Genomic DNA, 227190 nt, shown 5'->3' on the forward strand with positions numbered 1-227190 from the left:
GTATCCCGCTCGACTTGCCGCTGGACGGCGAGATCCACATGCTCAGCGACTGCACCGACTCCGACGACCCGACCTTGCCCGCCGACAGCTGCGACGCGGTGGCGACCGCAACCGAGGACGGACGCTGGCTGGTCCTGGTACGGGACAACGGCTCGTTGTTTGCCGTCACCCGCATCATCCTCCATGCATTGTTCTGGGGTGTGACCCTGACCATCCTGCCGGGCATCGTCGGCTGGCACTTGTTGCGCCGCCGTCCGCTGCGGCGAATTCGCGCGATTCAGGCCAGTGCCGAGGCCATCGTCGCCGGTGACCTGACCAAGCGCCTGCCGCTGTCCAATCGCCGCGATGAACTGGACATGCTCGCCGCCATCGTCAACGCCATGCTCGAACGCATCGAACGCTTGATGAACGAGGTCAAGGGCGTGTGCGACAACATCGCCCACGACCTGCGCACGCCGCTGACCCGCTTGCGCGCACAGCTCTATCGCATGCAACAACAGGCCGGTGAAGGCTCTGCCGAAGCGGCGCAACTCGATTCGGTACTGAGTGAGGCCGACACGCTGATGGCGCGTTTTCGGGGCTTGCTGCGGATTTCCGAACTGGAAGACCGCCAACGCCGTTCCGGTTTCGTGCAACTCGACCCGGTGCCATTGCTGCAGGAACTGCATGATTTTTATCTGCCACTGGCCGAAGACGATGGCCTGGTTTTTCAATTGCACGTGCCTGGGTCATTGCCGCCCCTGAAGGGCGACCGGGCGTTGCTGTTCGAGGCGATCGCGAACCTGTTGAGCAACTCGATCAAGTTCACCCCGCCCGGCGGCGCGGTGATTTTGCGAGGAGTCAATCAGGGGGGGCATACCCGCATCGAAGTGCTCGATTCCGGTCCCGGAATCCCGGAGGCTGAACGCGAGGCGGTGTTCCAGCGCTTCTATCGCGCCGAGGCGGGCAATCAGAAAAGCGGTTTCGGCCTGGGCCTGTCGATCGTCGCGGCAATTGTCAGCCTGCACGGCTTTACGCTGGAGGTGGGTCGCAGTGAGCTCGGGGGCGCGCGGCTGGTGATCGATTGCCGCCAAAGCTTGATTACCCCGACCTGAGGATAAACACAAAACCTGTGGGAGCTGGCTTGCCAGCGAAAGCGGCCGTGGCAGCGCTGCAAGGCCGGAAGGACTCTTCGCCGGCACGCCGGCTCCCACAGATCCAGGCTAGGCCGGGTAATTGGCCCGCAGAGCCTGCAGTCCGCCCTGATAAATCCCGGCGAACAACGCCACCACTTCCTCGTCACTGACCCCCACCGGCTCAAACCGACCGGACCAGGTCACCCGGGCGCCCTCACCCTGGCTTTCAACCTTGATCGTCGCCAGGTACTCAGTGGCCGGAAACGGCGCCTGCTCAATCGAGTAGCTGTAGGTCTTGCCCGCGTTATCGAACCCTTGCAGGCGCTCGATCACCACCGCGCCATCCGCCGTTTTCAGGCTGCGCACACGCCCGCCCTCGCTGAGTTCACTCTTGGGAATCAGCGGCAGCCAGTCCGGCAGCGAGTTGAATCCCCCAATCAGTTGCCAGACCTGATCGGCCGAGGCCGGGATGTCGATGAAGGCTGATGCAGATGCCATGTCATATTCTCTCTTGGTCAGTAGGTTCAGATGGCCAGGCTGTCGACGACACCGCCGTCGACCCGCAGGGCGGCGCCCGTGGTGGCTGAGGATAGCGGCGAAGCGATGTAAGCCACCAGATTCGCGACTTCCTCGACATGGGCCACGCGCTGGATGATCGAAGTGGGACGGGCCTTGCGCACGAAGGCGTCGGCTTCCTCCTGCAGGCTGCGTCCGGATTGCGCAATGGCATCCTTGAGCATGTGCTCCACGCCGTCGGTCAAGGTCGGGCCCGGCAAGATCGCATTGACCGTGACCCCAGTGCCCGCCAGCCGTTTGGCCAGCCCATGGGACACCGCCAGGTTGGCGCTTTTGGTCACGCCATAGTTGAGCATGTCGGCCGGGATCGCGATCCCGGATTCCGAAGACAGGAAAATCACCCGCCCCCAGCCCTGCTTGACCATGTCGGGCACGTAATGCCGGGACAGGCGCACACCGGAGATCACGTTGACCTCATAGAAGCGCGTCCACTCGCTGTCGGGAGTGTCGAAGAAATCCACCGCTTCGTAGATCCCCAGGTTGTTCACCAGGATGTCGGCCCGTGGTTCGGCGGCGAACAGAATTTCCGCACCTTCGGCTGTCCCGAGATCGGCAGCCAGCCCCCGCAGTTGAGCGCCCGGCACCTGCTGGCGAATGCTCGCCAAAGCCTGTTCGACTTTGGCCATATCGCGACCGATCACCACCACCGTGGCGCCGGACTCGGCCAACGCCTGGCTGATGCCCAGGCCGATGCCGGCCGTGCTGCCGCTGACAATCGCCAGTTTTCCACTCAGATCGATTTTCATGCTCAAGCTCCAGTGATCGGCAGGGGTGCGCGCTCGGATAACAGTTTTGCCTCACGCAGCGCCTGCCAGAAGGTTGCGGGAATCACGCGGTCATGGACGGAAAGAGTGTAGCGACCCGTCAGAAAATTACCCTCTGGCTGCGCTTCGCTCGGATCAAGGGTCAATTCGCCTGGCACGACCTTGTTTCACAGGCGCCAGCCCCTGATCACGCCTGCGTCGCACACGCGGGTCAGCACAAGAATTGAGTGAAAACCGGATGGCGAGAGCGCTGGCCGTGGGCAGATGTTTAATGGCTGTCAGCGTTACTTCGTGAAAGCTACAGCGCCTTGCGCCGTTGCCTACGGGTACGCCAGAATCCGCCGGCTTGTGTGCCTTGGGGTCGGGTTTTATCGTTTGCCGGTCGCTGAAAAGAACAGCGATCGGGTTTGGTAGCCCGGATGATCGTAAGGTGCTGAGCATCATGATTCGCAGCGTTTATTCGAATCTGCAAATGGTGGTCATGCACAGGGCGTCCTCGGACGCGCCGGTTTCCTTGCGTCCCGGTCTACCAACCTGCGCATGGCCGCCACCCTTCGTTTGGTAGCGAGAGTGATGGCTCCTTTTTTATGACGTAAGGAGTTCTATCTATGTTCAAGGTCACACCCAATCCCCCACACACCGATCCAGCATCTCCCTCCGAAAACCCCAATCCAGAAAACCACCACGAACCCACCGACCGCATCCCCTCCGCCGCCGACATCCGCGCCACCCCGCGCAAACCCTGCGGCATGTTCATCGTCGACCCCGAGCTCGACACCGAATCCCTGCTGGCCCACGCCTGCGAATCCCTGGCCTCGGCCAACGTCATGACCCTGGACCTCGCGGACCGTACGGAAGGCACCAGTCGCAACACCCTGCTGGGCATCGCACAAGTGATCATGCTTGGCGAACTGGCCGTGAACCGCGCACTGGACCGCATCGACCCTCCCGACTAAACACCCCCCTGTGGCGAGGGAGCTCGTACCCCGCTGGGCCACGCAGCGGCCCCAAACCCTGCATTCCGACAAACCTTTCCCACAGCTGATCATTCACCATCGACTCTGCCCCCCAGCAAACCTAACAGTTCTGATAGTTCACGCCCGTTCCGAAACCCCCAATACTGTTCGCCACCACGCCAGCCTTTCGGGAGCGCCCAACATGCCAGCAACACGCGCAACACTGCTCTGCCAATACCGCTACGACGCCCTCGACCGCTTGACCGGCCAGGGGCTGACTGACGCGCCACCCCTTCAGCGCTTCTACTGCAAAAGCCGACTGGCCACGGAGATTCAGGGAGCATTGCGGCAAAGCATTTTCCAGCACGACGACTGGCTGCTGGCGCAACAACAGCAACAGGGTGTCGAGCACGCCACCACGCTACTGGCGATTGATCAGCAACGGTCGGTGCTGAACACACTCAAAGCCAACCACCAGGCACAACCCATCGCCTATGCGCCCTATGGTCACCGCCAAGCGACAAATGGATGGATGAGTTTGATGGGGTTCAATGGCGAACGGCCTGACCCACTGACCGGGCACTATTTGCTGGGTAATGGCTATCGAGCGTTTAATCCGGTGTTGATGCGATTTAACAGCCCGGACAGTTTGAGTCCGTTTGGGAAGGGTGGGCTGAATTCTTATGCTTATTGCGCAGGGGATCCAGTAAACTTTAGCGACCCCACCGGTCACTTCATCCCCACAAAAATACTGGCCACAACTGCAAAAAGCATAACCACTCAGATTGCCGACTTCGCTCCAGCTGTACATTACATCAGACCAGGAATTTCGACCGGGCGAGCGATCAACGCGATTAAACAAATGGACGAATTGATTTACGCCTCATCTCATATCCCCTATCAGAATACCGCCTACATAAATGATTTAAAAATCGCAAGAGACAACAGCTTGAACTTAAAAAAGATAACCATCAAAAACCTTCAAAAAAACTCATACCCAATAACTGAATTACCATTAACGCCAGAATTGAAAGCTGCAGCCAGTAAAAACGACCCGTCAGCTGCTCGGCACACCCTGCTTGAGTACATAGACATAAACAAATATGGCGCGACCCCCGATGAGCCTGGCCCCATTGCCTGGCGAAAACTGAATGCGGCAAGAAGAGGTGAGTTCGACTCAACGACTCCGATCTCCAATCGACCGAAACCTGCTGTAGCCGACGATTATTTTTCTGAAATAAACAACGTAAAAAATCCAAACCACGATGCGATAATGAAACAAGTCAGAGAAATCAGAAGAACTCATTTTTATTAAACAAACACTGACAGCCCGTCAATTAAAAGCGTGTCATTGCACTATTGGGCAACACTCAAAACTTACCGATGGACACCGTATTCGGCATCGACATGTCTGACCGTGTTTCTGTCATTCAGTGCTTTACTGAGAGGATCCCCACTCCCAGCGAGTACTCCGGATGAACCGCAACGACCTGCGCCGCGTGGACATGAACCTGTTGGTGATTTTCGAAACCCTGATGTTCGAGAAGAACCTGACCCGCGCCGCAGAGAAACTGTTTCTCGGCCAGCCTGCGGTCAGCGCGGCGCTGGCGCGGTTGCGGGATCTGTTTGACGATCCGTTGCTGGTACGCAACGGCCGTAGCCTGGAGCCGACGCCGCGCGCCCTGGTGATTCTCAAGGAACTGCAGCCGGCGATGGACACCATTTCCGGTGCGGTCAGCCGGGCCAAGGATTTCGACCCGTCCACCAGCCGTGACGTGTTTCGCATCGGCCTGTCCGATGACGCCGAATTCGGGCTGTTTCCACCGTTGCTCAAGCAGATACGCGAAGAAGCGCAGAACGTGGTGGTCGTCGTGCGGCGGGTGAATTTCCTGTTGATGTCGTCGATGCTCGCCACCGGGGAGATTACCGTCGGGATCAGCTACACCACGGAATTGCCGGCCAATGCCAAGCGCAAGAAACTGCGGGACTTGAGCGTCAAGATCCTGCGCGGCGACAACCGGCCCGGCCCCCTGACGCTCGATGAATTCTGCGAACGTCCCCATGCACTGGTGTCGTTTTCCGGGGATCTGACCGGGGCGATCGACACCGATCTCGCCCGCATCGGCCGCTCGCGCCGGGTGGTGCTGGCGGTGCCGCAGTTTGCCGGGCTGCGCGCCTTGCTGGCGGGCACCGACATGCTGGCAACGGTGCCGGATTACGCGGCGAGCGCGCTGATCGAAGGCAGTCCCCAACTGCGTGCCGACGATGCGCCGTTCGAGATCAAGCTGTCCGAACTGTCCATGGTCTGGAACGGCGTCAACGATAACGATCCGGCAGAACGTTGGTTGCGCTCGAAAATTGTGGAGCACATGTCTGCTCCACCACCGGGGCATTGAGCGAATTGAAGTGCAGATCGGTCTCGCGCAAGTAGATCGGCAGATCCGTCATGGGTGGCATCGCCGGAATCTCGAAATACATCTGGATCACCCAGCCACGGTGATAGCTGGCGTGGTTGACCACGTGCATCAACATCGCGCCGGCGCTCATGGTGCCGCTTTCACCGGAGAGAAAGGTAAACCGGACGGGTTTGTCCAGTGAGGCATCGGTCTGCCGGGCGGTCCACTCGCAATACCAGTGATCAACGATCTGTTGCGCCTGGCGCAGTGCCGACAGTTCAGGGTGAACCATGTCATGGGAGGTTTTGAAGCCGTGTCCCCGGCCTTCGAGGTGGGCTTGCCAGAGGCAATCCACTACATAGATGTGGTTCAGCGTGCCCATCATGTTCTTGAAAATGCCGGCGCGCTGTTTGTAGACCTCGGCGGGGGGCAGTTGAGCCAGGTTATCGAAGAGGCGCTGGTTGGCCCATTGTTTGTAATCGGCAAGCAGGCGGGCAGTGCGTACGTTGATCATCAGACTTCTCCGATGGCGAAGAGCGCATCTTTCAAGGATAGCGCTATCCCCACGCCGCAGTGCTGTGGCTGATCATCGGTACGGTGGTTACTGCGCGAGCGTATCCAGTACCCGATCGGCCAGCGCCAGGCTACTGGTCAGGCCTGGGGATTCAATGCCGAACAGGTTCACCAATCCCGCTACGCCATGCTGAGTCGGGCCGCTGATGAGAAAGTCGGCGGCCGGTTCGTTCGGGCCGCTGATTTTCGGGCGAATACCACTATAGGCCGGTTGCAGACTGCCATCGGGCAACCCCGGCCAGTAACGCCGGATCGCCTGATAAAAGCCGTCGCCCCGCGATGGATTGACGCGGTAGTCGATGTGATCGACCCATTCCACATCAGGCCCGAATCGCGCCTGGCCGCCCAGGTCGAGGGTCATGTGCACACCCAGCCCGGCACTTTCCGGTGCCGGATACACCAGATGGCGAAACGGCGCCCGGCCACTGAAACTGAAATAGCTGCCCTTGCACAACCGCGCCTCTGGAATGTATTGCGCAGGCAGGCCGGCGATGCGGCTTGCCACCTCGGGCGCAGACAACCCTGCACAGTTGATCAGCTCGCGACAGCTCAAGGTCATGGGTTCGGCACCGCCCATGTGCAACTCGAAACCCTGTTCGATGCAACGCGCCGACAACAGCGGCGTATAAAGCGCCAGTGACGCGCCCCCGGCTTCGGCATCGGCCTGCAACGCCAGCATCAAGCCATGGGAGTCGACGATGCCGGTGGACGGCGACCACAGCGCGGCGACGCAGGACAACGCCGGTTCCAGCTCCCGCGCCTCACTCGCCTCCAGCCATTGCAGGTCATCGACGCCGTTGCGCCGGCCCTGCTCCAGCAAACCCTGCAACGCCGTGCGCTGGGCTTCATCGGTGGCCACGATCAACTTGCCCAGGCGCTGATGGCTGACGCCACGTTCGTCGCAGAAGGCGTAGAGGCGTTGCTTGCCCTCCACGCACAACTGCGCCTTGAGGCTGCCGCCGGGGTAATAGATGCCGGCGTGGATCACTTCGGAATTGCGCGAACTGATGCCCACGCCTATGCCTTCGCCGGCCTCGACCAGAATCACTTCGCGCCCGCTCATGGCCAGCGCCCTGGCCACCGCCAGCCCGACCACTCCGGCCCCAACCACCACGCTGTCGATATCGACGCTCACCCGCCCTGCCCTCATGCCAAACCAGCTCCCGCTCTCGGTAATCGATCAGGCAGGAGAATATCGCCAACAGCATGGTCATGACCACGAAGACGATGGGCATCGGGAGCCGGCCGCCCATGTCGCCTCTGGATATCGCGCCGCGCCCAAAACCGCCTTCGCTGGCAAGCCAGCACCTACAGTCCGGACCTTGTGAACCCGGTCCCGGAAAAATGATTCTCCGACTGCACCCGTGTCAATCTTCACCATCAGGGAACTCCTGGCGACCGCCATGCATCCTAAATGATGAGGTACTTCCTTTTTGCTTCACGCTTTCAGAGGACACCGTCATGCGCCGTCTGATTATCGTTTCTTCTCTGTTGCTGTGTTTACCCTTCGGCTCTGCAATGGCCAAGGTGGACGCAGGCGATGTCGCCACCTCAGCCGGGGTTTCCGCATCGCTGTACTCGACGTTCAAGGACCACAAACTCATGATTCCCGCCCGTGATGACGCCTCCAGCTTCGTGGCCAGTGGCGGTACGATTCGCGGCGCCTATCTGGAATCGGTTCTCAAACAGCTCCGGCAGGAGCACCCCGACCTCAACAACGCAAGCGACGAAGACCTGGCTCGCGCCATTCTCGTCCAGGAAGGCGTTCCAGCCGGTCAATAACGATGGCCAACCTCAGCGGTGGGGCTTGTGAAACCTGGACAGCGTTTCCAGCCCTGCCTTGCTTGACGGGTGTGGCTTCAAGCATGCCGCGCCCATCCGGCCACCAGGGCCGGGGTGATGCTGACACCGCCACAGACCACAATCACCACGTCATGGGCCTGGGCAATCGCCGGATGATCCAGGTACGCAATCGCCAGTGAAACTCCACACGCCGGCTCGACCAACTGGCGACAATCATTGGCGTACCGCACCACGCCCATGATCGCCTCCTCGTCCCCGAGCACCACGCACTCGTGGGGAAAATCGAGGATGTGCCGCACCGGCCACGCCGCCACCTCAGAGGCGCCGAGTGACGTGGCGACTGTGTCGATCCGTGGCAGGCGCACGGGATGCCCGGCCGCCATGGCTGCCGCGAACGACGCCGCGCCTCGGGTTTCACAGGCAACGATCCGGCAGTCCATGCGCCGATGGCGGATCAGCCCGGTGAGCAGGCCCGCCAGCAAACCGCCGCCGCCCACCGACGTGACCAACGCATCGACTTGCGGGCAGTCTTCGAGGATTTCATCGACCATCGTGCTGTGCCCTTGCCACAGCACCGGGTGATCGAAAGCCGGGACATATTCGGTGTCCGCCCCCTGCGCCAGCTCCATGGCCCGTTGGTTGGCTTCATCCCAGACCTTGCCGTGGACAATCACCTCGGCGCCGGTTTCGCGGATTCTGGCGCGGGTGCTTTCAGGGGTGGTGTGCGGCACTACGATGCACGCCTGCAATCCCAGGCTGACGGCCGCCACGGCGGTGGCGAACCCGGCGTTGCCCCCGGAAGGACAGACGACTCTGGTTTTGCCCTGGGCTGCGGCCTGACTGCACAAAAGCCCCATGCCACGCAGTTTGAATGAGCCACTGGGTTGCAGGTTTTCCAGTTTGAGCCAAATACGACGGGCCGGGGAAGAGAGGCCAGGGTGCAGGATCAACGGGGTTCTGATGTGAAGCATGGCGGCTCCTGGTGCACGCCGCCCACTCGTCGAATGTTCCGCGAGCCAGCGGTGAACGGTCCTGTTTCAAGCTTAGTTCACCCTGACCCGAGACTGGCGTTTCAGCGCTAACGAGGCGCGGGGCCAGGGGCGACCGCCGACTGGGACGGATCCTATAATCAAGGGTGTGCCCACTGATCGAAGCATTATGAAAATTTCCGTAAAACTGGCTTTTATCGCCTTCGTGTCCACCTTCGCCTACCTCTGGCTCGCGATTTGGGGGCTGGGCGGATTCGCCGCCTTTTTCTCCCATGGCGCGCTGGTCGTGGTGGCGCTTGCCACCCTGGCGATGGTCGTCGCTTCGCTGTTCACCGAGGTCAACCTCAGTTCCGGCGAACGTGAAGACCGGGCCAACCGCTGGGTGCTGCCGGCCTTTGGCATCATTGGCTTACTGAGCGGATTTCTACCGGCCTACACCGACCGGGTCGACGTCTGGACGTTCGGCGGCGAGGGTGTGCGTTGGCTCGGGGCAGTGCTGTACATCCTGGGCGGCGCCCTGCGAATCTGGCCGGTGTTCGTGCTGGGCAAGCGCTTCAGCGGGCTGGTGGCGATTCAACCGGGGCACAGCCTGGTCACCGACGGAATTTATCGCCGCCTGCGTAACCCCAGTTATCTGGGGATGTTGATCATCGCTGTAGGCTGGGCGCTGGCGTTCCGTTCGGCAGTCGGACTGTTGCTGGCCGCGCTGACGGTGATCCCGCTGATTGCGCGGATCCATTCGGAGGAGGCGCTATTGCGGGCGCAGTTTGGTGCTGACTACGAGGCTTATTGCACCCGGAGCTGGCGGTTGATTCCGAAAATCTACTGAAACCCACCGCAGCCGGTGTCGACGCCATCCGCTTGCTCATTCGACGTTCTCGAACGTGATTGAAACCCATCACTTCTGCTACCAAAGCTGTAGCACTCGGTAACACCCGGCCCCATTGCAGTGCATCTTTTTCAAGCATTTCGATCCCCCCGCCCTGCCCCGCACGGCCAAAACAGGCATGGCGTACTTTGTGCATCTCAAGGCGATCCTCCCTTGCTTGAAGCGACCATGCGCCCCAAGGAACTGAAACTCTGGACCACCGGTGTCGCCCACCTGCTCGACCTGCCCGCCGGGCATGCACGGCTGTCGGGCCTTAGCCACTGGTTGCGGCAAGTCTGCCCGGTCGATCATTTCGTCCTGTTCGTCTACGAAGGCAATCACCGGCCCCTGGCGTTGTTTGACACCTTCTCGGCGGACAAACGCGCGGTGTATGTCGATGACTATCAGTGCGGACCGTATTTGCTCGATCCGTTCTACCTGGCCTGTACGCGCGGGCAAGCGCCCGGATTGTGGCGATTGCGCCAGTTCGCGCCCGACCACTTCTACCTCGGCGAGTACTACCTGACTTATTACCAGCAAACCGGTCTGGCAGAAGAAGTGGCGTTTTTCGTCGACCTCGGCGCCGGTGCCACGGCCGTGCTGTCGCTGATGCGTTCCTCGGCCAGTTGCGCGTTCAGCCGTGACGAAATGCAGTTGATCGAGTGCGCGCAAGCGGTGGTCGAGCAGGTCATCAATGAAGCCTGGCGCTTGCGTCAGGCCCAGCAACCGCGACCCGCGCAGGATCTGGACTTCAAGATCCGCGAAGCCTTCGATCAGTTCGGCGCGCACATTCTCACCGGACGCGAACAGGAGATTGTGCAGCTGCTGTTGCGCGGTCACTCCAGCGCCTCGGTTGCCGAACAACTGAACATCAGTCCGGGCACGGTAAAAATCCACCGCAAGAACCTCTACGCCAAGCTCGGCATCGGCAGCCAGTCGGAGTTGCTCGGACTGTTTATCCGCGACCTCACTGAAAATCAGCTGCAAGCTTCAAGCGACAGGCTGCAAGGGGATCGAGGTCGCGCCGTTGGCTGGTAGCTTGCACAGTGCTTGCAAGCAGCACGTACCCGTTCATTAAACATCACTGGATGGGTACTAGAGGGGATGATGCGCTTCAGGCTTGAGGCTTGTTAAGCCGGCCATCCAGACCAAAAGGCTCTTGCAGCACCTGCTCGTACAAACCAATGGCCATTTGCGGGTTCATCAGCAAATTCCAGCTATGCGGCGACACGCTCGATGGCACCAAAACAAACGGATGCTGGCGCAGCAGATCGGCACCGAACTGTTGCTGGCTGCGGCTTGGGGTGCCAGGGACCAACCAATTGGGGTTTGCGATGGTTTCGGGCCGTACCACGTGAATCCTGGACGGGTCCAGCACACGGGCCTGCGTCAGGCGATGAGGCTTGCAATCCAACGCGTCGAAATCCTTGTGCACCGCCACCTCGAGAATGGCCGTAGAGGCATCCAGGCTGGCATAAACCGTGGCCATGCCTTTAGGGTTCCAGCGTCCACCGACCTTTTCTGCCCCCACGCCCAAATGCCATGTGGGGGCATACTCGGCAGGGTCGAGGCGCCAGAAGTGAATCTCACTGCTGAAGGGGTCTTTAGCCATCAATAGACCCCATACTCGATGCGCGTCAGAAAATCAGTCACCAACTCATAGCCCACCGAGTTAGAAATCAAATCGATGGGTATTTCACCGTCCAGGCCACGCGCAGGTTTGACCATCCATTGCTCGGCCAGCTCGCGCGAGCCCAGCACCTCCGTGGCTTTTTCCAAGACTTCGGCATAGTTGAGCGCGCGCGTGCTTTGCTCCGAGGTCAAGATTTCATTGGGCGTTTTCAGCCGCCGCGCCAGCGTGCGATCAGAAGCGCCAACGATTTTCGACAGCACGCCGCGTTGCTTATACACCTCGCTGTTTTCGATCATGTTGAGCACTGACTGCAGCGGAAAACCGTTTCTGACGGCTCGGTAAATCTCCATACGATCATCACCCACATTCCCGGAGAGCAAGATCGCGACCATGCGTGGCGGGTGATCTGTCGCAGTAGTGGTCACCGCAGGTTTCTTTCGACCCGAGATTTTTACTGCCGCTTCAAGCTGGCGCATTTGAGCACTCGTGAAGCGACCGGCATCTTTGACAGCCTCATCAGCTACATCATCTTTTTTCTTGGCGCTCATGGCAGTCTCCGTCGCTATGACATCTGGCACAAACTATAGTGCCAAATGGCAAAATTATCTAATCCAAGAACGCTCGCCTGCAACACACCCCTTACAGGAGGAACGCCTGCTCGCAATGGACCCAAGGGCACCGCGTTTAGCCTGCAAGCACGCGCCATCGTTCACGACCATCGCGATCAGGCTCGCTCCCACAAAGGTCGGTGCCTACCCAGCCTCCGCATACCCTCTCCTACCCCCCAAGGGATATATACGCCGTAAAACCCTCATTGCTAGTTTGGCCCCCGACGCACTGATTCATCACTGCAAGGGAGCCCGCCTCGTGAACGACAACCCGCCAAGCGATATCGAATTCTGCAACGTGGTCAAACGCTATGGCCAGGTACAGGCTGTCAGTGGTTTGAATTTCGCCGTGCGGCGCGGTTCGTTCCATTCTTTCCTCGGCGGCTCGGGCTGTGGCAAAACCACCACCCTGCGCATGATCGCCGGGTTCGAACAGCCCACCAGCGGTGAAGTGCGCCTGGCGGGCAGGAACGTTGCCGGCGTTCCGGCCTTCGAGCGGCCGGTGAACATGGTGTTCCAGCATTACGCGCTGTTCCCGCACCTGACCGTGGCGCAAAACATTGCCTATGGCCTGCGCTATCGCACCCCGCGCCCCGACAAGAAACAACAACTGCGCATGGCCGATGAAGCCCTGGAAATGGTGCGCCTCAGCGGCTTCGGCCAGCGCAAACCGAGTGAGCTTTCCGGCGGCCAACAACAGCGCGTGGCCTTGGCCCGGGCGCTGGTCAACAAGCCCACCGTGCTGCTGCTCGATGAGCCGCTGGCGGCACTGGACCGCAAGTTGCGCAAGGAGATGCAGTCGGAATTGCTGCGCCTGCAACGGGAGGTCGGCATCACCTTCGTGCTGGTCACTCACGATCAGGAAGAAGCGCTGTCCATGAGCGACAGCATCAGCGTGATGCACAACGGCTCGATCATCCAGACCGCCACCCCGGAACAATTGTACGAAGCTCCGGCCAGCCGCTACGTGGCCGACTTTATCGGTGAGTCCAACCTGTTCAACGGCACCGTCCGCCATCTGAATGGCCGTTCGGTGGTCCTGCGCACCGAGCAGGGACTGGAACTGACCAGCCCGCTGACGCCCACCGGCAAGGCCCTGAGCGCCAACGCCGACGGCTGCATCGCCGTGCGCCCTGAACTGATCAGCATTGCCGGTGCCAGCGCCGACATGGCGCGGGAAGTGACCCTGCAAGGCTGCGTCGAGGACCGGATCTACCTGGGCAACACCACCGAATACCGCGTGCGCACCCAGGCCTTCGGCGTGGTCTGCGTGCGCGTGCCGCGCCAGCAGGACCACGGCGCCAACGCATTCGAACACGGCGCGGCTGTACGCGTCGGCTGGGATCACGCCAATGGCCTGGCCATGGCGTTGTAAGTCGTCGATTCGTTTCATCAACCGGATGGGGAGCGTGCTATGGACCAGAAGACCTTTATCAAAACCCTGCGCAGCTGGCAGAACGGCTCGATCAGTCGCCGCGACTTTCTTGGCCGTACCGGCCTCGGGATCGCCGCGGCGGTGGTCGCCACCCATATGCCCGGACTGCTGACCTCAACGGCCGAGGCCGCCGAGCAGGGCAAACTGGGGGATCGCCTGTCGCTGGCGACCTGGCCGAACTACCACAGTCAGGAAAACCTCGACGCGTTCGCCAAGACCACGGGTGCGCGGGTATCGATGAGCGTGTTCGGCTCCAACGAAGAAATGCTCGCCAAGTTGCAGGCCGGCGGCAGTGGCTGGGACGTGCTGGTGCCGACCAACTACACCATCAGCACCTACGTCGGCCTGGGCTTGATCGAACCCCTGGACCTGTCGCGCATTCCCAATTTCGATGCCTCGGCGTTCCAGCAGAAGTTCATGGCCCAGGGCACAGTCGACGGCAAGGTGTATGCGGTGCCGAAGAACTGGGGCACCACCGGCATGCTTTATGACACTGGCAAGCTGAAGAACGGCCCAACCAGCTGGAAAAAATTCTGGGCCGCCGCCCAGGGGCCTGCCAGTGGCCGCACCATGGTCCACGACTATCAACTCACTGCCATCGGCAACGCCCTGAAAAGCTTCGGCTACAGCTTCAACTCCCTGGACCCGAAAGAACTGGCCGATGCCGAAAAGCTGCTGATCGAAGTCAAGCCGCACCTGTTCGCCATCAACTCCGACATCCAGCCGTCGATGCGCAGCGGCGACGCCTGGCTGGCCATGTCGTGGACCGGTGACGCCTCGCAGCTGCATCGCGACAACGCGCAGATGCAGTTCGAGCTGGGCAAGGAAGGCGGCGAGCTGTGGAGCGACTTCTTCGCCATTCCGAAAAACTCGGAGCACAAGGACGCCGCCTACGCCTTCATCAACTACCTGCTCGATCCGCAGCACAACAAGCTCGAAGTGCTGAGCCACGGCTACCCGAGCGGTGACAAGCGGGTCGATGCCCTGCTGCCGACGGCCATGCTCAGTGATCCGATCATGTACCCGGCCGCCGAAGCCCTCAGCCCACTGGAATTCGGTGCGGCAGCGACGCTCACCAGCCCGGCCCGCGCCGAACTGATGGCCCGTTTCAAATCCGCCTGATCACTTGCCATGGCTAACGAGGAGTCGCCCATGAATGCCGCCGCCCACCCGCAAACGGTGCAGCCGGGCAGTGCCCTGTCAGTCGAGGTGCGCCCACGGCGCAGCCTCGGCCGGCGGATCACCCTGCTGATGCTCTTGCCTTCGACCCTGTGGTTCCTGCTGCTGTTACTGATGCCGCTGGTGATCATCCTGGTCTTCAGTTTCGGCGAGCGCAGCGCCGTGGGCGGGTATGCCGGGGGCTTCACGCTGGCCAACTACCTGAACCTCGGTTCACGGGCGGCGGCGTTCGGCAACACGCTGGTGTTGGCGCCACTGGGCACCCTGGTGTGCCTGGTGGCGGCCTACCCGCTGGCGTACTTCCTCGCCGTCAAGGTCAGCAAAAACCGTTCGCTGTTGCTGACGCTGGTGATCGTACCGTTCTGGACCAGTTTCCTGATCCGCACCTACGCGTGGATTTTCATCCTCAGCGGCAAGGGCATTCCGGCGTTGCTGGCCAGCCTTGGCCTGGAAGACGTGCGGCTGATCAACACGCCCTGGGCCGTGCTGATCGGCATCGTCTATGGCTACCTGCCGCTGATGGTGTTCCCGATCTACGTCAGCCTGGAAAAACTCGACAAGCGCCTGCTCGAAGCGTCGGCGGACCTGGGTGCCAGTGCCTTCGAGAGCTTTCGCAGGATCACCCTGCCCCTCTCGGCACCGGGGATCATCACCGGGGTGATGCTGGTGTTTATCCTGCTGATGGGTGAGTTCCTGATCCCGGCCATTCTCGGTGGCGGCAAGGTGTTCTTTGTCGGCAACGCGCTGGTCGACCTGTTTCTGCAGTCACGCAACTGGCCCTTCGGCAGTGCGCTGGCGATGACCCTGGTGGCGATGATGTTGCTGATCATCGGCCTGTATTTGAAGCTCGTGGCGCGCTACGGCGGCCGCCCTGCCGACGGAAGCCTGTGACATGTGGCTGCGCAGCTATTCGACTTCGCTGTACCTGTTTCTCTACGCGCCGATTGCCCTGATCATCCTGTTCAGCTTCAACGCCGGGCGCAGTGGCCTGGCCTTCGAGTGCTGCTCGGTGCAATGGTTTGGCCGCGCCTTCGACAACCCGTTCATCATGGAAGCCCTCGGTCACAGCGCCTTCATTGCCTTGTGTTCGGCGGTGCTGGCGACGCTGTTCGGCACCCTCGCGGTGTTCGGCCTGCAGCGCGCGGGACGCAAGGTTCGCCTGCTGTTCGATGCCCTGACCTACTGCGCGATCATTGTCCCGGGCATCGTCATCGGCATCTCGACCCTGATTGCCTTCATCAGCCTGTTCGACCTGATCAACCCGCTGCTGGCGAGCTGGATGCCCAGCGTGCCACGTTTGAGCATGGGGTTCTTCACCGTGATCGCCGCGCACTCGCTGTTCACCATGGCGCTGGTCATGGTGATCGTGCGCAGCCGTGTCGACTCGCTGGACAAGGCGTTGCTGGAAGCCTCGGCCGACCTCTACGCCCCGCCCATGCAAACCTTCTGGCGGGTGACCCTGCCGCAGATCAGCCCCGCGATCATGGCCGGGTTCCTGCTGGCGTTCACCTTCAGCTTCGACGACTTCATCATCGCCTTCTTCGTCGCCGGTTCCGAGACGACCTTACCGATCTACATTTTCTCGTCCATCCGCCGCGGTGTGACGCCAGAGATCAACGCGATCTCGACGGTGATCATCTGCGTGTCGCTGGCACTGTTATTCACTTCCCGCTCTCTGCAAAACCGCCAGACCGGCGTTCAGGAGTCGCACCATGCGTGATCAGCTATACATCAACGGCGAGTGGGTCAGCCCGGACCTGGGCGGCTATCTGGAGGTCGTCGACCCGGCCACAGAACAGGTATTCCACCGTGTGGCGGCCGGCACCGAAGAGGACGTCGACCATGCCGTGCGCGCCGCCAGGCGCGCCTTCGACAATGGCTGGAGCCAAACCACCGGCGCCGAGCGCGCGCAGTGGCTGGAGGCCCTGGCCGATGAACTGGAAAACGGCCAGTCCGCGCTGGCGGAACTGGAGGTGCGCGACAACGGCAAACCCTTGCCCGAAGCGCAGTGGGACATCGGCGATGCGATCGGCTGTTTTCGCTATTACGCCGGCCTGGCCCGTGAACTCGACGAACAACAGGACCAGCCACTGGCCCTGCCGGACGCCCGTTTCCGCTGCCGTATCCGCCACGAACCGATTGGCGTGGCCGGGCAGATCATCCCGTGGAACTACCCGCTGCTGATGGCCGCCTGGAAAGTGGCTCCAGCCCTGGCGGCGGGCGCCACGGTGGTGTTGAAGCCGTCCGAGCTGACGCCATTGACAGCGCTGGAGCTGGCCGCCGCCGCTGACCGCATCGGCCTGCCGGCGGGCGTGCTCAACGTGGTCACCGGGCTCGGCGCCGAGGCTGGCAGCCCGCTGACCGAGCACCCCGGCGTGGACAAACTGGCCTTCACCGGCAGCGTGCCCACGGGCGCGAAAATCATGTCGGCCGCGGCCCGTGACATTAAGAACATCAGCCTCGAACTGGGCGGCAAGTCGGCGTTCATTGTGTTCGACGACGCGGATGTCGAAGCCGCCGTGGAGTGGATTCTGTTCGGGATCTTCTGGAACCAGGGCCAGGTGTGCAGCGCCACCTCGCGCCTGTTGGTGCAGGACAGCATCGCCCCGCGTTTGATTGAACGACTGGTGGAAGAAACCCGCAAGATCACCATCGGCCCGGGCCTGGAGCCGGGCGTGCTGCTGGGGCCTCTGGTCAGTCAGGGCCAGTACGACAAGGTGCTCGGTTTTATCGATCAGGGCCTGGCCAGCGGTGCGCGCCTGCTCACCGGCGGCCGCCGGCCAGCGCATTTGCCAGAGGGTTACTTCATCGAGCCGGCGATCTTCGACGAACCGGGACACAGCAGCATTCTCTGGCGCGAAGAAGTCTTCGGCCCGGTGCTGTGCATCAAGCGCTTCAACACCGAAGAACAAGCCGTGCAAATGGCCAACGCCAGCCGCTTCGGCCTCGCCGCTGCGGTGATGAGCGCCGACCTGCAACGCAGCGCACGGGTGGCCAACCAGTTGCGCGCCGGAATTGTCTGGGTCAACTGCTCGCAACCGACCTTCGTCGAAGCGCCGTGGGGCGGCATGAAACACAGCGGGATCGGCCGTGAGCTGGGGGAATGGGGCTTGCACAATTATCTGGAGGTCAAGCAGGTCACCGAGTACGTCAGCGAGCAACCCTGGGGCTGGTATTTGAAGTAAACAGACCGCTTCGCGAGCAGGCTTGCTTCCACAATGTGATCTTCAACGACCTCAAAAACCGAGGTTGCTCACGGTCCCTGTGGGCGCTGGCTTGCCAGCGACGACGTCGGCACCGCCCACAAAACTGTCGACCGCCAGGCCGCCATTGCGAACAGTCTCGCTCACACACTCGTCGTGAAGGGTTAAGATGAAACGCCCTTCAATACACGACGGAGTTGATCAATGCGCATTGCTTTGCTGTCCGATGTCCACTTGTCCGTCAACGCGATCCCTTTTCCCGTCGTGGATGCCGATATTGTCGTGCTCGCCGGAGACATCGCCCGGCCGGCCGCCGCCATCGAGTGGGCCAAAGCCTGCCCTGCTCCGATCGTGTACGTCGCCGGCAATCATGAGTTTTATGGCAGCGACCTGACCTCCACCTGCGAGCAGTTGAAACGGTTGTCCCAAGGCACAGCGATTCACGTATTGGAGCGCTCGGAGTATGTCCACGACGGCGTACGGTTTTTGGGCTGCACCTTGTGGTCTGACTATCGTTTGTTCGATGACGCACAGGACCGGGCCCAGGGCGTAGACCTGGCGACGGCGCTCATCCGGGACTTCAGCCACATCAAAATCTCCCCCGACTTTCCCGACCTGTTCACGCCGGCCATCTCCCAGTTGATGTTCCTGCAGACCGTCGCCTGGCTGGATGAATGCTTCAGCCGCGACAGCGCCCTTCCCACGGTGGTGGTTTCCCATTTCGCGCCGACACGCTCGAGCATCAGCCCGGCCTTCGCGAATTCACCGATCAATTCGAGTTTTGTTTCAGACCTCGAACAGCGGATCAAGGACTGGCAGCCGGCGCTTTGGTTGCATGGCCACACCCACGGGAGCTTTGATTATCGAGTGGGCAACACCCGCGTCATTTGCAATGCCCGGGGCTACGCAAAAAATGGCATCAATGAAAACCCGGACTTTGATGATGCCTGTGTGATTGAGCTCGATACCTGACGCGTCAATCATGCGCGCTGAGGGTCGTCCCTATTCGACATTCAGCTGCTTTCCCGCCATGGCCGCCGCACGCGCGTGGTACAACAGCCCTGTCTACCAGGACGCGCGCAGTATCGGCTTGACCGCCCCACCCGGGTGGTATTGAGTCCAAGAACCACGTGATCACAGCAAACACACTATGGGGGTCCATCTCGTGAGCAATAAGCCCTACGTCCCACCCAAGGTCTGGATAAACGACGCCCCGTCCGGCGGCCAGTTCGCCAGCATCAACCGCCCAACTGCGGGCCCGACCCATGACAAGGCGTTGCCGATCGGCAAGCATCCCCTGCAGCTTTATTCACTGGCCACGCCCAATGGCGTGAAGGTGACCATCCTGCTTGAGGAACTGCTGGCGCTGGGCAAAACCGGCGCCGAGTACGACGCCTGGCTGATCCGCATCGGTGAGGGAGATCAGTTCTCCAGCGGCTTCGTCGAGATCAATCCGAACTCGAAGATTCCGGCGCTGCTGGACCGCAGCGTCGAGCCGCCGATCCGTGTCTTCGAGTCCGGTTCGATCCTGCTTTACCTGGCGGAAAAGTTCGGCGCCTTCCTGCCCACCGATCCCGCAGGGCGCACCGATCCCGCAGGGCGCACCGAAACCCTGAACTGGCTGTTCTGGCAGATGGGTGCGGCGCCCTACCTGGGTGGCGGGTTCGGGCATTTTTACGCCTATGCGCCGGAGAAGTTCGAGTACCCGATCAACCGTTTCGCCATGGAAGCCAAGCGTCAGCTGGACGTCCTCGACCGCCGTCTTGCCCAAAGCCCGTACCTGGCCGGTGACCGCTATACCATCGCCGATATCGCGGTCTGGCCCTGGTACGGCCAGTTGGTGCGGGACAAGGTGTACTCGGCTGCCGAGTTTTTGTCTGCGCATGAGTACACCCATGTGCAACGCTGGGCCGAGGAGATTGCCAACCGGCCGGCGGTCATTCGGGGTCAGCGTGTCAACCGGACGTGGGGGGATGAGGCGAGCCAGGTGCCTGAACGGCATCAGGCCGAAGATCTGAATTAACCGCGCCCGCTAGCCACCGCCTCAAGCAGCAGCGTCCCAGTCGGCGGCAAGGTCGGCTGGGACGCTTGCCAACGACATGACCATTACGCCACGGAAGAGGCGGCCGTTCCGGAATCAGGGCCAGCGTCCCGATCAATCCGCCTGCACGGTGACCTGATGCTGCTCACCCAGGCCGGTAATGCCCAGGCGAATGGTCTGGCCGGGGCGCAGGAAGACAGGGGCAGGCTTGATCCCCAGGCCCACGCCAGGCGGCGTACCGGTGGAAATCACATCGCCAGGTTGCAGGCTCATGCATCGACTGAGGTAGGCAATCAGCTGTGGCACAGTGAAGATCAATGTCCGCGTATTGCCTTGCTGGTAGCGGTGGCCGTCGACCTCCAGCCACAGGTCCAGCACATGGGGGTCGGCGACCTCATCGCGGGTCACCAGCCACGGGCCGAGCGGGCCGAAGGTGTCGAAGCCTTTGCCCTTGTCCCAGGTGCCGCCGCGCTCCAGTTGCCACTCGCGTTCCGACACGTCGTTGATGACGCAATAACCGGCGACGTGCTCCATGGCGTTCGCCTCGTCGATGCAGCGCCCGCCTTTGCCGATGACCACGCCGAGTTCGACTTCCCAATCGGTCTTGAGCGAGCCGCGCGGGATCTCGATGTTGTCATTGGGGCCGCCGATGGCACTGGTCCATTTGCTGAAGATGATCGGCTCTTTCGGCACTTCCATGTTTGACTCGGCCGCATGGTCGGCGTAGTTCAAACCGATGCAGATAAATTTACCGACCTGCCCGACACAGGCACCGATCCGTGGTTGCCCTTCAACGAGGGGCAAGCTTAGCGGGTCGATGGCCGCAAGCGCCGCCAGGCTGTCCGGGTACAGGACCTGTCCGGCGATATCCGGCACATGGCCCGAGAGGTCGCGGAGCCGATTGTCGGCATCCAGCAGGCCGGGTTTCTCCGAACCTTTTTCGCCATAACGCAACAGTTTCATGGGGTTCTCCTGCTTGATCGAAAAATACAGACCGGTTTCAGATGCTCATGCCGCCATCGATGACATGCACACCGCCGGTGGTGTAGCTGGACGCGTCGCTGCCCAGGTACAAGGCCAATCGGGCAATTTCCTCGGGGCTGCCGATACGCCCCATCGGCTGGCGGTCGAGGAATTGCTGGTAGACCCGGGCTTCGTCGACGCCCTGTTGTGCCGCCTGGGCCGAGATACGCTGGCGCAGTGACGGAGACTCCACGGTGCCGGGGCAGATCGCGTTGCAGCGAATGCCCTGGCCGATGAAGTCCGCCGCGACGGCCTTGGTCAGCCCCACCACCGCCGCCTTGCTGGCAGCATAGGCGAACCGGTTGGGCACGCCCTTGATGCTGGACACCACCGACGACATGTTGATGATCGAGCCGCCGCCACGCGCCAGCATGCCCGGCAGAAACGCGCGGATCATCCGGTACATGGCGGTGACATTGATGTCCATCGAACGCGCCCAGGCCGCTTCATCGCACTCGAGGATGTTGCCGCTGTGCACGTAGCCAGCGCAGTTGAACAGCACATCCAGGCCACCAATACGTTCACAGGCCTGGCTGATGGCGCTCGCCGACGTCACGTCCAGCGTAAGGGCGGTGATGCCTTCGACGCCCTCCAGCGCGCGGATATCGATATCACTGGCAAACACCTCGGCACCGGCCCGGGCAAAGGCGATGGCGCTGGCCATGCCGATACCCTGCCCGGCCGCCGTGACCAGCACCCGCTTGTGTTGCATGTTCATGCTGTTTCCAGTTTGGCAGTGGCGATGGCGACTTTCGGGGACCGGCCGAGCATCGAGGCGGGAATGGCCAGGATCAGCCCACCGCTGACGAACAGGCACAGCGCCAATACGTAAGTGCCGTTGTTGATATTACCGGTGAGGTTTTCCGCCACGGCGGTGATCATCGAACCGGTGAAGCCGGACAGGTTGCCGAAGGCATTGATCATGCCGATACCGGCCGCTGCGGCGACGCCGGACAGGACTGTCCCCGGCAGGGTCCAGTAAATCGGCATCAGGCTGAGAATCCCCGAGGCGGATACGCTAAGGAACAGCACGGACAGCACCAGGTTGTCGGCGAAATAGGCGCTGAGCATCAGCCCCAGGCCACCGATGAACGCCGGAATCGCCGCATGCATGCGTCGCTCTCCGGTACGGTTGGAGTGCCGCGCGTTGAGCAACATCGCGACCACGGCCACCGCGTAAGGAATGGCAGTCAGCAAACCGATGTGCAAGCTGTTGGTGATACCGGTGCTCTTGATGATCGAGGGCATCCAGAACGCCAGGCCGTAAAAGCCGGTGTTGAAGGTCAGCAGGATCAGTACCAGCAACCACACCCGTGGATTGAAGAACACTTCGCTCAGGCGTGAAGCCTTGCCCTGGTTATCGGTGTGCAGATTGGCCTTGAGCAAGGCCTTTTCCGCCGCGGACAGCCATTTGGCGGAGTCGATGTTGTTCGCCAGGCAGACGATCACGACGAACGCCATGATGATCGAAGGAATGCCCTCGATGATCAGCATCCACTGCCAGCCGGACATGCCGTGCACGCCTTGCATGCTGTTCATCAACCAACCGGACAGTATTCCGCCCAGGGTCAGGCTGATCGGCATGGCCATCAGGAACCCGGACATCACGCGGCTCTGGCGGTGCGTCGGAAACCAGTAGTTGAGGTACAGAATCACCCCGGGGAAGAAGCCCGCTTCACAAATCCCCAAGAGGAAGCGCAGCACGTAGAACATCGTGCTCGACTCGATGTGGAACACGCCCGCCAGCGGCACGGTGAATGCCACGGCCATGGAGATCACGGCCCAGGTCAACATGATCCGGGCGATCCAGAAGCGTGCGCCGTAGCGATGCAGCAACAGGTTGCTCGGCACTTCAAACAGGAAATAGCCCCAGAAGAACATACTGGCGCCCAAGGCGTAGACGGTGTTGCTGAATTGCAGCTCGTTGAGCATGTCGAGCTTGGCGAAGCCGATGTTGACCCGGTCCAGGTACGCGGCCATGTAACACAGGAGCAGGACGGGAAGGATGCGCCAGATGACCTTGCGGTAGGTCCGGTCTTCAAAGTCTTGTTCGCTGGCGTGCGCCTGCGCGGGCAAATGCTCGGATATGGTTTGCATGGAGGTAACCCCTGGGCATGTGGACATGCCTGATTGTTTTTATCGAATGGGTTACGCCGAGTGAGCGGTTCACTCGGCGGTGATGCCGGCTACAGCGCCTGGGTGGTTTTCTCTCCGTTGACCAGGCGCGTCAGCCCCAGTGGATTGCGATTTTTGAGCGCCTCGGGGAGCAAGGCATCGGGGAAGTTCTGGTAGCACACCGGGCGCAGGAAGCGGTCGATGGCCAGGGTGCCCACCGAGGTGCCACGGGCGTCGGAAGTCGCCGGCCAGGGTCCGCCGTGAACCATGGCATCGCAAACTTCCACGCCGGTGGGATACCCGTTGACCAGCACGCGACCGACCTTCTGTTCGAGCACGGCCACCAGGTCGGTAGATTGTTCCAGCTCCGCCGGTTCACCGATCAGGGTGGCGGTCAGTTGCCCGCGCAACCCTTGCAGGGCCGCCAATAATTCAGTCCGGTCAGCCACCTCAACCACCACGGTGGCCGGGCCGAAGATTTCTTCCTGGAGCAATTCGTTGCCCGTCAGCAACAGGTTGACATCCGCCTGGAACAATTGCGCCCGGGCTTGTTTGCCTGCCTGCGCCTGCCCGGCCAGGTGGGTGATCTGCGGATGCGCGAGCAAGGTTTCGCAACCGTGCACATAACTGCGCAGGCCGCCGGCGTTGAGCATGGTTTGCGCCGGCTGATCGGCCATCAGGGCACTGAGTGTCTGTACGAAGCGGGTGAATGCCGCAGAGCGTATGCCGATGACCAGGCCGGGATTGGTACAGAACTGTCCGGCGCCCATCACCACCGACGCGGCCAACTCGCTGGCGATACGTTCGCCACGCACTTGCAGGGCCTCGGGCAGGACCAGCACCGGGTTGATGCTGCTCATCTCGGCGAACACCGGGATCGGTTGCGCACGTGCAGCCGCCATGTCACACAGCGCCCGGCCGCCCTTGAGCGAGCCGGTGAAGCCGACCGCCTGGATCTGTGGATGCTTGACCAGCGCTTCACCGACGCCGGCGCCGAAAATCATGTTGAACACACCCGCCGGCATCCCGGTTTTCTCGGCGGCACGAATGATCGCTTCGGCGACCCGTTGCGCCGTCGCCATATGCCCGCTGTGGGCCTTGAACACCACCGGGCAGCCTGCCGCCAGCGCGGCGGCGGTGTCACCACCGGCGGTGGAGAAGGCCAAGGGAAAATTACTGGCGCCGAACACCGCCACCGGGCCGATGCCCAGGCGGCATTGACGCAGATCGACGCGCGGCAACGGTTGGCGTGCCGGAAGCGGCAGATCGATGCGGGCGCCGTAGAAATCACCGCGCCGCAACGCTTGGGCAAACAGGCGCATCTGACCGCTGGTACGGGCTCGTTCGCCCTGGATACGGGCGGTTGGCAACGCGGTCTCCTGGCCGACCAGGGCGACGAAATCATCGCCCAGCGCATCCAGTTCAGCGGCGATCGCTTCGAGGAATTGCGCCCGGCGCTCGGCGGACAGATTGCGGTAAATCGGGCTGGCCTGGGCGGCAGCCGAGGCAGCGGCGTCCACTTCCTCGACCGTAGCCTGAATGAAAGCCGTGGGCAGTGGTTGCCCGGTGGTCGCATCAATGCTGTGCAGCACCACCGACCCGGCGGCGCTACGGCCACCGGCGATGAAATTGTGTCCGGACAGTTCGGGCATGACAGTCTCCTGACCCTGATTGGAAGCTGGTCGATACTCTACTGTCGCGAACCGATTCTTTCCCAATGGCATTTTTGGATTAACCGATAACGAAACGTTATCGAAAATCGCGTTTTTTTGGCAACGGCCAGCCCCGCAGGAGCCGGCACGTTTCAATGGGCCGCATCGCTGGCCAGCCGCGCGTTTTCCTTGAGGATCTCGGCGAACTCCAGGGCCGCACCGAGCAGGTGCTCGCCCTTGCGGGTGAGGATGCCGTAGTCCTGTGGCACCAGGTGCAACGGCGTATCCAGGGTTTTCAACTGTCCGCTGTCGAGCAGCGGATTGACCATGGCATTGGGCAACATCCCGATCATCGCCCCGCGCTGCAGGACCTGGAGGAAGGTCTGCATGGAAATGGTATCGACGGTGTTTTTCGGCATCCCTACCCCGGCTTCGGCGAAGGCCAGCTCCATGCGTGCGCGAATCGGCGTACCTACCGGGTAGAGAATCCAGGGCAAATCCACCAATTGCTGCAACGAGGTCGGGCCAGCGTCAGCCAATGGATGACGGCTGTTGACCACAATGCAGAACGGCTCGGGCGCCAGTGGCTGGAAATCATAGCGCTGCTGCTGGCTTTGATCGGTGAAGCGGGCAACCGCCAGATCGAGCTTTTTCTCTTCGAGCATTTCCATCAGGTGATTACTGGTTTGCTCCACCACTTCAATCGACAGCAAGGGCCAGCGTTGCTTGATCTGCAGGATCGCCTCCGGCAGCGCCACCGCCGTGGCGGCAAAAATCCCGCCGACCTTGAGGTGACCGTGACCGCCCTCGCGCAGACTGCTGATCTGCTCGACGAACGAGCGGGCATCGTTCAGTGCGATCTGCGCGTAACGCAGCACATGCTCGCCCAGCGCCGTGGGCGGCATGCTCCGCGGCTGGCGTTCGAAGAGGGCAAAGCCGAGCAGGCTTTCGATTTCCTTGAGCATCTTGCTGATGGCCGGCTGGCTGAGGTTCATCTGCTGCGCCGCCAGGTGCATGTTGCGCGTGCGCCCCAGCGTGTCGATCAGCAACAGATGGCGGAATTTGAGCCAGCCGCAGACGCTGGAGAAGGACAGTTCTGACATGGGCATTCCCCGAAGAAGCAATAACCGGAAGTTATCGAATACTGAATATATCTCATTGGAGTTTATCGACTGGCCGCCCTAGCGTGAAGGCTTTACGAACCAGGAAGATTCCTCATGTCGCTACTGCTTACGCCTGAAAACACCCTGCCGGTCGACGGTGTGGCCGGTACTCTGATCGGCCGCGCCTGGGTTCCCGGCCAGATTGCCGGGCCATCGCCGATTGTCCTGCGCGCGGACGGTGTGTTCGATCTGTCGGACCGTTTCGCGACCTTGAGTGACTTGCTGGAATCGGACTCGCCGCTGTCGGCCGTACGCCAGACACCCGGCACCTTCATCGCCAGTGTCGAAGCCCTGCTGGCCAACACGGGCCCCGATGCTGATCCGACCAGGCCTTATCTGCTGCCGCCCCTGGATTTACAGGTGATCAAGGCGGCCGGTGTCACCTTCGCCGCCAGCATGATCGAACGGGTGATCGAGGAGCAGGCCGGCGGTGACGCCGCAAAGGCCGAAGCCGTTCGCGCCACCGTGCATGGGGTCATCGGTGACAACCTGCGTTCGATCGTCCCCGGCTCCGAGCAGGCCATGCGTTTGAAAGCCTTGCTGATCGAACAGGGCATGTGGTCGCAATACCTTGAAGTCGGTATCGGTCCGGACGCGGAGATTTTCACCAAGGCACCGGTACTCGCCGCCGTCGGCAGTGGCAGCCGCATCGGCATTCACCCCGGTTCGCAGTGGAACAACCCGGAACCGGAAGTGGTGCTGGCGGTGAACAGCCGTGGCCAGATCCATGGCGCGACCCTGGGCAACGATGTGAACCTGCGGGATTTCGAAGGCCGTAGCGCCCTGTTGCTGAGCAAGGCCAAGGACAACAACGCTTCCTGCTCCATCGGGCCGTTCATTCGCCTGTTCGATGAACACTTCAGCCTCGATGACGTGCGTGCCTGCGTGGTCGACCTCGAGGTACAGGGCGAGGACGGTTACCGGATGCAGGGCTCGAGCTCCATGAATCAGATCAGCCGCGACCCGCAGGACCTGGCCAGCCAGACCCTCAACGCCAATCACCAATACCCTGACGGCTTCCTGCTGTTTCTCGGTACTCTGTTCGCCCCGACCGAGGATCGCGATCATGCCGGAAGCGGCTTCACCCACAAACTCGGCGACCGGGTCAGCATCAGCAGCCCGTTGCTCGGCAGTCTGCACAACCGCGTCACTCACAGCTGTGACGCCGAGCCCTGGACCTTTGGTGTGAACGCCCTGCTGCGTAACCTGGCAGCCCGAGGACTGCTCGCGCGCTGAAGCCACGACAGATTGTCGATTCATCCAATGACAAGAGAGACCCGATCATGAGTGACATTCCAAAACGCCGCCTGCGCAGCGAGCAATGGTTCAACGACCCTGCCCACGCGGACATGACTGCCCTGTACGTCGAACGCTACATGAACTACGGCATGACCCGTGAAGAGTTGCAGTCGGGCCGCCCGATCATCGGGATCGCCCAGACCGGCAGCGACCTGACGCCGTGCAACCGCCATCACCTGGAACTGGCCCAGCGGGTCAAGGCCGGCATTCGTGACGCCGGGGGCATTCCCATGGAGTTTCCGGTGCACCCGATCGCCGAGCAATCCCGTCGACCGACCGCCGCGCTGGACCGTAACCTGGCCTATCTGGGGCTGGTGGAAATCCTCCACGGCTACCCACTGGACGGCGTGGTGCTCACCACCGGTTGCGACAAAACCACCCCCGCCTGCCTGATGGCCGCCGCAACCACCGACCTGCCCTCCATCGTCCTGTCCGGCGGGCCGATGCTCGACGGTCACCACAAGGGTGAACTGATCGGCTCCGGCACCGTGCTCTGGCACGCACGCAATCTGATGGCGGCCGGAGAAATCGATTACGAAGGCTTCATGGAAATGACCACCGCAGCATCGCCTTCGGTGGGCCACTGCAACACCATGGGCACCGCCCTGTCGATGAATGCGCTGGCCGAAGCCCTGGGCATGTCGCTGCCTGGCTGCGCAAGCATTCCGGCGCCCTATCGGGAACGCGGACAAATGGCCTATGCCACCGGCAAGCGCATCTGCGAACTGGTGATGCAGGATGTGCGCCCGTCACAGATCATGACCCGCGAGGCCTTCGAGAACGCCATCGCCGTGGCCTCGGCACTGGGGGCCTCAAGCAACTGCCCTCCGCACCTGATCGCCATCGCCCGGCACATGGGCGTGGAATTGAGCCTGGATGACTGGCAGCGCATTGGCGAAGACGTGCCGTTGCTGGTCAACTGCATGCCGGCCGGCAAGTACCTGGGCGAAGGTTTCCACCGCGCGGGCGGTGTGCCGGCGGTCATGCATGAACTGCAAAAAGCCGGGCGACTGCACGAAGACTGCGCCACGGTCAGCGGCAAGACCATCGGCGAAATCGTCAGCGGCACCCTGACCAGCAACGCCGACGTGATCTATCCCTTCGAGACCCCGCTCAAGCACCGCGCCGGTTTCATCGTGCTCAGCGGCAACTTCTTCGACAGCGCGATCATGAAGATGTCGGTGGTCGGCGAGGCGTTCCGCAAGACCTACCTGTCCGAACCCGGCGCGGAAAACAGCTTCGAAGCGCGGGCCATCGTGTTCGAAGGGCCGGAGGACTATCACGCGCGAATCGACGACCCGTCGCTGGATATCGACGAACGCTGCATCCTGGTGATTCGTGGCGCTGGCACCGTGGGCTATCCCGGCAGTGCCGAAGTGGTGAACATGGCTCCGCCGGCGGCACTGATCAAGCAAGGCATCGACTCCCTGCCCTGCCTGGGCGACGGTCGCCAGAGCGGCACTTCCGCCAGCCCGTCGATCCTCAACATGTCGCCGGAAGCGGCGGTCGGTGGCGGCCTGGCGTTGCTGAAAACCAACGACCGCCTGCGCGTCGACCTCAACGCCAGATCGGTCAACCTGCTGGTCGATGAAGCCGAAATGGCGCGGCGCCGCGCCGAGTGGACGCCGAACATCCCCGCCTCGCAAACCCCCTGGCAGGAGCTTTACCGCCAACTGGTCGGGCAACTGTCCACCGGCGGCTGCCTGGAACCGGCGACCCTGCACCTGCGAGTCATTGCCCGCAGTGGCGGCGAGCCCCGGCATTCGCACTGACGGGACGCAGCACGGCTCTGCTGTCCCGGCGCCGGCCGGGTTGGCAGGCCGTAGTGACTGTCCATGCGCTTCACTCCACGACAAAAGACAGGGCCGCCAATAGCAATCATTCGGCGCCAAAGGCCTCTTACCATCCTGGTTCTTCATCCAAAAACAAGAGAAGAACCATGGCCGCCATCCTTCAGAAACAGGGCGACAGCACCGATTTTTCGGTCGCCGCCGTCGCCGACACACACCGAATGAGTAAACCCTCGCTGACGATGGCCTGGTGGGGCATTTGCAGCGCGATGTTCTGGCTTGTCGTTTCCGCCACCCTGGCAATGACCTTCGGCACTCAAAACGCGATCATCGGCCTGCTGTTGTCGGTCGTGACCTACGCCGCCATCAATGGCGTGATTGCGCGCTATGCGATCAAGACCGGACTGTCGGTCGCGCTGTTTTCGCGGGTGCTGTTCGGGCGCAAGGGCGCGATCCTCGCGACCTTGATCTTCTTCGCCACCGCGACCTATTACAGCGTGTTCGAAGGCTCGGTGATTGCCATTGCAATTCAACAGTACGTGCCGACTTTGTCGATCAATCAGGCCTACCTGTTGGTGGTGCTGTACAGCGTGCCGTTGATTTTCGGCAGCGTGCAAAACTGGATGGACAAGCTCAACGGCGTGTTGCTGCCCTTCTACCTGATCGGTCTGGTCGCGCTGGTAGTGGTGACCATCGAACAATACGGCTACAGCGCTGCCTGGCTGCAAATGGGACCGGCGAGCGGCCCGGTGGCGAATGGCTGGTGGGATTGTTTCAGCTACTTCATGGGCGTGTGGATCCTGATGATGTACACCTGGGACTACGCACGTTTCGGCCGCAAGGAAGACGCCACCTACCATGCCCGCTTCAACTTCGGCCTGCCCTTTTACACCGTCACCTTTTTGATCAATGGCCTGGTCGGGATTTTCCTGGCCGGGACCATTCCTGCCCCCGGCGGCCTGAGCGAGGTGTCGGTGGTGATGGCGATCGTCGAGCTGATGGGGATCTGGGGCCTGATCTTCGTCTGGATCAGCCAGACGCGCATCAACTCGGCGAACTTCTACCTGGCGGCCACCAACATGCAGGCCTTTTTCGGCGGCATCGGACTGGCGAAAGTGCCTTACATCGCCTGGGCCATCGCCGTCGGCGTGCTGGTCTACACCCTGATGCGCCTGAACGTTTTCGCTTACATCCTGCAAGCGCTGTCGTACCAGAGCATCTTCGTGGTGGCCTGGGTGGCGATTGCCCTGGCGCACATTTTCTCGCCCCGCTACCCCCTGCTGTTCCAGGACCGGATCGAATACCAGGTGGATAGGGTCAGCGCCTTCAACCCCTGTGGCCTCGGGGCGTGGTTCCTTGCCGCCGCCCTGGGCATTGCGCTGCTCAACTGTGGCCATGCGGCCCTGGCCACCTGGTCTGCACCCGTGACCTTCCTCAGCGCCTTCAGCGCCTATTGGCTGCTGCTGAACAACGCCAGGCGCAGCTGGTTCGTGCGCGCCAGTTGCGGCTGATCCCTACGTTCACTAATGACCGTCTTCAGGCAAACGCAAACCCACCAACAGTGCACGGGCAATCAACTTCCAGTGCGCTTTGCGCCAAGCCAGCCAAGGGTTCGAGCAGGTAGTTTGGTGTCGTGGGTTAGACGTTCGTCCTGACCTTCACCTGGATAACAACAAGATTTCTGGTGACCCATGAGTACAGTAGATCCGATCACCCTGGCGGTCGTGCGAGGCGCGCTGGAAACCGCGCAACGCGAAATGACCATCACCCTTGAGAAAACCGGTCGTTCGAGCGTTTTCAACCTGGCTCACGACTATTCGAATGCGCTGTTTGACCACCTTCCGGAAATGATCCTGCAAGGCCAGGACATCCCGATTCACCTCGGCTCGCTGATTCCGGCGATGAAATGCGTCGCCGGTTTCTTCGGTGACGAAGTCGAAGAAGGCGATGTGATCTATCACAACGATCCGGCCTACATGGGCAGCCATATCCTCGACTGCTGCATGTACAAACCGGTGTTCTACCAGGGCGAACTGGTGTTCTGGGCCGTTTGCAAAGGCCACCTGACCGACATCGGCGGCCCGGTACCCGCCGGCTACAACCCCGATGCCAAGGAAATCTACGCCGAAGGTTTGCGCATCCCGCCGGTGAAACTATGGTCGCGGGGCAAGCGCCGTGAGGACGTGATCAACCTGCTGCTGACCAACATGCGTGCCCGTGCCTATCAGGAAGGCGATCTCAACGCTCAATACGGCGCCTGCAACGTCGGCGAACGGCATTTGCTCGAATTGCTCGATCGCTATGGCGTGGAACAGGTGCGCGCGTGCATCGCCGAGTTGAAGGACATGGCGGACCGGCACATGCGTGCCTTGCTGCGTGACGTCCCGGACGGCTTTTACACCGGCACCGCGGTGCTGGAAGACTCGGGCCATGGGCTGGGCGAACTGTCGATCACCGCGCAGGTAGAGATTCGTGGTGATGAAGCGCACATCCTCATCGAAAGTCCGCCCCAGGTGCCCTATTTCATCAACTCGTATGCCGGTAACTCAGTGTCCGGGGTTTACCTGGGGCTGATGATGTTCGCTCAGGTGCCGCCGCCGTATAACGAAGGGCTGTACCGCTGCGTGTCCGTCGATCTCGGCCCGCCGGGCACCCTGTGCAACGCGCAGGAACCGGCGCCCCACGTCAACAGCACCACCACGCCGATGGAAACCCTGGCCGACGCGGTGCGCCAGGCCCTGGAACAAGCCGCTCCTGACCGTGTGACCGCCTCTTGGGGCCACGCCAGCGGGATCAACATTGCCGGCCACGACCCGCGCAATGGCAACGACGAGTACGTGACCATGGTGCTCGCGTCGATCATCTCCGGTGCCGGTGCGAACAAGGCCATGGACGGTTGGCCGGCGTGCGGTCCGCTGTGCTGTTTTGGCGCGCTGATGTCCGGTGACATCGAATTGCTGGAGTACTCCTACCCGATCCTCATCCATCGCTACAGCCTGATGACCGACAGCGGTGGTGCCGGCGAATTTCGCGGTGGCTCGGGTACGCACATCGAAATCGAACCGCTGAACCACGCCATGACGGTGGTGGGTTTTGGCGAGGGTCGGCAACTGCCGACATCGGGTGCCGCGGGCGCGAATAACGTCTTGCTCGAACCGAAATTGGGGCGGCTGATCCACCGCAAGGCCGATGGTGAGGAACAGTCCTTCATCTACAACGCGCAACTCACCGCGCAACCGGGCGAACGGGTGATCAACGTCAACCCTGGCGGCGGTGGCTACGGCAATCCGCTGCGTCGCCCGGTGGCCAGCGTCGTCAACGATGTGCGCAACGGCCTTGTATCCCGCGAAGGCGCGCGCCTGGAGTACGGCGTGGTGATCGATGGCAATGGCCAGGTCGATGACGCCGCGACCCACGCCTGCCGTACCGCGCACTAATCGAGCCCGGCCCCTTTGAGCAATCTGGAATCCCTCATCATGAGCAAGCAACAATATCGTCTGGGCATCGACGCCGGCGGCACCTTCACCGATTTCATCCTCGCCGACCGCACCGGCAACGTGCAGCTGTTCAAGGCACCCTCGACACCCCAGGACGGCACGATCGCGATCCGCAACGGCCTGGCGCAAATCGCCGATGCCATTGGCCGTACGCCGGCCGAGATCATTGGCGACTGTGACCTGTGCATCAACGGCACCACCGTGGCCCTCAACGCCCTGATCGAAAAGACCGGGGTCAAGGTTGGCCTGCTGTGCACCGACGGCCATGAGGACAGCCTGGAAATCCGCCTGGGCCACAAGGAAGACGGGCATCGCTATGACGCCAGCTACCCGCCGGCCTACATGCTGGTACCGCGTCACCTGCGCCGACCCATCGGTGGCCGAATGCTCAGTGACGGCAGCGAATACGCCGCGCTCGACGAAGACGCGATTCGCCAGGCCATCGAGTATTTCCGCGAGCAGGACGTCAAGGCCGTGGCCATTTCCTTCGTCTGGTCGGTGCGCAACCCCAGCCACGAACTGCGCGCCGCCGCCATGGTGCGTGCGGCATTGCCGGGGGTGTTCGTCTGCACCGGCAGCGAAGTGTTCCCGCAGATCCGCGAGTACACCCGCACCTCGACCGCCGTGGTCAACTCGTACCTGAGCCCGGTCATGGGCCGCTACATCGAACGGATCGACGCGCTGTTCGAGGAGCTTGGCGCGCAACAACCGACGCGCTACTTCCAGTCCAACGGCGGCCTGGCGCCGGGTGTGGTGATGCGCGAGCGGGCGGTGAATGCCATCAACTCCGGCCCGGCCTCCGCGCCGCAAGCGGGGTTGTGTGTCGCGCAGCCGTTCGGCATCAATAACGTGATCACCGTGGACATGGGCGGCACCTCGTTCGACATCACCCTGAGCAAATCCGGGCGCACCAACTTCAGCAAGGACACCGACTTCCTGCGCTATCGCATCGGCGTGCCGATGATCCAGGTGGAAACCCTCGGTGCCGGTGGTGGCTCGATCGCCTACCTCGATGACTTCGGCATGCTTCAGGTCGGCCCGCGCAGCGCGGGGGCCACTCCCGGCCCGGTGTGCTACGGCAAGGGCGGCACCGAGCCTACCGTGACCGACGCCAACCTGGCCCTGGGCTACCTGGCCGACGGCGCGTTGTTGGGCGGCAGCATTCGCCTCAATCGTAAAGCGGCCATCGACGCGATCCGGAGCAAAATCGCCGAGCCTTTGGGTATCAGTGTCGAACGTGCGGCCATCGGCATCATCACCCTGGTCAACCTGAACATGGTCAGCGGCATTCGCCGGGTCTCGGTGGAGCGCGGTTATGACCCGCGGGACTTCGCCCTGATCGGTGCGGGCGGTGCGGCGGGCATGCACGTCATGCGTCTGGCCGAGGAAATCGGCAGCCAGGTGGTACTGATTCCGAAAGTGGCTTCCGGGCTGTGCGCCTACGGGCAGATTCTCTCGGACATCCGATACGACCAGCTGACCACCCTGCCCATGCGCCTGGACGACGATCTGGTCGACCTGCCCCTGCTCAATCAGACCCTGCGCGACTTGCGCGAGCGCGGCATGAACAACCTGCGCGACGATGGCTTCGGTGCCGACAACAAGGTGGAGTGCCTGTACAACCTGGAAATCCGCTACCTCGGCCAGATTCACGAATGCAGCGTCGAGCTGACCTGCGATCAACTGGATCAGTCGAGTCTGGTGGCCTTGCGTGAAGCGTTCCACACGCGGCACAAGGCACTGTTTTCCTACAGCGAGCCGGAAAGTCCCGCTGAGCTGGTCAACCTTGAGTGTTCGGTGATTGCCCGTCTGCAACGCCCACCGATGCCAGAGCTGCCGGCGCCCGACGAAGACGCCGCACCCCAGGCGAGCAGCTACCGCTCGATGCTGTTCAGCGCTCAGTCGTCCTGGCAGGAAACCCCGGTGTACAACGGTGACCGGCTGCAATCCGGGCAAACCGTGCAAGGCCCTTGTGTGATCGAGGAGTCGACCACCAACATCGTCGTTCCTCCGGGCTGGCAGGCGACGCTGGCGCCCTCGGCCACCTACCGGCTGACGCCTGATGATTGACCGCCCGTAAGCATTGGCAAATGATGGCAAACCAGCGGTGCCGAGGGTTCTCTACCTCGGCACCGTCCTCATAATAAAAAGATACGAGGGCCGCCATGGCGTACAAACTTTCCACCCGCTCCTGGCCCGACAGTCAACGCCAGCCGCTCTGGGCCCAGGCCATCGGCAGCGCCTATTTCCCATTGTCCCTGGAGTTCGCCCCCAGCAGCACCTTCAGCGGCAGCCTGCAGATCTGGGAAACCGGCAGCACCCCGCTGACCCTGTCACGCTTGCGCTCCAGTCAGCTCGGCTATTCGCGCAGCAAGGCCCAGGTCAGTGAAGATCATGAAGCCTGCTACCTGGTCACCGTACCGCGTCGCAGCGAAGTGCATTTCGAGCAGGACGGCCGCGCCCTGCATTGCCAGCCCGGCGGATTCATCTTCGAACGTGGCGATGCCCCCTACCGCTTTCACTATGCCAGCGACAACGACCTCTGGGTGTTCAAGCTCCCCGAACGCGCGTTGCATGGCCAACTGCGCGGGGCCGAGCGCTACACCCGCTTCTGCTTCGATGCCAAGCGCGCACTCGGACGGATTTTCGTCGATCAACTGGCGATGTGTGCCGCCCGCTTCGACGAATGTGACGAACCCGCCCGCCACATGCTGTTGGAGCAGGCACTTTCAACCTTGTTAATGGCCTTGCGCGACGATGAGCGAGTGCTCAGCAGTGAAAGTTCGAACCTGGCAGCCATGCATTTGCAACGCATCGAACATTACGTCGACAAACAACTGGGCAACCCGGACCTGGCGCCTCAAGTGATCGCGCAGGCTTGCGGCCTGTCCGTGCGCTATTTGCACAAACTCTTCAGCAGCACGCCTTACAGCCTCGGGGAATGGATTCGTCTGCGCCGCCTCGAAGCGGTCCACCGAGGCCTGCACGACCCCAATTGCCACCTGTCGATCGGCGAACTGGCCATGCGTTGGGGGTTCAGTGACCAGGCGCAATTCACCCGCAGCTTTCGCCAGCATTTCGGCTGCACCGCCAGGGAAGTGCGCAGCGGTGTCGCGCGGACAACGGGTGTATCGAAGCCGTGTGTCTGAGCCGGAATTCGAGTTCCGGCCCCCTGATTATCAAGGATCGACCTGCCCCATCAGTTCGGCCACCGACTCCTGGCGATTGGCGTAGCGCTGCGCCAGGACCGCACAGACCATCAGTTGAATCTGATGGAACAACATTAACGGCAGGATCAACACGCCGATGGTGCTGCCAGCGAACAAGACCTGGGCCATTGGCACGCCGGTGGCCAGGCTTTTCTTCGAGCCGCAGAAAAGAATGGTGATGCGGTCTTCCTGATTGAAGCCAAAGGCCTTGCCCAGCACGGTCGACGCCGCCAGCACCAGCCCCAGTACCACGCAGCAGGCCACCACCAGCCCCGCCAGGTCCCGCAGCGGAATCTGGTGCCAGATGCCTTCGTTCACCGCTTCACTGAACGCCCCGTAGACCACCAGCAGAATCGAGCCCTGATCGACGAACTTCAGCCAGCCCTTGTTGCGCCCGACCCAGGCGCCGATCCAGCGTCGTGCGATCTGCCCGGCCACGAACGGCAGCAACAGTTGCACGCTGATTTTCACAATCGCATCGAGGGTCGAGCCACCGTCGCCGTGCACGTTCAACAGCAGCGTCACCAGCAATGGCGTCAGGAAAATCCCGAACAGGCTGGACGCCGCCGCGCTGCAAATCGCCGCCGGAACGTTGCCGCGTGCCAGGGAAGTGAAGGCAATCGCCGACTGCACCGTGGCCGGCAGCGCGCAGAGGTAGAGCATGCCCATGTACAGGTCATCACCGATCAACGGCGACAACACAGGCTTGAGCGCCAGGCCGAGCAGCGGAAACAGCACGAAGGTCAGGCTGAACACCAGCAGATGCAAGCGCCAGTGACCGGCACCGGCGATGATCGATTCGCGGGACAATTTGGCGCCATGCAGAAAAAACAGCAGGGCAATGGCGATGTTGGTCAGCCAGCCGAAGCCTACCGCCACCTGGCCACTGGCAGGCAGCAAGCTGGCGAGCAGGACCACGCCGACCAGGGTCAGGGTGAAGTTGTCGGGTAAAAAGCGCGGGCGCGTCATCGGGATCATCCGGTTTTGCCAGGAAGGTATCGGCGACTCTAACCCGCTGACGGATTACCGACTAACGCTAACAAGCCAGCGGATGTCGGCTAAAGGACATGCCGGCCCTGTCAGTTGAAGCTCATGCTACTCCGGGGCCTGACCTCATAGGAATCATTTCGCCACTATTCAACTGACAACCTCTTCATTCTTCTATAGATTCCTGTCGCAATGCACCTTCTGAATGACTAAGGAACGTCATGATTGACTCCGTTGTTTCAATATCCGAACAAGCGTTTTTCAGTATCGTCACGTCAGCACTGGAAGCCTACAAACTGGAACATGTCTTGACCAACGGCGACTCGGCGGCGGAAGTCGAAACGTTCGGGCATTTGTGGGGGTACTGTCAGCGAACCATTGGCACCCAGACGATGTATCGAGTGGTACTGGCAGACACTTCCACTGCCGTTGAAAGAGATCAGAACTCCGTCATTTATACCGATGAAGCTCAGGACCTGAAACAAGGCTTCATTGATACGTTTTTCCCGGAAGTTTGCTATCTGGGGGACTATCACAGTCATCCGTACAGTCACGAGAATGACGAGATCAAAACCGAACTCGAACTTGAACGAGGTCACTACTACCGATTCTCCGACGCGGATTTCCGGTCCGTCAAAGCCTTGCAGGACGATGCACTGGACTATCGGGTCGGCCTGGTCGCCACCGTGTTCGAGCGTGAACGGAAGGTCAAGCGAACGCTGAAAAAACTCGATGGTGAAAGCTGCATCCGGTTTCAATACCTGAACATGACGATCTGGTTGAAGGCTTACGTCTGGACCTCGGACGAAAACATGAACTATCGACGCAAGGCGGACAAGATGGTGCGTCTGGTCTGTCCGAGTTTGAATTTACTGGCCGAATGACCGCCGGATTGAACGGGATCAAACCCGGTGGGATGCGTCTGAACGGAGCGTGTGAATCGCAAATAAGGCAGCAGACAAACCACGGCGCCGCGTCATGTTGCCCAAGTCCGCTCGGCGACGTTTCGCAGGAACCATGGGCCGGGCTCAATTCAGCAGTTCAGTGATCCACCGGGCCTGCCGGGCGATTTCCTCGGCCTTCTCTTCGGGCACGGCCTGTCGCGCCCGGGCGAAGTGGGTCAGGGTCTGCTGTTTATGGCGCAGCAGGCGCTGCCACTTGGTCAGGAACGCCGGGCTGCGTGCCTGCATCTGCAGCGGGCCGAAGTACAGTTCCTCGGCGGTATAGGTCACCGGTCCGTCGCGCTCGGCGACGATGATTTCGTAGTCAAAGCGGTTTTCCCGCAGCACTTCCTCGCAGAGGATTCGGTAGCCATTGTCCATCAGCCATTGACGCAGCGGCTGCTCGCCGCCGTTGGGCTGCAGGATCAGGCGTTCCCGGCCGCTCAGGCGCGCCTTGCCGCTGTCGAGGATGTCGCGGATCGTCTCGCCACCCATGCCACAGAGGCTGATCGCCGTGATGCCGTCTCCCGGCTCGATCGCCGCCAGGCCATTGGCCAGGCGCACGGTGATCCACTGTTCCAGGCCGTTCTCGCGCACGGTGCGTTCGGCCGAGCGCAGTGGCGTCAATGCCACCTCGCCGGCCACCGCCGCCGCGATGGCGCCACGACGCATTAATGCCACCGGCAAGTAGGCGTGATCCGAGCCGATATCGGCCAGGCGTGCATCGGCTGGCACATGCGCCGCCACACGCTCCAGGCGCATGGACAATGTCTGTTGGTTCAACTGCAGCCCCTTTTCACTACGAACGTCCAGCACCGCAGGCCGGATCGGGACGCAATTCTGTCGAGCAACGCCCTGGATTTCAAATCCCGGCGACCAGGGCCATGGTTCGCCCCGTCCAAATCCTCCCCCGCCAGGTCACCACGGTCAGGCGCAACACCGTCCAGCCCGAGTGCAGTATGATCGCAATCACGCTTTGAGCCGTTTGATACGGGGGGCAACGGGATGACCACAAACACCACACGACAAGGCTGGTCATGGGTCTTGCCCTCGTTGCTCGCCCTCAACCTGGTGCTGACAGCGGGATGTTCAGGCAAAGCCGCCAAGGCTCGCTATTCGACGTCGAGCACCGGCTCGAACTGTTACGCAAAAGCGCTGCCCGCTTCCGGTGAGGGCGGTCTGGCATGGGGCGACACTTTGAACATGGCTCGCAAAAAATCCCTGGACAATTGCATACGCTATGCCGGGCGGTCCGGTGGCACGCCGGACACTTGCCAAGTGGTGTTGGCGCAATGCAGAAAGTAATGGCGCGGCAGCAAAAAAATAGGTTCTTCACAGAATCCCGGGATACAAAGCTAATGCAATACTTGTAGGAGCCAGCTTGCTGGCGATGGTCGTGAACGATAACGCGGGGAACCTGACGCCCCGCGGTGTTCTCCAGCTCATCGCGAGCAGGCTCGCTCCTACAGAGGACGGTGCCCACGTTGCAATGCCCCTTAAAAAACGCTTCTACCGCTCTGAATCGCGGTTTCTCCAGATGCAAAACGCCGACAAGCCCTAGTGACCGATCAGCGAACTGGCCAGCAACGCCTCCAGTCCCATTGGCTTGGCAAAATGATATCCCTGGGCCTGCCCTGCGCCCATTTCGCGCAGCAAGTCCAGCGTCGCTTGATCCTCGACACCTTCGGCCACCACGCTGAGGTCGAGCGATTCGGCCATCCGCACGATCGCCCGGACGATCGCGCGACTGCGGGCGCTGGTGGTCAGTTCGAGGATGAACGACTTGTCGATCTTCAAGCCGCTGAAACGGTATTGATGCACATAGCTCAGGGAAGAGAACCCGGCGCCGAAGTCATCGAGCATCACCGACATACCGTTGTCGGCCAATTGCTGCATGGTCAGCCGGGCAATCGCCGGCTCGGCGACCAGCGCACCTTCGGTCAACTCCAGGCAAATGCGTGACGGTTCGACCCCGTGTCGCGCCAGCAGCGCCAGCACTTCATTGGCGAAGTCCGGGCGCGTCATGCTGTAGCTGGAGCAATTGACGTGCACCGCAGGCCAATTGGCGTGCTCGGGTTGTGCGAGGATCATTGCAACGCTGGTGAGCATGTAAAGATCCAGCCGGCCGATCAGGCGCAAACCCTCGACATCCGGCAGGAACTCGCCCGGCGCGATCACCCGGCCGCCCGGTTGATGCCAGCGGACCAGCGCCTCAAGGGCGAGTAATTCGCCGCTTTCGACGCTGACGATCGGCTGGAAATACGGCAGCAGTTCGTCCGTGCGCTTGAGCGCGTTGCGCAAGGCCCCTTCGCGCTCCACCTGGTCCGAGACTTCCCGGCGCACTTCCTGGTTGAACACAGCGTAACTGTCGCGCCCGGCGCTCTTGACCCGGTACATCGCCGCGTCGGCATCACGCAGCAAATCCGCCGGTTCGTGATGGAACTGACTGTCGGCACTGACAATACCGATGCTGCAGGATGAAAACACTTCGTAGCCATTGATGAAAAACGGCAGGTCAAACGCCACCAGGATCCGTTCGGCGATTTCGATCACCACGTCCAGCGGCGCTTCGGGAGCGAGGACCGAAAACTCATCGCCCCCCAGGCGCGCCAGCATGTCGGCGTCGCGCAGGCATCCGCGCAGGCGATGGGCGGCCTGCATCAACAGCAGGTCGCCAAAATGGTGGCCGAGGCTGTCGTTGACCATCTTGAAACGGTCCAGGTCGATGAACATGACCGCCAGGTGCCCGCCTTCCCTGCCGAACTGCGACCAGGCCGAATTGAGGCGCTGTTGCAGGTAAGTGCGATTCGGCAACCCGGTCAGCGCATCGTGGGAGTTTTCGTGTTGCAACTTGGCATTGGCGTGATCGAGTTCGCGGGTGCGGCTCTGCACCCGCGCTTCCAGCTTGAGGTTGGCGGCGTGGATCGCTTCGGCAGCCGTGCGCCGCGACAACGCCGTATCAATGTGCCGCGACACGAACGTCAGCAGATCCTGATCCCGCAGGGTATAGCGCACCTGCGAGGTGTAGCTTTGCACCGCCAGCACGCCACGCACCACGTCGCCATCGAACAAGGGAATGCCCAGCCAGGAATGGGATCGGACGGACTCGTCGGCCAGTTCGATTTCACCCTCGGCCGCCAGTCGCTCGGCTTTGTCAGAGTCAATCAGGCAAGGTCGGCGCTGACGGATAACGTATTCAGTCAAGCCCCGGCACCCACGCCGCGCTGCCGGGCTGGTCGTCTGCCGCTCATCGACGTAATAGGGAAAGGTCACTTCACTGGTCGCGTCGTCGAACAGCGCGATGTAGAAGTTTTGCGCGAACAGCAAGTCACCGACGATGCCATGCAAGGTTTGAAACAACTCAGCCATGTCGCCCGGTTGACTCGATAGCTCCGCGATCTGGAACAACGCGCTCTGCAGGTGTTCGGCGCGCTCCCGATCCGCCACTTCCTGCCTCAAGGCTTCGTTGAGTGCCGAAAGCTCCAGGGTGCGACGCATCACGGTTTCTTCCAGGTCCTCACGGTGCAGAATCCGGTCCAGGGCCATGGCGACGTGGCGGGCCACCACAAGGAACAGCGCACGATCTTCAGCACTGTAGATACGAGAAACGTCGTAGACCTGCATCGCGAGCATGCCGAACACGTCATCCGAGGCATTTTTCAACGGTGCGCCCATCCAGAACTCGGGACGGTCACCCACACAGTAGAAACGGCCTTCGGCTTCAGCCGCGAGGATACCGGCGGCGTCGATCAGCAACGGCTGGGCAGTGGTCAATACCTGCCCGGTCAACGACAGGTGCGAAGGGTCAAGGTATTCGTAGTTTTCAGACTCCAGGGCATCGACGTCGATGATGTCGACGTAGTACGGGTAGTCGATCTTGCCGCTATGGGGGTCATACAGCGCAAGATAGAAGTTCTCGGCATCGATCAGGCTGGCCAGCAGCCGGTGAACCCCAACCAGAAACACCGAGCGGTCGCGGGTCGAACTGGCCAGGTAGGTGATCTCATACAGCACTCGCTGAGTGATCTGCGCACGGGCAAGGGTATTGGTCTGGACCTGAATGCCCAGCCGCAGGGCAAAGTCGGCGAGCGCCGGGTCTGCGGCTTCGCTGACCGGCGCGAGTAGCCAACCCAATTCACTTTCGCCCTTGCCGGTGGGCCAGCGGTGCAATCGCCGGGTCTGGCAGAAGGCGTCGAACTCTTCGTTCGGGATGCTGGACGGCCACTGCATCCAGGCGTCGCCCTGACCGACCCGATGCAATTGTTCACCGGTGCGGTAAACCGCCCACGCGCAGGTATGGGCCCAGTTGCGCGCTGAGTCCAGCATTTGCTGGATCATGTTCTCGTTGCCAGCGTAAGCCATGCCGACAGTACCCGACGTCCCTTTTGGTTGAGATGCGACAACGTCGCAGTCGTTCGATTGCCGCGGGGAGTCGGTCAATTGACGAACACTCATCAGCGCTCCCTGAGCCAAAAACTGGCGATGCCCACTTACTGATTGCTAGCAATATGCCAGTGAGCTTTTTGTTTATAGCTTATGACGATTTTTTTCAATGGTTTTATTTGCTTTGGCGCCAACAATGAGACAGACAACAAATTGCTCGCCGAAAGTTGTCGATTATTACCCGAAACTCTTTACTCGCTGTCTTTGGTCTCAGCGTCTGTGCCACCCGACCAGTCACCGTTGCAGTCACTAGCGCCATGCACGGAAGACAGATCCCGTCTTCCGTGCACCTGAACGGCTATTGCCCGATGGCGGGATATTCGTCGCTACGATCGGGCCAGGGCGTCAAAATCTGAAAGCCATCGTCAGTGACGGCCACCATGTGCTCCCACTGGGCCGATAGCGATTGATCCTTGGTGACCACCGTCCAGCCATCGGCGAGGGTCTTCACATGACGTTTGCCCGCGTTGAGCATGGGCTCAATGGTGAAAATCATCCCGGCTTTCAATTTCAGGCCCTGGCCCGGATAACCGTAATGCAGTACCTGCGGCTCGTCGTGGTAGATCTTGCCGATACCATGGCCGCAGTATTCGCGCACAACGCTGAACCCATCCCTTTCCGCGACCGCCTGGATGGCATGACCAATGTCGCCCAACGTGGCACCGGGGCGGACGAGTCTTATGCCGGCACACATGGCTTCATAGGTTGTCTTGACCAAATGCCGAGCTTGCGCACTGGGCTCGCCAACGAAGTACATGCGGCTGGTATCGCCATACCAGCCATCCTTGATGACAGCGATATCGATGTTCACGATGTCGCCATCCTTCAACGTCCTGTTCGAAGGGATGCCATGGCAGACCACTTCGTTGACGGATGCGCACACGGTCTTCGGGAAGCCGTGATAGCCAATGTTGCCCGGGATGGCTTTCTGCACGTTGACGATGTGGTCGTGACAGAGCCGATCGAGTTCGTTGGTGGTGACCCCGGCTTTCACATGGGGAGTGATCATGGCCAGCACTTCGGCGGCCAGTGTGCCTGCCGCGCGTGACTGGGCGATTTCCGCGAGGCTGTTGATCCTGACGTTCGCCTTCATTGACTGGCTCCTGAGCTTGCATGGGGTTGGGAGCCTTGAGCGATATCCGCGACAGCGCAGAGCTGTTTCAGATCCAGTCCGCCCGCCGACTCGGCACGAATCAGCAAGCGGCAAATATCGCTGTGATCGAGGTTTGGATGTAATTCCGCGAGCATCCCGATGCGCATCCAGTGTTCGGCTTGCGCATTGATCGAGCGACTCAGCGCGTCGCTGGCGACGCGCAGGTTCTCATGCATGTTTTCTGAAATTTTGACGATTCCCATGACTTCCACTATATGAAATGCATATGAACCGTATATTAACCGGTTCGAGCGTGGAATCAAATCAACGTCATGAAATGGGGGCGCGCCCCGCTCCCCCGGGGGGGGGGGATAAAGCGTTCGATATAAATGGAAACGCCCCAATCAAGGGGCGCCTTAACCAGCGTTCAGGTGTGTCGGGGAGCACCGCTGCCCTTCACCTGTTCGGTAACGCCAGGCGATCAGTGGCCTTCGGACGCATTGAACATGGTTTTGGCATAGATCAGTCCCAAACCATAGGCGCCACCATTGGCGATGGACGTTTTCACGGTGGCATCGTAGGTGTCGGTACGAGCCCAGTCACGTTGCAACTCGAGCAGGTATTGCAAGGAAGTCATCGGGCGCGCGCCAAGCTGGATCATGCGCTGAATGGCCATTTCATGGGCCTCGACCGACACATCACCGCAAGCGTCCGCAATGAAATACACCTCGAAACCCTGATCCAGGGCAGAGAGCGCCGGGCCCACGATGCACACGGATGTCCAGAGGCCCGCCAGCACGATCTTGGCCTTGTCGTGACGGTTCACCTCCACCGCAATGCGCGGATCTTCCCAGGTGTTCATGCTGGTGCGGTCGATGACGGGCTGCTCTGGGAAGACCGATTTGATTTCATCGAAGATGGGTCCGGAAAAGCTTTTCTCTGCGACCGTGGTCAGGATGGTCGCGACCCCGAACTCTTTCGCCGCCTTGGCCACCAGGGCAGCGTTGTTGCGCAGATTCACAGCGTCGATGGACTTGGTCGCAAAGGACATTTGCGACTGATGATCGATCATGATGAGGGTGTGATCGTCAGGGTTCAGCAGGGTCTTTCCGGGCACGGCGGATGCGGTAGGCATGGGAGTCGCTCCATTGTTGAATGAAAAACTACCCTTCAACTATGGAGTGCCCGACGGCGCCGTACTTGTATCCCTGTGCTTTGTTTTGGCCGGGGCCGGGGCCGGCTCACTGGATCGACAGGACGAATCGGCGTTCGCCCCCGGTCTCGTCGGTGCAAGAGGGTTGCTCGGGCAGGAATCCGCACCGTTCCAGCACTTTTCTTGAGCCGACATTTGTCTCGTATACACAGGCAACCAATTGGGTCAGTCGCCAACGGGTCCGTGCCACCTGGATCAGGTGCCTGAGCGCCAGTGTGGCCAGTCCCTGCCCGCACACGCCTTGATCAATCCGGTAGCCCACTTGCGCAGAACCTGGCGGCGAACCAATGTCTTTCAGATTGGCTCGCCCCACTATGTTCCCACTGCAATCTTCGATAACGAACGGATGCCAGGCACCGACAGCAAAATCGGACAAATAGCCCGCAATGTGCTCGGCGACACCCGGCAATGAATAAAACGCAGGATCGCGCGCATCAATATGAGATTCAAACCAGGCGCGGTTATGGCGTTCAAAGGCCAGCAGTGCTTCGGTATCCGTACTTTCAAGCTCGCGAATGCTGAATGATTTCATTCGTTCAATCCCTTGACTGAGCGGCGTCAGGCAATCGTCACACTGGCCCGCGCCGTGTGCAGTTTTTTATAGCTTTCGATCAGACGCAAATGCCGATCGAGCCCTTCCAGCTTCGTGCTCGTCGGGGTCAGGCCGTAGAAACGCACACTGCCGTCGACCGAGCCGATCGCAGCGTCCATGCGCTCATTGCCGAACATCCGGCGGAAATTGACTTCGTAGTCGGCCAGTTCCAGATCGTCGTCCAACTGCATTTCCAGCACCACGTTCACGGCTTGATAGAACAGGCCGCGCTCGACAGTGTTGTCGTTGTACTGCAGGAAGGCTTCCACCAGATTCTTCGCCTGTTCAAATTTCTGCAAGGCCAGGTAAATCAGCAGCCTCAACTCCAGGATCGTCAACTTGCCCCACGGCGTGTTGTCGTCGAATTCGATGCCGATCAAGGTGGTGATGTCGGTGTAGTCGTCCAGCTCGCTGTCTTCCAGGCGCTTGGCCAGGGTTCTCAGCCCGACTTTGCTCAGGCTGTGCAGGTTGAGAATGTCGGCGCGGAATGTCAGCGCTTTGTTGGTGTTGTCCCAGACCAGATCGTCGACCGGATAGATTTCCGAATAATCCGGCACCAGAATGCGGCAGGCCTTGGCGCCGATGTGCTCATAGACCGCCATGTACACTTCCTTGCCCATGTCCTGAAGGATACCGAACAAGGTGGCGGCTTCTTCGGCATTGGAATTTTCCCCTTGCCCGGAGAAGTCCCACTCAACGAATTCGAAATCGGCCTTGGCACTGAAGAAGCGCCACGACACCACACCGCTGGAGTCGATGAAGTGCTCGACGAAGTTATTCGGCTCCGTCACGGCCTGCCCCTCAAAGGTCGGCTGAGGGAGATCGTTCAGACCTTCAAAGCTGCGCCCCTGCAGCAATTCGGTGAGGCTGCGTTCCAGTGCCACTTCAAAGCTTGGGTGCGCGCCGAACGAGGCAAACACGCCACCGGTACGCGGGTTCATCAAGGTGACACACATCACCGGGAACTCCCCTCCCAGCGACGCATCCTTGACCAGCACCGGGAAGCCCTGCTCTTCCAGCCCTTGGATGCCGGCCAGAATGCTCGGGTATTTTGCCAGCACGTGCTGCGGCACATCCGGCAGTGCCATTTCACCTTCGAGAATCTCGCGCTTGACCGCGCGCTCGAAGATTTCAGACAGGCATTGCACCTGGGCTTCGGCCAGGGTGTTACCGGCACTCATGCCATTGCTGAGGAACAGGTTCTCGATCAGGTTGGACGGGAAATACACCACCTCGCCATCCGACTGGCGCACAAACGGCAGCGAACAGATACCGCGCTGTGTATTGCCGGAGTTGGTGTCGTACAGGTGCGAGCCCCGCAACTCGCCATCGGGGTTGTAAATCGCCAGGCAGTACTCGTCGAGTATTTCTGCCGGCAGCGCATCCTGGGGGCCAGGCTTGAACCAGCGCTCATCCGGGTAATGCACGAACGCCGCGTTGGCGATGTCTTCTCCCCAGAACTGATCGTTGTAGAAGAAGTTGCAATTGAGTCGCTCGATAAACTCGCCCAACGCCGACGCCAACGCGCCTTCCTTGGTCGCGCCCTTGCCATTGGTAAAGCACATTGGCGAGTGCGCATCGCGAATGTGCAGCGACCACACATTGGGCACGATATTGCGCCACGAAGCGATTTCGATCTTCATGCCCAGGTCAGCCAGGATCCCCGACATGTTGGCGATGGTCTGCTCCAGCGGCAGATCCTTGCCCGCAATATAGGTGCCCTCTTGCGACCCCGAATGAGGCATCAACAACGCCTGGGCATCGGCATCGAGGTTTTCCACTTCTTCGATCACGAACTCAGGCCCGGTCTGCACCACTTTTTTCACGGTGCAACGGTCGATGGAACGCAAAATGCCCTGGCGGTCTTTGGCGGAGATATCGGCTGGCAACTCGACCTGGATCTTGAAAATCTGGTTGTAGCGGTTTTCCGGGTCAACAATGTTGTTCTGCGACAGGCGGATATTTTCCGTGGGAATGCCGCGAGTGTCGCAATACAGCTTCACAAAATAAGCCGCGCACAAAGCCGAAGAAGCCAAGAAGTAATCGAACGGACCAGGGGCCGAGCCATCGCCCTTATAGCGAATAGGCTGGTCGGCCACGACAGTGAAGTCATCGAACTTGGCTTCAAGTCGAAGGTTGTCGAGAAAGTTGACCTTGATTTCCATGCGGGATTACCAAAATGACGAGCTAAACGAAATGGCCGCCATTATCCGGCTTTTCGGCCGGAAGTCTTGTGCTTTGAACGGGAAGGTGACGGGCTGATGGAAGGACCCTCCCGCGCCGGCGAGCCCGTCGCCAGCCTCGTCAGCCGATGACCGTCATGGGCAACGAAGCGCGTTCCGCAATAAAAGATCAATAAATGACCAACACATTACAAGCCCCACGTTTCCTGCTGCCTGGCGCGTTATCCACAGGTATACCCACGCAATTTGTGGATAGCTTCAGCGCATTCACCTGAGGTTACAACGCACGCATCACTTTCGGTCCGGCCTGGAAATCCGCTAGGCTTGCCCCACACTTTTCGAGGATCCTCAAGGTATGTCCAGGCTCGACCTCTCCCTGCAAGACACCGCTGCGCCCGAGGGCGTTTGTTATGGTTGCGGCGGCAGCAATCCCCACGGGCTGCACATCAAAAGCTACTGGCATGAGGACGGCGTGCATGTCGTGGCCGAGCATCTGCCCGACGCTCAATTTTGTGGCTGGCCTGATCTGGTTTATGGCGGAATGATCGCCATGCTGGTGGATTGCCATTCAAACTGGGCGGCAATGGCCTATCACTACCGCGCCGAACAGCGCGACGTCGCCAGCCTGCCCCGCATCAATTGCGTCACGGGCAACCTGGGCATCAAGTTCATCAAACCGACCCCCATGGGCGTTCCGTTGACCCTGCGGGCGAAAGTGGAAGGTGAAGTCGGACGCAAGAGTCGCGTGATCTGCGAGGTCTACGCCGGGGACGTACTCACGGCGATCGGAGACTCGATTTTCGTTCGTGTGGACGCCGCGCAGCTGGCGGCCGCCGCCCATGACCGGGACGCGTAGACACTGCCATTCAAGGCGCGATGGCGGTGGGTGTTGAGGCGGGATGCCACCTCAACACCCAGGCGTCACAGATACCAGCGATATTCCCGGGCACTGATTTCCTGCATGAACGCCAGGTGATCCTGACGTTTGTTCTCGCAATACACATCGACGAACTCCGCCCCCAGGCCTTCGCGCAATTGCGGCTGATGCTGCATCGCGCGCACGGCTTCGAGCATTTCCACCGGGAAATCGATGCCACTGTTGCGGTCTTCGTTGAGCGGCGGGATCGGCTCCTTGCCTGCTTCCAGGCCATGCTCGAGCCCTACCAGAATCGCCGCCAGCACCAGATAAGGGTTGGCATCGGCACCGGCCAGGCGATATTCGATGCGCAGGTTTTTCGCGTCCGACTCCGGAATGCGCAGGCATGCATCGCGGTCTTCAAAGCCCCAGCTCGCATGGGTGGCCACGTTGGTCGTGCCGCCCAGGCGGCGATAGGCATTCTGGTTCGGCGCGAAGATCGGCATGCTGTGGGGCAGCAATTCCAGGCAACCGGCCACGGCATGGCGCAGGGGTTGCTGCTGGTTGGCGGCCAGCAGGTTTTTACCCTCGGCATCGTACAGGCTGACATGCACGTGCATGCCGCTGCCGGGGTGCTGCAAGTAAGGCTTGGCCATGAAGCTGGCGCGGAAGCCGTGCTTGAGCGCAACGCCACGGGTGCTGCGACAGAACAGCGCGGCCCAGTCGGCAGCACGCAGACCGTCGTCGAGATGCCCGAAGTTGATTTCGAACTGCCCCGGTCCCAGTTCCGCCGTAATCACCGTGGCATCGATGCCCTGGGCCCGTGACGCCTCGACCATTTCATCGAGCACCGGGGCAAAGCGCGTCAGGCGCTCGATGTGCATGTTCGGTTGATCATCGGCATCGTCGGTCAGGTCATCGCGGGGGAATTGCGGCAAGCCGTCACGCAGCTTTTTATCGAACAGGTAAAACTCCAGCTCGAAGGCCACCACCGGATGAATGCCTTTGCGCGCCAGTCGATCCAGCACCTGCGCCAGCACTTCGCGCGGTTCGAAAACGATGGGCTTTTCGGTGCCGTCGGAAGTAATCAGCATCTGCCCCAGGGGCTGTGCTTCCCAGGTTACCGGTTTAAGCGTGCCAGGGACCAGGCGCCGCAGCGCGTCCGGGTCACCGTCGTTGAAGCAGTAGTCACCGATCTTGAACAACCCGCCCTGCACGCCCAGCAACACGCAGTTCTGCGGCAGCTTGAGCGCGCTGCCGGCCGCGACTTTTTCCAGCATCTCTACGGGATAACGCTTGCCGTAGAAGTGCCCGGGAATGTCCAGGGAAATCAGGTCGACATAACGCACCTCGGGGTAGCGTTGGCGAAAGGCACGCACTTCGGCGAGCAGATCAGAGCAGGCAGCATCCATCATGGTTGTTCCTTGGGAAGTTCTTGGGGTGGCGATCATGTGTAGACCCAGAGCACGCGCGTCAGCTGCTCGGTCAGGTTGCCGTAGCGGCAACGGGTGTGACTGTCGAATTGAAAACTGTCGCCGGCGCGCAACGTGACCGGCTCGTCGTCGCCCAGCCACAACGTCAACTCGCCCTCGAGCACGTAGCCGCCCTGCTCCGAGCTGTCGGTCAGGTGCCTGTCACCACTGCTGGCGCCGGCTTCCAGATGGCTTTCGAGCATCGAGAACGAAGCGCGCATCTTCGGCGATACCAGGATGTCGGTAATCCCGTTGGCGTAATACACGGTGCGACGCTCGTCCGGCCGGGTCACCCACGGCAGGACCTTGGGTTTGGGCAAGCTATAGAAATAGGTGGTCGGCACGCCGAGGGTTTCACTGATCGCCGTCAGATCGGCCACTGTCGGCCGCGACAAACCGCGCTCGACCTGAGACAAAAAACCCACCGATCGACCGATCCGGTCTGCCAGCTCCTTCAAGGTGAACTTCTTGTGCTTGCGTAAATCGTGAATCAGGATCGCCAGCGCGGCGATTTCTTCTTGCTTGTTCATGACCGGGATTCCGCTGAATGACTCATCAAATGCTGTCGCGCAGTCGATACCAGGCTTTGCCGATCGCCTCCAGCGGCGCCGCCAGGTACTTGCCGCCGGGAAAGCTGCCATTACTCAAACCTTGATACAACGCCAACTCATCCGCCTGGCCGAGAATCGCATCCGACACCGCGCGCGCCGCTGCCAGGGTCGGCAGCACGCCGTGGCCGGAATACCCCTGTAGCCAGTAGCGATCCCCCTGGCGGCCAACATCCGGTGTGCGGTTCAGGGTCAGGTCGATGTGTCCGCCCCAGGCGAACGCCAGATCGACACCCTTGAGCTGTGGAAACACGCGTTCCAGGAATGGTCGCGTCGCCCTGGCGATGTCCTTGGGCATGCCACCCAGATAGGTGCAGCCACCGCCGAACAGCAAACGGTTGTCCGGGGTACGGCGGAAGTAATCGAGGACAAACTGGTTATCGGTGACGCACACATTGGTCGGCAGCAGCGAGGTGGCTTTCTCGGGCGTCAGGGGGGCGGTGGCGACCTGATAGGTTCCGACCGGCAACACACAACTGGCCAGCTTCGGGTCGAGACGATCCAGATAGGCGTTGCACGCCAGGACCAGCACATCGGCCCGGATCGACCCACGTTCGGTATTCACCTGAAACCGACCGCCCTGTTCCCGATAGCTCAACGCCTTGCTTTGTTCATGGATACGGCCACCGGCACGCTCGATGGCGGCGGCCAGGCCCAGTGCCAGCTTCAACGGATTGAGGTGCGCGCCTTCGGGATCATAAAGGCCGGCCTGATAGCGCTCGCTGGCCACCCAATCGGGCAACTGCTCGCGGGGAATGAACTGCAAGCCGTCGTGACCCCACTTGTGACTGGCTTCGCGTTGCCATTCGGTCAACAGGCTGACCCGGCGCGGCATGACCGAAGTCCACAGGTGTCCGGCCCGATAGTCGCAGTCGAAGCCATGACGCCCGGGCAGTTCACGCAACTCCCCGGCGGCCCAGCGCATGCCGTCCCACAGGCGCCGGGCACGTTCATAACCCAGGGCTGCCTCCAGCGGCGGCATGTCGCACGACCAACCGAGAATGGCCTGCCCGCCATTGCGCCCCGATGCAGCCCACGCCACGCGGCTGGCTTCCAGCAGCGTTACCCGTTTGCCGGCCAACGCCAGACGCAGCGCGGTGTGCAGCCCGCTGAAGCCAGCGCCGATGATCACGATTTCAGTGTCATGGTCTCCCACCAGCGCAGGTCGAGTGGTCAGGCGATTGGCGCAACTGTAGGCGTAGTAGCTCGCGACATGCTGGGTGGACTGCTGAAACATACGGGCCTCATGAAATTAATTTCTTATAATTTCATGAAAAAATACACCATAAATTTCACGAAAACAATGCGGATTGCATTGATCGTTCCCGGGCGGGCAGATCAACTGTCAGCTACCCGCCCTGACGACGTGCTAATGCGGCGCAAACACGACACCCACCTGCGCGGCATACTTCATCCAGGCGTCCTTGAGCCGCTGCACCGTTTCCGGCTGGCTGGCGGCCAGGTCAGTGGTTTCACCCCGGTCCTGGGCCACATCGAACAATTGCCACTGCAGCGGCTGCGCATTGTCACCAAAGCCCGCCTGGGGGCGCATGCCCAGGAGTTTGAGGTTGCCCTCGCGATAATAGGCATTGCCGAACAGCTCACCGGCCAGGCTATCGTTGCCGTGCGGGCTTCCTTTGCCAGCGAGCATAGGCAGCATGGATCGACCGGTGATCGGGTGTTTGCTCGTGTCCGTTGGCGCCTCGCTTGGCACGGGTATACCCGCCAGGTCCAAGAAGGTCGGCGCCAGGTCATCCACCCGTGCAATACCGCGCTCCAGCCCCTGGCGACGCAGTGCCTTGGGCATCTGGATGATCGCCGGCACACTGATGCCGCCTTCTGCGGTGGTGCCTTTGAACAGGTGGAACGGTGCCGCGCTGACCTCGGCCCAACGCAGGCCGTAGTCGATCTGTGATCCCTTGCGGCCGAGGTTGGCATAGCTATTGTCGGTGCTCGCGCCAGGGGGATAGAACTGGGCGTGGTTCTCCCCTGCCGCACCGTTGTCCGACATGAACACGATCAGGGTGTTGTCGTACTGGCCGCTCTTGCGCAGGTAATCCAGCAACCGGCCGATGTTGTGGTCGAGGTTATCAACCATGGCGGCGTAGATTTCCATCTTGCGCGCCTCGACCCGTTGTTGTTCCGGGCTCAGCTGCTGCCAGCCCGGCAGTCTTGGATTGACCGGGAGCGGGTTGGCCGGTCGCGCGTCGCTGGCCATCAGGCCAAGGCTTTTCATCCGCTCGATGCGCGCCAGGCGCACGCTGTCATAGCCCTGATCGAATCGCCCTTTGTATTTATCCAGATAATCCCCGGGGGCTTGCAGGGGCCAATGCGGAGCGGTGTAGGCGGCGTAGGCAAAAAACGGCTTGCCGTCCTTCTTGTTGTTTTGCAAATAGCTGATCAACTTGTCAGTGTAGAAATCCGTGGAGTAGAAATCGTCCGGTAACTCCACGGCCTGGCCGTTCTCACGGTAATGCACTTGCTCGATTTTGGTCGGCTCGACACTCGAGGGTTTGAAATGTGGGGCACCGCCTTCGAGCAGCGTGAAGGACTGCTCGAATCCACGCTGATCCGGTCCTTGATCAGCTTCCAGGCCCAAGTGCCATTTCCCGACCATGAGCGTGTTGTAACCGCCCGCTTTCAACAACTCGGCAATCGAGTAGGAACGTCGATTCAGGTAGCCCTCATACCCAGGCTTGCCCCGCTGAAAGGGCTGCAAGGCTTCGGCCATGGTGCCCAGCCCGGCGAGGTGGTTGTCGGTCCCGGACATCAGCATGGAGCGTGTGATCGAACAGGTGGGTGCGGCGTACATGCCGGTGAACTGAATGCCTTCACGGGCCAGTGTATCCAGGGTTGGCGTGCTGATTTCACCGCCATAGCTACCCAGGTCGGAATAGCCAAGATCGTCGGCGACAATCAGCAGGATATTGGGCTGCCCGGGGTCGGCACTGGCTGCCATGACCAGGCTGCTGGCCAATGCCAGCGCGCCCATCAGCAAAGTTATAGGCATACGCAAACGAGGCATGTTTTCTCTCTTGTTGTGTTCATCGAGGACCGTTGATTTCGTTACTCGTCCAGCGCAGTGCTTACTCTTCGAATATCGCCACCGCGCGAACAAAACCTGCCGATGCATGCTTGATTTTGTAAGGGAAACAGGACACCAGGAACCCGCTCGCCGGCAACGCATCGAGGTTCGCGAGTTTTTCCATTTGCCCATAACCGATATCGCGCCCGGCCTTGTGCCCTTCCCAAATGATCGAGGCATCACCGTCAGCGGCAAACCGTTCGCGAGTGTATTTGAACGGCGCATCCCAGCTCCAGGCATCGGTGCCCACCACCCGCACACCGCGTTCCAACAGATACAGGGTGGCTTGCCGGCCAATGCCGACGCCGGCATCCAGATAGCCCGGCTGACCAAACAGGGCGCCGGCACGGGTGTTGATCAGCACAATATCCAACGGCTGCAAGACATGGTCGATACGCGCCAGTTCGGCTTCGATCTCATCGGCCGTCACCACGTGCCCGTCCGGCAGATGCCGAAAGTCCAGCTTCACCCCCGGCTGCAGGCACCAATCCAGCGGCAACTCGTCAATGCCAAACGCCGGCTGGCCGCCATCGGTGGTCGAGGCGTAATGCCAGGGCGCGTCCATGTGCGTCCCGCTGTGGGTGGTGATCTGCAAACGCTCGGCCGCCCACGACTCCTTGCCCGGCATCTGTTCCAGTTGCAAGCCAGGGAACATGGCCGCCATTTCCGGCCACCCTTGCTGGTGGTCCATGTAATCGATCTTCGGCAACAGCGGTGGCGGGTCCGTGTAGGGGTTGTTGTCGAGGGTGACCGACAGGTCCACCAGGCGACGTTTAGGCTGGGTTGATTGCGACATACAGGTTGTCTCCAGTGAGCGCCAAGTGGCGCGGGGTGGCGGGGTTCAAGGCGTTGCGGATCAGCGCTGCGGCATTGCCGTCATGGCTGAAACCGGCTGCGCGCGCCAGGGGGGTTTTCAGGGGTGGCAGACGCCCGAACAACGCCTCCAGTCGCGCGTCAGGGACATAGGTGACGAGGCTGCGACGTTCCTGCCCATAACTGGCCGCCAATGCATCGACCACCTGGGCAATGGACAGATGCAGCACCGGCAGCTGCCAGATGCGTTGCGATCCTGACTCGGCGCAATCCAGTTCGGCCGCATGAATCAGGTTGTTCACACAGCAGCGCGCCGACATCCACCAGGCCGTTGCCTGCTCCGAAACCGGGCAACGATAGGCCTCGCCCTCGGCGAACGAGCGCAGCAAGTCGCTCATGAACGCCGAGCGCAAGCCATTGGGTTCACGTGGGCGTGCCACGATGCCCGGCAGACGCAGCACGCGGCCATCCACTTCCGCGCGCCGGCCGAGGTCGCTCACGACACGCTCGACCATGGCTTTGTGCGTACCATAGGACAGTTCCGGGCGCAGCTCGGCGTGCTCGGTCATTTTCGTCGGCAAGTTGCCGCCGTACACCGCGACACTGCTGGCGTACACCAGCACTGGCGGCAGCGTTTTATTGCGCAGCTGGTTGAGCAGTTCCAGGCTGGCCAAGAGATTGACCTGGTAACCCAGTTCGTAGTGCTCCTCCGCCGCGCCACCGGCAATGCTCACCAGATGGAACACAACATCGATGCCATCGGCCAGTACGCGGCGGATCAGGGCCGCATCGGTAATGCTGCCGCAATGGCGACGCAAACGCGGGTCCTGGGGCACGCCTTGCAGATCGGTATCGAGCAATAACAACGAGTCGATGACCTGACCACGCAGGCTGCCCCGCGCCAGCAGGCAGCGCACTAATTCGCGCCCGACAAAACCGTTGGCACCGGTAATCAACACACGCATAGGCCGCTCCTTAGCACCCGGCCTTGACGACACGTTGATTGATCGCACCGAACAACGACTGCCCGTCGTTACCCAGCACCTCCATGTGCACACGGTCACCAAAGCGCATGTAGCCGGTCTTGGCGACGCCGTGCTCGATCATCTCGATAGCGCGACGCTCGGCGATGCAGGCCGATCCTGCCTCGCGTTCGGCGTTCGAGACCGTACCCGAGCCAATCAGCGTGCCGGCGCGCAACCGGCGGGTCAGCGCGGCATGGGCAATCAACTGGCCAAAATCGAAGGTCATCTGCCCGCCATGGGGATGACCGAACCATTGGTCGTTCCATTGCACCTGCAGGGGCAAATGCACGCGACCGTCGCGCCAGGCATCACCCAGCTCATCCGGTGTAATGGCCAGCGGGGCGAAGCTGGACGAGGGCTTGGCTTGCAGAAAACCAAATCCGGTGGTCATTTCCCGGGGTGCCAGGGCCCGCAGACTGACATCGTTGATTTGCAGAACCAGCTTGATGTGTTGAAGCGCCTGTTCGGCCGGGCAGCCCATTGGCACGTCATCGACCAGCACCACGTACTCGCCTTCGAAGTCGATGCCCTGGCTTTCGCTGGGCAGCGGAATATCGTCGTGCGCCCCGATGAAATCGTCACCCGCGCCCTGGTACATCAGCGGTGTGTGCTCGGCCCCTTCGATGGGTGCAAGGTTGAAAGCCTTTTGCATCAGCGCACCGTGGCTGAGGAACGCCGAACCATCGCACCACTGGTAGGCACGCGGCAACGGCGCCATCGCCTGGGCCGGGTCGAAGGCAAACGCCTCTTTGGCCTCGTGGGCATTCAGCCGGGCAGCCAGTGCCTGCAAGCGTGGTTCGGCGCTCTCCCAGTTTTCGATGGCCTGTTGCAAGGTCAGCGCAACCGGGCTGGCGTCCAGCGCCCACTTCAAGTCACGCGAGACGATCACCAGCCGGCCATCACGACTGCCGTTTTTCAGGGTGGCGAGTTTCATTCCTTGGCTCCCCGGTCATTGCCCAGTTCAGGGGCGAAGCGCCCGTCAAGCAGAATGAAGACCATGCGCGCCATGGCCTCGGTGCGATTGCTCCAGGCATGGTTGGTGCCGCGCTGCACCACCACGTCACCGCGCTTGAGTTGCACTTCCTCCTCATCCAGCACCAGCCACACTTCACCCTCGGTCACGATCCCGTAGTCGAGGGTTTCGGTGCGGTGCATCAGCTTGTGCCGGGCGTTGGCCTGGCCCGTACCGGCGTGGGACTCGCCAATTTCAGCAAATACTGCCGCGGCATTTTCATCGCTGACCTGGTTCTGCACGCTGTCCGGTGGGATGTCCACCACACGAATCACACTGCCCAGCGGTCCGGGGCTGAGTTGCAAGGGTTTGCTGCTGGGATCACTGGCGTTATCCAGCAATGCCGGGCTGGTGCTGCTGTTCCACAGCTCATGAAAGACCGTGCCGGGCACGGCCAGCAGAGGAAACACATTCGGCGTCGGCCCGTTACTGGCGATGATCGCCTGGCCTTGGGCATTGTGGCCGGTGACCACTCGTTTGAACTCAGGTAGCGCTTGCATGAAAAATCCTCGTTCAGTTTCCATTGCCGGTGGGGGTGCCACCGACCACAACATTGGCATCGACCAGCCGTCCGCCAAGCCTGGGCACTGCCAGACAAAACACCGCCACCAGCAATTGCAGCCAGCCGACGATGGCCAACGCATGCGGGAGCGCCATGGCAACGCCCTGGGTGATGCCCAGCACGACCAGCGGGCTGATGAATTCACCGGCGAAGATGGCGGCGGTGAAACAGCCCGAGGCCCGTCCACGCTGATGGAAATTGACTTGCGCCATGATCCAGGTGATCAACGTGGGCAGCATCAAACCGATGCCCAGACCATTGATCAGCACGGCAACCACCACTTGCACATGGCTCTGGGCGTCGGACATCAACAAGCCGCCGACACCCGCCAGCGCATAGGCAATCAACAGCACGTGCGGCCTGCGCAGGCCGCTGAACAAACGAAAGCCCAGCGCACCGACGAGCACACCCAACTGATTGGCGCCCATGGTCATGCCGATTTGCTGCGGCGCATCCACGCGCAACAGGTTGAGCAGATAACCTGCCTGCACCGGCACGATGAACAGACTCAAACCCGCCAGCAGCGCCAATGCATACATCGGGGTGAGCGCGCGCCACGGAAATGCTCCGGGCGCTCCAGGCGGCGCAGGTTGCGCAGGTTGCGCAGGTTGCGCAGCCACCGTGCGGGCCTGGGGTTCCCAAAGCTTCCAGGCCATCAGTGGCAGGAAGATCAAACCCACTGCATACAACGCAAAAGGCGTGCGCCAGTCGTTCTGGCCGAGAAAGCCACCTGCCGCGATAAACACCGCAGCGGACAGCGACGTGGCGACCATCTGCAAGGCAAACAACCGTTCACGTCTGCGACCGCTGTAGTAGTCGCCCATCAGCGTGGTGCAGCACGTCATGATGCCCGCCTCGGCCAGGCCGATCCCGGCACGGCTGAGGACGATGGCCTGCAGTGACTCAAGCCATAGCGGCAGCACTCCGCAGAGGACGTACAGACACATGCTCGCCAGCAACAGCGACTTGCGACCGAGGCGATCAGCGATCATCCCGGCGAAAGGCGCCAGCAGCGCGATCACCAACGCCGGCAAGGTCAGCACAATCGGAACCAGCACGGCGCTGCCGGCGACATCACTGAAATGCGCCTGCATGCGCGGCAACACCGGGGCCAGCAACACCGCGCCCAATACCGGCAGGCAACTTCCCAGCAGCAGCAACAGCGATTGCGCCATCCCCGCTTGCCGATCAGTCAATTGGGCAGTGCCTTCAACCAAGGGCTCAACGGCCATGGCAACTCTCCTTGATGCACAGGTGCGGGACGTCAGCCACCACCGGACCGGCAGGTGCTGACACATTGATCACATTCACGGGGGCCACGGTGCCGGCCGCCGAGCGGCGTGCCGGCAGCAGGAAGTACGCCAGTGCCGGCAGCAACACCAGGGCACCGACCATGTTCCAGACAAACATGAAGGCCAGCAGCACGCCCATGTCAGCCTGAAATTTGATCGGTGAAAAGATCCAGGTGGCCACGCCAATGGCCAGGGTAATGCCCGTCAGCATCACCACCTTGCCGGTCGACACCAGCGCCCGGTAATAGGCTTCGGACAGGCTCGCGCCCTGGCGCAGATGACCGAGCAGAATGCTCATCACGTAAAGCGCGTAGTCGACACCGATGCCCACGCCCAGGGCGATGACCGGCAGCGTGGCGACCTTCACGCCAATGTTCAGCCAGACCATCAGCGCTTCGCAGAGAATCGACGTGACCATCAGCGGGATCACCGCGCACAGCGTGGCGCGCCAGGAGCGAAAGGTGATCAGGCACAGCAGGATCACCGCGCCATACACCCAGAAAAGCATCTCGTGGTTGGCTTGCTTGACCACGATATTGGTGGCGGCCTCGATACCGGCATTGCCCGCCGCCAGCAGGAACTGAACCTCGTCGGTGTTGTTGGCCGCGGCAAACTGCTCAACGTGCTCGACCAGGCGTGTCAGCGTTTCGGCCTTGTGGTCGGTGAGATAGGCGTACAGCGTCAGCAGGCTGCAATCTTCGTTGTACAGGCCACGGGGCGCGCTGGCGGTGATCATGTTGAGCATCGCCTGGTTGTTCTGCAGCTCGTACCACTTCGCGTTGCCTTCGCTGAGGCCGACCAGCATGCGCCGGTTGAGCAGTGCCAGGGAGTTGGTCGAATCCACGCCCGGCAAGGCGCGCAGTTGCCAGTCCAGGGCATCCACCTTGGCCAGAATGTCGTATCGCGCACAGCTGCTGGCCGGGGTTTTCACCATCACCGCAAACAGATCGCTGCTGGCTCCGTAATGACGGGTGAGGAACGCATCGTCCAGGTTGTAGCGCGAGTCCGCGCGCAACTCCGGCGCACCGGCGTCGAGATCGCCGATTTTCAATTGCAGGCTGACCACAAAGCCGACGGCCGCCAGGGCCAGGCTGATGGCGATACACAGGCTGGCCCAACGGCGCTGGGTAAACAGATCGAGGAAACGCCAGAAGGCATGACGACGCTGGCCGGCCTGTTCGGTTTGTTCGCTTTTGAGGCTCAGTTGCGCCGCACGGGGCGTTACGCCGATGTAGGAAAGCAGCACGGGGAGCAGGATCAGGTTGGTGAAGATCAGCACCGCCACGCCAATGCTGGCGATCACCGCGAGGTCTTGAATGACCTGGATCTTGATCAGCATCAGCACCGCGAACCCCACGGCATCACACAGCAGCGCCGTGAGCCCGGCCAGGAACAAGCGTCGGAACGTGAAGCGCGCCGCCACCACCCGATGCATGCCACGGCCGATGTCCTGCATGATGCCGTTCATTTTTTGCGCGCCGTGGCTCATGCCGATGGCGAACACCAAAAACGGCACCAGCACCGAGTACGGGTCCAGTTGATAGTTGAGCAATGGCAGCAAGCCGAGTTGCCAGACCACCGCCACCAGGGAGCAGAACACCACCAGCAAGGTGCTGCGCAGGCAGCGGGTGTACCAAAAGAGCACCGCCGTGGTGATCACGATCGCGACGGCAAAGAACAACAGAATCTGCTTCAAACCGGCGATCAGGTCACCGACCTTTTTCGCAAACCCGGTGATGTGAATGTCGATCCTGTCGTTTTGATAAGTGTCGCGCAGCGCCTCCAGTTGATCCGAGAGGGTCGAATAGTTCAGCGGTTGACCATCGGCCGTGTTGGCCAGCAGCGGCACGTAAATGATGCTGGACGTCTGGTCGTAAGCCACCAGTTGCCCCAGTTCGTTGGAGCGCTGCACATTGCGCCGCAACGCTTCAAGGTTGGCCGGGGTGCCGCTGTAGTCATCGGGAATCACCGGGCCGCCATCCAGGCCGTCTTCGGTCACCGCCACCCAGCGGGTCGCCGGCGTCCATAACGACTTCATGTACGCACGGTCGACACCCGGCAGCAGGTAGAGCTTATCGCTCATGGCCTGCAGGGTTTTCAGGTACTCGGCGTCATAGATATCGCCCTGCCGGTTGGCTACCACGATGCGCAAGGCATTGCCCAGGCCACTCAGCTGTTGCTGGTGCTCAAGGTAATTGGCGATGTAAGGCTGTTGGGTCGGGATCATCTTCTCGAAGCTGGCGTTCAGCTCGATACGCGTCGCTTGATACCCCAACACCAGGGTGGTCAGAGCACAGACCAGCAGCACCCACAGGCGATGGTTGAACAGCGTGCGCTCCACCACCGAGCCCGAACGTGGATCAAAATTCGCCAGGCTGGCCGTGGCGTTGTCGAATGGCTTCATAACCTCACTCCGAAGCAGTAGCGGTGGGCGGCGAAACCCGCGCCAAACCGGTGAAACCCGCCAGCACCAGACTGCCATCCGCGGCCTCGACTACGCTGGCGACCGGTATGCCGAGCGGTTGGCCGTAAGGCTTCAGAAACGCCCCCGACTGGCCACTAGAACGAAACAGCGCACCACTCAGATTGACCAGAAGCAGTTGGCCGTCGTCGGTGCGAATGGCATCGCTGAAGGAAATGGGCAGTGCAACCGATGCGGGCTGGAAGCTTTCGCCCAAGTCGTTGGAGACAAACGCGTTGCCCTTCAGGCCGGCCGCCAGCAAGGTCCCGTCGTCGCGGATCTGCAGGGCAAAGAAGCTGCCGGCATAGGGGCTCTGGAGCGCCATGAATGACTGGCCAGCATCGTCGGAGCGGGCCAGAAAACCCTGCTCGCCCGCGACAAACCAGTGCTCACCCTGCCGTGCAATGGCATACAGATGAGCCCCCATCGGATTGTCGATGCGCCCCATCAACGACTGCCAGGTACGGCCACCATCGTCAGTGCGCAATGCCAGGCCGTAGGCACCGACAATCAGGCCGTTCAGCTCATCGACGAACTTGAGTGCGAGGAAGGGTTTGTCCGGGCCTTCACTGACAAACCGCTCCGCCGTCTGCACCCGTGCGGCGGCTGCCTCGGGATCGCTCGCGGTGGACAGTTGCTGCCTGGCGGCTTGCAACTCAAGTTGTGCCGCACGGTTACCGTCCAGTTGCACGCGCCAGTGTTCACCCCCGTCGTGGGAGACGAGCACGACACCGGCATGACCCACCGCCCAGCCCGTATTAGCATCGGTAAACTGCACGGCCGTCAGACTCAACGACACCGGCACCTCGGCCTGACGCCAGCTTTTGCCGTTGTCATCGGAAAGCAGCACGATGCCCCGCTCCCCCACCGCCACCAATCGCGTCCCTGCACGGGCCAGGTCCAGCAGCACCGCGTGCTGTGCCTGCGGTGCCCGCATCGCCGGGGTGTTCAGCGCGTCCGTCACCACCGCGCCATGGGCGAGGCTCAATGGCATCGCCAACGGCAGGGCCACACGCCACATCAGCCAACCCACTACCTGACAGATTCTGTTCATTACCGACCTCGAAACCTGTGGGCCGGATCACGATCCGTGAACCGTGATCCGGTCTGACTCAACGAACCCCGGCACCCGCCATCGCCGCCGGCGAAAACTCGGAGGCCTTGTAGCGATCGACCATGCGGTACTGCTCAGGCAGGCCGGTATAGACGTTCTGGATAAACCAGGCGCCGGAGGTCAGGTCGTAAAAACCCGAAGACAGTTGCGCCTGTGCGGGCAGGTCCGGCAGGACCGCCGGCAACGACCACAGGGTCTTGGCCAACTGGCCGTTGGCGTCCCAGCGATCGCCCAGCATGGCCTGCCAGGTGTCTTCGTCCAGGTAGTAACGACCCTTCGGCAACTGGTGACGCTTGCCCGGGGCCAGGTCGGCCTCGACCACCCACACCCGATGCAATTCCCAACGTACGTAGTCCGGATTCATGTGGTGCGCGAGAAACAGGTCTTCAGGCTTGGCGGCGGTTTGCACCTTGTTGGTGTTGTAGGGGATGTACATCTCCTGCTTGCCCACCAGTTTCCAGTTGAAGCGGTCCATGCGCCCCTGGAACACGCTCAACTCGTCGAACGACATGACCCCGGCAGTCGCCGGTGTCGGTGTATCGCAGCAGGCGTTGGGCAACTTGCGCACCCGGCGTTGGCCGGTCAGGTAAACGTGCGCCTGGGACAGGTCGCCATTGATGTTGGTGCGCCCCATGATCTGCTCGCCGGCACGCAGCGGTGGCCCGACATTGAGCAGGCGGAACAGCCAGTAGTCACCGGCAAACGACTCCGGCGAACCGTCCTGGTAGTAATACGGCATCTCCTGGATGGCCTGGCCGTCAGTGGTCAACACCTGCTTGCCATCGGCGGTCATCAGGTAGTGCCGAAAGTGCATCGACACCGAGGTGCCGCGCCAGTTGAGCAGGTGATTCCACATGGCTTCGGCGCCGTTGTGCGGGACCGGAAACGGGATACCGCCATACGCGCCCTGGGGCACCGGACCGGCGCTGCTGTCGACCAGCTTGGCGCGGGTGGCGTTTTTCAGCGTGTTGTCATACACCCACTGCGGCGCTGCGGCGGTACGACGGGTCGGGTAGACATCGATGCGATAGGTTTCCGGGAAACGCTTGAACATCTCCAGGGTGCCGGCGCTGAGCTTGCCGGCGTATTGCGCCAGATTTTTCGAGGTAATGCTGAACAGCGGTTTGTCCGCGGCGAATGGATCGGAACGTTTTCCGCCTTCCTTGTACGAAGGGTCGACCTTGGTGTAACCACCGTCCCAGGCGGGAATGGTGCCGTCGGCATTGCCGGCGCGTTCGGCCCCTAGAGGCGTGAGGGATTTGGACAGTTTGCTCGCTTCGTCAGCCGTGGCAGCCATCGTCAGTTGGCTGCAAATGGCCAGGCCACCGAGCAGTGCAAGGCAAAGGGCTTTGAGCTTGAAGGCTCCGGTTTTCTTGTTATGGGTCATGCGCAAGTCCTCTTAAAACGTGGTCTTGACGGAGAAAGCCAGGTAGTCCCGGTCTTTCAGCGATTGCTCGTAATTGAACTGGCTGGCCGCGTCGAGGTTGGTGTTCTCAGGGCCGTAGTAGTGCGTGTAAGTCAGGCCCGCGGTAATGCGGTCCAGGTAGGTGGCGGTAATGCCGATGTTCATGTCGCCGCCGTTGTCCGGCCCGAAAGAGCTGACAACCGCCGATTTACCCATCGGGAAATAGCTCAGGCCGACCGGGATGCTGATATCGATGCCGGGGAAAAACTGGCGATAGGTCGGTGTGTAAACCATCTTCATGCCAAGACCGTCGCGGGTGGCATTGGGGTCGAGGGCGTTGTTGTTTTTGGTCACGCTGAGCAGGCGATTCCAGGCGACTTCGCCGACAAAGGCGGACTCCTGGGCCAGGAAGTTCGGCCCGAACGAAGCCAGCACGTTGAGGTTGACGTGGGCCGTACGGCCGATGGCGTACAACGGATGGCTGTCGTTGTCGGCATCTACACCTGGCAGAACGGTGACGCCGTTGGACACCAGCGGCATGTTCCAGCGCATCGACGCTTCACCGGCAAAGCTGTATTCATCGACAGTCGTCGAAAAACTGGTACCGAAGGCGCGGATGTCTTCCGGGTAGACCCAGTAGTAATCGCCTATTTGTCCGGTGCTGAAGTTCGGCGTACCGGTGGACGGCTTCAGGTACAGCTTGGGGGTTTTGTCGTGGTACTGGATCGCATACAGGCCGTATTCAACGGTCTCTGCGTTGTACTTCAACTGCAAGCCGCCCTGCCCGGTGTTGCGCGCGTCTTCATCCTTGCCGTGGAAGAACGCGGCCGGGCTGCCGGGATTACCCCCCAGGAAGGTGGGAAAGGGTGCGCCCACGATCAGGCGTTCGTTGCCTTCACCAATGGTGTCACTGTTGGAGAAGTAACTGCCGGCACCCGGCAGGCGTGTCTCTTCCCATTCGAACTGGTAGAACGCCCCGAGTGACACGTCATCGGTCAGTTGGAAGGTGCCGGAGAGTTGATTGACCGGCCGGGTGATCTCTTTGAACTGGGTGTTAGGCACCGACTGCGCCTTGACCACGTCGACCGGCGCCATGCCACCGGCAATGCCGTTGGCGCCGAAGAACAGGCTCTCTCCCCAGATCAAGCCGTGGCGCCCGGCACGCACGGATGTCGCGCGGTCGGCCACTTCGCCATTCCAGTACACAAAGGCATCGAGCAACTCACCGTTACCGCCATGCAGTTGGCGGGTGTCATCGGTGAATTCGTCGTAGGCCACGGAACGTGCGTTGGCGCGTGTTGGGTCAGTGTTATCGTTGTCTTGCTGGTATTCGGTGTCGTACCACGCGGCACCACTGAGGCGCGCGCCGACGTTTTTGAACGACATGTCCAGCTCGGACAGGATGTCCATGCGGTTGGAGATCAGGCCTTTTTTGAAGGCGCGATCACCGTCGTCCTGATTGAGTGCCACCTGCCCCTGGGTCAGTTTGCTGCTGGGATTCTCGGTGCGCCATGCGGCGCTGTACTTCACTGTGTTATCCCAACGCAGGCTGAAATCCGGATTGCCGGTATCCACCTGAAAGGCGTGGGCCGCCTGGCTGCACAGCACCAACGCCGCGGCCAAACTGAAACCAAAGGGTGCAGACGTGCTGACCGGGCGGCGCGCAAGCGTCGCAGTCGTGGAACTAACCATCGCGTTAACCTCTTGTTTTTATAGTGGTAACTGCTGTGGATGAGCTACAGATTGAGAATCAGATGGGCTCAGCCGTGCGGGCGAGCATCTGCTTGACCAGGCCAATGCGGTCGAACTCGCGGTCGTGCTGCATCTCCTTGTCGCCTGCGAGGATCGAGCTTTCGCTGATGTACTTGCAGCGCTCGAAACGGCGCGCCATGAAGCGCTGGAGCTGTTGCTCAATACTGCCGTCGCCGGTCAGTTCTTCACTGAGCACGATGGCGTCTTCGATCGCCATGCCGGCGCCCTGGCCCAGGTGCGGCGTGGTGGCGTGGGCGGCGTCACCGATCAACAGCACGCGACCGCGATACCAGGGCTCGTCGACGAACACCACTTCCATCGGCTTGTAGACCACCTGACTGCTGTCGCTGATTTGCTCGCGCAATTCCCCGATCAGGCCGGTAAAACCTTGCAGGCGCTGACGCATTTGTTCGGCCAGTGTCGCGGGGTCCATCCAGGGGTTGGACGGTTCGTGGGAGGTCAGGAACAGGTACATCAGGTCACCGGCCAACGGAACGAGACCGGCATTGCCCTCGGCGCTCTGGTAGTTGGCCAGATGATCGATTTGCGGCGCTCGGGGGAAGTTGTAGCGCCAAACCGATTGGCCGGTGAAGCGTGGTGTGTAGGTGTCGCCGAACAGCAAATCGCGAACCCTGGAGAACAGACCGTCAGCGCCGACCACCAGGTCGTAGCCTGCGCCCGTGCCATCGGTAAACAGCACATCCACGCTGTCGCCCTGGTCCGTGAGGGATTCCACACTGAGCCCCAGGCGTACCCTGCCCCCCAGTTCAAGGGCGGTTTCACTGAGGACCTTGTGCAAGGCCAGGCGCGAAATACCCACGTTCGCCGGATACTCGGGCCCGGCCAGCCGTTGCCCGGGGATGCGCGCCAGTTGCTGGCCGGCCGGCCCATAAATGGCGACGTCTTCAAAGGCGTACGCCGCATCCAGATAACCGTCAAGCACGCCCAGCCTGGCCATTTCACGAACCACGTTGCTCTGCTGGATGATGCCGACGCCGTAAACGGTCCACTCTGACTTGAGTTCGATCAGGTCGACCTCAATGCCCTTGCGCCGCAGTGCGATGGCCGCACACAAGCCACCAATACCACCGCCCACGATCAGAACTTTGTTCACTGTACTCATGGTTTTCTCACTCTTATTCTTGTGATTCGATGCAGCGCCAGGCACTGCGTCGTTGGGGTCAGCTTCCGGTCAAAGCAGGGATTTGACTAATCGCGATCAGGGATGCGATGTATCGTCAAACGCGATACCTCGACGCGGCGCGGCGCGACCTTCATGCCGGGCATTTGCAGCACCAGCCAGCCCTCCTCCACACGCCATGGCAACGCCTCCAGCTTCTGGCCCAGACAAGGGCCGTAGACACATTCGCCGGTGCCCGGCAGAAACTGAGCACCGTGCGCGTAACAGACAATCAACTGGCCATCGGCGGACAGAAAACGGTCTTTGCGGTACTCCAGGCGCACGTCCAGATGCGGGCAACTGTTGCGATAAAGCCGCAGCTGTCCTTCATGCACCAGGGCAAAGACACTGTCCTTGCCGCGTTGCAACGGATCGAATCCGCGCGCCTGCCCTTCCACCAGTTCGTCCACCCGGCACAGCGGGAAATCGCGGAGAGTCATGGCTGACACCCGCACTCAACCCCGTTTCGGAGGTGGGCCGCCGGGTGCCCATTTTTCTTTCGAACTGAACAGGAACAGTTGCGAGTTATCCGCCGACAGCGGCGCGCGGCGCGCTTCCCAGGCGTCATCGTGCTTGTCCATGTCGGCGTCGTATTCGATGTGGCAACCCAGTGGACTGTTGAAGTACCAGAACCAGTTGGAACCAAAGAGATGGCGCCCCGGGCCCCAAAAACTGGTCCAGCCTTTTTGCTCGAATCGCGTACCGGCCAACAGCACCTCGGTGCCGCTGCCCATGTGGAAGGTGAAGTGCTCGCAGCCTTTCATGTGCGGCGGGGTCTGGATCATGAACAGGCAATGGTGATCATCGGAGCCCGCGGGGCGCATGAACGGCCCGGCACCGATGAACGTGTCCGTGGTCCGAAAGCCCAGGCGCTCGGCATAGAACGCTTCGGCCCTGGCGGCATCCGGCACGAAATACACCACGTGGGACAAGGTGCGCGGCACCGCACTCATGTCGAGGGTAATGCCCGGCTGGTTCAGCGGGCGCTGCGGTGCATTGCCAGCGGCATTGGTCAAATCGTCCGGGGCGCTGTACGCCTTGCGCACGGTGACCTGAAAGGCGATTGCAAAGCCCATGTCGTCGACACTGTGCAGCACGCCATTGGCGTCACGGATGACCTGGCGGTCTCGGGCCAGTTCGTCTTCGATGGCATCCAGATCCGCCGGGCCGGCGACGCCGTAGACGGTTTCACGAATCGACGGGGCCGGGCCGATAGCGACGGGCAGGGTCGGATCGTCCGCCCGGCGAATGATCACGGCAGTGCCGTCCAACGCTTCAAAACGCCCGCCATTGTCGTCGACGGCAACGGGCGCAAGGCCGTAGTCACGCAGACAGTCCGTACAGGCTTGGATGTCATCGACGCCAAAGATCAGGGCATCAAGGCCAATGATGTTCATGGCTACCACTCCATTGAAATTAGAATCCGGAGACCACGGCGGCCGACTCGACAAGCCCGTCGGCGACGCAGGGAACCCGGTGGTGGTGTCGGCAAGAAGCCCGACTGCGGCGAAGATTGACGTGCGCTTTGGCAGCTGACTAATCGCGTGTCGGGATGCGACCTATCGGCAAACGCGATACCTGATTGCCAGGGGTGACGGTGCATGAGCGGGGTTGACGCGGCGATGTATTCATCCGAATGTATCGCGAAAATAAATACAAAAACGGACCTGCCTGATGCGTTTCAACCACCTGGATTTGAACCTGCTGGTCGCCCTCGATGTGTTGCTCGAGGAGCAGAACATCACCCGCGCCGCCGAACGCCTGCACATGACGCAGTCCGCCACCAGCGGAGTTTTGGGACGCCTGCGAACCTATTTCGAAGACGAATTGCTGGTACAGGTCGGGCGTAAAATGCAGCCGACTCCCTTTGCCCTGGAACTGGTCCACCCGGTGCGCGAAGTGCTGCTGACGATCAAGTCTTCGATTACCGCCAAACCGGTGTTCGCCCCCACGACCAGCAAGCGGCATTTCCGCCTGGTGACCTCGGATTACCTGATCAGCGTGCTGTTTGCCCAGGTGATTCAGAAGATTCACCAGGAAGCACCGAACATCACCTTCGAGATGCTCGGCCCTGGCGACAATTCCGGTGAGCTGCTGATTCGCGGCGAGGTCGATCTGATGATCGTGCCTGAGCGCTACATCATCGAAGGTCATCCCTCCCAGTTACTCTTCGAGGAAGAACACGTCTGCGTGGTGTGGCAAGGCAATACCCAGGTCGGCGACAGCCTGACCCTCGAGCAATACATGGACATGGGCCATGTCTCGGTCGGCTTCGGTCGCACACGGCACATGAGCATCGAAGAGTGGTTCATGAACCAGTACGGCTTCAACCGTCGACTGGAAGTCATCACCAACGACTTCAACACCCTGCCACAACTGGTGGTCGGCACCCAGCGCATCGCCACCATGCACCAGCGTCTGGCGCGCCTTTACGCGGAGTACCTGCCACTGCGCATCCTGCCGCCGCCGGTCAGGATTCCGGTGATGCGCGAGTTCATGCTCTGGCACCGCAGCGTGGACGGCGACCCGATGCACCGCTGGCTGCGCGAGCGAATCAGTGAGTTCATCCAGCATCTGGAGCAGGATCCTATCGCCGCTCGCGATACCTCCCATCCCGAGTCACGATTGGCCAAATAGCCGGGTCGTCCTTAACGTGCCTTGCACACTTCATGGCAAACACAAGGACAACAATAATCATGTTCCGCTATTTCCCAACCAACTATGTGTGGAATCTCTCTGTCGACCTGGCCATCGAGATGGGTGCTCGCATGGGCGAAATCGAAGAGATGTGCGCGCCTCTGCAAGAAGCCGCCAAACAACCGGATGCCGCCGGGACCCAGGCGTTCCGCGAAACCTGGTCGAAGATGGCCGACAAACTCTGCGGCCTGGCCGAGGAAGACGAAAATAAAGGCCGGCTGTTGTCCGCCGGTGAAAAGTACAACCGTGCCGCGACCTATTACCTCACGTGTGAACGCCTGCAAGCCCATGGCGCGGCAGGCCGTGCCGAGCTGTACCAGCGCTTTTTGCAGACCTTCAAACGCGGCATCGAACTGTCCCGGGAAAATTGCGAACGGGTTGAAATCCCCTATGAAGGCAAACACATTTCCGGCCTGCTGGTACGTGCCGAAGGGGTGAACGGCCCGGCACCGCTGCTGGTGCAGGTCAATGGCCTGGACTCCACCAAAGAGATGAAATACCGCGTCGGCCTGCCCGCCTGGCTGGCCAGGCGTGGCGTGTCATCGCTGATCATCGACCAGCCCGGCACGGGCGAAGCGCTGCGCCTGCACAACCTGATTGCCCGTTACGACAGTGAGCACTGGGCCAGCCGTGTGGTCGACTGGCTGGAAACCCGCTGCGATGTGGACCACAAACGTATTGGCCTGGAAGGGGTTTCACTGGGCGGTTACTACTGCCCGCGCGCAGTGGCCTTTGAGCCGCGTTTCGCTTGCGGCGTGGTATGGGGTGCCAACCACGACTGGCGCGATGTGCAAAAGCGTCGGCTGGAAAAGGAAGGCAGCTTCCCTGTGCCGCACTACTGGTCTCACGTGTGCTGGGTATGGGGGGCGAAGGATGTCGAGGAATTCATGACCATCGCCGAAAACGTTCATCTGGACGGCGTGCTCGATCGCATCAAGGTGCCATTCCTGGTGACCCACGGTGAAAAGGATTCGCAGATCCCACTGAAATGGGCGCAGCGCACCTACGAGCAACTGGTCAACAGCCCGAAACGCGAGCTGAAGATCTTCACCGAGCGCGAAGGCGGCGTGCAGCATTCCAGCTTCGATAACAGCATCAACGCCGGGCAGTACATCGCCGACTGGGTCGCCGAAAACCTGGGTGGCCATACCGCCTGACGTGCCAGCGAAGGCGTCGGCACATTCAACATTGATGTTGGCAGACCAACCGCTTTCGCTGACAAGCCAGCGATCCATGCACAACACAGCAAAACGCCGGACAACCCTGGGGGTTCTCCGGCGTTTTGCATTGACGGGAAATCGAGGTCAGTTGGGGGCTCGGGTGCCGTGGAACGAGCTGATCTGCCAGCCCTTGTCACCGAGCGTCCAGACCTGCGTGGCAAACCCGTCACCGCGCATCGACTGGTCGCCGCCGCGCTTGCGTAACGTATTGCATTGCGTACCGGTCATGACCGCCAGGTGATCGCCGTAGAAGCGGACCAGCAACTCGCCCCGTTCAATGTCCAGATACTGTACGGCGTTTTTTGCGTACTCCAAATAGTCCGCCTTGCCTTGCACCAGGCCCGTGGTGTGCACATACACCAGGTCGTCGGCAAACAATGCGGCGACGCGCGGGTAATCCTCTTCGACCAAGGCGCGGCGACGTTCCTGTTCCAGATCCAGCAGTTGCTTTTTTACAGTGGCGTTGGGCATATCGATTGCTCTGCGTGGGGAGATGAGCGCGCACCATAGATGCTCGCTCCCGAGGGTAAAAATCGTCGATCACGATGCCACCTATCGGCACTTGCGATACTCCATCCGACGGCTCGTTCATCGCCCCAACGTCCCTGATTTCAAAGCGCTGGCGACAACTATTGACGCCATCAATTCCCAGCCATCGATGCAATCTGCTGGTGAGCCCCATGCCCACGCCCTAGCCTCGTTTCGCATTACAACAGCCAAAGCGAAAACACCATGACCGCCCTGCACCTGAAATGCCAGACACTGTTCGACGGCACCGGCCTGGAAACACGCCAGCAGCAAACGCTGGTCGTTGAAAACGGCCTGCTCCGTTACGTCGGCCCGACGGCGACCGCGCCCCGGCCGCAGCCGGGTGATACCCAGGTGGATGCGGGCGACAACTTTGTGATGCCGGGGCTGGTGGATGTGCACACCCACCTGGCTTTCGGTAATGCCCAAAGCGAAGAAGACATCGATCTTTGGACCAGCGACGAATTCCGCGCATTGCGCGGCATGTTCTTCGCGCAACACGTGCTGGCGGCAGGCGTCACCAGCATGGTCTGCCCCGGCGACAGCGGTCAGCTCAGTATCGCGGTGCGCAATGCCATTGCCGCCGGTTTGTTCGAGGGGCCGCGCATCGCTGCCAGCAGCCGGGTGATCACCAATCGACAGAGTCTCAACGACTGGTTCCCGAGCCGGGTCGGCGCCCCGGAATATTTCACTGCGCAACTGGTCACCAGCCGCAGCGATGCGCTGGCGGAAATCCGCAAACAGGCCAAGGACGGCGTTGACCTGATCAAAATCGCCATGGACGGCACCCACCGCCGCCCGAACGGCGAAATCATCGCTGCCTTCACCGCCGATGAAACCCGCGAGATGGTCGAAGAAGCCCATCGCCTGGGCTGCAAAGTGGCCACCCACGCCTATGGTCGCGAAGCCGTGATGTACGCCGCCCGGGCCGGGGTTGATCTGGTGTTCCATGCCTTCTATATGGACGATGCGTGCATCGAAGCCTTGCTCGACGCCGGCAGCATCCTCGCGCCGACCATGACTTTCCCGCAAAACACCGTGGACTTCTGCCAGCCTCACGACCCGGCCATCAGCACCGGATACGCCGGCTACTGCGCTCGCACCCTGGAAGTTGGCTCGGCGGTGCTCAAGCGTGCCAAGGCCGCCGGTGTGCCGTTCGCCTGTGGCAGTGACAGCGGTTTCGCCGTGACACCCTACGGCGAGTGGCACGCCCGTGAACTGGAATTGCTGGTCACCCGCCTGGGCTTCACGGCAGCAGAAGCGCTGTACGCCGCCACTGCGGTCGGTGCTCGCTGCATGCCTAGGGGTGAGACCCTCGGCAGCCTTGAAGTGGGCAAGCAGGCAGACTTCCTCTTGCTCGACGGTTCGCCCTTGCATGACATCCGCATTCTGCAGGACCGCTCGCGCCTCAAGGCCGTGTACAAGGCTGGCCAGTCGGTGTGCATGGACCGCAGCCCCTACAACCCCAAGCAAGTGTCCGATTTCAACTCGCTGAAATGGACCGACCTTTACACCCGCGACCGCGTTGCCCAACTGGGCAAGTGGGCCCTGTGAGGACCGACGTCATGCAACGACTCGATTTGATCACCGCCACCCAAATCGCCAGCCACGCCATCGGCCATGCCCGGGAAACCGGATTAAAACCCCTGGCTGTCGCCGTATTGGACGCCGCCGGTCATCCACTGACGGTCCTGCGCGACGAGCACGCCAGTTTCCTTCGTCCGCAAATCGCCACCGGCAAGGCACGCGGATGCCTGGGCATGGGGTTTGGCGGACGGGAGCTGGCGCGACGCGCGCAAGCGATGCCGGCATTTTTCGATGCCATAAACAGCCTGACCGGTGGTGAAGTCATTCCCGTCGCCGGCGGTGTCCTGATTCGCAATGCCGAGGGGCGAATTCTCGGCGCGATCGGCATCAGCGGCGACACGTCGGACAATGACGAACTGTGCGCCTTGCGGGCAATCGACGAGGCCGGGCTGGTGGCCGATCACGGGGATCAGCCCGCAGGCTGATCCACCTGGTCTTGATCAAGCCGCGCGGCCTGCTCCAGCAACAGGCTGCGAAACCACAACATGGCAGGATCGCGTTCTTGATAGGGATGCCATTGCAGCACTTGCACGGCGTCGGGAAAGGCCAGCGGTGCGGGGTGAATACGCAATGCATAACGCTCGGCAAAACGCCGGGCCTGGCGGCGAAACACGGTAGCGATCCGCGCGGTGCCGACGATAAATTCCGGCATCAGCACGAAGCTTTCGAGGGCTACCGCCACTCGCCGCTGAATACCCAGCTCGTGCAGGTGCACCGCGTCCATCGCCAGATTCTGGCCATCGGCAAACTCACGCACCACGTGCTGCGCCTCGCAATAACTGGCCAGGCTCAGGCCTTCGGCGAACTGCGCCTGGCGCGCGCAGACGATGCAGCAGAGCTGGTCACTCATTAAAGGCACATGGGGGTAAGCCGGGTTCAACCGGCGCTGAGGCACGATCACACAATCACTGCGCCGATAATCGAGGGCTTCGCTGACCACATCGCCGTCACGCGGCACCGGCAGGTCCCGCAGGGTCAGGCGCACACCAGGGGCGATGCGTGCCAGTTCAAGACTGACCGCCGGCAGCAGCACCCCCGCCACGTAATCGGAGGCCACTAGAGTGAAGTGCCGCGTACAACCGGCCGGGTCGAAGTCGACCGGGGCATCGACAATCTCCCGGGTCAGTGCCAGCGCCGCGCGCACTTTGGGCAGCAGCTCCAACCCCAATGCAGTGGGTTCCAGGCGCCGCCCGACCTGAACCAGTAACGGATCATTGAAATGCTCACGCAAGCGTCCTAGCGCCGAACTCGTTGCCGACTGGCCCAGGCACAAACGCTCCGCGGCCCGGCTGACGCTGCATTCGCCGAGCAAGGCATCCAGGGCAACCAGCAGGTTAAGGTCAAGCCGTCGATACCGCATGCGGTTCCCGCTACAGGTGGATGTTCAAGGGCCAGTGGCACCTTAACGGGTTGGGCAAGGGTTGCACCAATCGCGTGATTCGCTGGCAGATATCGCCAATCGAGATACCCGCGTGCGCCCTGCTGCGGTGCGCTGTTGGCGCTCTCTGAAAATTCCACCCAAACGCTTACAATCGCCCCCTTCACCGCAAATCAGCAGGCAACAAGGTTATGGCGCTCGACCCTCCCACAATGTTGACAATCTCGATCGCCCTCGCTGCGGCCGCCGCCCTGTATCTGGCGGTCGAATTGCGCAGCATCCGTGAATCTTCACTGCTGTTCTGGAGCGCGGGCTTCGCCACGATCACCGTGGGGTCGACGCTCGCCTTGCTGCGCATGAGCGGCCTTTTGTTGATTGGCATCTGGTTTGCCAATGGCCTGCTGGTCCTGGCCCACTGGCTTTTCCTGCTGGGCGTCGCGCGCTTCACCCGTATACGCCTGTCTCGCGCCTGGTGGCTGATCGTCGTCGCCTGGTGTGCACTGCTGGCACTGCCGGATGACCCCTCGTGGTCGAAGATCATGCTGGTGGCCAATTCCTTGCTGGTGGCGCTGCCGACGCTGCGCGCCAGTTTCCTCCTGCGCCCCCATGGCAAGTCATTGAGCGTGGGCGCGGCACAGCTGCGCTTTGTGCTGTTGATCCATGGGCTGTTCTATCTGGCCAAGGCCATCTCGGTGGTTATTCCGGGCACGCTGATCGATCTGGCAGCCTTGCGGGGCGAAATCATTCAGATCTCGCTGGTCGAAGGCGCCATGGCGATCATGCTGATCGCCCTCTCGATGACCGGGACCGAACGCCACAGGCGGGAGGAACGGATCGCCCGGCTGGCCGAACGCGATCCGTTGACCGCCCTGTACAACCGCCGAGCCCTGGAGGTACGGGCACCACGCTTGTTGGCTGAAGTCTCGAGCGCTCGCCCCGGTGCCCTGCTGTTGATCGATATCGACAACTTCAAACTGGTCAACGACCTCTACGGCCACACCGCAGGCGACCGCCTGCTGGTCGCACTCAGCGAGATGATTCGTTCGCATTCGCCAGAGGGCGCACTGGTGGCCCGGCTGGGCGGTGACGAGTTCGTCATCCTGCTGAGTGACACATCGAACGAGCACATCGTCGAGTTGGGCAACCTGCTGCGAGGCCGCTTTCACAGCACGGCCTCACAAACCTTCGCCACGCCTGAAGCTGTGACCCTGAGCATCGGCGCCAACCTGTTCGACCATCCGCCCTCCAGCCTGGCAGCCTTGATTGAACAGGGCGATGCGGCGCTCTACGAGTCCAAGCGTGGCGGACGCGACAGCATCCGCCTGGTGGATCGAACCCTGCAGGTCACGAGCCCGTGACTGCACGCGTACGTCCGGATCTGGCTTGCCAGCGATGGTCTAAAACATCCCGGGTTTAACCCGTTCATACGCGTTACCGTTAACGATCATCGCCAGCAGGCTGGCTCCTACAGATATTGAGCCCTTTTTTCACCCAATCACCCTGGCATACACCGAACGATCGACATTCCCGCCCGACAGAATCACGCCGACCTTTCTTCCCGCCATCGCTTCACGCTCCTGCATCAACGCCGCCAGGGCCGCCGCGCCGGCGCCTTCGGCGAGATTGTGGGTATCGGTGTAATACACGCGCATGGCCTCGGCGATCTCATCCTCGCTGACCGATACGATTCGCGCCGCAGCCCCCCCGTAGATATCAAAGGCGGCGGGCACCGGTTTGCGCACGGCCAGACCGTCGGCGAAGGTATTGGCCGTGGCGGTTTCGAGGATTTCTCCCGCTTCAAAGGATAATTTGGCCGCCGCCGCCTCGGTGGACACCACGCCCACCACCCGGGTGTTCAGGCCCAACGCATCACGGGCGGCGATCACCCCGCAGATCCCCGAGCCACAGCCAATCGGCACGTAGACCTTATCCAGATCCGGTGCGGCCTTGAACAACTCCAGCGCATAAGTGGCCACGCCCTTGACCAACTCGGCATGGAACGGCGGCACCAGGTACAGGCCATGCGCTTGCGCCAGGCGCGCGGCCTCTTCACGGGCCTCGTCAAAATCGCGGCCGTACTCCACCACTTCGCCGCCAAAGCCGCGCATCGCGTTGTTCTTCTCCAGCGAATTACCTTGCGGCACGACAATCAACGCCCGCAAACCCGACGCGCTGGCCGCCAGCGCCAGGCTCTGGCCATGGTTGCCGCGGGTCGCGCTGACAATCCCCCGCACCTCAGGGTGCGTACGCTTGAGCCAGTGCATGAAGGTAACGCCGCCACGCACCTTGAACGCACCGGTCGGCGTGTGATTTTCATGCTTGACCCACACCGTGCAACCCAGGCGCTCGGCCAGCAAGGGCCACGCGTACTGGGCAGTCGCCGGCATGACCTGGTACACGTGGCGTGCCGCCTGTTCGATATCGTCGCGAGTCAGTCTGTGCATGAGGGGTCTCCCTGAGGTTTTGCCCAGTCTAGACAGGGCTTGATCACCCCGGCTTTCAGAAAACTGACCTGACTTTTGCGCCCCCTGTTCATTACTATGGCGGGCATGAGCCATCGAAACCGCCTTCCACCCCCGCTCCCCTCTGAACCGGCCCGTCGTGTCGAGGCCGGGCCCTGGGCGATCGAGCTGCTGCCCGGCGCCGCTTATGCGACCCGATACGTGGCCACCCAATCAGCGATCGGCTTTGCCTTCGACAGCCAGCGAGGCCTGCATGCCATCGGCAGCGACCGGGTTTTGCCCTTCGACGCCATGCCCAATGGCCTGGCCTTTGTCCCCGCCGGTTGTGATGTCTTGTCCGAGTCCCCCAAGGGCGGTGAATACCTGCGGGTCATGCGCACCGATGGCCTGCCGTTGGTGGGGGACCGCGCCTTCAACAATCGAATCGATCAACAGGCCATCACCCTGGCGCTGCGAATGCGCGCGGCGTTGTTACAGGCTTCGATTGAGGATGACTGGGAAGTCTGGGCACTCGCCCTGGCTGAACGGACACGCGATCACCAGGCAGGGTCGACGCCAGCCCTGGGCGCCATCACCGCCAGCCGGATGCGATTGCTCGACGAGTTTATTGACGCCGGTCTCGACGGGCCGCTGGGTGTGCAGGCGATGGCGGACTTGCTGGGATTGTCCGAAGGTTATTTCATTCGAGCCTTCAAGCACGCAGCGGGCAAAAGCCCGCACAGTTACCTGATCGACCGGCGCCTGGCCAAGGCCCGCGCCCTGATGCGCGACTCGACCGCGACACTGGCAGAAATCGCCCACACCTGTGGCTTCAACTCCCAGGCGCACATGACGACCACGTTCAGGCAGCGCCTTGGCGTGAGTCCGGTACAGTTGCGTCGATAGTGCCCCTCGACGGGCTTCGCGTCTCTTCAGTCAGCCCCTTCCCGTACCGATCGCCTGACCTCAGCCTGTATGGCATAAGCCGGCGCCTCCACCGCATTGAAATCTTGCGTATAGCGCTGGGCAAATCCGTCTACCCCCCATTGCTGAAACTGCTGCACATGCTTCAGCTCGTGAGCCCAGAGCGCGAGGTTCTGTTCGGCGGATTGGGCATCACGGAACAGAATGATGTCGATGAGCGTCACGGCCCCCACATCGGGGTTTTGCAGCATGGCAGTGGCGGTGCTGAACTGGCCGTTGTCGCTGACTTTGTAGCGCGCGGCATCGAGGACACCAGGGTCGTACCAGCGCAACAGTTGCTCCCGGATATGCGCCGGGATGGCCTGGACGCCAGCGGCGGCTTCAGCGCGCGCTTGGGTCAGCCACAGCGCCAGGGCGGGTGCCGCGACCAGATGGATGTCTTCAGGCAAGGTGCCGAGCAACTGTCCCGGCAGGCAGATGCAGCCGTCCAGACACACTTGTTTTTCGCCAGCCGGGCAGGCGTCAGTCCGGGCTGCCGTTTCAAATGTCAGACAAAGCAGCAACAGCGCCACCAGGCGCGGGATGATGGGTGGCATCGGGTGCTCCAGGGACGGACGCAGCGCAAGCAGTGAGTCGCCATCGATGACTGCCCCGCGCAGCTTCAGCGTAGTTGACCCGCTCCTGCTCGTGCAAAAGCCGCTGCCAGGGTCAAAAGTTAAGTCTAGACTTCATCGAAGGCAGGTTGCAGCCAGGCTCCGCACCCATAACAAAAAGCCACCCGAAACCCAGGGAGCTCCGACTTTGAAAATGTCATCCATCTGCGCCATGGGGAGCCTGTTGGTTTCGTTCGCGGCTTGCGCCAACGGGATCGTTCCCGTGCTCGACCTGGACTTCACGAGGTCAGCGACTGAAACCCTGAAAAAAATGGGGATCAACGACGCTTGTGTTATCAGAGCCTCAAACCCTGTCTCGTTCACCTACTGCCGTGAAGGTTCGTCAACGCTCTGGAAATATCAGGACCTGGACCTGACGCAACTGGCAGCGATCAACGCCGACAAAAAGCTATCCCCGGCGGCGGCCCAGCAAATCAGTGTTCTGGAATTCAATAGCGCGATCTGTGAACACGAGGGTGCCGCTACCCTTGCAAAACCGTCAATGGCTCGCTGGCTTGCCTTCAGCCTGCTGGCGCTTTTTGTGCTGCTGGGTTTGCGCTACACCTACCAGACCCTTCGACCTCGCCGCCATGACCTCAACGCCTGTTCGAATCCCGGCTTGCTGCCATTGAACGGAACCCTGCCCCGGTTCAACCCATCGAAAAAAGCCGCAACGGCGCTGGGTATTGCCTTGGCGCTGGCACTCGTGTGCTTCAGCTACCTGGGATTTTGAGCAGGGCCAGCGGTTTTTCGCGCCCCCAACGGCCGTCTCGAGCAATAGCCTCGATCCGGATCGGGCGCATGCCCCAAATGCGCATGGAACCGGCTGCCGCCGAGCCCTCTCGCGGTCGCGGCACGCCGGCTCACGAAACCCGAACCCATCGGGAAATGCCGCCTATACTGCAGCCCGGTGTCGATAGAGAAACGGTCAAAATCGCCAGCCATTCTGCCGGTTCCCCATCCAGCCGCCCTGATTGTCTGCCCCAAGGACCTGACAGATGAATGTGATCGACTATTTTGATCGAGCAAAAATCATCAATATCGCGTCGAGGAAGGATCGCCGTCTCGAAACGGAAGAAGAATTCGCTCGCAACGGCTTTCACATAGATGATGAAAAAGTAGGCTTTTTCAAGGCTGTTACGCCCACCGAGGGGGAAGGCTTCCCGAGCGTCGGGGTCAGAGGCTGCTTTTTGAGTCACCTGGGGGTGCTCGAAGAGGCCATGCGCCTGGATTTGAAAAACATCCTGATCCTGGAGGACGACATACAGTTTTCCAGACGCATTTCCCAGTATGGAAAACAGGCCATCGAGGCGCTGGATGGCATGGACTGGGACATCATCTATTTTGGGCATCCGGTTGAAACGGACTCAAGCATGCCCACCTGGAAAGTGGTCGACCAACCCATCCATTTGGCCCATTTCTACGCCGTGAACGGCAAATGCTTCGGCACATTGAGGGATTTTTTATTGCAGATTCTGGAGCGACCGCCAGGACACCCTGACGGCGGTCCGATGCACTATGACGCGGCCCTCAATACTCTTATCCATCAGAACAACGCCATTCGGGCTTACTACTTCACCGCCAATCTCGGCTATCAAAGACCCTCGCGCACAGACCTGCATGAACTGTCCTTCTTTGACAGGGTGTCTGTGCTGCGGCCGGTCATCGGTTTGCTCAGGAAATTGAAGGCCAGAAACCTGAGAAGGACTCGATAGTGTGCTCTTTCTTCAGCAAAACGCTGGACCCTTGAGCCATATATAAAGACGCGCAAGGCATGGGTGGGGGGTGGGAGACAGGTTTTCTCTAAAACTGAACAACCCCCTCTCGATTATTCATTTTTGCAAACACTCATTCAGGATTAACGTGGCGCCAAAGGCTGACAGACCGTCGGCCCGAATCGTAATCAGGCAGGTCGACTGCCTTTTTGTCCCCCACGAGGTAAGCCCCATGTCCGTACAAACCCTGACTGTGCACGCCCCTTACAATGGCGCCGTCGTCTGCCAGGTGGCGGTGTCCACCGAGGCGGATGTCGAGCAGGCGCTGAGCGTCGCCCATGGCATTTTTCGCGACCGCAGCCAGTGGTTGTCCAAGCCGCAACGTATTGAAATCCTGCAACGCGCCGCCGGGTTGATCGCCGCGCGCAAGGTCGAGATTGCGACCCAGGCGGCCAGCGAAGGCGGCAAGCCGCTGAAGGACTCGATCACCGAAGTCGAGCGCGGTATCGATGGCATCCTCAACTGCATCGAGGTGCTGCGTACCGAGGGCGGTCACGTGATTCCGATGGGACTCAACGCCACCTCGCAGAACCGTGTGGCCTTCACCCAATACGAGCCCATCGGTGTGGTCGCCGCCGTATCGGCGTTCAACCATCCGTTCAATCTGATCGTGCATCAGGTAGTGCCTGCCATCGCCGTCAGTGCCCCGGTGATCGTCAAGCCGGCCGCCAATACCCCGCTCAGTTGCCGCACGCTTCTGGACATCCTCACCGAGGCCGGGTTGCCTACAGGCTGGGCGCAGATGGTGCTGCCGACCGATAACGCCGTCACCGGCAAGCTGGTCGCGGACCCGCGTGTGGGTTTCTTCAGCTTCATCGGCTCGGCGGCCGTCGGCTGGATGTTGCGCTCAACCCTGGCACCCGGCACTCGCTGCGCGCTGGAGCATGGTGGCGTGGCGCCGGTGATCCTCGCCGCGGACGCCGATCTCGATGACGCCCTGCCGCGCATCGCTCGTGGCGGTTTCTGGCACGCCGGGCAAGCCTGCGTGAGCGTGCAACGGATCTTCTGCCATCGCAGCATCGCCGAACAGGTCGCCGTCCGCCTGGGCCAGTTGGGCGATGCCATGGTGGTCGGTGATCCGACCGATATCCGTACCGATGTCGGCCCGCTGATCGCCGAACGTGAAGTGCGTCGCGTGGACCAATGGGTCAATGCAGCCGTCGCCGGCGGCGCCCGTTTGATCTCGGGCGGTCGCGTTCTGGACTACAACGGCTATGCGCCGACGGTGCTGCTCAACCCGCCCATCGATTCGAATGTGATGCAAAAGGAAGTGTTCGGCCCGGTGGTGGCGGTGTACGCCTATGACGATCTGGCCGACGCGATCCAACTGGCCAACGCCCTGCCCTTTGCCTTCCAGGCCGCAGTCTTCACCCGCGATCTGGACACTGCCATGCAGTGCTACCAGGACCTCGACGCCACGGCGGTGATGGTCAACGAGAACACGCTATTCCGCGTCGACTGGATGCCGTTCGCCGGAGCGCGCCTGTCGGGGCATGGCGTGGGAGGCATTCCACACACCATGAAAGAGATGCAGATCGAAAAGATGATGGTCTGGCGTTCTCGGGCGGTTCGCGGCTGATTGAGTCTCGCCGGCCCGGGATTGTGTCTGGTCCGCCCATTCCCGGGCGGACCTGCGGGACGCTTGCAGGCGGGAGCCCGTCGCCGCCAGGCAAGATCAGCGAACGAATTTCGTATACCCTGTCGCTATCTCCCACTCCGAACGACCGCCGCCGTGAACCTACCCAAATTCAATGCTCCCGACCTTGGCAATACGCCTTCGACGTCGGAAATCATCACCCGTCATCTGCGGGACGCGATCGTCGCCGGGCATTTTGCCGAGGATGAGCCGATTCGCCAGGACGACATTGCCCGGCAGTTCAACGTCAGCAAAATTCCGGTGCGCGAGGCGCTCAAGCGGCTGGAGGCCGAAGGGCTGGTGATGTTCCAGCGCAATCGCGGGGCGATGGTCACGCGCATTTCCGACGCGGAACTGGCGCAGATGTTCGAAGTGCGCATGTTGCTCGAAGACAAGGTGTTGCGCCTGGCGATTCCCAACATGACCGAAGAAACCTTCGCCCGCGCCGAGCGTATCTGCCAGGAGTTCATCGGCGAGGACGACGTGGGGCGCTGGGCCGAGCTGAACTGGGAGCTGCATGCCTGCCTCTATGAACCGGCGCAACGGCCGTTCCTGGTCAGTCTGATACGTTCGGTCAACGACAAACTCGAGCGTTACCTGCGCATGCAGATGAGCCTGTCGGCCGGCAAGGAGCGCGCCGATCACGAGCACCGCGAGATTCTCGCGGCGTGCCGTGCAGGCGATGTCGACCTGGCGGTGAAGCTGCTGGACGAACATATCGCCGGGGTCTGCGAGACCCTGTTCAAGCACCTGCCCCACGCTCACTGACCGCAGCGATGACTGTGCTGATTTCGTCATCGGCATCGGTTAAATCCATCAAGCCGGCACCCCGCTGTACGGGCCACTCTTTCGGTCACCCAACCGAATGGACGTGGCCCTCCGATGAAACGCATCTCCGTGATCGACTCCCACACCGGCGGCGAACCGACTCGCCTGGTGACCGCCGGCTTTCCTGATCTGGGCACCGGCAGCATGGCTGAACGGCGCCAACGCCTGGCCGAACAGCACGACCAATGGCGTGCGGCCTGTGTGCTGGAGCCACGGGGCAGTGACGTGCTGGTGGGCGCCCTGCTCTGCGAACCCGCGGACCCGAGCGCCTGTGCCGGCGTGATTTTCTTCAATAACAGCGGTTATCTGGGCATGTGCGGCCACGGCACCATCGGCCTCGTCGCCTCCCTGGCCCACCTGGGCAAAATCGGCCCCGGCGTGCACAGCATCGAGACGCCGGTAGGCACGGTGCAGGCCACCCTGCACGACGATCATTCGGTGAGTGTGCGCAACGTTCCGGCCTACCGTTATCGCAAGGCGCTGCAAGTACAGGTGCCGGGCATCGGCCAGGTGACCGGCGACATCGCCTGGGGCGGCAACTGGTTTTTCCTGATCGCCGATCACGGGCTGCGGGTGGCTGGCGACAACCTTGATGCCCTGACCGCTTACACCTACGCCGTTCAACAAGCGCTGCAAGACCAGGGCATTCGTGGCGAAGACGGCGGCCTGATCGACCATGTCGAACTGTTCGCCGCTGACGATCACGCGGACAGCCGCAACTTCGTGCTCTGCCCCGGCAAGGCCTACGACCGTTCACCCTGTGGCACCGGCACCAGCGCCAAACTGGCGTGCCTGGCGGCCGACGACAAGTTGCAGCCCGGACAGATCTGGCGCCAGGCGAGTGTCATCGGCAGCGAGTTCGAAGGCTCTTTCGAGTGGCAAGGCGAGCGCATCGTGCCGACCATTCGAGGCCGCGCCTTCATCAGTGCCGAGGCCAGCCTGATCATCGAGCAGGACGACCCGTTTGCCTGGGGCATCCGCCCGTGAATCGCAGCCATGCGGCCGATGTGATCGTGATCGGCGCCGGCATCATCGGCGCGGCCTGCGCCCAGGCGCTGGCGCGGCGTGGCTTGCAGGTACTGGTGCTCGACGCCGGCCTGCACGGCGCGACGGCGGCGGGCATGGGCCATCTGCTGGTGCTCGACGACAACCCGGCGGAACTGGCCCTGAGCAATCATTCCCTGCAGCGCTGGCGCGAGCAGGCAGCAGACTTGCCCGAGGGCTGTGCGTACCGTAGCAACGGCACCCTGTGGCTGGCGGCCAACGCCGAAGAGATGGCGGTGGCCCACAGTAAATACCTGAACCTGCAAGCCCATGGCGTGGCCTGTGAGCTGGTCGGCGCCAAGGCCTTGCGCCAGCGTGAGCCGGAACTGCACGAAGGCCTTGAAGGGGGTCTGCTGATCAACGGCGACGGCATTCTGTACGCGCCCGCGACGGCCAACTGGATGCTCGACACGCCGAACATCCACCAGCGCCGGGCGCGGGTCATCGAGGTCGATGGCAACCGGGTGCGGCTTGATGACGGTCAGTGGCTGAGTGCCGAGGCCGTGGTGCTGGCCAACGGTATCCAGGCCAATGAGCTGTGCCCGGAGCTGCCCATCGAGCCGAAAAAAGGCCACTTGCTGATCACCGACCGCTACCCCGCCACGGTCACCCACACCCTGGTGGAACTGGGTTACGTCACCAGCGCCCATAACGCCAAGGGCCCCTCGACGGCCTGCAATATCCAGCCGCGTCCGACCGGGCAATTGTTCATCGGCGCCTCGCGGCAGTTCGGCACCACCGATCCGCAGGTCGAAGGCTGGATGCTGGCGAAAATGCTCAAGCGCGCGGCCCAATACATGCCGGGGTTGGCGCGACTCAATGGCATCCGCGCCTGGACCGGTTTTCGCGCTGCCAGCCCGGATGGCCTGCCGCTGGTGGGTCAACATCCACAACGCCAGGGCTTGTGGCTGGCGGTCGGTCATGAAGGCCTGGGGGTGACCACGGCCCCCGGCACCGCCGATTTGCTGGTCGCGCAACTGTTCAACGAAACCCCGCCACTGGCCGCACACCCCTATCTGCCCCAGCGTTTCCTCGGAGAACCCGCCTATGCCTGAATTGATGCTCGACGGCCGTGCCCTGAGAGTCGCCGAGGGCACCAGTGTCGCCGCGGCCCTGGCATTGGGCAGCGACGGCTGCACACGCACTTCGGTCAGTGGTCAACGCCGCGCACCGCTGTGCGGCATGGGCATCTGCCAGGAATGTCGGGTGACCATCGACGGTCGACGGCGCCTGGCCTGCCAGACCCTCTGCCGTGACGGCATGCAGGTGGAGACACGCCCATGAATGAATATGCCGATCTGTTGATCGTCGGTGCCGGTCCCGCCGGCATGGCCGCCGCACTGGCCGCCGCGCCCAGTGGTGCCCGCATTGTCATGCTCGACGACAATCCGCTGGCAGGCGGACAAATCTGGCGCGACGGTCCCAAGGCCAGCGTGCCGATCCAGGCCCGTCAGTTGCGCGAGCGTGTGCAATCCCACCGCAACATCCGCCATCACCCCAGCACCCGGGTGATCGCCAATCCCGGTCCGAAACAACTGCTGGTCGAAGACGACGAGCACGGCTGGCTGATCAGCTACGACAAACTGATTCTGTGCACCGGCGCCCGCGAATTGCTGCTGCCCTTCCCCGGCTGGACACTGCCGGGGGTCACCGGGGCCGGTGGTTTGCAGGCGCTGATCAAGGCCGGGTTGCCGGTGCAGGATCAGCGCGTGGTGATCGCCGGTAGCGGGCCGCTGTTACTGGCCAGTGCCGCCACCGCGAAAAAGAACGGGGCCACCCTGCAGTGCGTCGCCGAACAAGCGTCGCTCAAGGCGGTGGCCGGGTTCGCGGCGCAACTGCCGCGCTGGCCCAACAAACTGCTGCAGACGTTCACGCTGTTGGACCGCCACTACCGAACCGGGACCTACGTGCTGGCAGCCCTTGGCAGCGACCGACTCGAAGGTGTGCGCCTGCACCAGCAAGGCAAGATCGTCGAGCTGGCGTGTGACCGGCTGGCCTGTGGTTTTGGTCTGATCCCCAACGTTCAATTGGGTCAGGCCCTGGGTTATGCCCTCGAAGGCCAGGCGTTGGCAGTGGATGCCTGGCAAGCCAGCCGCGTGGATCATTACGCGGCGGGTGAATGCACCGGCTTCGGCGGCAGTGAACTGGCCCTGGTCGAAGGTGCGATTGCCGGCCACGCCGCCATGGGTGATGTCGAAGCGGCCCGGCAATTGTGGTCACGCCGGGCACGCTGGCGGGGGTTCGCCAAAGCGCTGAACCGGGCATTCGCCCTCGACCCGCGACTCAAGTCGCTGGCCCGCCCCGACACGCTGGTGTGCCGCTGCGAAGACGTGCCCCATGGGGCATTGGCCAGGCACACCGATTGGCGCGCGGCCAAGCTGGCCAGCCGCTGCGGCATGGGCGCCTGCCAGGGGCGTGTGTGTGGCGGCGCGGTACAGCATCTGTTTGGCTGGCCACCCTCGACGCCGCGCCCGCCGTTCAGCCCGGCGCGCATCGAGACCTTGATGTCCCTGGACGATACCCCGCCAGCATCATGATTGCGCCAGGGGTTTCGGCCACGCGGCCGAGCCACTATGATCCCGGGGGTCGCCATCAGGCCCCCAACGCCATGTACCCCTCGCTTACCACCTTCAAGCCCTGCGATTTACCGACGCTGCTGAACAGTCTCCAGCCGATCGCGCCGCTACTCGACACCCTGTCCGATGTGGTGTTTTTCATCAAGGATCGCGAGGCCCGTTACGCCTTCGTCAACCAGACCCTGGCCCGGCGCTGCGGCTTCAAACACAGCGAGGATCTGCTGGGACGCACCGCCGACATGGTCTTTCCGGAGCACTTCGGTCCGCTGTACACCGAACAGGATCGACGCGTGCTCTCCAGCGGCCGGGTACTGGCCGATCAACTGGAACTGCACCTGTATTTCGGCAACCAGCCGATCTGGTGCCTGACCCACAAACTCGCGCTGTACGATGCGCAAGGCCACATCGTCGGCCTGGCCGGCATCTCCCGCGACCTGCAATCGCCACAGTCCAATCATCCGGCCTATCAGAAACTCGCCGCGGTGGATTTGCACATCCGCAATCACTTCGCCCAGCCCATCAGCCTCGCCGAATTGACCGCCATCGCCGGCTATTCCGTGGCGCAGCTGGAGCGTCATTGCAAGCGGGTGTTCCAGCTCACGCCACGACAGATGATTCACAAGGCGCGCCTGGAAGAGGGATCGCGGTTGTTGCTGCACACCGACCTGCCGATCACCGAGATTGCCTTGCGCTGTGGATATACCGACCACAGTGCGTTCAGCCGGCAGTTTCGGGCGCTGACCCGTTTGTCGCCGAGTCAGTATCGGGGGGATCGGGGTTAGAGGGTTTCGGAGTTGGGGCCGTGGGCAGATCCGTTTCTTCGGTGATGGCGGCTTTTGGTTCCGCCCTGACGGCGGGTCACTTTCGAAGCGCGCGAAAGTCACCAAAGCGCTCTGCCCTTGGTTACTTGGGGCTTTTCCAAGTGACTCGCCGTAAGGGCGAAACCGCCAGCAGCCGTTACCGCAGAAACGGATATGTACTCCCATGTTTCTTAACGGGGCGTCAGCGCAACCGATGCTCCCATATGTAACACCGCCCAGCGCGGCAACGGCGCAACCCTTCCAGTCACAACGCCCCTGAAACGCCTCTAACCCGAGGCCCAAAAACAATTTCACTGCCGAAACTGGAAACAGGCACATTGATTGCTATTGTTAATATCGTATACGAAATCCCCAATACGATATTCAACAGCACTTAACCCAACGAGGCCTCTATGAAAAACCCCGCATTTGCCGTAGCCCTCAGCGCTGTTCTCAGTACCTCCTTTATCGCCACCGCACAGGCCGACAAGCTCGATGACATCATCGGCTCGGGCAAGCTGCGCTGTGCCGTCACCCTGGACTTCCCGCCCATGGGCTTCCGCGATGCGGGCAACAACCCGGCCGGCTTCGACGTGGACTACTGCCATGACCTGGCGAAGATTCTGGGGGTCGAGGCTGAAGTGGTCGAGACACCGTTCCCTGACCGCATCCCGGCGCTGGTCTCGGGGCGCGCCGATGTGATCGTTGCCTCCACCTCCGACACCCTCGAACGCGCCAAGACCGTCGGCCTCACCGTGCCGTACTTCGCGTTCCAGATGGTGGTGCTGACCCGCGACGATACCGGCATCAATGGCTTTGACGACCTCAAGGGCAAAGCGGTGGGCAATACCAGCGGCACCTATGAGGCCATCGCCCTGGAGAAAGACGTGAAGAACTGGGGCACCGGCAGTTTCCGTGCTTACCAGTCGCAGAACGACACCTTGCTGGCCGTCGCCCAGGGCCACATCGACGCGACCGTGGTCACCAACACCGTCGCCGCTGCCACGCTCAAGTCGGGTAAATACAAAAATCTGAAAGTCGCCGGTAACGCCCCCTACGTCATCGACTACGTGTCCCTCGGCGCCAAGCGCAACGAGTACGGCCTGCTTAACTACCTCAACCTGTTCGTCAACCAGCAAGTGCGCACCGGTCGTTACAAGGAGCTGTTCGTCAAATGGGTCGGCACCGATATCGCGCCGACCAACCTGACCGTGCCACAGGTCTACTACTAAGGTGCCCGGTATGCCCAGGTCCACTTTTCTGACCGGTCGCAGCCTGGTCCCGGGCGCTGCTCAAGGCGCCCTGTTGTTCGCCGATGTCGGCCTGAGTTTCTGGGGCGGAGTGGATTCCGCCACTGGCGAGGTCATCGATCGCCACCACCCCCTCAGCGGCGAATACCTGGACGGTTGTGTGCTGGCGATTCCCAGCGGCCGTGGCTCGTGCACCGGCAGCAGTGTGTTGATGGAGCTGATCAGCAACGGCCATGCACCGGCGGCACTGGTGCTGGCCGAACCCGATGAGATCCTGACCCTGGGCGTGCTGGTGGCTCAGACCATTTTCGAGCGTTCCCTGCCGGTGCTGTGCATCGGCCGGGAGGCCTTTGCCGCCTTGCGCGGCGGGGCCTTCGCCCGGGTCGAAAACACCGAGGTCAGCGTGTTCGATCAGCCACCGGGCGATGCCTGGCAGGCCATCGACAGCCCGCTGCAGAAAGACGCAACACACACCTCCATCGAACTCACCGAACAGGATCAGGCCCTGCTCGACGGCGAGTTGGGCAAAGCCGCCCAGGTGGCCATGCAGATCGTCCTGCGCATGGCCGAGCTGCAAGGTGCCCGTAGCCTGGTGGATGTCACCCAGGCGCACATCGATGGCTGTATCTACACGGGGCCGGCGAGCCTGCGCTTTGCCCGACAACTGGTGCAATGGGGGGCGAAAGTCCGGGTGCCCACCACCCTCAATTCGATCTCCGTGGACCAGCGCCGTTGGCGCGAGTTGGGCGTCGACCCGGCCCTCGGCGAACCCGCCAGTGCCCTGGGCGATGCCTACATGGCGATGGGCGCACAGCTCAGCTACACCTGCGCGCCCTACTTGCTCGACAGCGCGCCCAAGGCGGGCGAGCAGATTGTCTGGGCCGAATCCAATGCGGTGGTCTACGCCAACAGCGTGCTGGGCGCGCGTACCCTGAAGTATCCGGACTACCTCGACATCTGCATCGCCCTGACCGGCCGCGCCCCGTTGATCGGCTGCCATCTGGACGCGCAACGCAAGGCGTGGTTGCAGATCGAGTTGCCCGCCCTTGATGATCTGGACGATGCCTTTTACCCGCTGCTCGGTTATCACATCGGCGCATTGGCCGGCAGCCGCGTGCCGCTGGTGCTGGGCCTGGAAAAGCGCAAGCCGGGCCTGGACGACCTGAAAGCCTTTGGTGCGGCTTTCGCCACCACCTCGGCGGCGCCGCTGTTTCATATCGCCGGGGTCACCCCGGAGGCCATCGACCCGGCACAGGTGCTGGACGCCGGCACACGCATTCCCGTGGAAAAAATCCGCCTGCAGGACCTGATGCTCAGTTGGCGCGAGCTCAACAGCGCCCGTGACCCGCGGGTGGATGTGGTGTCGCTGGGCAACCCGCATTTTTCCCTTGGCGAGTTCGCTCACCTGGCGCGGCTGTGCCGGGGTCGGCACAAACACCCGGACGTGGTACTCGCCATCACCTGCGGGCGCGCGGTACTGGAACAGGCGCGCGAGGCCGGGCATATCGCGGTGATCGAGGCCTTCGGCGCCACCCTGGTCACCGACACCTGCTGGTGCATGCTCGGCGAGCCGGTGATTCCGCCGGCCGCGACCACCCTGATGACCAACTCCGGCAAGTACGCCCATTACGCCCCGGGCCTGGTGGGGCGCAAGGTGCATTTCGCCAGCCTGGCCGAATGCGTCGATGCCGCGTGCAGTGCCACGGCCAGCGGGCGACTGCCGGCCTGGCTGCAACCTGCCGCCCAACTGGAGAGCCCCGCGCATGTTTGATTACACCTTCCAATGGCGCTCGGCCCTGCGCGCCCTGCCCGATATGCTCAACGGCGCCCTGGTCACCTTCGAGACCGCCGCCCTGTCGATGATCTTCGGCGTGCTGATCGCCCTGGCCCTGACGGTCATGCGTGAAGCCAGGCATCCGCTGTTGCGCGGCATCGGCAATGGCTGGGTGTCGATCGCCCGCAACACCCCCTCGCTGTTCCAGATCTACGTCTTGTACTTCGGCCTCGGCTCGCTGGGCTTGCATGTCAGTTCGTGGCTCGCGTTGCTGGCCGGGATCACCTTCAACAATGCCGGTTACCTGGCGGAAAACTTTCGCGGCGGGCTCAAGGCCGTGCCCCACACCCAGGTGCGTGCCGCACGTTCGCTGGGCATGAGCGCCTTCCAGACCTACCGCATGATCATCGTTCCGCAGCTGCTGCGCATCGTCTTCTACCCGTTGACCAATCAGATGGTCTGGGCGGTGCTGATGACGTCGCTGGGGGTGATCGTCGGGCTGAACAATGACCTGACCGGCGTGACCCAGGAATACAACGTCAAAACCTTCCGCACCTTCGAGTACTTCGCCATCGCGGCGGTGCTGTATTACGCGATTGCCAAGGCGATCGTCGCGACAGCCCGGCTGATGGCCTGGCGGTTGTTCCGTTACTGAGGAGCTGTCCATGTTTGCCACCGATTTTTCCTCGAATGACCTGCTGTTCCTGCTCAACGGCGCCTGGGTCACCCTGCAGCTGACGTTCTGGTCGATCATCCTCGGTTCCCTGGCGGGCCTGCTGTTCGGCCTTTTGCGCGCGCTGTTGCCAAGGGCCAGCCTGCCGCTGGCCTGGGTGCTGGATGTGTTTCGCAGCGTGCCGTTGCTGATCCAGTTCGTGCTGTTCAACTCACTCAAAAGCATCGTCGGCCTGAACATCAGCGCCTTCAGCGTCGGCTGCATCGTGCTGGGCGTCTACACCGCCGCGTACTTCACCGAAATCGTGCGCGGCGGCGTGTTGGCCGTGCCGTTCACGGTGCGCCGGGCCAGTCGTTCATTGGGCCTGAGTTTTCTCCAGGACCTGCGCTGGATCGTCCTGCCGATGGCCACGCGGGTGGCCTTCCCCGGCTGGCTGAACCTGGTGCTCGGGGTGATGAAAGACACCGCGCTGGTGATGTGGATCGGCATCGTCGAACTGCTGCGCGCCTCGCAAACCATCGTGACCCGCATCCAGGAACCGCTGCTGGTGCTGTGCATCGCGGGCCTTATCTACTACGTCATGAGCCTGGTGGTCGCCCGCCTCGGCGCTCGTCTGGAAAGAAGGTGGCAAGAAAATGATTGAGATCGACAATGTACATAAATCCTTCGGCAACCTCGAAGTGGTCAAGGGCGTGAACCTGACGGTGAACAAGGGCGAGGTGGTGTCGATCATCGGCGGCTCCGGCTCCGGCAAATCGACCCTGCTGATGTGCATCAACGGCCTGGAACCGATCCAGAAAGGCAACATCCGCGTCGACGGTGTCGAGGTCCATCACAGCGCCACTGACCTCAACCGCCTGCGGCAGAAGATCGGCATCGTGTTCCAGCAATGGAACGCCTTCCCGCATTTGACGGTGCTGGAAAACGTCATGCTGGCGCCGCGCAAGGTACTGGGCAAGAGCAAGGCCGAAGCTGAAGAACTGGCGGTCAAGCAACTGACCCATGTGGGCCTGGGCGACAAGCTCAAGACCTTCCCCGGCAAGCTGTCCGGTGGCCAGCAGCAACGCATGGCCATCGCCCGTGCCCTGGCGATGTCGCCGGACTACATGCTGTTCGACGAAGCCACCTCGGCCCTCGACCCGCAACTGGTGGGCGAGGTGCTGGACACCATGCGCATGCTCGCCGAAGACGGCATGACCATGGTCCTGGTGACCCACGAGATCCGCTTTGCCCGCGACGTGTCCGACCGCGTGGCGTTCTTTCGCAATGGCCTGGTGCACGAGATCGGCTCGCCCGACCAGGTCATTGGCAATCCGGTGCATGCGGAGACTGCGGCGTTTCTCAAATCAGTGAAGTAATTGATGGACCCATCGCGGTGCGACGATTCGACTTGCCCGCGATGAGGCCCTGACAGGCACAACAAGGAGCACAGCATGCGTTCATCAAAAGTCATCCATGTCGTCAGCTGCCACGCCGAAGGCGAGGTCGGCGATGTGATTGTCGGCGGTGTCGCGCCACCGCCAGGCGCCACCGTGTGGGAGCAGTCGCGCTGGATCGCCAGGGATGAAACCCTGCGCAACTTCGTGCTTAACGAACCACGCGGCGGAGTGTTCCGTCACGTCAACCTGCTGGTGCCGGCCAAGGACCCGCGGGCGCAGATGGCCTGGATCATCATGGAGCCGGCCGACACGCCGCCGATGTCCGGTTCGAATTCCTTGTGCGTGGCCACGGTGTTGCTCGACAGCGGCATCCTGCCGATGACCGAGCCACAAACCCGCCTGGTGCTGGAAGCCCCCGGGGGGTTGATCGAGGCCGTGGCCGATTGCCGTGACGGCAAGGTCGAACGGGTAGAAATCAAGAATGTGCCCTCCTTCGTCGATCGCCTGGATGCCTGGATCGAAGTCGAGGGTCTCGGTTCGCTACAGGTCGATACGGCTTACGGTGGCGACAGTTTCGCGATCGCCGATGCCAAGGGCCTGGGCTTTTCCATCCGCCCGGACGAGGCCGCCGACCTGGTGGCGGTCGGGCTGAAAATCACCCGGGCAGCCAACGAACAACTGGGCTTCGTTCATCCGCTGAACCCCGATTGGTCGCACATCTCGTTCTGCCAGATCGCCGCGCCCATCGTCCATGAAAATGGCATCGCCACCGGTGCCAATGCGGTGGTCATTCAACCGGGCAAAATCGACCGCTCGCCCACCGGCACCGGTTGCTCGGCACGCATGGCGGTGTTGCAGGCGAAGGGCTTGATGCAGGTGGGCGAACGTTTTATCGGGCGTTCGATCATCGGTTCCGAGTTCCACTGCCGCATTGATTCGCTGACCGAAGTGGCCGGCCGTGCTGCCATTTATCCGTGCATTTCCGGGCGAGCCTGGATCACCGGCACCCACCAATTGTTGCTCGATCCAAGCGATCCATGGCCACAGGGCTATCGCCTTTCGGATACCTGGCCCGGTGCTTGATATCAATGCAAAGCCTTTGTGGCGAGGGTGCTTGCTCCCTCGCTACATGAGTTTCACCAGACCAACGGCTGAAAAAACCATCCATTGAATGAAAAAAGCACTAGCCGAAATCTTTCACTTTAAATATCGTATACGAAATACGCTAACGAACCGGAGGCAACAATGAGCAAGCGAATCAACTGGAGTGGCGTCTTCCCCGCAGTGACCACTCAATTCAACGATGACTTCACCATTAACCTGGATAAAACCCACCAGGTGATTTCCAACGTCATCCGTGACGGTGTGTCAGGCCTGGTGGTCTGCGGTTCGGTCGGTGAAAACACCTCGCTGACCGCCGAAGAGAAAATCGCCGTGACTGAAGTGGCCGTGGACGCTTCTCGCGGCCGTGTACCGGTGATCTGCGGCGTCGCCGAATTCACCAGCGTGCAGGCGGCCAAGGTCGCCAATGCCGTGCGCAAGGTCGGTGTCGACGGTGTGATGCTGATGCCGGCGCTGGTCTACGGTTCCAAGCCGTTCGAGACCGCCGAGCACTACCGCTACGTGGCGAAAAACGCCGACGTGCCACTGATGGTCTATAACAACCCGCCGATCTACAAAAACGACGTCACCCCGGACATCCTGATTTCCCTGGCCGACTGCGACAACGTGGTGTGCTTCAAGGATTCGTCTGGCGATACCCGTCGTTTCATCGACGTGCGCAATGAAGTCGGTGACCGTTTCGTGCTGTTCGCCGGTCTCGATGACGTCGTGCTGGAAAGCATCGCCGTCGGTGCCGAGGGCTGGGTGTCGGGCATGTCCAACGTGTTCCCGAAAGAAGGTGAAACCATCTTCCGCCTGGCCAAGGCCGGACGTTTTGCCGAAGCCATGCCGATCTACGAATGGCTGATGCCGATCCTGCACCTGGATGCCCGTGCCGACCTGGTGCAGTGCATCAAGCTGTGTGAAGCCATCGCCGGTCGCGGCAGCGCCCTGACCCGTCCACCGCGCCTGGCGTTGCCGGAAGCCGACCGGGTGTTCGTCGAACAGATCATGGCCAAGGCCCTGGCCAACCGTCCGCAGCTGCCGGACGTCGGTCTCTGAGTGATTGCCGGGCGGGCCCTTGCGGGTCCGGCCCGGCTGCCTGTTTTTTGCGCCTCTACAGGGAACGTCATCATGTCCAACGCTCAACACATTCAAAGCGCAACCACACCCTCGGGACTCAAGCGCGTCGTGGCCGCTGCCATGGCCGGCACTGTCGCCGAGTGGTATGAATTCTTTCTCTACGGGACGGCTTCGGCACTGGTGTTCGGCCAGTTGTTCTTCCGCCAGACCGACGGCCCCATCGACGGCATCATTGCCGCCTTCGCCCTCTATGCCGTGGGCTTTCTCGCCCGCCCGCTGGGTGGCCTGGTGTTCGGTCACTACGGTGACAAGTTCGGCCGCAAGCGCCTGCTGCAACTGAGCCTGGTGGTGGTCGGCATCACCACGTTCCTGATGGGCTGCCTGCCCGGTTTCGACCAGATCGGCTATGCCGCGCCAGTGTTGCTGGTGCTGCTGCGCCTGATCCAGGGCTTCGCCTTTGGCGGTGAATGGGGCGGTGCGATTCTGCTGGTGTCGGAACATTGCCCGGACAATCGCCGTGGCTTCTGGGCCAGTTGGCCGCAGGCCGGTGTGCCCGCCGGCAACCTGGTGGCGACGGTCGCCCTGCTTCTGTTGTCGTCGAACCTGTCGGAGCAGCAATTCCTCGCCTGGGGCTGGCGCGTGGCATTCTGGTTCTCGGCGGTGGTGGTGCTGATCGGCTACTGGATTCGCACCAGTGTCGATGACGCCCCGATCTTCAAGGAAGCCCAGGCCCGCCAGGCACAGACCCGCCAGCAACAACTGGGGGTGGTGGAAGTGCTGCGCCACCACTGGCGTTCGGTGCTGGTGGGCATCGGCGCGCGGTTCGCCGAAAACATCCTCTACTACACCGTGGTGACGTTCTCGATCACCTACCTGAAACTGGTGGTGCACAAGGACACCTCCGAGATCCTGTTGCTGATGTTCGGCGCTCACCTGCTGCACTTCTTCCTGATTCCGCTGATGGGCTACCTGTCGGACCTGGTCGGGCGCAAACCGGTGTACCTGGTCGGCGCGGTGCTGACCGCTTTCTGGGGCTTCGTCGGTTTCCCGATGATGGACACGGGCAACAACTGGCTGATCATGGCGGCCATCACCCTGGGCCTGGCCATCGAGTCGATGACCTACGCACCCTACTCGGCGCTGATGGCCGAAATGTTCCCGACGCACGTGCGCTACACCGCGTTATCGCTGTGCTACCAGGTGGCGCCGATCTTCGCCGGCTCCCTGGCCCCACTGATCGCCATCACCCTGCTCAACAAGTACCACAGCTCGACACCGATCGCCTGGTACCTGGTCGGTGCCGCATTGATCTCCATCGTCGCCGTCGGCCTGACCCGCGAGACCCGTGGCAAGTCGCTGCGCTCGGTGGATGCCGAGTCGGCGGCGCGCATTGCCGCGCTGGACCCGGCTTCGACTACCTCGCGTCGGGCTGATTCGCTGGCGTGAGCTTGTTACCTGTAGGAGCGAGCCCGCTCGCGAAGGACATAGGGACAACGCGTTCATTCAGAAAGCACGCGTAATCGTTGACGTCCATCGCGAGCAAGCTCGCTCCTACAAGGGTTCCATTTCTCATTTGCGACAGGAGTACTCAATGTCCGAGATCCTCGGCCACAACTACATCGGCGGTGCGCGCAGTGCCGCTGGCAGCATCACCTTGCACAGCCGTGACGCCAACACAGGCGAAGCGCTGCCCTACTCGTTCATGCAAGCCACGGCGGAGGAAGTGGACGCCGCCGCCCAGGCCGCCGCGTTCGCTTACCCGACCTTTCGCAACCTGCCGGCAGCGCGCCGGGCGGATTTCCTCGACGCCATTGCCGCGCAACTGGACGCTCTGGATGAACGGTTCGTCGCCCTGGTCACTCGCGAAACCGCGTTGCCGAGCGCACGCATTCAAGGTGAACGCGCACGCACCAGTGGCCAGATGCGCCTGTTCGCCCAGGTCCTGCGTCGCGGCGATTTCTACGGTGCGCGCATCGACCGCGCCCTGCCCGACCGTCAACCGTTGCCACGGGTCGACCTGCGTCAGTACCGGATCGGCGTCGGTCCGGTCGCGGTGTTCGGCGCGAGCAATTTCCCGCTGGCCTTCTCCACGGCCGGCGGCGATACCGCAGCCGCCCTGGCCGCCGGGTGCCCGGTGGTGTTCAAGGCCCACAGCGGCCACATGGCGACCGCCGACATCGTCGCCGATGCGATCATCCGCGCCGCCGAGCAGACTGGCATGCCCAAAGGCGTGTTCAACATGATCTACGGGGCCGGCGTTGGCGAAGCGCTGGTCAAGCATCCGGCGATCCAGGCGGTCGGCTTCACCGGTTCGCTCAAGGGCGGCCGTGCGTTATGCGACATGGCGGCGGCGCGGCCACAACCGATTCCGGTGTTCGCCGAAATGAGCAGCATCAACCCGGTGGTGGTATTGCCCGAAGCCCTGCGGCTTCGCGGCGAAACCATTGCCGGCGAACTGGTCGCTTCGGTGGTTCAGGGCTGCGGTCAGTTCTGTACCAATCCGGGGTTGGTGATCGGTATCCGTTCCCCGCACTTCAGCGCATTCAGCGCCCGGCTCGCGACCCTGATGGCCGGGCAGCCCGCGCAAACCATGCTCAACGCCGGCACCCTCGGCAGCTATGAGAAAGGTGTGCAGGCCTTGCTCAACCATTCAGGGGTGACACACCTGGCCGGTCATGAGCAACAGGGCAATCAGGCGCGACCGCAACTGTTCAAGGCCGATGTCAGCCTGTTGCTGCGGGGTGATCCGCTGCTGCAGGAAGAAGTGTTCGGCCCGACCACCCTTCTGGTCGAAGTGGCCGACGCGGCTCAGCTGCAACAGGCCCTGAACAGCTTGCACGGGCAACTCACCGCGACCCTGATAGGCGAGGTAGAAGATCTGCAGGCGCATGGGCAATTGCTGGGGCTGCTGGAACAAAAGGTGGGCCGGGTGTTGTTCAACGGCTACCCCACCGGCGTCGAAGTCTGTGACGCGATGGTGCATGGCGGTCCCTACCCGGCCACCTCCGATGCCCGTGGCACCTCGGTCGGCAGCCTGGCCATCGAGCGTTTCCTGCGCCCGGTGTGCTACCAGAACTGCCCGGAAGCACTGTTACCCGATGCCCTGAAAAACGCCAATCCACTGGGCATCGCCCGACTGGTCGACGGCACCAGCCACCGCGACCCGATCTGAGAAACACTGCAATCCCTGCAGGAGCCTCGACCGGCTGCTCCTGCAGGTCAGGTGGCGTGCCTTAGCGTTCAGGCCAGCAGTGCCTTGAGGTCGTTGTACAGCGCTTCGGGAATCTGCACCCCTTCCGCCAGGCTGCGCGCCCGCGCCGCATAACGTCGCTGCGACGGCAAACGCGCGCCCTGTCCTTCAATGCCCTGAAACAACGCTTCGGCCCTGGCCAGATGTACCGGCGCCGAGTCGCCCAGAAAGCGTCGGGGATCCAGTGCGATGATGAGTTCGCCATGGTACGGCGAAGACTTGCTGCCGGCGTCGTAAGCCAGCGATTCAGCGCTGGTCAGGTCGCCGATCAACGGCCCGGCGATCAACTCGACCATGGCCGCCAGCGCCGAGCCCTTGTGTCCGCCGAATGTCAGCATTGCGCCGCTGTCGAGCACCACGTTGGCATCGGTCGTCGGCTGACCCTGTGCATCCACGCCCCAGCCTTCGGGGATCGCCTTGCCGGCGCGGCGGTGCAGTTCGATGTCGCCCCGGGCGATGGCGCTGGTGGCAAAGTCGAACACGAAAGGGTCCTGTCCCGCCCGCGGCCAGCCAAAGGCAATGGGATTGGTGCCGAACACCGGCAGACGTCCCCCGGCCGGCGCTACCCAGGCATGGCTCGGGTTGCACGCCAGCGCGACCAGGCCCTCTGCGGTCAGTTGTTCGATCTCCACCCACAGCGCGGAAAAATGCACGCAGCGGTTGATCGCCAGTGCGGCAATACCATTGGCTCGGGTTTTCTGCGCCAGCAACGGCAACCCCGCCTGGAACGCCAACTGCGAGAATCCACCCCCCGCATCCACCCGCACGATCGACGGTGCCTGGTCGATCACCTGCGGCTCGGCCGTGGCCGACACCTTGCCGGCTCGCAGGGAATTCACACACCCCAGAATCCGGTACAAACCATGGGAGGCGCAGCCATCTCGCTCGCCGGCGATCACCGTCGCCGCCACCGCTTGCGCATGGGCCAGATTAAAACCGTTGTGCAACAGGATCGATTCGGCCAACTCACGGGCTTCGATCAGGCTCAGTTGGATCATGGTCATCTCCTTGAACAGACCGTTCAGGGTGGTCTGTTCAAGGCGAGCTGGCTTGATGGGTTTGGGCACAGGGGATGACGAAATCGGCACAGGGCAATTCTGGACGGTCGCCCGGACCATCAATGGCGATCATTTGACGAGTCGCTTTTCCTTCGATGGCCGGTAACCGAAGTACGCGCTGTAGCATTTGCTGAAATGACTGGGCGAAACAAAGCCACAGGCCACCAGCACATCGACCTGTGACAACTCCGTGTGCTGCAGCAGCCGGCGCGCTTCAGTGATCCGCAGCTCCATGTAATAGCGTTGCGGCGTGGTGCCCAGTTGCTCCCGGAACAGACGTTCCAGTTGCCGACGGGAACGGCCTGCATAGACCGCCAGTTGCTCCAGCTCCAGAGGCTCCTCGAGGTTGGCGTCCATCAACTTCACCACCTCGCGCAAGGGCGCACTCACGCAGATATTTTCAGTGGGCTTGATACGCCGGTAGCGAGATTCTTCGAAAGCCAGGATGTCCTCGATACCCTCGACCAGTGCTTTGTCGTGCAGACCCTTGATCCAGTCCAGCGCCATGTGGAATGCCCCGGAAGGGCTGGACGCCGTGAGCCGGTCCCGATCGATGATGTAGGGTTCGCTGCTGACTTGCGTCGCCTTGCAGAACTCCGCGAGCGCCGGACGATGTTCGGGGTGAATGGCGCAGCGGTAACCGTCGAGCAAACCGGCCTTGCCGAGGAACCACGCACCATTCCACAACCCGGCCAGACTGACACCCTGCTCTGCTGCGGTCCTCAGCAGGTTGATAAAACCCTCACTGGCCTTGAGTTCCGTCCGATAGCCACCGCAAATGACCAGCAGATCCAGCGCCTTGATCTCCGAACAGTCGAGTCTGGCATCGGGGCGAATCACCAGTCCCAGATCGCTGACGACCTCGCCTTCGTTCAGGCCAAAGGTTCGCGAAGAAAACGCCTCCGGGCGTAGCAGATTCGCCGTGACAAAGGTGTCCAGCGCCTGGGTAAACGCCGGCAGCGAGAAATGTTCGAGCAACAGGAATCCTGTTCGAACCGTTCGCAGGTCTCCTGTGTGCTCATTGAGATAGCGAAGGTTTTTCCCCTTCATGCCTCCGCTGAATTGCCGTCGTTCGATCAATGCCCGACCCACTCCGTAATCTGTTGGTGAAACGCGATGCCAAGCAGTTGGGACTAGGGTGCCACCTCGTCCATCACATCTTGCGCCCAACTGAGGGCGGCCACGACAGTAGGGAAACCGATCGTGCTGGTCAATGCGATCAGTGCATGGCGGATTTCCTCCGGCGTTGCCCCCGCTTGCGCGGCCCGCCGGGCATGACTGTGGACAGCGCCTTCGGAATGGATGGCCGCCGCCGCGCCAAGCTGGACCAACTGGACCACTTTTTCCTCCAGCGGCCCCGCCTCACGCACGGCCGCGCCCAATGCCTCCACGGCGTCCAGGTACTGCGGGTATTGCTGCTTGAGGTGTCGGTAGGTGTTGTGCTCTTTCTTCTTTGCCATCTCTTTTCTCCTCGCGAACCCGTGCCGGCCTGCACCGATGGGTCCGTTCCCGGCAGTGTTCAGCAGACTCATAAAGGCTTCGATCAGCGAAACTTGCGAAAAGCAACAGTAGGCTAAGCTTAGTGCAGCTTATTGCTCACGATGCTCGCATCTGCAGGTTTCGGGTTTTTCTGGAGAGCGTCTGCAACAGCTGATTCAGACAGGCCCAACACCATTTGCGCAGGACTTGCCGTGATGACCGAGCCTCTCCTCAGTTTTGACGAACTCAAGCGTGCTGCCGCCTCCGGCGAAATCGACACCGTCCTGGTGTGCATGGTCGACATGCAGGGTCGACTGGTCGGCAAGCGTTTCCAGGTCGAGTTTTTCATCGACAGCGGCCATGAAGAAACCCACTGCTGCAATTACCTGCTCGCCGACGACATCGACATGGAGCCGGTGCCCGGTTATGCCGCCGCCAGCTGGAGCAAAGGCTACGGCGACTTCGTGCTAAAGCCCGACATGAGCACCTTGCGCAAGGTGCCCTGGCTTGAATGCACGGCGCTGGTGCTCTGCGATGTGCTCGACCATCACCATCGACGGGACCTGCCGCACAGCCCCCGGGCGATCCTGAAAAAGCAGGTCGAGCGCCTGCGCGAGCGCGGCTACACCGGCATGTTCGCTTCGGAGCTGGAGTTCTACCTGTTCGACGAAAGCTACGAAGCCATTCACAAGCGCAACTACCACAAGCCGAAAACCGCCGGTCACTACATCGAGGACTACAACATCCTGCAGACCACCCGCGAAGAGCCGGTGCTGCGGGCGATTCGCAAGCACCTGCAGGCGTGCGGCATTCCCGTGGAGAACTCCAAGGGCGAATGGGGACCGGGCCAGGAAGAAATCAACATCCGCTATGCCGATGCCATGACCATGGCCGACCACCACGTCATCATCAAGCATGCCTGCAAGGAGATCGCGCAACTGCAAGGCAAGGCGATCACGTTCATGGCCAAGTGGCGCTATGACGCCGCCGGTTCCAGTAGCCACATCCACAATTCGCTGTGGGACAAGAACGCCAAAAAGCCTCTTTTCTACGATGCCAAGGCCGAGTTCGGCATGTCGAAACTGATGCGTGCCTGGGTGGCCGGGCAGCTCAAATATGCCAACGACATCACCTGTTTTCTCGCGCCCTACATCAACTCCTACAAGCGCTTTCAGGCGGGCACCTTTGCACCGACCCGAGCGGTGTGGAGCCGCGACAACCGAACCGCAGGCTTTCGCCTGTGCGCTGAAAGCAGCAAATCCATCCGCATCGAATGCCGCATTGGCGGCGCCGACCTCAACCCGTACCTGGCCTTCGCCGCGTTGATCGCGGCCGGGCTGGCGGGGATCGACGAGAAGCTCGACCTCGCCCCACCCTTCGAAGGTGATGCCTATCTCGACGAGCAACTGCCCGAAGTCTCCAAGACCTTGCGCGAGGCCAGTGCCGCCCTCCAGGGCTCGAGCATGTTGCGCGAAGCCTTCGGTGATGAAGTGGTTGACCACTATGTGCACACCGCCGAATGGGAACAGAAAGAGTACGACCGGCGGGTGACCGATTGGGAATTGCAGCGCGGCTTCGAGCGCTATTGAGACCGACATGCCTTCGACGATTCAACTGATCTCCCCGGTTGATGGCCGGGTTTACGCCGAGCGCCAGTATGCCGATGCGGCACAGATCGAACAGGCCCTGGCGGATGCCAGCGCCACCCAGGCGCAATGGAAACGCCGGCCACTGAGCGAACGCGCGGCGTATTGCAGCGCGGCGGTGGACGCGATGCTGGCCATGAAAGACGAGATCGTCCCGGAGCTGGCCTGGCAAATGGGCCGTCCGGTGCGTTTTGGCGCGGGCGAGCTGCGGGGTTTCGAGGAACGCGCACGCTACATGATCGCCATTGCGCCAGAGGCCCTGGCAGCGGTTGAACCCACGCCCGTCGCCGGTTTTCGCCGGTTGATCAAACGTGAACCGCTGGGTATGGTGCTGGTGATCGCGCCCTGGAATTACCCCTACCTCACTGCCGTCAACACGATTATCCCGGCGCTGATGGCCGGCAACGCCGTCATCCTCAAACACGCTTCGCAAACCCTGCTGGTGGGCGAACGGTTCGCCGCCGCCATGGCTCGCGCCCAACTGCCGCCAGGGCTGTTCCAGAACCTGTTGCTCGACCATGATCAAACCGCTGCGATCATTGCCAGCGGGCAGGTGCAGCAGGTTAATTTCACCGGATCAGTGGAAGCCGGCCGGGCCATGGAAAGCGCGGCCACGGGACGCTTCCTCGGCATGGGCCTGGAACTTGGCGGCAAGGACCCTGCCTACGTGCGGGCAGACGCCGATCTCGAACAGGCGGTAGAAAACCTGGTGGACGGCAGCTTCTTCAACTCCGGGCAAAGCTGCTGCGCCGTGGAGCGCATCTATGTCGATCAAACACTCTACCCGGCCTTTGTCGAGCGCTTCGTCGAACTGACCCGCCAGTACGTGCTCGGCAATCCACTGGACCCGGCCACCACCCTCGGTCCGCTGGTGACGCCCGGCGCGGCGGTCTTCGTGCGCGCCCAGATCGCCGAGGCCCTGGCCCAGGGCGCCAGGGCGCTGATCGATCCACTGGCCTTTGCCGTCGATGTGCCGGGCAGCGCTTACCTCGCGCCGCAGGTGTTGGTCGATGTCACCCATCAGATGTCCGTCATGCGCGATGAAAGCTTCGGTCCGGTGGTCGGCATCATGCCGGTGACCGGCGACGACGAGGCGATCACTTTGATGAACGACAGCGAGTTCGGGCTCAGCGCCTCAATCTGGACCCGGGACCTCGCCGCCGCCGAACGCCTGGGCGACGAAATCGATACCGGCACCCTGTTCATGAATCGCTGCGATTACCTGGACCCGGCCCTGGCCTGGACCGGCGTGAAGAACAGCGGGCGCGGCGTGACCTTGTCGCGGCTGGGCTACGAACACCTGACCCGCGCCAAATCCTTCCATCTGCGCCACGAGATCTGAACCATGAGCCTGACCGGAAACTGGAACTACCCCACGAGCATTCGCTTTGGCGTCGGCCGCATCACCGAGCTGGCCGAGGTCTGTCGCAGCCAGGGGATCCAGCGACCGTTACTGGTCACCGACAGTGGCCTGGCGCGGGCGCCGATCACCACGGCGGCCCTCGATGCCCTGCGCGCCGACGGCCTGGGCGTCGCGCTGTTCTGCGACCTCAAGCCCAACCCGGTCGAAGCTAACCTGGCCGGCGGGCTCGACGCCTGGCGCGCCGGCAAACACGACGGTGTGATCGCCTTCGGCGGTGGCAGCGGCCTGGACATGGGCAAGCTCATTGCGTTCATGAGCGGCCAGACCCGCCCGGTCTGGGATTTCGAAGACATCGGCGACTACTGGACCCGCGCCGATGAAAGCCGCATCGCCCCGATCATCGCGGTGCCGACCACGGCGGGTACAGGTTCTGAAGTGGGCCGCGCGGCGGTGATCATCGACGAAGTAAGCCACACCAAACGCATCATCTTCCATCCGAAAATGATGCCCCGCGTGGTCATCAGCGACCCGGCCATGACCGTCGGCATGCCGGCCAAAGTCACCGCCGGTACTGGCATGGATGCCTTGGCGCACTGTCTGGAGGCGTACTGTGCGCCGGGATTCCACCCCATGGCCGATGGCATCGCGGTCGAAGGCATGCGCCTGGTGACCAATGCACTGGTGAGGGCCGTGCACACCCCTTCGGACCTTGACGCGCGCGGGCAAATGCTCGCGGCCGCGGCGATGGGGGCCACCGCCTTCCAGAAAGGCCTGGGGGGCATGCACGCCCTCGCCCATCCGATTGGTGCGTTGTACGACACCCATCACGGCATGACCAACGCCACCCTGATGCCCTACGTGCTGAAATTCAATCGTCCGGCCATTGAGGAGCGCATAACCCGCCTGGCCGCTTATTTGCGTTTGCCTTCCCCGGGGTTCGACAGCTTTCTGGCCTTCGTCCTCAAATTGCGCAAGGACATCGGCGTGCCCCACACCCTGTTTGAATTGGGGGTGGACGATAAACAAGCCGACCTGATCGCGGACATGGCCATTGTCGATCCGTCGGCCGGCGGCAACCCACTGCCGATCACCCGGGCCGGCGCAGCGGACATTTTCGACGCGGCGTTCCACGGCCGTCTGTAGGAGCGAGCCGGCTCCGGGCGGCGTTCCGACGATGGGCGTTAACGATGACGCGTGCTTTCTGGATAAACGCGGCGCCCTCGAGGCCATCGCGAGCGGGCTCGCTCCTACAGTCTGATTTCAATGACCACGAAACCCGCGACCGACAGCGAACCCCAGTAGGAGCTGGCTCTGCGTTTTTTCGAACTTCAACGCGATCACCTGAAGGTTTCGTCTACCCTCACAAAGCGCCCGGCAGCAATTGGCTGGCAACGGGCGCATCGTCACTCTTCCGTTAATGCACCGGAGAACCTCCATGCTCAAGCGTACCCTGGCATTGGCCGTCGGCTTGACCCTGTCTGTCTGCACCCTGCTGACCCAGGCCGCTGACACCTTGAAAGTCAGCGCCATTCCTGACGAAGCCCCGACCGAACTGCTGCGCAAATTCAAGCCACTGGGCGCTTATCTGGAGCAACAGTTGGGGATGAAGGTCGAGTTCGTGCCGGTCAGCGACTATCCGGCGGTGGTCGAGGCCCTGGCCACCGACCGCATCGATCTGGCCTGGCTCGGAGGCTTTACGTTCGTGCAGGCGCGCCTGAAAACCGGCAACGCAATACCACTGGTACAGCGTGAGCAGGACGCCCAGTTCACCAGCAAATTCATCACCGCCGACCCGGCCGTCAAATCCCTGTCCGATCTCAAGGGCAAGAGCTTTGCCTTTGGTTCGGTGTCTTCGACCTCGGGCAGCCTGATGCCGCGCTATTTCATGCTCAAGGATGGCATCAAGCCGGAAACGTACTTCAGCCGCGTCGGCTACTCCGGCGCCCATGACGCCACGGTAGCCTGGGTCCAGGCCGGCAAGGTCGATGCCGGGGTGTTGAACGCCAGCGTCTGGGAAAAACTGGTGGCCGCCGGCAAGGTCGACACCACCAAGGTCAGGGTGTTTGCCACCACCCCGGCCTACTTCGATTACAACTGGACCGTGCGCGGAACCCTAGACCCGGCCCTGGCAGCGAAGATCAAGGCCGCCTTCCTCGCCCTCGACCCGGCGAAACCGGCGGACAAGGAGATTCTCGATCTGCAAGCCGCCAGCCGCTTCATCGAAACCAAGCCCGAAAACTACAAGGGCATCGAGGAAGCCGCACGCGCCGCCGACCTGCTCAAATGACATTGCACTTGAGTGGCGTCAGCCTGACCCACGGCAACGGCGTCCATGCCTTGCGGGGCCTGGACCTGCACATCGGGGCCAACGAACAGGTGGCCATCATCGGCCCGTCCGGCGCCGGCAAGTCGAGCCTGCTCAACCTGCTGGCCACCGCGCTGCGACCCAGCAGTGGCGAATTGCAAGTGCTGGGCGAACGGGCCTGGCAGCTGTCCGCCCGGCAGCGTCAGCGCCTGCGCGCGCGCATCGGCCTGGTGCATCAAGCGCCCCCGCTGCCGCCCCGCCAACGCGTAGTGACGGCGGTACTGGCCGGGAAGATCGGTCAGTGGGGCCTGGGCAAAAGCCTGCTGAACCTGGTGCATCCGCTGGACATTCCCGGCGCTCGCGCGGCGTTGACCCGGCTGGACCTGAGCGACAAATTGTTCGCGCAGTGCCAGCAATTGTCCGGTGGTCAGTTGCAGCGCGTGGGCATTGCCCGCGTGTTGTACCAAGCGCCGGAAGTGCTGTTGGCCGATGAGCCGGTGTCGGCCATGGACCCGGTGCTGGCCGAGCACACGCTTTCGGTCCTCTGCCGTCATGCCCGCGAACACAACGTCACCCTGGTCGCCAGCCTGCATGCGGTGGAACTGGCGCTGGCGCACTTTTCGCGGATCATCGGCTTGCGCGACGGACAGATCCTGTTCGACCTGCCGGCCAGCCAGGTCGACCGCGACCTGCTCGACACGCTCTACGCCAACGAGCAACTGCAATTCTCCCCCGTTGCGCCGCCGCCCTTGAGCGTGCAGATACCCCGATGCTGAAGCGTGACAACCGCGACCCCGCCGCCGGCCCGCGCCTGCTGCTCAGCCTGCTGGCGATTGCCCTGTTGTGGCCGGGCATCCATTTCAGCGAGCTGGACCTGAGCGTGCTGCTGGCGGGTGACAGTCAGAGCGAGATAGGCCGTTTCGTCGCCGCCTTCTGGCCTCCGGCCCACGGCGAAGAATTCCTTGAGCTATTAGTGCAAGCAACCTTACAGACCCTGGCCATCGCCACGGCGGGCCTGGCCCTGGCCTTGTTGTTGGCCGTCCCCGCCAGCCTGCTGGCCAGTCGGGCGCTGTCGCTGTCGGCGGCGTCCCGTGCCGGACGCCCGAGCCCCTGGGCTCAATTGCTGCGCTGGCCGGTGCGCGGCTTATTGATCTTCCTGCGCAGCGTGCCGGAAATCGTCTGGGCCCTGTTGTTCGTGCGTGCCGTCGGCCTTGGCCCCACGGCCGGGGTGCTGGCCATCGCCATCACCTACAGCGGCATGCTGGGCAAGGTCTACGCGGAGATTTTCGAGTCGGTCGACCAGCGCCCGGCCCACGCGTTGCTGCAAGCGGGCAGTGGCCGGCTCGCGGCGTTTGCCTACGGGATCTTGCCCAATGTCGCGGCGGAGTTGCTGTCGTACACGGTGTATCGCTGGGAATGCGCGATTCGCGCCTCGGTGGTGATGGGGTTCGTCGGGGCCGGTGGCCTGGGCCAGCAGATGGATCTGTCGCTGCGCATGTTCGCCAGCGGTGAAGTCGCCAGCCTGTTGCTGACGTTCCTCGTGCTGGTCCTGCTTGCCGATCAACTCAGTCGCCTGCTGCGCTGGAGGTTGGCATGAATCGCCTGATCAATCTGGCGCTGCTCCTGGGCATCGGCGCCGCCATCGTCGCTTCATTCAGCTACCTGGGCATCGACCTCGGTGAATTGGGCGCCAGCGGCAATCTGAAACAGATGGGCGCCTACGCGCAGCGATTTCTCAGCCCGGACCTGAGCGCGAGTCATCTGCAAGCCATCGGCCGTGGCGCCCTGGAAACCATCGCCATGTCAGCCTTGGGCACCCTGCTCGCGGCGGTGTTCGGCCTGCTGTTGGCATTGCCCGCCGCCGGGCGATTCGGCTGGCCGTTCAAAAGCGCTTCGCGCCTGCTGCTCAACGCCCTGCGTGCGGTGCCGGAGCTGGTATGGGCGGCGCTGATGGTGCTGGCCGCCGGGCTCGGCCCGAACGCCGGGACCCTGGCATTGGCGCTGCACACCACCGGCGTACTCGGTCGCCTGTTCGCCGAAGCCCTGGAAAACACCCCGCCGCAACCGGCCGAAGCGATTCGCCTGCAAGGCGGCAATGCGCTGTGGGCGTTCTGTTACGGCACCCTGCCCAACCTGCTGCCGCAATTGCTGGCCTACATCCTGTACCGCTGGGAGAACAATATCCGCATGGCCAGTGTGCTGGGGTTCGTCGGTGCAGGCGGGTTGGGCCAGATGCTGTATGTCAGCCTCAGCCTGTTCCAGGAAGCGCAGGCCAGCACAGTGATTCTGGCCATGCTGTTGCTGGTGTTCGCCGTCGATTCGCTGAGCAGCTGGAGTCGCCAGCGCTGGGTCAAGGCCTGAGTTCAGGCTTCGCTGATTTTGCTGACGCTGGTGATTGGCCGGTTCCTCGAGGTCACCAGCGCCCGGCAATGACTGCCCGGCATCCGCACGGAGTTGCAACGAAGGCCTGGACCGCCAGCGCCTACAGGTTTGCCTGGCGCTGCCGGTAAATCCGTTCGGCGGCGAGCAGTTGTTCGCGGTCGTTGACCCCACGCACATCGTCCTCCTCCACTTCCACCGCCGCCACCGGCAAACCGGCGCTGTTGGCCACCGCCACGACATCGGTCAGGTAATACTCGCCCTGGGCATTGCGGTTGCCAATGCGTTCCAGCAGCCAGAGACAGCTGTCTGCACGCAGGCCCATGACCCCGCCGTTGCAGAAGCTGACTTGCAACTCCTCTGCACTGGCATCCTTGGCCTCGCGGATAGCCCGCAAGTGGCCGTCCTCCACCAGCAAGCGTCCGTAGGGTCCAGGCTGATCGGTGTGAAACCCGGCGACTGCCACCGCCGCGCCATCGATCAAGGCCTGACGCAACCGCGAGAGTGTCTGCGCACTGATCAGCGGTGAGTCTCCGAACAGCACCAACACACAGCCCTGTTCGTGGGCCTGCAAGGCTCCACGGGCGGCGAGCAGTGCGTGGGCGGTCCCCAACTGTTCATGCTGAGTAAACAGCCGCGCGGTCGGTGCCGCCTGCCGCAGGTAGTCGGCCACGACAGGCCCACCTGCCCCGAGCACCACTGCCACCTGCTCGACGCCGGCGGCCTCGACCGCCGCCAGCACATGGCCGAGCAGCGGTCGATCGCCCACCGCGTGCATGACCTTCGGCAGCGGCGAACGCATGCGAGTGCCCTGCCCGGCGGCGAGAATCACCGCCAGGGTTGGCCAGCCAAAGTCGTCCCTCATGACCAATCCCCCCTTATCTGCCAAAGCCTCAAGCCGGATCGCGATAGAACACATCGTCGGCATACGGATACCACCAGTCCTGGATCTTCGGCTGATGATCGATGATGACCATTTTCGAGCGGCGGAACGCTTCCAGTCCCTGACGTCCCAACTCGCGCCCCAGGCCGGACATCTTCCAGCCACCAAACGGCAGCGCGTCGTTGTCGATCAGCGGGTTGTTGACCCAGACCATCCCCGATTCCAGGCGATCGGCGGCCTCCATCGCTTCGGCAAGGTCGGTGGTGAACAACGAAGCACCCAGGCCGAACGGCGAGTCGTTGGCCAAGCGCACGGCTTCGTCGAAATCGCTGACACGACAGATCGCCGCCACCGGGCCAAAACACTCCTCCTTAAGGATCGCCATGCCACCGGTGACGCCGGTCAGAATGGTCGGCTCATAGAACCAGCCGACGCTGTGCTGCGGCGGTATGCGTCCGCCACAAACCAGCGTCGCGCCCTTGGCCAGGGCGTCGTCGACCAGGCGCATGACCTTGTTGCGCGCCGCCTCGCTGACCATCGGCCCGATTTCCGTACGCTCCAGGCCATGGCCGATGCGTAAGGCGCGGGTACGCTCGGCAAACTTCGCGACAAACGCGTCGTGGATCTCATCGACCACGTAGAAGCGTTCCGCCGAGGTGCAGATCTGTCCGCTCAGATGGAATGCCGCAGTCACGGCGCCCGCAGCGGCCACCTCCAGCGGCGCGTGCTTGGAGATGATCAACGGGTCGCTGCCCCCGGCCTCGATCACACAGGGTTTCATCTGCTGCGCGCACGCCACTGCAACCGCCTGGCCAGCGGCGACGCTGCCGGTAAAGGCCACGGCGTGGGTCTGCGCTGACTTCACCAGTAACTGCGCGGTGGCGGCATCGCCCGGCACGCAAGACATCAGCCCCGGCAGCAGTGAGGTGAAATGCTCCATGAACTTGAGGGTGCACAGGGTCGTGGCTTCCGCCGGCTTGACGATGCAGGCGTTGCCCGCCGCCAGCGAGGCAGCGACCGTCCAGCACATCAGCAGGATCGGAAAATTGAACGGCATGATGTGCACGCTGACACCGTAGGGCTCGTAGCGCACATGCTGGAAAGAACCGATCTGCGTGGTGCCGGCGACCTTGCCCGCATCGTCCCGGGCCATTTCCGCGTAATAGCGAAAGATCGGCGCGCAGTTGGCCAGCTCACCCATGGCCTCGGGAAACGGCTTGCCCATCTCCAGGGTCATCAAACGTGCGACTTCACGGTTGCAGGCGACGTCCTGCTCAATCGCATTGGCCAGTTGATGCAGGCGTGCAGCGCGGCTTTTCGCATCCACCAGGCGCCAGTGTTTTTGCGCGGCGGTTGCGGCATCGATGGCCGCCTGAACATCCGTTTCGTCGCACAGGCCAACCTGCCCGACCGGTTGCAGGGTCGCCGGGTCCAGCACCTGGCGCACCCGCGCGCTGGTCAGTGGCAGGTATTCGGCGTTGATGAAGCGTGAGGCGATGTCAGTGTTGAACGTGGCCATGGGAGGATCCTTGAACCAATCGATAAGGGGTTTCGCGCAGTGCCGCCAGGGTCGCGGCGGGCAAAGGTTCGCGCCAGCCCGGCAAGTGCCGGTCGAGCCACTCGCGCAGCGGCGCCAGGGCTTCGGCGTTCAGCGCTCGAACAAACAGACCGAGGGTACGCGGCAGGTGAGCCAGGTAGCCGTGCTTGCCATCGCGTCCGGCCAGGCGCACGAAAATCCCCAGCACCTTGGCGTGACGCTGGGCGGCCAGTCGCCGGTAATCCTCAAGAAAACGCGGGGCGTCGAGTTCCGGGCGCTGCACCAGGTAATGGCTGAGCAACGCCACACGCAGTCCTTCGGACATGTCGCGGCGAGCGTCTTCGAGCAGCGACATCAAGTCGTACGCCGCAGCGCCCACCAGCGCATCCTGGAAGTCCAGCAGGCCACAGGCCGCGACGCCTTCGCGGCCTTGCAGCAGCATCAGGTTGTCGACGTGAAAGTCGCGCAGTACCAGCGCTTCGCGACGTTGCGCGACATCGGCGAAGGCATCGGCAAACTGCTGCAGATACGACTCGCGCAAAGCCTGCGCCGCCTCCTTGCCGATCAACAACGGCGCATACCAGTCGATGAACAACGCGCACTCGTCGCTCAATTGCCGGGCGTCGTAGGCCGCCAGCTCCGCGCCTGGCGCCGAGCCATGCAGGGCCACCAACGCATCAACCGCCAGGCGATACAACTCGCGCTCCGGGTACCCGGTCGCCAGCAATCGGGTGTAGGTGTCGTGACCGAAATCCTCGATCAACGCCAGCCCCGCCTCTTCATCCACTTGCAACAAGGCCGGCGCCGACAATCCGAGCCCGTGCAAATGACGGGCAACCTGGACAAAGGGGCCAATCGGCTCGCTGTGGGGCGGCGAATCCATCAGCAACAAACCGACCCCTTCCAGGCGAAAATATCGCCGGCTCGACGCGTCGGCCGGCAACGCGACCAAGGACGCCCCCGCGTAACCGGCGCGCGCCAGAAAGGCTGCGCGCTGGTGCTCACGGGAGGGCAATGACGCAGGTGCATCTGTCATGGCATTCACCGGATCATGTAGACCTTTTTCACGGTCTCGTGGACGGTGCACACGCCCTTCCAGTCCTTGCGGAAGAAGGCCGCCGTATCGGGTTTGATCTCGATCACTTCGCCGGACTCATGCACGTAGGTGCAGCGGCCTTCGAGGAAATGGCAGAACTCGTCGCTGGTGACATGGCAAAACCACTTGCCCGGCGTGCAGATCCACACACCGCATTCGGACTGGCCTTCGGGGCCTTTGTGCAGCACCACGCCCGAGACACGGGACTCGCCTTCGAGCATGGTCGGGATCACGCCCCAGTCCTTGACGTCGGTGATTTCCAGCGGGTTGTACAGAAACGGGGTGGTCATAAATCTTCTCCAATAAAAAAGGGTTAACGCCTGGCAACTGCAGGAGCGAGCAAGCTCGCTCCTGCAGAGGTCAAAGGCTCAGGCCAGCATGTAGACGTTGCGCAGGGTTTCCCGGACGTGGCATTCGCCGGTCCAGCCGGCCGGGAACAGCACCAGGGTGTTGGGGCGAACCTCGATCACTTCGCCATTGTCGTGGCGGTACGTGGCCGCGCCGGCGATGAAATGGCACAGCTCGTCACGGGGAATCGCCAGCCGCCAGCGACCTGGCGTGCAGACCCACAGTCCGGTTTCCGGGCTGTTGTTCGGCCCCTTGAACAGCAGCCGACCGCTGGAATGTGAGACACCTTCGACGGCGTCGCTCTGCACGCCCCAGTCCACCAGGTCGGTGCGAGTGCTGACGGCTTCGAGGTACGGCGTGAATCCCGCCGTGGTGGATGAATCAGGCATCGTTAAGCACCTTGTCGAGGATGGCGGCCGCGTCGGCCGGGCCCTTGCGTGATTGCATCTGCGCGCTGGTGCGCTGCAGGCGTTGGCGCATGGCCTCGTCGTTGAGGCACGCGGCGAGTTTTTCCGCCAGTTGCGCTTCGGTCCATTGGTAACGGTCGAGCTTGAAGCCGTGGCCGCTTTCCTCGGCGCGCATGGCGTTGTCGTGGCCATCCCATACGTACGACATGACGATCGCCGGTTTGCCGAAAAACAGGCACTCGGTGAAGCTGTTGTTGCCGCCGTGGTGGATAACCGCATCGACCTGGGCAATCACCGAAGGCTGCGGGAACCAGTTGGAGATCTGCACGTTGTCCGGCAGGTCCGGGTACTCATCAAGATGCTCGCCGACATTGAACAGTGCGCGATACGGGAGCTGGCCCACGGCCGCAATCAAGCGTTTGAGCAGGTCGACATCACCGGAGCCGAGGCTGCCGAAGCTGACGTAGAGCAACGGCTTGTCGTTGTTGGCGCGGAACGTCGGAATCTCATAGTTCGTGTCGTGCCGCACACAGCCTTGCAGGTAATGAAAACGCTCGGCCGGCAGCGGATGGCGGCGCTCGAACTTGACCGCGTCGGGGTACAGCAGCAGGTTCATGTAAGGCGAAGCTTCGAAGAAGGTCCCCAGCGGATACGGCTGCTCGCCGTGGGCTTGCAGGAACTGGTTGAAGTCGTCGTGGATCGGCCCGACCACCTCTTCGAAACGCTGGCGAAATTGTGCATGCCCGGCCTTGTCGTCGATGCTCATGCCCGACAGGTGCGGCGGGATATCCGGGTCTTCGATCTCGTTTTCCGAGCAGGAAATGATCCGCACCCACGGCTTGCCGTACTGTTTGATCGCCGGAAACAGGATCACGTTGTCGACGCAGATCAAGTCGGGTTTGACCTTGTCCAGCACCGCCGGCAGGTCCTTTTGCGCCCACTTGGCGGTCTCGACGATGGCGGCCCAGCATTCCTTCACGTAGTTGTCGATCTGCTCCAGGGGCGACTTGCGGAAGTTGGGAATGTGGCCGTTGATGAAGTCGACCCAGTAGCGCGCCATGTCCTCGGGGGGCATCGGTGCCGACATGTTGACCATGTGTTCTTCAAACCCGTAACCGGCGTACACGCCGCTCATTCCGGGGTCGGTGAGGAATACCGCCTTGTGGCCCAAGGCTTCGCAGGCCTGGGCGATACCGACGGAGTTCAGCGCCGGGCCATAAGCGGCTTCCGGAAAGAAGGCGATCACTTTCTGTTTCATCGAGAGATACTCCTGCCTGGTCTTTTTATTGTTCAGCGCGTCAAAACACGGGCGTGGCGAGGCTGCCAGCCCAAGCGGATGGTCGTACCGATTGCGAAACGGGCGAATTCGAATTGCGACGACGGCACGCGAACGATCAGGGCCTTGTCGCTGAGGCCCGTCTGCACATGCACATTGGTGTCGAGGCCGTGGTAAGCGATTTCGACGATCTTGCCGCTGACCTGGTTGGCGCAGGTGCCGGCCTCTTCGGTCAGCACTTGCAAACGTTCCGGACGCACCACCAGGGCCACCGATTGACCAGGCACCAGCGGTACGTCGGTCTCGACCACCAGCTCCTGGCCGTTGACCCGCACCGAACGCTCGCCCGAACGCACGCCTTCAAACAGGTTGCTGACCCCGATGAAGTTGGCGACGAAGCGGCTGTTGGGGTTCTCGTAGAGTTCGCTCGGGCTGCCGCACTGGCAGACTTTGCCGCCGTCGAGCACCGCCATGCGATCGGACATCACCAGCGCTTCTTCCTGGTCGTGGGTGACGATGATGAAGGTGATGCCGCTTTCAAGTTGCAAACGCTTGAGCTCCAGCTGCATTTTTTCCCGCAGCTTCTTATCCAGTGCGCCCAGCGGCTCATCGAGCAGCAACACCCGTGGACGCTTGACCAGCGCCCGCGCCAGGGCCACCCGTTGACGCTGGCCACCGGACAGCTGATCGGGCTTGCGCTCGGCCAGCTCCCCGAGTTGCGCGGTGCTCAGCACCTCGTCGACCCGGCGGCGGATTTCCGCTTCCGGCAGTCGTTCCATTTCCAGGCCGTAGGCAATGTTCTTGCGCACGGTCATGTTGGGAAACAGCGCATAGGACTGGAACATCAAATTCAACGGCCGCTTGTTGGCCGGCAGCGGCGAGATGTCCTTGCCGTCCAGGTAAATGCAGCCACCGCTGGGCGTCTCGAAGCCGGCGAGCATGCGCAGCAGCGTGGTCTTGCCGCACCCGGACGGTCCCAACAGGGCGAAAAACTCGTTCTCGCGGATGTTCAGCGACACCTCGTCGACGGCCAGGCCGTTGCCATAAGACTTGCTGACCTTGTCCAGGATCAGTACCGCAGATGAATTATTCATGGGTGCGAGGAGCCTTGTTGAGACGCTGCGAAGCCAGCAGCGCAGTGATGCTGACCAGCATCACCAGCGTCGCCAGGGCGTTGATTTCCGGGGTGACGCCAAAACGGATCATGGCGTAGATCTGCATCGGTAACGTGGTCGAGGCCTGGCCGGAACCGGAGTTGAAAAAGGCGATGATGAATTCGTCCACCGACAGGGTGAACGCGAGCAAACCACCGGCCAGCACACCGGGAAAAATCGCCGGCAACAGCACCCGGCGAAAGGTGGTGATCCCGCTCGCGCCGAGGTCGATCGAGGCTTCGAGAATCGAATAGTCGAAATGCTTGAGCCGCGTGCGCACCACGGCGCAGACGAAGGCGATGTTGAACACCGCGTGGCTGATGATGATCGAGTGCAGCCCCAGCCCGACCTTGAGCAGGTTGAAGAAGCTCAGCAGCGCGATGGCCAGGACGATGTCGGGAATGATCATCGGCGCCATCAACAAGGTGTCGACCACTTGCCCCTTGTCATCGCCCTTGCGGCGCATCTCGATGCCCAGCGCCAGCAAGGTGCCGAGCACACAGGCAATGAAGGTCGCCGACAGCGCCACGATCAGGGTGTTGAGCGCCGCCGACAATATCGCCGAGTTGTGCGCCAGCGCCGCATACCACTTCAGGGACACCCCGCCCCAGGCGGTGGGCAAGCCGGACTTGTTGAACGAGAGCAGGATCAACACCAGGATCGGCACATAGAGGAAGGCGTAGACCAGACCCAGATGCGCATTGAGGACGCTGCCGCCAACGGAAGGTGATCGACTCATGGGCGGCCTCCTTCGGCACGACGGGCCACCAGTGCCTGGATGAACAACAGGACCAGCATGATCGCGATCAGGAAGAAGCTCAGGGCCGCGCCGAACGGCCAGTCCCGCGCGGTCAGGAACTGTGAGTAGATCAGGTTGCCGACCATCTGCACCTGCTTGCCGCCGAGCAAATCGGCGGTGATGAAGTTGCCGATGCTGAGGACGAAGACAAACACCGCGCCCGCGGCAATGCCGGGCACGCTCAGGGGCAGGATGATCCGGCGAAAGGTCATCCAGCCCGAAGCACCGAGGTCTTTGGAGGCGTCCCAGAGTTCGTTGTTGATCCGCGACAGCGAGGAGAAAATCGCCAGGATCACAAACGGGATGTAGTTGTAGACCAGCCCCAGCACCACCGACGCTTCGGTGTACAGCAGGCTGATGGGTTCACCGCTGTAGCCGCACAGTTGCAGCAGGCGGTTGATCAGGCCTTCACGGTTGAGCAGGACGATCCAGGCATAGGTTCGGATCAGGTAGTTGCTCCAGAACGGCAGCATCACCAGAAACAGGAATACCGCTTGCCGACGCCGTGGCGCACGGGCGATGGCGTAGGCCGCCGGGTAGCCGATCAGCACCGCGAAGACCGTTGCCAGACCGGCGATTTTTGCCGATTTGAGCAGGATGCTCAGGTACAGCGGATCAAAGGCGCGCTGGTAGTTTTCCCAGGTGAACAACCAATCGATGCCGCCATAAGCACCGCGTTCGACGAAGCTGTAGACCAGCACCAGCAAGCAAGGAATCACCAGAAAAGTCAGCAGCCAGCCGAAGCCGGGCGCAAGAAGCCAGGCCGACAGACGCCTGTCAGCATGCAAAGCACTCATTACCCATATCCTCCCGCCTCAGGACCGAGGCGGCTTGCGAGCGTGGCGAGGCATGCACGACATGCCTCGGTTCGATGCGGCTTGCGTTGTGTGGGGCTTAGTTTTGTGCCGCCATGATTTCGGTGACGGCCCGGGTGTAGGCCTTCTGCGTGGTGCCGCCCAGGTCGCGCAATTGCTCCATCTTCACCAGCTCGCCCGGGGCGATGGTCAGGTTGGGGTATTGCTTGAGCAGGTCAGCGGACAAACCGGCCATTGCAGCCTGGTTGGGGATTTTGTAGAGGATGTTTTCGGCAACCCAGACGTGGTTTTCCTTGGCCAGCATGAAGTTGACGAACTTGAACGCCTCGTCCTGATGCTTCGAGCTTTTCAGCACGACCATGGTGTCCACCCACAGGTCGGAACCTTCCTTGGGCACGACAAACTTGATCGCCGCGTTGGCCTGGGTGCCGTAGTTGCACCAGCCATCCCAGGCGTGCGCCATCAGCGATTCGCCGGAAGCGAGCTTGGAATAGAAGGTGGTGTCGTCAAAGGCGAGGATGCGTTTTTTGGTGGCGATCAGCTGATCGCGTACGGCGGCGATCTGGCCGGGGTCGCTGTCGTTGACCGACCAGCCCTTGGCGAGGAATCCGGCCCCGAGCATCCAGCGGTCGGTGGCCAGCATCGTGACCTTGCCCTTGAGCGCATCGCTGGGGTTGAGCAGGTCGTTCCAGCTTTGCGGCGCCGGGGTCACCTTGTCGGCGCGATAGCAGATGCCCGTCGTGCCCCAGGTGTAAGGCACCGAGAAATGGTTGCCGGGGTCGTATTCCAGGTGAGTGGCTTCGGGGTAGAGGTTTTTGAGATTGGGGACCTTGACCGGATCGATGTCGGCCAGCAGCCCTTGCTTGTGCAGGACTTCGGCGAAGGGCGAGGAGACGAAGACCACGTCGTACCCTTCACCGCCAGACGCCATGAGCTTGCCCATGATCTCTTCGTTGGTGGCGTGCAAGGCTTTGTCGACATCGACGCCACTGGCCGCCTTGAACTTGTCCAGCGCATCCGGGGCCATGTAGCCGTCCCAGATGGAAATCACCATGTCTTTCGCGCTTGCAGCCTGTGTAGCGATCGCCAGGGAAACGGCCAACCCCACGCACAGCACGTCTTTCAGCTTTCTCATGATACTCACCCGACGATTGTTTATTGTTTTTTCGAAGGCAGTACGGCAAAACGAGAAACGATTACATGTGTTTTTTTTTAGAAATTAGGACCAGCATCAAAAGATGTCAACGCTTTTTTTCTGCGCCTGACGATTGAGCGGCGCATGGCATAAGATGAGCGCCTGAGTCCGAAGCGACCGAACCGAGATAAAACGCTTGAGCACAACAGCCGAGAAAAAACCCCGCACCAACCACCTTGAACTGGCCCGAAGGATCCTGGAACACACCCAGGAAACCGGGCTGGTGGCCGGTGACCCGGTGGCCGAGCAAGCACTGGCACGCACCTTTCAGGTCTCGCGCACCCTGATTCGTGGCGCCCTCAAAGTGCTGCTGGAAGAAAACCTGCTGAGCCACGAAGCCGGCAAGGGTTATCGCCTGATCGCGGCCCCCGCTGGCCAGGCCTTCAACGCCGCCCTGCCCCAGGCCGAAGAAGAAGAGCTGGCCACCTCGGTCCTGCGCGACCGCATGGCCGGGCGCCTGGGTGACAGCATCAGCATCAGCGAGTTGATGCGCCGGTACGACATCGGCCGGCCGGCGGCGCAGAAAGCCCTGCAACAACTGAGCGAAAGCCAGGCAATTGAACGCGGCCCCGGCCAGTCCTGGCTGTTTCGGCCCTCACTGAACAGCCTTGCCGCGCTGGAGGAAAGCCTGAAATTCCGCCTGATTCTCGAGCCAGAAGCCTTGCTCGGCGGGCAGTTCAACGCCGACCCGCAACGCCTGGCCCTTCTGCGCAGCGCCATGCAAACCCTGCTTGCACGCCCGGTGGAAGACTTCGACATCCAGCAGTTCCGCGAGCTGGATATCAGCTTCCACGAACTGCTGGCCCAGAGCTGCGGCAACCGTTTCATCGGCGACGCCCTGCTCCAGCACCAGAGCCTGCGACGCCTGCCGAACCTGCTGCCATCGGTCAGCGTGCACCGCCTGCAGGAAGCCTTGCGCGAGCATCTGCAAATCATCGCCCACATCGAGCGCGGACAAATGGAGATCGCTGCCGACCTGCTGCGCCTGCACCTGCGCCTGAGCGCCGCGCAACGCCCGCAAACCGCCAACCGTGGCATACCGCAGAGTCACCCGCTCGGGCGCCGTTGAAGCGCCTCAAAAAACTTGATGATTTTTTTTATAAAATAAGACAGCATCAAATCATCTTCAGAAACGGCGGGACTTTCCCGCCTTGGATCTGGCGGCGCCATGCACACACAAAAATTAATCGCCCTGTTTCCAGAAGCCAGTTTCGGCGCAGCCTTGAACTGCATTGGTATCGCCCAATCGCTGCGTGAACTGGGCGCCAAACCGGTGTTCATCTGCCACGAGCATTTCCGGGGACTTTTCGCCGAATACGGTTTCGACGAGTACCCGATCCCGCAAGCCAGCCCATTGTCGGCGGCGGAGCACCAGCACTATTGGGAGCGCTTCATCGAGCGCAACATTCCCTACTTCGACCAGACCCCGCTGGCGCAGATCGACAGCTACGTGGCACCGGCCTGGGACGCGATCATCGACACCGCGATCGAAGCGGAAAAACCCTTGCAGCAATTGCTCAGCCGGCTGAAACCGGATGTGATCGTCCTCGATAACGTGGTCATGTTTCCGGCCATCGCCAACGCCGGCTGCCCGTGGGTGCGGATGGTCTCCTGCGCGGAAACCGAACTCCCCGACGCCGCCGTGCCGCCCTACCTGTCCGGTTGCCTGGCCAGTGATGTCGAAGGCCGCGAGCGCTTCACCGAGCATTACCTGAAAGCCGTCGCACCGGCCCATGAGCGCTTTTCGCAGTTTCTCGCCAGCAACGGCACGCCACCCTGCCCGCCCGGCCAGTTCCTCGTCGACTCGCCGTGGCTCAACCTGCTGCTGTCGCCGACGCCGGTACGCTACGAACGCCAGCAACCTCTGGACCCGCAACGCTACGTCTACCTAGACGGCTGCGTGCGCCGCGAAGCGCCCTACATCGTTCCTGACTTTCCGCGGCACAACGAAGCGCCGCTGATCTACATCAGTTTCGGCAGCCTCGGTGCCGCCGACACCGAGATGATGAAACGACTGATCGGCACGGTCGAAACCCTGCCCTATCGCTTCCTGATCAACGTCGGCGCCTACCGCGACATGTACACCACCGTGCCGGACAACGTGTACCTCGACAGCTGGTTTGCCCAACCGGCGGTGCTCAAGGAGTGCGAGCTGTTCATTCATCACGGCGGCAACAACAGTTTCTGTGAAGCGCTTTACTTCGGCTTGCCGTCACTGATCATCCCTTACTGCTGGGACGGCCACGACAACGCCGCGCGCGCCGAGGAAGTCGGCGTCGGCCGCTACCTGCCGCGCTTCGCCGATCCGCTGGCGGCACTGCCCGCCGCCCTCGAACAGTTGCTGGCCGACCACGGAATGAAACAGCGCCTCAAGGCGTTCAGCGAGCGCATGCAGGCGATTCGCGGCACCGACCTGGCGGCTCGGGCGATTCTGGCCTTGCCCGACAGCTGACCCACCATTGCCGCCCACAACGCCGGAGTTGCTGAATGAAGTCCCCACCGTGCCACGACTCGCTCGACAACGTACACGCCCACCCGTTCTGGCAGGACACCGTCGCACAAGCGCCAAGCGCATCGCCACTGGCGGGCAGCCTGCAATGCGACCTGGCCGTTGTCGGCGGCGGCTTCACCGGGTTGTGGACGGCGCTGTTGGCTCGTCAACGCCGGCCAACCCTGAACATCGCGATCATCGAAGCACGCCACTGCGGCGGTGAAGCCAGCGGACGCAACGGCGGTTTCTGCGCGCCAAGCATCTCCCATGGCGTTTCCAATGCACTGAAACGCTGGCCCCAGGAAGCCGAGCGACTGATCCGCCTGGGACGGCAGAACCTCGACGAGTTGGCGGCCGACCTGCAGCACTTCGGCATGCAGGTCGAGTTCGAGCGCGAAGGCAAGTTGAACCTGGCGAGCCAACCCTGGCAGGTCGAGGGTTTGCGCTCGATGCAACGCAACTACGCCCGGTTCGGCATTGAGTGCCAATGGCTTGAAGGCCGCGCGCTGGCACAGCGCCTGGACTCACCGCTCTACGGTGCCGGAGTGTTCGAACCGAACTACGCGCTGCTCAACCCGGCGAAGATGGCCGCCGAGTTGCGCCGGGTCTGCCTTAAGCAGGGCATTCGGTTGTTCGAGCAAAGCCCGGTGCTGGAACTTCAGAACAGCGGCGACCGTCTGCGCTTGCGCACGGCGAACGGCGGGATGGAAGCCGGGCAAATCGCCCTCGCGACCAACATCGCCCCGCCGCTGCTCGGGCACCTGGCCTCCAGCGTGATCCCGGTATATGACTACAGCCTGGTCAGCGAGCCGCTGAGCGATGAGCAACTGCAGGCTATCGGCTGGACCGGCCGCTACGGCATCGCCGATTCGGGCAACCAGTTCCATTACCTGCGCAAGACCGCCGACAACCGCATACTCTGGGCCGGCTACGACGCCATCTATCACTTCGGTGGACGCCGCGATGAAGCGCTGACGCAACGACCGGCGAGCTTCAAGCGCCTCGCCGAGCAGTTTCACCAGGCATTCCCGCCATTACGCGACGTGCGCTTCAGCCATGCCTGGGGCGGCATCATCGATACCTCCGCGCGCACCACGATGTTCACCGGCTGTGAGATGCAGGGTCGCGTGGCCTACGCCCTCGGTTTCACCGGGCAAGGCGTGTCGGCCAGCCGTTTTGCCGCGCTGAACATGCTCGACCTGCTGGCCGGCGAAGCCACCGAACGAACAGAACTGATGATGACCTCCAGGGCGCCCTTCCGTTTTCCGCCAGAGCCACTGCGCTACGCCGGGGTGAAGCTGGCGCAGCGCTCGCTGGCCCGGGAAGACCGCGATGGTCATCGCGACCTGTTGCTCAAAACCTTCGATGCCTTTGGTATCGGCTTCGATTCCTGAACCGGAGATCCGCATGTCCAGCGCCCTGCCCCAGCACGTGATCAACTTCGCCAATCCGCAGTTGATCCCCAAAGAGCTCGAAGTCAATGACCCGGCCCTTGTCGATGCGCCCTATCGCAGCAGCAGCTGGCGCCACTTCGTGGCTCCGCAGAAAAACGCCGTGGCCGGCATCTGGGAAGCCGGCCCGCATCTGGAGCGCTGCCAATGCGATTACGACGAGCTGTGCCATATCCTCGAAGGCACGGTGCGCCTGACCGATGCGCAGGGTGTCAGTTGCACATTCGGCCCCGGCGCTTCGTTTGTGGTAGCCGCCGGATTTCAAGGCACCTGGGAAAACCTCACGGCGGTGCGCAAGGTGTATTTCATACTGGGATGAGCACCCGACCGGTGCTACCGGTCGTTACTCGGCCACCGCGACCTGGTTGCGCCCACGGGCCTTGGCGCGGTAAAGCGCTTTATCAGCGTTGCACATCAAACTGTGCAAATCATTGTCGCCAGGCACCATGATCGCCACACCGACACTGGCGGTTATGCAGTGAACCGGGCCGGTCATGAGCCCGGAAATGGACTGGATGAGGTCCTCGGCAATGCCCTGGGCGGTCTCGATGGAGGTATTGGGCAGCAACACCGCGAACTCCTCCCCGCCCAGTCGACCGTGGATATCGCCCTCGCGAAAGGATTGACCGATCACCACCCCCATTTGTCGCAGGACCTGATCGCCGATCTGGTGCCCGTAGGTGTCGTTGATGTGTTTGAAGTGATCCATGTCCAGCATGACCGCACACAGCGGCAACTGGTAATTTCGGCAATGGCTATAGAGCTGCTGGGCATGCTGGAAAAAAGCCCGCCGGTTTCTCAGGCCGGTGAGTTCATCGGTTTGTGCCGCGCGCGTGGAGATGCTGTGCGCCAGCTCCATTTCGCGGGTTAGCCGAAAGGCCGTTTCCACCGCATTGGCCAGGCTGCTGGTGGCCCTGAACACGAATGAGGCGAACACCAGGACCGCCACGGCCATCCCGATTTGCAGGGATGACGGCTGGAACAGCAGCCACAGGGTGCAAGGCAACAGCACCAGGGAAATCGACACCACCGTCATGTAGCGGTAGGCCGAGTAACAGGACACCGCACTGACGGACATGCCGACGGTAAACAACATGACCAGCGCCTGGGCCAACAGGTCGTCCCTGGGCATGACCGCCAACGCTCCAGCGCCCCAGATGCCAGCGGACAACACCAGCGTCAGCCAATACTTGAGTTCCCAGCGCTGCGGCGTGCGCAGCGCTGCCGGGCTGTGGAAATAGACTACGAACATCAAAATGCGTATCAACGTCGCCCCCGTCAGCAGGGCTATCCACCAGAAAACCACGTTATGATCAAAACGATCCCAACACAGCCAGCTCAACATGATCACGGCCAGAAAACTGCCGAAAACCGCCGAAACCGATTGGCGAAACAACTGATGCAATCGATCCATGTGCACCTGCTGTGCAATGTAACGATCCTGCTCGTGCCGAAAACCAAGGCCGTCCATTCAATCCGCCTGATCGTGATGCCGTAACGAACAACTATTGTGGCACATTGCCAAGCCGCGCCTGCAATACTCTGTGCCGGGCTGAGAGATTGCGCCTATCACCTGCCAATACTGCGACTATTAGCTGACTTGCCAATGGGCGACTAGCATTAGCTTCTGCCGGTGCACTCTGGCCGGCCAAGACCTGATATCAAGACAACAATGAGTCAGAAACCGACCAGGCGTACCGTGGGTAATCTCTCGGCACATCAATTGCCGCTGTCATGAATGTCCGCGTGGCCACGACGATCCGTTGATCGACCTGCCGGGCCCGCCGCCTGAGTCATTGATTTCACTGGCCGCTTTCCCGCCCGAGCCGGGCCGGATGGCGGCATGGACACGACCGAGGGTAGCGCACACATGGCAACTGAATCGAAATGCCCGTTCAATCATGCCGCCGGCGGTGGCACCACGAACCGCGACTGGTGGCCGAACCAACTGAACCTGAGGATCCTGCACCAGCACTCGCCCCTGTCCGACCCCATGGGCGAGGGTTTCAACTACGCCGAAGCCTTCAAGAGCCTGGACTTCGCGGCGGTCAAGAATGACCTGAACGCGCTGATGACAGACTCGCAAGACTGGTGGCCGGCAGACTTCGGCCACTATGGCCCGCTGTTTATTCGCATGGCCTGGCACGCCGCCGGCACCTACCGCACCGGTGACGGCCGTGGCGGCGCCGGTTCCGGCCAGCAGCGCTTTGCTCCCCTCAACAGTTGGCCGGACAACGTCAGCCTGGACAAGGCGCGCCGGCTGCTCTGGCCGATCAAGCAAAAATATGGCCGCAATATTTCCTGGGCCGACCTGATCGTACTCACCGGCAACGTCGCCCTGGAATCCATGGGCTTCAAGACCTTCGGCTTTTCCGGCGGCCGCGCGGACGTCTGGGAACCGGATGAGGACGTCTACTGGGGCTCGGAAAACAAATGGCTGGGCGGCGACACGCGCTATGGCAAAGATGACAGCAAACCCGTGCAGGCGCCCGGTGATGTGCCGCTCGTCGCCGAGCCGGGGAAAAACGAGGACAGCCGTACCGAGCAAGGTCGCAATCTGGAAAACCCCCTCGCCGCTGTGCAAATGGGCCTGATCTACGTCAACCCGGAAGGCCCGGAAGGCCAGCCGGACCCGGTGGCTTCAGCGCTGGATATCCGCGAAACCTTTGGCCGCATGGCCATGAATGACGAAGAGACCGTGGCGCTGATCGCGGGCGGCCACGCCTTCGGCAAGACCCACGGCGCCGGCCCTGCCGACAATGTCGGGCCAGAGCCCGAAGCGGCCGGCCTGGAACAACAGGGCCTGGGCTGGAAAAACAGCTTCGGCACCGGCAAAGGGCCCGACACCATCACCAGCGGCCTGGAGGTCACCTGGACCACCACTCCGACCCAATGGAGCAACAACTACCTGGAAAACCTGTTCGGCTTCGAATGGGAACTGACCAAGAGCCCGGCTGGCGCGCACCAGTGGAAACCTAAAAACGGCGCGGGCGCCGGCATCATTCCCGATGCCCATGACCCGTCAAAACGCCGCGATCCGACCATGCTCACCTCGGACCTGGCCCTGCGTTTCGATCCGATCTACGAACCGATTGCCCGTCGCTTCCTGGCCAATCCCGACCAGTTGGCCGACGCTTTCGCCCGTGCCTGGTTCAAACTGATCCACCGCGACATGGGGCCGCTTTCGCGCTACCTCGGCCCGGAAATGCCTGACGAAGAGCTGCTCTGGCAAGACCCGATCCCGGCGCTCGACCATGAATTGATCAACGACAGTGACATCGCCACGCTCAAGAGCAAGGTGTTGGCTTCGGGCCTGACGGTGTCAGAGCTGGTGTCCACGGCCTGGGCGGCGGCTTCCACCTTCCGTGGTTCCGATAAACGCGGCGGCGCCAACGGCGGACGCCTGCGTCTGGCGCCACAGAAGTCCTGGCAGGCCAATCAGCCGGAACAACTGGCGAAGGTGCTGGCAAAACTCGAGAGCATCCAGAAGGAGTTCAATACCGGTGGCAAGAAAGTGTCGCTGGCCGACCTGATCGTGCTGGCCGGCGGTGCCGGTGTCGAACAAGCCGCGCGAACCGCCGGGCATAACATCTCGGTGCCTTTCAGGCCGGGGCGAATGGACGCCAGCCAGGAACAGACCGATGTCGAGTCGTTCGGCTTCCTCGAACCCATCGCCGACGGTTTCCGTAACTACCTCAAGACCCGCTACCGCGTACCCGCCGAGCAGCTGCTGATCGACAAGGCGCAATTGCTGACCCTCACCGCGCCGGAAATGACCGTGCTGATCGGTGGCCTGCGCGTGCTCAACACCAACGTCGGAAAAACCGCCCACGGCGTCTTCACCACACGCCCGGAAGCGCTGACCAACGACTTCTTCACCCACTTGCTGGACATGGGGGTGGAATGGAAACCGGTGTCGGAGGCCAATGAGGAGTTTGAAGGTCGCGACCGCAAGACCGGCCAGCCCAAGTGGACCGCCACCCGCGTCGATCTGGTGTTCGGTTCCAATGCGCAGTTGCGGGCACTGGCGGAAGTCTATGCAACCGCCGGGGCGCAAGAGAAGTTCGTCCATGACTTCGTGGCGGCCTGGACCAAGGTGATGAACCTGGATCGCTTCGACCTGAAGTGAAACTCACCACTTGAAACGGGGGCGGCGCAATGCCGCCCCTGTCATTTTGATTGCCACTTGCGTGTCCGCCCTACTCACGCGGATCGATCTGATCCAGCACCCGGTTCGCCGTGATTTCCGCCAGCTGTGAAAATCGGGGGATTGGGTGAAGGCTTGATCATGTTCAGTCCCCAAAAACGTGGAGCCGTCATCACTTGCGACTAAACAAGGGGTGGAAGCTGCATGCAGGTTAGTCGACCGGGGAGTACCAAACCGGCGCACCCGAAGGCGCCCTGCGCACAACTACCATGAAATGCAGGCATTAACATGACCTGACTATCCGGATGCAGATGCGCTTCGATACACCACAGGGCGACTAAACCTGATCACTGATGCGCAGTGACGCGAATCAAGTTACCGAGCAGCCCCAAGGCGCACAAGCCGGCGGATTCTGGCGTGACCGTAGGCAACGACGCAGGGTGTTGTAGCTTTCAGGAAGTGAGTTGTAGGGCGCTTCAACAAGCCCCTGAATGTTCCGCCCGGCTCATAAGACAATGTTTTTAGTGCCGGGCATCGGTCTACACTCAGATCCCCAGTCGTGCTCCCCAGGAGAGGTCAGAGTGACCATGCAGCCAACCATCAAACTGCTCGATCAGCCCACCAAATATGTGTTCTTCACCGGCAAGGGCGGGGTTGGCAAAACGTCGGTCTCCACGGCGGTGTCCATCGCGCTGGCTGACGCAGGCAAGAACGTGCTTCTGGTCAGCACGGACGCCGCCTCGAACCTTGATGAGATGCTCGGCATCGAGCTGAGCAATCAGCCTGTCGCGGTGCCGGACGTGCCTGGCATGTTCGTGCTCAACATTGACCCCGCAACCGCAGCCACCGACTACCGAGCCAGAGTGGTCGAGCAAATGGGCTCGCAAGCCAGCGATCAAGACATTGCACTGGTGCGTGAGCAACTCTCGGGGGCCTGCACGACCGAAATCGCCACCTTCGATGAGTTCTCCCACCTCTTGGCGCAAGGCGGCGCAGCCTATGACCATGTTGTGTTCGATACCGCTCCCACGGGACACACGCTCAGGCTGTTGAGCCTGCCCAAAGCGTGGAGCGGATTTCTGGAAGGTAATGATCGTGGGGCGTCCTGTCTGGGGCCGCACTCGGGTTTGAAAATGCAGGAGCAGCTGTTCAATCAGGCTTTGGCTGCACTCAATAACCCTGCCCTGACCACCGTCGTGCTCGTGGCCCGGCCCGATAAAGGCGCGCTCGCCGAAGCAGCACGCTCCTCCGACGAACTTCGTGATTTGGGCCTGAAAAATCAGCGTCTGGTCGTGAACGCCGTGTTCAAACGCAGCGACTTGAATGACCCGATTGCTGCCGCCATCGAGGCCATTGGCCAACAGGCGCTCGACGAGATGCCCGCTTCGCTGCGCCCGCTGGCCGTCGATTACATTCCACTCAAGGCTGTGGATTCCGTTGGCTTGCCCGCGCTGCGCGGGCTGCTTGACCCGCAGCCTGCCCGATCAACAAGCCCGGCATCCCAAGCGCCATCACACCTCGAATATCACGGGCTCTCGGAACTGGTTGCCGAGCTTGCCAAGGACGAGCGCGGGCTGATCATGGTCATGGGCAAAGGTGGCGTTGGCAAAACCACCATTGCCGCCGCCATCGCGCTAGGCCTGGTCCAGCGCGGCAAATCCGTGCATTTGAGTACGACCGATCCTGCGGCGCATCTGGCGGTGACCCTCAACGCCGATGTGCAGGGACTCAGCGTAGGCCGCATCGACCCCAAGGTCGAAACTCAAAAATACGTGGACAAGATCGTAGCGTCCCGCGCGCCAACCTTGACGGAAGATGAGACAGCGTTGCTCATTGAGGATCTTCGCTCCCCCTGCACCGAAGAGGTTGCCGTTTTCCATGCGTTTTCCCGTGTGGTTTCTCAAGCCAGAACCTCGTTCGTGGTGCTGGACACCGCCCCCACCGGTCACTCGCTGCTGCTGATGGATGCCACTGGCGCCTATCACCGCCAGATGGTTCGGGCGTTCGAAGGCAAGGCCTCGGACCACATCGTTACGCCCTTGATGCGCCTGCAAGATGCGCACTACAGCAAAATCATCCTGGTGACGCTGCCCGAAGCAACGCCCGTGTCTCAGGCCGCAGCGCTGCAGGATGACTTGCGCAGGGCCAACATCGAACCCTTTGCGTGGGTGGTCAATAAGTCGCTACTGGCCACGGACACCCAAGACCCGTTGTTGCGAGCGCGACTGGAGAGCGAGCGCAAACAGATGGCGCGCGTCGCCGACCAAACCCGGCATGCAGTGATCGTTGTGCCCTGGACGGCAGAGCCGCCTGTGGGGGTCGCGGCGCTCACGCGCCTGCTGGATTGAAGCGCCAATATCGGCTCGACGCCTTGCCTCTATTGGAAGCAAGGCCGTGCTAAAAAAACGGCCATCGCGCTTAGCCCCTGGACCATTCGAATGCCGATGCCCGGCGGCAAGCCGAGGTGGCGGGTCGCGGCAAGGATGTCTTTTATGTAGATCACACAGATAGACAGGCAGGGGCAGGTTCGACCTGCCTGTACCGATCACCCTTGGATGAGAGCTGGCTGATCACGTCGAGGGTCACCATCGCCAAGGCGCCATCCAAAGGTCAGATATGGATTTCAGCGGTCTTGAGACCCAAGTCTCGAAGTTCGGCGATCAAATCATCCAGATGCCCGAAAGACTCAACCTCTTCATTGTCATCAACCAAAAAATAACTCCTCCCGGCGTCCTTCTTGAAGAATACGATCCACTCCTTGGGATTGGTCGGGTTTGCGATCAAGTGGGTGTCAAAGGTTACGCCTTCGGCATGTTTGCTTTTCACAGCTTTGCGATTCATGTCTGTCACCACGCTACGCGCTTTCTCAAAATTCTCTATATGCAGTGTATGCCCGCTCAGTTCCGTCCGAGCTTTTACCGGCAACATCTCCAGCCGTTCGAAGCAGTGGCTCCAAGGTATTTAAATTATAACTGCATGTTAATATTATGCACATGCATGTACTGAGGAGCTAGCCGTGATTGCGATAGGTGAGGCATGGAAGGCGGGGTTGTTGGGTCGAAAGCACTGGCTCCGCAACCTGGTGTCTGGCGTGATCGTCGGGATCGTGGCGCTCCCCCTGGCCATGGCGTTTGCCATTGCCTCTGGCGTCAAGCCCGAGCAAGGCATCTACACCGCAATCATTGGCGGCCTGCTGGTTTCGCTCTTTGGGGGGAGCCGCTTACAGATTGCAGGGCCAACAGGTGCGTTCATCGTGATTCTGGCGGGGGTCACGGCCAAGCATGGGGTTGACGGCCTGCAAATCGCTACGATGATGGCGGGCGCCATGCTGTTATTGCTCGGGATCGCCCGGCTGGGTGCAATCATCAAGTTTATCCCCGATCCCGTGATCGTCGGATTCACCGCCGGCATCGGCGTGATCATCTGGGTCGGACAGTGGAAAGACTTTTTCGGCTTACCGGCGATCAGTGGAGAGCACTTCCATGAAAAGCTCTGGCATTTGCTACAGGCGCTCCCGGATCTTCATATGGCCACTACCCTGCTGGCTGCACTCAGTCTTTTGCTGGTCGTCACCGCGTCCAAAATTCCCGGTCTCAAACGGGTGCCTGGCCCGCTGGTCGCAATGACGGTTGCTACGGCGATACAGTCGGCCTTTCATTTCGAGGGAGTCGCCACGATTGGCAGCGCATTTGGTGGCATACCTCAAGGCCTTCCAGCGTTAAGCCTGCCTGAAATCACGCTCTCTCGCGTCATCGATTTGATTGGTCCGGCTTTCACTATCGCCATGCTGGGAGCAATCGAATCGCTTCTGTCTGCAATGGTGGCCGATGGCATGGCGGGCACCAAGCATGATTCCAATCAGGAACTGATCGGTCAGGGGATTGCCAATCTGGTCGCGCCGTTGTTTGGCGGCTTCGCAGCGACCGGAGCCATTGCCCGTACTGCCACCAATATCCGTAACGGCGGCACAAGCCCGCTGGCCGGCATTACGCACGCGGTCACCCTGGTGTTCATTATTCTGTTTCTGGCACCTCTGGCTGCAAACATCCCGATGTGCGCCCTGGCCGCCATTCTTTTCGTGGTCGCGTACAACATGAGCGAGTTGAAACATTTCAAGCGCATGGTTCAGCGAGCGCCACGCGCAGACGTGTCTATTCTGCTCATCACCTTCAGCCTCACAGTGTTCAGTGACTTGGTGATCGCCGTAAATATCGGTGTCATTCTTGCCATGCTGCATTTCATGCGGCGCATGGCTTCATCCGTGGAAGTGCAACAGGTCGTCGAGCACGAGCTTGAAGAAGAGCTGAGAGCCAATGGCCATGCGCACTTGCCCCCAGGGATACTGATTTACACGATTGAAGGGCCACTGTTCTTTGCTGCGGCCGAGACCTTCGAGCGAGTGCTGGCACAGACCCATACAGACCCACGCCTGTTGATTATCCGTCTGAAACGCGTGCCGTTTATGGATATCACGGGCTTGCAAGTGCTGGAGGAAGTCATTCAGCAGCTGCACAAGCGCAATATCGTGGTAAAGCTCTGCGAGGCGAATACGAAGGTGCTCGGCAAGCTCGACAGGGTGGGCATCCTGCAAGAAATTGGCCCGGAGCATTACCACGCCGACTTCAATACCGCGCTGGCCAAAGCGGTCAGTCACGTAGAGGGTACGTCGACCCTCTAGAGGCTAACGGCCAGTGTTGGTCATGACTTGGTACTGACGGCATGCTTGCCCTTGGTCGTATAGCTGGCGCCGTGAGTGGCCAGATAGTCACGAATCAATTGCCGGACAACCTGCGAAGACGTCAGGTCTTGTGCCGCACAGAGTTCCTCGAACGCTTTTTTCTTGACGGGATCAATGAGCACAGTGAGGCGCGCAGTCTTGCTTTCCATGGGGTATTCAATCGCTCGAGTCGCTGGATGTTAATCAAATTGTAATTGCGTTGTTCTGTGCTGTCACTGTACTGGCAGGCTGTTGGCTGGCACCTCGACGTTACTCACAGGAAAAGGCCGGGTTGTCAGGGCCGTTTGCTGCCCGTCGCGAGAGGCAGAAAACACCCCTTGGCTGACGGTCCGCCAGAAGCGAAGCAGACGGTCATGAGAATCGGCCTGTGTCCCACCTGAATAAGGCCTTGATGGCAGCGATCGAAGTGAGGTCGCGATTGACCATCCAGCCCCTTGTTCTCTTGTCTACCCGAATGTGCGCCAGTGCCCCGAGGCGTGGCGCATGATTCGAGCAGTCCCGCCCGGGCCGATACGCTGAGTGATGGGTTGATCCGGTTAGTGGGTGAACCTGGGTCTCATCGAACCCTTTGCGTGGGTGGTCAATAAACATCGATAAAACGCTGGCAAAGCTTGCTGAAACGTTTCATCAAGTCTATAAAAATGGCACAACTCCAAGAAAGGCTGCTGCCATGACCCCGCTCAAACTCTTTGTTGCCCTCAGCGCAATGTCCGCTGCCTCCCACGCCATGGCGTGGGATTACGTTCTGCTCGACACCGACAAAGCCGCCCAGAACTGGCAGATATCCAGCCAGCAACTCGGTGTAAAAACCGACAAACCCTTCAGTGTCACCCTGCGCACCTTGCACGGCGGTCGGCAGGAGGGCGTCAGCATCGTCGACATCGATAACGGCACGATGAAACTTTCGGTAGTGCCGACTCGCGGAATGAACGTCTTGCAGGCCTCGGTTGGCAATGTGCGCATGGGCTGGGATTCGCCGGTCAAGGAAGTGGTCAATCCGTCCTTTATGGAACTCAATGGCCGCGGTGGTCTGGGCTGGCTGGAAGGTTTCAATGAACTGGTCACCCGCTGCGGATACGAATGGGTCGGCCACCCCGGCGTCGACAATGGCGAACTGCTGACCCTGCACGGTCGGGCCGCTAACATTCCTGCGAACAAAGTCACCCTGCACATCGATGAAAAACCACCGTACGCCATCACCCTGCGTGGCGAACTGAAAGAGCAGGCGTTCAAGAAGGTAGACTTCTCCGTCGCGACCGAACTGGTCACCGAACCCGGCAGCGTAGTGTTCGCCCTCAACGACACCCTGACCAACAACGGTGACTACCCGAAGGAATACCAGGCGTTGTATCACAGCAACTTCAGCACCCCGTTCCTGGAGCAGGGCGCTCGTTTCGCAGCACCGGTGAAACAGGTGTCGCCATTCAACGACAAGGCCAAGGGCGATCTGCCAGACTGGCAAACCTACCGCGCACCGACCAAGGACTACGACGAAACGGTTTACAACGTGGTGCCGTATGCCGATGCCAAGGGCGATACGTTGACCGTGTTGCATAACAAGGCCGGCAACCTGGGTGTTTCGGTCGGTTTCAACACTCAGACACTGCCCGTGTTTTCTCTGTGGAAAAACACCGATACCCAAGGCCAGGGCTATGTCACGGGGCTGGAGCCGGGGACAAGTTTTTCCTACAACCGCCGTTATCAGCGGCCACTGAACCTGGTCCCGACAATTGAGCCGAAGGAACACAAGCAGTTCCGCATCAGCTACAGCTTGTTGGCGGACAAGGCGGCGGTGGATAAGGCCTTGAAGCAGGTGAGCGAGATTCAGGGTGGGCGGGAGACAGAGGTGCGGCAGACGCCGTTGGTTGATCTGACCAAGGGGTGACACCGGCTGGATCATTGAAAAATGGGGGACAGATTTATTATCTGGAAAATAAATCTGTCCCCTTTTTGTTATAGCGATGGACAGCCCCTCGGTTACCTCAGTTTGAACGCTGGTTTATCGCCGGATTGGCGCACTTCTATATAGCTTCATGTAGTCCATCGAATTCTGAGCGTGCCGGGCTTAACATGGACGTCGGCTCAACAGGAACGCTGCAATGGATCTGAAGTTCAGTCACATAGATGTACTGGTCAATAATCTCGAAGAAGCCTGTGCTTACTACGCACAGATACTTAATGCCAGGATCTCCAAAACCCTCGTTTGGGAACGAGGTGGTCTGCACGTGCGCTACGCGATTGCGCTGATCGGTCAAGAGCGTTTCATGTTGGTACAGCCATTGGCGGGGAACCTGAGGGAGCTATTGGACTCCTCGGGAGAAGGGATGATTTATCGCCACTGCTATTCGACGCCAGACATCGAGAAGGCCTACGACGAACTGATGGTCGCCGGTGTTCAGCCAGAAGACGAAAACGGAAAGCCATTGGCCCGCGCGAACCTGCAATCCCCGTCCGGGACACGCATTATCTGGTTGCCCAAGCGCTTCGGGCACTTCTCTATCGAAATCCTGGAAGACAAGGCCTTAGAGGCATTTGTAGAAGCTGCATTTTCCTGAGTGAGCAGTCGCCATTCAATCCGAGCAATCTTGTCATTTGCCAGGGCTTAGGGCAGGGTCGATACCACTGATATCTCTGCCAAAGGAGTCATCCATGTCAAAGCTCTATCCCAGTATCGATCCCGAGGGGCTGGTCGAGTACTCAGTGGTCTATACCGACCGCTCGCTCAACCACATGTCGCAGTCATTTCAAGGCGTGATGAAGAACATCTCCAGGACCCTGAAACAGGTCTACAACGCCCAGGCTGTTGCGGTGGTCCCGGGCAGCGGCACATTCGGCATGGAAGCGGTGGCGCGACAGTTTGCCACCGGCCAGCAATGCCTGGTGATACGCAACGGCTGGTTCAGTTATCGCTGGAGCCAGATCCTTGAGATGGGCAATATCCCGGCGGCCACTACGGTGCTGAAAGCGCGACCAGTCGACACGGGGCGCCAGGCCGCCTACGCCCCTCCCCCTCTGGACGAAGTGCTGGAAGCCATTGCGGCTTCGAGGCCGCAGATTGTCTTCGCCCCCCACGTTGAAACCTCATCAGGGATCATCCTGCCCGACGACTACCTGCGGGCCGTCGGCGACGCCGTGCATGCGGTGGGTGGCCTGTTCGTGCTGGACTGCATCGCCTCAGGCACGCTTTGGGTTGACATGCACAAATGCGCAGTCGACCTGCTGATCAGCGCACCGCAGAAAGGCTGGAGCGCCTCCCCTTGCTGCGCCCTGGTGATGTTCAGTTCCCTGGCCCTTGAGCGCATCGAGCAGACGCAGAGCAGCAGCTTCGCCTGCGACCTGAAAAAGTGGCTTCAGATCATGCAGGCCTACGAACAGGGCGGGCATGCCTACCATGCGACCATGCCCAGCGATTCTCTCGCGCGATTCAACGAAGTGATGAAAGAGACGCAAGCCTACGGTTTCGACAAGATCCGTGGCGATCAACAGGTTCTGGGCGATCGGGTGCGCGCAATGTTGACCGGCAAAGGCTTCAAAAGCGTGGCCGCAGCCGGCTTTCAGGCCCCTGGCGTAGTGGTGAGCTACACCGATGATGCCGACATCAAGAGCGGTAAGAAATTTGCCAACCACGGCCTGCAGATCGCCGCCGGAGTGCCGTTGCAATGCGACGAACCGGCCGACTTCCAGACCTTCCGCATCGGACTGTTCGGACTCGAAAAGCTGCACAATATTGAACGCACGGTCAGCACTCTCGAGCAGGCACTGGACGAGGTGATGGTTAACTAAGCCCTCATCTTGCCCGCAGCACATACCGAACGTGTGAACGCCAGGAAGGCATCCTGCCCTGGGCACTGCGGGCTCTGGGCGCTGATCTTCAACGAATATGACGCGGGTCGCCTGCATGGTCTGCGGCGTCACAAACGCCGCACGAGCCAACTCGACATTGGAGATTTGCGGGTTACCGGCGACGGCAAGTAAAACGGCGTTCTGCGGCGCTTCCAATGGCTACGCGATCACCTTTCATACGGCGCGGACCTGACCGCCCTTCGCCTTCAGCGGGTAATCCTGCTATGCGGGTCTGTTGTGAAGTACGAGAAGGAACATTCGCAACAGACCGCTTTTTGGCCGACGCCAGCCTTTCGTGACCGGCAGAGGTCGGCCATGAGCGGTCAGCCGCTCAAAACACTTAAAAACCACTGATTGCTAAAGTAATCAGGATCCGAAAATAGCTCACTCGGTCGAAGGGACGGATGCTCCTTTGCCCAAGCGAATTAGTTCATTGGAGAAACACAGGCCGACGATGATCAGTGCCGCTCCCGCGTACAGGCTTTCGCGCGGCACTTCATTGAGCGCCACAAACGCCAGCAGCGCGGCGAACAGTGGCTCGGTCAGCTCCAGCGCTTGCACTTGGGATGGCTTGAGATACTCGATGGCCTTGGTGGTGCAGAAGAAGCCCAGGATTGTCGGCAGCGTGGCCAGCGCCAGCAGCGCGGCGATCGCCAGCGGCGACAGCTCGCCCATCGCGAAACCATCGGCCGCAGCCGGCATCAGCAGGTACAGGCTGCCAAAGAACAACAATTGTCGGGTGAAGTGCAGCCCCCCCCGACACACCCATACGCTTCATGGCAACCGAAAAAGCCCCATAGCCGCAGCCGGCCATGGAGGCAAGCGCAGCACCTTGCAGGGTAAAGCCCTGCTGCAGGTCGCCGCCGAAAATTACCGAGATCCCGGCAATAGCCAGTGCGGCGCCAACGGTAGCGTTGGCGGTGATGGCATCCTTGAGGAAAATGCGCCCCAGAATGATTGAGGAAATTGAGGCACTGGCCATCAGCACCACCACCACGCCTGCCGCAGCGTAGTGTCGATAGGCGGACGTTTCGAAATGGAACAGCACAAAGATGCCAAGGAATGCGCAGATAGCCGCCTGAGTCCATTTGGTCGACGCCGCCGGGCGCTTGAGGAAAAACAGTAAGATCGAGAGAAGCACGCAACCCAGTACGGTCTTGATGACCGCGACACTGCTAGCGGTGAAACCATCGCTCATGAGTACTTTGCTGAGTACACCGATCGTTGCGTTCAGTGCCGCAGCGGAGAGTGCAAATATGACGCCTTTGCTGAAAGTAGATTGCATTGATGACGATCCCTGTCGCTGAATTGTCGTTCGATAGAATGCCGCCCTGCATCGACGGCGCAAAGTTTGAGGATATGAAGCCCCCACCAACCCGGGTATCGATTGTGGCATAAGCACTGGATCGCCCAGTAGGATGCTATTCGCCTTCTTGTCGCCGCCAAGGGAGAAGTCAGAGTGCCTGGCCCCTGGCTATGCAATGCGAGTTGACGAACATTGCAGTGTGCTGCAAAGACTGACGTATATCCGGTTTGGCTATTCCATGCCTGTTGGCAAATTGCTCGACCGCCGCTGTATCAAAACGAGTGGTCTGGATAAAGTCCAAGGCTTCGGGTTTTGAATTCAAAAACCGCGCAACGGGAGGAATACTCAGTAGCAACTTCAGCAATCGGAGTGAAATGTAATGCTTGGGAGACTTTAAGCCCAAAGGTTGCGCCACCTGTACCAGGAGCTCTCGCAAGTTGGGCGTTTGGTCATCAAGCGCCAGCAGTTCCTGGCCCACCATGGCAGGATCAAAAGCACAAACCGCCATCAGTTCAACCAGGTGATCCACGGTGACCAGTGGCAGCCAGTGCTCGGCGGTACCGGGCACGGCAGTCAGCTTTCCCTGTACAAGGTTGCGTATCAGCTCCACCAGCGGCTGACCGTCAAGGATATGCCCCGTGCGGCTGTGACCACACACCGTCGCAGGGTGGACAACGGTGATCTCCCCGCCCTTGGTGGCCATGACCTCCAGGGTCGCAAAATGCGCCTCCAGCTTGCTCCCCTCGTAACCACCGACGAGCCGGTAGACGGCAGGCCAATTCGTCAGCTCCGGATAACAAGGATCAATCCCGATGCGTTGCAAATGTTCATGATTTTTCAGCATGTAGCCGCCGATCATCACTAACCGGCTTTTTTGCTCAGCCGCCAACAGCGCCACGCGCTTCGCCCCCTCTACATTCACCGCACGAGAATGCTCCACTGAAAGCCCCCAGGCGAAGTGGGCGCCCAGGTGGAATACAACGCTGGCGTGCCTTAGCACCTCTCGGTCAGCGAGACTCAGCCCGAGGTTGTCCCGTTCCAGATCGCCAGCGACGGCAAATACCCGGGTTGCATTCCCTCCCAAATTGTCGACTTGCTCGCGCAGTGCAGCCAGTCGCTCTGGGCGACGCATCAACACCCGAATGGTGTGACCTTTTGCACTCAGGTACGCCACCAAATGTTGACCGATGAAGCCGGTACCCCCTGTGACAAAGCACTCCACGCTCATTTCCTGCTCCTGGTTAAGGTGAGAAATCAAGCGTAAACTATCGACCCAACTCTATAGTCAAGTGGTGTTTTCATGAAAATCGGCGAACTCGAGGCCCGCAGCGGTGCCAGCCGCCATACGCTGCGTTACTACGAGCAAATCGGCCTGATCTCAGCGCTGCGGGGAACTAACAACTATCGCGTTTACACAGCGCAAACCCTGCAGGACCTGGTCTTTATCCAGCGCGCGCAAAGCATGGGGTTTTCCCTGGGGGAAATAGGCGAGATTCTAGATGCGCAGCGCAACAAGCTGATCGATTGTGCTGACGGTGCCAAGTTAATTGAAAAGAAGATGGCAGAAATCAAGCAGAAAATCGCCGACTTACAAAGCATTTATCGGTATCTGGATGAAGAGCGTGCAAACCTCGAAGCCAGTGCTGCCAAGCAACTTGAGCTTCAGCAGCTGAACAATTTGTCCAACTGAACCACACTGCTACACCGCTTCCACTTCATCGACCGGTAACGACGCAAACATTTCAGCGCGGCACACCTCAAGGATCTCATCCGCCAGCGCGGAATCATCCGGGCAGGCACGCGACAAAATAATTGCGCCAACAGCACGAGACAGCAGGTCGATCATTTTCTTTCTCCCCTCACCCGCCGGGGCATCCGGCCTCGTTGGATATTTGTCCCCCAGTGTTTGCAGGGTGTGCTCGATCCATTCGGCAAATGTCGCTTTCAAATCATCCGATTGACGCGCCGCATCGCCACACAACGCGGCCATGGTGCAACCGCTGCCGCGTCCGTCCCGATGTTCCCTCGTCACATAGGCGTCGATGAAGCCCGGAACATCGAGCGACTCAGCACTTTCCAGCGATTTTGAAAGGCTGCTGGCCGAGGCTTCGGCCATCAGGTCGGCCTTCGAACCAAAGTGCTTGTAGAAACCTCCGTGGGTGAAACCGGCTGCCGCCATGAGATCCGATACACCGACGCCGTCGAAGCCGCGTTCACGGAACAGTTCAGAGGCCGTCTCAACGATGTGCGCCCGATTGGCTTGCGCCTGGGCTTTGCTCACTCTCACGTGCAATACCTCGTGTCCACTGGGAAATCATGCGCCCGATGATACATAGATGCCGATCATAATCAAAATGGTTGACAGCTTAGATTGCGATCATCATCCTAATTGCATGCATAACCAGTCTCCATCAACGGGCACGGAAGAAATACCCAATGACCGACCAGAATCTGTTCACCCCTTACACGCTTGGCGCCCTCACGCTGTCCAATCGTGTCGTCCTCGCACCACTGACACGCAACCGCGCAGGCGAAGGCTTTGTGCCCAGTGAGTTCGCGGCCACCTATTACAGCCAACGCGCCAGCGCAGGCTTGCTGATCAGCGAAGCCACGCAGATTTCCCGACAGGGTCAGGGCTATCAGGACACCCCCGGGATCTACACGCCGGCGCAGATCGATGGCTGGCGCACAGTGACCGACGCGGTCCATGCCAAGGGCGGAAAAATCTTTCTGCAACTGTGGCATGTCGGCCGGGTGTCGCACGTTGATCTGCAAGAACACGGCGCCGCACCCGTGGCACCTTCTGCGCTGCGAGCCGCCACCAAAGTGTTCGTCAACAACCGTTTTGAAGACGTCTCCGAGCCGCGCGCACTGGATATCAACGAACTACCGGGGATCGTCGCCGATTTCCGCCAGGCCGCCGCAAACGCTGTTTGCGCCGGGTTCGATGGCGTGGAAATTCACGGCGCGAACGGCTATTTACTGGATCAATTCCTCAGGGACAGTGCCAATTTGCGCACCGATGCTTACGGCGGTTCGATTGAAAATCGTGCGCGCCTGTTGCTCGAAGTGACGGCGGCCGTCGTCAATGAAATCGGCGCGGATCGCACTGGCGTGCGCTTGTCGCCAGTGTCGCCGGCCAACGGCGTTTCCAGCAGTGATCCCCAAGCGCAATTCGATTACGTCGTCGAGCAACTCGATGCCCTCGATGTGGTTTATCTGCACGTGGTCGAAGGCGCGACCGGTGGCCCGCGCGACGTGGCGCCCTTCGATTTCGGTGCCCTGCGCCAGCGTTTCAAAAACACCTACGTCGCCAACAACGGCTATGACCTGGACCTGGCAACTTCGAAGCTCGCCCAAGACCAGGCCGATCTGATCGCCTTCGGTCGTCCCTTCATTGGCAACCCGGATCTGGTGGAGCGTCTCAAACGTGGCGCGCCGCTGTCCGCGTTTAATCCCGCCACCCTGTATGGCGGCGGCGCGACAGGCTACATCGACTACCCGACGTTGGCTGAATCGAGCGCCTCCGCAAGCTGAGCAATCCGTAACCGCGCTTTCTGTTTTCACTCATTTTGATAGAGAGATGACCCCATGAGCACTCGCCCTACCGTTCTCATCACTGACGCTTCCACTGGCATTGGTGCCGTCTACGCCGAACGCTTCGCGAAACGCGGCCACGATCTGGTCCTGGTCGCCCGGGACCAGGCACGCCTGGATGCCCTTGCAGCCCGATTGCGCAGCGAACACGGCGTCGCCGTCGATGTTATTCAGGCGGACCTGACCCAACTCAGCGATCTAACCGCCGTTGAAAGCCGCCTGCGCGACGACGCCCGTATCGGTATTCTCGTCAATAACGCCGGCGCCGCGCTGTCCGGCCACTTCATCGACCAAAGCACCGACAGCGTTGCGCAATTGGTCGCCCTCAACACCACGGCGCTGGTGCGGCTCGCCAGCGCCATCGCCCCTCGCCTGGCCAAAGCGGGTGACGGTGCAATCATCAACATCGGTTCGGTGGTGGGCCTCGCGCCGGAGTTCGGCATGTCGGTCTATGGTGCGACCAAGGCATTTGTACTGTTCCTCTCCCAAGGCCTGAGCCTGGAGCTTTCACCTCAGGGCGTTTACGTGCAGGCCGTACTGCCGGCCGCCACCCGCACGGAAATCTGGGATCGCTCCGGCGTCGACATCAACACCTTGAACGAAATCATGGAAGTGGGCGACCTGGTGGATGCCGCACTGCTCGGTTTTGATCGTCGCGAACCGGTGACGATCCCGCCACTGCAAGAAGCCGAACGCTGGGATGACCTGCAGAGCGCACGTCAGGGCTTGCTGGGGCAAATCCGCCAGTCTGCGGTTGCCCAGCGCTACCAGACCCAACAGTGATCTTTTGGTAGCGAGCACCCGGGCCCGATTCGAAGCAGGCGCAAGGCACTGCATGGAATCCGGCCCGCTGTCCGCAGTCGAAATGAACCCAACGAATACTAATAACCACGCAGGGTCGCATGTGTCATGAATCAACGTGCAGCTTTTGATTCATGAGGATGCCGGCCACGGCGGTATTTTCCAGCACTACGCTGACTGTGTGGCCAAGGCACTGGCCTTCCTTGATGCCTGATCAACGCGACGCCGCAAAAGCACCGCCCACCCATTCCAACCGACAAGAGCCGCACAACGATGAAGGCATTTTTAATTGATCGCTATGGCAAGAATCCCGGGCGCATTGGCGAAGTGCCCAGGCCTGCGGTGGGTGCCCACGACGTCTTGATTGAGGTACACGCCAGCAGCGTCAACGTGCTGGATTCGAAGATCCGCAAAGGCGAATTCAAACTGATCCTGCCCTACTCATTTCCGCTGGTACTGGGCAATGACCTGGCGGGCGTGGTGATTGAGGTTGGCGCCCAAGTGAAACGTTTCAAACCGGGGGACGAGGTCTACGCTCGCCCGCCCGAAACGCGGATCGGGACGTTCGCCCAATTGATCGCCGTGAATGAAAATGCGATCGCGCTGAAACCGGCCAATACCACCATGGTTCAAGCCGCATCCATCCCCTTGGTCGCACTGACCGCCTGGCAAGTACTGGTCGAAACCGCCCAACTGAAAAAGGGCCAGAAAGTACTGATCCACGCGGGTTCCGGCGGCGTCGGCACCCTGGCCATCCAGCTTGCCAAACACCTCGGCGCCTTTGTCGCGGCCACCACCAGCACCGCCAATGTCGAATGGGTAAAAGCGCTCGGGGCCGATCGGGTGATCGACTACACACGGCAAAACTTCGAAACCGTCCTGCATGACTACGACGTGGTGTTGAACAGCCTCGGCGCGGACGTACTGGAGAAATCACTCAAGGTCCTAAAGCCCGGTGGCCAGCTCATATCCATCTCAGGCCCACCCACTGCGCAGTTCGCGCAGGAGCAGGGGTTGTCCTGGCCATTGAAGCAAGTCATGCGCCTGCTGAGCCTCGGTATTCGGCGCAACGCACGCAAGCGGAACGTCAGCTACGCGTTCGTGTTCATGCGGGCCAATGGCGCCCAACTGCAACAAATCACTGCGCTCATTGAGGCCGGAATCATCAAACCTGTGGTTGACCGCGCCTTCACCTTTGAATCAACGGCAGAGGCCTTAAAGTACGTCGAGCAGGGACACGCCAAGGGCAAGGTCGTGGTTACGATCAAATGACTTCGCTGCCGGTCGATGAGTCGACCGCAGAGGCTGTGCAGCGTTTGCCGCGTCAATCTGCGCAGTGTTTACCAAAAAAACAGCCGCAGTCCTCGAATGTCGCGAATTTTGCACGTCAGCCACCACGTCCCGACCCGGGCAATCGGCGTTCCCGCGATCGCCCTTGTCATGAAATGAAAATTCGCTGTCGTGCGATGTGAAATGGCGGCCCCCGTTGCCCCCTAGAGTCGGTGCAAAACAACAAGACCGGACACGAGGGCCGACATGAGCAGATCCACCCGAACGAGCGAGACCGAAACCCCCACCCCGCGCACCCCGACGACCAGCCGAAAGCGTCGCGCGCGCAAGGATGCCGATCTCCCGGACGACACCCGGCAAAAAGAGCTGATCGGCACGGCTGCCAACCAGACCCTGGCAGGCAATCCGCTGGTCAGCGTGCGCGCGGCAGATCTGGCCAGCTCGGCCGGCTGCCTGCTCAAGGCCGTGGCCAAGTCGCCGCTCAAGGCGGGCGCTCATCTGGGAGGCTACCTGAAGGAACTGCGCGGCATCGTTGGCGGCTATTCCAGCATCGCGCCGGACCCGAAGGACAAGCGCTTCGCCGATCCGGCCTGGCAATCCAACGCCTTCCTGCGCGCCTTGCTGCAGAGCTACCTGGCCGGCCAAAGTGAGCTGACCCGCTTCATCGACTCCACCGACCTGGCCCCGCTGGAAAAGAGCCAGGCGCGGTTCGTGGCGGCGCTCCTGGCCGATGCAGTGGCACCGAGCAACTCGCCGCTGACCAATCCGGTGGCGCTGCGCAAGCTGGTGGACACCGGAGGCACTAGCCTGGCCAGAGGCATCCGCCAGTTCGGCGAGGATATGCTGACCAACCGTGGGCTGCCGAGACAGGTCGACAGCACGCCGTTCAAAGTGGGGGAAAACATCGCCACGGCCAAGGGCGCCGTGGTGTTTCGCAACGAGATGTTCGAGCTGCTGCAGTTCGCGCCCACCACCGAAAATATCTATGCCCGGCCCCTGGTGATGTCGCCGCCGCAAATCAACAAGTACTACGCCATCGACCTGTCGCCGGAAAAAAGCCTGATCCAGTGGATTCAGGACAGCGGCGTGACCCTCTTCGTCATCAGCTGGCGCAATCCCACCCGCGAGCACCGTAACTGGGGCTTGTCCGATTACGCGCTGTGCCTCGACCAGGCGGTGGACGTGGCGCGCAGGATCACCGGTAGCCCGGATGTGAACATGTGGGGCTCCTGCTCGGGCGGCATCACCCTGGCGGCCTACCTCGGCTGGCTGGCGGCCCGTGGCGAAGGCCACAAAGTGGCCAACACCAACTGGGCCGTATGCGTGCTCGACATGCCCTCGGCGCTGGACGACACCACCCTGGGACTGTTCACCACCCCGTCTGCCCTGCGCGCGGCCAAGGCCGGCTCCCGGCGCAAGGGCGTGCTGAGCGGCCAGGGCATGGCCCGCATGTTCGCCTGGATGCGGCCCAACGACCTGATCTGGAACTACTGGGTCAACAACTACCTGCTGGGCAACAAGCCGCCGGCCTTCGACATCCTGGCCTGGAACAACGACACCACACGCCTGCCCGCCCAACTGCACGCGGACTACCTCGACCTGATCCAGCAGAACCCCTACAGCAACCCCGGCACCCTGGAGATTGCCGGTGAATCGATCGACATGACCCAGGTGCAGGTGGGTGCCTATGTTGTGGGCGGTACCACCGATCACATCACTCCCTGGCAGGGCTGCTACGGCACGGCCCGGTTATTTGGCGAGGACACCACCTACATACTGTCCAACGCCGGCCACCTGCAGAGCCTGGTGAACCCGCCGGGCAACCCCAAGTCGTTCTACTACGCGGCGCCTGCCGACGCCGAGACCCCGGACACCTGGCTGCAGAACGCCGGGGAGCGCCAGCCAGGCAGTTGGTGGCCGCATTGGCGCGAATGGATCGGGCAGCGCTCGGGCGACAGCCGGCCGGCACCAAAGAAGCTCGGCTCGCGCAAGTACCCACCTCTCTGCCCTGCCCCTGGCACCTATGTCATGGAGCGATAACGCCAATCTGCTGCAGGAACGTCAGGTTGTCCTCCAGGTGCCAGTTTTCGGCAATCCTGCCGTCGGCGATGCGGTAGATGTCGGTGGCAATGAAATTCACCGCCTGACCCTGGCCTTTCACGCCGTTGAACGTGCCGGTGAAGTGCCCGGTGAAACGCAGGAACGACACCACCCGATCACCGCTGACGATCATCTGCCGGACTTCGCAGTTCAGGTCGGGCACGGCCGCGTGGAAAGCCGTGGACGCCGCCAGGGGCCCGGCGATGCCCTGTTCCCGACCCGGTGGCAAGGCGCGGTCCATGAAGTCAGGCGCCAGTGCCTGGCGGGCCAGCGCCGGGTCGCCGGACGACCAGAAGGTTGCGTAACGCCGTGCTGCGAGGGTCTGAGCCTGAACCTGTTCAGGCTTGGCACCGGGATCGACGATCAGCACTTTGGGGGTGACCAGCGTGGGTTCTGCGGCGACTGCCTGCTGGCCCAGAACCGTAGCCGTGACAGCGGCGGCCAACAGGCCAGTGATCAACGAGCGCATGGGGTTTCTTCCTTGGTGATGGAGGGGTAATCGCTGTAGCCCTTGGCCGTGCCGCCGAACAGCGTGGCAGGATCAAGCGGGGCCAAAGGCAGGTCCTGCGCCAGGCGCAGCGGCAAATCCGGATTGGCGACAAAGGGTCTGCCGAACGCCACGAGGTCGGCATAACCCTGGCCAATGACCCACTCGGCGCGCGCCCGGTCGTAGTTGCCGGCGACGATGATCGGGCGAGTGAAACGCTGGCGGATCGCCTGACGGAACGACTCGGTGAACACCGGTGCATCGTCCCAGTCCGCTTCGACCAGATGCAGATAGCCGATGCCCTTGGCCTGCAGGTACTCGGCCGCTTCGAGTATGGTCGGGAGGATGTCCGGGCAGGCCATGCCACGGGCCGTCAGAAAGGGGGCCAGGCGTATCGCCGTGCGTTCGGCCCCGACTTCATCGCTGACCGCATCGACCACCTCCTTGAGAAAACGCAGGCGGTTGCTGCGCGAGCCGCCGTATTCATCGGTCCGCGTATTGGACGTGGTGCGCAGGAACTGATCCACCAGATAACCATTGGCGCCATGGATCTCCACGCCATCGAAACCGGCCCGGATTGCCCGACGTGCGGCCTGACGGAAGTCGTCGACGATCTGTGCGATCTCAGCCTTGGTCAGCGCGCGAGGCGTCGGGCTATCGAACATGCCCCCTTGCCCCGTGACCGGGTCGACCTTCCAGATTTGCCCTTCAAAGGGTTCGGCGGACGGCGCCACCGGCAGTGCGCCCTGATGGAAGTCCGGATGGGACAAGCGGCCCACGTGCCACAGTTGCAGGAAGATGCGACCGCCCTCGGCATGTACCGCCTCGGTCACGCCCTGCCAGCCTTCCACCTGCGCTTCGGTGTGGATGCCAGGGGTAAAGGAATAACCCTTGCCCTGCGGGGAAATCTGCGCCGCCTCCGTCACGATCAATGCCGCCGACGCACGCTGCGCGTAGTACTGCGCGTTGAGGCTGTTGGGGATGTCGCCGGGCTGGCTGCTGCGCGCCCGGGTCATGGGTGCCATCACCACCCGGTGAGGGGCGTTCAGGCCGGCGAAGGCGATGGGTTCAAACAACGTTGAAGGGGTCGTCATGGTGAGCGTTCCTGAGCCAAATGAAGTGGATGGACTCAGTCTGCGACTACTGATCGAGTTTGATAATTAGGCTAATCTTTGATGGATTTTCAAAAATACTGGAACAATGATGGATAACCTGGAAGCCATCCGCCTGTTTGTCGAAGCGGCCCAACTGGGTGGACTCTCAGCTGCGGGGCGCAAGCTGGGTCTGTCGCCAGCCGCCGCCAGCGCCCGCTTGCTCAAGCTCGAAGCATCGCTGGCCACTCGCCTGTTCGAGCGCACCACCCGCCAGCTGCGGTTGACCGATGAGGGGCGGATTTACCTGCAACATTGCCGTCAGGCGTTGCAGGCGCTGGACGATGCGCGAGCGGCGCTGTCAGCGGAGAAAAAGGAAATCCGCGGCAAGATCCGGGTGTCCGCCACCTCGGATTTCGGCCGGCATGTGTTGAATCCCTGGCTGGATGAGTTCACTGCCCGCTATCCCCAGGTGGTACCGGCGCTGCTGCTGTCCGACTCGCTGTCGCACCTGATCGCGGACGATGTCGACCTGGTGATCCGCTTCGGTGTGCCGCCGGACAGCTCGTTGATCGCCCGCCCCCTGGCCGCCAATCGCCGCGTCCTGTGCGCCGCGCCGAGTTATCTGCAACGCAAGGGCACCCCTGAGCATCCGCGGCAGTTGGACGAGTTCGATCATATTGTCGCCGGCCAGTCGGGGTGGTCCAGCGAATGGCGCCTGCAGCGTGGCGAGGAAATGATGCTGTTCAAGGTGCCTCTGGAGGCAGCGCGCGAGACCAACGACGGCGCGTTGGCCCGCCAATGGGCGATCGATGGCCACGGCATCGTCCTCAAATCAATCTGGGACGTGAGCGCGGACCTGGCGGCAGGACGCTTGAGCCTGGTGCTGCCGCAATGGCAATCGGACGAAGCCCCCGTGTACGCGCTCTATCCCCGTAGCCGCTACCTGGCGCCACGGGTACGGGCATTGCTGGATTTCTTGTGTGAACGGTTCGAACAAGCCTCGCGTGAGACTGCCTTGTAAACCCCGGCGTGCGCCCGTGGATATTTCCAGGTTTTTTGATAATCCATGGCGCACGGCGGCGTTAAGTCATATCCAGACGTCGTTCAAGGCCGTTCGTTCGCCCTCTTCATGGCCGGTGTTCAAAATGCCTCGCGGTTCGATCATCATCAGTTTCGCCTCACCTTGCGCGGCGGTCCGGTGTGCAACGCCGCGTGGCACCACATAGAGTTCACCCGGATTTACGTGGACGCAGCTCTCTGGCAGGTCGATGCGCAAGGTGCCTTCCAGCACAAGAAACGCTTCGTCGGTCTCAGGGTGTGAGTGCCAGATGAATTCGCCTTCGATTCGCACGACCTTGAACTGGTAGTCGTTCATTTCCGCTACAACTCTGGGGCTCCATTGCTGCTCGATCAGCGAAGCCTTTTGCGCGAGGTTGATGGGCAGCGATGTGTGTGGGTGACGGGACTCAGACATGACAGATCCTCTTGAATGGAAGTCGTCAGCCTATCGAACCGTGAATCCATCGATCTTGTACGATCCTGCAAGTCCGCGTGCAGGCCGCAAGCGTTCCAGCCAACGCATGGGGGGCACGCCGTAGCAGCGCGTGAAATGTCGGGTCATGTGGCTTTGATCGTGAAAGCCTGCGGCGAGGGAGGCGTCAACCAGTGTGAAGCCGTCAAGGATCAACCCGCGAAAGCGATCCAGGCGACGCAGGGTGACAAAACGGTAGGGGCTGGTGCCATAGAGCGCCCTGAAGTCCCGTGACAGACTCCAGCGCTCGCGCCCGCTGGCATTTTCGAGCATCTCCAGCGTAATACCCAGGTGCAAATGCTCCAGTATGAACGCTCTGGCGCGTTCGGCTGAGCGGTAATCCAGGCTCTTGCGGCCGCGCGGCTTGCCTGCGACAGCACGCAACGCCATCGCCAGGTCATACAGGGCATCCTGCTCCTCCAGCGCTTCCAAGGGATGATCCACCGCTTGCACGAAGGCCTGGCTGGCATGGTACAGGCGCGGATCGTTCGAAAGCCCCCCGGCGATGAAGGGCAAAGGTTCCCCACCCAGAACGTTCTGGATCGATCCAGGGTCGATGTAGGCCATGCGGTAGCGAAAACCTGCGTCGGTGCCGGCCATGCCGTCATGAAGTTCGTCGGGGTGAAGCACGAGGGTGTTGCCTGGAACGCCGTGGCGCAACGAACCCTTGTAATGAAAGCTTTGCACGCCTGCGAGGGTGCGACCGATCGAGTAAGTATCGTGGCGGTGCGGGTCGTAACCGTGGCTGCCGAACCACGCTTCGATACGCTCGACGCTACCGGGTCGAGCGCTGCGGATGACCCAGTCGGAGGAGGCGGATGGGTCTTTTTTTCGATCCATGAAGGTGTTTCCCGTTTCTGTACAGTACTGTCGGAGATCTGCCCGATCACGCGTTCATTATGGGCAATATCACTCAACAAGGGGCGGCCGATAAGCGCGCAATTCCAATATCGCAGGCGTATCGGAAGGTACAGTCAACTCGATGACATGATGTGCATTGGGAAGGCCGGTTCCCAGTACATGACGCTGCTGCACCGAGCCATTTGCCAGGGCAGTCGGCGGCTCGTCGCCACAGACGAAGCGTCGCTCCCATTGAAAGCTTTGTTCATCCGCGAGACCTTTGCCGGATATTAACTTGGCGTAGGAAAAGTTCCAGGCGTCCGGCTGCAGGGTAACGTTCCCCGAGCGCGACTTGAAAACGTCCTTGCCCGATCCGCTTCCCTCTGCTCCTGTACGCGCGCTCTCGACGTCAAAGTCGAAGCTTTCTTGCGAAGTGTCTAAATTCCGTACCCGAAGCGTCCAGACATCCTCTTCGCGATATGACTGGCGGACGTCGACTTTTTTCAGGGCCGGCCATTCCGGGACATTCGGCAAACCCGTCACGCGGCTGGTTTGCCAGCAGCCGTCGAGCTCGCGAGGCGGCTTTCCGTCGATTGTGAGATTGACTTTTCCGTCCAGAGGCCCCGCAGCAATGAGTTCGGCGCGGTTGCCATAAAACTCATAGCGGGTCTTTTCGCCAGGAACAGGCGCAGTAAAACTGCGAACCTGGTCGGAAGTGTTCCGCCCATTGTTTTGAGAGTGATCCACAAGCTCCTCGATCCAACTGGTGAACAGGTTAGCCATGAGGGCCCACCCCTCGGCGTTGGGATGCGGCGGGTCGGCGAGAAGATCCGCTATTTGGAGATTATTCTCCTGCAAGTAGGCATTCCAGCGCTGGCGACGCGGTTCCAGCGCAAGGTCATATTTCGCCGCCATGGCTGGCTTCCAGACGCTGGACATGAACTCCTCCCAGCTCTTTTGCTTGAACCAGAAATGCCCCGTACAGCCCTCGGGCGGCGACCATTGAAGATGAAAGCCAGTGTCACACACCGGTTCAAGCGGATTCACGACATGGTCGGTTTGAATGATGATGTCGGCTGCCGTTTTTGAGCGAAGGGTCCGAATAATTCGCTCGTAGGCACGGTGATCGCCATACACGTGGAAAACGATCAGATCGGGATAGACCTCCTCCACGTCGCGAGCGACCGCCTGTTCCAGGAGAACGGCACTCCACCCCCCCAAAGCGAGGTTACGGTACACGAAGGCCACGTTGGGATATTTGACTCGCAAAGCCGCAATAGCCGGGTCGGTCCATGCCGGCGAGCTGATCGACTGTCCATAGAAAAGAATTTTCAGGACCTGCGGCTTCTCCGCTGTGGCTGAACGAATAATGGACAACGAGCGGCCAATCGCCTGGTCAGGATCTGGAGGAACCGGCTCTGCGGACACCTGTAGAAAACAGCTTGAAAGCACCAGGCTTAAAGTGACGACACCATTAACTTTCCCCCACATAAAAGCACCACATGTAAATGGTTAATCGTCCGTACGACCTGTCAGGGTGCAACAAGAAATCCTCTACAGGAGCGTATCGGACATCACTGTTGACGCCATGAGGCGCTGGATCGCAAAGGTGTGCTGCTTTGGAGCTCCTTTGAGCGGCTGAAGCAAAGCCCAGAAGAGTCTTGAGGGATTGTAGCTGCCCTTTACAAGAATGTACTGTCGTCGATACAGGCTGCGTTTGGCCGATAGCGGATGTTCCTGACTGACTGATTTCGGCCATGGATCGACGTCAAACATCAATTCACCCCATTTCTCATTGCCAGGGTCAACCTATGCCGCTGAAGTTTCACAAGATGCATGCTAATGGCGATGACTTCGTCATCGTGGACTTGCGCAATTCGTCCAACTCAATGACAGACAACCTGGCTCGGCGAATGGGTGCCCGGAACCGTGGCATCGGGTTCAATCAACTTGCGGTTATGCTCGATGACGACAATGCAGATGCACGTTTGATGTTCTGGAATGCCGATGGCTCCCCGCTGGACGTTTGTGGCAGCGCGACGCGTGGTGCCGCCGATACGCTGATGCGCGAATCAAACAGTTCGTCGATAACGCTTCAAACCAACCGTGGCCTGCTCACTTGCGAACGAACCTCGACCGGCGCTATTTCCGTCGCCATGGGAGCGCCACTGTTCGAGTGGTCGGCGGTCCCGCTGGCTCAGGCAATGGACACTGCTACCTTGCCCCTGACAGGAGCCCCGGCCGCTTGCAGCATGGGCAATCCACACTGCACCTTTTTTGTGGATGATCTGACAGCCATTGATATAGCGGCGACTGGACCGGGCATTGAATCCCATCCCCTTTTCCCCCTCAGGACAAACGTGCATTTCGTCCAGATCATTAATCGAAAATACATTCGCTTGCGAATTTGGGAGCGCTGGGGAGGCATTCCGCTGGGTTCGGGCTCATGCTCTTGCGGCGCCGTTGTTAACGGCATACGACGTGGCTTGCTGGACGATTGTGTCGAGGTTGAATGTGATGGCGGAACAGTGACCGTTCAATGGGATGGCGTGGGTCCTGTCTTTCTCACAGGACCGGTAGAGCGCATTTTTTCCGGGCTGTACACGAACGCGCTATTACACGCTTTGTGACGACCACGTCATGATGGACAGGTGACTGCCCCTCAAGTGTTCTCTCGAAACGCTCCGCTATTGCGAAAGCTTCCGGGGGTGACCCCGACTACTTTTTTGAAGGCCCGTGTCATGTGGCTTTGATCGAAGAATCCACAAGCAAAGGCAGCCTCCGTCAGGCTGGCGCCAGCGCGCAGAAGTTTTTGCACATGCGCGATGCGCTTCTGTATTTGATAGCTGTGCGGCGAAACACCCACGTGCTTCTTGAAAACCCGAATGAGGTACAGCGGATCAAGATCAACCAGCTGCGCCAAGGTCTCCAAGGGAATGTCCCGGGCAAACTCGTCTTCCAGCTTCTGTTTGATCCGTTTTACCGCCTGCTGCTCTGATGGCAGGACTGACAAGGCAGGGCCACCGCTACGCTCGAATACTTGACACACCAGTTCCAGCAAGATGGACTCGCGCTGCAGTCCAGGCGGCGTCTGCTCGATTAGTTGATGCTGCTGAAGAAAGGTCTGGGCAAAAGCTGGATTTGAGCTGAGTGCTTCTTGAAAAAGATGTACGTGATCGCTGGCCACGCGCCCTTGGAACACCGAGCGATTAACCCAGTCTGGATCCAGGTAGAGCATGCGGTACATCCAGCCATTGTCGTGTCCAGGCAGGCCGTCGTGTATCTCGCCAGGCGTGATGGTAACAACGCTGCCGACCCCGCCCAAGGCATAGCTGCCGCGGTAAAACAGTTTTTCAACCCCTGCGCTTATCACCCCCACCGCATAACGGTCGTGCGAGTGCCGACCAAAAGACTGGGTGGTGTAGCGCGCCGACAACAGCTCACAGTCGCCTTCGGGAATACGCCAGAAACGCACGAAATCCTTTTCATAAAGAGAGTCTTTCAGGCCTTCTGTCTTTTCCATGACGTGTCCAGTTTTGTGCAATACGACTGAAAAATGCGGCCGTAAAGTTAGCACCTGTTTCATAACATGCGCTAGGGAAGAATATGACGGCAAAACTGGTTATAGGGGACTTCAAAAAGTCTTCCTGGTCACTGCGTGCGTGGTTGGTAATGGTGACCGCTGATGCTGCATTCGATACGGTACAGATCAAGCTGGAACAGCCTGACACGCAACGCCGAATCAGCGAATACTCACCTTCAGGGAAAGTCCCGGCGCTGTTGTTAGACAGCGTTGTAATCAACGACAGCCTGGCCATCAGTGAATACATTGCCGAAGCCTACCCCGATGCCAACCTGTGGCCCCGAGATACGCGTCTAAGGGCATTGGCGCGCTCCGCCGCAGCGGAAATGCATTCCGGCTTTACCCATCTGCGCACACAAATGGCGTTTGGCCTGGGCGCTGGCGACGATGCGGGTGCGTTGACCGCAGAAACCAAGGAAGAGATCGACAGGATTTTTTCCATCTGGGAAGGGTTGCTGGCAGCGAGCCAATCCAGCGCATTCCTGTGCGGCCCGTTCGGCATCGTGGACGCGATGTTCGCGCCCGTGGTGTTCCGCTTCCGCCGTTATGGAATCAGCGTGCCGCCAGCACTGCAAAAGTATGTGGATCTGGTTGTGGCTTACGGGCCGGTTCAACAGTGGCTGAAAAAAGCGGCTGAAGAAGTGTAAGGCTCAGCCTGAGCACGGATGTTTCAGACCTAATAAAAGTAGCGATCGCGGCAACAGAAAAGCCCTTGGAGCTTTTCTGTTTGTCGGGCGTGGTTGTATCCGTCCAACAGGGAAAGGAGAAATGCGTGTGGGTCGTGTAAGGGGGTGCACATGTCGTTGAGTAATAACCGTGCCATTATCGAATTGACGGTCGGTGGGCTGATGCTCAGCCTCTCGGCGTTAGCGGTGGCTTTTGCTCATATCGGTGCCGGAGGCGCTGGGTTCTATCGAATGCTGTTTGCGTCGATATTGTGTTTCCTGCTGCTCAAAGTCCGCCGGATTCCAGTGCTGCTAAAAAGCTTTCGAGCCCAACTCTACACCGGTTTGGCGGGGGTGTTTTTGGCCATAGACCTGGTGCTTTGGCATCAGAGTATCTATGTGGTGGGACCCGGCATCGGCTCTATCCTCACCAATTGCCAGGTGTTTTTCATGACCGTGTTGGGAATGTGCTTGCTCAAGGAGCGGCCTTCGATCTATTTCCTGATCTCCATCCTCCTCGCGTTCGTAGGGCTTTATTTGCTGCTGGTGCCCGAAATGACGAGTTCGCTGGGTATCAAGGGGGTCGTGTTTGGTGTCTTGTCGGGCCTTGCCTACGCTATTTGCGTTTACTTCCTGAAAATCAACACGCAGTTACCTGACGGTGGCGGCGACAAGACTGCCCAGATGCTTAACCTGGGCATTTGGGCAGCGCTGGTGCTGCTCGGTTACGCGATATTCAATGGCGAGAGCCTGGCTATCGTCGACGCCCAGACCTTGGTGATGCTGATCATCTACGGCGTGTTGGTGCAGTTTGTCGGATGGCTGCTGGTCAACCGTTCGATCGGCTCGATCAGCCTGGGGGTCGCTGGCCTTATCTTGCTGCTGGAACCGGTGATTACTTATTTCATCGACGTGACTTTTCTGGGCAAGGCCAGCTCCACCTTCCAAGTGTGCGGAGCGCTATTGACGATCTTCGCGGTTTACATCGGTTCGATCAGACCGCCCGAGAAAGTGCAGCCCCTGCCACCAGCAAATGAGCAAAAGCACGCGGGGCCATTGCGGGGCTGAGGCGGTGAAAATCGCGCTGATCATCCCTGATGGGTCGTTGAAAAATGAAAAGTGAGAAACCACAGAACCAGGGCCGTAGCGCTGATCAAAGCGCCCAGCAGGCTGACTGCAATCCAGCCCCATAGCGCATAAACCTGGGTCGCGACTGCGGCTCCCAGCGCGCTACCGACCGAATAGAAGCACATGTAGGCGCCGACCATGCGACTTTGGGCATCGGGTCGTGCAGCAAAAATGAGGCTCTGATTGGTGACGTGTACGGCTTGCACCGCGAAGTCCAGCAGGACTACGCCGCAGACCAGCGCGATCAGGGACGTTTCGGCAAACGTGATGGGCAACCAGGACAGCGTCAGGAGCCCCAGCGAAATGCCGGTCACTCGTTGCCCAAGGCCTTGATCGGCCCAGCGCCCGGCTCTACTGGCAGCAAGGGCCCCGGCGACGCCGGCCAATCCAAACATACCGATGGCAGTGTGTGAAAGCGACAAAGGAGGCGCGCTCAACGGCAGTACCATGGATGTCCACAGCACAGAAAAAGCGGCAAAGATCAGTAAGGCCAGAAGGCCTCTGGTGCGTAAAGTGCGTTCGGTGATGAACAGTCTGAAAAGTGAACGAATGAGCGCCAGGTAGGAGTCCTGGTGCCTTGACGGCGCCGTGACAGGAACCACTTTCCACAGCACCACCGCGAGGGTCAGCATCAATCCCGAGGACACGAAGTAAACGGCGCGCCAGCCCGCGATGTCCGCAATCAGGCCTGAAGTGAAACGCGCCAGAAGAATACCCAGGACAATTCCACTGGTGACCGTGCCGACGGCCTGCCCGCGTTGTGAGGGTGTTGCCAGCGCGGCGGCGTATGCCACCAGTACCTGAACGACCACTGCCAACAAGCCCATCATGATCATGGCCCCCAACAGGGCCAGCCATTGCTGTGCTGCACCGACCGCCGCGAGCGCCACCGCAGACAACAGTACCTGCGTCAGAATCAGCCGTTTACGGTTTACCAAATCGCCCAGCGGGACGATGAACAGTAACCCCAACGCGTAACCAACCTGAGTGGCCGTCACCACAACGCCGATGATCGATGAAGCCACACCCAGGCTCTGGGCCATTGAGTCGAGTAATGGTTGTGCGAAGTAAACGTTGGCCACTGCCAGTGCACAGGTGACAGAAAACAATAACGTGAGTGACGGGGAAAGCCCTGGAGACCGGTCGCCCCTGCTGCTTTCGCCGGTATCCGGATGAAGCCATCCTGAAGGCTGTCTGGAGAACCGTTTGGTGGCTGAGTCGGCCTCTACTGTCATGTGCACCTCCATGGCGTTAAACTGGTTTCAATTAAAAACCAGTATCCATTGTTGCGGCATCTGGTTTTTAATTGCAACCACATTGCGCAAGGTCAAAAAAATGGAAGAAGACGCCTCACCACACTGCAGCGAATGCCCGGTAGCAAGAACACTGGAGGCCATCGGGGATCGTTGGTCGCTCATGATCATCCGCGACGCTTTTGACGACATTCGCCGATTCAGCGAATTTCAGAAGAGCCTGGGCGTGGCCAAAAATATTCTGGCATCGCGACTGAAGACACTGGTCGAGATCGGGGTTTTCGACGTGCGTCCGGCGTCCGATGGCAGCGCCTACAAGGAGTACGTCCTTACGGACAAAGGACGGGAGATCTTTCCGGTTGTAGTCAGCATGCGGCAGTGGGGCGAACGTTACCTGTTCAAGCCGCAGGAGACGCGTTCCGTGCTGTTGGACAACGCGTCCGGCCAGCCTTTGATGCCGATGGATGTTCGCTCATCAAACGGTCAAAAACTCGGACCGTCTGACTGCCACAGGGTGAGGCTTGTGGGCGGCGAGTCGTGAACAGACAGCAGACTTGCCTCACTCCGGAACAACGCCGGGGGAATGAGAGCCGGTGTGCTGGGCCTGGGCCTGAAGGCGAAACTCACTGGGGCTGCGCTGGGCGTGTTTGCGAAAAAAACGGCTGAAGTAACCGACATCGGAAAACCCCATGCCGTGGGCAATCTGCTTGACGCTTTGGGCCGAATGGGCCAGTTCGCGTTTGGCTTCGAGGATCAGCCGGGCGTTGATCAAGGTCATGGGGGTCATGCCGAGTTGTTCATGACACAGCCGTCCCAGGGTCACCACGGTGATCCCGAGGGAATTGGCGTAGTCGTGCAGCGAAAGGTGTTCGCGAAAGTGCCGGTTCACCAGTTCGCGGAAGGCGATCACCTGCTGACTGCGTCGATCGTGACGGGGCGCCTGCAGGTCGTGTGTGTATTCGCTCAGGCGCAGCATCTGGATCACCAGTGCCAGCAATAACGACATGCTGCACGCGGTGTGTTCCCTACCACGACCGTGGTACTCCCCATACAACGCCCGATACAGCGGTTCCAGCGGATTATCGGCCGGCTCCCATTGCGGCAGCGCGACGACACAGGCTTTCTGGATATGCGGCAGCAGGCCCGGTGAGAGCACTTGGACGATGCTTTCCAGTGGGTGTTGGACGGCGGTGATCACATGCCCTTCGACCCGTCCGTGCCAGGCGAAGCCATGGACGATCTGCTCAGGGATGTACAGCAGGCACGGTGCCTTGACCTCGACCCGCTGGTTGTCCAGCAGCACCTCGCCTTCGCCACTTTGCAGGTACAGCATCTGCAACAACCCGTCGTGTCGATGGGCGGCGATCTCCCAGTTATAGGCGCCGGAGCGCAGGGAGATCGATTCGACATGCAGTGAGTCGTGCCATATCGGCGCCACCGCCTCGCCGTACAGGGCATAGCTGGGAATCTTGTTCATTATTTTTATGTTCTACGGGCACGTGTTTTCTACCTTAGCGAAGAATCCGCGCGTTGGGCAATTCGCCGTTGATTTGTCGGAAAAGTCTCGACGGTTGAAGGTTTTGTCCATTCTTGTGAGCCGTCCCACGCTTCTATCCTGAGCACCGCCTGCTGCCTCCAGTGCAGTGGGCGAACTGTCTTGAAATGCGTGTTGGAGATAACAATGAATAATAACGACCTGCAGAAAAGCTGGCTGAACCTCGATTCCAGGGTCTGCGTGCTCACGGGCGCAGCCGGCGGTATCGGTGCCGCGATTGCCGCCGCGCTGGTTCGCCAGAACGCCCATGTGGTGCTGCTTGATCGCGACGAACAAAAATGCCGCAAGCTGGCCGCCGAACTGGCGCAAAACAGTGAAGCGGATGTCTCTGTGCTGCACTGCGATATTGCCGATCCCCTCAGCGTGCAACAGGCCGCCGAGCAAGTGCAGGCGCTCCATGGGCGCTGCGATGTGCTGATCAACAACGCCAGCGTGCTGCAGGCCGGCGCGCTTGAAGAGCTGACCCTGGACAACTGGAACCAGGTGCTTTCGGTCAACCTGACGGGCTATCTGTTGTGTGCCCAGGCGTTCGGGCGGCTGATGCTGGCCCGGCAAAGCGGCAGCATCGTGCACATCGCTTCGATCGCCGCGCATTACCCGCAAACCTTCAGCGGCGCCTACAGTGCAGCCAAGGCCGGGGTCGCCATGCTCTCGCGGCAGATCGCCGCCGAGTGGGGGCCACGGGGCATTCGCAGCAATGCCATTTGCCCGGGCCTGATTCGCACGCCGCTGTCGGCGGCGTTTTACGCCGACCCCAAGGTCGAGCAGCAGCGCAAGGCGATGACCGCCAACCAGCGGATCGGCGAGCCCCAGGACATCGCCGATGCCGTCCTCTTCCTCGCGAGCCCGCGGGCAGCTTATGTCAACGCTGCCGAGTTGACCGTCGACGGTGGCCTGGAAAGCATGCTGATGGCGTTGATTCCTCGCCCCGGCTTTGAATCCCCCATGGCCAGCCGCCAGGCCTGACCTCCGTTCGGCCGATGATGGCCGACTCCGAATCCCCCCAGCGAACCTGTGCCTGTCGTGCTGTCGATGGCGACCACGGCGAGCGTTCGGCTGGCTTTTACCGAGAGAGACTGACTATGACGACGACAACTACCGAGGCGATCCGTCGGTGCGACGTTCTGGTGATCGGCGCCGGTGCCGGTGGTCTGGCGACCGCCATCACTGCACGCAAGCAGGGGCTGGACGTCATTGTGATTGAAAAGGATGCGTACTTCGGCGGGACCACCGCGTTCTCCGGAGGGGTGCTGTGGATTCCCGGCAACGCGCTGTCCAAGGCCAAGGGCATCACGGACAGTCGGGAGGCGGCGCTGACCTACATGAAGAACGAAACGGGCGATTTCTACGATGCCGAGGCCGTCGATGCGTTTCTCGATAACGCGCCGCAGATGATCGACTTTTTCCAGCGCGAGACCGAAGTCCAGTTCATCCCGACCCTCTACCCGGACTATCACCCGGACGTGGCCGGGGGCGTCGATATCGGCCGTTCGATCCTCGCCGCGCCTTTCGACATTCGCAGGCTGGGGGCCGACATGGCGCGTCTGCGGCCACCGCTCAAAACCATCACGTTCATCGGGATGATGTTCAATTCGTCGAATGCCGACCTCAAGCATTTCTTCAACGCCACCAAATCCCTGACCTCGTTCCTCTATGTTGCAAAGCGCCTGATGACTCACGCCAAAGAGTTGCTGCTTTACCGGCGCGGCATTCAGGTGACCAGCGGCAATGCCTTGGCCGCCCGACTGGCGAAATCGGCGCTGGACCTGGGGATTCCGATTCTGACGCAAACCAGCGCCCGGCAACTGTTGAAAAGCGCAGACCGGGTCACTGGGGTGGTCGCTCAGACCGAGGGCGGTGAGTTGCGGTTTGAAGCCCGCCACGCTGTGGTACTGGCCAGCGGCGGCTTTTCCCATGATCTGCAACGGTTGAAGCAGGCCTATCCCCATGTGCGCCGCGGTGGCGAGCATTTCTCACCGGTGCCGCAAGGCAACACCGGGGATGGCGCGCGTATGGCCGAAGCCCTGGGCGGCACCGTCGATATACGGCTCAAGGCGCCTGCTGCCTGGATGCCGGTCTCGAAAGTGCCGATGGGTAACGGCAGGTTCACTGCCTTCCCGCATTTGCTCGATCGCTACAAGCCCGGCGTTATCGGTGTGACCCGCAATGGCCAACGGTTCACCAACGAGTCCAACTCCTACCACGATGTCGGCGCGGCGATGATCGAGGCCTGTGCCCACCAGACCGAAACCGCCATGTGGTTGATCTGCGACCGCCGGACCATGGCCAAGTACGGACTGGGTTACGCCAAGCCGGCACCGATGCCCCTCGCGCCATTGCTGCGCAACGGCTACCTGCACAGTGGCCGCACCCTGGCTGAATTGGCGCGTAGCGCCGGGCTCGACGCTGCCGGGCTGGAACAGACCGTACGTGACTACAATCGCACGGCGGGGCAAGGCGTGGATCGGCAGTTCGGCCGTGGCACCACCAGCTTCAACCGCTACCTCGCCGACCCGCAGAACCTGCCGAACCCGTGCGTGGCGCCGATTGGCGACGGCCCCTACTACGCCCTCAAAGTGATCATGGGCGATCTGGGCACCTTTGATGGCATCAAAACCAGCGTCTGCGGTGAAGTGCTCGACCAAGAAGGCCGGGCAATCGATGGGCTTTACGCGGTGGGCAACGACCGGGCGAGCATCATGGGGGGCAACTATCCCGCTGCCGGCATCACGCTCGGGCCGATCATGACCTTCGGTTATCTCACCGGGATGCACTTGTCCCGGGTGGCCGCCGAAAAAACACCGGGCAACCCTCGGCAGGAGGTGGCCTGATGAATCACAAGCCGGTCGTCGACCACCGTATCTACACCATCCGCCCACGGGGCATGCCCGAGTTCATTGAGGTCTTCGATCGTCTGGCGATGCCGATTTTGCTCGAGCATCTGGGCGCGCCGCTGGGCTTCTATACCAGCAGCATCGGCCCATTGAACCAAGTCGTGCACCTATGGGGCTACGACAGTCTCGATGACTTCGAACGACGCAGCCAGGCGCGGGATGGCGATCCCCGCTTCCCGGCCTACCTGCAGGCTTCCGCGCACCTGATCCTTGCCCAGGAAACCCGGATTATCCGCCCGGTGCGGTTCCACAGTCTCGGCAGCGCTTGAGCCGCCGGTTACCGTCCTCGCTTCACCCCAATAAAAAAGTGGGCGCCGTGGTTGAGCGCCCCCACAACACAGAGGTGACTTTCATGCTGACAACTCAACCCATCGACATCCACGCGCTGATCAACAGTCGCCCCATTGGCAGCTTTCAGAAGTGGGTGGTCTTTCTCGGGTTCCTGATCATCGGCCTCGATGGTTTGGATGTGGCACTCATGGGCTTTATCGCACCGCAATTGAAAATGGACTGGGGCTTGAGCCACCAGCAGTTGGGCCCGGTGTTGAGTGCGGCGCTGATTGGTCTGGCGGTCGGCGCACTGGTCGCCGGGCCGCTGGCCGACCGTTATGGACGCAAGATCGTGCTGGTCAGCAGTGTCTCCATGTTTGGCCTGTGGACGCTGGCGACGGCGTTTTCCCCGGACATCAGCACCATGGTGATCCTGCGCTTCCTGACCGGATTGGGGCTCGGCGCGGCCATGCCGAATGCCAGTACCCTGGTGTCGGAGTACGCGCCGCAGCGCAGCCGTTCGTTCCTGATCACGGTGGCGTTCTGTGGGTTCTCCCTGGGCGCCGCCGGTGGCGGGTTTCTGTCAGCCTGGATGATCCCGGCCTTCGGCTGGAAAAGCATGCTGATTCTGGGCGGTGTCTTGCCCCTGCTGGTGGCGCCGCTGCTGTATTTCAAACTGCCCGAGTCGGTGACGTTCCTGGTCGCCAGGCGGGCGCCGAACACACGTATCCGCGCCATTGTGGAAAAACTCGCGCCGGGCGTCAGTGACGCGAAATCGACCTTCTGCCTGCCGGCTCATCCGCTGATGCGGTCTTCGGCGATGCAGATCGTATTGTCCCCGTCTTATCGCTTCGGCACGTTGATGTTGTGGAGCGGTTACGTGCTTGCGTTGTTTCTGGTCTACCTGTTCAGCGGCTGGTTACCGACCCTGGTGAAAGACGGGGGCGGTTATAGCGTTGCGGATGCGGCCATTGTGACCGCGATGTTCCAGATCGGTGGTCCCGCCGGCGCGCTGTGTGTCGGCTGGGTCATGGATCGCTGGAATAAATACCGGGTGTTGATGGCGGTGTTCGTGTTGAGCGGGGGGGTGATCTATGCGATCGGACAGGCCACGGGGCATTTCCTGTTGTTGTGCTTGGTCGCCTGGATGGTCGGGTTCGGCCTCAATGGCGCCAGCGTCGGCATGAACGCGCTGGCCGCCACGTTTTACCCCACCCAGGCGCGAGCCACTGGCGCCAGCTGGATGAGCGGTATCGGTCGCTTTGGCGCGATCCTCAGCGCCTTTGCCGGCGCGCAGATGCTGAGTTGGGGCTGGACCTTCGCGCAGGTGTTTGCGGCACTGGTGGTGCCGTCCGGTCTGGCGGCCCTGGCGATTTATGGGCTGGGACGCAACGCCGGCACGGTGTTGAGCGATCGACAGGTCGCGTCTGTTCCACCGAGCCGGACGAATTCCTAGACCTTGAAACGCTCCACCCGCCGTTCCGGCTCATGCCCTGGCTGCGCCAGTTCGTTACACCGGTTAAATCCGGGAACGCGAGCGCTGAACCACCACGGGCGCCTTCAGGCGCCCGCGAGTGTGCAACGGCTGTCGTTCAGCGACGGTTACAGGTTTTGATGCCCAGCAACGTATAGGCAGGGCAGAAACGGAAAATACCAGTGGCCAGCGGCACTAAACCTATCCAACCCCACGCGCCGATCACACCGGACAGACTGAGGCCAATGAGAAGCAGACCCGCGAGAATGCGCAGGCAACGGTCAATGGTTCCAATGTTCGCTTTCATGGCCGATCTCCCGATCAATGGCTGCGCCGGCTCTCCAGCGCAGTAAACAACAACATGCCGGCCAGCATGGCCAACATGAACACGATCACTTGCCAGTGCCCTGTCAGCAGAATGGCCACTGCGGGGCCAGGACAGATGCCCGCTATTCCCCAGCCGATACCGAACACCAGGCTCCCGCCAATCAAGCGCGGGTCCAACTCACGTTTGATCGGGAGCTGCATCGGCCTTCCCAACAGCGAACTGGATTGTCGGCGGGCCCAGGTCAGCGGGCCGATGGCCACGCCAATGGCCCCGACCATGACCAACCCCAGAGAAGGGTCCCAGGCACCGGCCAGATCCAGGAAAGCGAGTACCTTGCCCGGATTGGCCATGCCTGCCAGAAGCAGGCCCAGGCCGAACAGCAGGCCAGCAATGAACGCGGTCAGTTTGCTCATGTTCAACCCCCCAGCAGATGACGCAAGACAAACACCGTGACGAAACCGCTGAACATGAAGCACGCCGTGGCGACCATCGATCGCGGCGAAAGGCGCGATATGCCGCAGACCCCATGGCCACTGGTGCAACCTGATCCGTATCGGGTGCCGATGCCCACCAATACACCGGCGGCGATCAGTCCGAGCCAGCCACTTTTGAACTCAATCTGTGGCAGCGCGGTGAACAAGCCCCATAGAAGCGGCGCGATGAGCAGGCCCAGGAGAAAAAGTGCTTTCTCACTGACTCCCTCGCTCCCACGCTGTAAAAGACTGCCGATCAGGCCGCTGATGCCTGCGATACGCCCGTTGGCGACGACGAATAGACTGGCCGCCAGGCCAATCAATGCACCACCGGCAAGGGATGACCAGGGAGTGAAGTTGAGCCAGTCGACATTCATGAGCTTTCTCCGGCGCAAAATGGTTGATGTTGAAGTCGGGCGCAAGTCCCGGATTATAGGCAAGGCCTGGAAGTGGACGGTTCTTGCACATGACTAAATGGCTTTCACCAACAAGGCCACCGCCACCACGATGGAAACGGCGGCGAAGCCTCGTTGTAAGTGTGGGCCCGCCAGCCGTGCCGCGATCAGACGGCCGCCGACCATCCCGACCAATGCGCCAGTGGAAAACGGAATGGCCACTGCCCACTGCAAGTGCCCGGCCGCAGAGCTTGCCGCAACGCCGGAAATTGAAACCAGCGCAATAATGGCAAGAGACGTAGCAAGCACCGACTGCGGTGTCAGATTGGTGTATCGCTGGAGCGCCGGCACCATCACAAAGCCCCCGCCCACGCCGAGCAAGCCGGACAGCCCTCCTGCGACAATGCCAGAGAGCGTGAGTGCCCATGCACACGGCCCCGTCCAGTTGAGCTTTCCCCGGTTCACATCCAATAGACATGGCGGCGGCTTGGAGGTGAAGGGGGCCTTCGATTCCGTGGAGGGCGATAGCGATCGTCGATATACCCGGAACGCAACGTACATCAGCACGAAGGCAAACATGATCGTCAACGGACGGTTAGGCGTGCGTTGCGCCAGCCAAAGGCCAAGTGGGGAACATACGATCCCCGCCCCTGCCGTTAAAAGCGCAGCTTTATAGCGGACGGTGCCGTTTTTGAGGCCCATCACGGCACCCAGGGTCGCGGCCAAACCGACCGCCAGTAAACCGATTGGCCCTGCCTCGGCCATGCTCAGTCCTGCTCCAAACACCAGTAACGGAACAGCCAGGATGCCCCCTCCGGCGCCGGTCAGCGCCAGAATGACCCCGACAGTGAGCCCAAGCAGTAAGACGACGATCATCTCAGTCTCCTTGTTTGCAGGCCTGATCTCATACGTCAGCCATCTCGGGTTTCGCCATCCACTCACGGCCCTTGAGCATTCCCTTCCAATACAGCGGTGGAAGAATCCGCTCCTTGAGCAGCCATGCCAGCCTCGACGGTCGGGTACCGTCAATCAGCCAGGATGGAAAGCTGGGGGCGACCTTGCCGCCATAGGTGAACTCAGCCAGTACGATCTTGCCGCGCTCGACCGTCAGCGGGCAGGAACCATAACCGTCGTAATGGGCGCTGCCTTTCGCTTTACCCATTGCCGCCAACACATTATGGGCGACGACTGGCGCCTGCTTGCGTGCCGCAGCCGCGGTTTTGGCGTTGCTGGAGTTGGCAGCGTCGCCCAGCGCGTGAATGTTGGCCCAGCTTTTGTGGCGCAAAGTGGCAGGGTCGACATCAATCCAGCCGGCCGCGTCAGCGAGAGGGCTGATCCGAATGAAATCCGGCGCAATCTGTGGTGGCACCACATGAAGCATATCGAAGTCACGCGTCACGACATGGGCGCTGCCATCCGGATTAACGCAGTTGAACGTTGCGGTCCGTGCCGGTCCATTCACGCTGGTGAGTGTGTTGCCGAAATTCAGGTCGATCCCATAGGCCGCGATGTATTCCATCAGTGCGGGCACGTAGTCGGGAACCCCGAACAGCACCGCGCCGGCGCTGCAAAACTCGATCTCGACGTTGTCCAGTACACCGCTACGTTTCCAATGATCGGCCGACAGGTACATGGCTTTTTGCGGCGCGCCGGCACATTTGATCGGCATGGGCGGTTGCGTGAAAACCGCCCGGCCACCACGCAGTTGCTGCACCAGTTCCCACGTATAGGGGGCCAGGTGATACAGGTAGTTTGAAGTCACACCGTTGCGGCCCAGGGTGTCCGACAACCCCTCGATGGCATGCCAATTGAGCTTCAGACCAGGGCACACGATCAGTTGTTCGTATTTAACGACTCTGCACCCATCGAGAATGACGGCATTTCTCTCGGGTTCGAAAGCGGCGACCGCCGATTTGATCCAATGCACACCGTGGGGGATGGTCGTACCCATCGTGCGCGCCGTTTGGGGCGCGTCGAAGACGCCACCGCCGACAAGTGTCCAGCCTGGCTGGTAGTAGTGCACATCTGCCGGATCGATGATGGCGACGTCGAGCCCAGGCTCTCGCGCCAGCAAACTGGATGCCGCCGCGATACCGGCCGCACCGCCGCCGATGATGACCACGGCATGCTGCGCCTCAGCCACTTCGACCGGCGTACGCCCCTGGTTGGCAATCCGGCGAATGACGCCTTTCATATCGAACCCGGCTTTTTTGGCCGTCTCGACGATGTGTGGCAGGGATTGTTTGCCCGCTTGTGACAGGGCCCACATCGTGGTCGAGCGCATGCCGGAACGGCAATAGGCCAACACGGGTTTTGGAAGCGTTTCAAGGAGCTTGCCGAAGGCAATACCTTGCTCATCAGTGACTTTGCCTGATTCCGCGGGAAGGTAATGCGCTTCGATGCCGACCGCTTCGGCGGCTCGTTTGATTTCGGCAAACAAGGGCTGATCACTGCCTTCGCCATCGGGACGGTTACACACGACGGTGCGAAAACCCGCTTCCTTTAGTTCAGCCAATTGGTTGGGAAAAATCTGTTCGGATACCGACAGTCCGGGCGCAAGGTGGCGAATGTCCATAAGTGACTCCGTTATGGGTATTTTTTCTTATGCGTTTTTTGGGGTAGGCAACGTCAGGCGACGTTGAGCGGGATTTTCAGGTAGCGCGTTCCGTTCGCTTCAGGCTCGGGAAAGTGCCCGGCGCGCATGTTGACCTGAACCGAAGGCAGGATCAGTGTCGGCATTTCCAGCGATGCATCACGCTTTGTGCGCATCGCCACAAACTCCTCCTCACTGATGCCGTTACGCACATGAACGTTGTGGTCGCGCTGGTCGGCGACGGTACTGACGAATTGCACCTCGCGGCCACCCGGCTGATAGTCGTGGCACATGTAGAGCAACGTATTGGCCGGCAGGCTCAGCACCTTGTTGATTGACTGGAACAACGTGCGCGCGTTGCCGCCGGGAAAGTCACAGCGTGCAGTACCGTAGTCGGGCATAAACAAAGTATCGCCAACGAATGCCGCCGTTTCGGTGCCGTCGCTGATCACATAAGTCATACAGGCCGGCGTATGGCCGGGTGTATGGAGTGCATGGCATTGCAGCGTGCCGATGGTGAACGGCTCGTCATTGACGAACAGGTGATCGAACTGACTTCCATCGCGGGGCATCTCGCCAGCGGTATTGAACAGCGTGCCAAACACCTCCTGCACCGTCGAAATCTGGCTGCCGATGCCTATTTTCCCACCAAGCTTTTCCTGCAGGTAGGGCGCTGCCGTCAGGTGGTCTGCGTGGACGTGGGTCTCGAGAATCCAGTCGACCCTCGCATTGAGTTCGTTCACCCTCGCAATCAATTTGTCGGCAGAGGTTGTGCCGGTGTGGCCGGACTTTGGGTCGTAATCCAGCACGCTGTCGATCAACGCGCAGTGGCGGGTCGCCTCATCCAGCACAAGATAGCTGACGGTATTGGTAGCAGAATCGAAGAATCCTTCGACGTGAAGTTTTACACTCATTGGCCTGTCTCCTTAGGGGCTTTTACCAAGCCGCTCACACTAAGGACTGACATAGCAATAAGTCTGCCAGACTCAGCCAGAGTCAAAACATGACCCTATCTACCTGATTTTGTTGGTTTTATTTTTTAAATACGGTTTTATTTTTTCTGTATCCATCTGGATTCACTGCCATTGGCAGTGCCTGTTGACAGAGGTGGCAGTGCCACAACAGGATGGATGGATTCTCAGGAGCCACGATGAAGACTTTCTTGCCCACCCCAACCCACCCACTCCCGCACTCGGATCAAGTGCAGTCACTGGTTTCGTTTCTTGAGCACGAACCACAGCCGATGATCGTGCTCGATCCTAACTACAACATCCTGGCTGCCAACACGGCCTATCAGCGGCAGTTTGGCAGCGCTGACAAGCCCTTTATCGGCCATAAGTGCTATCAAATCTCACACCACTACGACGTTCCTTGTGATCAGGCGGGTGAGAACTGTCCGATGAAAAAGGCCCAGGAAATGCGCGGACCGGATCGTGTCTTGCACATTCACCACACGCCTCGCGGCCCAGAGCACGTCGACGTCGAACTGCGCCCGATTCTGGACGAGCACGGCGTCATCACGGCCTATGTGGAGCGTCTCACGCTGGTACGCAGCGCCTCCGCGCGACCCAGCAATGAAGGCCTGGTTGGTCGCTCACCGGCTTTTAACCTTGCCTTGTCCGAGTTGCAGCGGGTGGCCCCATCCATGCTACCGGTACTGCTGCTGGGCGAGTCCGGTACGGGCAAAGAGCTGTTCGCCCGCGCCGTACATGAAAACAGCGACCGGGCCACGGGCCCCTTCGTCGTCGTCGACTGCTCGGGATTGCCCGAAACGTTGTTTGAGAGCGAACTGTTCGGCCATGAAAAAGGGGCATTCACCGGGGCCACCACGCGCAAGCCCGGACTGGTTGAAACGGCCCAGGGCGGCACCTTGTTTCTCGATGAGATTGGGGATGTTCCACTGGCCATGCAGGTGAAACTGTTGCGCCTGATCGAATCGGGCACCTATCGCCGTGTCGGCAGTGTCGAGACCCTTCACGCCAACTTCAGGTTAATTGCCGCGACCCACAAACCCCTGGAAAAAATGATGGAGAACGGTGAGTTCAGGCAGGACCTGTACTACCGCATCAGCGCCTTTCCGATTCAGTTGCCCCCCTTGCGCAACCGGGTTGAAGACATCGGTTTGCTTGCCAATTCATTTCTACAACGTGCCGGTACCGGCAAGCGCCGGCTGACAATAGAGGCGGAGGCTCTGACACAACTGCAGCGCCATTCCTGGCCCGGCAATATCCGCGAATTACGCAATGTGCTGGAAAGAGCCAGTCTGTTCGCTGACGATGGAGTGATCCGCTCCACACATTTACCCCAGGCATCCGTGGCGATATCTCCTCAGCCCCCCGCTTCAACGCCTTTCGACGGCAGCTCGCTGGCACAGACACTGGCGACCTTCAAAGGCACCCGCAGTGAACTGGCCAGGCACATGGGCATCAGCGAACGTACGCTGTACAGACGACTGAAAGAACAAGGTTTGGCCTGACCAATCGCACTCGCGCCCCACGACTGCCAACGACTGCCAATCGCTGCCACCCTGGCAGGTTGGCAGCGCGTTTACCCGCCAACGCCTGCCGCACCAGCTCACCATGATCACTAAGTAACTGTTTTTAAACGATAAAAACAGACGCCCTCCCCTTGGCATGCCGTGTGCTAACTGCAAGTCATGACCATTTCCGACAAACGACTTCGACGCCATCTGCTCACGGCAGTAGTGATCAAACTACTGGTGCTGACAGTGCTGTGGTGGCTGTTCATCCGGGATTCGCACGTCAGTGTCGACCCGAACATTATCGGCAACCGTTTCGGTGTACCCACCTCGACTCAAGGGGCAAGCAAGTGATTTCAGAACACCTGGTAGATTTGTCTCGGCTGCAGTTCGCAGCCACTGCGCTTTACCACTTTCTTTTCGTACCGCTCACGGTTGGCATGGTGTGGCTGTTGGTCATCATGGAAAGTGTCTATGTGATGACCGGCAATGTCATCTGGAAAGACATGACGCGCTTCTGGGGCAAGCTGTTCGGCATCAACTTCGCCCTGGGGGTGACAACCGGTATCACCCTGGAATTTCAGTTCGGTACCAACTGGGCGTATTACTCGCACTACGTGGGCGATATCTTCGGCGCGCCGCTGGCCATTGAAGGCCTGATGGCGTTCTTTCTTGAATCGACCATGATCGGCCTGTTCTTCTTTGGCTGGGATCGCCTGAAGAAAGAGCACCACTTGCTGGTCACGCTGCTGATGGCCATCGGTACCAACCTCTCGGCGCTGTGGATTCTGATCGCCAATGGCTGGATGCAGAACCCGGTGGGTTCAGAGTTCAGCTACATCACCATGCGCATGGAGATGGTCGATTTCTGGGCGGTGGTGTTCAACCCGGTGGCCCAGGCCAAGTTTGTGCACACGGTGTCCGCCGGTTATGTCACCGGTTCGATGTTCGTGTTGTCGATTTCCAGCTGGTACTTGCTCAAGCGTCGTGATGTCGAGTTCGCCAAGCGCAGTTTTCGGGTGGCGGCGGCTTTCGGCCTGGCCTCCGTGCTCAGCGTCATCGTGCTGGGGGATGAGTCGGGTTACACGGTGGGTGAGGCGCAGCAAACCAAGCTGGCGGCCATGGAAGCCATGTGGGAAACCAAACCCGCACCGGCAGGCCTGACCTTGCTGGCCAGCATCAATGAAGCCGAGTCCAGAAATAACTGGGAAGTCGACGTGCCGTGGGTGATGGGCTTGATCGGCACGCGCTCGGTCAGCAAGCAGATCCCTGGCATTCATGACATCAAAGAGAAAAACCGCGCGCGCATTCTGCGTGGCATTACCGCCGTCAATGCGCTTGAAGCCCTGCGGGCCGATCGCACCGATAAGGCGGCGTTCGAGACCTTCGAAGCCTACAAGGCGGACCTGGGCTTTGGCCTGCTGCTGAAAAAGTACGTTGAGGATGTCAACCAGGCCACGCCGGCTATTATCGACAAGGCAGTGAACGATACCGTGCCGCGCGTGACGCCGATGTTCTGGGGGTTCCGGATCATGGTCGCCCTTGGTTTTGCCATGCTCCTGCTGTTCGGGGTGGCCTTCTGGAGCACCTTGCAGTCGGCCTGCACACGCCGCCGCTGGCTGCTGCGTTGGGCGCTCTGCATGCTGCCTGCGCCCTGGATTGCCTGCGAGCTGGGCTGGTTCGTCGCTGAATACGGCCGTCAACCCTGGACCATCTACGGCGTGCTGCCCACTCACATGAGTGTCTCCACCCTTAGCGTCAATAACCTCTATGGCTCGCTGGCAGGCTTCGTCGCTTTCTACACCGTGCTGCTGGTGGTTGAAATGTTCCTGATGGTCAAGTTCGCCCGCCAAGGGCCCGGCAGCCTCGGAACCGGCCGTTATGCTCACGATGCCAACCTGAAGGAACTCCACCATGCTTGATTACGTCACCCTGAAAATTATCTGGTGGGCACTGGTCGGCGTACTGCTGATCGGCTTCGCCATCATGGACGGCCACGACATGGGGGTCGGCACCTTGCTGCCCTTTGTAGGCCGCACGGACCTGGAACGACGCGTCGCGATCAACACCGTCGGGCCGCACTGGGACGGCAACCAGGTGTGGTTCATCACTGCCGGCGGCGCACTGTTTGCGGCGTGGCCGGTGGTGTATGCCACCGCGTTCAGCGGGTTTTACTGGGCGATGATTCTGGTTCTCTGGGCGCTGTTCTTCCGCCCGGTGGGTTTTGACTATCGCAGCAAGATTCACAACGCCAAATGGCGCAGCACCTGGGACTGGGGTCTGTTCATCGGCGGGGCCGTGCCGCCGCTGGTGTTCGGCATCGCGTTCGGTAACTTGTTGCAAGGCGTACCGTTCCACTTCAACGACATGCTGGTATCGACTTACACCGGGAGTTTCTGGCAACTGCTGAACCCTTTCGCGCTGCTGACCGGCGTGGTGAGCAGTGCCATGATCACCCTGCAAGGCGGTACTTATCTGGCGCACCGCACTGAAGGCGTGATCCAGTCCCGTGCCATCAAGGGCGGGGTTGGCGCGGCGCTGGTGCTGCTGTGCACATTCGTCATTGCCGGCGTCTGGCTGCAATCGATCGACGGCTATCGCATTACCTCGGTGGTGGATATCGCCGGGCTGCCGGACATTCTCAACAAGACCGTGGTACGCGAAGCCGGCGCCTGGATGGCCAACTATGGTCATTATCCTGTGTTGTGGCTGCTGCCGGCGCTTGGCTTGGCGGGCGCCGCCGGTGCCGCGCTGTTGCTGCTGATGCGCCGCACACTGGCCGCGTTTGTCGCTTCGTCGCTCGCGGTGATCGGGGTGATCAGCACCGCCGGTGTATCGATGTTCCCCTTCGTCATGCCGTCGTCAACGGTGCCTGCGGCCAGCCTGACCGTGTGGGACAGCGTCTCCAGTCATTTAAGCCTGGCCATCATGTTCTGGGCCACGTTGATCTTCATGCCGCTGATCGTGATTTACACCTCGTGGGCTTACCGCGTCATGCGCGGCAAGGTCACCGTCGCGCAAATCAAAGCCAACGAACATTCCGCCTACTAAGTGACGGCATAGGAGTAATAAACATGTGGTATTTCGCCTGGATGCTGGGGGTCGGTTTCGCATTGCTACTGGCCATATTGAATGCGATGTGGGGTGAGAACGAAGCTGGCCGCGCCATGAGCGACAATGACGAGACACTGTCATGACGCCGGGTGTCGCGACGCCCCCGCCCTCCTCACACATTCAAGTGCCGAGTTTGGTTATCGCATTAGTCATCATGCTCGCGTGTACGCTCTACCCTCCCATGATGGTCTCCCCCGATGGGAAGCCTGACCATGCGCTGGCGACTGCATTGTTCGTCGCCATGAGCGTGGCCTTTGTGAGAGGTGTGGGTTTTGTCCCGCGGATGCTTGTCTGGCGGTGGCTGTTCTCAGGCTGGACCTGCTTTGCGGCACTTGCAGTGGCCGGCTGGGTCAAGTTTCTGCATTGAGGGCTGACGGCTGAACCTTCACACAAGGAGCCGGAGCCTCAAGACAACCGAACGTTGATCTTGTCTTCACTCCCGTGCCGTGGAGGGCACCGCACAAAAGCCAATCGAAAAATGCTGCAGCCGGCGGGACTTCGGAAAGAGCTCCGAATCCGCCGGCATCGGCAGGCACGTTTGAGATCGCCCCCTTGCTGCCGCATCAGTGCCTCCCTATCTCACGCAAGGTGAGCCGGGCATGCGCTATCAATGGAGAGGCAACAACGATTAGCCGCTCTCTTGAACAGTATCCCGCCAGCCCCTTCAGCGCCTGTCCAGATAACGGAACAGTTCCTCCTCCTGGTCAAAGTGCAACTGCACCAGGGTATCCAGGCGAATTAACTGATGCTGAATCTCTTCGGCGGGAACCGTGGTCGGGTCGGCACTGAAGTCGCTGCTCATGCGCGCCAGCAAATGGATGTGGCGAAAAATCTCGCGGTGTCCATAGCTCAGTGCCGACAAGGGGTCCTCGCCCGGCATGCTCAGGGTCAGCAGCGGATACAGAGTGTTTTCATCGTCCCGTTCATGGCTGGCCAGGGAGGCTTGCAGTGTGTCGACCAGTTCCTGCAGATCGGTCTGCGCCTGCTCAAGCGGGCGCCGGGCGAAATCGCCGGCCAGTTGATGCAGATCACTCAACACAGTGGCGAGTTGACTGTGTTCGTCCTGCAGTCGATCAATGTGCTCGCCGGCCAGTCGTCGCAGGCCCGGTCCTGCCGAAGACCCCAACGCACGCAACGCATTAATGATGATGAACACGTCGATGACTTCCTGAACCACGGCGCCGGCGAGTGGCGGCAGGTAACCGAGGGCGGCCACCGTCATCGCCAGCAGCGACAGTCCCATGCCGGCCAGCACGCCTTGCAGCGCGATATGGCGGGTACGGCGGGCAATCTCCAGTGCCTCGACCAGACGGTCCAGGCGATCCACCAACAGCACAACACCCGCCGCTTCCGCAGAGGCCGTGGCACCACTGGCCCCCATGGCCACACCAACGGTGGCCGCCGCCAGCGCAGGCGCGTCGTTGATGCCGTCACCGACCATCAGCGTGCTGGCGCGCGTACAGCCCTCTTGTACGGCACGCACCTTGTCCTCCGGGGTCAACCCGGCACGCAGTTCGTCGATGCCGGCAGACAACGCAATCATTTCGGCCGTTTCCAGGCGATCACCCGTGAGCATGACAATTCGTTCGATACCGCTGTTGCGCAGCCGGCGAAGGGTTTGTGGGGTTTCCCGACGCAGGCTGTCCGAGAAAACCAGCAGGCCGGCAAGGTTCCCATCCACTTCGACGAAGCTTCCACCGCAGGCCGAATAATCCATCTGGCGCAGCATCGCGGTGGCCCAATCGCTGACAGAGGCCTCGGTATGAGCAAAAGACAGCGTGCCGAGACGCACTCGCTTCCCCTCAATCAGCCCACACAGCCCGGAGCCCGGGCTTTCTTCAACCGCTTGCGGGGCGCTGAGCGGCAATCGGAGCTGGCGCGCTGCGTCGACGATGGCCTGGGAGATGGGGTGCACCGAGGCCTGTGCCAGCGAAGCGGCCAGGCCCAGCAGGTGCTGTGGATCGACCTGGCCATTGACCTCAACCGACTGCAGGCGGGCGTGACCACTGGTCAAGGTGCCAGTCTTGTCGAGAAACAGCTGTTTGGCCCCTGCCAGCGCTTCCAGAGTGGCGCCGTCCTTGATGAGAATGCCGCGCCGCGCTGCCCTGGAGATACCGGACATGATGGCGATCGGCACCGCCAGGATCAAAGGACAGGGCGTGGCAACCACCAGAACCGCCAGCGCCCGTAGAGGGTCTCCACTCCATAGCCAGGCCAGCCCGGCCATGAGCAGCGTCAGCGGAATGAAGAGCAAGGCGTAACGGTCGGCCAGACGCACGAAAGGCGCGCGCGATCGCCGTGCTGCCTCGGCCAGCCGCACGACACCGGCGTAAGTACTCTGCGCCGCCGTCTGCGTCGCCAACAGCTGGAGCGGCGCGCCGGCATTGGCGACACCACTGCGCAACACCTCGCCTTCCCGGCGGGTGACCGGCAACGACTCACCGCTGAGCGCCGACTCGTCCAGCGTTGCCGTGGGGCTGAGCAGACGGCCGTCGACGGGGACCACCTCCCCCAGGCGTACAAGCAGCGTCTGACCCGGCTGGATCTGCTCGACCGGTATCTGGCGCAAGTCGTTCGGTTCCTGCAGCCAGGCAAAGCGCGGCGCCCGGTCGACCAGTGCACGCAGCTCGCGGTCGGCGCGTTGCGCGGTGAAAAATTCGAGGGTACGCCCGGAAGCCAGCATCAAGGCAATGACCGCCGCCACCAGCATCTGCTCAAACACCAGGGCCGCGCCGATTGACAACAGCGCAATCAAGTCCACGCCGGCCTCGCGCCGGGCCAGGCGCCTGACAATCTCCACCAGCAGCACCACGGCCATGACCAGGCTCCCGGAGAGCCAGCACATCGCCGCCCAGTCAGGCTTCTGAGCAACCTGCGCAATGCCGCCCGCCAGCAGTGTCAGGGCAGTCAGCAGCAATAGCGCAGGGTCCAGCCACTTGTTGGACATCGTTGTAGGTTCCTCAAAAGGGATGCGTCATCGTGCCGAGTCACTGCGCCCCGTTGATTCTAGTGACTTCGCAGCGATCGCTTTTTTTAATTCAAGGGGACCGACGCGCTTTTTTTGCCTGGGGGGTGTTATCGAGTGACTGACAACGCATCGTGGTTGCCGCTGGTCGTAGCCAGATTTCTGGAGATTTCTATTTGTCGCCGGACTGCGCTGGGCGGCGTGAACATAGCGAATACTCAATGAATCCGACAAACAACTTGTGTTGAAGAGTATTGAGGAAGAGGGATTGTTGTCGTTTGTGACAGGTAGCAAACGGCCGTTTCGGATGATTCAATTTTTCAACAGAATCGGCCAAAAGCTGCCGGTCGGATCGCGTTGAACGTCAACCAGGCTTCCCAGCCCCATCGCCCACTGGCGGTACTGTTGCGCGCGCAGGCCCGTGTACCGCACTCTCCCTCTTTCAAACATATTGCGATGGATAGCACTGGGGGAACGGGGATGTTCGGCACACTGTTCAAACGCATCGACAAAGGCAAGATCGCTTCGCCACTTTCTCATATGACCTCAGCGGTCTGCGCGAGCGAGACATCAACGTTGCCCGTTACGGCCAATGATCCGGTCACACGGCCTGCCTTTAATGAGTTGGCTCAGCATGTACTTCAAGACTCGCGGACAGCCAAATGATCGCAGACGGACTTTCGCTGCTCATCGACTATGGCACCTACCTGCTTCCTGGTCTTGGCCTCTTCGCCCTCTGGTTCTGTCTGACGCCGAAGACACAGCTTGGTTTGCGCATCGTTATCCTGCTGCTTGGCTTCGTCCTGATGCGCGACCTGATGACCCCGCTGCGCTTATGGTCCCTGAGTGGCGACGTGCAGATCAGCTTCATTTCGAATCCGTTTGTCTTGGCCACACTGGGCGTGCTGTCGCTGGCTGTCGTCGCCGCGCTGGCAAGGATCGCTCCAGAACTATGGAAACTCATCGCCTGGAGCCAGGGCAATCGGGTTGTCGGGCTCACTCTGGGCATCGCGGCAGGGTTGGCGATCGGCGTTCCGCTGCGCCTTTATCAAGGAATCGATACTGCCGGGATCGCGGGTTATTGGCCTTGGCTGCCAAGCATGGTCGTGCTGGCTTTCGGTGGTAATGCGCTCGAAGAGGTGCTGTTTCGCGGCATCCTGCAAGGTCACCTCGAACACCATACCTCTGCACTGCGAGCAGCCCTGATCAGCGCTGTCGCCTTCGCGGCCTGCCATTCGTTCCTGGCGCTAACCGTCACCCGGATTGGCTGGCCGATTTTATTGTTCACGCTGGTTGAGGGCCTGACCTGTTCTTTCATCCGCATGCGCTACGGGGTAGACGCCGCCACAGCCGCACACGGGACCGCAATATTACTCATTGCCACGCCCATGTGATTGATGACAGGCGGGTAGCGCTGTTCTCCCGCAGAAGACTGGCGGTTCAGGGTCGCTAATAGCCCTTCGCAACAGTCACGAATCGGCCAGAAGCGGACGCCACAGCAGCTTTCGCCCTTTTCTGCTTTTCATTTTTCTCCGAAGCAAACACTCCGGAAGCGACATAGGTCTCGTTGTTATACATGGGCGATGTTCAACAGCCCTGAATGACCACAGGACTCTCATCAGCCCTTTGCAGTCATTACACCCCCATCCGCTTTGATAACGGCACATCTAACAAGATTGTTGTTACACGCACGTCAGCGTAGTACTGTTTCGATCAACGCAGATATCGGCCATCTTCGAACGACGAGAAGCGTGGCGGCTGGTGTTTTTAATGGATTATTTACCGAAAAGCGAGACGCATTATGTACTACCACGTAATCGTAGAAACCAGTGAAAAGAACAAGAAAGGCGATTATGAGCGCTGCTATGAATTAAATTGTGTAGATCTCGATGAAATAGTCGAATTGATTGCTAGGCCGTACTCCGAAAACAAGAGAATTTATATTAATGGTAGATATGTTGAGCATAATCAGATTCGCCTACTAAAGATAAAACCTCAGATCAAACCTTAGGCGAACTGTCCGAAATTGCACAAAGATCAGTCGGGCCCGGTGTGTTTTTTGTCTATACCCAGATTACTGTTGTTAATAGTGAAAAATACGTCAAAGACATTACAAAAGACGTGCTCAAATCAGTAGGTGAAATTCTAAAATCTAATACTCAAGCGTCACAACCGAAGCAAACTGAAAAGAAAAGCGTTTTCATCGTTCACGGAAGAGATAGCCTGGCAAAAACCGAGGCTGCGCGTTTTGTCGAAAAACTTGGATTTAAAGCTGTAATTCTCCATGAGCAGGTAAGCGCAGGTAAAACAATTATTGAAAAAATCGAAGAGCACACCAACGTAGGGTTTGCCCTAATCTTATATACACCTTGTGACAAAGGCGGCATTGCTGGTGTAGAAGATCAGAAATTTCGTGCGCGACAGAATGTTATTTTCGAACACGGATATATGATCTCAAAGCTCGGCCGCGAAAATGTTTGCGCCTTGATCAAGGGCGACGTTGAAGTTCCAAACGACATCAGTGGCGTTGTTTACGTTTCGCTTGACGATCATGGTGCGTGGCATTACGCCGTTGCAAAGGAACTGCGGAATTCGGGTTACGCTGTTGATATGAACGACATTTAGTCAATTTTATTTGATTGATCACCCTCCCGAGAACTGACTATGCTTCCCTACGCGCTTCGACACCCGGATTTGCTGTCTCTTCACTGTTCAGAGACGATACTTTCCAGTCGTGTAACGCCGTTTTCGGAGTGATTGTCCTAGATCTAGGTTTGCCGGTGAACGGCCGCTTCGGAATAGCTGCGGCCTTTATCGAGCCTCAGCTACCGCCTATAAGCTTTGGCTGGTAAATAGCCCTATTGGCTGTTTCACTGCTAGATCGCCCCCCTCACACATGACCTTCCAATGGAGATATTAATACATGTCTGACATTACCTCGATAGTCACAGAACTGTCCTCACTAGTTGGGAGCACAAAGGACTTTGCGAACTCTGCTTTTACTACTTCGTTGGTGGGGGCTTTAGCAGGGGCTTTTGCCGGTGCAGTAGCGGCGCAACGCGTCGCGGAGAAGGGGAAGTTTAGAGAGGAACGTATAAAAGAGTTTCACCATACAAACTCTGCGCTAGCACTCTCCATGGCCGCAACTAACGTCGCAATGGCGCTTAAAAAGCAGCATGTCAAGAACTTGAAGGATTCTTATGATGAGGATCAACAACGTTTCTTGGAATTCAAAACGAAAATTCGAAAAGGCGAAATTGATGCAAAAACACCTTTTGAATTATCACCTAACTTATTGTTTTTAAAAAAATATCTCCGCCTGTGGGCTCTCTTCAGGAAATAATCTTAAGCCGCCTGCTTGTTGTGGGAAGAGCTATTCCAGCTGTAACCGCACTCGCCGATGCGGTTACGAATCTGAATGGGGCTCTGACCAAGCGAAACGAGCTTCTTGAAAGATTCCAGAATAAGCAGTTTCCCGAGGGGGCCAGCTTTGAGCATATGTATCTTGGGTTGAGGTATGGAAGTGGACACACAAATCAAGAGTACATGGGATACATACAGGCAATCTCTTCCTATACGGATGACGTAATTTTTTTCTGTATCAAGTTGTGCGAGGACTTGGAAGTCCACGGCAAAACTCTTAATAAGCGCTATAAGTCTAAATTGCGAGGAGCTCCCCCACGTTTAACGACATTGAACTTTGAGCAATCCTACAAAGAAGGATGGATACCGAAGGACGAAGAATATGAGAAATGGCTTTCCGGATTTCACAATCGTCCCCCAGCGCAAAAAAAAGGATGGCTTTCCCTGAATCCGAGAAAATGGTTCACCTAAAACCAATGTTGCTTATTTATCTAGCAATATTCAGCGCGCATCGTTCTAGTTCGTAACAATCGAGTTCTGACTCAGAGTTGCCCACAGTAACGCCAGTCATCCGAAGAACATGATGCGAACGCGTCTACGAGACTCCTAGGAGTTTCTTCGCGATCTCATCAGTTTGCTCAACTGATATTTCTTTGACTGGTCCGAACTCAGTCCCTCCACCCTTAAGAGTACCAGCGACATGAAAATGGACGTGGCTGATTGCTTGTCCGGCAGGAACGCCATTGTTCTGCCACACTGCGATTCCGGGTTTAGAGTAGGCTAGGTTTATCAACCTGGCCGCATTCCGCACCTCAACAGCGATAGCGGCAGCTTCAGAATCTGTAAGTTCGAGTATGGATGGCACATGCCTCAGCGGTAAGACGAGTAGGTGCGGGTGTCCTCTCTGCTCACGCGTCACGAAAGTGGCCGTATCCGCCGTCCGAGATAGAATCGTGTACGGGCGTTCCCCCCTAAGATAGGCGCAGAACGGACATCCATCATTTTCGGGAAGATCAATACTTGAGTCGTTGTTCATGACGATCGCAGTGATGATAAAAAGGATTGAAGTTCTAGTCGATCAAGCCTTTTGTAATCTTCAGGTCTGACGACAATTCGAAGCTCATCGCAAATTTTTGAACTGCGAGATGCGAACATAAAAGAAAGAATGGTTAAGCGGATCGCATCCTGTGCGGGGACAATGCTGGAAAGTCGGGCTTGCCCACCGCCGATGACGGGCACTGAGACAGCTCCCCCGTTAGCATGTTTAGAAACTTCATCCCACAGCAAAAGAAGGCTTTTCCATACCTTATCGGGCGTTGAGCGAGCCGTGTTGTTGGTGTCCATTTCGCAGTAGGCAAGAAAAAAAATCAACCTCGCTGATTGTTTGACAGTTGCAATTGTACCCACTCCATACTGCAGCTGCTTTCCACTTTTTTTTATGCTTCCTACCGTCGGTTTGCCTATCAAGGCGCTCGCTAGCGTCGCGTCAAGCTCTTTCAGGTCGCCGCCGTACAGTCTCTGTAATGCTTGGCCCTGTAAGCTTTCTTGGGAAATGATCACTGGCGTTTCAGTGTCGAAAGTGTCATTCGTACCGATAACAATGTGCTTCGTCTCGTCGAGTATATTGCCCTTGACGATGGTTATCTTGGTATTGGGCACACTGTAGTCTTGAGCTATTGGCCTAGGCCATGACCAGATAAGTCCTGCTATTACAGAAATAGCAACAGTCAGGATCAAAAAAGGACTGCCTTGGAAAACTGTGAACGTTGGGATGGTCACGTTAAGCGTTTGTAGGACGGTCGACAGTCCTCCGAAAACTGCAAACGATATTATTAGGAAATGGCGCCAGAAACGCCAAGTCCTCAAATCCTGGAGTATTGCCACTTACAACCCCAACTCTTTGTACACTTCGGGCTTGTATTGATATGGTCCTTTCTTGTCGCTAGTTGCGAAGGAACTAGCATAATTATTAAGTGCATACATTATAATTTTCGGTTGATATGAAACCGAGAGGGTGTAATACTTTTTGGTCAGCAGTGGAACGGGAATATAGTTCTCGTCAATATTTCTATCTTGATCCAGATTGACCACTACTACTGGAAGGTTGAACTCAATAATAACTTCAATTTCGTAAGCCAAGAAGGACGCACCGTCGCTCCCCTTGCGTTTTCCATCCTTGCTCCCCAGCAGCACCACCTGTTTTGCATTTTTCATCCGCTCACGCAGATTCCGCTTTATCGTCTCTGGCTTACTGGTGTCTCGAGCGATGAAAAGGTCATGCGCGTCAAAAAAATCGAACTCTATGTGTTCGCTAGCTTTCCATGCCTCCATCATACGGTATTTACCGATATCTTCACTGGCAAAAGCCACATATGTCTTGTTTCGATAGCTCATAAACTCTCCATGTACGCTGCAGCTACTAGGGAGACAATTTAATATCACAGTCTGACAAATACTTCAGCTCTTGTTGATCCTGAATTCGCCCGGACGAAGTCGAATGTCTGCTTTTGGCCGGTTGCTGACCATCACGACCGGCTGAAAACGGCCAGGATCAGACATCCGCCCCAGCATTCCGCCCAGAGAATGCTCCCTGAAGCCCCCCCTTGGCGCAGTGACAACTCACATGCCAGTCGTTATTCGCTGGGCCTGCGTTCAGTCGCTAGCGTCGCCTCTGAATTGGCTTCGCGACTGCTGTTATACGCTGCAAAATACCGACCTAACTGGCGTCCAAATCGGATACAGGGCTTTTCAATTACGAACCAGGAAATACTGGCCAACGCAAGAGAAACGGCGATCGTAACAGCCTGATTTGCATGAATGCTGAAATTCGGGAATTCGGCGGCTATAACCTTTTGTATTGGCCATCCGAAGACATACACACCATACGAAAAGTCGCCTGGAAGCCGCAATGCCTTGATTGGACCGGTGGTCATCAGCCAAAGCGCAGTCATCAAAAATGCCGGATAAAACACAAACTGGAACGCCGATCCATGCCGAAATATCCAAGCGAAGAGGATTAAGCCGGAAACCACACGGATATTGATACTTGCCTGGTCCTTATAAAGCGCAAGGAGAGCACCAAAAGCAAAAAAGGCCGGGAGGCGCCCACCAATGTCTATGTTCATCAGACCAATCAGTTGAATGTCTTGCGGGAAAAACATTGAAGTCACAAGAATTGCGATGAGAACCACCGTCGCGAAGAGCCTATGACGGAATACCCCACAGAGTCCTGCAGCCAGCAACATGGCGTACATAATAAGCTCATACCGGATCGTCCAAATAGATCCATTGGTCAGCGGGAAGTTGCTGTTTTCAAACACACCAGGCAATGAGTATTGGATATAGGGGTGCCGGAATATTTCTGAAAAAACGGTACTGTCAGCAAAATAACTATTCAACGGCAGTGTGGTGAGCATCGGTCCAAGCAATAAGACGCAAGCGGCCGCACTAACCAGGATGGCTGGGAACACCCGAAAAAACCGTGCCAGTATAAAATCAAGCGGTGAACTATTGTTTATCCAGCTATTCGTTACAAGAATACCGCTTAAGAAAAAGAAGAACTCAACGGCCAGCGATCCCGAATAGTCAAACCCAAGCAAACCCCCGATAGGCTCTGTCGTCGCGGCCCCAGGAACGAGAGCGTAAGCATGCCCCCAGATGACCGCACATGCAGCGACGAGGCGCAGCAAATCCGCATTGTTATTGTCCCTGAGCAGAGCGTAATTCAGTTTCATTGAAAGGCTCTCGGAATGTGTGCGCGGTGGCAGGACCCGATAACCATCCTGGCAAACTTGCCAGTTGTGGTAGATGTGTCCGATAAGGACTGAGTGTAGACGGCGCCTCAACGCGACTGCTGAACATGAAAAAAAAGACATGTTACATATTCGCAATCCTGGCCCAAGACCAACCCAACTCTGACACACACGTTGCCTCTATTCCTGACCGATACATCTATCCCAAACCAGAACAAAAGAATGCCAAAGATCTGGCGCGATTTAGTTGACTACTTTCGGTCTATTACTGCCCTTCGAGACGGACAACAACCGGCCAATAATAATCTCCCGGTTGCATACATTAATTTAAGTGCCGATTGGCGAGTGCTATCGAACCCTCGGTCCGCAATAACTTTCAATCACTCAGAAAATGCCTGCCGGGTTGCTGGTCGACTTGCTGATGTTGAGCAAGTGAAACCACGAACTGTTACCCGGGCCGGGGCCGCCCCCCCCCCCTGCGACCATCCGGATGGCGCGCGCAAGTCTTACGCTTCGCCGATGGGGCCCCACGCGGCGATCTGCGGCGAATACCCGGCCGACTTGATCGAGTCGGGTACGCCCATTGAGTCACGGCAATTTCCGACTCGCGGTCGGCCGTAACTCACGCTTGATTGTCATACCGTTGGTTCAAGCGATTCATTTTGCAATAAGCTTTGTCCACTTGCGGTTCGAGCCGCATCACACCACCAAGGCAGAACACCTGATTGAACATCGATACCCGAATCAAATTCCGTCATCTGGTGTGTTTTCTCGAAGTGGCGCGCCAGGGCAGCCTGGCACGTGCTGCCGACAAGCTGGCGATCAGTCAGCCGGCGCTTTCCAAAACCCTCAAGGAACTGGAAACCCTGCTGGAGGCCACCCTGTTTGAGCGGGGCAAAAAGGGCTCGACGCTGACCGAGGCCGGTGCGGCCTTTCTGCGCTACGCCGGGCCGAGCGTGCAATCGCTGCGCGAGGGGGTCAACAGTCTGCGTTCCGGTGTGCATGAACCGATTACCGTGCAGCTCGGCGTGCTGTCCACCGTTGAAAGCTTGCTGGTTCCTGAAGTGGTCTGCCGTCTGCATGACCGGCACCCTGCCTTGGTGGTCAGCGTCATGACCGGGCCTAGCGCCTATTTGCTCTCGCAATTGCGGGTCGGCGAACTCGATCTGGTGGTGGGTCGAATGACCGATAGCCCGTTGATTTCCGGACTGACGTTCGAGCATCTCTACAGCGAGTCAATGACCCTGGTGGTGCGGGCCGGTCACCCGGCGCTCACCGCTCCACAGGGGCATAAAAATCTCGAAGACTACCCGCTGGTCTTGCCCTCGGCGGGGACGACGATCCGCAAATTCGCCGACAGCCTGTTTGTGCAGCACGGGATAACGCCGTCGCGCCAGCGCCTGGAAACCCTGTCGGTCGCCCTGAGTCGGCGCTACGTGCAATGCAGTCAGGCGATCTGGGTGGCGCCCCATGACGCGGTCAGGCAGGACTTGAGGCAAGGTGAGTTGGTGGAGCTGGATCTGGGGATGCGCGAACCGGGCGGTTCGGTGGGGCTGTGCACCAATCCTGCGTTACCCGTGACGCCAGCGGCGCAGTGGTGCGTGGAAGCCCTGCGCGAGATCGGCCAGGAATATCGCGAAGGACAATATCCATAACCATTTGGATATGGATAGAGTCGTTTTTTTCAATTTTGCATCAGGTCGCGCAGGGGGAAACTGCGGTCACGAGTCACTGCCCACGCAGTGCCCGCCTCCGTCCAACCATAACAACAGGAAAAACGACATGTCTGATGCGCACGACAGCCGCTTCGTCATTCGTGACCGTAACTGGCATCCAAAAGCCCTGACCCCCGACTACAAGACGTCGATCCTGCGCTCCCCGCGCCAGGCGTTGGTGAGCATTCCCCAATCCCTGTCGGAAACCAGCGGCCCGGATTTTTCCCATTTGAAAATGGGACAGCACGATAACGATCTGCTGTTGAACTTCAATCACGGTGGCCTGCCCATTGGCGAACGCATCATCGTCGCCGGTCGCGTGTGTGATCAGCACGGCAAGCCGATTCCCCATACCCTGGTGGAAATGTGGCAAGCCAATGCCGGTGGCCGTTACCGGCACAAGAAGGACAGCTACCTGGCCCCGCTCGACCCGAATTTCGGCGGTGTCGGCCGTGCGCTGACCGACCGCGATGGCAACTACAGCTTCCGCACCGTCAAGCCTGGCCCCTACCCTTGGCGCAACGGCCCCAACGACTGGCGGCCAGCCCATATCCATGTCTCCATCAGCGGCCCGTCCATTGCGACGCGGTTGATTACCCAGCTGTATTTCGAAGGTGATCCGCTGATCCCCATGTGCCCGATCGTCAAATCGATCTCGAATCATGAAGCGGTGCAGAGCTTGATCGCCAGACTGGACATGAGCATGGCCAATCCGATGGATTGCCTGGCTTATCGTTTTGATATCGTCCTGCGCGGCCAGCGCAAGACCCACTTCGAAAACCGCTGAGGAGGCCTGCGTATGCCCGTTCAACTTCTGCCTGAAACCCCATCGCAAACAGCCGGCCCCTATGTGCACATCGGCCTGGCCCTGGAGGCTGCCGGCAATGCGCCGCGCGAACAGGAAATCTGGAACGACATGGCCAAGCCTGGCGCGCCAGGTGAGCACATTTTACTGCTGGGCCACGTTTATGACGGTAACGGCCACCTGATTCGTGACGCGTTCCTGGAGTTCTGGCAGGCCAATCACGATGGCGTCTATGACAGTGCTTACGACCTGGAAAAACCGTTCAACTGTTTTGGCCGTACCGCCACGACCGATGTCGGTGAATGGACGATCAACACCGTGAAACCCGGCGTGGTGAAAAACGCCGCGGGCGTTGCCATGGCCTCGCACATCAACGTGTCGCTGTTTGCCCGGGGTATCAACATCCACTTGCAGACCCGACTGTACTTCGACGACGAAGCCCAGGCGAATGCCGTGGACCCCGTACTGAATCTGATCGAACAACCCCAGCGGCGCGAATCTCTGATTGCCAGGCGCTGCACGGTTGACGGAAAGCTGGCCTACCGCTTCGACATTCACGTTCAAGGTGAAGCGGAAACCGTGTTCTTCGACTTCTGACGACGCAGGCACCGCGTAGAAACGGCCTCCCCTCTGCGGGAGGCTATCTGTGCCCGTCAAGACCCGCCCCCCGACGCAGGGTAAAGCGACCGGCCCATGGCGACTTCTCGAAGCCAGCGATGTGAGCCATTCATTTCAGTATCGCGCGAAACAAAGTACCTGTACTTTCAGGCCCGTTGGCAACCGTGGCGCACGATTGCCAACGCTGTCGGCATTGGGTGCCTGATGGGTCTTTACAGGCAACCTGACGGTTGATCGTTGAACGCGTGTCCGCATGACGTCGTGATTGGCTGGCAATACTGAACAGTGCATCCAGCCCGACCCTGCTTATCTTTGCCGATCGCCGCTCTAGACTGGGTCACACCTTTCTCAGCTCAAGGAGCGTTGCGATGCCGAATCATTCAATCAACGGCAAAGTCGTACTGATCGCCGGAGGCGCGAAGAACCTCGGAGGGTTGATCGCCCGCGACCTGGCCGGGCATGGCGCCAAGGCAGTGGTCGTGCATTACAACAGCCCTTCCAGTGAGGCCGATGCGCACGCCACCGTAGCCGCCATTGAAGCCCTTGGGGCCAAGGCCGTGGCGTTGCAGGCCGACCTGACCACCGCCGGCGCCGTGGAAAAGCTGTTCAACGATGCAGTGCTGGCAGTGGGACGACCGGATATTGCGATCAACACGGTCGGCAAGGTGTTGAAGAAGCCGATGGCCGAGATCACCGAGGCGGAGTACGACGAGATGATGGCGGTCAACGCCAAGACCGCTTTCTTTTTTATCAAGGAAGCCGGCAAGCATCTTAATGACAACGGCAAGATCTGCACGATCGTCACCTCATTGCTCGGGGCATTCACGCCGTTCTATGCAGCGTATGCCGGCAGCAAAGCGCCCGTGGAACAGTTCACTCGGGCGGCGGCAAAAGAGCTGGGACCTCGTGGCATTTCGGTGACTGCAGTGGGGCCAGGCCCAATGGACACGCCCTTTTTCTACCCCGCCGAGGGCGAGGATGCCGTCAACTATCACAAGAGCGCTGCGGCGCTGTCGCCGTTCTCGCGCACTGGCCTGACCGATATTGAAGATGTGGTTCCGTTCATTCGGAATCTGGTCGGTGAGGGCTGGTGGGTGACGGGCCAGACGATTCTGATCAATGGCGGCTATACCACCAAGTGACGTGCGATAAAGCGGTTGCACCCCGTGATAGCGCGCTGATAGTTTCCTGAACCACCCGGCCATGGGGTCATTATGAGTGCCAACTCGTCTGCGGGTCACCCGCTGCTTCGCCATCGTGACGGTCACCACGCACGGGTGACGTTCGAGGAGCTGTTGTTCGATCTGGTGTATGTATTCGCCGTGACCCAACTCAGCCATGGCCTGCTCCACCACCTGACGCTGCTTGGGGTGGTGGAGACGCTGATCATGTGGTTTGCCGTATGGCTCGGCTGGCAGTACACCTGTTGGGTCACCAACTGGTTCAATCCGGAAATGCCCAGGGTGCGCGGGCTGATCTTCGCCATCATGTTTCCTGCGTTGCTGATGTCGGCCAGCATTCCCGAAGCGTTTGGCGATCGAGGGCTGGTGTTTGCGCTGGCCTATGTACTGATCCAGGTGGGGCGTACGGCCTATATCGTTCTGCATTTGCCCAGTGAACACCCGCTGGCACCGAACTTCCGGCGCATGCTCGGCTGGATGGTGATAGCGGCTGCGTTCTGGCTGACCGGCGCGTTTTTGGAGGGGCCATGGCGTATTGGCCTGTGGTTGGTCGCGGTGCTATGTGAGTACGTGTCGCCCATGTTCGGCTTTGCCCTGCCGGGACTGGGGCGCTCGCGCACCAGTGACTGGACCATCGAAGGTGCACACCTGGCCGAGCGTTGCCAGTTGTTTGTGATCGTCGCCCTGGGTGAAACGCTGCTGGCCAGCGGCGCCGTTCTCGCGGAGACCGCTCATTGGGGGATTCCCGTGCTGCTCGGTTTGCTGACCACTCTGCTGGGCACTCTGGCAATGTGGTGGCTGTACTTCGGCACTGCCAGCAAAGACGCTATCCACCGTGTCACCGTCTCCGGCGATCCTGGGCGCACCGGTGCCAACTTCCACTACATCCACGCGATTCTGGTGGCTGGCATCATTGCTACGGCAGTCGGCAATGATTTGGTGATGGCCCACCCCGACCAGCACTTGACCACGGCCTACGTGGTGACCCTGGTCCTGGGGCCGATGATCTTTCTGTTCGCCAGCCTGCTCTACAAACGCGAGGTGTATCAGGTGATCGCCAAGTCCCACCTCGCCGGCATGGTCCTGTTACTGGCCCTCGTGCCGTTGGCCTACGCCACGGATCTGCTGATGGTCGGCACGCTGACCACGCTGGTGTTATTGATCGTATGTTTTGTCGAATGGCGAGTGGTCCGCCGGTTTCGTGCGAAACAGGCAGGCGCTGTCATCGAGCATTGAAGACCTATGGATAGAATCGAGCAATACCGCATCTTTGTTCAGGTGGCAGAGCTGGGCAGTTTCATTCAGGCCGCGCGGTTGCTGAAGCTGCCGCGCGCGACCGTGTCATCGGCCATTCAACAACTGGAGGCCAGCACTGGCACCCGTCTGCTGCACCGTACGACGCGCAAGGTGTCGCTGACCACCGATGGCACCCAGTTGTTGCTGCGTGCGCGTCAGGTATTGCTGGATATCGATGACATCGACCAGTTGTTCCAGAGCCATCAAGAACAGGTCATGGGCCGTCTCGAGGTTGATGTCCCGAACCGCATTGCCAGACGCTTGCTCATTCCGGCGCTACCCGAATTTCTCAAGCACTATCCGCGACTGCAACTGGGTCTGGGCTCCACTGATCGCGCAATAGACCTGGTGCTGGAGGGGGTCGATTGCGTGATTCGGTTTGGGACACCACAGAACAGCAGCCTGGTGGTGAGGCCTTTGGGTCAGGTGTTGCTGATCAACTGCGCGAGCCCCGACTACCTGGCCGAATTTGGTGTCCCCGCACAGCCCGCCGACCTGCAAGACAAGCACCTCTGTATCGGCTATATGGCCGGTGGGACCACACAGCAAGCACCGTGGGAGTATTGCATCGACGGTGTCGAACACTCGCTGGATCTGCCCGGGCGCCTGGTGGTCAACAACGCAGAAAGCTACATCGCTGCGTGCTGCGCAGGGCTTGGCCTGATTCAGGTGCCGCTGTTCGATGTTCAGCACTTGCTGGAACGCGGCGACCTGGTGGAAGTCATGGCCGCCTACCGTCCCGCGCCCATGACCGTCTCGGTGCTTTACCCGAACCGGCGTCAGCGCTCTCGTCGGCTCGGCGCTTTCATCGATTGGTTTACCACGTTGATGGCGCCATACCTGAAGGCTTGAGCCACCCGGTTCCGTGGGGGTAGCGCTTGGCCTTCAAGGTCAAAAGGGGCGAGGCCGTGGCTATTTCAGCAACGGTTCCCTCGAACTTTTCCCTGTTTATCGGTCTATGTGGATAGGCACATCCACTCGGTAAGCACGCCCCCCCCCCTGCTGGCTTACCGCAGCCGGATGGCCACACGTCCAATGGCCAATCAGAGGTTGTCTTCGTTCATGAAATTCCTTGTCCCACGGAAGGTGCTCTTCGGTCTGTTCGCGTTCGCGGCAATGGGCTCGGCATCCGCCACACCGATGAAGACCTCAACCCCTGTTTTCGCCCCTGAAGCCACAGCCGTTAAACCACCTGTCCACGCCGCCGACAACCCTTGGCCGACCTTGGCCGGTATGGCCGGCAAGCAGTCAGGGCCGTTGCTTGCCCATGACGACCGAGACTGGCATGACGACCGCTGGCACGATCGTAGAGACGATTGGCGCCGAGACGAGTGGCGCAGAGAAAATTGGCGCAGAGAGCAAGCCCGCCGGGAAGCTGAGCGCCGTCGTGATTGGGAGCGTAACGAGGATCGGGCCATGCGGCACCGTTACGAGGCCGATCACCGTTACTATCGGCGCTAGTGCGAAGGCACCCTGACCGTCCGCAAGGGCTCAAGACTGGCCGATGGTCGTCGCATTTCGCTCGTCGCCGGCGTTTGGCTAAGCTGAATACATCAGGACGAACTCAATCTTGAGTGATAGCGGCTACGAGCGGATCTGGATTGGCGTCAAGGCAGTAGCCCCGGGAGACCACTATGTACGCGGTGATAAGAACCTACTTGGGGACTGGAGCAAAGCAGCTTTTCGAGCTTTTGGAAGAGCGTAGCGCCGACGTCGAAGCGACCCTTCGGACAGTGCCTGGCCTCGTCAGCTACACCCTGCTCAATACCGGCGATGGCGGTACTGCGGTGACCGTCTGCACGGACAAGGCCAGCACCGATGCAAGCTTGAAAGTCGCGCGTGACTGGATTCAGAAAAACGCCTCGAATATCCGCGCGAACCCGCCGATCGTGACGGAAGGGCCGGTCATTGTGCAGATCAAATAACGCGCCCTTCCAGTAGGTCTCAACCCACCGACATCTTCGCGGTCAAGTTCTGTTGCAGGTACGCCAGGAAGCGTCGCTGGAACAGCATCGTATGCTCGTGCGCGGCCTTTTCTGCTTCGTCAGCATTACGCGCCTGTATGGCATCGACGATTTCATCATGGTCGCGGCCGATGGGGGCGCTGGCCGTACTGACGATGTAGTCGAAGTGCAGGTGCAGCAGGCGCTGACCTTCGCCCAACAGCTTCTCGTAGTAACTGATGAAATACGGGTTCTTCCCGGCCTCGGCAATCGCCATGTGCAATGCCTTGTTGGTTTCGGACATCGCCTGAAAGTCCCCGGCACTGACGGCATCCAGATAGGCCGCGTCGGCGGCGCGGATACGCACCAGGTCTTCATCGGTACGGTGCAGGGCCGCCAGGCGGGTCACCGCGCGCTGGATCAGGTCCAGGGCAGAAATGTAGTTGGGGAATTCTTCGATTTCGAAGGGGGTCACCAACAGCGTGCGGTTCGGCAGGATGGTGACCAGGCCTTCGCTGATCAGACGGGCAAGCGCATCACGCACCGGCGAGCGGGAAAGGCCGAACTGGGCGGCCAGGGACACCTCGTCCAGCGGCACGCCCGGCTTGAGCTTCAGCGTCAGGATCTGCTTGCGCAATTCTTCGTAAATGTAGCGACCGCCATGGCGTTTGGCACCACTGGTCGCTTCAGTCGTTTCTTTGCTCATAGGGTCATGCTCTCGACAATGCAGGCCAGTCATCCGGCCAGCCCGCAACTTTAACATTCGCCCGGGGATAGTTAGAAACCCTCACCCCAGGTATCACTCAGCATAAAACCGGCCGCCAACGGGTCGTCGGGATCGAGGCCGATCTGGTGCAGCCCATAGATCCAGGCCCGCCCGGTGACCCTGGGCAACACCGCCGGTTTACCGCCCACAGTCGTCAGCCCCAGCAGCTCGACCTGAAACTCACCACCAATGGTCGAGCGCGAGGTGAGTGCATCCCCCACTTCGACCAGATGGCGTGCGCTCAAGGTCGCCAGGTTCGCCGAACTGCCCGTGCCACAGGGCGAGCGGTCGACCCGCCCCGGAGGCAGCGTGGTACAGGTCTGGTAGGTGAGTCGGTCCACGCGGTGGCGGAACATCACATACGCCACCTCGTCGAGCGCCTTGAACAACGGGTGGCTCACCTTCACCTGCTGATTGATCAGGCCTTTGAGGCGCACGCCTTGAGTGGCCAGTTCACGGGCATTCTCGGGGGTAATGCTGAGGCCGATCTGGTCAACGTCCACCAGCGCGTAGTAGACACCACCGAAGGCAATGTCGGCCTTGATCACACCAAAGTCCGCGGTCTCGATCGGCACATCCAGTTGCTCGACAAAGGACGGCACCATATCCAGCGAAACGCTCTGACAGCGCCCGTCCGTGCACCGGGCACGGGCGGTCACCAGGCCCGCCGGAGTGTCGAGCACCACCGTGGTCACGGGCTCGACCATCTCCAGCATCCCCAGCTCCAGCAGGGCGGTGACCACGCAGATACAGTTGCTGCCAGACATCGGGTGCGCCTTGTCCGCCTGTAGCACGATAAAACCGGCCTGGGCTTCGGGCCGGGTCGGCGGCAACAGCAGGTTCACCGACATCTGCAGGCAACCGCGCGGCTCCAGGATCACCAGGCGCCGCAAGCTGTCGTCGACTTCGTTGATGTAGTTCATCTTGTCGAGCATGGTCTTGCCGGGGATATCGATGACTCCGCCGGTGATGACCTTGCCGATCTCGCCTTCACAATGCACATCAGCCAATTGCAGCGTCTTTTTCCAGCGCATGTCCGGATCCTTTACTTGATGTACCAGCCCCAGGGCTGCTCGCTGTCGTAGCGGGTGATCTGCTTGGTCTCCAGGTAATTGTTCAAGCCCCACTCACCCAGTTCACGCCCGATACCGCTTTGCTTGTAGCCACCCCAAGGGGCTTCGGTGAAGGTCGGTTGGGAGCAATTGACCCAGACGATGCCCGCTCGCAGTCGGCGGGCGACCCGTTCGGCACGGGCACTGTCCCGGGACATCACGGCGGCGGCAAGGCCGAAGCGGGAGTCGTTGGCGCTGCGCACCGCATCGGCTTCGTCATCGAAAGGACGCACACACACCACCGGGCCGAAGATTTCTTCTTTCCAGATCCAGCTGTCCTGCGGCACGTCGGCAAAAATCGCCGGGGTCAGGAAGTAGCCTTTCTCGCAATGGGCCGGACGCGTACCGCCGGTGAGCAGTGTCGCGCCCTCCTCCCGGCCACGGGCGATGGCCGCCAGTACCTTGTCGTACTGACCACGATTGACCAACGGGCCGAGCAGCACGCCTTCATCCATGCCGTGGCCGATACTGACGCGCTCGGTCTGCTCCACCAGCCGCTTGAGCAGCGGCTCATACAGATCGCGCTGGACCAGCACCCTTGAAGTCGCCGAACACACCTGGCCCTGGTTCCAGAAAATGCCGAACATGATCCATTCGACCGCGGCTTCGATATCGCTGTCGTCGAAGATGATGAAGGGCGACTTGCCCCCCAGTTCCAGGCTGATGTTTTTGATGTCGCGGGCGGCGGCCTGCATGATCCGCGTCCCGGTTGGCACGCTGCCGGTAAAGGCCAGTTTGTCGATACCGGGGTGCTCGCTCAGGGGCGCGCCGGCCTCCGGGCCGAGGCCGGTGACCACGTTGAGTACGCCGGCAGGCAGACCGGCCTGATGGGCGATGTCCGCCAGTTCCAGGGCAGTCAACGGTGTCAGTTCCGACGGCTTGAGCACCATGCAGCAGCCGGCGGCCAGTGCCGGTGCGACTTTCCAGGCAGCCATCAGCATCGGGAAGTTCCAGGGAATGATCGCCCCGGCAACGCCCACCGGCTCCTTGCGCGCAATGGAGGTGAAGCGCTCATCGGCCCAGGGCCACGCTGGCATCAAGGTGTTCATGGGGCACCGCCTGCACACCGGCCCGATAGGCTTCGGCATTGAATGCGGTGAGGTTCAGCCCCAGGGCGAGCACGCCCATGGTGATGGGGTCGATGAACACGTTGAACAGCATCGGCACGCAGTAGAAAAACCAGACGATCTGCAACAACACTGGTGTGCAACGGAAGAACTCGATGAACATCTGCGCCGGCCAGCGCAGGAAAAACCAGCGACTCAAGGTCAGCAGGCACAGACCGAACCCAAGCACCAGGCCGACGATGTTCGACACTAGCGCCAGTTGCAGGGTGACTTTCAGTCCGTCCCACAGCAGGCCGAAATTGCCCTGCAGAAAGTTGAAATCGAATTGGTAGTTCATGATCAGGCTCCTCAGTCCAGGTGCAGCACTTTTTCCAGGAACTCGCGGGTGCGCGGTTCCCTGGGCTGAGTGAACAACTGGTCGGGATGGCCTTGCTCGACCACTTTGCCGTTGGCGCAAAACACCACGCGGGTGGCGATATGGCGGGCGAAGTGCATGTCGTGGGTGACGATGATCATCGCCATCTTCTGTTCGGCCAATTGCAGCATGACGTTCTGCACCTCGATGACCATTTCAGGGTCGAGCGCCGAGGTGACTTCATCGAACAGCATCAGTTTGGGTTCCAGCATCAGCGCCCGGGCGATCGCCACGCGCTGCTTCTGGCCGCCGGACAATTGGCTGGGGTAGACGTTGAGCTTGCTTTCCAGGCCGAGCCGCGCCAGCAACGCCCGGGCCTTTTCGGTGGCCTGCGTCCGGGACAGGCCGTGCACCTTCATCGGTGCCAGAATCAGATTGCCCAGCACCGACAGGTGCGGAAACAAGGTGTAGTGCTGGAACACCATGCCCACCTGGGTTTGCAGCGAGCAGTCCATCGGCTTGCCTTTGCCCCGGGCATTGCCGTCGATGTAAGGCTTGCCCTGAAAGCGGATGGTCCCGCCTTGAATACTCTCAAGCCCCATCATCACTCGCAGCAAAGAGCTTTTGCCGCTGCCGCTTGGGCCAATGATCACCAGGCGATCGTCGGCCCGCATATCCAGGTCCAGGTGATCCATGACCACCAGGTTTTCGCCGTAGGACTTGTAGACATCGCGCAGCTGGATGAACTCGCTGTTCTTCGTTTCGCAGGCGTGCAGAGGCCGTGACGGCACCGCCGCCAGATTGGAAGCTTTCATCGGACGTTCTCCGGGAGCGCGCAGCCCGCTGCGCGCTCGCCATCGGCGGGATTTACTGAGGGGTTTTGTCGGCGTTGGCCAGTTGCGAGGCTTTGTCGACCAAGGCGTCGATTTCACCGGTTTCGCGGCGCTGGGCGAGGTAGATATTCAGCGTCTGCAAATCGGCGGCGCTCACGTCCCGGCGCACCCCAAACGCCACACCCTGTTTAGCCAGCGCGGGTTTTGGCAGCACCTCCTTGGTCCAGCCAGGATTGGCCACGGCGAACAGATGATTGGTGTCGCTGGCATCGACCAGCACGTCGGCGCGCTTGGACATCACCGCCATGCGCACCTCATCCATACCCGGCAGGCGCATGATCTTGCCCTGCTTGATCACGCCCGAAATGGCCTTGTCCTGAGCAGTGCCGGACATCACGGCGAAGGTCACATCAGGCTTATCGAAGTCGCCGATGGTGTTGCCGGCACTGGCCAGTTTCGGGTTGTCCTTGTTGATCAGCAGCGAGACCTGATAGTCCGTGGCCGGCACTGAAAAACTCACCGCCAATGCACGCTCAGGCGTCTGGTTGAGCGCCATGGCCATGTCCCATTTGCCCCCTTGCAACCCCGCCACAAGGTTGTCCCAGTTGGTGTCGACGAACTCGACTTTGACCTTCAGCACCCGCTCGCCAAAGTCACGGCACAGGTCCACGAAATAGCCGCTGTATTCGCCGGAACGCGCATCGCGCATGACGTAGGGCGCGGCAACCGCGGCCCCGCAGCGCAAAACACCGGCCTTCTGTATGTCTTTCCACAGTGAAACGTCAGCCGCCTGGGCCGGGACCTGGGTGAGCAGCGCGCCGATAGCGGATGCACAAACGAGCATGTTGCGGATGGTGCGAGGAAGGAACCGAGCCATTTTGACCTCTCCGATATTTCGTTCTTGTAGGCAGGAAGGTACAAATCTACATCGCTGTGCGCCGTCATGTGTGCAGCGCTGTATGCAGATTAGAAGCGAACGAATCGGGCTGTCAACACGAGACGGTAAAATTTATCGGCAAGGTGCCAATGCAGCCGGTGATGGGTGGCGCAAAGCGTGGAGAAAGTGATCGGAAACGGGCTAAGCGAGGGCGGCTGGAAGAGCGGGTCGAAGACCTGCAAGGCGCAATCAGTGGAATGGCCGATCGGCAGGCGCCGTTGCGGCTAATGCCTGCTCAGATGCAGAAACGCGAGTCGGAACCGCAAAGCGTTTTCGGCGTGAATGAATGGTCAGGCCGCGTCCTGGCGGCACTTTCCAGTGGGATGCATGGCCCGATCAAACCCGGAATTTTCCAGTGGGCCAAGCTATCGGGATCAGCTCTCAGAGGGCGTGCTTGAGTCGACACTGGCTTCGGCAGCCAGCTTCAAGCGGTCGGCTTTACTGATGTATTTGTTCTTTTTTACCGGTGCCAGTTTGGCGCTCGCCTTTTTGGCCTTGGCCTTGAATAACTGCTTCAGTTTCTTTTGACGATTCATGTTTTCTACTCGGTTTACAGTTGCCGGATGATATCAGCTAAAGATACTCAGCCAGGACACTGTGGAGCGCATCGAGTGCATAACGTCGGAAACAGTTGGTGTGCAACTGGCCTTCGGTAACCACGATTCGTAGACCCTCGGCCTGTCTCAGGCGCCCCGGGGCGCCTTGGAACCCGATGTCAAATAAGTCAGAAGTGCCGCCAGCAACAGCACCGCTGCGCTCGCCACGAAAGTGCTCTGATAGCCATGGCGGTCGAACAGCAAGCCGCCAACGGTCGAGCCCAAAGCGATGGCCAACTGAATCACGGCCACCATCAGGCCGCCTCCGGCCTCGGCATTGCTGGGCAGGACTTGCGCTATCCAACTCCACCAGCCGACAGGCGCCGCGGTAGCCACGAGCCCCCAGAATCCGAGCAGCATGACAATGGCAACGACCGAGGCTCCAAAGGGGATCAGCGCCAAGGCGATCACAGCCATCAGCAAGGGAATGGTCGCGAGTGTCCGGAACAGGCCGCGCCTCAGGAACGAACCGACCATCAGGGTGCCGATAAAGCCCGCTGCGCCCATCACGAACAAGATCAACGACAGCGTAGAGACATCAACCATCGTCACTGTTTCGAGGAACGGCCGCAGATAGGTAAACAACACGAACTGCCCCATGAAAAAAGCAGCACAGGCGGCCATGCCCAATGCCACGGCACGGTGCCTTAACAGTCTGAAGACATTGGCGGAGCCCGACGTGCGCTCACCCGCCTCCATGACCGGCAGACTGGCCCACAGCCAAACCAGGGCGATCGCCGCTACAGGTACCAGAGAGAAGAAAGCACCGCGCCAGCCAATGACCGCCCCCAGGTAGCTGCCCAGCGGTGCGGCGATCACAGTCGCCAACGCGTTACCACCGTTGAAGATGGCCAAGGCCTTGGGCACCTGGCTGGCAGGCACCAGGCGCATGGCCGTTGCAGCGGACAGGGACCAAAAACCACCGATGACCACACCGATGAGCGCACGGCCAACCATGTATGTCTGATAGTCAGGCGCCATTGCGACCACGACACCGGATACAGCCATCATCCCGGTCAGGGCCAACAACAGCGTCTTGCGGTTGACGGCTCCAGCCAACCAGGGGATCGACAGGCTGGTCAGTACCGCGAACGCGCCGGAGATCGTGATGCCCTGCCCGGCCAGCCCTTCGGTGACATGCAGATCATCGGCCATTGGCGTCAGCAGGCTGACAGGCATGAATTCCGAAGCGATCAGCGCGAAAACGCACAGTGTCATCGCAAACACCCCGCTCCAGCACGCGGGTTGTTCATTGGCCTCAGGTATTGGGACAACAGTGGCCATCGAGGCCTCACTTTCATTCATATTCATGACTGGCATGGTGAGGCAAGGACTTTCCAGCGACTAGCTAATGAATACTTAATAAGGCTATAAGTAAAACTAATCAATGGAATCAAGGGCAGTGGCGATATGGTCAGAAGGAACCTCAACGATTTACTGTCCTTTGTCACCGTGGCGCGAGAAGGGAGTTTCACCCGCGCCGCCTCGTTGCTGGGTGTGACCCAATCGGCGCTGAGTCAGGCGATCAGCGGCCTTGAAGCGCGCCTTCAGATCAGGTTACTGACACGTACCACGCGCAGCGTCTCGCCGACGGTCGCTGGCGAGCGGTTGTTGCAGGCCATCGGCCACCGCTTCGATGAAATCGAAGCGGAACTGGATGTACTGACAGAACTGCGCGACAAGCCGGCCGGCCTGGTACGCATCACCTGCGGCGATCACGTCCTGCGTAAAACCCTGCTGCCCAAGCTCACCCCATTGCTGCACCAATACCCGGATATCAAGGTCGAGTTCGACGTCGATTACGGATTCAGAGACATCGTGGCGGATCGCTTTGATGCCGGGGTTCGGTTGGGCGACACCATCGATAAGGACATGATTGCCGTGCCCATAGGGCCACCGTTACGAATGGCTGTGGTTGCCACACCCGCCTACTTTGCCACCCGTGCCATTCCGAAAAACCCACGGGACTTGATGGACCATAACTGCATCAACCAGCGCATGCAGACATCCGGCGGGCTTTACGTATGGGACTTTGAGCGGCGCAACAAGCAATTGAACGTGCGCGTCAACGGACAACTGACGTTCAACACCTCTGTCCACATCGTGGAGGCGGCGCTGGCGGGACTGGGCATTGCCTACCTGCCCGAAGAGGAATTTTCACCCCATCTTCAGGAAGGCAGGCTGATGCGGGTACTGGAAGACTGGTGCCCCCCGTTCGCTGGATACTATTTGTACTACCCCAGCCGACGGCAACCCTCTCCGGCGTTTTCGCTTGTTTCCAATGCGCTGCGCGAGGGCGTCTAAAGGCGCAAAAGCCCCGGTTCAGTACATGGATAGAGCAGAGGCCTGCCGCCCGACTGTCGAGCCTTTAGCAGCGGGCGGATCGGCTCACTTTTTGATGGGGGTGACGAGCGTTTTTTCGTCAGTGTCGAGGACGAACACGGCCAACAGGCGTGCCGGTTCGGTGTCGCTGGCGTTGGCGCTGACTTCGTGTACAGAACCCGGCTCTTCTACGAAGTTTTCGCCGACGTGGTAGATCTTTTCCGGCTGGCCTTTGACTTTGATGCGAAACGCACCCTCCAGCACCGTTGCATAGATGAAGGCCGTTTTCGGATGGGTGTGGGATGGCGACGCGGCGCCCGGCCCATACTCGACGACCACACCCTTCATGCTCTTGCCGGGGATGTTGGGAATGGGACGGTCAAACACGACGGTCACCTTGCCGGGGGGCGGCTCGGCGGCCGACGCTGTGCCGATTGAAAGTGCTGCGAAAGCCGCAGCCAATAGATATCGGGTAACCATGGCAATACTCCTTCGAGGGTAAGTGTGATGACGGCGCGCCCCATGACCGGGGCGACGCCTTCCTGAGGGGTCGCTGGTGGCTTCAGCGACCGGCTTCGGCCATTGACCGGGTGAGCCAGTCTTCAAAACGGATCGCGCCCAGGCGCGGATGCTGGCCGGGGGTCAGTGATTGATCGTCGAGCACGGCGCCGTAGTAGCGCGCGTGCACGTCCGGCACGACCCGGCGAGTATCCCGAGTGGCCCGCAGAAAGCGCCTGACCAGCTCGTCAATCGGCATGGCCTCGGGCCCCGCGACTTCGACCGTGCCATTGAGCGGCGCTGCCAGCACGACGTCGGTGAGTGCCGCCACCACGTCGTCGGACGCCAACGGCTGGATCAGCGCTGGCGACACATGAAGTTCCTCGCCGACGGCAAACGAATCGGCAATGGCGCCGACGAATTCGAAGAACTGCGTGGCACGCAAAATGGAGTAAGGAATGCCGGAAGCCTTGATAAGGCTTTCCTGCGCAACCTTGGCCCGGAAATAGCCGTTCTCGGGCAGCCGTTCGGTCCCGACAATCGACAGCGCAACGTGATGCCGAACACCGGCGGCCGCTTCAGCGGCCAGCAGGTTACGGCTGGACGTTTCGAAAAACTCGAGGACGGCCTGGTCCTCCCACGACGGCGCGTTCGCCACGTCGACAACGATGTCGGCACCATCCATCGCCTGGGCCAGGCCCTCGCGGGTGATACTGTTGACGCCCGTGCTGGGGCTGGCTGCGAGCACGTCATGGCCACGCTCGCGCAGGTTCTTCACAAGTTTTGATCCGATGAGGCCGGAGCCTCCGATGACGACGATGTTCATGGGCGTTCTCCACGTGTCGACTGCAACCATTGCGTCGGTGTGAAGGGAGATTGCCTGTGCGCATGAACGAAGTCCTTGTGCCTGCTGTGGTTTTCCCTCCACGCAGGCTTGGTTTTTCGTCCAAAGACGCCGAAGCCTTATGTTGCCTCGGCCGCAGACGATGCGGCGGGTTCAGCGCTGCCGTATCATTGATATTCAATACAAAACGTCAGCCGCCTGGGACACGGAGTTGAGGGCGCTTTGCCAGGGGATCCTCACTTTGCCATTCGTGTTTGAAGACTACCTGCTCGACGAAGAGCGCCGGGAACTGACCTTGCGCGGGCAAGTCGTGGCCGTCGGGCCGCAGGTTTTCGATCTGTTGCTGCTGTTCGTCAACAACCCTGAACGCGTCATGAGCAAGGACGATCTGCTCCAGGCGGTGTGGAACGGCCGGATCGTCTCGGAATCGACGATCACCAGCCACATCAATGCAGTGCGCAAAGCCATTGGCGATACCGGTGAGGAACAGCGCCTGGTGCGCACGGTCGCCCGCAAGGGCTACCGCTTCGTCGGCCAGATCAAGGTCAGCGGGAACGGCGAAACGCAGCAGCCGCAACGGACGGTCATCGATGAGCACTCGGCCCCAGCAGCGAACGCAATGCCCCCCTCCTTGCTCCTCCCGGACAAACCCTCGATTACCGTCTTGCCCTTCCAGAATTTGAGCGGCGATCCGGAGCAGGAGTATTTCGCCGACGGCATCGTGGAAGATCTGATCGCGGCCCTGTCGCGTATCCGCTGGCTGTTCGTCATCGCGCGTAATTCAAGCTTCACCTACAAGGGGCGGACGGTGGACGCCAAGGGCGTCAGCCAGGAATTGGGCGTTCGCTACCTGCTGGAAGGCAGCGTGCGCAAGTGCGGGGAAAAAGTGCGCATCACCGGGCAACTCATCGACGCGACGAGCGGGACGCATATCTGGGCGGAACGCTTCGAAGGCACGCTCAACGACCTCTTCGAGCTACAGGACCAAATCACCGAAAGCGTCGTCGGCGCCATCGCGCCGCAACTGGAACGGGCAGAAATCGAACGCGCCAAGCGCAAACCGACGGAAAGCCTGGACGCCTACGACTACTATCTGCGCGCAATGGCAAAACTGCACAACGGCACCCGGGAAGCCCTCGATGAGGCGTTGCCGCTGTTCTACAAGGCCATCGAGCTCGATCCGGAATTTGCATCGGCCTATGGCATGGCAGCCTGGTGCCACTTCTGGCGCAAAATCAATGGCTGGATGACCGATCGGACGCAAGAGATCGCCGAGGGCATACGACTTGGGCGTATGGCGGTGACGCTTGGCCGGGATGATGCGGTCGCGTTGACCCGAGGGGGACATGCATTGGGCCATCTCACCGGTGATGTGGACGGCGGCATTGCCTTGCTCGACAGGGCGCGCCTGCTCAATCCCAACCTCGCCCCCGCCTGGTTCCTGGGCGGCATCCTGCGTGCACTGCGCGGTGAAACGGACGCTGCCATCGAGCATCTGGCCCATGCCGTTCGCTTGAGTCCGCTGGATCCGGAAATGTTCAGGATGCAGATCGGAATGGCGCTCGCGCATTTTTTCGCCGGACGCTTCGATCTCGCGACGCAATGGGCGGAAAAGGCGCTGGGCAACCTGCCCGGTTTCCTGCCCCCGGTGGCAGTGATCGCGGCCAGTCATGCCCTCAGCGGACGAATGGATAAAGCGAGGCTGGCGATGCAGCGTCTCCGGGAGCTGGATCCCGCTTTGCGCCTCGGCAACCTGAAAGACTGGCTGCCGATCCAGCGACCCGAAGATTCCGCGCGCTTCGTCGATGGACTGCGGTTGGCCGGTTTGCCTGAATGATCGCGGAACATTCAGGCCGCGCCTAGAGGTGCAGCCAGGCCAGTGAACCCAACAGGACGCCAACACCGGCGGCCCCAAACGAGACCCGCTTGAGCCATTCCTTACGCGTCAGCAAGGTAATGGCCGCCAGCGAAATGGCGATCTGGATCGCCGTCATTGCCTGGGCCCAGCGATGATGCTGATGCAGCACCAGCTCTGACTTTTCGTCCCACTCGCGTGCCCCTTGCTCGAGTGCTTCGGCCTTCTTGCGCGCCTCCTCTTTCTGCTCCCCGTAGCGCCGCGCCTCAGCGGCATAGTGGGCGGAATCCAGCCCTGGAAGATGGCTCGCCAGCTCCGACAGGTTCTGCCGACTGGACTTGGCCTGGTAGTAATTCCACTCGTTGGCGGCTTCGGTCTTCTGGATGGCGGCGTTGTTTTTGTCCATGGCCGCCTCACTCTCCGTTGAGCCGGCCTGATAGCTCATCATGGCGCCGACGGTCGCCATGATCGCCGTCATCACCGCAATCCTGCTGGCAAAGCTGTCGCCTCGTGCATGGGCATGATGGGTGGTGTGCTCAATATGTTGCTCGTGTGGGCTTGGAACTTCGAACTCTTCGGGCATGGGTGTCGATCTGGGAGGTGTGAGTGGTGGTGGACAGGCAGCGTATTGCCCTTGATTTTTGCAGGCACAGATCATGGGCCGTGAGGGCTCGATTCTATTGAAAAAGCAACTCTCTTGTCTGAACCGCGGCAAACATCTTTTCAAATAACTGCCGCCCTGAATGTCAGCTTCACCTCACTCCCCAAAACACCCTGTGGAAACGGTTGTCCCGATGTTCAAAATGGCACGCCGGTTAGCGGATCTGTCAGGGCCAGTTGGGTCAATTCGGCGTTGGCGGCCTGGCGTCGCTCAACAAGCAGCCCTCGCTCAAGGGAATACCCCGGCAACCCTGAGAGCAGTATCAGCAAGGGTTCCACTTCAGCAGAGCAAGTCACTGGGTCCGAGCTGGCGGCACCTACCGTCCCCAGCACCTGGCCATCCTGGGATCTGATGGGCGCGCTCACGTAAGTTCTGATACCCAGGGCCGCGGCAGCCTGCGAATCACTCCAACAGTCGGCGACGTTATGAAAACTCGAAAAGTGGTATTCCAATTATCGGCAAACAGGCGGATGACTGAACATTGCAGGGTTTCACCCAACAGAATGAGACTGTCAGCGTGCTCGCTCATTCAGACAGACCTGAAGTTTTCGCAACGGGGTCACGTCGACTAAACGTGTTTTCACGCGTGGCACGCGTGTTTTTTTGTATTCAACGGTTTTTTTCCCATTGGTCATGGCTCATCGCCAAGCGAAAGCCGAGATGCGACATGGAATTCATAGGGTCCGCGCCCTGCCTGGCACTGGTTCGAAAGCTCGTGCAGTAACTGTCGCTACACAGAAAGGATCCGCCTCGGATGACACGCTGCGGTGCATGGGCCGTCACCCCAAGTTCGGGGTCGTAGCTGTCGGAAGGCCCCACCGGGTTTACCGCTGCTTCGCCCGCCGGTTGACGCTTGAGCCCCACTCTAAACGCGTCGGCACGATACCAGTCGGCGACCCATTGCCAAACATTCCCGGACATATCGTAGAGCCCGTAGCCGTTAGGTCGGTAACTGCCGACCGGCTTGGTGCCAATTTTGAATGTGTTACTGGGTCCGGTCACGGGAAACGGCTGTACCTCATCCCAAGTATTCGCCATCTTTTCCCCACCGGGCGAGAAGTCATTCCCCCACGCATAATTCGCTTGTTCGAGACCGCCTCTTGCGGCGTATTCCCATTCGGCCTCGGTCAGCAGGCGCTTGTGCGCCCATGCGGCGTACGCCTGCACATCTTCACGTGAAACCTGAACCACAGGATGGGTTTCCTTGCCCTCGATTGTACTGTCTGGCCCCAGCGGGTGACGCCAGTCGGCCCCCGGGACAAATGCCCACCACTGGCTGAAATCATTAAGTGGGACTGGCCTGTCTGTACCGACAAAAACCAACGCGCCAGGCACCAGGTCACTGTCATCTGGCTCGGGAGTCCCTGGCGGCAGTTGGACTTTCAGGTCTTCCCATCTGGGCTTGCGTTCGGCGGTGGTGACGTAATGTGTTTCAGAAATGAAACGGGCGAAATCGGCATTGGTGACGTCGTAGCGGTCGATCCAATACCCGTCGAGTCGAACCTTGTGCGCCGGCCCCTCATTGGGGCGAGCCTGTTTATGATCGCTCCCCATCAAAAACTCGCCACCAGGAAGCCAGACCATTTCCAGGGGGCCATTCTTTCCATCACCCAGCGTCAACGGCTCGGGGCCGCGAATGTGCCGGTAACCCACAAACGCCACGCAAGCCAACACGATCACGGCGCAGACGATGGTGATACCGAAACGCCGTTTCCTGACGAGCATTTGCGCGCCTCCTCATATCAGTCTGCGGATCTTGCTGAACCTGATGAGTATCAAGATCAGGTATAGACACCACGCCTCCAAAGTCAACGACATGCGGGTTTCCCATGAGATGGACTGGCAAGCGACGAAAACGGTTCTACACTCGGAACTTGGGGTTTCGGGGGGTTACAGGAGCTGGCCATGGCCAATGCATTCTGGACTCAATCTAATCGGCTGCATAACAGGCTTGGTGCTGTACTGGCCCTTGCCATGCTTACGCTCTCTTGTGCCCATGCAGCGCCACAGCAAGTCAATGGCACGCCCGGTTCACCCAGTGCGACCACGACCATCGACGGCAGATACCTGCCCAACCCTCCTCCGGCGTTTGGCGGGGTCATCAACCTCGACGCCACGACCTCCACGCCCTACTGGTCCCCGACCGTCGTGCCTCCCAAAAATGCGCCGAACGTCTTGTTGATCATCACTGACGACGTCGGTTTCGGCGCGCCCAGTACGTTCGGCGGTCTCATCCCGACGCCGAGCATGGATCGCGTTGCGGCAGCTGGATTGCGCTTCACGCAATTCAATTCGACGGCACTGTGCTCGCCCACACGTGCAGCCTTGATCACCGGACGCAACCACCACTCCGTCGGTTTCGGCGTCATCTCGGAAATCTCAACGGGATACCCCGGTTACAACAGCGTCATCACCAAGGACAAAGTGACCATTGGCAAAATCCTCAAGGACAACGGCTATGCAACGTCGTGGTTCGGTAAAAACCACAACACGCCGTCATTCCAGATCAGTCAGGCCGGTCCGTTTGATCAGTGGCCCATTGGTATGGGCTTTGACTATTTCTACGGTTTCATGGGTGGCGAAACCAACCAGTGGCAACCGGGTAATCTGATGCGCAACACCACGCCCATCCACCCTTACGTCGGCAAACCGGGGTGGAACCTGATCACCGCAATGGCGGATGACGCCGTTGGCTATGTCAATGAATTGAATGCACTCGATCCGAAGAAACCGTTCTTTCTTTACTACGCGCCCGGCGGTACCCACGCACCGCATCACCCGACGCCCGAATGGGTCGACAAATTCAAGGGCAAGTTCGACATGGGGTGGAATGCTGCGCGCGAACAGATCTTCGCCAATCAGAAGCGGCTTGGCGTTATCCCGCCGACCGCCAAGCTCACACCGTGGCCGGATTCACTGAAAAAATGGGACGAACTTTCGGCGGACGAGAAAAAACTGTATGCCCACCAGATGGAAGTCTATGCGGCCTATCTCGCGTACACCGATCATGAAATCGGTCGGGTGATCCAGGCGATTGATGACATGGGCAAGCTCGACAACACGCTGATCATCTACATCAGTGGTGACAATGGCAGTAGCGCAGAAGGCACCCCTAACGGCACCCCAAACGAGATGACCACTTTCAACGGAATCGACGTGCCGGTCGCCGAACAAATGAAGTACCTGGATGCCTGGGGTTCGGACCAGACCTATCCACACATGGCCGTGGGCTGGACCTGGGCCATGGACACCCCCTTCAAGTGGACCAAGCAAATTGCTTCGCATTTTGGTGGCACCCGCCAGGGCATGGCCATCTCCTGGCCGAACCGGATCAAGGATGCCGGCGGCATCCGTAACCAGTTCCACCACGTCATTGACATTGAGCCGACGATTCTTGAAGCCACCGGCATTGATGCACCGCTCCAGGTAGACGGCATTGCGCAAAAGCCCATCGAAGGCACGAGCATGACTTACCTCTTCGACAAGCAGAATGCCGAAAAGCCGTCTACACGCACCACGCAGTATTTCGAGATGTTTGGAATGCGCGCGCTTTACCACGAAGGCTGGATGGCATCGACGACGCCCTACCGCGCACCTTGGGACATTACTTCTCAGCCACCCAAGGACATCGTCAATGGCGTCAAATGGGAGCTGTACGACATCACCAAGGACTGGACGCAGAATGACGATATCGCCGCCGCCAACCCTGCAAAACTCAAGGAGCTACAGGATCTGTTCTGGGTGGAAGCGAACAAATATCAGGTGCTGCCGCTCGACGCTTCCGGCTTTACGCGCGTCATTGCACAGAGGCCGAGCATCGTGGCCGGACGCACCGAGTTCGAATACCTTTCGCCGGTGACGGGCATTCTTCCAGGCAACGAGCCCAACGTGTTGAACAAGTCCTACCTCATTACGGCTGACATCACTGTTCCGGAAAACGGCGGCGACGGTGTCCTGGTGACCGACGGCGGCCGCTTTGGGGGTTACGCGCTGTACCTCCTGAAAGGCAAGCCGATCTTCAACTACAACCTTGAAGGCGTTGCGCGATTCCGCTGGGAAGGGACCGAGGCGCTCACCCCCGGAAAGCACAGCATCAGCTTTGATTTCAAATATGCCGGGCCGGGATTCGGTAAAGGCGGCACCGGCGTGCTGTCGGTGGATGGCAAGCAACTGGCCAGTCAGACGATCCCCCACAGCGTTCCATTCGTCTTCGGTGTGGATGAAAGTTTCGATGTGGGTTCCGACACCGGCACCCCCGTCGATGACAAGGACTATCAGGTACCGTTTGCATTCACCGGTTCACTGCACAAACTGACCGTCAAGCTCGAACCAACGCAGTTGAATGTCGCGGGCAAGGAAGCCGTTCAAAACAAGGTCGGCACCAAAGACTAGGGAACAGCACGCGGATCAACTCGCACGAGATGATCCGCGATTGGCCTGCGACAGGCGCCTTAGTAACCATCGGAACGAATGAGCCTGTTGCGTGAGCGCGGTGCCCCCGCCTGCACCATTTCCCGTTCAGCTAAACGCGTTGGGCAGGTGACCAAACCTGCCCAACGCAAACGACCTGACCAGACCTTCGTGAATCGCCTAACCCAAGGTGTTCAAACACACCACCTTGGGTTGAGTCATTTCCTCATAGGCAAAGCGCACCCCTTCCCGGCCCAGGCTGCCGTACTTCGAACCGCCAAACGGCATTGCATCGAAGCGGTAGTCGGAAGAGTCGTTGATCATCACCCCTCCGGCTTCGATCCTCCGTGCGGCGCTCATCGCCGTCGCCAGGTCATTGGTGAAGATCCCCGCATGCAAGCTGTATTCGGGTTCATTGGCCAGATCGATGGCTTCGTCGAACGATTCAAAGCACTGCAAGACCACCACCGGAGCGAAGACTTCATTGCGCCAGAGACGACTGGAGTGGTCGACGTTTTCCAGTACAGTCGCCGCGTAGCACGATCCCTGGCGTCGATGACCGCACAGTAAAGTCGCGCCCGCCTGCAACGCCTCGTTCACGACTTGCTCGGCATTCTGTGCCGCTTGCGCCGTAATCATCGGCCCGATGTCGGTATCGGCCAGCATCGGGTCGCCGGCTACAAGCGCTCGGGCCTGGCTGACGAAACACTCCCGGAAGGCGTCATAAATCGACGCCTGGATCAGCAAGCGCTGAGTGCCAACGCAATTCTGCCCTGCCGCCCAGAAGGCACCGGACAGGCAGCTCTCGACGGCGGCTTCAAGGTCGCAATCACCCATGACAATCACCGGCGCATTGCCGCCCAGGTCCATGGCCAGTTTCTTCAAGCCGGCCGTGCGGGCGATCTGCTCACCGGTGACGAAGCCGCCGGTGAAGGAAATCATCCGCACTTCACGGGACGCGACCAAAGCCTTGCCCAGCTCCGCACCACCGGTGGCGACCGTCACCACTGTTTCAGGCAAGCCCGCCGCGACCAGACAGGACACCAGCTTGATGGCCGACAACGGCGCAAGCTCCGACGGCTTGAGAATCACCGCATTACCACCGGCGATGGCCGGACCGAGTTTGTGCGCCACCAGATTCAACGGATCGTTGTACGGCGTGATCGCGACGATCAAGCCCAAGGGCTCGCGGGAAAACCAGCCCTGACGCGATTCGGAGCCTTCATACGCGTCGAAGGGCACCACCTCGCCGGCATTGCGCTTGGCTTCCTCGGCCGACAACTTCAAGGTGTTGATGCAGCGCTTGACCTCTTTTTCCGCCTGCTTAAGCGTCTTTCCGGCCTCGGCGACGATCAGACGGGCAAACGCCCCGGCATCTCGCTCGATGTTGATAGCCGCTTGCTCGAGAATGCGCGCCCGCCGATGACGCGGCAGTGCGGCGCAAGCCCGGGCGCCCTGGCGCCCGCTCTCCAGCAATTGCGGAACCTGCGATGCGCAGACATTGGTTACGCTGCCGATGACGGTGCCGTCAAAGGGGTTCAAGACTTCAATGGGCGGCTCCACGATATCCAGGGCCAGGCGCGATAGTTTCACAGGCTTACTCCTGGTTGTGTGCATGGGTTTGATGGATGCTGATGATGTCCGACAGCAACGCGAACGCTGTTTCCGTGCGCCCGGCCCCCGGCCCCGAAACCGTCACGGCGCCAAGCAGCCCGGTGGTAAAAGACACGGCATTGGTCGCGCCGCAGACACTGGCCAACGGATGGTCGTTGCTCAACAGACGTGGCTCGACACTGGCGCTGACCGAGCCATCGGCATGACGTTGGGCCGCCCCGATCAGCTTCCAGCGAGCGCCGTCCTGCCGGGCCTTTTCGATGTCGCCAAGGCTGAGGGACGAAATACCGCTGCAGGTGACGTCGTTGACCGTCAGCCTGGCGTCCAGCAGTTCGTTGGCCAGGATCACCACCTTGAGGCGCACGTCATGCCCCTCGACATCGGCAGTCGGGTCGGCTTCGGCGTAACCCAGCTCCTGCGCCTTGGCAACGGCCTCCGCGAACCCGAGACCACCTTCCATGGAGGTGAGAACGAAGTTGGACGTGCCGTTGAGAATCCCCTCGAAACCGACAATGGAACTGCCCGCCAGCGCCTGCCTGGCCAGGCGAATGACTGGCGTGCCACTCATCACCGAACCTTCGTATTCGAAGGCGACGTTGTTGTGGCGGGCCAGTGCCTTGAGCTCGCTACCGTGCAAGGCAATGGGCCCCTTGTTGGTGGTCACGACATGTTTGCCACCCTCGAGCGCCCAACGGCAGAACGACGTCGCCGGTTCACCGTCCACCGGGTTGGTAAAAGTGGCTTCAACAATGATGTCCGCTCCCGAATCCTTGATCACCGCTTCATTGAGGGCGGTGACTTCACCACCCGGCAGCTGCGCCAAGGCACCTTTGGCGGCTGGCAATCGGGCCAGCACGCCGGCGTCCAATCCTTCACGGCCAATGATCGAGCCTAGAAACAAGTCAGTCACGCCGACAATTTTCAGGGTGAAACCCAGCTCGGTTTTCCACTGTTCGTTACGTTCGGCAATCAGCTGAGCCAACGCCCGGTTCACACCGCCAAAGCCAACCAGCGCCAGTTTGTATTCAGTCATTTTGTTATGCCCCCTGATCCGGGTGATGGGTTGTTGGGGACTAGGTTAGGGCTCAGGCCAGGGCAGTGAAATAGGCCAATTTGCTCTATTTTGTGGGCATTTTGACCAGCGCCGGAGCAAAGTTTCAGGCAAAAAAAAAGCCAACGCAGGTTGGCTTTTGGCAGCACGAGAACAGGGCTATACGACCGACGACAAGACGAAGGAGGTCACGGTGTTTTCCACGCCAGGCAATGCGGCAATTTCAGTCCAGACCTTGTGCACCCGTTGCGGGCTCGCCGCGCCGACCCGCAGCATCAAGTCGAACTCGCCGCTCATTACATCGCACTGGAGGACCTCCGGAATTTCCCGCAGCGCTTGCAGCACTTCTGCGCCGCGCATCCGGTCGTAGCGGTACACGAAAATCACCGCGTTGATGTCCGAGGCGGCTTGTCGCCCCTCGCCGGTTTTCACCGTATAGCCCTGTATGACACCGTCCCGTTCAAGTCGCTCGATACGCTGACGCACGGCGTTGCGCGACAGGTTGACCTTGGTCGCCAACTCGGCGTGTGCAGCCCTGGCATTGAGCCGTAGCTGCGCGATGATGTGCTCATCGAGAGGGTCCAGAATTCGCTTCACTTGGCCTCCTGTTGCCGCGTCTTCACAGCGTGTTCAGCAACGCATGGATGGTATCGAGGTCGTCCGGCTCAATCCGGTAAAGCTGCGCGTGGCCTTGTGCCGCGACCTCACGTTGCGGCACCGCCAGGCTGATGCCCAGTTCGCCCAACAGCGCCGCTGACTTGGCCGGTGAAATTTCCCCCAGGGTCACCATCGGCGCGACCAGGCTTCGACGATACAACCTGGCCGCCAGGACGCCGGTGGCGGTATGCGGGTCGATGACGTAACCGGTGTCGTGATACAGCGAAGTGATTTCCTTCAGCGTCTGCTCATCACTGACCGCGTAGGAGTCGATGATCATCCGCGCCTGCAACCAGAACTCGTTGGCAATGACCATCTCGCCGCTGGACTCGAAACCCGCCATCAGGGCACTTACCGCCTGATCGTCATGCCCGTAGAGCTCCCAGACAAAACGTTCCAGATTGGCAAAAACCGACAGGTCCATGGCCGGGGACAACGTCTTGTTGGCGCGCGATCGGCTGTAGTGGTTCTTTTGAAACAGCTGATGCAACGCGTCATTCTGGTTGGTCGCCACAATCACCTGGGTGATCGGCAGGCCCATTTTCTGCGCGATGTAGCCGGCATACACCTCGGCAAAACTCGCGGCGGGCACGCTGAAACCGATCGGTCGTTGACCACCGCCCAGTTGCAGCACCGCGTGGAAGTAAAACACCAGTTGCGCCAATACGCTGACCCAATTGCTGGAGTTGAAACTGATCACCTCATGCTGCGCACAGGGCCACTGTCGCAATAGCCGGGTGACAATGGTCTGGCACTCGTCGAAGCTGCCATTGACGGCAAACTGATGAACCCTTGGGTGTGCCACGGCCTGAAGATGCCGGAGTTGGTCCTGGGGCACGCCCGCCTCCGGGTAAAACACCATCACGGTGGTTTCTTCGCAGTGCTTGAACGCTTCGATGGCCGCCAGCCCGGTATCGCCGTTGGTGGCGCCGATCACCACCCCGCTACGCCCGCGTTTACGCAGAAAGTGCTGCACCAGCCGAGCCTGCAACTGAGCAGCGAAATCCTTCGAAGAGCGAGTCGGCCCGTGGAACAACTCCAACACCCACTCGTTTCGATCGACCTGATGCAAAGGTGCCAGGGAGCGATGACTGAACTGGCTGCCTGCCTCTTTCAACAGGCGCTTGAGGTCAGCCTCGGCAATCGCCTCACCCACAAACGGGCTGATCACTCTGTAGGCCAGCTCGTCATAGGACAAGGTCGACCAATTGGCAATGTCCTGTGATTCAAACAGCGACAATTGGAGCGGTACGAACAGCCCTCCATCCTCGGCGACTCCCGACAACACGACCTTTTCGAAATCGACCTGCACGGCCGAATTCCGGGTACTCACATAACGCATGGTTGGCTCCGGCGATTTATTTGAAACGATGGGCCTGCTCGACCAGCCAGGTGGAAAATATTGCCGCGTCGGGGTGCTGCTCGGCCCCGGAATCGCGTACGAGGTAAAAAGACTCGCTGGCGTCGATACGCTGGGTAAAGGGCTCGACCAATCGCCCGTCCCGAAGCATGTCATCGACCATCGAGGACCGCGCCAGGGCAATCCCCTGCCCCAGCTCGGCCATGCGCAGGGTGGAAATCAACGTGTCGAATTGCATGCCGGTCGAGAAGTCGACGCTGTGCGCGCCGACCATGTTCAACCAGTAGCCCCAACCCTCCTCGTAACCCAGCACATGCAACAGTGGGTGGTTCGATACGTCCGCAGGGACGGTCAGCGGTGACTTCGCCATCAGGTCCGGCGAACACACCGGGAACAGCGTGTCCCAGGTCAGTCGTTGCGACACCAGCCCGGGCCATTGACCGTGGCCCCAGCGAATCTCCATGTCGTCCTCGCCATCGAGCTCCTTGACCCAGATATTGCTGATGTAGCGGATATCCACATGGGGATGAGCCTGGCTGAACGCCTGCAGCTTGGGTGCCAGCCAGTGCACGAAAAACGCCAGGCTGCCGCGCACCTTGATCGGCCGACGTTTGTGTTGGCCAAAAATTTCGTTGGTCCCCACGGCCAGTCGCGTGATGGCGTCCTGCACCACCGGCAGATACGCCTGGCCTTCCTCCGACAGTCCCAGGCCACGGGGCAGGCGCTTGAAGAGTGCGACCCCAAGGTGGCTTTCCAGTTGGCGGATCTGCTGGCTCACGGCGCCCTGGGTCAAACACAGTTCTTCGGCGGCGTGGGTAAAGTTCAAACAGCGGGCAGACACCTCGAATGCCCGCAGCCAGTTCAGTGGGGGTAGCGTCTTTTGCTTCATGGCTTGAACCTCTTGGACGCCCCCTCCACCGAGCACGCTTGCCCATCCCGTCGACGCTGGCTAGAACGCATCGGACGGTTGTGCCAAGGGGGCCACCGACAAGCGTCGCTCGCGGCTTTTGCGGGTAATGTAATACACGAAGTAGCACCAGGCGATGAAGGGCAAACCGAAGTACAACGCCACCCGTTGCTCAGGATCGAAAGCAATCCCGACACACGCCAGGCTGCAGCAGACCAGCGCGCCCAACGGCACCCATGGATAACCCCGGACGCGGAATTTCAGGTCGCGGATATCACCGCCATTGGCCACATAGTGACGGCGGAAAGCAATCTGGCTCGCCGCGATACTCATCCACACCACCACGACCGCCAACCCGGAGATCGACACCAGCGCCAGATAGATGGTATCGGCCGCAAACACGCTACTGAGCAACGAAGCAGCGCCACCGGCCATGCTGACGATAATCGCGTTGAGCGGCGTGCCCATGCGGGTCAGGGCCGAGAACTGCTTGGGCAGGTGCCCCTGGTCACTCAGCGTCCAGAGCATCCGCGACGCGGCGTACAACCCGGAGTTGGCGGCCGACAGCAAGGCACTGATGATCACGAAGTTCATGATGTCGGCCGAGTACGGAATGCCGATGTAGGTGAACACCGTCACGAAGGGACTCTCTACCAGACCGGCCTGTTCACGGGGCAACAGGGTCGCCAGAACGAAAATGGTCCCCACGAAAAAGATCGCCAGGCGCAGCACGGTCGTGCGAATGGCACGCGGCACGTTGCGCTGTGGATCTTTGGTTTCCCCAGCGGCAATACCGATCAATTCAGTGCCGGAGAAGGCAAAGGAGACAGCCAGTAATGTCATTGCAATCGGCATGAACCCGGTAGGGAAAAGTCCTTCACGGGTAAAGTTGCTCAAGCCGATACTGTGGCCTTGCTCAATGTGCAACAGGCCGAGAATTGCGCCACCGCCAATCATCAGGAACACGATCACGGTCACCACTTTAACCAGCGACAACCAGAACTCGGTCTCGGCAAACAGGCGAACCGAAACCACATTGGTCAGAAACACCATAACTGCAAATAACGCGCTCCAGATCCATACAGGCGTTTCCGGGAACCAGCGCACCATCAAAATGCCGGCGGCGGTGAATTCAGAACCGATGGCCACCGTCCAGGTCAGCCAATACAACCAGGCCACCGTATACCCGGTACCCGGCCCGAGAAACCGGGTGGCGTACGTACTGAATGAACCGGTTTCCGGCATCTGCACCGCCAACTCGCCCAGGCACATCATCACCATGTAAACCATGAGTGCACCGATGATGTAAGCGATCACCGCGCCCAGGGGACCGGCCTGGTTGACCGTATACCCGGACGTGAGAAACAGCCCGGTCCCAATGACGCCGCCTAATGCCAGCATGACAATATGGCGGGTCTGCATTTCCTGTTTAAAACCCGAGCGCGTATCAAGTTGTTGTTCTTTTATGGACATGGTTGTTCTCATGAAAGTTATTAGGGCACGAATTAACGTCTGCTACGACTAACAGGGCAGAGTAAAAAAGTTGCCACTAGGTTTTATTATTATTCCACTTCATGAACTCCCCACTTAAATCCTTGCAGTGAGGCATTAACGTTAAATCTTCAACCGGCTATCCCTGCACATGTTTCATTGATTGAAAGTTGAGAGTTTTCCTGTACCGCTGAGTGGCCCGAACTTCTGACAAAGGCAAAAGCCTGTTTCAGGTCGTCGAGCAGGTCGTCGGTGTCTTCGATGCCGACGGAGATCCGCACCAATCCTTCGCAGATACCCAGGGCCAGTCGCTCCTCCAGCGTGTTCTCGACATGACTGGTGGTACGGGCCGGGCCATAGATGGTTTCCACCGCACCGAGATTGCCTGCGCAGTGAGCGAAACGCAGGCGTGGCAAGAGCACCTTGACCGTGTCCATGCCGCCCATCACGACAAAGCTGACGATTGCACCAAAGCCGGACATTTGCGCGCACGCCACCGCGTGATTCGGGTGACCGGGCAAGCCGGGATAATTGACCGACTCCACCAACGGTTCGGTGCCCAGGTACTCCGCCAGGGCCTGGGCACTGCGTTGCTGCTGACGCATGCGCAGCACCAGGGTTTTCATGCCGCGAATGATCATGTAGGCGGAGAACGGGTCGAGCGTTGCACCGTTGATTTCCCGGTAGTGACGCACCTTGGCCATCAACCCTTCGCTGCCGCACACCAGGCCACCGAGCACGTCGCCGTGCCCGCTGAGAAACTTGGTCGCACTGTGAATGACCACGTCCACACCCAGCGCCAGCGGGTTCTGGTTCAACGGCGTGGCGAACGTGTTATCCGCCACCACCACGGCACCGACACGCTTGGCAGCGGCCACCAGACGCTGGATATCCAATATTTTGAGGGTCGGATTGGTGGGTGTTTCCAGATACACCAGTTGGCAACCCTTGGCGATTTCCCGTTCGATTTCTTCATGATCGAACGTCTCGCACAACGTCACCTGCACACCGGTACGCGGCAGGAACTCTTCGAAAATCTTGTTGGTGCCGCCATAGCTGTCCTTGGTCGACACGACGCGATCGCCATGGGCCAGGAAGGTGTAAAGCACACTGCTGATCGCCGCCATTCCGCTACTGAACGCCACGGCAGACTCGGCCATTTCCAACTCGCGAATTTTTGCCTCGAGGGTCTCGACCGTCGGGTTGCCCATGCGGCTGTAAATGAAGCCCGGTGCCTTGCCCAAAGCGACGTCGTACCAGACGTCGATGTCGTCGTAACCATATGCAGCACTGACGACGATCGGGGTTTGAGTGGCATTGTAGGGATGCCTGACTTGCTCCCCGCCCCACACTGCGCGGGTCCCCGAACCCGCATTTACCAACGCCGCGCTGCCTGGTTTTTTATTCATAAAGACTACTCGCACTGAGGGCGGCGAATGTTGAGTCACTCACCGGATCTGGCGGCCAATATATTGAAAAGCCGCGCCCCCGAGAAACGATGTTATCGGTGCCTGAGGGCTGCTTTTTTTAATGGCTGTCCGGCGTGGGGGGCAGATCGATCGCGGGGGCAAGGTCGGGCAGCCAGGCGTGCAAAGAAGCTGTGGCCTTGGGCCAATTGTGCGGCCATAGCCGGTCGACCAGGACACGTCGTCCATCTTCGGCGGCGACAGGCTCGTCGACAGGCTTGCACTGGATCATCAGCGTTTACCCCCTCCATTCCCGCGGGCTCACCCCGGTCTTGCGCCGAAACGCCCGAGCCAAAGCCGAGGGGCTTTCGTAACCGACCTCTTCGGCGATCAGGGCAATGGGCTTGCCCTCGCGCAAGCGTTTCTGCGCCAGGCTGATGCGCCAGCTCACCAGATAATCCACCGGCGTCTGCCCGACCACCCGCCGAAAATGCTCGGCGAAACTGGCCCGCGACATGTTGGCCGCCACCGACAGTTCCGCCACGCTCCAGGCCTTGCCGGGGGCCTCGTGCATAAGGTTCAGGGGGCGTGCCAGACGCGAATCGGCAAGACCGGCCATCATGCCCGGCTGTTGATTGCGGCTGCTCAGAATGTGCCGCAGCAACAGAATCACCAGCAGCTCGAACAAGCGGTCCATGACGGCTTCACGCCCGCAGGTGCCGTCAAAAGCCTCGTTGAACAGCCATTCCAGGGTGCTGGCCAGGGTCGGGATTTCATCGAGTTTCAGCACCATGTAATCCGGCAGCGCGCCGGCGAGGGCATTGCCCGAGCCGCCATCGAAGTTCAGCGAGGCACAAACCAACTGCGTGGCCGATGCTTGCGTGGCGGATAAGCGGTGACGGTAAGGCCGGGGGAAAAAGATCAGCGTCGGCTCGGTGATCTTCAGCTCCCGCTCATCGGCCAGTTTCAGCACGACCTCCCCGGCCTGCAGCAAATGCAGATGACCGCACGTCTGGCTGCCATCGAAAGCCGAGGTGCCGCAAAACGTGCCGCTGTGAAAGGTGCCGGCATTGACGCCGAAATGCGTGAGCAACGTGGACAAGCGATCCATGAGGGGGGCTCCCGAAGGCAGTTCTGGACGATCTGTTGCATATCGTCGACGATTTGCACCCAATAGACCAGCCCAGGTCTTTAGCATGAACTCCGTACCCAGCGCCTGTCGCGCTAGAATCCTCGGAGAATCATCATGACCCGCATTTCCCCTGTCAGCCTCGAACACGCCACCGACGCCACCCGCCCGCTACTGGGAGGCGTGCAAAAGAAAATCGGCTTCCTGCCCAACGTTTTCAGAGTCCTGGCCCACGCCCCTGCCGTGCTCACCTCCTACGTGCAGAACTCGGCAGCATTGGGCAAGACGTCCCTGAGCGCAACGCAAAAGGAAGCCATCTTCCTTGCCACGTCACAGGTCAACGGTTGCGACTACTGCCTGGCGGCCCACACGCTGTTTGCCGGCAAGGCCGGTCTGTCCAGCCAGGACATCCTGAGCGCCCGTGACGGCAAGCTCGACGCCTATGCCCTGCTGGCACAGCAAATCACTGAAAGTCGTGGACACCTGAGCAGCGAGCAGATAGCAGCGGCACGCGCCGCCGGTCTCGACGACGGCAAGATCATCGAAGTGATTGCCCATGTGGCTTCGCAGACGCTGACCAACTACCTGAACAACGTCGCGCTGACCGATATCGACTTCCCGGCCATCGATGCCTGAGCCACTTCAAGAACGGAGAACCGACCATGAACACCGTGACCCTGTACACCACCGACACCTGCCCTTACTGCCGCAGTGCCAAGTCACTGCTGGCCAGCAAAGGCATCACCCTGCAGGAAATCAACATTCAGACCCAGCCGGGCAAACTCGAAGAAATGCTCAGCCGCAGTGGCCGGCGCAGCGTGCCGCAGATTTTCATCGGCGACACGCATATCGGCGGCTTCGACGACCTGGCCAAACTGGATCGCCAGGGCGGCTTGATGTCGATGCTGGCTTGAGCCTGAACGGTCCAGGCCCAACACCACCCTGTGGCGAGGGCGCTTGCCGGAACGCCGCACCGTCCCGTTGGGCTGCTCAGCGGCCCCAAAAACGGGGACTGCGATGCAGTCCAGCGGGCGCAAGCTCCCTCGCCACACAAGCGCGATACCGGGCATCGCCCAGCGCATCCGACCAAACAACGCTCTAACGTGCGCGTCATGACCTAACCTCATAGGCTAAATGACTCATCACCCATCGAGCACGCCTATGCGCAATGCCTTGAAGTCCGTGATATTCATCGTTTTCGTGCTATTGGCGTCAAGCGGCGCGATGCTGTCGGCGGCGCCCATGCTCGATGTCCCGGGCGCCGGCGCGAGCAGCGCTGTTGCCAGGGTGTCCGACAGTGATCTGGAGGCGCTGCAAGGCCAACTCAACAGCCTCAAACAACAGGTCTCTCAGGTCAGCAATTACAACCAACTGGAAGCCCCGCAGGACTTGGTTCAGGCGCTGATCAAGGAGGCTGATCGCCTGTCGGCACTGTTGTTGCCCGACCAAGCGCAATTAAAGTCCCAACTGGGGGTGCTGAGCCCTGCTCCGCTGGCCGAGGCCACGCTGGAGGAGTCCGATATCGCCAGCCAAAGGGCTGCGCTCACAGAACAAAAGAACAAGGTCGATTACAAACTTGGAACCCTGGCGGCGATCAAAGCCAGTGCTGCCGAATTGCTCACCCAGATTGCTGTGATCCGGCGCAGCCTGCTGGAAACCGAAGTGACCCAACGCAACCGGAGCATCCTCAATCCCTGGTTTTGGGTCCCGCTATTCGATCCACCTGCCGACGACCGGCAACGGCTGATCGAATTCATACAGCAAGCGGGCAACACGCTGCATTCGGTCTGGCAACCGGGCAAGCGCCTCTTGACCAGCGTACTCGTGATACTCGCCGTGGTCCTGTGGGGCCTGGGCCGTCGGCTCGCCGAACGCGGACTGACCTGGTTGTGCATTCACCGCATGCCCGAGGGACGACTGCGCCGCAGCGCCCTCGCGCTCGCGTCGGTCGTCGCCACGGTGCTGACCGCCGGTATCGCCCTGCGTGTACTGTTTTTTGCCCTCACCCGCGAACTGCCGTTGACACCGCAACTGGCAGGGTTTTCCGAGGAATTCGAAAAAATCGTCTACACCTGCGTGATGATCACCGGTTTGAGCCGTGCGCTGTTGTCCACCCAACATCCATCATGGCGACTGCCGGCCATTGCCGACGAGGTGGCACTGGCGATCAAACCCTATCCCCGGCGATTGGCGGCCGTCTTGCTGGTGGCCGTGTCATTGGCCCAGATGACCAATGCCACCGGCATGAGCACCGAGGTCGTGATCACGGTCCGTGGATTGGTCGCACTTATCATCTCAACCTTGATCGGTTCGATTCTGTTACGGGTCAACAGAACCCGGCGCGCCATGGTGGTGGCCGGCGCTGCGCCTGAGGCGGGCCGGACGCTGGCTGGCGTGGTGTATGCCTTCGCCAGCATCGCGACCGTGGCCTCGCTGTTCGCCCTGCTCATTGGCTACGTGTCGCTGTCGCGCTTCATCACTTACGAACTGGTCTGGTTGTTCATCATTTTTGCCGGTTTCTATTTGCTGATACAGCTGCTCAAGGACAGCTGCGAGTACCTGTTTTCACCTCGGCAACCCACGGGCAAAACGCTCAAGCAGTTACTCGGTATTGGCGATACGCGCCTGGAGCAGATCTCGGTCATTTTGTCTGGCGTCGGTCGTGCCGCCCTGTTGCTGATCGCTTTCATCTCGCTGCTGGTGGGTGGCGTGGGCTCGACCCTCGGCCAACTGGCAAACAACACCCTGGCGATGCTTGGCGGTGACGGCCTGCGTAAACTGAACATTGTCCCGGCCAATCTGCTGCACGGCCTGCTGGCGCTGCTGATCGGCATGTATCTGGTGCGGACCCTGAGCCGCTGGCTGGACAACGAGTTGCTGCCGAAAACGGAAATGGACCCGGGCATGTGCGCCTCACTCAGCACACTGTTTTCCAACATCGGCTATGCCCTGGTGATCCTGCTCATGCTGTCGTCGCTGGGGGTCAAGTGGACCAACCTGGCGTGGATCGTCAGCGCCTTGTCCGTGGGGATCGGCTTCGGTCTTCAAGAGATCGTGAAGAACTTCGTCTCCGGCCTGATTCTGCTCACCGAACGCCCGGTGAAGGTCGGCGACCTGATCAGCATCAGCGGGGTTGAAGGCGATATCCGCCGGATCAATGTGCGGGCCACCGAAATACAACTGGCTGACCGCTCGATTGTCATCGTGCCGAACTCGCAGCTGATTTCGCAGAACCTGCGCAACGTCACCTTGGGCGGCAGCGCCCAAGGCGTGGCGATACTTGAACTGACCTTCCCGCTGGACATCGACCCGGAGCAGGTGCGCAACCTGCTGTACGAGACCTTCTGCGAGCACGAATCCATCCTGGAAAAACCGATGCCCTTCGTGCGTTTCAGCCAATTGAAACCTGAAGGCATCACGCTGACGATCACCGGTTACGTCGCCAGCCCACGCACGGTCGGCTCGATCAAGAGCGAACTGCTGTTTGAGATACTCAAGCGACTGGGCGCCGCCGGGATCGAACTGGCGAAACCGCCACCGGCGGCGTGATACCCGATCACGCCGCAGGCGACCCTTGCATCAATGCGCAATACACACGGATTTAAGCTCGGTAAAAGCCTCGATCACCGCACGCCCAAACTCACGGCCCATGCCCGATTGCTTGACCCCGCCGAACGGCATCGCCGGGTCGAGCAGCACGTGGGCGTTGACCCAGACCGTACCGGCTTCGATGCGCGGCACCAGGTTCATGGCTTTGCTCAGGTCGTTGGTCCACAGGCTGGCGGCCAGGCCATAGCGGTTGTCGTTGGCCAGTTCGATCACGGCATCCTCATCGTCGAACGGCATCACGCCCAGCACCGGGCCGAACACTTCATCACGGGCCACGGCCATGCTGTGGTCGATGTCGGCGAGGATCGTCGGCTGGACGTAGAAGCCGTCGCCTTCGACCCGTTCGCCACCCGAGACCACGCGGGCGCCTTCCTGACGGGCCAGTTCGATGTGCTTGAGCACGCTTTGCTGCTGCTTGCGCGACACCAGCGGGTTGATCGCCGCATCACAGTTCATGCCCGCGCCCATCGGCATGGCCGACACCGCCGCCGCCAGGGCTTCGACGAATCGGTCGTGGATCGAGCGGTGCACGTAGAAACGCGAGGCGGCGGCACACACCTGACCATTGTTCAGCAGGCCACCGAGGATCGCCCCTTGCACGGCTTTTTCGATGTCGGCATCGGCGAGCACGATCATCGGGTTCTTGCCGCCCAGTTCCAGGGAGAAACGCGTCATGTTGGCCATGCACGCCACGCCGACGCTTTTGCCAACGGCGGTAGAACCGGTGAACGAGACCTTGCTCACCAGCGGATGCTGGGTCAGCACACCACCGACCGAGGCACCGCCACCGGTCACGACGTTGAACACGCCTGCCGGAATGCCGGCCTCCAGCGCGAGCTCCGCCAGACGCATGGCGGTCAGCGGGGTTTCCATGGCCGGCTTGATGATCACCGTGCAACCGGTGGCCAGCGCCGGCATCAGTTTCCAGGCGGCGATCAGCAGCGGGAAGTTCCACGGCACGATACCGACCACCACACCCACCGGCTCACGCTTGGTGAAGGCGGTGAACCTGGCACCCGGTGGCAACGGGATCGACACGTCGAAGGTCTGCCCTTCGATCTTGGTCGCCCAGCCGGACATGTAGCGCATGAATTCCACAGTGGCGTTCAGGTCCAGGGCGCGGGCCATGTTGATCGACTTGCCCTGGCTCAGGGTTTCCAGTTGCGCCAGCTCTTCGGCGTGCTCCTCCACCAGGCGGGTGAAGTTGAGCAGGATGCGCTCGCGATCCGCCGGACGCAGTGCCGACCAGACCCCGGACTTGAATGCCTTGTGCGACGACTGCACGGCACGCTCGACGATTTCGGGCGGCGCATCGAGGGTTTCGCAGAGGGTCTGCCCGGTGGCCGGGTTGACCACGGCAATGCTGTCGCCCTTGGCAAACACCCACTGACCGTCAATGAAGCAGCCGTGGCGGCGTTCGATAAATGCAGCCACCTGCGGCAGGATTTCAACGTTGCTCATAATTCACCTTTCAATAAAACCGTTCGGTGTGAAGGTTGGATCAGCCAGGAAACCGGCCGCTTAGTGTTGTTCTTTGAGGAAGCACACGACCGCCTGGCGATCGTCCGCCGAAGCCAGGCCCATGTAAGGCATGTAGGTGCCAGGCACGTAGGCCTGAGGCTGGGTGATCAGTTGCGCGATGTTCTCGGCTTGCCAGTCGATGTTTTTGTTGCGCATGGCTTGCGAGTAGCTGAAGCCCTCCAGCGAGCCGGACTTGCGCCCGACCACACCCGCCAGGTTCGGCCCCATCATGCCGGTCGCGCCTTTGGTCACCGAATGGCAAACCCCGCATTCATTGGCAAACACCTCGGCGCCGTGGCGTTGATCGGGGGCGCAATCGGCCGCCAGCGCCGCCTGGGCCAGGGCCAACGACAACAATCCGAAAAGAGGCAAACGCAGGGAGGTAAACATAGGAAACGACCTTGAAAATCCGCGCATTCGCCAGCAGGCGAACGCCAACTCTGAAAGTGCCGGGACAACGGTGCCCCGGCAGGTTGATCAGGATTGTCGGTGGTCGGTGATTCGCAGGTTTTGCCCTGCGTGCCAGTCGTGTTGGCGGTTCTGCCAAATCGCTCGGATGCACGTTTGCTTTTGCTGCAGGAGCGAGCCTGCTCCCACAGGGAAATGAAGCAGCAAAAACCCATGCAATCACCCTCGCCATGCAATCTGGCAAGCACAACCAACTAATTGGCAAACAGGCAAAAGGGCAAAAGAAATCCGGACCTTAGTATCTAAAAAGACCGCAAACCTGCGCTCAAGAACAAGAACGGATGTCACGCCATGCTCAAGTCCCCCTTGCTTCGACTCTCTACCCTCGCGCTGATGATCAGCGCAGGTCAGGCCGGAGCCTATGAACTCTACGCCGATAGCGACAGTCACCTGAACGCCACCCTGGAAGCGGTTTTCGGCCTTTTCCACAGCCAGGAAAACTACGCCCTGTCGGGCCGTCTCGATGAAGGTTCGTCGTCGTGGCGTGAGGGTTACATCAAGTACGGCCTGAGTTTCGACAAGGGCCTGGCCGGTGCCGGCACTGCTTACGGCGCGGCGAATCTGCTCAGTTCCGGCACCTGGGGCGACGGCGATGCCGCCGGCTTCAGCGACGGTACGGAACGCACCACCAAGTTTGAGGACGCCTACCTCGGCTGGCGCTCGGGCAATCTGTTTCCGGTCCTGGGCGCGGACGGCATCGACCTGTCGTTCGGCCGCCAGAACATCGTGGTTGGCGACGGTTTTCTGATCGATGGTGACGCGCTGAACATGGGCAAAGGCCTGGCCGACGGCGAGTTCAATCGCGGCGGCGCCTATTGGCTGGCCGCGCGCAAGGCGTTCGACGAAACCGCCGTGTTGCGTATCGGTGGCAAGGAAGGCTGGCGGGGCGACCTGATGTGGCTCAAATCCGACAACCGCGCCCAGGCCAAGGCCGAAATGTACGTCGGCACCCTGGAACACGTGGCCGACGCCGGCACCGTCGGCCTGACCTATATCGACACCACCAACGTCGACAAACAGTACGCCTCCCCGGCGCAACTGGAGCGCGACGGCATGAAAACCTACAGCCTGCGCGCGACGGGCAATGCCGGGGTCAAGGACCTGTTCCTCTCCGGCGAATATGCCAAGCAGGACAAACCCCACGCCGCCAACGAAGACGCCTGGTACCTGGAAGCCGGCTGGACGTTTTCCGACGCGCCTTGGAAGCCCTATGCCAGCTACCGCTACAGCCGTTTCTCGGAAGGCTACGACACCCTGTTCTACGGTTTCAGCCGCGGCTTTGGCACCTGGTTCCAGGGTGAAGTGGCGGGCAACTACGCCGGCCCGTTCAACAGCAACTCGCGCATCCAGCAACTCAAGTTCACCGTCTCGCCGCTGGAGAACCTGAACGTCGGCGCGATGTACTTCAATTACGACACCATCGACCGCGACCTGGGCAACACCGATGGCCACGAAGTGGACCTGTACGCCGAGTGGCACCTCAACGATCACCTCACGGTGATGCCACTGATTGGCCTGTTCCAGCCGGACAAAAGTGCCGATCAGGGCGGTACGCAACTGGGCAACAACGACAGGAATCTCTATAGCCAGGTGATTTTCGCCACGACGTTCTGACGCGAACCTTGTAGGAGCGAGCCTGCTCGCGATGGAGGCCCGAGCACCACGGGCATTCAGACAGCCCGCGTCATCGTTGACGTCCATCGCGAGCAGGCTCGCTCCTACAGGGGATCGGTTTCGCCACCAGGAAAAAGGCATTTCCCATGCAGAAAATATTCCTCACGATCCAGAGCAAAATCACCCTGCTCGCCGGCCTCTGCCTGCTGTTGGTGGTGGGTTTGCTGATGGGGCTGTCGCTGTACCAGACTCACCAGAGCAGCCAGCAAGTGGCCGAGGCCAGCGGCAAAATGCTCGCCGACGCGGCCAGGGAACACATGCAGGCCTTGGGCAAAGTGCAGGCCATGCAGGTGCAACGCACCTTCATGCAGACCCACGAATTTGGCCAGGGGTTGTCGCGGTATTTGCTGTATCTGAGGCAACTCCAGCGTCAAGGGACCCTCACCCGCCCACAACTTCGCCAGGCGCTGAACACCCAGCTTCACCAGGCCCTGATCGACAAGCCCGACCTGCTCGGGCTTTACGTCATTTTCGAGCCGGACGCCCTGGACGGTGCCGACGCCGGTTTCGCCAATCAGGCAGAGCTGGGCAGCAACGAAACCGGACGCTTCTCGCTCTACTGGGTGCAAAGCAAACCCGGCGAACTGCAAGCGGTGATCGGCGACGAGGGCCTGCTCGCCAACACCGAGCCAGGCCCCAGCGGCGCACCGTACAACGCCTTCTACACCTGTGCCCGCGACACCCGTCAGGCGTGCGTTCTGGAGCCCTACTTCGACGAAGCCTCCGGCAGCCGCAAACTGGTGACCAGCGTCGCCTTCCCGCTGCTGGAAAACGGCAACGTCATCGCCGTCGTCGGCCTCGACATCAACCTCGCCGCGTTGCAGAAGAACAGTCAAGCCAGTGCGCTGCAATTGTTCGACGGCCACGGCCAGATCAGCATCGTCAGCCCTCGCGGCGTGATCTCCGCCAACAGCCAAGACGTCAGTCGCCTGGGTCAACCGATGGACAATGCCGAGGTCATGGACGCGTTGCGCCAGGGCCAGCCGAAGGTGTTTGTCGACACGCAGCAGATCAAGGTCCTGGAGCCGCTGTCACCGATTGCCAGTGCTGCGCCGTGGGGGGTGCTGGTGGGTGTGCCGCAGGAGGTGTTACTGGCGCCGGTGACAGCCCTGCAACAGCAACTCGATGCCCAGGGCGTAAAAAGTACCGCACTGGAACTGCTGCTGGGCGGCGGCTCGGCCCTGCTCGGCCTGCTGTTGATCGGGTACACCGCGCAACGCATCACCCGCCCCCTGCAAATGTTGACGCGGGTCATGGAGGACATCTCCCTCGGCGAAGGCGACCTGACCCGTCGCCTGGCCGTGCAATCCCGGGATGAGATCGGCCAGTTGGCCACCGCGTTCAATCGCTTTGTCGAACGCATTCATCACTCGATTCGCGAGGTGTCGTCGGCGGCCCTGGGGGTCAACGAGGGGGCGCGACGGGTGCTGGACGCGTCCAATTCGTCGCTGAGCAATTTCGACGATCAGTCCACCCGCACCAACAGCGTGGCCGCCGCGATCAATCAGCTAGGCGCCGCCGCCCAGGAAATCGCCCATAACGCCTCCGATGCCTCGCAACAGGCTTCCGCCGCGCGGCAACAGGCCGAGGACGGTCGCCAGGTGGTGGAGCGCACCATTGAAGTGATGAACGAACTGTCCGGCAAGATCAGTGCCTCGTGCGCCAACATTGAGGTGCTCAACGACAAGACGGTGAACATCGGGCAGATCCTGGAAGTGATCAAGGGCATCTCGCAGCAGACCAATCTGTTGGCGCTCAACGCGGCGATCGAAGCGGCGCGAGCCGGTGAAGCGGGCCGTGGATTCGCGGTGGTCGCCGACGAAGTGCGCAGCCTGGCCGGACGCACCCAGGCCTCGGCGCTGGAGATCCAGCAGATGATCGAAGAGCTGCAAGTAGGCGCACGGGACTCGGTGATCACCATGACCGAAAGCCAGCAGCACAGCGAAGAAAGCGTCAACATCGCCAACCTCGCCGGCACACGCCTGGGCAGCGTCACACTACGCATCGGCGAGATCGACAACGTCAACCAATCCGTCGCCGCCGCTACCGAGGAACAGACCGCCGTGGTCGAAGCCTTGAACGTCGACATCACGCAGATCAACACCCTGAACCAGCAAGGGGTGGAGAATCTTCAGTCGACATTGCGGGCCTGCACCGAGCTTGAACAACAGGCTGCGCGGCTGAATCAGTTGGTGGGCAGCTTCCGCATTTGACATCGGTGGTGCCTGACAGACCGTCATCGTCGGAACGCCGCCTGTTGCCGGCTCGCTCCCACAGGGTTCACGGGTGAACACAGAATCTGTGTCACGCCAAAATTCAGGGGGGGAGCGAGCTTGCTTACGCGCGATGATCAGCAATGCGCCCCGGCATGCTCCACGCGATGAAACAGGCGGTTGAAATACACCAGGCTGTCCCGTGGTTCGCGCACGCCCACCTTCGTCAGCTCGACGAACATCACCGAGTGCGAGCCCACTTCCTTGCACTCGCTGATTCGCCCTTCCAGCTGCACCAGGGCATCGCGCAGCACCGGCACATCGGCGGCGCCGTCGTCCCACAGGTCCCAGGCGAAACGCTCGGCCATCGGCACTTTGGTCATGCCGGCGAAGTGGCGGGCCAGCTCTTCCTGTTCACCGCACAGCACGTTGATGCACAAGTGGCCGTTGGCGCGGAACACATCGTGGGTGGCGCTGTTGCGGTTGACGCACACCAGCACGGTGGGCGGCGAATCCGTCACCGAGCACACGGCGCTGGCGGTGATACCGCAGCGGCCGCCAGGACCGTTGGTGGTGATGATGTTCACCGCCGCAGGCAGCTGCGCCATGGCGTTGCGAAAGTCGATTTGCTGCTGGCTCAGGTCGGCCATGTCGATGCCCCTCCTCTCGGGAGGACCGCCATCCGGCGGCCCGTAGGTGATGGAACAAGACTAAGGCCCGGCACACGGCACAACCATTCTGACGATCCCCATGCCGAGGTGGGCTTTCCGCTAGTCGACTAGGTGGTTTCTTTATCGTCATGACCGGTGACAGTGGGTATTCTGCGTATTGGCTCTGACTCGATGAGCCAAAAAGCGCCGCGCGTGCTCGCGTGCGAAAACAATAATTAGAAACTCTCGTGGCAGCCCCTGATGGAAACCCGCAAACCGATTGTTTACATCGTTGACGACGACAAAGACCTGCGCACGTCGCTGGCCTGGTTGCTGGAGTCGGTCTGCGTGAAGGCGCAGTGCTTTGCCGGCGCCGAAGAATTCCTCAACCAATACGACCCCAAGCAACCGGCCTGCCTGGTGCTGGACGTGCGCATGCCGGAAACCAGCGGTTTTCAGCTACAGGAAATCCTCAACCAGCGCGGCAGCACCTTGCCGACCATCTTCGTTTCGGCCCATGGCGACATTCCGATGTCAGTCAATGCCATGAAGAATGGCGCGCTGGACTTCGTCGAGAAGCCCTACAACCCGCAGCAGATGATCGACCGTATCCAGGCAGCGCTGAAGACCGCCGTGCACGCCCAGGCCGATCAGGAGCAGCGCCGCAACCTGCAAGGCAAGCTTTCGCTGCTGACCAGCCGCGAACGTGAAGTGTTGATGCTGGTGATCGACGGCAAGGCCAGCAAGGTGATCGCCCGGGAGCTGAACATCAGCGTGAAAACCGTCGATGTGCACCGCACCAAGATCAAGGAAAAGATGGGCGTGACCAGCATCGCCATGCTGGTTCGCGAGGTGCTGCATTTGCCGGTGGATGAGCCGGTGCGGCATTGAGGGATGGCGGCGGTCATGAGGCCGCCATCGCTAGCAGGCTAGCTCCCACATTGGGTCTGCAGTGAACACCGGATTTGTGCGCACCGCAGAACCCCTGTGGGAGCTAGCCTGCTAGCGATGAACGATAACGCCGAGTCAGTTCTGGCTATAGCGCTTGCGATAAGCACCCGGCGACACGCCGAAGCGCGATTTGAAGGCTGACGAGAAGTAGCTCGAATCCGAGAAACCCCAGGCGTAACACAGTGCCGACAGCTTTTGCTCGACATCACTGCGCCGCAGGTTTTGCGCACAGAAATCCAGGCGCCGGTGCTTGATGTACTGCGCCACCACCAGGCCGCGCTTGGAGAACATGCGGTACAGGCCGCGCACCGACACGCCCACCTCGCGGGCAATCAGTTCCGGGCAGAGTTCTTCGTCGCTGATGTGCTGGTCGATAAAGGCGATGATCTTGCGAAACTGCCGTTCATGGGCGTCGCTACCGCCGTCGTGAGCGCTGATGCCCGGCAACAGCAGGCTGGCCAGAGCGTCGAGCACGGCTTCGCTTTGCTGCATGTCCAGCCCTTCCTGCTGGCGAGTTTCCAGTACCAGTTTGTTGGCCATTGCGGCCAGGGGACTGTTGGCGGCGATGCGTGTAGCGCAATTGACCGCCGTGAAATGCGAGCCGCGCTCAACCACCTGGCGCGGCAGGATCAGCGACAGCTGTCGGGAGTCCTCGTGGTAGGTCATGTCGCTCGGGCGGCAGGCGTCGATCAGGGCGATGTCGCCACAGCCCAGTTGCGCGCGGTTGTCGCCCTGCTCCAGCTGCGAGTTGCCGCGCATCTGGAACACTGCGTAGTAATGCCCGTCGCTGCTGACACTCACATCCTTGCTGGTGCGATACAGGTGCACGTGCGCCATATCGACAACGCTGAGCTTGATCGCACCGCTGTGAAACTCCGCCAGCTCGCCATAAAAACCGGTGTCCAGCGCGCGGGCATCGAAGCGCCCACAGGCCTGGTTCACCTGGCTCAACCAACTTTCGAACGCCTCATTGCGCACCGCCGATGCTGTAATCATGTCCGCAAAGCCTCACTATTTTGTTGTTATTTCCGGCCGCTTCGTCGAGCGGCTCGGTAAACGTGTTTCGTCTTCCTGCCATCGCCTCCCTCAATGGTAGCCAGGCGCCATTCAACCGGCTCCGGTGTCAGCTTTCCAGTGAAGAAAGCGTTTAGATGTCCAATACCAGACGAGCGGAAAGTGCCCGGGAAACGCAGGCACAGATCTGTTTGTTCGAAGCCTTTTCCTTGTTCGACAGGCAGTGGTCACGGTGCTCCGGCACGCCGTCGAGCACGTCGACGATGCAGGTGCCACAGATGCCTTCACGGCACTCGGTGTCGATGTCGCAACCATGGGCCTGCAATACGTCGACCAGGCTGGAGTTGGCTGGTACTTGCAGTACTACGCCGGAGCTGGCCAGTTCGACTTCGAAGCTGCCGGCCGGGGCGCTGTTGGCTGCCGGGTCCGCCGCGAAGTGCTCCAGGTGTATGGCGTCGTCCGAACGGCTGCGCGCCGCCACTTCCACCACTTTACTCATAAACGGTGCCGGGCCACAGGTGTAGACGTGGGCGGCATTGCCGGCGCGGTCCAGGCACTCGCTCAATGCGCCGTCCAGATCCCCCGGCTCGACGCCATAGTGGAATTCCACGTGGTCGGCAAAATTCGTCGCCAGCAGTTCGGTAAACGCGGCGTACCGGGCCGAGCGGGCGAAGTAATGCAGTCGGTATGGCTGGCCGCTTTCCGCCAATCGATAGGCCATGCTCAGCAGCGGCGTCACGCCGATACCGGCGGCGAACAGCACGTGTTCGGTGGCGTTCGGGTCGAGACGGAACAGGTTGCGCGGCGCCCCCATTTCCAGCTCCATGCCCTCTTCCACCTGCTCGTGCAGCGCCAGCGAACCCCCGCGCGATTGCGGCTCTTTCTTCACCGCTACCAGGTAGGCACGGCAGTCCTGCGGCGGACTGCACAGGGAATACTGGCGGGTTACCCCGGTCGGCCCGGTCAGGTCGACGTGGGCACCCGGCTCATAGGTGTCGAGCGGCTGGCCGTCACTGCGCACGAGGCGAAAGGAACGGATATCCAGCGCTTCGTCGACGATCCTTTCGATCTTCACCTTCATCATTGGGTCACCTGAATATTTAATTTCTTGTTAAACACAGCCCCCGGCAGGAGCTGGCTTGCCAGCGATGGCGGCCTTGAGTCATGCATCGCCCGTCAGGGCGTCTTCGCTGGCAAGCCAGCGCCTACAGGGTCATTGGCACCATGAGATCAGCGCATGAACAAGCCACCGTTGATGTCCCAGCACGCGCCGGTTACGGACGTTGCGTGGTCGGCGATCAATAGCAGCACGCTGTCGGCGATGTACGCAGGGTCGCCGAGGGTGCCGGCCGGGATCATTTTCAGGATCTGTTCCAGGCGCTCCGGGGCCACGGTTTCGCGCACCACCGGCAGGTCCAGGGGACCGGGCGAAATGCTGTTGACCGTCACGCCTTGTGGCGCCAGTTCGCGGGCAAAGACCTTGGTCAACGTCGCCACGCCACCCTTGGCCGCCGCATAGTGCGCGCCGGTGGCGGTTCCGCCGTTTTGCCCGGCCAGACTGGCGATGTTGACGATGCGGCCAAAGCCGCGCTCGGCGAAATGCGCGCCGAACACCTGGCAGGCCACAAAAGTGCCCCGCAGGTTGATCGCCATCGACTCGTCGAATTCATCCGGGGTGATGTCCATCAGCGCCGCGACTTTCGATACGCCAGCGTTGTTCACCAGAATATCGGTGCCGCCCCAACGCTCGGCGAGCAGGTCACGGGCCCGCTGAAAATCCGCCTTGCTGCGCACGTCCAGTTCGATGGCCACGGCCGTGGCGCCGCTGCCGTCCAGTTCGGCGGCCAGTTGCTGCACGCCGTCGAGGCGTACATCGGCCAGCGCAACGCGATACCCCGCCCCATGCAGGCGGCGGGCGATGCACTCGCCCAGTCCGCGCGAGGCACCTGTGACAAGGGCTACTCGACTCATGCTGTTGCCCTCACAAAAGGAAGCCGAGCGCGCTCAGGCTGTCGGTTGAGTTGATCAGCCGCACCACTTTGCGCTCCAGGGTCGGCACGCCATCGGTGAAACGGATACGGTGGTTCAGGTCGGCCACGAACGGTGTGTGCACACCGCGCTTGTAGGCGTACAGCACCTGCGCCGAGTTGACTTCGACGAGGTCGCCGGCCGCTTCCACCAGACGGAAACGCGAGACCGTGCGGATGGTTTTGGCCGCGTCCACCGCCGACGGCGAGTAGCCGGCGGTCAGGCGTTCGATGCGCAAGTCACGCATGCGCGCGTCGTCGTAGGCATAGTTGAGGGTCGCTTCGAAGTCCTCGGTGTCCGGGTCGATCGGCACGATGTACTGGCCGCTGTCGCTCCACAAGGTCGCCCACTCGGCGTAGTGCTTGTGGTCGAGCAGTTCGGCCTCGCGCCAGATGAATTCGATGGCCTGGGCCAGCGGGCCGGAAAAACCATTCAGGGTGTCGTGATTGCTCATTGGCTCATCATCCTTTTCCACATGTCGTAGGCACCGCGCATCCCGCCTTCGTCGGTGGCGTGGCTGACCTTGTCGCCGTTTTCAGCGGTGATTTCGCGATTGAGGCCGCGGTTGACCAGGATCGGCGCGTCGACGCCGGCATACGAGCCGCGCTGCACGCGGTCCCAGGCCTCGGCATCGTCGGGGCTGCCAAAACCGAACGGGCCCTGGAAGTGTTCGTGGATACGCATGCGTTCACGGTTGGCGATTTCCGGGCCGCCGTCCATGCCCAGGGCCACGTGGCGGATTTCGGTTTCCGTCACCGTCACCGGGCGCAGCACGCGGAAAAACGACATCGACATCGCCACGTTGGGGAACAGGTTCAGGTTGAACCCGGCGCCATGCAGCGAACGCACGATGCGGCGAACCTGCTCGGGCGGCAGGGTCTTGGACAGCTCTTCGGTGACGTGGGCGAAGCGTTCTTGCAGTTGTTCGGTGCCGTCGTCGTGATCGAGGTCGACGTGCTCAGGCACCATCACCATCACACTGTGACCGTTGCCCAGGGCGTGAGTGACAGCTTGCTCGTCGGTCATGAACGAGAGCATTTCCGAGGTTTCTTCATCCACCGAGGACATAAACGACTTGTGCACGATCGGGAAGTGATAGCCGTCGGTGGTGTTTTCCAGCTGAATCTTCCAGTTGCCCTTGAAGCTGAACTTGTGTTCGCCCTGGGTCTTGATCGGGTAACCGGCGCCCTGCTTCATGAACAGGTCCATCCAGTGTTTGGCGCCGCCGAGGAAGTCTTCCAGCGGTTCGATCTGCTCGTTGTAGCTGGCGAAGATCATGCCGGCATAGCTTTCGACGCGCAGGCTGGTGAGCGGCAGATC

At 60.7% G+C, this 227190-nt stretch carries 211 protein-coding genes and 7 pseudogenes (2 of these 218 cut by a window edge); 107 read left to right on the forward strand and 111 right to left on the reverse strand.

Annotation, left to right across the window (positions count from 1 at the left end):
• Window positions 1-1094, forward strand: partial view of a sensor histidine kinase gene (locus AC1Q6D_RS03530; RefSeq protein WP_103404725.1) — the 3' portion only. It extends 301 nt beyond the left edge of the window; only the last 1094 of its 1395 coding nucleotides appear in the window; the start codon falls outside the window, past its left edge; it ends in the stop codon at window positions 1092-1094.
• A gap of 108 nt (window positions 1095-1202) precedes the next feature.
• Here the strand turns inward: AC1Q6D_RS03530 and AC1Q6D_RS03535 are convergent, their stop codons facing one another.
• The 3 genes and pseudogenes from AC1Q6D_RS03535 to AC1Q6D_RS03545 form a co-directional block, all read right to left on the reverse strand.
• Complete coding sequence (locus tag AC1Q6D_RS03535) at window positions 1203-1613, reverse strand: SRPBCC family protein (RefSeq protein WP_103404724.1); 411 nt, start codon at window positions 1611-1613, stop codon at window positions 1203-1205.
• 26 nt (window positions 1614-1639) lie between these two features.
• Window positions 1640-2437: an SDR family NAD(P)-dependent oxidoreductase gene (locus AC1Q6D_RS03540; protein ID WP_103404723.1), complete on the reverse strand. Its 798-nt coding sequence runs from the start codon at window positions 2435-2437 to the stop codon at window positions 1640-1642.
• 2 nt (window positions 2438-2439) lie between these two features.
• Window positions 2440-2673: pseudogene (locus AC1Q6D_RS03545) on the reverse strand (hypothetical protein); the annotation flags it as partial.
• A gap of 390 nt (window positions 2674-3063) precedes the next feature.
• Between AC1Q6D_RS03545 and AC1Q6D_RS03550 the strand changes: the two are divergent.
• The 3 genes from AC1Q6D_RS03550 to AC1Q6D_RS03560 all read left to right on the forward strand — a co-directional run bounded on the left by AC1Q6D_RS03550 (window position 3064) and on the right by AC1Q6D_RS03560 (window position 5807).
• Window positions 3064-3411, forward strand: a complete 348-nt coding sequence (locus tag AC1Q6D_RS03550; RefSeq protein WP_492618450.1) for a DUF6124 family protein — start codon at window positions 3064-3066, stop codon at window positions 3409-3411.
• Window positions 3412-3613: 202 nt separating this feature from the next.
• Window positions 3614-4726, forward strand: coding sequence for an RHS repeat-associated core domain-containing protein (locus AC1Q6D_RS03555; protein WP_103404429.1), 1113 nt, complete (start codon window positions 3614-3616; stop codon window positions 4724-4726).
• A 160-nt stretch (window positions 4727-4886) separates the two neighbouring features.
• Entirely contained in the window at window positions 4887-5807 is a 921-nt protein-coding gene (locus AC1Q6D_RS03560; RefSeq protein WP_103404428.1) for a LysR substrate-binding domain-containing protein, read from the forward strand.
• Here the strand turns inward: AC1Q6D_RS03560 and AC1Q6D_RS03565 are convergent.
• Both AC1Q6D_RS03565 and AC1Q6D_RS03570 read right to left on the reverse strand, forming a co-directional pair.
• Window positions 5728-6321: a DinB family protein gene (locus AC1Q6D_RS03565; RefSeq protein WP_103404427.1), complete on the reverse strand. Its 594-nt coding sequence runs from the start codon at window positions 6319-6321 to the stop codon at window positions 5728-5730. The two genes, AC1Q6D_RS03560 and AC1Q6D_RS03565, sit on opposite strands and share 80 nt — an antisense overlap.
• An 87-nt stretch (window positions 6322-6408) precedes the next feature.
• On the reverse strand, window positions 6409-7515 hold the full coding sequence (locus tag AC1Q6D_RS03570; protein ID WP_103404426.1) for an NAD(P)/FAD-dependent oxidoreductase: 1107 nt from the start codon (window positions 7513-7515) through the stop codon (window positions 6409-6411).
• Between the two features lie 326 nt (window positions 7516-7841).
• Between AC1Q6D_RS03570 and AC1Q6D_RS03575 the strand changes: the two genes are divergently transcribed.
• Window positions 7842-8162, forward strand: a complete 321-nt coding sequence (locus AC1Q6D_RS03575; protein WP_090469717.1) for a DUF2388 domain-containing protein — start codon at window positions 7842-7844, stop codon at window positions 8160-8162.
• A 77-nt stretch (window positions 8163-8239) separates the two neighbouring features.
• Here the strand turns inward: AC1Q6D_RS03575 and AC1Q6D_RS03580 are convergent, their stop codons facing one another.
• Window positions 8240-9154, reverse strand: coding sequence for a pyridoxal-phosphate dependent enzyme (locus tag AC1Q6D_RS03580; protein WP_103404425.1), 915 nt, complete (start codon window positions 9152-9154; stop codon window positions 8240-8242).
• Between the two features lie 187 nt (window positions 9155-9341).
• Between AC1Q6D_RS03580 and AC1Q6D_RS03585 the strand changes: the two genes are divergently transcribed.
• Window positions 9342-10001, forward strand: coding sequence for a methyltransferase family protein (locus AC1Q6D_RS03585; protein WP_103404424.1), 660 nt, complete (start codon window positions 9342-9344; stop codon window positions 9999-10001).
• Between the two features lie 228 nt (window positions 10002-10229).
• Window positions 10230-11078 carry a response regulator transcription factor gene (locus AC1Q6D_RS03590; protein ID WP_047538793.1) on the forward strand — a complete coding sequence of 283 codons (849 nt, stop codon included), beginning with the start codon at window positions 10230-10232 and terminating at the stop codon, window positions 11076-11078.
• A 76-nt stretch (window positions 11079-11154) separates the two neighbouring features.
• Here AC1Q6D_RS03590 and AC1Q6D_RS03595 read toward each other — a convergent pair whose 3' ends face one another.
• Window positions 11155-11652, reverse strand: coding sequence for an RES family NAD+ phosphorylase (locus tag AC1Q6D_RS03595; RefSeq protein ID WP_103404423.1), 498 nt, complete (start codon window positions 11650-11652; stop codon window positions 11155-11157).
• The gene (locus AC1Q6D_RS03600) at window positions 11652-12221 is read right to left on the reverse strand and encodes an Xre family toxin-antitoxin system antitoxin (protein ID WP_103404422.1); all 570 of its coding nucleotides are present in this window, start codon (window positions 12219-12221) and stop codon (window positions 11652-11654) included. The genes AC1Q6D_RS03595 and AC1Q6D_RS03600 overlap by 1 nt, the downstream gene beginning before the upstream one ends.
• A 319-nt stretch (window positions 12222-12540) precedes the next feature.
• Between AC1Q6D_RS03600 and AC1Q6D_RS03605 the strand changes: the two genes are divergently transcribed.
• The 8 genes from AC1Q6D_RS03605 (at window position 12541) to yghU (ending at window position 20121) form a co-directional block, all read left to right on the forward strand.
• Window positions 12541-13656: an ABC transporter ATP-binding protein gene (locus tag AC1Q6D_RS03605; RefSeq protein ID WP_090462506.1), complete on the forward strand. Its 1116-nt coding sequence runs from the start codon at window positions 12541-12543 to the stop codon at window positions 13654-13656.
• Window positions 13657-13695: 39 nt separating this feature from the next.
• Window positions 13696-14838, forward strand: coding sequence for an ABC transporter substrate-binding protein (locus AC1Q6D_RS03610; protein WP_103404421.1), 1143 nt, complete (start codon window positions 13696-13698; stop codon window positions 14836-14838).
• Window positions 14839-14868: 30 nt separating this feature from the next.
• Window positions 14869-15786 (forward strand): ABC transporter permease, encoded by a 918-nt coding sequence (locus tag AC1Q6D_RS03615; RefSeq protein ID WP_103404420.1) that lies wholly within the window; start codon window positions 14869-14871, stop codon window positions 15784-15786.
• Between the two features lies 1 nt (window position 15787).
• Entirely contained in the window at window positions 15788-16615 is an 828-nt protein-coding gene (locus AC1Q6D_RS03620; RefSeq protein WP_103404419.1) for an ABC transporter permease, read from the forward strand.
• On the forward strand, window positions 16608-18080 hold the full coding sequence (locus tag AC1Q6D_RS03625) for an aldehyde dehydrogenase family protein (RefSeq protein WP_207291491.1): 1473 nt from the start codon (window positions 16608-16610) through the stop codon (window positions 18078-18080). Before AC1Q6D_RS03620 ends, AC1Q6D_RS03625 begins: the two co-directional genes overlap by 8 nt.
• A 222-nt stretch (window positions 18081-18302) precedes the next feature.
• Window positions 18303-19070, forward strand: a complete 768-nt coding sequence (locus AC1Q6D_RS03630) for a metallophosphoesterase (protein WP_103404417.1) — start codon at window positions 18303-18305, stop codon at window positions 19068-19070.
• A gap of 10 nt (window positions 19071-19080) precedes the next feature.
• Window positions 19081-19215: a DUF1330 domain-containing protein gene (locus AC1Q6D_RS03635; protein ID WP_103404416.1), complete on the forward strand. Its 135-nt coding sequence runs from the start codon at window positions 19081-19083 to the stop codon at window positions 19213-19215.
• Window positions 19216-19263: 48 nt separating this feature from the next.
• Window positions 19264-20121, forward strand: a complete 858-nt coding sequence (gene yghU, locus AC1Q6D_RS03640) for a glutathione-dependent disulfide-bond oxidoreductase (protein WP_103404437.1) — start codon at window positions 19264-19266, stop codon at window positions 20119-20121.
• Window positions 20122-20253: 132 nt separating this feature from the next.
• Here yghU and AC1Q6D_RS03645 read toward each other — a convergent pair whose 3' ends face one another.
• The 5 genes from AC1Q6D_RS03645 to AC1Q6D_RS03665 form a co-directional block, all read right to left on the reverse strand.
• Window positions 20254-21102: an ureidoglycolate lyase gene (locus tag AC1Q6D_RS03645; RefSeq protein ID WP_103404415.1), complete on the reverse strand. Its 849-nt coding sequence runs from the start codon at window positions 21100-21102 to the stop codon at window positions 20254-20256.
• A 37-nt stretch (window positions 21103-21139) separates the two neighbouring features.
• Window positions 21140-21880 carry an SDR family oxidoreductase gene (locus AC1Q6D_RS03650; RefSeq protein WP_103404414.1) on the reverse strand — a complete coding sequence of 247 codons (741 nt, stop codon included), beginning with the start codon at window positions 21878-21880 and terminating at the stop codon, window positions 21140-21142.
• The gene (locus AC1Q6D_RS03655; RefSeq protein ID WP_103404413.1) at window positions 21877-23259 is read right to left on the reverse strand and encodes an MFS transporter; all 1383 of its coding nucleotides are present in this window, start codon (window positions 23257-23259) and stop codon (window positions 21877-21879) included. Before AC1Q6D_RS03655 ends, AC1Q6D_RS03650 begins: the two co-directional genes overlap by 4 nt.
• Before the next feature lie 89 nt (window positions 23260-23348).
• On the reverse strand, window positions 23349-24929 hold the full coding sequence (locus AC1Q6D_RS03660; protein ID WP_103404412.1) for an aldehyde dehydrogenase (NADP(+)): 1581 nt from the start codon (window positions 24927-24929) through the stop codon (window positions 23349-23351).
• A 152-nt stretch (window positions 24930-25081) separates the two neighbouring features.
• Window positions 25082-26032 carry a LysR family transcriptional regulator gene (locus AC1Q6D_RS03665; protein WP_103404411.1) on the reverse strand — a complete coding sequence of 317 codons (951 nt, stop codon included), beginning with the start codon at window positions 26030-26032 and terminating at the stop codon, window positions 25082-25084.
• Between the two features lie 114 nt (window positions 26033-26146).
• Here AC1Q6D_RS03665 and AC1Q6D_RS03670 point away from each other — a divergent pair, with 114 nt between their 5' ends.
• The 6 genes from AC1Q6D_RS03670 to AC1Q6D_RS03695 all read left to right on the forward strand — a co-directional run bounded on the left by AC1Q6D_RS03670 (window position 26147) and on the right by AC1Q6D_RS03695 (window position 35827).
• The gene (locus AC1Q6D_RS03670; protein WP_103404410.1) at window positions 26147-27328 is read left to right on the forward strand and encodes a fumarylacetoacetate hydrolase family protein; all 1182 of its coding nucleotides are present in this window, start codon (window positions 26147-26149) and stop codon (window positions 27326-27328) included.
• A 47-nt stretch (window positions 27329-27375) separates the two neighbouring features.
• Window positions 27376-29163 carry an IlvD/Edd family dehydratase gene (locus tag AC1Q6D_RS03675; RefSeq protein ID WP_047530089.1) on the forward strand — a complete coding sequence of 596 codons (1788 nt, stop codon included), beginning with the start codon at window positions 27376-27378 and terminating at the stop codon, window positions 29161-29163.
• Between the two features lie 167 nt (window positions 29164-29330).
• Window positions 29331-30692 (forward strand): purine-cytosine permease family protein, encoded by a 1362-nt coding sequence (locus AC1Q6D_RS03680; protein WP_103404409.1) that lies wholly within the window; start codon window positions 29331-29333, stop codon window positions 30690-30692.
• A gap of 180 nt (window positions 30693-30872) precedes the next feature.
• Complete coding sequence (gene capB / locus AC1Q6D_RS03685; RefSeq protein ID WP_103404408.1) at window positions 30873-32618, forward strand: caprolactamase subunit beta; 1746 nt, start codon at window positions 30873-30875, stop codon at window positions 32616-32618.
• A 39-nt stretch (window positions 32619-32657) separates the two neighbouring features.
• Window positions 32658-34748 (forward strand): caprolactamase subunit alpha, encoded by a 2091-nt coding sequence (gene capA, locus AC1Q6D_RS03690; protein WP_103404407.1) that lies wholly within the window; start codon window positions 32658-32660, stop codon window positions 34746-34748.
• A 95-nt stretch (window positions 34749-34843) separates the two neighbouring features.
• Complete coding sequence (locus AC1Q6D_RS03695; protein WP_103404406.1) at window positions 34844-35827, forward strand: AraC-like ligand-binding domain-containing protein; 984 nt, start codon at window positions 34844-34846, stop codon at window positions 35825-35827.
• Between the two features lie 30 nt (window positions 35828-35857).
• On the opposite strand, the gene AC1Q6D_RS03700 is transcribed toward AC1Q6D_RS03695, so the two are convergent.
• A complete protein-coding gene (locus AC1Q6D_RS03700) occupies window positions 35858-36856 on the reverse strand; it encodes a bile acid:sodium symporter family protein (RefSeq protein ID WP_103404436.1) in 999 nt (332 codons plus the stop codon).
• Between the two features lie 239 nt (window positions 36857-37095).
• On the opposite strand from AC1Q6D_RS03700, the gene AC1Q6D_RS03705 reads away from it, so the two are divergent.
• Window positions 37096-37758, forward strand: coding sequence for a hypothetical protein (locus AC1Q6D_RS03705; RefSeq protein WP_103404405.1), 663 nt, complete (start codon window positions 37096-37098; stop codon window positions 37756-37758).
• Window positions 37759-37902: 144 nt separating this feature from the next.
• On the opposite strand, the gene AC1Q6D_RS03710 is transcribed toward AC1Q6D_RS03705, so the two are convergent.
• Window positions 37903-38598 (reverse strand): tRNA (adenine(22)-N(1))-methyltransferase, encoded by a 696-nt coding sequence (locus AC1Q6D_RS03710; protein ID WP_279627435.1) that lies wholly within the window; start codon window positions 38596-38598, stop codon window positions 37903-37905.
• Window positions 38599-38820: 222 nt separating this feature from the next.
• Here AC1Q6D_RS03710 and AC1Q6D_RS03715 point away from each other — a divergent pair, with 222 nt between their 5' ends.
• Window positions 38821-39120: a DUF4189 domain-containing protein gene (locus AC1Q6D_RS03715; RefSeq protein WP_103404404.1), complete on the forward strand. Its 300-nt coding sequence runs from the start codon at window positions 38821-38823 to the stop codon at window positions 39118-39120.
• A 252-nt stretch (window positions 39121-39372) separates the two neighbouring features.
• Here the strand turns inward: AC1Q6D_RS03715 and AC1Q6D_RS03720 are convergent, their stop codons facing one another.
• From AC1Q6D_RS03720 to AC1Q6D_RS03745, 6 genes are all read right to left on the reverse strand, one after another.
• Window positions 39373-42270 carry a sensor domain-containing phosphodiesterase gene (locus tag AC1Q6D_RS03720; protein ID WP_103404402.1) on the reverse strand — a complete coding sequence of 966 codons (2898 nt, stop codon included), beginning with the start codon at window positions 42268-42270 and terminating at the stop codon, window positions 39373-39375.
• 286 nt (window positions 42271-42556) lie between these two features.
• Complete coding sequence (gene map, locus AC1Q6D_RS03725) at window positions 42557-43351, reverse strand: type I methionyl aminopeptidase (protein ID WP_103404401.1); 795 nt, start codon at window positions 43349-43351, stop codon at window positions 42557-42559.
• Complete coding sequence (locus AC1Q6D_RS03730) at window positions 43348-43614, reverse strand: ParD-like family protein (protein ID WP_047530105.1); 267 nt, start codon at window positions 43612-43614, stop codon at window positions 43348-43350. Before AC1Q6D_RS03730 ends, map begins: the two co-directional genes overlap by 4 nt.
• A 218-nt stretch (window positions 43615-43832) precedes the next feature.
• A complete protein-coding gene (locus AC1Q6D_RS03735; protein WP_103404400.1) occupies window positions 43833-44486 on the reverse strand; it encodes a hydrolase in 654 nt (217 codons plus the stop codon).
• 106 nt (window positions 44487-44592) lie between these two features.
• Window positions 44593-45096 (reverse strand): GNAT family N-acetyltransferase, encoded by a 504-nt coding sequence (locus AC1Q6D_RS03740; RefSeq protein WP_103404399.1) that lies wholly within the window; start codon window positions 45094-45096, stop codon window positions 44593-44595.
• A 26-nt stretch (window positions 45097-45122) separates the two neighbouring features.
• Window positions 45123-47321 carry an OsmC domain/YcaO domain-containing protein gene (locus AC1Q6D_RS03745; protein WP_103404398.1) on the reverse strand — a complete coding sequence of 733 codons (2199 nt, stop codon included), beginning with the start codon at window positions 47319-47321 and terminating at the stop codon, window positions 45123-45125.
• Between the two features lie 373 nt (window positions 47322-47694).
• Here AC1Q6D_RS03745 and AC1Q6D_RS03750 point away from each other — a divergent pair, with 373 nt between their 5' ends.
• A complete protein-coding gene (locus tag AC1Q6D_RS03750; RefSeq protein ID WP_130207181.1) occupies window positions 47695-48195 on the forward strand; it encodes a PaaI family thioesterase in 501 nt (166 codons plus the stop codon).
• Window positions 48196-48260: 65 nt separating this feature from the next.
• On the opposite strand, the gene AC1Q6D_RS03755 is transcribed toward AC1Q6D_RS03750, so the two are convergent.
• From AC1Q6D_RS03755 to AC1Q6D_RS03830, 16 genes are all read right to left on the reverse strand, one after another.
• Window positions 48261-49607 (reverse strand): glutamine synthetase family protein, encoded by a 1347-nt coding sequence (locus AC1Q6D_RS03755; RefSeq protein ID WP_103404396.1) that lies wholly within the window; start codon window positions 49605-49607, stop codon window positions 48261-48263.
• Window positions 49608-49642: 35 nt separating this feature from the next.
• The gene (locus AC1Q6D_RS03760) at window positions 49643-50197 is read right to left on the reverse strand and encodes a helix-turn-helix domain-containing protein (RefSeq protein ID WP_103404395.1); all 555 of its coding nucleotides are present in this window, start codon (window positions 50195-50197) and stop codon (window positions 49643-49645) included.
• A 25-nt stretch (window positions 50198-50222) separates the two neighbouring features.
• On the reverse strand, window positions 50223-51512 hold the full coding sequence (locus AC1Q6D_RS03765; protein WP_103404394.1) for an NAD(P)/FAD-dependent oxidoreductase: 1290 nt from the start codon (window positions 51510-51512) through the stop codon (window positions 50223-50225).
• A 132-nt stretch (window positions 51513-51644) separates the two neighbouring features.
• Window positions 51645-53300: an arylsulfatase gene (locus AC1Q6D_RS03770; protein WP_103404393.1), complete on the reverse strand. Its 1656-nt coding sequence runs from the start codon at window positions 53298-53300 to the stop codon at window positions 51645-51647.
• A gap of 61 nt (window positions 53301-53361) precedes the next feature.
• Window positions 53362-54156 (reverse strand): cyclase family protein, encoded by a 795-nt coding sequence (locus AC1Q6D_RS03775; protein WP_103404392.1) that lies wholly within the window; start codon window positions 54154-54156, stop codon window positions 53362-53364.
• Window positions 54134-55138: an NAD-dependent epimerase/dehydratase family protein gene (locus AC1Q6D_RS03780; RefSeq protein WP_103404391.1), complete on the reverse strand. Its 1005-nt coding sequence runs from the start codon at window positions 55136-55138 to the stop codon at window positions 54134-54136. The genes AC1Q6D_RS03775 and AC1Q6D_RS03780 overlap by 23 nt, the downstream gene beginning before the upstream one ends.
• Before the next feature lie 10 nt (window positions 55139-55148).
• Window positions 55149-56132, reverse strand: a complete 984-nt coding sequence (locus AC1Q6D_RS03785; protein ID WP_103404390.1) for a fumarylacetoacetate hydrolase family protein — start codon at window positions 56130-56132, stop codon at window positions 55149-55151.
• On the reverse strand, window positions 56129-56710 hold the full coding sequence (locus AC1Q6D_RS03790; RefSeq protein ID WP_103404389.1) for a cupin domain-containing protein: 582 nt from the start codon (window positions 56708-56710) through the stop codon (window positions 56129-56131). Before AC1Q6D_RS03790 ends, AC1Q6D_RS03785 begins: the two co-directional genes overlap by 4 nt.
• Window positions 56711-56723: 13 nt before the next feature.
• Complete coding sequence (locus tag AC1Q6D_RS03795; protein WP_103404388.1) at window positions 56724-58004, reverse strand: MFS transporter; 1281 nt, start codon at window positions 58002-58004, stop codon at window positions 56724-56726.
• Window positions 57994-60468 (reverse strand): efflux RND transporter permease subunit, encoded by a 2475-nt coding sequence (locus AC1Q6D_RS03800; protein ID WP_103404387.1) that lies wholly within the window; start codon window positions 60466-60468, stop codon window positions 57994-57996. The genes AC1Q6D_RS03795 and AC1Q6D_RS03800 overlap by 11 nt, the downstream gene beginning before the upstream one ends.
• Window positions 60469-60472: 4 nt before the next feature.
• Window positions 60473-61579, reverse strand: a complete 1107-nt coding sequence (locus AC1Q6D_RS03805) for a WD40/YVTN/BNR-like repeat-containing protein (RefSeq protein WP_103404386.1) — start codon at window positions 61577-61579, stop codon at window positions 60473-60475.
• A gap of 58 nt (window positions 61580-61637) precedes the next feature.
• A complete protein-coding gene (locus AC1Q6D_RS03810; RefSeq protein ID WP_103404385.1) occupies window positions 61638-63026 on the reverse strand; it encodes a DUF1329 domain-containing protein in 1389 nt (462 codons plus the stop codon).
• A gap of 12 nt (window positions 63027-63038) precedes the next feature.
• Window positions 63039-64736 carry a DUF1302 domain-containing protein gene (locus tag AC1Q6D_RS03815; protein WP_103404384.1) on the reverse strand — a complete coding sequence of 566 codons (1698 nt, stop codon included), beginning with the start codon at window positions 64734-64736 and terminating at the stop codon, window positions 63039-63041.
• Window positions 64737-64794: 58 nt separating this feature from the next.
• Complete coding sequence (locus AC1Q6D_RS03820; protein WP_103404383.1) at window positions 64795-65919, reverse strand: FAD-dependent oxidoreductase; 1125 nt, start codon at window positions 65917-65919, stop codon at window positions 64795-64797.
• A gap of 86 nt (window positions 65920-66005) precedes the next feature.
• Window positions 66006-66416 (reverse strand): Rieske (2Fe-2S) protein, encoded by a 411-nt coding sequence (locus AC1Q6D_RS03825; RefSeq protein WP_103404382.1) that lies wholly within the window; start codon window positions 66414-66416, stop codon window positions 66006-66008.
• 15 nt (window positions 66417-66431) lie between these two features.
• A complete protein-coding gene (locus AC1Q6D_RS03830; RefSeq protein WP_103404381.1) occupies window positions 66432-67373 on the reverse strand; it encodes a VOC family protein in 942 nt (313 codons plus the stop codon).
• Window positions 67374-67650: 277 nt separating this feature from the next.
• Here AC1Q6D_RS03830 and AC1Q6D_RS03835 point away from each other — a divergent pair, with 277 nt between their 5' ends.
• On the forward strand, window positions 67651-68613 hold the full coding sequence (locus AC1Q6D_RS03835; RefSeq protein ID WP_103404380.1) for a LysR family transcriptional regulator: 963 nt from the start codon (window positions 67651-67653) through the stop codon (window positions 68611-68613).
• 59 nt (window positions 68614-68672) lie between these two features.
• A complete protein-coding gene (locus tag AC1Q6D_RS03840; protein WP_103404379.1) occupies window positions 68673-69830 on the forward strand; it encodes an alpha/beta hydrolase family protein in 1158 nt (385 codons plus the stop codon).
• Window positions 69831-69977: 147 nt separating this feature from the next.
• Here the strand turns inward: AC1Q6D_RS03840 and AC1Q6D_RS03845 are convergent, their stop codons facing one another.
• Complete coding sequence (locus AC1Q6D_RS03845) at window positions 69978-70364, reverse strand: nuclear transport factor 2 family protein (protein WP_047530147.1); 387 nt, start codon at window positions 70362-70364, stop codon at window positions 69978-69980.
• 261 nt (window positions 70365-70625) lie between these two features.
• On the opposite strand from AC1Q6D_RS03845, the gene AC1Q6D_RS03850 reads away from it, so the two are divergent.
• Window positions 70626-71975 carry a metal-dependent hydrolase family protein gene (locus AC1Q6D_RS03850; RefSeq protein ID WP_103404378.1) on the forward strand — a complete coding sequence of 450 codons (1350 nt, stop codon included), beginning with the start codon at window positions 70626-70628 and terminating at the stop codon, window positions 71973-71975.
• 11 nt (window positions 71976-71986) lie between these two features.
• Window positions 71987-72433, forward strand: a complete 447-nt coding sequence (locus tag AC1Q6D_RS03855) for a GlcG/HbpS family heme-binding protein (RefSeq protein WP_103404377.1) — start codon at window positions 71987-71989, stop codon at window positions 72431-72433.
• Here AC1Q6D_RS03855 and AC1Q6D_RS03860 read toward each other — a convergent pair.
• A complete protein-coding gene (locus AC1Q6D_RS03860) occupies window positions 72418-73368 on the reverse strand; it encodes a LysR family transcriptional regulator (protein ID WP_103404376.1) in 951 nt (316 codons plus the stop codon). The genes AC1Q6D_RS03855 and AC1Q6D_RS03860 overlap by 16 nt on opposite strands.
• Window positions 73369-73577: 209 nt before the next feature.
• Here AC1Q6D_RS03860 and AC1Q6D_RS03865 point away from each other — a divergent pair, with 209 nt between their 5' ends.
• Window positions 73578-74744 (forward strand): GGDEF domain-containing protein, encoded by a 1167-nt coding sequence (locus AC1Q6D_RS03865; protein WP_178083128.1) that lies wholly within the window; start codon window positions 73578-73580, stop codon window positions 74742-74744.
• Between the two features lie 129 nt (window positions 74745-74873).
• On the opposite strand, the gene AC1Q6D_RS03870 is transcribed toward AC1Q6D_RS03865, so the two are convergent.
• Window positions 74874-75830 (reverse strand): threonine dehydratase, encoded by a 957-nt coding sequence (locus AC1Q6D_RS03870; protein ID WP_103404374.1) that lies wholly within the window; start codon window positions 75828-75830, stop codon window positions 74874-74876.
• Between the two features lie 105 nt (window positions 75831-75935).
• Between AC1Q6D_RS03870 and AC1Q6D_RS03875 the strand changes: the two genes are divergently transcribed.
• Window positions 75936-76733: a helix-turn-helix transcriptional regulator gene (locus tag AC1Q6D_RS03875; protein WP_103404373.1), complete on the forward strand. Its 798-nt coding sequence runs from the start codon at window positions 75936-75938 to the stop codon at window positions 76731-76733.
• Window positions 76734-76759: 26 nt separating this feature from the next.
• Here AC1Q6D_RS03875 and AC1Q6D_RS03880 read toward each other — a convergent pair whose 3' ends face one another.
• Window positions 76760-77347 (reverse strand): eCIS core domain-containing protein, encoded by a 588-nt coding sequence (locus AC1Q6D_RS03880; RefSeq protein WP_103404372.1) that lies wholly within the window; start codon window positions 77345-77347, stop codon window positions 76760-76762.
• A 46-nt stretch (window positions 77348-77393) separates the two neighbouring features.
• On the opposite strand from AC1Q6D_RS03880, the gene AC1Q6D_RS03885 reads away from it, so the two are divergent.
• The 18 genes from AC1Q6D_RS03885 to AC1Q6D_RS03970 all read left to right on the forward strand — a co-directional run bounded on the left by AC1Q6D_RS03885 (window position 77394) and on the right by AC1Q6D_RS03970 (window position 96495).
• Window positions 77394-78137, forward strand: a complete 744-nt coding sequence (locus AC1Q6D_RS03885; RefSeq protein ID WP_158249388.1) for a hypothetical protein — start codon at window positions 77394-77396, stop codon at window positions 78135-78137.
• A 265-nt stretch (window positions 78138-78402) separates the two neighbouring features.
• Window positions 78403-79119 carry a glycosyltransferase family 25 protein gene (locus AC1Q6D_RS03890; RefSeq protein ID WP_103404370.1) on the forward strand — a complete coding sequence of 239 codons (717 nt, stop codon included), beginning with the start codon at window positions 78403-78405 and terminating at the stop codon, window positions 79117-79119.
• Window positions 79120-79351: 232 nt separating this feature from the next.
• A complete protein-coding gene (locus AC1Q6D_RS03895) occupies window positions 79352-80758 on the forward strand; it encodes an aldehyde dehydrogenase family protein (RefSeq protein ID WP_103404369.1) in 1407 nt (468 codons plus the stop codon).
• 153 nt (window positions 80759-80911) lie between these two features.
• Window positions 80912-81583 carry a GntR family transcriptional regulator gene (locus AC1Q6D_RS03900; protein WP_047530178.1) on the forward strand — a complete coding sequence of 224 codons (672 nt, stop codon included), beginning with the start codon at window positions 80912-80914 and terminating at the stop codon, window positions 81581-81583.
• A 114-nt stretch (window positions 81584-81697) separates the two neighbouring features.
• Window positions 81698-82630, forward strand: a complete 933-nt coding sequence (locus AC1Q6D_RS03905; RefSeq protein ID WP_103404368.1) for a 4-hydroxyproline epimerase — start codon at window positions 81698-81700, stop codon at window positions 82628-82630.
• Window positions 82627-83742, forward strand: a complete 1116-nt coding sequence (locus AC1Q6D_RS03910; RefSeq protein WP_103404367.1) for an NAD(P)/FAD-dependent oxidoreductase — start codon at window positions 82627-82629, stop codon at window positions 83740-83742. Before AC1Q6D_RS03905 ends, AC1Q6D_RS03910 begins: the two co-directional genes overlap by 4 nt.
• Window positions 83735-83971, forward strand: coding sequence for a (2Fe-2S)-binding protein (locus AC1Q6D_RS03915; RefSeq protein ID WP_090462573.1), 237 nt, complete (start codon window positions 83735-83737; stop codon window positions 83969-83971). The genes AC1Q6D_RS03910 and AC1Q6D_RS03915 overlap by 8 nt, the downstream gene beginning before the upstream one ends.
• Window positions 83968-85224: an NAD(P)/FAD-dependent oxidoreductase gene (locus tag AC1Q6D_RS03920; protein WP_103404366.1), complete on the forward strand. Its 1257-nt coding sequence runs from the start codon at window positions 83968-83970 to the stop codon at window positions 85222-85224. Before AC1Q6D_RS03915 ends, AC1Q6D_RS03920 begins: the two co-directional genes overlap by 4 nt.
• Window positions 85225-85295: 71 nt before the next feature.
• Window positions 85296-86045, forward strand: a complete 750-nt coding sequence (locus AC1Q6D_RS03925) for a helix-turn-helix domain-containing protein (protein ID WP_047530184.1) — start codon at window positions 85296-85298, stop codon at window positions 86043-86045.
• A gap of 431 nt (window positions 86046-86476) precedes the next feature.
• Window positions 86477-87295, forward strand: coding sequence for an ABC transporter substrate-binding protein (locus tag AC1Q6D_RS03930; protein WP_047530186.1), 819 nt, complete (start codon window positions 86477-86479; stop codon window positions 87293-87295).
• A 10-nt stretch (window positions 87296-87305) separates the two neighbouring features.
• Complete coding sequence (lhpI, locus tag AC1Q6D_RS03935) at window positions 87306-89084, forward strand: cis-3-hydroxy-L-proline dehydratase (RefSeq protein WP_103404365.1); 1779 nt, start codon at window positions 87306-87308, stop codon at window positions 89082-89084.
• Window positions 89077-89742 carry an amino acid ABC transporter permease gene (locus tag AC1Q6D_RS03940; RefSeq protein ID WP_103404364.1) on the forward strand — a complete coding sequence of 222 codons (666 nt, stop codon included), beginning with the start codon at window positions 89077-89079 and terminating at the stop codon, window positions 89740-89742. Before lhpI ends, AC1Q6D_RS03940 begins: the two co-directional genes overlap by 8 nt.
• Before the next feature lie 10 nt (window positions 89743-89752).
• On the forward strand, window positions 89753-90403 hold the full coding sequence (locus tag AC1Q6D_RS03945) for an amino acid ABC transporter permease (RefSeq protein WP_047530192.1): 651 nt from the start codon (window positions 89753-89755) through the stop codon (window positions 90401-90403).
• A complete protein-coding gene (locus AC1Q6D_RS03950; protein ID WP_047530195.1) occupies window positions 90396-91118 on the forward strand; it encodes an amino acid ABC transporter ATP-binding protein in 723 nt (240 codons plus the stop codon). The genes AC1Q6D_RS03945 and AC1Q6D_RS03950 overlap by 8 nt, the downstream gene beginning before the upstream one ends.
• Window positions 91119-91193: 75 nt before the next feature.
• Entirely contained in the window at window positions 91194-92222 is a 1029-nt protein-coding gene (locus AC1Q6D_RS03955) for a trans-3-hydroxy-L-proline dehydratase (RefSeq protein WP_103404363.1), read from the forward strand.
• A gap of 162 nt (window positions 92223-92384) precedes the next feature.
• Window positions 92385-93302: a dihydrodipicolinate synthase family protein gene (locus AC1Q6D_RS03960; RefSeq protein WP_034150208.1), complete on the forward strand. Its 918-nt coding sequence runs from the start codon at window positions 92385-92387 to the stop codon at window positions 93300-93302.
• A 72-nt stretch (window positions 93303-93374) separates the two neighbouring features.
• Entirely contained in the window at window positions 93375-94769 is a 1395-nt protein-coding gene (gene abaF / locus AC1Q6D_RS03965; protein WP_103404362.1) for a fosfomycin efflux MFS transporter AbaF, read from the forward strand.
• 145 nt (window positions 94770-94914) lie between these two features.
• Complete coding sequence (locus tag AC1Q6D_RS03970; RefSeq protein ID WP_103404361.1) at window positions 94915-96495, forward strand: aldehyde dehydrogenase (NADP(+)); 1581 nt, start codon at window positions 94915-94917, stop codon at window positions 96493-96495.
• A 68-nt stretch (window positions 96496-96563) separates the two neighbouring features.
• On the opposite strand, the gene AC1Q6D_RS03975 is transcribed toward AC1Q6D_RS03970, so the two are convergent.
• From AC1Q6D_RS03975 to AC1Q6D_RS03985, 3 genes are all read right to left on the reverse strand, one after another.
• On the reverse strand, window positions 96564-97571 hold the full coding sequence (locus AC1Q6D_RS03975; RefSeq protein ID WP_103404435.1) for an Ldh family oxidoreductase: 1008 nt from the start codon (window positions 97569-97571) through the stop codon (window positions 96564-96566).
• Window positions 97572-97700: 129 nt separating this feature from the next.
• Window positions 97701-98681, reverse strand: coding sequence for a GlxA family transcriptional regulator (locus tag AC1Q6D_RS03980; RefSeq protein ID WP_103404434.1), 981 nt, complete (start codon window positions 98679-98681; stop codon window positions 97701-97703).
• An 83-nt stretch (window positions 98682-98764) separates the two neighbouring features.
• A complete protein-coding gene (locus tag AC1Q6D_RS03985; protein ID WP_103404360.1) occupies window positions 98765-99091 on the reverse strand; it encodes a carboxymuconolactone decarboxylase family protein in 327 nt (108 codons plus the stop codon).
• 234 nt (window positions 99092-99325) lie between these two features.
• Between AC1Q6D_RS03985 and AC1Q6D_RS03990 the strand changes: the two genes are divergently transcribed.
• The 7 genes from AC1Q6D_RS03990 to phnE all read left to right on the forward strand — a co-directional run bounded on the left by AC1Q6D_RS03990 (window position 99326) and on the right by phnE (window position 106785).
• Window positions 99326-100699 (forward strand): glutamine synthetase family protein, encoded by a 1374-nt coding sequence (locus AC1Q6D_RS03990; RefSeq protein WP_103404359.1) that lies wholly within the window; start codon window positions 99326-99328, stop codon window positions 100697-100699.
• Between the two features lie 7 nt (window positions 100700-100706).
• Window positions 100707-102098, forward strand: a complete 1392-nt coding sequence (locus AC1Q6D_RS03995; RefSeq protein WP_103404358.1) for an aldehyde dehydrogenase family protein — start codon at window positions 100707-100709, stop codon at window positions 102096-102098.
• A gap of 3 nt (window positions 102099-102101) precedes the next feature.
• Window positions 102102-103262, forward strand: a complete 1161-nt coding sequence (locus AC1Q6D_RS04000) for an iron-containing alcohol dehydrogenase (RefSeq protein WP_103404357.1) — start codon at window positions 102102-102104, stop codon at window positions 103260-103262.
• A 292-nt stretch (window positions 103263-103554) separates the two neighbouring features.
• The gene (locus AC1Q6D_RS04005) at window positions 103555-104406 is read left to right on the forward strand and encodes a putative selenate ABC transporter substrate-binding protein (RefSeq protein WP_103404356.1); all 852 of its coding nucleotides are present in this window, start codon (window positions 103555-103557) and stop codon (window positions 104404-104406) included.
• A complete protein-coding gene (locus tag AC1Q6D_RS04010; protein ID WP_103404355.1) occupies window positions 104403-105200 on the forward strand; it encodes a phosphonate ABC transporter ATP-binding protein in 798 nt (265 codons plus the stop codon). Before AC1Q6D_RS04005 ends, AC1Q6D_RS04010 begins: the two co-directional genes overlap by 4 nt.
• Window positions 105194-106021 carry a PhnE/PtxC family ABC transporter permease gene (locus AC1Q6D_RS04015; RefSeq protein ID WP_103404354.1) on the forward strand — a complete coding sequence of 276 codons (828 nt, stop codon included), beginning with the start codon at window positions 105194-105196 and terminating at the stop codon, window positions 106019-106021. Before AC1Q6D_RS04010 ends, AC1Q6D_RS04015 begins: the two co-directional genes overlap by 7 nt.
• The gene (gene phnE, locus AC1Q6D_RS04020) at window positions 106018-106785 is read left to right on the forward strand and encodes a phosphonate ABC transporter, permease protein PhnE (RefSeq protein ID WP_090462608.1); all 768 of its coding nucleotides are present in this window, start codon (window positions 106018-106020) and stop codon (window positions 106783-106785) included. Before AC1Q6D_RS04015 ends, phnE begins: the two co-directional genes overlap by 4 nt.
• 121 nt (window positions 106786-106906) lie before the next feature.
• Here phnE and AC1Q6D_RS04025 read toward each other — a convergent pair whose 3' ends face one another.
• From AC1Q6D_RS04025 to AC1Q6D_RS04070, 10 genes are all read right to left on the reverse strand, one after another.
• Complete coding sequence (locus AC1Q6D_RS04025; protein WP_256590239.1) at window positions 106907-107668, reverse strand: NTP transferase domain-containing protein; 762 nt, start codon at window positions 107666-107668, stop codon at window positions 106907-106909.
• A gap of 28 nt (window positions 107669-107696) precedes the next feature.
• Window positions 107697-109205, reverse strand: a complete 1509-nt coding sequence (locus tag AC1Q6D_RS04030) for an aldehyde dehydrogenase family protein (protein WP_103404353.1) — start codon at window positions 109203-109205, stop codon at window positions 107697-107699.
• Window positions 109186-110259, reverse strand: a complete 1074-nt coding sequence (locus tag AC1Q6D_RS04035) for an aminoglycoside phosphotransferase family protein (RefSeq protein ID WP_103404352.1) — start codon at window positions 110257-110259, stop codon at window positions 109186-109188. The genes AC1Q6D_RS04030 and AC1Q6D_RS04035 overlap by 20 nt, the downstream gene beginning before the upstream one ends.
• A 5-nt stretch (window positions 110260-110264) precedes the next feature.
• Entirely contained in the window at window positions 110265-110609 is a 345-nt protein-coding gene (locus tag AC1Q6D_RS04040) for a cupin domain-containing protein (RefSeq protein WP_047530216.1), read from the reverse strand.
• Window positions 110610-110687: 78 nt separating this feature from the next.
• A complete protein-coding gene (locus AC1Q6D_RS04045; RefSeq protein ID WP_103404351.1) occupies window positions 110688-111056 on the reverse strand; it encodes a cupin domain-containing protein in 369 nt (122 codons plus the stop codon).
• Window positions 111049-112332, reverse strand: a complete 1284-nt coding sequence (locus AC1Q6D_RS04050; RefSeq protein WP_103404350.1) for a nucleotide disphospho-sugar-binding domain-containing protein — start codon at window positions 112330-112332, stop codon at window positions 111049-111051. The genes AC1Q6D_RS04045 and AC1Q6D_RS04050 overlap by 8 nt, the downstream gene beginning before the upstream one ends.
• Before the next feature lie 32 nt (window positions 112333-112364).
• Window positions 112365-113444 carry an ABC transporter ATP-binding protein gene (locus AC1Q6D_RS04055; protein WP_103404349.1) on the reverse strand — a complete coding sequence of 360 codons (1080 nt, stop codon included), beginning with the start codon at window positions 113442-113444 and terminating at the stop codon, window positions 112365-112367.
• Complete coding sequence (locus AC1Q6D_RS04060) at window positions 113437-114243, reverse strand: ABC transporter permease (RefSeq protein WP_103404348.1); 807 nt, start codon at window positions 114241-114243, stop codon at window positions 113437-113439. Before AC1Q6D_RS04060 ends, AC1Q6D_RS04055 begins: the two co-directional genes overlap by 8 nt.
• The gene (locus AC1Q6D_RS04065; RefSeq protein ID WP_052193571.1) at window positions 114240-115100 is read right to left on the reverse strand and encodes an ABC transporter permease; all 861 of its coding nucleotides are present in this window, start codon (window positions 115098-115100) and stop codon (window positions 114240-114242) included. Before AC1Q6D_RS04065 ends, AC1Q6D_RS04060 begins: the two co-directional genes overlap by 4 nt.
• 97 nt (window positions 115101-115197) lie before the next feature.
• Window positions 115198-116253, reverse strand: coding sequence for a polyamine ABC transporter substrate-binding protein (locus AC1Q6D_RS04070; RefSeq protein ID WP_103404347.1), 1056 nt, complete (start codon window positions 116251-116253; stop codon window positions 115198-115200).
• Window positions 116254-116449: 196 nt separating this feature from the next.
• On the opposite strand from AC1Q6D_RS04070, the gene AC1Q6D_RS04075 reads away from it, so the two are divergent.
• The 4 genes from AC1Q6D_RS04075 to AC1Q6D_RS04090 all read left to right on the forward strand — a co-directional run bounded on the left by AC1Q6D_RS04075 (window position 116450) and on the right by AC1Q6D_RS04090 (window position 120574).
• Window positions 116450-117382, forward strand: coding sequence for a GntR family transcriptional regulator (locus AC1Q6D_RS04075; RefSeq protein WP_103404346.1), 933 nt, complete (start codon window positions 116450-116452; stop codon window positions 117380-117382).
• 99 nt (window positions 117383-117481) lie between these two features.
• The gene (locus AC1Q6D_RS04080) at window positions 117482-118765 is read left to right on the forward strand and encodes a nucleotide disphospho-sugar-binding domain-containing protein (protein WP_103404345.1); all 1284 of its coding nucleotides are present in this window, start codon (window positions 117482-117484) and stop codon (window positions 118763-118765) included.
• 35 nt (window positions 118766-118800) lie between these two features.
• The gene (locus AC1Q6D_RS04085; protein WP_103404344.1) at window positions 118801-120198 is read left to right on the forward strand and encodes an NAD(P)/FAD-dependent oxidoreductase; all 1398 of its coding nucleotides are present in this window, start codon (window positions 118801-118803) and stop codon (window positions 120196-120198) included.
• A 13-nt stretch (window positions 120199-120211) separates the two neighbouring features.
• The gene (locus AC1Q6D_RS04090; protein ID WP_103404343.1) at window positions 120212-120574 is read left to right on the forward strand and encodes a cupin domain-containing protein; all 363 of its coding nucleotides are present in this window, start codon (window positions 120212-120214) and stop codon (window positions 120572-120574) included.
• 24 nt (window positions 120575-120598) lie between these two features.
• On the opposite strand, the gene AC1Q6D_RS04095 is transcribed toward AC1Q6D_RS04090, so the two are convergent.
• A complete protein-coding gene (locus tag AC1Q6D_RS04095; protein WP_103404342.1) occupies window positions 120599-121726 on the reverse strand; it encodes a GGDEF domain-containing protein in 1128 nt (375 codons plus the stop codon).
• A 399-nt stretch (window positions 121727-122125) separates the two neighbouring features.
• Between AC1Q6D_RS04095 and katG the strand changes: the two genes are divergently transcribed.
• Complete coding sequence (katG, locus tag AC1Q6D_RS04100) at window positions 122126-124384, forward strand: catalase/peroxidase HPI (protein WP_103404433.1); 2259 nt, start codon at window positions 122126-122128, stop codon at window positions 124382-124384.
• Window positions 124385-124893: 509 nt separating this feature from the next.
• A complete protein-coding gene (gene arsA, locus AC1Q6D_RS04105; protein WP_256590237.1) occupies window positions 124894-126750 on the forward strand; it encodes an arsenical pump-driving ATPase in 1857 nt (618 codons plus the stop codon).
• 262 nt (window positions 126751-127012) lie between these two features.
• Here arsA and AC1Q6D_RS04110 read toward each other — a convergent pair whose 3' ends face one another.
• Window positions 127013-127243: a hypothetical protein gene (locus tag AC1Q6D_RS04110; protein WP_047538824.1), complete on the reverse strand. Its 231-nt coding sequence runs from the start codon at window positions 127241-127243 to the stop codon at window positions 127013-127015.
• A gap of 175 nt (window positions 127244-127418) precedes the next feature.
• On the opposite strand from AC1Q6D_RS04110, the gene AC1Q6D_RS04115 reads away from it, so the two are divergent.
• Entirely contained in the window at window positions 127419-129080 is a 1662-nt protein-coding gene (locus AC1Q6D_RS04115) for a SulP family inorganic anion transporter (protein WP_103404341.1), read from the forward strand.
• A 20-nt stretch (window positions 129081-129100) separates the two neighbouring features.
• Here AC1Q6D_RS04115 and AC1Q6D_RS04120 read toward each other — a convergent pair whose 3' ends face one another.
• Window positions 129101-129289, reverse strand: a complete 189-nt coding sequence (locus AC1Q6D_RS04120) for a ribbon-helix-helix protein, CopG family (RefSeq protein ID WP_103404340.1) — start codon at window positions 129287-129289, stop codon at window positions 129101-129103.
• Between the two features lie 521 nt (window positions 129290-129810).
• Here AC1Q6D_RS04120 and AC1Q6D_RS04125 point away from each other — a divergent pair.
• The 3 genes from AC1Q6D_RS04125 to AC1Q6D_RS04135 all read left to right on the forward strand — a co-directional run bounded on the left by AC1Q6D_RS04125 (window position 129811) and on the right by AC1Q6D_RS04135 (window position 132923).
• Window positions 129811-131025: an aldose 1-epimerase family protein gene (locus AC1Q6D_RS04125; RefSeq protein WP_103404339.1), complete on the forward strand. Its 1215-nt coding sequence runs from the start codon at window positions 129811-129813 to the stop codon at window positions 131023-131025.
• Window positions 131026-131239: 214 nt separating this feature from the next.
• Entirely contained in the window at window positions 131240-131695 is a 456-nt protein-coding gene (locus tag AC1Q6D_RS04130; RefSeq protein ID WP_103404338.1) for a VOC family protein, read from the forward strand.
• 94 nt (window positions 131696-131789) lie between these two features.
• The gene (locus tag AC1Q6D_RS04135) at window positions 131790-132923 is read left to right on the forward strand and encodes an aminotransferase class V-fold PLP-dependent enzyme (protein WP_103404337.1); all 1134 of its coding nucleotides are present in this window, start codon (window positions 131790-131792) and stop codon (window positions 132921-132923) included.
• A gap of 444 nt (window positions 132924-133367) precedes the next feature.
• Here the strand turns inward: AC1Q6D_RS04135 and AC1Q6D_RS04140 are convergent.
• Both AC1Q6D_RS04140 and AC1Q6D_RS04145 read right to left on the reverse strand, forming a co-directional pair.
• Window positions 133368-134268: pseudogene (locus tag AC1Q6D_RS04140) on the reverse strand (DMT family transporter).
• A 169-nt stretch (window positions 134269-134437) separates the two neighbouring features.
• Complete coding sequence (locus AC1Q6D_RS04145; RefSeq protein WP_103404336.1) at window positions 134438-135517, reverse strand: SDR family oxidoreductase; 1080 nt, start codon at window positions 135515-135517, stop codon at window positions 134438-134440.
• Between the two features lie 72 nt (window positions 135518-135589).
• On the opposite strand from AC1Q6D_RS04145, the gene AC1Q6D_RS04150 reads away from it, so the two are divergent.
• Complete coding sequence (locus tag AC1Q6D_RS04150) at window positions 135590-135979, forward strand: MerR family transcriptional regulator (protein WP_103404335.1); 390 nt, start codon at window positions 135590-135592, stop codon at window positions 135977-135979.
• 9 nt (window positions 135980-135988) lie between these two features.
• Here AC1Q6D_RS04150 and AC1Q6D_RS04155 read toward each other — a convergent pair whose 3' ends face one another.
• Window positions 135989-136576 (reverse strand): TetR/AcrR family transcriptional regulator, encoded by a 588-nt coding sequence (locus tag AC1Q6D_RS04155; RefSeq protein WP_178083127.1) that lies wholly within the window; start codon window positions 136574-136576, stop codon window positions 135989-135991.
• 149 nt (window positions 136577-136725) lie between these two features.
• On the opposite strand from AC1Q6D_RS04155, the gene AC1Q6D_RS04160 reads away from it, so the two are divergent.
• From AC1Q6D_RS04160 to AC1Q6D_RS04180, 5 genes and pseudogenes are all read left to right on the forward strand, one after another.
• Window positions 136726-137826, forward strand: a complete 1101-nt coding sequence (locus tag AC1Q6D_RS04160; RefSeq protein ID WP_103404333.1) for an alkene reductase — start codon at window positions 136726-136728, stop codon at window positions 137824-137826.
• Window positions 137827-137880: 54 nt separating this feature from the next.
• The gene (locus AC1Q6D_RS04165; RefSeq protein ID WP_103404332.1) at window positions 137881-138669 is read left to right on the forward strand and encodes an SDR family NAD(P)-dependent oxidoreductase; all 789 of its coding nucleotides are present in this window, start codon (window positions 137881-137883) and stop codon (window positions 138667-138669) included.
• A gap of 133 nt (window positions 138670-138802) precedes the next feature.
• Window positions 138803-138901: pseudogene (locus AC1Q6D_RS04170) on the forward strand (alpha/beta fold hydrolase); the annotation flags it as partial.
• Window positions 138902-138960: 59 nt separating this feature from the next.
• Window positions 138961-139959: an NADP-dependent oxidoreductase gene (locus AC1Q6D_RS04175; RefSeq protein ID WP_103404331.1), complete on the forward strand. Its 999-nt coding sequence runs from the start codon at window positions 138961-138963 to the stop codon at window positions 139957-139959.
• A gap of 264 nt (window positions 139960-140223) precedes the next feature.
• Window positions 140224-142017 (forward strand): alpha/beta fold hydrolase, encoded by a 1794-nt coding sequence (locus tag AC1Q6D_RS04180; RefSeq protein WP_103404330.1) that lies wholly within the window; start codon window positions 140224-140226, stop codon window positions 142015-142017.
• On the opposite strand, the gene AC1Q6D_RS04185 is transcribed toward AC1Q6D_RS04180, so the two are convergent.
• Together AC1Q6D_RS04185 and AC1Q6D_RS04190 are read right to left on the reverse strand one after the other, a co-directional pair.
• Window positions 142004-142546, reverse strand: coding sequence for an ester cyclase (locus tag AC1Q6D_RS04185; RefSeq protein WP_103404329.1), 543 nt, complete (start codon window positions 142544-142546; stop codon window positions 142004-142006). The two genes, AC1Q6D_RS04180 and AC1Q6D_RS04185, sit on opposite strands and share 14 nt — an antisense overlap.
• Entirely contained in the window at window positions 142534-143658 is a 1125-nt protein-coding gene (locus tag AC1Q6D_RS04190; protein WP_103404328.1) for an alkene reductase, read from the reverse strand. The genes AC1Q6D_RS04185 and AC1Q6D_RS04190 overlap by 13 nt, the downstream gene beginning before the upstream one ends.
• Window positions 143659-143767: 109 nt before the next feature.
• Here AC1Q6D_RS04190 and AC1Q6D_RS04195 point away from each other — a divergent pair, with 109 nt between their 5' ends.
• Window positions 143768-144679, forward strand: a complete 912-nt coding sequence (locus tag AC1Q6D_RS04195; protein WP_103404327.1) for a LysR family transcriptional regulator — start codon at window positions 143768-143770, stop codon at window positions 144677-144679.
• A gap of 66 nt (window positions 144680-144745) precedes the next feature.
• Here AC1Q6D_RS04195 and AC1Q6D_RS04200 read toward each other — a convergent pair whose 3' ends face one another.
• The 4 genes from AC1Q6D_RS04200 to AC1Q6D_RS04215 all read right to left on the reverse strand — a co-directional run bounded on the left by AC1Q6D_RS04200 (window position 144746) and on the right by AC1Q6D_RS04215 (window position 147805).
• On the reverse strand, window positions 144746-145132 hold the full coding sequence (locus AC1Q6D_RS04200; protein ID WP_103404326.1) for a cupin domain-containing protein: 387 nt from the start codon (window positions 145130-145132) through the stop codon (window positions 144746-144748).
• Window positions 145133-145162: 30 nt separating this feature from the next.
• On the reverse strand, window positions 145163-146029 hold the full coding sequence (locus tag AC1Q6D_RS04205) for an AraC family transcriptional regulator (protein WP_103404325.1): 867 nt from the start codon (window positions 146027-146029) through the stop codon (window positions 145163-145165).
• Window positions 146030-146098: 69 nt separating this feature from the next.
• Entirely contained in the window at window positions 146099-147520 is a 1422-nt protein-coding gene (locus AC1Q6D_RS04210; protein ID WP_103404324.1) for an SGNH/GDSL hydrolase family protein, read from the reverse strand.
• 63 nt (window positions 147521-147583) lie between these two features.
• The gene (locus AC1Q6D_RS04215) at window positions 147584-147805 is read right to left on the reverse strand and encodes a hypothetical protein (protein WP_103404323.1); all 222 of its coding nucleotides are present in this window, start codon (window positions 147803-147805) and stop codon (window positions 147584-147586) included.
• 35 nt (window positions 147806-147840) lie between these two features.
• Here AC1Q6D_RS04215 and dapF point away from each other — a divergent pair, with 35 nt between their 5' ends.
• On the forward strand, window positions 147841-148659 hold the full coding sequence (gene dapF, locus AC1Q6D_RS04220; RefSeq protein WP_103404322.1) for a diaminopimelate epimerase: 819 nt from the start codon (window positions 147841-147843) through the stop codon (window positions 148657-148659).
• A gap of 32 nt (window positions 148660-148691) precedes the next feature.
• Here the strand turns inward: dapF and AC1Q6D_RS04225 are convergent, their stop codons facing one another.
• The gene (locus AC1Q6D_RS04225; protein WP_103404321.1) at window positions 148692-149552 is read right to left on the reverse strand and encodes a helix-turn-helix domain-containing protein; all 861 of its coding nucleotides are present in this window, start codon (window positions 149550-149552) and stop codon (window positions 148692-148694) included.
• An 83-nt stretch (window positions 149553-149635) separates the two neighbouring features.
• Between AC1Q6D_RS04225 and AC1Q6D_RS04230 the strand changes: the two genes are divergently transcribed.
• Window positions 149636-150259, forward strand: coding sequence for a glutathione S-transferase (locus AC1Q6D_RS04230; protein WP_103404320.1), 624 nt, complete (start codon window positions 149636-149638; stop codon window positions 150257-150259).
• A gap of 150 nt (window positions 150260-150409) precedes the next feature.
• The gene (locus AC1Q6D_RS04235; RefSeq protein WP_103404319.1) at window positions 150410-151345 is read left to right on the forward strand and encodes a DMT family transporter; all 936 of its coding nucleotides are present in this window, start codon (window positions 150410-150412) and stop codon (window positions 151343-151345) included.
• Between the two features lie 20 nt (window positions 151346-151365).
• Here AC1Q6D_RS04235 and AC1Q6D_RS04240 read toward each other — a convergent pair whose 3' ends face one another.
• Window positions 151366-152640: an MFS transporter gene (locus AC1Q6D_RS04240; RefSeq protein ID WP_103404318.1), complete on the reverse strand. Its 1275-nt coding sequence runs from the start codon at window positions 152638-152640 to the stop codon at window positions 151366-151368.
• Window positions 152641-152740: 100 nt separating this feature from the next.
• Between AC1Q6D_RS04240 and AC1Q6D_RS04245 the strand changes: the two genes are divergently transcribed.
• Entirely contained in the window at window positions 152741-153199 is a 459-nt protein-coding gene (locus AC1Q6D_RS04245) for a winged helix-turn-helix transcriptional regulator (protein ID WP_103404431.1), read from the forward strand.
• 18 nt (window positions 153200-153217) lie between these two features.
• Here AC1Q6D_RS04245 and AC1Q6D_RS04250 read toward each other — a convergent pair whose 3' ends face one another.
• Complete coding sequence (locus tag AC1Q6D_RS04250; protein ID WP_103404317.1) at window positions 153218-154135, reverse strand: helix-turn-helix domain-containing protein; 918 nt, start codon at window positions 154133-154135, stop codon at window positions 153218-153220.
• A 204-nt stretch (window positions 154136-154339) separates the two neighbouring features.
• On the opposite strand from AC1Q6D_RS04250, the gene AC1Q6D_RS04255 reads away from it, so the two are divergent.
• The 4 genes from AC1Q6D_RS04255 (at window position 154340) to AC1Q6D_RS04270 (ending at window position 158833) form a co-directional block, all read left to right on the forward strand.
• A complete protein-coding gene (locus AC1Q6D_RS04255; protein ID WP_178083126.1) occupies window positions 154340-155179 on the forward strand; it encodes an SDR family NAD(P)-dependent oxidoreductase in 840 nt (279 codons plus the stop codon).
• Between the two features lie 116 nt (window positions 155180-155295).
• A complete protein-coding gene (locus AC1Q6D_RS04260; protein ID WP_103404316.1) occupies window positions 155296-157044 on the forward strand; it encodes an FAD-dependent oxidoreductase in 1749 nt (582 codons plus the stop codon).
• Window positions 157044-157376, forward strand: coding sequence for an NIPSNAP family protein (locus tag AC1Q6D_RS04265; protein ID WP_090462718.1), 333 nt, complete (start codon window positions 157044-157046; stop codon window positions 157374-157376). Before AC1Q6D_RS04260 ends, AC1Q6D_RS04265 begins: the two co-directional genes overlap by 1 nt.
• Before the next feature lie 83 nt (window positions 157377-157459).
• Window positions 157460-158833 (forward strand): MFS transporter, encoded by a 1374-nt coding sequence (locus AC1Q6D_RS04270; protein WP_103406903.1) that lies wholly within the window; start codon window positions 157460-157462, stop codon window positions 158831-158833.
• A gap of 136 nt (window positions 158834-158969) precedes the next feature.
• Here AC1Q6D_RS04270 and AC1Q6D_RS04275 read toward each other — a convergent pair whose 3' ends face one another.
• The 6 genes from AC1Q6D_RS04275 to AC1Q6D_RS04300 all read right to left on the reverse strand — a co-directional run bounded on the left by AC1Q6D_RS04275 (window position 158970) and on the right by AC1Q6D_RS04300 (window position 163554).
• Complete coding sequence (locus AC1Q6D_RS04275; protein WP_103406902.1) at window positions 158970-159158, reverse strand: YgaP family membrane protein; 189 nt, start codon at window positions 159156-159158, stop codon at window positions 158970-158972.
• 14 nt (window positions 159159-159172) lie between these two features.
• The gene (locus AC1Q6D_RS04280; protein WP_103406901.1) at window positions 159173-159592 is read right to left on the reverse strand and encodes a DUF6691 family protein; all 420 of its coding nucleotides are present in this window, start codon (window positions 159590-159592) and stop codon (window positions 159173-159175) included.
• A gap of 2 nt (window positions 159593-159594) precedes the next feature.
• The gene (locus AC1Q6D_RS04285; RefSeq protein WP_103406900.1) at window positions 159595-160029 is read right to left on the reverse strand and encodes a YeeE/YedE family protein; all 435 of its coding nucleotides are present in this window, start codon (window positions 160027-160029) and stop codon (window positions 159595-159597) included.
• A gap of 93 nt (window positions 160030-160122) precedes the next feature.
• Entirely contained in the window at window positions 160123-160923 is an 801-nt protein-coding gene (locus tag AC1Q6D_RS04290) for a sulfite exporter TauE/SafE family protein (RefSeq protein ID WP_103406899.1), read from the reverse strand.
• A gap of 28 nt (window positions 160924-160951) precedes the next feature.
• Complete coding sequence (locus AC1Q6D_RS04295; protein ID WP_103406898.1) at window positions 160952-162622, reverse strand: bifunctional protein tyrosine phosphatase family protein/NAD(P)/FAD-dependent oxidoreductase; 1671 nt, start codon at window positions 162620-162622, stop codon at window positions 160952-160954.
• Window positions 162623-162675: 53 nt separating this feature from the next.
• Window positions 162676-163554, reverse strand: a complete 879-nt coding sequence (locus AC1Q6D_RS04300; RefSeq protein ID WP_103406897.1) for an MBL fold metallo-hydrolase — start codon at window positions 163552-163554, stop codon at window positions 162676-162678.
• A 236-nt stretch (window positions 163555-163790) separates the two neighbouring features.
• On the opposite strand from AC1Q6D_RS04300, the gene AC1Q6D_RS04305 reads away from it, so the two are divergent.
• From AC1Q6D_RS04305 to AC1Q6D_RS04330, 6 genes are all read left to right on the forward strand, one after another.
• On the forward strand, window positions 163791-165116 hold the full coding sequence (locus AC1Q6D_RS04305; protein ID WP_458960005.1) for a sigma-54 interaction domain-containing protein: 1326 nt from the start codon (window positions 163791-163793) through the stop codon (window positions 165114-165116).
• Window positions 165117-165296: 180 nt separating this feature from the next.
• On the forward strand, window positions 165297-165473 hold the full coding sequence (cydP, locus tag AC1Q6D_RS04310) for a cytochrome oxidase putative small subunit CydP (RefSeq protein ID WP_047530293.1): 177 nt from the start codon (window positions 165297-165299) through the stop codon (window positions 165471-165473).
• Entirely contained in the window at window positions 165470-167041 is a 1572-nt protein-coding gene (locus tag AC1Q6D_RS04315) for a cytochrome ubiquinol oxidase subunit I (protein ID WP_103404961.1), read from the forward strand. Before cydP ends, AC1Q6D_RS04315 begins: the two co-directional genes overlap by 4 nt.
• Window positions 167034-168170, forward strand: coding sequence for a cytochrome d ubiquinol oxidase subunit II (cydB, locus tag AC1Q6D_RS04320; protein WP_103404962.1), 1137 nt, complete (start codon window positions 167034-167036; stop codon window positions 168168-168170). Before AC1Q6D_RS04315 ends, cydB begins: the two co-directional genes overlap by 8 nt.
• A 23-nt stretch (window positions 168171-168193) precedes the next feature.
• Window positions 168194-168316, forward strand: a complete 123-nt coding sequence (cydX, locus tag AC1Q6D_RS04325; protein WP_047530299.1) for a cytochrome bd-I oxidase subunit CydX — start codon at window positions 168194-168196, stop codon at window positions 168314-168316.
• Window positions 168313-168600, forward strand: a complete 288-nt coding sequence (locus AC1Q6D_RS04330) for a cyd operon YbgE family protein (RefSeq protein ID WP_047530301.1) — start codon at window positions 168313-168315, stop codon at window positions 168598-168600. The genes cydX and AC1Q6D_RS04330 overlap by 4 nt, the downstream gene beginning before the upstream one ends.
• A 297-nt stretch (window positions 168601-168897) precedes the next feature.
• Here the strand turns inward: AC1Q6D_RS04330 and AC1Q6D_RS04335 are convergent, their stop codons facing one another.
• On the reverse strand, window positions 168898-171180 hold the full coding sequence (locus AC1Q6D_RS04335) for a heavy metal translocating P-type ATPase (RefSeq protein WP_103404963.1): 2283 nt from the start codon (window positions 171178-171180) through the stop codon (window positions 168898-168900).
• A 680-nt stretch (window positions 171181-171860) separates the two neighbouring features.
• Between AC1Q6D_RS04335 and AC1Q6D_RS04340 the strand changes: the two genes are divergently transcribed.
• The 3 genes from AC1Q6D_RS04340 to AC1Q6D_RS04350 all read left to right on the forward strand — a co-directional run bounded on the left by AC1Q6D_RS04340 (window position 171861) and on the right by AC1Q6D_RS04350 (window position 174541).
• Window positions 171861-172592, forward strand: a complete 732-nt coding sequence (locus AC1Q6D_RS04340) for a CPBP family intramembrane glutamic endopeptidase (protein ID WP_103404964.1) — start codon at window positions 171861-171863, stop codon at window positions 172590-172592.
• Window positions 172593-173250: 658 nt separating this feature from the next.
• Window positions 173251-173823, forward strand: a complete 573-nt coding sequence (locus tag AC1Q6D_RS04345) for a TIR domain-containing protein (protein ID WP_256590292.1) — start codon at window positions 173251-173253, stop codon at window positions 173821-173823.
• A 298-nt stretch (window positions 173824-174121) separates the two neighbouring features.
• The gene (locus AC1Q6D_RS04350; RefSeq protein WP_103404966.1) at window positions 174122-174541 is read left to right on the forward strand and encodes a hypothetical protein; all 420 of its coding nucleotides are present in this window, start codon (window positions 174122-174124) and stop codon (window positions 174539-174541) included.
• 615 nt (window positions 174542-175156) lie between these two features.
• Here the strand turns inward: AC1Q6D_RS04350 and AC1Q6D_RS04355 are convergent.
• The 5 genes and pseudogenes from AC1Q6D_RS04355 to AC1Q6D_RS04375 all read right to left on the reverse strand — a co-directional run.
• Window positions 175157-175597, reverse strand: coding sequence for an HIT family protein (locus AC1Q6D_RS04355; RefSeq protein ID WP_103404968.1), 441 nt, complete (start codon window positions 175595-175597; stop codon window positions 175157-175159).
• Window positions 175594-176220: a macro domain-containing protein gene (locus AC1Q6D_RS04360; protein ID WP_146041506.1), complete on the reverse strand. Its 627-nt coding sequence runs from the start codon at window positions 176218-176220 to the stop codon at window positions 175594-175596. Before AC1Q6D_RS04360 ends, AC1Q6D_RS04355 begins: the two co-directional genes overlap by 4 nt.
• 225 nt (window positions 176221-176445) lie before the next feature.
• Complete coding sequence (locus tag AC1Q6D_RS04365) at window positions 176446-176955, reverse strand: TIR domain-containing protein (protein WP_103404970.1); 510 nt, start codon at window positions 176953-176955, stop codon at window positions 176446-176448.
• Between the two features lie 239 nt (window positions 176956-177194).
• Window positions 177195-178295 carry an acyltransferase family protein gene (locus tag AC1Q6D_RS04370; protein ID WP_158249398.1) on the reverse strand — a complete coding sequence of 367 codons (1101 nt, stop codon included), beginning with the start codon at window positions 178293-178295 and terminating at the stop codon, window positions 177195-177197.
• 490 nt (window positions 178296-178785) lie between these two features.
• Window positions 178786-178917, reverse strand: a pseudogene (locus AC1Q6D_RS04375) (creatininase family protein); the annotation flags it as partial.
• Window positions 178918-179038: 121 nt separating this feature from the next.
• Between AC1Q6D_RS04375 and pcaQ the strand changes: the two are divergent.
• From pcaQ to AC1Q6D_RS04415, 8 genes are all read left to right on the forward strand, one after another.
• Complete coding sequence (gene pcaQ, locus AC1Q6D_RS04380) at window positions 179039-179968, forward strand: pca operon transcription factor PcaQ (protein WP_047530322.1); 930 nt, start codon at window positions 179039-179041, stop codon at window positions 179966-179968.
• Window positions 179969-180095: 127 nt separating this feature from the next.
• Window positions 180096-180815, forward strand: coding sequence for a protocatechuate 3,4-dioxygenase subunit beta (gene pcaH / locus AC1Q6D_RS04385; RefSeq protein ID WP_047530324.1), 720 nt, complete (start codon window positions 180096-180098; stop codon window positions 180813-180815).
• Between the two features lie 12 nt (window positions 180816-180827).
• The gene (gene pcaG, locus AC1Q6D_RS04390; RefSeq protein WP_103404972.1) at window positions 180828-181430 is read left to right on the forward strand and encodes a protocatechuate 3,4-dioxygenase subunit alpha; all 603 of its coding nucleotides are present in this window, start codon (window positions 180828-180830) and stop codon (window positions 181428-181430) included.
• Window positions 181431-181819: 389 nt separating this feature from the next.
• Window positions 181820-182593 carry an SDR family oxidoreductase gene (locus AC1Q6D_RS04395; protein ID WP_103404973.1) on the forward strand — a complete coding sequence of 258 codons (774 nt, stop codon included), beginning with the start codon at window positions 181820-181822 and terminating at the stop codon, window positions 182591-182593.
• Window positions 182594-182665: 72 nt separating this feature from the next.
• On the forward strand, window positions 182666-183868 hold the full coding sequence (locus AC1Q6D_RS04400) for a low temperature requirement protein A (RefSeq protein ID WP_103404974.1): 1203 nt from the start codon (window positions 182666-182668) through the stop codon (window positions 183866-183868).
• Window positions 183869-183874: 6 nt separating this feature from the next.
• Complete coding sequence (locus AC1Q6D_RS04405; protein WP_103404975.1) at window positions 183875-184780, forward strand: LysR family transcriptional regulator; 906 nt, start codon at window positions 183875-183877, stop codon at window positions 184778-184780.
• A 210-nt stretch (window positions 184781-184990) separates the two neighbouring features.
• Window positions 184991-185389 carry a hypothetical protein gene (locus tag AC1Q6D_RS04410; protein ID WP_103405032.1) on the forward strand — a complete coding sequence of 133 codons (399 nt, stop codon included), beginning with the start codon at window positions 184991-184993 and terminating at the stop codon, window positions 185387-185389.
• 173 nt (window positions 185390-185562) lie between these two features.
• Window positions 185563-185853, forward strand: a complete 291-nt coding sequence (locus AC1Q6D_RS04415) for a hypothetical protein (RefSeq protein WP_047530334.1) — start codon at window positions 185563-185565, stop codon at window positions 185851-185853.
• Between the two features lie 19 nt (window positions 185854-185872).
• Here AC1Q6D_RS04415 and AC1Q6D_RS04420 read toward each other — a convergent pair whose 3' ends face one another.
• The 8 genes and pseudogenes from AC1Q6D_RS04420 to AC1Q6D_RS04455 all read right to left on the reverse strand — a co-directional run bounded on the left by AC1Q6D_RS04420 (window position 185873) and on the right by AC1Q6D_RS04455 (window position 192848).
• A complete protein-coding gene (locus AC1Q6D_RS04420; RefSeq protein ID WP_052193580.1) occupies window positions 185873-186577 on the reverse strand; it encodes a GntR family transcriptional regulator in 705 nt (234 codons plus the stop codon).
• A 71-nt stretch (window positions 186578-186648) separates the two neighbouring features.
• Window positions 186649-187671: a proline racemase family protein gene (locus tag AC1Q6D_RS04425; protein WP_103404976.1), complete on the reverse strand. Its 1023-nt coding sequence runs from the start codon at window positions 187669-187671 to the stop codon at window positions 186649-186651.
• Window positions 187672-187682: 11 nt separating this feature from the next.
• A pseudogene (locus AC1Q6D_RS04430) lies at window positions 187683-188768 on the reverse strand (aldehyde dehydrogenase family protein); the annotation flags it as partial.
• Entirely contained in the window at window positions 188761-189153 is a 393-nt protein-coding gene (locus AC1Q6D_RS04435; protein ID WP_256590293.1) for an ABC transporter permease subunit, read from the reverse strand. The gene AC1Q6D_RS04435 and the pseudogene AC1Q6D_RS04430, both read right to left, overlap by 8 nt.
• Before the next feature lie 11 nt (window positions 189154-189164).
• Window positions 189165-189986 carry an amino acid ABC transporter ATP-binding protein gene (locus tag AC1Q6D_RS04440; protein ID WP_103404977.1) on the reverse strand — a complete coding sequence of 274 codons (822 nt, stop codon included), beginning with the start codon at window positions 189984-189986 and terminating at the stop codon, window positions 189165-189167.
• A 52-nt stretch (window positions 189987-190038) separates the two neighbouring features.
• The gene (locus tag AC1Q6D_RS04445) at window positions 190039-190881 is read right to left on the reverse strand and encodes a transporter substrate-binding domain-containing protein (RefSeq protein ID WP_090462807.1); all 843 of its coding nucleotides are present in this window, start codon (window positions 190879-190881) and stop codon (window positions 190039-190041) included.
• A 434-nt stretch (window positions 190882-191315) separates the two neighbouring features.
• Window positions 191316-191477: a DUF2986 domain-containing protein gene (locus tag AC1Q6D_RS04450; RefSeq protein ID WP_081997906.1), complete on the reverse strand. Its 162-nt coding sequence runs from the start codon at window positions 191475-191477 to the stop codon at window positions 191316-191318.
• A gap of 147 nt (window positions 191478-191624) precedes the next feature.
• Window positions 191625-192848 (reverse strand): MFS transporter, encoded by a 1224-nt coding sequence (locus AC1Q6D_RS04455; RefSeq protein WP_371919923.1) that lies wholly within the window; start codon window positions 192846-192848, stop codon window positions 191625-191627.
• Window positions 192849-192947: 99 nt separating this feature from the next.
• On the opposite strand from AC1Q6D_RS04455, the gene AC1Q6D_RS04460 reads away from it, so the two are divergent.
• Entirely contained in the window at window positions 192948-193841 is an 894-nt protein-coding gene (locus tag AC1Q6D_RS04460; protein WP_103404979.1) for a LysR family transcriptional regulator, read from the forward strand.
• An 84-nt stretch (window positions 193842-193925) separates the two neighbouring features.
• On the opposite strand, the gene AC1Q6D_RS04465 is transcribed toward AC1Q6D_RS04460, so the two are convergent.
• Both AC1Q6D_RS04465 and AC1Q6D_RS04470 read right to left on the reverse strand, forming a co-directional pair.
• Window positions 193926-194339, reverse strand: coding sequence for a cupin domain-containing protein (locus AC1Q6D_RS04465; RefSeq protein WP_047530358.1), 414 nt, complete (start codon window positions 194337-194339; stop codon window positions 193926-193928).
• An 82-nt stretch (window positions 194340-194421) separates the two neighbouring features.
• Window positions 194422-195183, reverse strand: coding sequence for an SDR family oxidoreductase (locus AC1Q6D_RS04470; RefSeq protein WP_103404980.1), 762 nt, complete (start codon window positions 195181-195183; stop codon window positions 194422-194424).
• A 259-nt stretch (window positions 195184-195442) separates the two neighbouring features.
• Here AC1Q6D_RS04470 and AC1Q6D_RS04475 point away from each other — a divergent pair, with 259 nt between their 5' ends.
• Window positions 195443-197038, forward strand: coding sequence for a winged helix-turn-helix domain-containing tetratricopeptide repeat protein (locus tag AC1Q6D_RS04475; RefSeq protein ID WP_103404981.1), 1596 nt, complete (start codon window positions 195443-195445; stop codon window positions 197036-197038).
• A gap of 22 nt (window positions 197039-197060) precedes the next feature.
• On the opposite strand, the gene AC1Q6D_RS04480 is transcribed toward AC1Q6D_RS04475, so the two are convergent.
• The 3 genes from AC1Q6D_RS04480 to AC1Q6D_RS04490 all read right to left on the reverse strand — a co-directional run bounded on the left by AC1Q6D_RS04480 (window position 197061) and on the right by AC1Q6D_RS04490 (window position 199442).
• Entirely contained in the window at window positions 197061-197639 is a 579-nt protein-coding gene (locus AC1Q6D_RS04480) for a DUF4337 domain-containing protein (RefSeq protein WP_103404982.1), read from the reverse strand.
• A gap of 215 nt (window positions 197640-197854) precedes the next feature.
• Window positions 197855-198082 carry a hypothetical protein gene (locus AC1Q6D_RS04485; RefSeq protein ID WP_178083140.1) on the reverse strand — a complete coding sequence of 76 codons (228 nt, stop codon included), beginning with the start codon at window positions 198080-198082 and terminating at the stop codon, window positions 197855-197857.
• A 244-nt stretch (window positions 198083-198326) separates the two neighbouring features.
• A complete protein-coding gene (locus tag AC1Q6D_RS04490) occupies window positions 198327-199442 on the reverse strand; it encodes a formylglycine-generating enzyme family protein (RefSeq protein ID WP_103404983.1) in 1116 nt (371 codons plus the stop codon).
• Between the two features lie 180 nt (window positions 199443-199622).
• Between AC1Q6D_RS04490 and AC1Q6D_RS04495 the strand changes: the two genes are divergently transcribed.
• Window positions 199623-202109 carry an arylsulfatase gene (locus AC1Q6D_RS04495; protein WP_207291517.1) on the forward strand — a complete coding sequence of 829 codons (2487 nt, stop codon included), beginning with the start codon at window positions 199623-199625 and terminating at the stop codon, window positions 202107-202109.
• A 198-nt stretch (window positions 202110-202307) separates the two neighbouring features.
• Here the strand turns inward: AC1Q6D_RS04495 and AC1Q6D_RS04500 are convergent, their stop codons facing one another.
• The 9 genes from AC1Q6D_RS04500 to AC1Q6D_RS04540 form a co-directional block, all read right to left on the reverse strand.
• Window positions 202308-203720: an aldehyde dehydrogenase family protein gene (locus AC1Q6D_RS04500; RefSeq protein ID WP_103404984.1), complete on the reverse strand. Its 1413-nt coding sequence runs from the start codon at window positions 203718-203720 to the stop codon at window positions 202308-202310.
• 4 nt (window positions 203721-203724) lie between these two features.
• Window positions 203725-204774 (reverse strand): homoserine dehydrogenase, encoded by a 1050-nt coding sequence (locus AC1Q6D_RS04505; RefSeq protein ID WP_103404985.1) that lies wholly within the window; start codon window positions 204772-204774, stop codon window positions 203725-203727.
• A gap of 177 nt (window positions 204775-204951) precedes the next feature.
• Window positions 204952-205389 (reverse strand): Lrp/AsnC family transcriptional regulator, encoded by a 438-nt coding sequence (locus tag AC1Q6D_RS04510; protein ID WP_103404986.1) that lies wholly within the window; start codon window positions 205387-205389, stop codon window positions 204952-204954.
• Between the two features lie 22 nt (window positions 205390-205411).
• A complete protein-coding gene (gene thrC / locus AC1Q6D_RS04515) occupies window positions 205412-206791 on the reverse strand; it encodes a threonine synthase (protein ID WP_103404987.1) in 1380 nt (459 codons plus the stop codon).
• A 16-nt stretch (window positions 206792-206807) separates the two neighbouring features.
• Complete coding sequence (locus AC1Q6D_RS04520) at window positions 206808-207698, reverse strand: LysR substrate-binding domain-containing protein (RefSeq protein WP_103404988.1); 891 nt, start codon at window positions 207696-207698, stop codon at window positions 206808-206810.
• A gap of 60 nt (window positions 207699-207758) precedes the next feature.
• The gene (locus AC1Q6D_RS04525) at window positions 207759-209189 is read right to left on the reverse strand and encodes an amino acid permease (protein ID WP_103404989.1); all 1431 of its coding nucleotides are present in this window, start codon (window positions 209187-209189) and stop codon (window positions 207759-207761) included.
• Between the two features lie 149 nt (window positions 209190-209338).
• Window positions 209339-210616, reverse strand: coding sequence for a cystathionine gamma-synthase family protein (locus tag AC1Q6D_RS04530; protein ID WP_103404990.1), 1278 nt, complete (start codon window positions 210614-210616; stop codon window positions 209339-209341).
• 118 nt (window positions 210617-210734) lie between these two features.
• The gene (locus tag AC1Q6D_RS04535) at window positions 210735-210905 is read right to left on the reverse strand and encodes a DUF488 family protein, N3 subclade (RefSeq protein ID WP_146041507.1); all 171 of its coding nucleotides are present in this window, start codon (window positions 210903-210905) and stop codon (window positions 210735-210737) included.
• Window positions 210906-210911: 6 nt separating this feature from the next.
• Window positions 210912-211724: an AraC family transcriptional regulator gene (locus tag AC1Q6D_RS04540; RefSeq protein WP_103404991.1), complete on the reverse strand. Its 813-nt coding sequence runs from the start codon at window positions 211722-211724 to the stop codon at window positions 210912-210914.
• Window positions 211725-211859: 135 nt separating this feature from the next.
• On the opposite strand from AC1Q6D_RS04540, the gene AC1Q6D_RS04545 reads away from it, so the two are divergent.
• The 3 genes from AC1Q6D_RS04545 (at window position 211860) to AC1Q6D_RS04555 (ending at window position 215291) form a co-directional block, all read left to right on the forward strand.
• On the forward strand, window positions 211860-212378 hold the full coding sequence (locus tag AC1Q6D_RS04545) for a carboxymuconolactone decarboxylase family protein (protein WP_103404992.1): 519 nt from the start codon (window positions 211860-211862) through the stop codon (window positions 212376-212378).
• A 26-nt stretch (window positions 212379-212404) separates the two neighbouring features.
• A complete protein-coding gene (gene grxC, locus AC1Q6D_RS04550; RefSeq protein ID WP_103404993.1) occupies window positions 212405-212656 on the forward strand; it encodes a glutaredoxin 3 in 252 nt (83 codons plus the stop codon).
• A 247-nt stretch (window positions 212657-212903) separates the two neighbouring features.
• Complete coding sequence (locus AC1Q6D_RS04555) at window positions 212904-215291, forward strand: DUF3772 domain-containing protein (RefSeq protein ID WP_103404994.1); 2388 nt, start codon at window positions 212904-212906, stop codon at window positions 215289-215291.
• Window positions 215292-215321: 30 nt separating this feature from the next.
• On the opposite strand, the gene AC1Q6D_RS04560 is transcribed toward AC1Q6D_RS04555, so the two are convergent.
• Both AC1Q6D_RS04560 and AC1Q6D_RS04565 read right to left on the reverse strand, forming a co-directional pair.
• Window positions 215322-216812, reverse strand: a complete 1491-nt coding sequence (locus AC1Q6D_RS04560; RefSeq protein ID WP_103404995.1) for an aldehyde dehydrogenase family protein — start codon at window positions 216810-216812, stop codon at window positions 215322-215324.
• Window positions 216813-216872: 60 nt separating this feature from the next.
• Entirely contained in the window at window positions 216873-217262 is a 390-nt protein-coding gene (locus tag AC1Q6D_RS04565) for a c-type cytochrome (protein ID WP_090462842.1), read from the reverse strand.
• Between the two features lie 369 nt (window positions 217263-217631).
• On the opposite strand from AC1Q6D_RS04565, the gene AC1Q6D_RS04570 reads away from it, so the two are divergent.
• From AC1Q6D_RS04570 to AC1Q6D_RS04580, 3 genes and pseudogenes are all read left to right on the forward strand, one after another.
• Window positions 217632-218954: an alginate export family protein gene (locus AC1Q6D_RS04570; RefSeq protein ID WP_103404996.1), complete on the forward strand. Its 1323-nt coding sequence runs from the start codon at window positions 217632-217634 to the stop codon at window positions 218952-218954.
• 365 nt (window positions 218955-219319) lie between these two features.
• Window positions 219320-220369, forward strand: a pseudogene (locus AC1Q6D_RS04575) (methyl-accepting chemotaxis protein); the annotation flags it as partial.
• 261 nt (window positions 220370-220630) lie between these two features.
• Window positions 220631-221227: pseudogene (locus tag AC1Q6D_RS04580) on the forward strand (methyl-accepting chemotaxis protein); the annotation flags it as partial.
• 137 nt (window positions 221228-221364) lie between these two features.
• Here AC1Q6D_RS04580 and hpaC read toward each other — a convergent pair.
• Window positions 221365-221877: a 4-hydroxyphenylacetate 3-monooxygenase, reductase component gene (gene hpaC, locus AC1Q6D_RS04585; RefSeq protein WP_103404998.1), complete on the reverse strand. Its 513-nt coding sequence runs from the start codon at window positions 221875-221877 to the stop codon at window positions 221365-221367.
• Window positions 221878-222138: 261 nt separating this feature from the next.
• On the opposite strand from hpaC, the gene AC1Q6D_RS04590 reads away from it, so the two are divergent.
• The gene (locus AC1Q6D_RS04590; RefSeq protein WP_103404999.1) at window positions 222139-222768 is read left to right on the forward strand and encodes a response regulator transcription factor; all 630 of its coding nucleotides are present in this window, start codon (window positions 222139-222141) and stop codon (window positions 222766-222768) included.
• A 135-nt stretch (window positions 222769-222903) separates the two neighbouring features.
• Here the strand turns inward: AC1Q6D_RS04590 and feaR are convergent, their stop codons facing one another.
• The 5 genes from feaR to AC1Q6D_RS04615 form a co-directional block, all read right to left on the reverse strand.
• Window positions 222904-223824: a transcriptional regulator FeaR gene (feaR, locus tag AC1Q6D_RS04595; protein ID WP_103405000.1), complete on the reverse strand. Its 921-nt coding sequence runs from the start codon at window positions 223822-223824 to the stop codon at window positions 222904-222906.
• A gap of 151 nt (window positions 223825-223975) precedes the next feature.
• A complete protein-coding gene (locus tag AC1Q6D_RS04600) occupies window positions 223976-224926 on the reverse strand; it encodes a PDR/VanB family oxidoreductase (protein WP_103405001.1) in 951 nt (316 codons plus the stop codon).
• A gap of 146 nt (window positions 224927-225072) precedes the next feature.
• Window positions 225073-225813, reverse strand: coding sequence for an SDR family NAD(P)-dependent oxidoreductase (locus AC1Q6D_RS04605; protein WP_090319876.1), 741 nt, complete (start codon window positions 225811-225813; stop codon window positions 225073-225075).
• Window positions 225814-225823: 10 nt separating this feature from the next.
• The gene (locus AC1Q6D_RS04610; RefSeq protein ID WP_103405002.1) at window positions 225824-226324 is read right to left on the reverse strand and encodes an aromatic-ring-hydroxylating dioxygenase subunit beta; all 501 of its coding nucleotides are present in this window, start codon (window positions 226322-226324) and stop codon (window positions 225824-225826) included.
• Window positions 226321-227190, reverse strand: partial view of an aromatic ring-hydroxylating oxygenase subunit alpha gene (locus AC1Q6D_RS04615; protein WP_103405003.1) — the 3' portion only. 414 nt of this gene lie beyond the right edge of the window; only the last 870 of its 1284 coding nucleotides appear in the window; its start codon lies beyond the right edge, outside the window — the gene reads right to left on this strand; the stop codon is at window positions 226321-226323. The genes AC1Q6D_RS04610 and AC1Q6D_RS04615 overlap by 4 nt, the downstream gene beginning before the upstream one ends.

It is taken from the genome of Pseudomonas sp. MT92 (assembly GCF_058792515.1).

Excerpts from the sequence above, each read along its gene's own strand:
- AC1Q6D_RS03535 (WP_103404724.1), bottom strand. The coding sequence starts at position 1,613 with ATGGCATCTGCATCAGCCTTCATCGACATCCCGGCCTCGGCCGATCAG.
- AC1Q6D_RS03540 (WP_103404723.1), bottom strand. The coding sequence starts at position 2,437 with ATGAAAATCGATCTGAGTGGAAAACTGGCGATTGTCAGCGGCAGCACG.
- AC1Q6D_RS03550 (WP_492618450.1), top strand. The coding sequence starts at position 3,064 with ATGTTCAAGGTCACACCCAATCCCCCACACACCGATCCAGCATCTCCC.
- AC1Q6D_RS03555 (WP_103404429.1), top strand. The coding sequence starts at position 3,614 with ATGCCAGCAACACGCGCAACACTGCTCTGCCAATACCGCTACGACGCC.
- AC1Q6D_RS03560 (WP_103404428.1), top strand. The coding sequence starts at position 4,887 with ATGAACCGCAACGACCTGCGCCGCGTGGACATGAACCTGTTGGTGATT.
- AC1Q6D_RS03565 (WP_103404427.1), bottom strand. The coding sequence starts at position 6,321 with ATGATCAACGTACGCACTGCCCGCCTGCTTGCCGATTACAAACAATGG.
- AC1Q6D_RS03575 (WP_090469717.1), top strand. The coding sequence starts at position 7,842 with ATGCGCCGTCTGATTATCGTTTCTTCTCTGTTGCTGTGTTTACCCTTC.
- AC1Q6D_RS03580 (WP_103404425.1), bottom strand. The coding sequence starts at position 9,154 with ATGCTTCACATCAGAACCCCGTTGATCCTGCACCCTGGCCTCTCTTCC.
- AC1Q6D_RS03585 (WP_103404424.1), top strand. The coding sequence starts at position 9,342 with ATGAAAATTTCCGTAAAACTGGCTTTTATCGCCTTCGTGTCCACCTTC.
- AC1Q6D_RS03590 (WP_047538793.1), top strand. The coding sequence starts at position 10,230 with ATGCGCCCCAAGGAACTGAAACTCTGGACCACCGGTGTCGCCCACCTG.
- AC1Q6D_RS03595 (WP_103404423.1), bottom strand. The coding sequence starts at position 11,652 with ATGGCTAAAGACCCCTTCAGCAGTGAGATTCACTTCTGGCGCCTCGAC.
- AC1Q6D_RS03600 (WP_103404422.1), bottom strand. The coding sequence starts at position 12,221 with ATGAGCGCCAAGAAAAAAGATGATGTAGCTGATGAGGCTGTCAAAGAT.
- AC1Q6D_RS03610 (WP_103404421.1), top strand. The coding sequence starts at position 13,696 with ATGGACCAGAAGACCTTTATCAAAACCCTGCGCAGCTGGCAGAACGGC.
- AC1Q6D_RS03615 (WP_103404420.1), top strand. The coding sequence starts at position 14,869 with ATGAATGCCGCCGCCCACCCGCAAACGGTGCAGCCGGGCAGTGCCCTG.
- AC1Q6D_RS03620 (WP_103404419.1), top strand. The coding sequence starts at position 15,788 with ATGTGGCTGCGCAGCTATTCGACTTCGCTGTACCTGTTTCTCTACGCG.
- AC1Q6D_RS03625 (WP_207291491.1), top strand. The coding sequence starts at position 16,608 with ATGCGTGATCAGCTATACATCAACGGCGAGTGGGTCAGCCCGGACCTG.
- AC1Q6D_RS03630 (WP_103404417.1), top strand. The coding sequence starts at position 18,303 with ATGCGCATTGCTTTGCTGTCCGATGTCCACTTGTCCGTCAACGCGATC.
- AC1Q6D_RS03635 (WP_103404416.1), top strand. The coding sequence starts at position 19,081 with ATGCGCGCTGAGGGTCGTCCCTATTCGACATTCAGCTGCTTTCCCGCC.
- AC1Q6D_RS03645 (WP_103404415.1), bottom strand. The coding sequence starts at position 21,102 with ATGAAACTGTTGCGTTATGGCGAAAAAGGTTCGGAGAAACCCGGCCTG.
- AC1Q6D_RS03650 (WP_103404414.1), bottom strand. The coding sequence starts at position 21,880 with ATGAACATGCAACACAAGCGGGTGCTGGTCACGGCGGCCGGGCAGGGT.
- AC1Q6D_RS03655 (WP_103404413.1), bottom strand. The coding sequence starts at position 23,259 with ATGCAAACCATATCCGAGCATTTGCCCGCGCAGGCGCACGCCAGCGAA.
- AC1Q6D_RS03660 (WP_103404412.1), bottom strand. The coding sequence starts at position 24,929 with ATGCCCGAACTGTCCGGACACAATTTCATCGCCGGTGGCCGTAGCGCC.
- AC1Q6D_RS03665 (WP_103404411.1), bottom strand. The coding sequence starts at position 26,032 with ATGTCAGAACTGTCCTTCTCCAGCGTCTGCGGCTGGCTCAAATTCCGC.
- AC1Q6D_RS03670 (WP_103404410.1), top strand. The coding sequence starts at position 26,147 with ATGTCGCTACTGCTTACGCCTGAAAACACCCTGCCGGTCGACGGTGTG.
- AC1Q6D_RS03675 (WP_047530089.1), top strand. The coding sequence starts at position 27,376 with ATGAGTGACATTCCAAAACGCCGCCTGCGCAGCGAGCAATGGTTCAAC.
- AC1Q6D_RS03680 (WP_103404409.1), top strand. The coding sequence starts at position 29,331 with ATGGCCGCCATCCTTCAGAAACAGGGCGACAGCACCGATTTTTCGGTC.
- capB (WP_103404408.1), top strand. The coding sequence starts at position 30,873 with ATGAGTACAGTAGATCCGATCACCCTGGCGGTCGTGCGAGGCGCGCTG.
- capA (WP_103404407.1), top strand. The coding sequence starts at position 32,658 with ATGAGCAAGCAACAATATCGTCTGGGCATCGACGCCGGCGGCACCTTC.
- AC1Q6D_RS03695 (WP_103404406.1), top strand. The coding sequence starts at position 34,844 with ATGGCGTACAAACTTTCCACCCGCTCCTGGCCCGACAGTCAACGCCAG.
- AC1Q6D_RS03700 (WP_103404436.1), bottom strand. The coding sequence starts at position 36,856 with ATGACGCGCCCGCGCTTTTTACCCGACAACTTCACCCTGACCCTGGTC.
- AC1Q6D_RS03705 (WP_103404405.1), top strand. The coding sequence starts at position 37,096 with ATGATTGACTCCGTTGTTTCAATATCCGAACAAGCGTTTTTCAGTATC.
- AC1Q6D_RS03715 (WP_103404404.1), top strand. The coding sequence starts at position 38,821 with ATGACCACAAACACCACACGACAAGGCTGGTCATGGGTCTTGCCCTCG.
- AC1Q6D_RS03720 (WP_103404402.1), bottom strand. The coding sequence starts at position 42,270 with ATGAGTGTTCGTCAATTGACCGACTCCCCGCGGCAATCGAACGACTGC.
- map (WP_103404401.1), bottom strand. The coding sequence starts at position 43,351 with ATGAAGGCGAACGTCAGGATCAACAGCCTCGCGGAAATCGCCCAGTCA.
- AC1Q6D_RS03730 (WP_047530105.1), bottom strand. The coding sequence starts at position 43,614 with ATGGGAATCGTCAAAATTTCAGAAAACATGCATGAGAACCTGCGCGTC.
- AC1Q6D_RS03735 (WP_103404400.1), bottom strand. The coding sequence starts at position 44,486 with ATGCCTACCGCATCCGCCGTGCCCGGAAAGACCCTGCTGAACCCTGAC.
- AC1Q6D_RS03740 (WP_103404399.1), bottom strand. The coding sequence starts at position 45,096 with ATGAAATCATTCAGCATTCGCGAGCTTGAAAGTACGGATACCGAAGCA.
- AC1Q6D_RS03745 (WP_103404398.1), bottom strand. The coding sequence starts at position 47,321 with ATGGAAATCAAGGTCAACTTTCTCGACAACCTTCGACTTGAAGCCAAG.
- AC1Q6D_RS03750 (WP_130207181.1), top strand. The coding sequence starts at position 47,695 with ATGTCCAGGCTCGACCTCTCCCTGCAAGACACCGCTGCGCCCGAGGGC.
- AC1Q6D_RS03755 (WP_103404396.1), bottom strand. The coding sequence starts at position 49,607 with ATGGATGCTGCCTGCTCTGATCTGCTCGCCGAAGTGCGTGCCTTTCGC.
- AC1Q6D_RS03760 (WP_103404395.1), bottom strand. The coding sequence starts at position 50,197 with ATGAACAAGCAAGAAGAAATCGCCGCGCTGGCGATCCTGATTCACGAT.
- AC1Q6D_RS03765 (WP_103404394.1), bottom strand. The coding sequence starts at position 51,512 with ATGTTTCAGCAGTCCACCCAGCATGTCGCGAGCTACTACGCCTACAGT.
- AC1Q6D_RS03770 (WP_103404393.1), bottom strand. The coding sequence starts at position 53,300 with ATGCCTCGTTTGCGTATGCCTATAACTTTGCTGATGGGCGCGCTGGCA.
- AC1Q6D_RS03775 (WP_103404392.1), bottom strand. The coding sequence starts at position 54,156 with ATGTCGCAATCAACCCAGCCTAAACGTCGCCTGGTGGACCTGTCGGTC.
- AC1Q6D_RS03780 (WP_103404391.1), bottom strand. The coding sequence starts at position 55,138 with ATGCGTGTGTTGATTACCGGTGCCAACGGTTTTGTCGGGCGCGAATTA.
- AC1Q6D_RS03785 (WP_103404390.1), bottom strand. The coding sequence starts at position 56,132 with ATGAAACTCGCCACCCTGAAAAACGGCAGTCGTGATGGCCGGCTGGTG.
- AC1Q6D_RS03790 (WP_103404389.1), bottom strand. The coding sequence starts at position 56,710 with ATGCAAGCGCTACCTGAGTTCAAACGAGTGGTCACCGGCCACAATGCC.
- AC1Q6D_RS03795 (WP_103404388.1), bottom strand. The coding sequence starts at position 58,004 with ATGGCCGTTGAGCCCTTGGTTGAAGGCACTGCCCAATTGACTGATCGG.
- AC1Q6D_RS03800 (WP_103404387.1), bottom strand. The coding sequence starts at position 60,468 with ATGAAGCCATTCGACAACGCCACGGCCAGCCTGGCGAATTTTGATCCA.
- AC1Q6D_RS03805 (WP_103404386.1), bottom strand. The coding sequence starts at position 61,579 with ATGAACAGAATCTGTCAGGTAGTGGGTTGGCTGATGTGGCGTGTGGCC.
- AC1Q6D_RS03810 (WP_103404385.1), bottom strand. The coding sequence starts at position 63,026 with ATGACCCATAACAAGAAAACCGGAGCCTTCAAGCTCAAAGCCCTTTGC.
- AC1Q6D_RS03815 (WP_103404384.1), bottom strand. The coding sequence starts at position 64,736 with ATGGTTAGTTCCACGACTGCGACGCTTGCGCGCCGCCCGGTCAGCACG.
- AC1Q6D_RS03820 (WP_103404383.1), bottom strand. The coding sequence starts at position 65,919 with ATGAGTACAGTGAACAAAGTTCTGATCGTGGGCGGTGGTATTGGTGGC.
- AC1Q6D_RS03825 (WP_103404382.1), bottom strand. The coding sequence starts at position 66,416 with ATGACTCTCCGCGATTTCCCGCTGTGCCGGGTGGACGAACTGGTGGAA.
- AC1Q6D_RS03830 (WP_103404381.1), bottom strand. The coding sequence starts at position 67,373 with ATGAACATCATTGGCCTTGATGCCCTGATCTTTGGCGTCGATGACATC.
- AC1Q6D_RS03835 (WP_103404380.1), top strand. The coding sequence starts at position 67,651 with ATGCGTTTCAACCACCTGGATTTGAACCTGCTGGTCGCCCTCGATGTG.
- AC1Q6D_RS03840 (WP_103404379.1), top strand. The coding sequence starts at position 68,673 with ATGTTCCGCTATTTCCCAACCAACTATGTGTGGAATCTCTCTGTCGAC.
- AC1Q6D_RS03845 (WP_047530147.1), bottom strand. The coding sequence starts at position 70,364 with ATGCCCAACGCCACTGTAAAAAAGCAACTGCTGGATCTGGAACAGGAA.
- AC1Q6D_RS03850 (WP_103404378.1), top strand. The coding sequence starts at position 70,626 with ATGACCGCCCTGCACCTGAAATGCCAGACACTGTTCGACGGCACCGGC.
- AC1Q6D_RS03855 (WP_103404377.1), top strand. The coding sequence starts at position 71,987 with ATGCAACGACTCGATTTGATCACCGCCACCCAAATCGCCAGCCACGCC.
- AC1Q6D_RS03860 (WP_103404376.1), bottom strand. The coding sequence starts at position 73,368 with ATGCGGTATCGACGGCTTGACCTTAACCTGCTGGTTGCCCTGGATGCC.
- AC1Q6D_RS03865 (WP_178083128.1), top strand. The coding sequence starts at position 73,578 with ATGGCGCTCGACCCTCCCACAATGTTGACAATCTCGATCGCCCTCGCT.
- AC1Q6D_RS03870 (WP_103404374.1), bottom strand. The coding sequence starts at position 75,830 with ATGCACAGACTGACTCGCGACGATATCGAACAGGCGGCACGCCACGTG.
- AC1Q6D_RS03875 (WP_103404373.1), top strand. The coding sequence starts at position 75,936 with ATGAGCCATCGAAACCGCCTTCCACCCCCGCTCCCCTCTGAACCGGCC.
- AC1Q6D_RS03880 (WP_103404372.1), bottom strand. The coding sequence starts at position 77,347 with ATGCCACCCATCATCCCGCGCCTGGTGGCGCTGTTGCTGCTTTGTCTG.
- AC1Q6D_RS03885 (WP_158249388.1), top strand. The coding sequence starts at position 77,394 with ATGACTGCCCCGCGCAGCTTCAGCGTAGTTGACCCGCTCCTGCTCGTG.
- AC1Q6D_RS03890 (WP_103404370.1), top strand. The coding sequence starts at position 78,403 with ATGAATGTGATCGACTATTTTGATCGAGCAAAAATCATCAATATCGCG.
- AC1Q6D_RS03895 (WP_103404369.1), top strand. The coding sequence starts at position 79,352 with ATGTCCGTACAAACCCTGACTGTGCACGCCCCTTACAATGGCGCCGTC.
- AC1Q6D_RS03905 (WP_103404368.1), top strand. The coding sequence starts at position 81,698 with ATGAAACGCATCTCCGTGATCGACTCCCACACCGGCGGCGAACCGACT.
- AC1Q6D_RS03915 (WP_090462573.1), top strand. The coding sequence starts at position 83,735 with ATGCCTGAATTGATGCTCGACGGCCGTGCCCTGAGAGTCGCCGAGGGC.
- AC1Q6D_RS03920 (WP_103404366.1), top strand. The coding sequence starts at position 83,968 with ATGAATGAATATGCCGATCTGTTGATCGTCGGTGCCGGTCCCGCCGGC.
- AC1Q6D_RS03925 (WP_047530184.1), top strand. The coding sequence starts at position 85,296 with ATGTACCCCTCGCTTACCACCTTCAAGCCCTGCGATTTACCGACGCTG.
- AC1Q6D_RS03930 (WP_047530186.1), top strand. The coding sequence starts at position 86,477 with ATGAAAAACCCCGCATTTGCCGTAGCCCTCAGCGCTGTTCTCAGTACC.
- lhpI (WP_103404365.1), top strand. The coding sequence starts at position 87,306 with ATGCCCAGGTCCACTTTTCTGACCGGTCGCAGCCTGGTCCCGGGCGCT.
- AC1Q6D_RS03940 (WP_103404364.1), top strand. The coding sequence starts at position 89,077 with ATGTTTGATTACACCTTCCAATGGCGCTCGGCCCTGCGCGCCCTGCCC.
- AC1Q6D_RS03945 (WP_047530192.1), top strand. The coding sequence starts at position 89,753 with ATGTTTGCCACCGATTTTTCCTCGAATGACCTGCTGTTCCTGCTCAAC.
- AC1Q6D_RS03950 (WP_047530195.1), top strand. The coding sequence starts at position 90,396 with ATGATTGAGATCGACAATGTACATAAATCCTTCGGCAACCTCGAAGTG.
- AC1Q6D_RS03955 (WP_103404363.1), top strand. The coding sequence starts at position 91,194 with ATGCGTTCATCAAAAGTCATCCATGTCGTCAGCTGCCACGCCGAAGGC.
- AC1Q6D_RS03960 (WP_034150208.1), top strand. The coding sequence starts at position 92,385 with ATGAGCAAGCGAATCAACTGGAGTGGCGTCTTCCCCGCAGTGACCACT.
- abaF (WP_103404362.1), top strand. The coding sequence starts at position 93,375 with ATGTCCAACGCTCAACACATTCAAAGCGCAACCACACCCTCGGGACTC.
- AC1Q6D_RS03970 (WP_103404361.1), top strand. The coding sequence starts at position 94,915 with ATGTCCGAGATCCTCGGCCACAACTACATCGGCGGTGCGCGCAGTGCC.
- AC1Q6D_RS03975 (WP_103404435.1), bottom strand. The coding sequence starts at position 97,571 with ATGATCCAACTGAGCCTGATCGAAGCCCGTGAGTTGGCCGAATCGATC.
- AC1Q6D_RS03980 (WP_103404434.1), bottom strand. The coding sequence starts at position 98,681 with ATGAAGGGGAAAAACCTTCGCTATCTCAATGAGCACACAGGAGACCTG.
- AC1Q6D_RS03985 (WP_103404360.1), bottom strand. The coding sequence starts at position 99,091 with ATGGCAAAGAAGAAAGAGCACAACACCTACCGACACCTCAAGCAGCAA.
- AC1Q6D_RS03990 (WP_103404359.1), top strand. The coding sequence starts at position 99,326 with ATGACCGAGCCTCTCCTCAGTTTTGACGAACTCAAGCGTGCTGCCGCC.
- AC1Q6D_RS03995 (WP_103404358.1), top strand. The coding sequence starts at position 100,707 with ATGCCTTCGACGATTCAACTGATCTCCCCGGTTGATGGCCGGGTTTAC.
- AC1Q6D_RS04000 (WP_103404357.1), top strand. The coding sequence starts at position 102,102 with ATGAGCCTGACCGGAAACTGGAACTACCCCACGAGCATTCGCTTTGGC.
- AC1Q6D_RS04005 (WP_103404356.1), top strand. The coding sequence starts at position 103,555 with ATGCTCAAGCGTACCCTGGCATTGGCCGTCGGCTTGACCCTGTCTGTC.
- AC1Q6D_RS04010 (WP_103404355.1), top strand. The coding sequence starts at position 104,403 with ATGACATTGCACTTGAGTGGCGTCAGCCTGACCCACGGCAACGGCGTC.
- AC1Q6D_RS04015 (WP_103404354.1), top strand. The coding sequence starts at position 105,194 with ATGCTGAAGCGTGACAACCGCGACCCCGCCGCCGGCCCGCGCCTGCTG.
- phnE (WP_090462608.1), top strand. The coding sequence starts at position 106,018 with ATGAATCGCCTGATCAATCTGGCGCTGCTCCTGGGCATCGGCGCCGCC.
- AC1Q6D_RS04025 (WP_256590239.1), bottom strand. The coding sequence starts at position 107,668 with ATGAGGGACGACTTTGGCTGGCCAACCCTGGCGGTGATTCTCGCCGCC.
- AC1Q6D_RS04030 (WP_103404353.1), bottom strand. The coding sequence starts at position 109,205 with ATGGCCACGTTCAACACTGACATCGCCTCACGCTTCATCAACGCCGAA.
- AC1Q6D_RS04035 (WP_103404352.1), bottom strand. The coding sequence starts at position 110,259 with ATGACAGATGCACCTGCGTCATTGCCCTCCCGTGAGCACCAGCGCGCA.
- AC1Q6D_RS04040 (WP_047530216.1), bottom strand. The coding sequence starts at position 110,609 with ATGACCACCCCGTTTCTGTACAACCCGCTGGAAATCACCGACGTCAAG.
- AC1Q6D_RS04045 (WP_103404351.1), bottom strand. The coding sequence starts at position 111,056 with ATGCCTGATTCATCCACCACGGCGGGATTCACGCCGTACCTCGAAGCC.
- AC1Q6D_RS04050 (WP_103404350.1), bottom strand. The coding sequence starts at position 112,332 with ATGAAACAGAAAGTGATCGCCTTCTTTCCGGAAGCCGCTTATGGCCCG.
- AC1Q6D_RS04055 (WP_103404349.1), bottom strand. The coding sequence starts at position 113,444 with ATGAATAATTCATCTGCGGTACTGATCCTGGACAAGGTCAGCAAGTCT.
- AC1Q6D_RS04060 (WP_103404348.1), bottom strand. The coding sequence starts at position 114,243 with ATGAGTCGATCACCTTCCGTTGGCGGCAGCGTCCTCAATGCGCATCTG.
- AC1Q6D_RS04065 (WP_052193571.1), bottom strand. The coding sequence starts at position 115,100 with ATGAGTGCTTTGCATGCTGACAGGCGTCTGTCGGCCTGGCTTCTTGCG.
- AC1Q6D_RS04070 (WP_103404347.1), bottom strand. The coding sequence starts at position 116,253 with ATGAGAAAGCTGAAAGACGTGCTGTGCGTGGGGTTGGCCGTTTCCCTG.
- AC1Q6D_RS04080 (WP_103404345.1), top strand. The coding sequence starts at position 117,482 with ATGCACACACAAAAATTAATCGCCCTGTTTCCAGAAGCCAGTTTCGGC.
- AC1Q6D_RS04085 (WP_103404344.1), top strand. The coding sequence starts at position 118,801 with ATGAAGTCCCCACCGTGCCACGACTCGCTCGACAACGTACACGCCCAC.
- AC1Q6D_RS04090 (WP_103404343.1), top strand. The coding sequence starts at position 120,212 with ATGTCCAGCGCCCTGCCCCAGCACGTGATCAACTTCGCCAATCCGCAG.
- AC1Q6D_RS04095 (WP_103404342.1), bottom strand. The coding sequence starts at position 121,726 with ATGGACGGCCTTGGTTTTCGGCACGAGCAGGATCGTTACATTGCACAG.
- katG (WP_103404433.1), top strand. The coding sequence starts at position 122,126 with ATGGCAACTGAATCGAAATGCCCGTTCAATCATGCCGCCGGCGGTGGC.
- arsA (WP_256590237.1), top strand. The coding sequence starts at position 124,894 with ATGTTCCGCCCGGCTCATAAGACAATGTTTTTAGTGCCGGGCATCGGT.
- AC1Q6D_RS04110 (WP_047538824.1), bottom strand. The coding sequence starts at position 127,243 with ATGAATCGCAAAGCTGTGAAAAGCAAACATGCCGAAGGCGTAACCTTT.
- AC1Q6D_RS04120 (WP_103404340.1), bottom strand. The coding sequence starts at position 129,289 with ATGGAAAGCAAGACTGCGCGCCTCACTGTGCTCATTGATCCCGTCAAG.
- AC1Q6D_RS04125 (WP_103404339.1), top strand. The coding sequence starts at position 129,811 with ATGACCCCGCTCAAACTCTTTGTTGCCCTCAGCGCAATGTCCGCTGCC.
- AC1Q6D_RS04130 (WP_103404338.1), top strand. The coding sequence starts at position 131,240 with ATGGATCTGAAGTTCAGTCACATAGATGTACTGGTCAATAATCTCGAA.
- AC1Q6D_RS04135 (WP_103404337.1), top strand. The coding sequence starts at position 131,790 with ATGTCAAAGCTCTATCCCAGTATCGATCCCGAGGGGCTGGTCGAGTAC.
- AC1Q6D_RS04145 (WP_103404336.1), bottom strand. The coding sequence starts at position 135,517 with ATGAGCGTGGAGTGCTTTGTCACAGGGGGTACCGGCTTCATCGGTCAA.
- AC1Q6D_RS04150 (WP_103404335.1), top strand. The coding sequence starts at position 135,590 with ATGAAAATCGGCGAACTCGAGGCCCGCAGCGGTGCCAGCCGCCATACG.
- AC1Q6D_RS04160 (WP_103404333.1), top strand. The coding sequence starts at position 136,726 with ATGACCGACCAGAATCTGTTCACCCCTTACACGCTTGGCGCCCTCACG.
- AC1Q6D_RS04165 (WP_103404332.1), top strand. The coding sequence starts at position 137,881 with ATGAGCACTCGCCCTACCGTTCTCATCACTGACGCTTCCACTGGCATT.
- AC1Q6D_RS04175 (WP_103404331.1), top strand. The coding sequence starts at position 138,961 with ATGAAGGCATTTTTAATTGATCGCTATGGCAAGAATCCCGGGCGCATT.
- AC1Q6D_RS04180 (WP_103404330.1), top strand. The coding sequence starts at position 140,224 with ATGAGCAGATCCACCCGAACGAGCGAGACCGAAACCCCCACCCCGCGC.
- AC1Q6D_RS04185 (WP_103404329.1), bottom strand. The coding sequence starts at position 142,546 with ATGCGCTCGTTGATCACTGGCCTGTTGGCCGCCGCTGTCACGGCTACG.
- AC1Q6D_RS04190 (WP_103404328.1), bottom strand. The coding sequence starts at position 143,658 with ATGACGACCCCTTCAACGTTGTTTGAACCCATCGCCTTCGCCGGCCTG.
- AC1Q6D_RS04195 (WP_103404327.1), top strand. The coding sequence starts at position 143,768 with ATGGATAACCTGGAAGCCATCCGCCTGTTTGTCGAAGCGGCCCAACTG.
- AC1Q6D_RS04200 (WP_103404326.1), bottom strand. The coding sequence starts at position 145,132 with ATGTCTGAGTCCCGTCACCCACACACATCGCTGCCCATCAACCTCGCG.
- AC1Q6D_RS04205 (WP_103404325.1), bottom strand. The coding sequence starts at position 146,029 with ATGGATCGAAAAAAAGACCCATCCGCCTCCTCCGACTGGGTCATCCGC.
- AC1Q6D_RS04210 (WP_103404324.1), bottom strand. The coding sequence starts at position 147,520 with ATGTGGGGGAAAGTTAATGGTGTCGTCACTTTAAGCCTGGTGCTTTCA.
- AC1Q6D_RS04215 (WP_103404323.1), bottom strand. The coding sequence starts at position 147,805 with ATGTTTGACGTCGATCCATGGCCGAAATCAGTCAGTCAGGAACATCCG.
- dapF (WP_103404322.1), top strand. The coding sequence starts at position 147,841 with ATGCCGCTGAAGTTTCACAAGATGCATGCTAATGGCGATGACTTCGTC.
- AC1Q6D_RS04225 (WP_103404321.1), bottom strand. The coding sequence starts at position 149,552 with ATGGAAAAGACAGAAGGCCTGAAAGACTCTCTTTATGAAAAGGATTTC.
- AC1Q6D_RS04230 (WP_103404320.1), top strand. The coding sequence starts at position 149,636 with ATGACGGCAAAACTGGTTATAGGGGACTTCAAAAAGTCTTCCTGGTCA.
- AC1Q6D_RS04235 (WP_103404319.1), top strand. The coding sequence starts at position 150,410 with ATGTCGTTGAGTAATAACCGTGCCATTATCGAATTGACGGTCGGTGGG.
- AC1Q6D_RS04240 (WP_103404318.1), bottom strand. The coding sequence starts at position 152,640 with ATGACAGTAGAGGCCGACTCAGCCACCAAACGGTTCTCCAGACAGCCT.
- AC1Q6D_RS04245 (WP_103404431.1), top strand. The coding sequence starts at position 152,741 with ATGGAAGAAGACGCCTCACCACACTGCAGCGAATGCCCGGTAGCAAGA.
- AC1Q6D_RS04250 (WP_103404317.1), bottom strand. The coding sequence starts at position 154,135 with ATGAACAAGATTCCCAGCTATGCCCTGTACGGCGAGGCGGTGGCGCCG.
- AC1Q6D_RS04255 (WP_178083126.1), top strand. The coding sequence starts at position 154,340 with ATGAATAATAACGACCTGCAGAAAAGCTGGCTGAACCTCGATTCCAGG.
- AC1Q6D_RS04260 (WP_103404316.1), top strand. The coding sequence starts at position 155,296 with ATGACGACGACAACTACCGAGGCGATCCGTCGGTGCGACGTTCTGGTG.
- AC1Q6D_RS04265 (WP_090462718.1), top strand. The coding sequence starts at position 157,044 with ATGAATCACAAGCCGGTCGTCGACCACCGTATCTACACCATCCGCCCA.
- AC1Q6D_RS04270 (WP_103406903.1), top strand. The coding sequence starts at position 157,460 with ATGCTGACAACTCAACCCATCGACATCCACGCGCTGATCAACAGTCGC.
- AC1Q6D_RS04275 (WP_103406902.1), bottom strand. The coding sequence starts at position 159,158 with ATGAAAGCGAACATTGGAACCATTGACCGTTGCCTGCGCATTCTCGCG.
- AC1Q6D_RS04280 (WP_103406901.1), bottom strand. The coding sequence starts at position 159,592 with ATGAGCAAACTGACCGCGTTCATTGCTGGCCTGCTGTTCGGCCTGGGC.
- AC1Q6D_RS04285 (WP_103406900.1), bottom strand. The coding sequence starts at position 160,029 with ATGAATGTCGACTGGCTCAACTTCACTCCCTGGTCATCCCTTGCCGGT.
- AC1Q6D_RS04290 (WP_103406899.1), bottom strand. The coding sequence starts at position 160,923 with ATGATCGTCGTCTTACTGCTTGGGCTCACTGTCGGGGTCATTCTGGCG.
- AC1Q6D_RS04295 (WP_103406898.1), bottom strand. The coding sequence starts at position 162,622 with ATGGACATTCGCCACCTTGCGCCCGGACTGTCGGTATCCGAACAGATT.
- AC1Q6D_RS04300 (WP_103406897.1), bottom strand. The coding sequence starts at position 163,554 with ATGAGTGTAAAACTTCACGTCGAAGGATTCTTCGATTCTGCTACCAAT.
- AC1Q6D_RS04305 (WP_458960005.1), top strand. The coding sequence starts at position 163,791 with ATGAAGACTTTCTTGCCCACCCCAACCCACCCACTCCCGCACTCGGAT.
- cydP (WP_047530293.1), top strand. The coding sequence starts at position 165,297 with ATGACCATTTCCGACAAACGACTTCGACGCCATCTGCTCACGGCAGTA.
- cydB (WP_103404962.1), top strand. The coding sequence starts at position 167,034 with ATGCTTGATTACGTCACCCTGAAAATTATCTGGTGGGCACTGGTCGGC.
- cydX (WP_047530299.1), top strand. The coding sequence starts at position 168,194 with ATGTGGTATTTCGCCTGGATGCTGGGGGTCGGTTTCGCATTGCTACTG.
- AC1Q6D_RS04330 (WP_047530301.1), top strand. The coding sequence starts at position 168,313 with ATGACGCCGGGTGTCGCGACGCCCCCGCCCTCCTCACACATTCAAGTG.
- AC1Q6D_RS04335 (WP_103404963.1), bottom strand. The coding sequence starts at position 171,180 with ATGTCCAACAAGTGGCTGGACCCTGCGCTATTGCTGCTGACTGCCCTG.
- AC1Q6D_RS04340 (WP_103404964.1), top strand. The coding sequence starts at position 171,861 with ATGATCGCAGACGGACTTTCGCTGCTCATCGACTATGGCACCTACCTG.
- AC1Q6D_RS04350 (WP_103404966.1), top strand. The coding sequence starts at position 174,122 with ATGTCTGACATTACCTCGATAGTCACAGAACTGTCCTCACTAGTTGGG.
- AC1Q6D_RS04355 (WP_103404968.1), bottom strand. The coding sequence starts at position 175,597 with ATGAACAACGACTCAAGTATTGATCTTCCCGAAAATGATGGATGTCCG.
- AC1Q6D_RS04365 (WP_103404970.1), bottom strand. The coding sequence starts at position 176,955 with ATGAGCTATCGAAACAAGACATATGTGGCTTTTGCCAGTGAAGATATC.
- AC1Q6D_RS04370 (WP_158249398.1), bottom strand. The coding sequence starts at position 178,295 with ATGAAACTGAATTACGCTCTGCTCAGGGACAATAACAATGCGGATTTG.
- pcaH (WP_047530324.1), top strand. The coding sequence starts at position 180,096 with ATGTCTGATGCGCACGACAGCCGCTTCGTCATTCGTGACCGTAACTGG.
- pcaG (WP_103404972.1), top strand. The coding sequence starts at position 180,828 with ATGCCCGTTCAACTTCTGCCTGAAACCCCATCGCAAACAGCCGGCCCC.
- AC1Q6D_RS04395 (WP_103404973.1), top strand. The coding sequence starts at position 181,820 with ATGCCGAATCATTCAATCAACGGCAAAGTCGTACTGATCGCCGGAGGC.
- AC1Q6D_RS04400 (WP_103404974.1), top strand. The coding sequence starts at position 182,666 with ATGAGTGCCAACTCGTCTGCGGGTCACCCGCTGCTTCGCCATCGTGAC.
- AC1Q6D_RS04405 (WP_103404975.1), top strand. The coding sequence starts at position 183,875 with ATGGATAGAATCGAGCAATACCGCATCTTTGTTCAGGTGGCAGAGCTG.
- AC1Q6D_RS04410 (WP_103405032.1), top strand. The coding sequence starts at position 184,991 with ATGAAATTCCTTGTCCCACGGAAGGTGCTCTTCGGTCTGTTCGCGTTC.
- AC1Q6D_RS04415 (WP_047530334.1), top strand. The coding sequence starts at position 185,563 with ATGTACGCGGTGATAAGAACCTACTTGGGGACTGGAGCAAAGCAGCTT.
- AC1Q6D_RS04420 (WP_052193580.1), bottom strand. The coding sequence starts at position 186,577 with ATGAGCAAAGAAACGACTGAAGCGACCAGTGGTGCCAAACGCCATGGC.
- AC1Q6D_RS04425 (WP_103404976.1), bottom strand. The coding sequence starts at position 187,671 with ATGCGCTGGAAAAAGACGCTGCAATTGGCTGATGTGCATTGTGAAGGC.
- AC1Q6D_RS04435 (WP_256590293.1), bottom strand. The coding sequence starts at position 189,153 with ATGAACTACCAATTCGATTTCAACTTTCTGCAGGGCAATTTCGGCCTG.
- AC1Q6D_RS04440 (WP_103404977.1), bottom strand. The coding sequence starts at position 189,986 with ATGAAAGCTTCCAATCTGGCGGCGGTGCCGTCACGGCCTCTGCACGCC.
- AC1Q6D_RS04445 (WP_090462807.1), bottom strand. The coding sequence starts at position 190,881 with ATGGCTCGGTTCCTTCCTCGCACCATCCGCAACATGCTCGTTTGTGCA.
- AC1Q6D_RS04450 (WP_081997906.1), bottom strand. The coding sequence starts at position 191,477 with ATGAATCGTCAAAAGAAACTGAAGCAGTTATTCAAGGCCAAGGCCAAA.
- AC1Q6D_RS04455 (WP_371919923.1), bottom strand. The coding sequence starts at position 192,848 with ATGAATATGAATGAAAGTGAGGCCTCGATGGCCACTGTTGTCCCAATA.
- AC1Q6D_RS04460 (WP_103404979.1), top strand. The coding sequence starts at position 192,948 with ATGGTCAGAAGGAACCTCAACGATTTACTGTCCTTTGTCACCGTGGCG.
- AC1Q6D_RS04465 (WP_047530358.1), bottom strand. The coding sequence starts at position 194,339 with ATGGTTACCCGATATCTATTGGCTGCGGCTTTCGCAGCACTTTCAATC.
- AC1Q6D_RS04470 (WP_103404980.1), bottom strand. The coding sequence starts at position 195,183 with ATGAACATCGTCGTCATCGGAGGCTCCGGCCTCATCGGATCAAAACTT.
- AC1Q6D_RS04480 (WP_103404982.1), bottom strand. The coding sequence starts at position 197,639 with ATGCCCGAAGAGTTCGAAGTTCCAAGCCCACACGAGCAACATATTGAG.
- AC1Q6D_RS04490 (WP_103404983.1), bottom strand. The coding sequence starts at position 199,442 with ATGCTCGTCAGGAAACGGCGTTTCGGTATCACCATCGTCTGCGCCGTG.
- AC1Q6D_RS04495 (WP_207291517.1), top strand. The coding sequence starts at position 199,623 with ATGGCCAATGCATTCTGGACTCAATCTAATCGGCTGCATAACAGGCTT.
- AC1Q6D_RS04505 (WP_103404985.1), bottom strand. The coding sequence starts at position 204,774 with ATGACTGAATACAAACTGGCGCTGGTTGGCTTTGGCGGTGTGAACCGG.
- thrC (WP_103404987.1), bottom strand. The coding sequence starts at position 206,791 with ATGCGTTATGTGAGTACCCGGAATTCGGCCGTGCAGGTCGATTTCGAA.
- AC1Q6D_RS04520 (WP_103404988.1), bottom strand. The coding sequence starts at position 207,698 with ATGAAGCAAAAGACGCTACCCCCACTGAACTGGCTGCGGGCATTCGAG.
- AC1Q6D_RS04525 (WP_103404989.1), bottom strand. The coding sequence starts at position 209,189 with ATGTCCATAAAAGAACAACAACTTGATACGCGCTCGGGTTTTAAACAG.
- AC1Q6D_RS04530 (WP_103404990.1), bottom strand. The coding sequence starts at position 210,616 with ATGAATAAAAAACCAGGCAGCGCGGCGTTGGTAAATGCGGGTTCGGGG.
- AC1Q6D_RS04535 (WP_146041507.1), bottom strand. The coding sequence starts at position 210,905 with ATGATCCAGTGCAAGCCTGTCGACGAGCCTGTCGCCGCCGAAGATGGA.
- AC1Q6D_RS04540 (WP_103404991.1), bottom strand. The coding sequence starts at position 211,724 with ATGGATCGCTTGTCCACGTTGCTCACGCATTTCGGCGTCAATGCCGGC.
- AC1Q6D_RS04545 (WP_103404992.1), top strand. The coding sequence starts at position 211,860 with ATGACCCGCATTTCCCCTGTCAGCCTCGAACACGCCACCGACGCCACC.
- grxC (WP_103404993.1), top strand. The coding sequence starts at position 212,405 with ATGAACACCGTGACCCTGTACACCACCGACACCTGCCCTTACTGCCGC.
- AC1Q6D_RS04555 (WP_103404994.1), top strand. The coding sequence starts at position 212,904 with ATGCGCAATGCCTTGAAGTCCGTGATATTCATCGTTTTCGTGCTATTG.
- AC1Q6D_RS04560 (WP_103404995.1), bottom strand. The coding sequence starts at position 216,812 with ATGAGCAACGTTGAAATCCTGCCGCAGGTGGCTGCATTTATCGAACGC.
- AC1Q6D_RS04565 (WP_090462842.1), bottom strand. The coding sequence starts at position 217,262 with ATGTTTACCTCCCTGCGTTTGCCTCTTTTCGGATTGTTGTCGTTGGCC.
- AC1Q6D_RS04570 (WP_103404996.1), top strand. The coding sequence starts at position 217,632 with ATGCTCAAGTCCCCCTTGCTTCGACTCTCTACCCTCGCGCTGATGATC.
- hpaC (WP_103404998.1), bottom strand. The coding sequence starts at position 221,877 with ATGGCCGACCTGAGCCAGCAGCAAATCGACTTTCGCAACGCCATGGCG.
- AC1Q6D_RS04590 (WP_103404999.1), top strand. The coding sequence starts at position 222,139 with ATGGAAACCCGCAAACCGATTGTTTACATCGTTGACGACGACAAAGAC.
- feaR (WP_103405000.1), bottom strand. The coding sequence starts at position 223,824 with ATGATTACAGCATCGGCGGTGCGCAATGAGGCGTTCGAAAGTTGGTTG.
- AC1Q6D_RS04600 (WP_103405001.1), bottom strand. The coding sequence starts at position 224,926 with ATGATGAAGGTGAAGATCGAAAGGATCGTCGACGAAGCGCTGGATATC.
- AC1Q6D_RS04605 (WP_090319876.1), bottom strand. The coding sequence starts at position 225,813 with ATGAGTCGAGTAGCCCTTGTCACAGGTGCCTCGCGCGGACTGGGCGAG.
- AC1Q6D_RS04610 (WP_103405002.1), bottom strand. The coding sequence starts at position 226,324 with ATGAGCAATCACGACACCCTGAATGGTTTTTCCGGCCCGCTGGCCCAG.